The organism is Butyrivibrio fibrisolvens, from assembly GCF_023206215.1.
Lineage (GTDB): Bacteria > Bacillota > Clostridia > Lachnospirales > Lachnospiraceae > Butyrivibrio > Butyrivibrio fibrisolvens_C.
This window is the reverse complement of record NZ_CP065800.1, coordinates 1,498,402-1,729,087: the sequence shown is the minus strand read 5'-3', so window position 1 is coordinate 1,729,087 and position 230,686 is coordinate 1,498,402. Positions and strand designations below refer to the sequence as shown.

The following is a 230,686-nucleotide window of genomic DNA, read 5'->3' as shown; positions in this document are numbered from 1 at the left end:
TGATCCAGATACATACGGGCTTTATTAAGCTTTTTGTCAAACTGATCCATGTGAGAGCTTTGTTCCAGTAAGGATCTGACTTCTCTCATCTCCTTCTCTGTATTGTAGCCAACGTAGCCCAGGATCGTCATGACTATCTCAAAAAGACCTGCCTTACCGTTTTTGAGATTTATAAGCATATCTGAAAGAGGATTAAGATGAAGGCGGTCCCTTATCCATTCTATAAGATTATCATCGAAGTCTTCCTCTTCCAGCAAAAAAGCATTCTGGGTAATGATGTAGCACAGCTCTTCTATGCTATAAAGCTGCGTATCAAAGTGCTTCATATAATACGGTGTATCTGATCTGGCACCGACACACATTTTGACATTGCTCATACTAACTCCACCAATATCTCAAATATTTTATATCTCAAATATTTTTAGATAATATTCTCTATTTCTATATTTCTCTTACATGGAACATCAAGGCTCCATGTAATTCCACTTGCAGGGAATATCTCTCCAAATCCCTGATCCTCAACATATACTGTCAGTATCTCTTCGGATTTCATTTTTAGATCTATCCTTAGCCTTGTAGTTCTCTCAGGCCGCTGGGGCAGTTCTTTTAGTTCCAAAAGCTCTTCGTGCTGCGTTCCTTCTATGACTGATGTCATGATCAGCTTAAGTTCAGGTTTCTTGTCCAGTATCACACTTATGGAAGCTGCGGCATCATACCAGGATATTCCTGCATCCAAAAGGGCATGGTATACCTCTTTGCCGGACTTATCAACAAGCATTCCGACATTATAGAACAGCTTGTCTTTCCTAAGAAATACGTAGTCAGAAGCAAAACTACTGGGACTTATCTTCTCCCTTGCAGCTATACTCGCACCTTTGGAAAAAAGATTATTGCCTAGAAAAACCCTTCTGCCGGTACATAAGAATTTAAGACTCTTATGCATCCATTGTGACCTGAAGCCGTTACCAAGAAGATATACGGAATTAACGACCGTATTCTCCATCAGATGACGAAGGATGAATGAAAGCTGCTCATCCATCATATCAATCTTCTCCTGCGAAGTGGGAAGCTCCGGATCAGCCAGAGCCAGATCATCATAATACGAAGTATCTACGCAGGATACGATAGGACTAAGTCCCCTGTTATAACGAAGCATATATACATACATCCTGCCAAAGTCATAACTTACAGCTACAACGTTCTGTCTCTTCAGATCCTCTGTCTGATACAGCATATAATAATATAAACTTTCTTCATAACTTTGGTAGAAGATATCGCAGCTATCAAGACCCAGATTCTCTACTACCGCAGATAAGGCTTCTATCATCTTGTCATCAAGATCTCTTGCTGTAAAAACAATTGCCTTGACAAGCTCCATGGACATCTCCATGGACAAAAGTGACAGACTCTTTTTGATAAAAAGAGAAAGAAGAGCTACCGGATTATACTCGGTACCATCAACTTCTATCATGTCCATCTTGCCGGCCTTCTCAATAAGTCCTCTTATCTCAATATCACCATTTTCTTCGATTCTCTTTTGAGCTTCCTTGCCATAATACCAGTTGGAAGTTCCTTTTTCTTTGGAGAGAACTGTAGGAATATTATAAAGTTCAGCTCCTGCCAAAACAGACAAAGTCTGTGGCATATCACTGTCAGATGACAGATAAGAGATCTGACAGAAGGAATCGGACAGATCATATCCTAGTACATAGCTTTTGGATTTTTTGGTATCAAATATCATACAGGTTTAAAAAACTCCTCCACAAGGAATTTATTCTTAAAATATTCTGATGCGAGCTTGAACTGCGCTCTGTCATCATTTAGTGCTTCAGACATCATCATGTCATTGATAAGGCCATACATACCCTGCCTAAGACCTGCAGTAAAATTCTCATCTGTAACAGACAAAACGCCGCTTTCTGTAAGCTTTTGCGGCTTAACATGTCCATTTTCATCAAGTCTTTCTTCGGGTTCTTCTGTAATATAATACTGAATCTGCTCACCGTAGAAGACTATAAAGCTTGTAGCATAGATTCCATCATACATCTGCCTTAGATCACAGACCTGATACTCACCGGTATCATCTGTATTCTCATCTGTAATAAGAAGGTAGTGCACCTTGCATCTGATGTTCGGTCTTGTATGGTATTCAAGAATAGTCCTATCCGCAAATGAATACATCATAGATGACAATGTAGCATAGTTCTTAAAGAATCCGAAATACAGATCCTGAGACATAAGATCTTTGAGGAAAGCTTTACATATCTCATTATTCCTTGTGATCCCGTTATCTTTTTTGTAGGATTCAAGATTTTTGACTACAACTTCTCTTTCGATAGGATCGGCATAAGCATAAAACTTAAGATAAGCCATCTTGGTAACAAGAGGAAGCAAAGCCCCGCTTTTATACAGCGCCTCTATACGGCTGTAAATGTAAGGCTCTGTAACCTTGTCTCTTACCATATAGTCATAACAGCACTGTGACAGATATGCTATCTCAAGATCAGGATAAGCGCCTGTTCTAACATAGTTCTTATAAAGCTCCACATGATCGCCCAGATAAGAACCTGTATATAGCATCTGCTCAAGGATTCTCTCCATAAGGTCTCTGTTCTCCATGCCATAGGATTCAGACGCTTTGAACAGATCTCTCATCTCCCTTATAGTCCCCTTAAAACAGTTACACAAGAACAAAAGGGTAGGTTCATCATACTTGCCCTGCTGGAATGCATACCATGCAATCTCGCTAAGAACCATGTCACCATAGTCTCTTTGATAATCAAAGGCTCTTCCACACAGGCGCATTATGATCTTAGGATCTATGTTATAACAGCCGTAGCGCCTTAGCCACTTTATAGCCTTTTCAAACATGCCTGTGAGTACCATGAGCTCCAGCATCTCACCGCGCTGCCTTTGTGTAAGTTTCTCGGGCTCTATTATGTTAAGATATTCCGACAACTGTCTCATAAAATCATTCTCATAATAAAATCTTATAAGATCTGATCTTATCTGCGCACGGACATCTTCTCTTATTACATCTGAATCCGCAAGATCTCTGTATCTTGAAGCATTCTCAAGCGTTATGGTATATGCGCTTCTTCCAAGCTCGCACAGGAACTGATCAAGGTTCTCAGTTCCGCTTTGAATATAAGGTGTTGTAAGAGATATAAGATCTCTTGGATTCATAAGCTTGGTAATAGTATACGGCGCAGAAGCTGCATGGCGGTCTCCGTTGGCATCAGCAAGAAGTATCGTATACTCGCTTCCGTATAAAGGAAGGTCACATATTCTGCCTACAACATCATAATGCATCTGGCTTCGACACTTATCATATATTACTATTACTTCACGTATATCAGGATCTTCTACAACTATTCTGCAGGTATACAGGATAGCAAGGAATTTCTGTGCATTCTGAGCATCTATCATCTGGGCAGTCACTACATGCTCATACAACCAGCCAAGAGCCGGACTTATATGCTTTTTCTCAATCTCTCCCACAAGGAACTTCTCTATCTGGAACCTGTAAGATTCATAGAGCTCCGGATAATCATCCTTATGCTCATATATATATCTGTACAAAAGTGCATTCTTGTCCCAGGGAAGACTACTCTGATAGGAAAAATACATAAGGACAACCCTTGGTATATCTTCTATAGCTCTTCCTTCCTCGTCTTCAGGCAGGGACATCATATAATATTCGTATAGTCTTGTGAGACGAAGCTGCTTGAGTGCACCTTTTCTATACCATGTATAGCTCTCCTTATCGCACCTTTCACCTTTCATCAAAAGAGAGCATAGTGAAAGCAGCGCGTCATCACTCTCCTGACTCTGGTAACATGCCTTCAGAATCTTAACAAGACGCTTATCATAGCTTCTTGCATTGCCGGACAGATATATAACCTGCTCCATTACAGGTATAGTAAGTATGCCCTGATCTGCCGCAAACTCAAGAACAGATATAGTAAAATCATCTATTCTAAGGAAAAGATCCGGTTTGTTCTTAAGGATCGTAAAAGCGTCCATATACACAATAGGAGAGTTACATCCACGCTCATACTGACTTTGGAGAAGCATCCACTTATTCTGCGGATTAAGTGAATACTCATCAGATACATAACCTAGTATCCATGCGATACGCCAGTTATCCGGATGCCTTTTGAAAACCTCTTCTATAAGTTCTGTCGCTCTTTGTATATCAGATTCTTCTCTGCTTATAAGAGTCTGAAGATAGAGATAATAACAGTATGTCTGCTGTCCATATTCGTTGCCAAGGCGGGCCAGTCTGTCTATCTCCGGCATGATCTGCTCGAGTATATATTGTCCCTGACTAAGTCTTCCTGCCGTTATAAGAAAGTGAACACCGTACAGTTTGAACTCTATATCATCGGGATCCTCTGTGAACATGCGGCTTATAAGCTTGCCTGTATCAGCCATCCACTGCCTTGAGGATACACGTCTTCCTCTGAAAGCAAGATATGATCTTAAAAGTTCATGTGTAAGACGTTTTTTCCTTACATAAGAGCTGTGCTTTTCCTCATCAAAATCCACTGTAGATACAGTTACAGGGATCTTGATATGTGTATACTCATTATATATTTTTATACATCCAAAGTTTCGACCACCATGGAGAAACTGAGGATCTATCCTAAAATGAAGATAGGCTTTACTTCCAAGAAAATCATCATCTGTCAGGTAGTTCTTCTCACCATACAGGAAGTCTCCCTCAAAATCTACCTTAAGATGAGCATATCCCCATCCTCCCTTGGTTAGGACGATACTTCTGTCTGTGATCTGACTTGGAGCCTCTTCCTCAAAGCTTTGCACGTCACATTCAATGGTCACAGGGTGCTTTTTACTTATAGCAACAAGGAACTCATCCATGTTGTGCTGTGACATGTTCTCCTTGGCAAGTCCTCTGTAAAGGCTCTCGTACTGGGCATCATTGCCCTTAAAAATATAATGGAACTGATTAGAATAAAATAGATGAAGTGCCTCATCCCAATGCGTCCTTGCAAGATTAGCAAAATGAAACAGATTCCTGATATCTCCCAGGCTTGAAGATATCTTGGGCTGTTCTACCGTTACAGTAAAGGGAAGCATATACTCTCCCCTGTTAGAGATAATTCTAAAATAGCCTTTTATGACATCAGAACCAGTAAGGCCTTCTCCATGGAAACGATAAGAGATCTCGCTCTTTTCTCCTGAAAAGCTGTCAGTAAGAACCTCCATTCTGATCTCTGTAGAGGAAACTGTCCCTTCTGATAGCTTCTCTTTAGGGCCTGTAACAGTAAAAGATCCTTCTATCTCTTCTCCCTCATGTATGTTAAGTTCGAGATGCAGGAAAGAAAACGAAAGCTCACCTCTGTCATACTCAAACTGTCCTTTTAATATCCGGTCAATACATTCTTTCAAAAAAACGTCCCCCGCCTAAGCATTTAATATAATTATGATACCACAAAAATCCCCGAAATACATATTTCTACGTATTTTCGGGGATTTAATCATTTTATACTTTTAATATTAATTTTTCTCTTCAGTAAGAAGTACCATAATGTCGTTGGAACGGTTTATGAACTTTGTCATGTCATCACCACTAAGCGGAGCATTCTGGATTCTGGCAAGGTCATAGAGCTGTTCGCAGATCATCTTATTGTTCTTATCATCTTCATGCTCCATTACATACTTAACAAGTGCATGATTAGCATTAAGAACAAGTGTCTGACCTTCCTTGGACATATCAGGCATAGAACCCATTCCGTTAAGAGCGTACATCTTCATCATATCCTGCATACGACGACTCTCTTCAGATACTGTAAGGATCGCTGATACTTTCTTGTCCTTGATCTTCTGGATCTTGACTGTAAGAGTGTTGTTATCAACAGCCTTACGCATCTTGTCCTGAAGCTTAGTAGCAGCCTCTTCAAATTCCTTCTCTGCCTTCTTGGATGTCTTAGCTGTAAATGTATCAGTAAGATCAGCATCGATTCTCTGGAACTTGATGTTCTGATTCTTCTGCTCTATTGACTGCATGAAAGGTGTATCAATGTTGGAATTAAGAATGAAAGCAGTCATCTTGTGAGCCTTGAACATATTGATGTACTGGCTCTGCTGCTGTTCATCTGTTACGTAATAGATGGTGCGAGGCTCTTTTCCCTCTTTTTCCTCTTTTTTCTCTTCTTCCTTATCCTTGGAAGCATCATCTGCCTTGTTTTCAGCAGTTTCATCAACTACGTCAACATCAACCTTGTTACCATTTTCATCTACAGCGCCCTCTTTGGCAGCCTCTTCTTCTGCTTCCTTATTGATCTGAAGTGCTTCAGGAAGTGTAGAATACTTGCCATCAAGATCCTTTAAGAGGATATAATCATTGATCTTCTCTGCAAACTTCTCATCCTTGAGATAGCCATATTTGATGAAAGGAGCTATATCATCCCAATACTTGTCGTAGTTCTCTTTATCAGTCTTGCAAAGGCCTGAAAGCTTATCAGCAACCTTCTTACTGATATAATCAGAGATCTTCTTAACAAATCCGTCATTCTGAAGTGCTGATCTTGATACGTTAAGAGGAAGATCAGGACAATCGATAACACCCTTAAGAAGCATCAGATAATCCGGGATTACTTCCTTGATATTATCAGCGATGAATACCTGGTTGTTATAAAGCTTGATAACGCCTTCAATGGACTCGAACTCCATGTTAATCTTAGGAAAGTAAAGGATACCCTTTAAGTTAAATGGATAATCCATATTCAGGTGGATCCAGAACAGAGGCTCCTTGTAATCGTTGAATGTCTTTCTGTAGAATTCAAGATACTCATCCTTAGTACAGTCATTAGGAGTCTTGGTCCAAAGAGGATGTATATCATTAAGAAGCTGTGGACGACGACGGATCTTGAACTTCTTCTCTTCAGGCTCCTTGTTTTCTTCCTTCTTGTCATCAGAAGGCTTAGTCTCTTCCTTGACCTCTTCTATTACAACATCACTGTCAAGCTTCTCTGATTCTTTAACAATCTCTGTTCTGTCTTCTTCTGCCTTGGAAAGGTAGATTTCGTAAGGCATGAATGAACAATACTTCTGAATAACTTCTCTTGCCTTATATTCATTACAGAACTCAAGGCAGTCCTCAGAAAGGTGAAGTGTGATAGTAGTTCCTACACTAGTCTTATCACTGTCAGTCATCTCGAATTCAGATGAACCGTCACATGTCCAGTGAACTGCTGTGCTTCCTTCTTTATAGGAAAGAGTATCAATATCTACTCTCTCAGATACCATAAATGTAGAATAAAAACCAAGTCCGAAGTGACCGATGATCTGATCATCAGAAGCCTTGTCCTTGTACTTCTCAAGGAATGCTGTAGCTCCTGAGAATGCAACCTGGTTGATATACTCTTCGACTTCATCAGCTGTCATACCGATTCCGTTATCGGTAATTGTAACTGTCTTATCCTTGTCATTAAGAACAACATCTACTCTGGGTTTGAAGCCTTCAGGGAGTTCATAATCTCCCATAGCATCCATCTTTCTGACCTTTGTGATAGCGTCACAAGCATTGGAGATTACTTCACGATAGAAGATATCATGGTCTGAATACAGCCATTTCTTGATGATCGGGAACATGTTCTCCGAATTAATACTTAAATTACCCTTTCTCTGTGCCATTCCTGGTGCCTCCTGAAACAAAAAATTGATAGGCTCAAACTTCTCACAAGATACATAGTCATCCTTTCGGATTTGCTGGTGTTGACAGCGCCAGCAAATCCGAAAGTCAGAGTTATGTATATGCGAAGTTTGAGTTATTTTTAGCAGCGTTCCGCTAAGATGCGGAATGCTTTGCACTTTTATTTAGTTTACTTTGTAATATTAATTCTCGTATGACTAAAAGTCAATAAAAAATTAGCACTCAGATAGCGTGAGTGCTAACAAAAGGCATTGATTGCTGTATTTATGGGGATTTGGGGAGTTCTTAAACTTTTATAAACTGTCTGACACTGCAAACGTTTTGGAGATATTGCTTCGTCAAGGTGAGATGATTTAGTTATTTCCACTGAATTTGATCACTCTTTTTATGACTTTCCAGGGATAGAAGATAAACTCGGGGTATACCATCTTTTCAAATATGAAAGCGGTAAGTATAGAGCCTGCAGTTCCTGCTGTAAATCCAAGGAGCAGGTGTATCCATACTGACTTGACACCTGTAAATATAAGCAGTGTCCTGACGCTGGCTGCATATATCGTATGTAATAAATATATTGGGAAGGAATACTTTGCGATCAGGGTTACAAATCTGCTATAAAAGCCGCACGCCTCTATATATCTAAAAAGCATTGAAAGTCCCAGGCAGGCAAGCGTTCCAAGGATGATCGTAAAGATTGTGAATGTCGCTCTGTATCCATATGAATATAATGCACAGGACGTGCCTGTAAAGATGATAATAAGAACCAGTGATGCAAAAATAAGGCTTGCAGATTTTTTCAGATCTCCAAAGCCAAGATTACACATCAGCATACCAAGGACGAACCAAAAGCCGTACTGTGCCATAGAATATAAAGCAAAACTAAATACAAGTCTTCCTGATATCAGGTACAAGCCAAAGAATCCGACAGCAAGAGGTATAAGTATCTTATTGTTCTTGATATTTGGGATAAAGAGAAATAAAAAGAACAGGGTGTACAGATACCAATACTGAGCCAAAGCAGGCGATGTAAACAAAAAAGCTATCAGATGCCCTGTTCTTATATTAACAAGATCTATAAATCGGCTTTTTAAAAGCCAGGTAATAAGTGAGAAAGAAAAGTATGGGATACCAAGCGCCACAAGCTTATATCCTATGTAGTGCAGCCAGTCTCTAAGGCTCCCTGCCTTGTCTTTTTTCTCATGCAGATAACCACTGCACAGGAAAAACAGCTGTACATGAAACAGATATATAAACCAGAGAAAAAAGGCAAACTTTCCATTACGCACAAGTATCCCCGTGCGCTGAAGTCCCTGGAAGAGATGCCCCACAAGGATAAGAGTACATGCCAGAACTTTTATGCTGTCTATCCAGTTCTCTCTTTTGTCCATGTCGCCTAATCCTCAAAATACTTATTGTATATATCAAAAAGTTCTTAGTCGTAACTTCCGGATCATCGCATAAAGTGATACTATCCCACAAGGAGGAGTTGATCTCTTTGGTAAGTCCCTTGGCAAATTCATCATATTCTGTAGCAAAGGCTTCGCTTCTTCGCTCTTCTGCTATTCGGATCTTATTAAGCTCTGTCTCTTCCTTATCGAAGGTAGTAACACACTTTATAAGCATATAACCATCTTCTGTTTCTATTATATCCGAAATCTGATCCGTTGACAGATTAAAAGCTGCCGTCTCAAGACTTTCATCAACTTCGCCTTTACCAAAAGAAACGGTTCCTTCATCAGCTTCATTATAGGTTTCTACCATGCTTTCGAAGGATGCACCTTCATCAAGTGCTTTGACGATTTCTTCCATCTTTGCATAGACAGTTTTTTTCTCGCTGTCAGACATCGCGATGCGATTGCCGCTATCATCTACTGTATAAGTTTTTAATAGGATCTGCTGGACAGTCAGCGTTCTGGCCTCGTCATCGCTTACTTCAGGATTTATATCTCTTATCGTATATTTATATAACTTACCTGCAAGGGCCTGTTCTTCATAAAGATTTTGTATAGTATCTTTTGTAACATTGTCCATTGCCTTGATATCAGCTTCTGACAAAGATTCATAGTATTCATTTGCAGCATTTAGCGCAGCTTTCTGCTCAGACTCATCAAGCATGATCCCGTTGTGCTGAGCCAGAAGTACCATAGTCTTGATCTGAGCAAGGCGGGCAAGGCATGAAGACTTAAGGTTCTCAGAAAGTGAAGAGTCAGTCTCCCATATACCATCCCCCAGAGTACTCTGGTAGGAATTCTGCATATTCACAAGGTATACTTCCACTTCTGCAAGGCTGCAGGATATATCCTCTATACGGAATACCTCATCCTTGGAAAAGCCTGTAGTCAGAACTACACTGATACTGTCTTTGCCACCCTCAAAAGGGTTGGCACACCCTGAAAGAACAAGGCATGCCAGTATAGTTATCGCATATATTTTTATTCTTTTAGTATTAGATAAAATATTCTGCCACGAATTCATATGTTAAATTCTCATTATTCTTTTGCTGCAAGGATACTTCTAGCAACGCTTATACCGTTGGCACTGGCCTGCTGAAGTCCTCTTGTAACACCTGCTCCGTCACCAATTGCATGAAGTCCCTTGATGCTGGTCTCGAAATTCTTGTCAACGATTACCTTGTTGGAATAGAACTTAACTTCAACGCCGTACATAAGAGTCTCTTCGGATGCAATTCCGGGAGTTACCTTATCAAGTGCCTGGATCATCTCATCGAGGTCTACCATGATTCTGTGAGGGAATACAAGTGACAGATCGCCGGGAACCGCATCCTTGAGTGTAGGAATAAGGTTGTTCCTGCACAGACGCTCGTCTGTTGTACGTCTTCCTCGCTTAAAATCTCCATAAGTCTGAACAAGTATTTTGCCACCACAGAGCATATTAGAAAGCTGTGCGATCTGCTTACCATATTCAATAGGTGTATTGAAAGGCTTTGTAAAGTTCTTGGATACAAGAAGCGCAAAGTTAGTATTATTGGTCTTGTACTCCTTGGCCTTATATGCATGTCCGTTAACTACAGCAAGATTGTCATCATAGTATTCTGTAGCAACCTCTCCTGAAGGATTGGTACAGAATGTACGAACCTTATCATCAAATGTAGGAGTGTGATATATAAGCTTAGCTTCGTAAAGGTTCTCATTAAGAAACTGCATTACTTCATCACGAACCTCAACTCGTACACCTACATCTACTGTTCCCGGCTTTGTCTCAATTCCAACTTCATGACACAGGTCCTTGAACCAGTCAGCGCCGTCACGTCCAACTGCTATAACTACTCTGTCTGAATTAAAGGTTTCACCCTTTTCTGTAGTAACGCTTGTAACTCTGCCATTTTCAATACCAAGAGAAGCTACCGGGCTATTGAAGAGAAGATCAACTCCTGCTTCTTCAAGATGCTTTTGCAAAAGGCCATAGATCTTGTAGCCCTCTTCTGTACCAAGGTGACGAATAGGACACTCAACAAGCTTAAGGTTAGCATTGATAGCTTTTCTTCTGATCTCGCGGATCTCTTTGGCCTTGTCTACGCCATATACGCTCTTGTCTGCACCAAATTTAAGATATATCTCGTCAGACTCTTTGATAAGCTTGGTAGCTTCATCATAGCCCAGAATCTCAGGAAGGTTACCACCAACGTCAGGTGAAAGTGAGAGCTTACCATCCGAAAATGCTCCTGCTCCTGCAAAACCTGTTGTGATAGAGCAAGGCTGGCAATGAGCGCATACTCCTGTAACACGCTTAGGACACTGGCGCTTTTCAATGCTGCGTCCTTTCTCTATTAATAGAATCTTCATGTCAGGCTTTTTCTCTTTAAGCTCATAGGCACAGAAAATGCCTCCCGGGCCTGCTCCGACAATGATAACGTCATAATTTTTGTCCATAATAAAAATCTCCTCTGCCAAATAATGATATTAAGGCTTCCCCCATTAAGCCCATATCAGCATATCTAAAACATTGCCCAAATGCCGTTAATAAGCACTTCTATAATACCACAAATCAGTCTCTATGGGGACGTTTATAGCTTAAGGGCCAAGCAAATATAGTACAGTAACTGCCTGCTCATGTCAAAGGAGTTTTCACTTATTTTGAGATAAAATTTGCACGAAATTACTCAACCTTCCCAATTGGACGGTGCAGCATCATCAAAGTTTTAGTAAATCATACAAAGAAAAGAAATACATTAATTTTTATCAACCAAAGTGATTAAATTTATCACTATTATAATTAAATTATTGTGCTAAGATAAGTTTTATCAACTAAGCTATTATAAAAATAATATGTTGTTCCGATGTATGTATAAATAAGATCAAGAAATAAGACCTTAAACATTGTAAATTCAAGTTTTTTAGATATAACCGGATTATGGAGGAGCAGTACAATTATGAAGAATTATCAGAAGTACCAGAGACAGTATTTCATGCCACCGACATGCACCTACGATTGGGTCAAAAAGGACTATATAGATCATCCTCCAATCTGGTGCAGTGTGGATCTGCGAGATGGCAACCAGGCACTCATCGAGCCTATGAGCCTTGAAGAGAAGCTTGAGTTCTTTACTATGCTCGTAAAGCTTGGTTTTAAAGAGATAGAGATCGGATTCCCGGCTGCATCGGACACTGAGTTTGAATTCGCAAGAACTCTTATCGAGAAGAATATGATCCCTGATGATGTTACTATTCAGGTTCTCACACAAGCAAGAGAACATATCATCAAGAAGACTTTTGAAGCTGTAAAGGGAGCACCAAGAGCCATCATTCATCTCTACAACTCTACTTCTGTTGCCCAGCGCGAACAGGTTTTCCATAAGGACAAAGATGAGATCATGAAGATCGCCGTAGAAGGTGCCAAGCTTCTTGATAAGCTCACCAAAGAAACCGATGGCAACTTTTCTTTTGAATATTCACCTGAATCCTTCCCGGGAACTGAAGTTGACTACGCTGTTGATGTATGTAATGCAGTTCTTGATATATGGAAGCCGACTCCGGATCACAAAGTCATCATCAATATCCCAACTACAGTTGAGATCGCAATGCCTCATGTATTCGCAACTCAGGTGGAGTATATACACAAGAACCTCAAATACCGTGACAGCGTAACATTATCACTTCACCCTCACAATGACAGAGGAAGCGGCGTAAGTGATGCCGAGCTTGGAATGCTCGCAGGCGCAGACCGTATCGAAGGAACTCTCTTTGGTAACGGCGAGCGTACAGGCAATGTCGATATAGTCACTCTTGCTGTAAATATGTTCTCACATGGCATCGATCCTGAACTTGACTTCTCCAACATTCATGAAGTCGGCGAAGCGTACGAAAGGCTTACAGGAATGCATATCCACGAACGTACTCCCTATGCAGGAGCTCTTGTATTCACTGCATTCTCAGGTTCACATCAGGATGCTATCTCCAAGGGCTTCACATGGCACATGGAAGGCAAGGACGACGGATTCTGGACTGTACCTTATCTTCCTATCGATCCCAAGGATCTTGGAAGAAAGTACGAAGGCGATGTTATCAGGATCAACTCCCAGTCCGGTAAAGGCGGCGTAAGCTTCATATTAAAGACCAGATACGGACTTACTATTCCGAAAGAGATGCAGCCTGATGTCAGCTACACCATGAAGGGCATCTCAGACAGAGAGCATGCAGAGCTCACACCTGAGCGTATCAGAGATGAATTCGAAGCTAAGTATGTCAGAGGCGCAGGCGTATTCCAGATTCTGGAATGCCACTTCAAGCAGGGCGAAGGCATCCTTGCAGAGCTCACCATCCTCCACGGAGGCAAAGAGCACGTCATCGAAGCTTCCGGTAACGGTCGTCTTGACGCTGTAAGTAACGGACTCAAGCAGTATTTTGATATATCATATGAACTGTCCACCTATGAAGAACACGCGCTTTCCAAGGGTTCATCTTCCAAGGCTATCGCTTATGTTGGCATAACCAAGGACAACCAGACCTACTGGGGCGTAGGCAATGATGAAGATATCATCCGCTCTTCCATCAACGCTTTGTGTGTAGCTGTAAACCAGCTCGAACAGATCAAAGAGCTCCTTAGTAACAAGGACGAGCGTATCAACGCCATCATCAACTATATACAGGAGAACTTCCTTACAGTTACACTTGACGATCTCTCCCACAAGTTCTATCTCTCAAAGCCATATCTTTCCAAATACATCAAGGAAAAGAGCGGCAAGACTTTTGGTGAGAACTTAAAGCAGGTAAGACTTAAGAAAGCTTCTACACTTCTAAAGAACGGAAATATGAAAGTTGAACGAGTCGCAGAAGCATCCGGCTACCAGAACGTGGAACACTTCAACAGACTCTTTAAGAAAAAATACGGAATGACACCTGTACAGTATCGTACAAGTGCAAGAAACTAAATCAATCATGCCTCGTACTGCCACTGGCTGTATGAGGCATGATAAGCGTTATATTCTAGTATTTATCTAACCAATATCTTTAGAAGTTCCTCACAGCCAGCATATGTCTCATCATAGCAGGTCTGGAAATCTCTGGTATACCAAGGATCTGCGATCTCACCGCTATCGCCTGTATAGCTCTTTAAAAGGTGAACCTTATGTCCTATATCAGGGCCGCATATTCTTGCTATCTCTCTTACATTCTCATTATCAAATGCAATAATGTAGTCCCAGTCCCAGTATTCATCATGTTTGAGTCTTCTGGCTCTCTTCTTGCTGCAATTAATGCCATGCTCTTCTAACATTTTCTTAACTGGCGGATAGACATGATTGCCTATCTCTTCTGTACTGGTCGCTGCTGATTCTATGTGAAGATCAGCTTCAGTCCAGCCTTTTCTTGATGCGATATCGCGAAGAAGGTATTCGCCCATTGGTGAACGGCAGATATTGCCGTGGCAAACAAAAAGAATATTTATCATAGGTTTTGACTCCTTTTTATTCCTGGTTATTCGAAGTTATGCGCACCGTTACGGAATTTGTGGCAGGTGCATATATCACGGTGCTAGAGAGATTATAACACAGAATTTGGAATAACTACGAATATCGTCTCCGCTTAAGTGGCTCCGAATTGTGTTTTTTCTACTTCGGAGCCACTTTAAGTTTTTTGGCTCTCAAACTGTTTTTTCTCAATATATCTGCGTATTTCTTTAACTTCTACTTAAGATATACTCAATTTGTCCATATTTGTGCCAATCCATTCAGTCATTGCCTTGTTAGTCCTGTACAGTTCCTCGTATTTATCTTTTCCTGCAAAGAAAGCTGTGGAAACAAATTGATTTGCCAATATCATATACGGAATAGCCTTCTTTTCAGTATCCGACAATTTTACAACACTGTCATATCCGTACATAATTTCCTTCATGACTTCTACCCAGGTAAGTAACTTATCTTCGTTTCCTTCTTCAAAAGTCTCTGAAAGTATGGCTGTTGCCACATAACATGGATCAAATATCCGGGCGTTTTCCTCGCTTAGTTCAAAATCAATAAATCCCCACTTGTCCTTCGACAGGATAATATTGCTCGGATTTGGATCCCTATGAATCACCTGGCGCGGCAGCTCATTATAAAGATCATTAAACAGTGCTGCATATTTCTCCATAGCTTCCGGATTCATATCGATTTTACCCTTCAAGGCCGGGACCGCCCATTCCCTGACACTCTTTCCTAAGTCCGCTTCATCCGCAATCGTGTCTATCTTGGCAAGCGCAAGATCCAACTGCCCTACTATTTCCCCGATAAAACGTGCTTTATCTTTATAATCATCAAGATAAAGTCCGCTTGCCACAACTCTCTCGCCTTCTACTTTTTGGGTAAGTGAGAAGAACATTTCTCCGACTGTAACATATTCTTTACCATCAATAGTCGGAATAACCGACGGAGCAGTAAGTCCAACACTGTTAAGTGCCCTTGAAATCTCTATTGCCTTCTTTACTGAGCCAAGATTTGCCGTATACTTGATCACCATATTGCTTCCGACATACTTTGCGCAGTCGCTAATCTCCCCGGTCTCCGGAAAGACGATATCAGATACTTTCTCATCCTGAAGTTCCCAATTTAAAAGCACCTCAGATATTAACTTGTTACTTACCATGATGTGTTCCTCCTGAAAAACATTAATCCTATAAGGCTTTTTTGCCTTATATTCCCGGAGGTACTGCGCCGGGGTATATCCGATCTCGCGGATAAAAGCTCTGTAGAAACCCGAATATGTTTCGAAACCATACTCATAAACCACTTCGTTTTTCTTTCGTTCCAAGCCGATCTCATATATAGCATACAGGAGCTTTCTCCTTAGAACGTACTGCATAACCGGCATCCCAACAGCTGATTGGAACAATCTGTAAAAATGAAAAACAGAATATCCCGCAACTTCAGCCAGTTCTTCCGCAGTAATGTCTTCCTTCACGTTGCTATCTACATAATCCAATGTTTTCTGGATCATCTCCCTGACCATTCGCAGTTCCCTCCTTTCTGTGATATTTCGTAGCTACACATCAATCTTAATCTTATATCGCCGGAATAGTATTTCCGTTTTTGCTATTTATAAAAAAGCATGTTGCTCGCAACATGCTCGCGCCGAGCGCGGTTGCATTTATGCAACATTTGCCTATCGCGCGAGTGCGCATCCATAGCGGAGCTCTTTTTATGATATAGGAATTTCGGAGAAATTTCCTATATCATAAAATACCCGCGATCATCCACGTATAGCAGATAACCGCGGTATCATTATTTAGATTTTTGTGTTCAGGACCCAGGCAAAAGCCTTTGCAGTCCTAATGTCAGCATCTTTGAAATGATTGCCCTCATTCCATTCAAGAATACAGTTCACGCCTCTTTCTTTTAACAGACTCTGAGCTTCGCGTATCCTGTTACCTACAGTCGCCATAACAGGATTACGTGCCTTATCCTCCTTATCTCCGAGGCTAAGGTAAACTGTATCCGTTTTAATCTCATTCTTTTTCATATAATCATCAAAACCCGGGAACCACATGGAAGGGGACGCAGCTGCAACGCCTTCAAAAATATCCGTCTGATAAGCAGCCCATAAGGCAAACAGACCTGCCAGAGAATAACCGCCAATGAAATATCTTTTGCCCTTGTCATCACATAGCTTGACCAATTCACTAAGAGTCTTTGATGCATCACCGCCAAAGTTATCTTTACCAAATACAGCAGGTGCCTCCCAGGGGGATAGATCATTGTTCCAATTATTTATCCTGACAGCAGTCAGGCGCACGCTCATACCGCAGCTACCAGAGATTGCCTCAAATTCATTTTCGATTCCTTCAAGGTCATGATCGTCAACAGGCTGGATCAGGACAATGTTGGAACCTGCATTTCCAAATTCGTATGTTTTCATAACTTTCCCTTCTATAAACTGCACCCAGTCAAAAAAACATGGTTTAATAGTTCCGGTCATACCTACAGAAATATATCTGACAGATATTGTTCTCATTTCCTGTATTATACTAAATAAAGTTATACAGCTGTTCCTTATTCATATGATCAAAAAGCCTACTCTTAGGATAGATTCAGACGTCCTAAGAAAAGGCTAATCAAATTAAATGGTCCTAACATTATTGCCTTACCTCTTGCAGTTGATGACTACATGGAGATTGGATATATTTTACCAGATTCTATCCATCCTTCATTTCTTACTCTTCGCTATATTGACATTCTCACCAATCTTACGGATACAAAATAGCAGTAATAATCATGGTCTAGTGCGACAACCCCGTCCTCACAGATAAGATCACAAGCCTTTTTGTTTCTATCATGCAAAGTGAACCCAACCGACTCATTATTGTTCGGTACCCTTCTTCGTAATATAGAGCACATAAGTATCGTTAAATACTATCCTGTCTCCGGCTTCCTTTACCGCACTTCTGAGAGCTTCAAAAAACTCTGTACGGATTGGTTCCGGAATCACAATATGATCACAATGCGTTCCCGAAAAAGCCACATACTCGTCTGCGCTGAACACTCTTTGACCTTTGAACTCATGCTTTTCGACTTCGGTGAATCCGTACTCCGGAGCCGCAGTGTAATGGAATGCTCCATGTTTGTATGGAATGTCCGGCTTATAGTACCTGTCATATAATCCCTGAATCTTATCATACAGAGTTTCATTGGCCGATCTGTACTCAGCGGAAGTAAGCATCATTGCAAGCGTTCCACCGGGTTTTAACAGTTCAAAGGTTTTGGTAAACGCGGTCTCCTCCGGAATCCACTGAATGGTAGCCGCCGAATATATCATATCAAACTTCATATCGCCAAAATCATGGGTGATAAAGTCATCGTTCACAATATTAAAGTTTGGCAGCTTTCCGAACTTTTCCTTCATCTTACGATACAGATGTACTCCTAGTTCAATCGCATGATATTCACATCCTGTGCGAAGCACAGGCTCTGTCGCCTGACCGGTTCCAGGTCCGATCTCAAGTACGCGTTTGCCAGGGCCGATATTTGCTACGGCATTAAGAAAATCAAACAGTTCCTCACTATACTCAGGCCGAAACTTATCAAACTGATCCGGGATAGTGTCAAATACTCTTCTAAACTCATCCTGCTCCAGCTCTTTGATATCTTCGTCCGTAGCTGTGCGAAGTTCTCTGTTTTCAACGCGCCAGATCGTTCCGACAGTTTTTATCCGCCCTTCTTTTATAAAAAAAGCACTCATGTCTTCCATTGCATAAACCACGCGGTCCTCAGACATGCGAAGTGTCTGTTCATATCGCCATGTATCCTTCGGATCATGGTGACAGCTTACAGTAATATTAGTAAAACCAAGTCCACGGAAAGGTTCCATCGATTCTGAAAAATTCACGGTATTTATGGCCATGTTCATGGAGCCTGCACTTACTCCGAAGATTGCCGCATGAGAGTCAAGTAGTGCCTCGTAGCAATTCTTCCTACGGATAAGATCAAGCTGCTCCTCACATGCACCGCCGCCCATAAGGAAAATACAATCTGCATTCTCCACCAGTTTCTTTGCATCAGAAGGGGAGGTTCGATTATCTATTACACAGTGATCTTCAAATGAAAGCCCCTGCTGTACAAACATTTCATGCATGCCATCGCAGTCATCATCATTCTGAGCATAGTCATTCGGACACGCTGTAATAAAAACTATGCTTTTTCTCTGCTTCAGCTCTTCCCGTAACCGCTTCGTTATTTCTTCTGAAAAGTGATGATCCGGAAAGCCGCTAAATAAGGCCAATAATTCTTTTCTCATGATTCCCTCCACGGCAATTACATTCCTACAAACTCATTATTCTTTTACTATACTTTTACCCAACCTTATAAAGTTGAAGGGGTTGTCGCTTTAGATGATTAAATCATCTAAGCGAGGCCCCTTTTTCTTACCATAAATTGTGGATTTGAGAAATGGTCTTCATTGTTATTGTGAAAAATTGAGTACTTTAACAAGCCGATGTGATAATCGGCGCATTATTGCCTTTTTCGTTTTGAAGTGTCAAAAATTATGAGGCTTTTTTCAATTCAAACAGATGCGTTCCGGTTCGATCAGATACAATCTTATGATGCAGCTTATTTATGTCATAACCGATTGCCAGAAGTATGCTCTGTGCAAGAACATTTTCTTTTCCGCGATATAGATATCTTCTGAAGTTCATGTCTTCTTTCACGTTTGCGAAGGATCCTTCCGCTTGAATACTACGGTTCATTCTCAGCTGAGTTCCGTAATCGCTGGTTATTCGTTCAAGACATTCTGCCCGCTTTTCTTCCATTTTTCTTGAAACTGAAAGCTTCTTGTTTCTCTCTTCAAACGCGGTCTTGCAGTTATTGCCTTTAATACAGTCTTTCTTGTATGGACAGTTGTTGCAGCTTTCGCACTCATATATAGTTACTTCACGCTGATATCCCGTTGCTGTTTTTTGGGTTCTCTTGGATACTGCAGTGAGCTGTTTTCCATTTCTACATATGTAGCTGTCTGATTCGGGATCATAGTCCATGTTTTCACGTCTGCTTATGTCATTTCTGAACTTCCTTGTTTTTGAAAGCTCATAGTTCTGAGGCTTGATGTATGCAGTCTGTTCATTGGATTCGATAAAAATATAATTCTCTTCGCTTTCATAGCCTGCATCAGCAACGATATTCTTATACTTGAATGTAAGATGAACCTCCATGTCTTTAAGGAACGGAATCAGTGTAATGGTATCTGTTGGAGCTGGGAATACATCCAGCCATGTGACATACTCTGAGTCCACTCCATGCTGCAGGTTATATGCTGGTTTAAGCTGACCGTTGAGCATGGCATCTTCTTTCATCCTCATGAATGTTGCATCTGTATCAGTCTTTGAATAACTGTTTCTGGTTCCGCATACATAAAGCTTGTGGTTGTACTCTTTGAGTTTTTCTATGTATTCTTCAAGGGTTTCTATTGAACGCTGGAGTGGAGTCTTTCTTTTTCCAATACCATGTACGAACTGGATGCCTTCATCATCTTTGAGTTTATACAGTTTTTTCCTTAAACGCTTAATGGTGCGTAATGATATCTGATCTTTATAGACTACTTTTATCCCATAGAGCTCTTCACATTCAGCGCAGAAAATACATATCCTTTTAGTCAGCTTTATCATGTTCCTGGATACAGCTTTCTTCCATACAAAGGTGTATTTGTTAGCAACTGACTCTATCTTGGTTCCGTCAATAAAGATATTCTCACCTGAAATCTCACCAAGTTCGAGCAGTATGGTTCCGACCTGCGCCATGATCTGCTTAGCGCATTGTGAGAGATGAATTGATATAAATCTTGCTATGGTGGAATGATCAGGAGCAGGTGCTCCGTCTAGAAGGTACATGAAATTAATGTCTCTCTTGCAGGCAGACTCAATATCACGACTTGAATAGATTCTGTTCATTGCAGCATAGATCACAATCTTAAGCATCTGACGCGGTGAGGCCTGATTCTTTCTGATTCTGTCATAAGTCTCATAAAGATCAGAAAGATTCATCTCCTCCACAAATGCACTAACCAGGCGCACCGGATCATCAGAGGGAATAGATATTTCTATGTCGAGCGGAAGTTTGATTTGATGATACAAGGAAGATACTGTATAATCTCCTTGTAAGATTTTGTTTAGTCGCATAAACATATTTTACAGCAAAAATCGGGCTTTTCGAAGCCCGATTTTTGTGTTAAACACAGTATTTTCGCATACAAAAAGGGGCCTCGCACTTAGTGCGACAGCCCCTTCTTATCCATTCTTTATTATCAATAATATCAGTAAAAATACCTTTTAAAAAGAGCTATACTCGGGAATCCCCAGCTCCTTCGAAGCTATTTCAAAATAGTGGTCATCGATATTAGGCCAGGGCGTTGTATCGCCAGCCTTCCTGGCAAGTTCTGCTGCAAGCGATACCATATCTGCCGCATGGTCTATTCCTGTCAGAAGTATCTGGATTTTTCATTAAACCAGATTCTCCTTAACCGATATTTCTCTACAATAAAAACTATTGTAATAGTAAACATGAAGCTCTGTAAAGCGCATCTTGCGCATCTTAAAATCTGGTATTAATAAAATATCCAAAACTGAACATTTCAACAATGCCAAAGTTCAGAGTATATTATTTGTCATAGCAAAGCGTTAAAGGAGTAAAGAAGCGATGAAAAAAACAGACAGCAGAATCTACAACATTACACTAACAGGAATATTCGCAGCACTTATCACTATTTTCACAGCCTATATCGGACATATCCCGGTGGGGGCCCATGGAGGCTATGTCCACTTTGGTGATGGACTTATATATCTTGCGGCAGCAATACTGCCAGCTCCCTATGCAATGGCTGCCGGAGCAATAGGCGGAGGACTTGCAGATCTTCTGACTGCACCGGCATGGGCGATCGCTACCATCATCATCAAGGCACTTTTAGTCCTTCCTTTTACAAACAAAGGATCAACTATACTAAATAAAAGAAATTATATTGCTCCGATAATAGCATATTTAATCTCTCATACTGGTTACTTTATAGCTGAAGCGGTAATGTTCGGGATTAAAACAGCGCTTCTTTCAGGGCTTACAGGAGGTCTGGTACAATCAGGAGGAAGCATGTTCTTCTTCATTCTCCTTGGACAGGCTCTTGACAAGATCAGCTTCAAATCAAAAGTGGAGGTAACCAATGGCTGATATAATCTACACCTACAAAGACAGCGTATATGCCAATATTACCAACAAGTGCAACTGCCGCTGTACCTTTTGTATAAGATTTGTAAAAGATGGAGTTGGCGATGCAGATACATTGTGGCATCAGATTAATCCGTCAAAGGAAGAAGTTATTGATGCGATCAAAAGCTTTGATTTTACAGGATATAAAGAACTGGTCTTCTGCGGCTACGGCGAGCCAACCTGCCAGCTTGATATTCTCCTTGATGCCGCTGACTATGCCAAGAAAGAAAAAGGCCTTAAGATAAGACTCAACACTAATGGACAGGGTTCAGCTGAGAATGGCCGTGACATAGTCCCTGAGCTTTCTAAAGTGATCGACAGCGTATCTGTAAGTCTCAATGCTCCTTCCAAAAAAGAATACGAGGATGTCACAAGGCCTATTCTCACAAACGGTTTTGAAAATATGGTTGAGTTCACCAAAAGATGCAGAGAGGTTATAGGGGATGTCAGATGGTCTATAGTAGATGTACTTCCGGAAGAAGAAAAGGACAGGTGCATTGCTTTATCAAATGAGCACAATATACCGCTTAGAATAAGGAAATACAGCAATAACTAAACATCAATTCTATATAAAATGGGCTGTCGAACTAAGCAATTAGTGCGACAGGTCATTTTCTCTGAACACTTTACACTCTTCTTTGACGAGCAATCTCTACAGCATAGCTTTTTTCTGTCAAATCTGTCAATTCTGTAAAATCTGTCATTTCTGCTAAATCTGTCAAATCTGTATAGAAACATATTTTCTACAAATTATCCAGCATACAATCTTTTCGCTTTAGTACATTGCCCTGAAGTTTAAGCTCTTTTCCCGAACCAGTAAAAATCAGTATTAAATATCATATTCCTTGGATTTTAGAATCGTGCATTTATCCCCAAACAGTTCCTGACACATCCTAAGCTCTAACTCCTGCCTGTGCTCTAAATGCGCAAGCAGTCCTTCATTCCCGGATACACCATACTTCTTTGCATAAGGCGATTCATCAAAATACCTGATCATAAGCGGATACCACATCTCATTACCATCATCATCAGCTCGTTCTTTTCTTATAATATCTATACTTTCAGGAATATTTTCCGTTTTTAAGTAATAGATATGCATGTTCTTACCCTCAAGAGCCTTACAAACTTCTCTATAGAAATCAATTATCTCTTCATCTGACAAGCACCTGTACAGGATCATATCTTCAACTGTATTCTGGAAAAGAGAGCATTCAAAGATCATCTTATCCGTATTCCACCTGCGATATCTGCCAAGTACAATATCCTTAAACTCGTCAAAATCCCTTCGCCCATTATAGATCTCATGCTGCTCAAGATCCCTGTGGAATCCCGGAACATCAGTAATGATCTGCGTATAGCAGATGATCATATGTCCATCTTCCGAGACGCTCTTAGCCTCTATTAAAGGCTTTATCTCACTATATTTTTCTAAAATACTGTCGTACTGATCCATGCTCACATAGGCACACCATGCAAGCTCAACCGGCGAATAATCGCCTTCGCGAACGGCTTCATGATCCTTATATTTATCTGATAGTTTCCCTACCAGAGTACTCTTACCACTTCCCTGCAATCCTTCAACGAAATAGTTCATATATCATTCAAGTCCTTTCTCTGTCAATCTATATGTTCTGGTACATACTTCTTCTATATATTTTCTGTCATGTGATATACTTATCACCGCTCCTGGAAAAGAAGCTATCATCTTCCTGATAACAGGTCCTGACAGGGGCGAGAAGTTTCTCGTAGGCTCATCCAGAATAAGCACATTGGCATCAGACAGACTCATTTTAAGAAGAAGCACCTTAGCCTTCTGACCACCGGATAACTCTCTTATTGGATGATCCATCTCATCAGCTGTATATTTTAGCGATCCAAGATAAGTCCTGATGCGGGTCCTTACTGCCTTATCTCCTGTATCATCAAGAAATTCAACAGGAGTCACATCAAGATCCAGAAGTTCCTCATAGTTTTGCGGCATGTACTGAGCTTTAATATCGCTCCTTGCAAGAAGCTCTTTAGCCACCTTTTTAAGAAGAGTAGTCTTACCTGCGCCGTTAGTTCCGACTATGCATATCTTCTCGGGTCCTCTTACCCGTAAAAAGATGTCTTTGGCCAGAACCTTAGAATCATCAGGCGTTCTCAACTCATCGAGACTATACTCTATAACGGTCTTACCGGCAGGCATCACGGCATCTTCCTTGCCCAGTTTAAAAAATATAGCTTCTTCCTTTTCAGGCATCTTGGTCATATTCTCATCTTCCTTGGCAAAACGCTTGCCCATAGCTTTTACCGTATGCATCTTGTCTTTGAGATTCTTGCCTACTGCCGGCGCCTGCCTGGAAACATTAGAAAGAGCATGCTCAACGCTGTTATATACTCTTGCATACTTTTCATCGCGGCGCTTTTTCTCTTTCTTGTCATTAATAGCCAGCTGTTCCTGACGCTGGAAGTTCTCAGCTCTTTTTGTATATAATTTTTGTAATTGTCTCTGACAATAGTATATCTACTCTTTGTTTTCCTCATGATCTGCTCAATATGGATCACCACATTGGCGGTGTTCTCAATAAGAGTCTCATCATGAGATATGAACAAAACTATGTGTTTCCAACCCTTTATAAGCCTTTCCAGCAGTTCCAGCGTACTTATGTCGATGTCGTTTGAAGGCTCGTCCAGTAGAAGGACCGTAGGCTTATCCATCAGAAGTCTTAATAGCTGAGCCTTAACTTTCTCGCCGCCTGACAGACTTCCCATTTTCTGATCACTATAATAAAAATCTGTAGAAACCCCGAATTCCTTAGCAAGTTCTGATAATTCTTTTGGATCTTTGTCAAAAAATAGTTTGGCTTCCGAAAAGTATTCATACACCGTTTTATCTTTGTCAACATCAGGAAGTTCCTGAGGAAGGTATCCCAGAACCTCTCCGGAAGTTATCAGCTCCCCATCGCATTCTGTATATTCTTCAGCCATCAGCGGATTATATATCCACTTCATAAGCGTTGACTTGCCATTACCTTCTTCCCCGATAATAACAGCCTTATCCCCATCATTTAAAACCATGTTGAATTTATCAAGAATAATCCGTAGATCCTTCTTGTGTGTGATAGTCAGGTCTTTAATCTGTAACATTCAGGCATCCCTCCTTAGACTAAATGCTGCACAAAAATAAGCCTACTTTGCATACGCAAAATAGACTCACACAAATAGACCTACTATTAGTATAAAAAAACAGGCCACGAATGCATGATAATCCAGTTTAAGCGTACACAAAACAGCTGCCATAAGCAGCATTTTCATTACTGATCGTGTTCACTCAAGCTAAATTATCTAATGCTCATTTCATCACCTGTACGTTAGACGCTCTTTCTTTATATTTTCAAAATGATGATAACATCAATGACAAATGGATGCAATCATTTATTTATAATCATGTATCCCTGTTAACTTTGCAATGTTCTCGTTATTCCAATAATCGTTTTCCCATCGAAAATAAACATCTTTTCGCTTTTTAAAAATCCTAAATGGGCTGTCTGTATTGTCATACACATGCAATATATCACATACATCAACCAACTGTGGAACTAAAGATAATGCCTTATAATACCTAGATCTGACCTTTTCCTCAGGCACACCATGGCCACCTGAAACCTCTCTAATCTTTACACGAGCTACATTAATATCTGGAGATGCAGTTAGAACATAAATGCATCTAATAAAGTAACCATTCTCTCTAGCACGTCTCAAGAGATTAAGATTTCTATCTGTAGAAAGAACAGTTTCGAATGTAAAATCTCTTCTTTCCCTTATAGCCTGTTCTCGGAGTTCCTCTGCCTTTTGAGCTGCTTCCAGGTCGCTACATAAGCTGGACTTTTTAATATCATCCGCATTAATGTACACACCAACTGTCTTTGCCATCTTTGTAATAGTTGATTTTCCACTGCCATTAGGTCCAGCAAAAACAATTACCTCCGGCTTTAAACTCTTCTCTTTATCAGACATACTCTTTCCTCCCGTCAGGGTAAAGTATATATGCACGCTTTGATTCGGCATCATAACCTGACGTAGGAAGTCCTTTAATTTTTCTTATCTCTTCGTCTATACGTATGGATTCCTTAAATCTTTCAGTTAGTTCATCATCTGAAATTCCACAGGTATAATCTAGCTCATTTTTCTCATTTATTTCCTGCATAAGCAACTCCTCAGCTTACTATGTAGTAAAAAGCGACCGCTCTTACCAACATAATACTACAAATATTCTTTTCGCGCGAGTACGCATTCTTAGCGGAGCTTATTTTTGCGTAATAAAACACTACCCTTTACACCATTCGATGATTATGCCCATCCCCCTTCAAGCGCCGAAAGGACTGCTAATGCAGCCCTTTCGCTCTGAACGTTTTACCATTACTATTATTTTTTCCTATAATCCGTTTAGATCGGACTCACGCTCTTTAACCAATTCCTCTACTTTGTCATCTGCAAACTCTTTTGCTGCTTCTATTTCTTTGTCGGTACTGTCAAGTAGTTTCTCCCATTCTTCATCGGTAAGCTCCCATAAGTCCTTATCTCTTTGTTGGGAAATGAAAAGATTCCGAGTATCTTCAAGCATTTTTAAAACAACTGATGCATCAATAGTCTCATTTGTCATAACTTTTGTAAATGCGATTTTTGACGAAGATATAGCATTATGCCAGTCTTGTTTCTTGGTGACTGCCTCATCAATAGAGGCATAAATATTTTGCCCAAACGGATCAACAACCGATTTCATGGAATGGAAGCTTCCAAACTTGTCTGAGGTTCCGGTTCCGTGTGCATCAGCATACTGACAAAATGCAAACATTTCGATAACAGTAGCATTCTTCGGGTCAACCTCATCTACATTTACATCAATAACCTGATCATGCACATGAACCCGAACTATCTTATCTTCAGATCCTGGCTTTATGACCTCAGAAGCGGTCATGACATAGTTGTTATTCTCTCCTACCGGAATTGATCCAATTCCGTGAAGCGGAGTCACTAGCAGTTCGCCAAGATATTCCTCACTTTCAGCTTCAGTAGTCTTTGTATCAACAAGTTCAGATGCATCTATATCTCTTGAACTCTGATAGGTTATGGTCTGGAACTGGTGCATTATCCCTTGATAAGAATATGCTGTTCTTCCATCATCCAGCTGTGATGCACCAAATTCAGAGTTCCAGACATTAGCAGTTACGACTCTTGTATATCCTTTTTGGGCAGACTTATCATCAATAACTGCTTCCTTTAGTTCCAGTGTGCCATCATTTTTATCAATGACAGCGCTTTGAAAGTTATCTTTTCCAAAAGTCTGATTCGAATAATAGTGGATACTCTGTACAAATGCACTTTGGGTGTAATAATAGCTTCCGTTTGTAATTGTATCTGACATAAGTGTTCCTTTCTGCAGCTAATCTGTCATTCAAAGCCGCACCACTCTCCGTAAAGGGCCAAGTGGTCATAATAGTTTTTCTTTTACATCCCCATATCGTGCTCTTGAAACAGAAAATGTACTCCCATCACTTAGTGTAATTACATAGTTCTTTAGTGATACAGCAAAATGGCGGTTTATCATATAGCACCTATGGCACCTGATAAATCCATGTTTTTCAAACTCTTTCTGAAGAACATCCAGTTTTCTGTATATCTGGAACACTCTTCCATCTACAGTATGAAAAACACATTTCCGTCCGCAGGTATCAATGAAGACAATGTCCTCGTATCTCAAATCCGCATCCCCTTCTACCAACGGAAAACTCATTAGTGCATAAACACCTCCTTTCATAACTCAGGAAACAAAAAGCCGGATATCATGGAATTGTTCATTCCTTTGATATCCGGCAGATCCTTTGCTAATAACTGTATCGGCAAAACAATCAGTTAATTAACACCAATGTAATGAATAGACGGTAACGGTATCCATCAAGTTCCATATAGCTCTTTTCTACGCTCGATGGCTTTTTCGGTCAGCTTTTTGTTTAATTCTTTACGTTTCTGATGTTCTTCGAGCTGTTTTTTCTGCCTGGCTTCTCTTTGAGCACGGCGCCTTGCATTATCACTACTATTATTGCTGCGCCTTCTCTGAGAGCTCTCGCTGCGCATCTTCTCAAGAATCTCATCCAGCTTTTCTGCTGAGCTCAATAGCTCTGACTCACGTCCCTTAATTGCAAGGTCAACATGCTGAATTGTTCCTGCCCCGCCGTTTTCCTTAAGAAAGAATCCTGTCTTTCTTACCTTACCGTCCAAGACTCCATCTGTACCATCCAATGTGAACTCAGTATTTTCTGCACCAAGGTATATGGCTCCTACTCCTGAATCTTTGAGGCTCTTTAGCTCATCCTTGCCATCATCTGTCTTGTTCCAGACCTTGAGCTTATCAAACGACTCATCATTCTCATCGATCCAGCCATTTCCATCAGTATCGTACTCCGCCAGATCCTTAAAACCATCTCCGCTCTTTACTCCAAAGAGCTCTTTGCCATCATTTATCTTGCCATCACCGTTTTTATCAATGGCAAGGAATCCGCTTCCAGCTTTGGTCATGGAGATTTCGTCCTTCTTACCATCCGCATCTAGATCAAATGTAAACTTCTTATCACTTAGCCCGGAAGTCTGCGCACTTGTATTAATGATCAAGGGATCAAAAAGATTATCCAGAGGCGAAGACATAGCTATGAAAGTTTCATGTTCTTTTTTTCTTGCCATGCTTACATCAATATCTACCTCGATCTGCCTTCCATCCTCTGTCTGTACCTTGCCGGATGCTCTGTAATCCGTTTTTTCTTTTTCAACATGCTTTTCTACAAATCCTGCAAAAAATCCGCCAGTCCCTGCACCAGTTGTTGCCAAATCCTTTTGATAGCTGTAGTTTGCACCTGAATTCACAACACTATTTGCTATCTTCATAAAAATCACCTCTTTATCAACATACGCTTTGTTTCAAACTTAACCTCATGTCGCGAGCAAAGCGAGTGACTAATGGTTCAAATCGATGGAGCTCGCTTCATCAATTTGGGTTTGAAAGTGTAACACTTTCAAACTAAGTATCGTCCTTAGAAAGAGGCGATTAAATAGCTTTGGCATGAACGGACATTCTGGTGTAATGAATAGTTATCATCTTGCATTTTGCAGCATTACTTTAACTTCAAAAGTCCTATCTTCTGTTTTAATATCTACTGCTCCCAGATACTTTTCTGCTATACTGGCAACACTCTTAAGCCCAATGCCATGAGGACACAAGTCAGGATCATTTTTCTTTTTGCTGATTATTCCATTATCATTATTCCGAATCACCTCTCCGTCATAAGAATTTTCAATTCTGATCAGATAAAAATTAGCCTTTGATGCTCCACTAAGCCTTATATATCGCTCATCTGCAGGAATAGATGTTATGGCTTCGATCGCATTGTCCAAAAGGTTGTTAAGAATAATTGCCATATCTATAGCCGTGATTCCTTTATCTTCGGTAAAAGAGAAATTGCAGTCAAATATGCATGACTTTTTCTCACAGATAGCAGCTGCCTCATTTATGACAACATCGGTAACTGCATTCCCTGTAGAGTATTTCACTGCGCCACTACTAAGTTCTATATCCATTTCACTAAGGAACTTCGAAGCATCTTTATATCTGCCACCATCCAGAAAGCTTTTCAGGATCATTAGTTTTCCAGCCATATCATGGCGGAGCGTTCTTATCTGTTCCTGATACTTTTCTGTGTACTCTATCTTTTTTCGTATATATCCCTGCTCCTGCACCTGTTCCTGAAGTAAAAGATCTTCTTCCTTTAATCTTCTGTATCTTTGCCATGTTGCAATGGCTGACATTTCACCTATAAAAATGAGAGTCGCCAGAACTGGCATCATCCATTCTAGATCTTTCTTTTCATCAAAAAGTATAAAGACCTCGTTTTCCAAGGGAACTATCATGACCTCTGCAATCATGTACACCATAAAATAAGAGATTATTGAATAGACAGACAGATACAGAGCTTCAGTCCAGGACATATCATATTTCTTTTTGCATATCATTTTAATAATACAGTGCGAGATCATAGAAAAAACTATCAAAAGAAGAATAGAGATGACAAACAGCCACGCCATCCTTCCATACATCTCGTCCATTACATTTTCTGATGAATAATTCAAAGTCTCTATGAGCAGGTCACTGAAAATGTCATTAGTCACTATATTTATCAAAAACCATACATAGAAAACATTGGTCCATAGAAGCAATACAAAAGCGATATGCGGCATATACTGCCTGTTATAGAAAAAGAAGACAGCAAGAACCGTGATAAGACTTATATATGTCCATATACCTCTTGTTGATATGGGTAGAGAAAATAAAACTAAGCCTTCTACTGTCACTACTGCTGAAAGAATTATGTTTTTCTTTTTATCAAGTACAGAGTCACTGATAAATGTCTTTATCATCAGTCCTAGAAATATACCTCTAACCAGGATCATGGCATAACCATAGCCATCCTGAAATACAGAAAAAAGTTCTTTTGACATAAGCCATCAACTCCCAAATATTTTATGATATAAAATCCATGTATGCTTTGGTAAAGTCAGGATACTTATACTTCGAAATTAAAAGAAAATCACCATTGTCCATATAAACTTCTGTTCTTGAATACCCCTTGACATGCTGCATGTTTACCAGATATCCTCTATGAATCCTGAAAAATGATCTACCCAGTATTTTCTCAAACTCCTCCATCTTTTTGTAAACATCATATGTATTATCATTAAAATGGACCATAGTCTTTCTCCCGCTACTTTCAATATAGAGGATATCCTTAAGGGCTGCATTTACAGTTATTCTCCCAGATTGAAGGGTAATGCTCTCAGCTTCCTTTCCCTCATAAATGGTCTCGCATACCATCTGCGCATCCAGTCTTGACAGCTCATCTACTGCTCTTTGAAGCTCAGCTTCGAACATTTCACGTGTTATAGGCTTTAGCAGGTATCCATATGCCCTTACCCCAAAGGCATCTCCCATCCTGTCTGGAATACCTGTGACATATATTATCAGAGGCCTTGAAGCACGCATACTTCTGCCACTTTTTTCTACTCTCTTACCAAGTTCTCTTGCAGTATCGATACCATCAGCCTCGCCCATTGCTATGTCTAGAAAAAGGATATCAAGCTTCGCTCCGGCATCAATATCTTTGAGCAGCTTTTCCCCGGAATCATATTCTTTTATCACCCCTTTATATGGGCTCTTTAAAAGCCAACCGGCAATCAGGCTTCTGACAACTTCCTCGTCATCACATACTGCAAAATGATATTTATCCATTTGCATTTTCCTCAATTCGCATTTGTTTGGTGATATGCCTTGATAACACAAAAATGCTTAGCACGGACATCCATGTAAGCATTTATACTTAAACTATATTTATAATATTATCATGAATCATACTCTTTATATATTCATGTCATGAATGGACAGTTTATTGTAATGAATAGAACTTAAATATTCATAAAAGTCGAAAACAGCGCTTCTCCAATCAGCATTTTTACCGGAAGCATAATACAAAAATAGCCTGCCTAATTAATAAGCAAGCTATTTTCTATACAGATCAATCTATCTCATCACGAACAATTCTCTCGATATGTAAAGCGAGATATCCGATTTCTGCACTATCGATTACTTTACCAAGACTCTTACCTAATTCATCACAAATTTTAGTAGCCATTTTGAATGAATTTGCTGCCATAGCATTAACATAATCGTTCATATCTAATTTTATAACTTCGCCCTTGAGGGTACGAGCGATCATATATCTAATATGATTCAACAACCTATTGTACGACAATGATTGAATATCAATCCCCTTGCCAGTTTCAGCTTCTACCAGATTGACGCACTGTCTGACTGCCTCTGCCATCTGCATAGCCTGTGAGACAGCTTGATCCATAATGGAAGAATGAATATGAAGTGCGATATAACCTATCTCATCATCAGTCAGATTTACGCCCAGACGATCATATATGATATCTTTGGACTTTTCTGCAACTTTAAACTCAGCATGAAATAGAACTCTGATATCGTCAGTCAAGGGATTTCTAAGTTGTTCATTATTTTTGCTTCTTTTTACAGCATATTCAATATGATCGGCCAGAGGCAGCAGAACGTCTCTGTCGATAATCTTAAATTCTGCCTCTGCCCCATCTAATAATTCGTTGGAGATTTCAAGATATACCGGATCAATACTAGTAGCTAAATCCTTTTTATCTCCACGCTCTGTAGACTCTTTTAAGGAATAGATCTTGCAGTCATCAGTGATATCTATTGTCTCACCAACATGCTTGCCAAATCCAACTCCCTTGCCCAAAATCAAATATTCCTGTGTAGTATTCTAAGGTATTCCGATAAGAGCGTTGTGATTTAACACCTTCTCAACTCTATACATTTGAAACTCCTAAAATATGCTTACTCGTAAAAATCTACTGCAAGTAAATCATCGCCGACACTTATACTGCCATCCCCAATACGACGAAGCTTCTGATTAGCCTTAAGTTCTGTGCAAAGAACCGGCGTTGCAATTGAAGGAGCATTCTTAGAAATGAAATCTAAATCTGCCTCCATAAGAACATCACCCTTCTTAACCTTCTGTCCATTAGTTACGTGTACATTGAAGCCTTCACCCTTAAGCTTAACTGTATCTATACCAAAGTGAAGGAGCATAGCTACATCATCATCTGTCTTGAATCCGATCGCATGCTTTGTATCAAATACAAATACTACTGTTCCGTCTGCCGGAGCAACTACCTTACCATCATTAGGAGTTACAACCGCGCCATCACCCATCATCTTCTGTGCAAAAACATCATCCGGTGTCTCTGAAAGATCAGCAGCAACACCAGAAAGCGGGCTACCAAGAACAACTGTCTTTACAACTTTGCCTGTAGGCTCATTAGAAGTTTCCTTTTTAGCCTCAGTGGCAGCTGTGTCTTTTGCTTCATTATATTCTACATTTGGAGCTGTCTCAAGATAATCTTCAAGATTAGACTTGATAACTGTAACGTGAGGTCCGTAAATGATCTGAACGCCGTTACCCTTGTGTACTACCCCTGAAGCTCCTGTAGCCTTCAGCATTGCATCATTAACAAGCTCAGACTTCTTAACTGTAATACGAAGTCTTGTTGCGCAGCAGTCAACATCTGAGATGTTAGCCTTACCACCAAGACCATTAGTGATCTTCTCAGAAGTGTTGTCAGAAACAGACTCCTTCTTTGCATTGTAATCAGAACGTCTGTAAAGCTTAACTTCTTCATCAGCATCACGTCCTGGTGTCTTAAGGTCAAACTTCTTGATAAGGAAGCTGAAAAGGAAGTAGTAAACTACGAAATAACCAAGACCTACTACAGGAACCCATACCCAGCTTGTCTTAGCATTGCCGGGAAGAATACCAAAGAGGATCAAGTCGATGACACCACCTGAGAATGTCATACCAACACCAACTCCAAGGATGTGCATAAGCATGTAAGCTGCACCTGCGAATACGCAGTGGATACCATAAAGAGCCGGAGCTACGAATAAGAATGTGAACTCGATAGGCTCTGTGATACCTGTAAGCATTGATGTAAGAGCTGCTGAAAGAAGAAGACCTCCTACTTCCTTCTTTTTCTCAGGAAGAGCTGTTCTATACATAGCAAGTGCTGCACCGGGAAGACCAAGGATCATGAATGGGAACTTACCGGACATGAATCTTGTAGCTGATACTGCAAAGTGATCAATTGTGTTCTGTGCACCAAGCTGTGCAAAGAAGATGTTCTGTGCACCTTCGATCATCTGACCGTTAACTTCCAGTGTACCACCCAGAGCTGTCTGCCAGAAAGGAAGGTAGAATACGTGGTGAAGACCAAATGGAATAAGAAGTCTTTCCATAAGTCCATATACCCATGTTCCTGCGTAGCCGGAAGCAAGAACAACACCACCTACTGCGTAGATGCCCTGCTGTACGAATGGCCATACGAAGAACATTAAAATACCAACTGCTGTGTATACCAGACCTGAGATGATAGGAACGAATCTTGTACCACCAAAGAATGATAATACCTGTGGAAGCTGGATCTTATAGAACTTGTTGTGAAGTGAAGCAACACCAAGACCTACGATCATACCACCGAATACACCCATCTGTAATGAAGTGATACCGCAAACTGATGTTGTTGCACCATCAAGCATGGCCTCAGGACCACCGTGAATTGTGATCATAGCGCCGATTGAAGCATGCATGATAAGGAATGCGATAGCTGCTGCAAGAGCTGCAACTTCTTTTTCTTTGCCATACCGATTGCTACACCAATAGCAAATATAATAGGCAAGTTGGCAAATACTATGTTACCGGCCTCATTCATAACAGTAAGGATAGCATTACCTACTGTGCCAGGGCCTAAAACGCTTGTAAGACCATATGTCTCAAGCATAGTTGTGTTGGTGAATGAACCACCGATTCCAAGAAGCAGACCTGCTACCGGAAGGATTGCGATTGGGAGCATGAAGGAACGTCCAACACGCTGCAATACACCAAATAATTTGTCTTTCATTTCTAATTCTCCTATACATGAAAATTTTTATTGCGTATTTATGAGGATTAGAAATTGTCTTTTTAATGCTGGTGATGGGTTTAGGGCATAAAAAAAGACACGAACCCACATAAATACTAAAAGTTATTATGTATAGTTCGTGCCTTGATTGGTTACAAGTTACACACTACGGTAATAGAAGTTACCATGAATTAGTTAGACTGTCAATACATTTTGCATATTTTCGCAGATGTTTCGGTATTTTTACGAATCTGCTTGTCATAGGTGACATTAAGCTCACTATCTCTATTTATAGCTGTCCAAGCATCTTCTGTGCATCATCTGCAGCTTTAACTTTATCATCAGCTCTGATAATTATTCCTTCTTCATCGATCAGATATGTCGTCCTGACAACTCCCATGGATACCTTTCCATAGTTCTTTTTCTCTTTCCATACATCGTAAGCTTCTATCACCTTACGCTCAGGATCGGCTAGTAGAGTAAATGCAAGGCCATATTTTTCTTCGAACTTCTTGTGCGATGCCACTGTATCCTTACTAACTCCAAGTACAACAGCGCCTTTTTCCCTAAACTGAGGATACCTTTCTGAAAAGCCGCAAGCCTGCTTAGTACAACCGGAAGTGTTGTCCTTAGGATAAAAATACAAAATAACCTTCTTACCTCTATAATCCTTTAGAGAATGCATTGTCCCGTTCTGATCAGGGAGTTCAAAATCAGGTGCCTTGGTTCCTACTTCTAACATAATAATCCTCCTCTGAGATTGAATTTACGTTCTATACAATCTACCAGGTCAAATCTGATCATCTATAGCACTTCCTTTTACATCGTTTGATAGAAGACTCAGCTTGTTGAGAATATTGTTAATCTCAAGGTTAACTGCATCCTGAGTATCCTCCATAGACGCTCCGTCTGAGATTATCATCTTCTGCATACTATCAGCATCGATATTATCTGCTTCAGCGCGCTCACGCCTTGCGACAGCTCTTTTTGCATCGGCGCTAGTCCTCTGGCTCTCTGTAGCATGTTCTTTGATGTTCTCGATCATTTCCTGCTGCATGGCTTCTTTTTCAAGCTTCTTTGCCTCTTCCTTCTTCTCTTCTTTCTTCTTTTCTGCAGCCTCTTTTGCCTCTTCTTCGCGCTCCTTCTGCTCTTCATCCACATTGTCGATCATTTCCTGTGTCAACAGAGCTACCGTCTCATCATTCGAAGCCTCCATGATCTCCTCAGCAGCATCCTGTGCTTTGAGCATATCCTGGGATTTAAGACGTTCTCTTTTCATATCTGCATATCCTTGAACATTCCCTGCCTGCTGAGCCTTGGCCTGGTCGATATCAAGCGCATTCTGCTGATTCTTCGCCACATAGTAAAGAGCCTGCTGCTGATACTCCGAGAGCTTTCCCATCTCTTCGTCTGAGAGACCGTCTTTTGAATGATTCATCTTAAGAGCAAGCTGGTCAAGATTCTTATTTTCTTCGCTGTCCGGGTCTATCCCATATTGTTCCTGAAGCTCTTTTAACTTAGCATCATTGTCCCTGGTATCAGTGCTCTTCTCATTGATCACATCCTGCAGGCGCTTGATCTCATCCTTGATCCCCTGCATCTGTGCATCAAGCTTCTTCTCGCCTCCAAAGGCATCTGAGACAACCTTAAGAGCCTGCTTTCTGGCAAGCCCACGGCGCTGATCTACCAGACTCTCACCCTTAAGATTGGCGCCTGAGATCGAATTCATGTTGCCATTCTTATTAGTTTTATTCGCAGCGTAAATTTCCTGCCCAATGTCTTTTACCTGCCTATCTAGCGAAGTAATATTGATTCCGGTCATAATCATCTACCTCCGTGTACATGAACGACACAACTCCTTTTCTGTTATATCGGCCTATAACTTTTAGTAGCTAATAGATATGTCACCAATGTCTCAAAAGAAGCTAAGCTGGTTGTCAATATAGGACTTCATCTCAACATCATGGATCACGTCTGTCTCATTGTAATTACCGATCAGGAAAGGAGAATTCGGATCATTCAGTTTCATATTTCTTTTTACAGCTTCTATATCATTATTGGCATAACAGTATCTGCAAAGATGGCCGCAGCTATCATAAGCTCCAATATCTCCTGAAAGATAGCAGGCGCACTCTTTTCTTGCAGGCTTCTTATTAGGGACTATAAGTTTTTGTCCTATAGCCTTCTCATAAGTTGCAATTGTCATGCAGCCGCTGCAATCAGCACCGTATTCTGATAAGAACTGCCCTTCACCGCAGGGTCTTACAACCATGCCATAGGTCTTGGCTATCTTTATTATCTCTTTGCCAAGATAATACTTATCTTCTCTTGATACGGCTCTTGCCTGGGGGTAATTACGCTTAACCTTCTCATATAGATCAATAAAGCTGATAACTACAGTCCGGGTATAGCCGCTAAGAGCTGCTGCCATCTGCTCAAAAGCCTTAAGATGGTACTCTACTGTATACCTCTCATTAACAAGGATCGGATCATATCTCCAACCTATACTGTTAATACCGACCATGTCAGAGAGTACTTTAAAATCTTCTAAAATCTTGTGTTTATCAGGAACATGCGGCTCGATATCCCTTCCATAGGGAGTGATAGTAACAAACCAGTACTGTCCATATTCTTTGACAAGATCCATATACTCAAAAAACGGCGCCGGATTCTTGGAACAGAATCCGACGACATCCACTGTTTCAGGACTAAGTCTGTACCTGCTGACCTGCTCCTTATTAAAAGGATTTCTGACACATACAACCTGCTCCTTAAACCTGTTTGCAAGCCACTTGGGATAGAATGCGGGAATATCAGTCCTTTGACCCGTATTGATGATCATGTAAAACTCCTTAGCTATAGTAAAAGACCATTGTCTCCGTCCCCAGGGATCATTCTACAACTTTCTTCTTGGTGCTAAACCAGAAGATAACAAGAACCAATGCAATCACGAAACTGCATATCGGTGCTATAGGCTGTGTTACTATCACATCACTATTAGTGCTTTCAAATATAAATTTTAATAGAATACTTACGATAAGATTAAGGAAGGAATGAATCATATACAATACAAAACCTGCGCCTTTATTAGCAAGTGCAAGGAGTACGCCAACTACTGCCCAGAATAATGCCAGTCCAACCATAATATAGGAAAAAATTTTAATTCCGTTTACAGTAGCCTGATCTTCAGATGGTAATGAAAGAAAACTGTCATATTTGTTCATGAAGTTCATAAGTCTGCCAAGCTCCATATATGACAATCCGCTATCTCTTATAGTCTTAATAATCCCCTTAAGATCATCAAGACCTTCTTCAAAATCATCATTATCATCAAGGATTTCTTCCATAGAATCATCTGCCATGCCATCATCTATAGCCTCGATAGCAGCATCAACTGCTTCCTTCATAGACAGATCCTCTTCCATTAAGTCTTCATCGCCTGTGATTTCAGCGATCATTTCAGATATCATATTTTCTCTTATGCTGGTTTCAAAATCAAACTGGATTACTTTTCCGAAAAAGAAAAATAATGATACTGCCAAAATAACTATTGCTATGCACAATCTTACGCTTTTTTTCATCTTATATACCTCTCAATCTTTAAGCATGATTTTTAATTCATCACTACCATTCTATAAGCTTCCCACCTGTACTTCAACAAAGATAGGTCAAAAAGCGCACTTTTTGAGAATTATATGTAAAAAAATGAATAGAGAATGCTTTTATTACTTCGCTATAATTACATCTATAGGGTATAGGCTGTTATAAGGCCTTATAGACAAAAAATTACAGACACCACAAGAAGGAGAAAAAAGGGTATGGACTACATCTATGAAATGCCGGCAAAAATGCTGGAACAGGCTACAAACAGGGGACGTATAGAAGTTGCCGAATATGAATCGCAGACTTATGGTGAGGATTCAAGACCTCTTCACAAGAAAGCTTTGGTATACCTTCCGTATGGTTATAATGAAAACAATAAATATAATGTTCTGTATCTCTTACACGGTGGCGGATGCAATCACAATTACTGGTTCAAGGATTTCCCGGACACGGTAACGATTCTTGACAATATGATTGCTGATAAGATCTGCGATCCATGCATAATCGTAACACCTACTTTCTATCACGATGAAGAGGATCAGCATACACATGACGAGTCAAGATGTGAGAACTTCAAACATGAACTTCGTAATGATCTTATTCCTTTTATAGAACAAAAATATGCATGCTATACAGAAGGTGATGTGTCAGAAGATAATCTGATCAAGACAAGAGACCACCGCGCTTTTGCAGGTCTTTCACTTGGTTCTATGACAACCTACCGTGCAGCTTTTTATAATAACTTCGATCTATTTGCATGGTACGGACCATTCTCAGGCTGCTGCGGGCCTTTTGGTGATCGAGACGCAGAAGTAGACAGAATCTGTAAGACACTTACAGATGGTAAGTCAAAAGGTTACGAACTAAAATATATGTTCTGTGGTAACGGAGACAAGGATATCGCCTATGAAGAACACAAGGATATCATGGAAAGAGCTGTAAAAGCTTCAGAACTTCTCATCCCGGAAAAGAATTATTCATTCTACGTAATTCCGGGCGGCATACATGACATAAAAGCATGGCAGCTTCACTTATACCATGCACTGCAAGTATTCTTCAAATAATATGCTAAGATCATCCACGTCACAACCAATATCGCAAAACATACCACATCTAATTTATCGTCATAAATTTAAATAATAAGTCCGACTTTTCAGCCGGACTTATCATATCTTAATAACTTCTCATATAGCAGTACTGTTTATTTTAATATGTCTGCAAATTCTTCTATAGGAACAGGAGGTGAAAACAGATATCCCTGAAGATAATCACATCCTATCTTGTACATCTCATCAGCCATCTCCTTAGTCTCAATACCTTCAGCTGTTACAGTAAATCCCATAGTCTTGAAAGTCTGCACCAGGCTTGGAAGAAGACCGTCAGGATTGTTACAATAATCCCTGACTATAGCCATATCTATCTTGATATTTATAAATGGTATATCTTTTAGCCTGTCAAGATTTGAATACCCCTTTCCATAATCATCAAGTACGAATCTAAATCCCCGTTCTTTCATGGCCTGAATCTGACGCAAAAGTACCATCTGATCGACCATAGCATCTTCTGTGATCTCAAGATGTATGAGACCTACATCTATTCCGCTTTTTTCTATGATCGAATTATATTTAAAAGCAAGCGAGTTGTTCATAAACTGCGTGGGTGAAAGGTTAACATTGATCCAGGATATACCCATCTTTTCAAGATCGTTATCTTTGATATATTCACAAGTCTTTTTAAATATCTGCTCACCCATCTGATTGATGGCACCATTTTGTTCTGCGACTCTTATAAATTCGCCTGGCATGATCCTGTTGCCATCCTTGTCCCTTATCCTTGCAAGGGCTTCGGCACCTATTATTTGATGATTATCAGCTCTAACTATCGGCTGTAGATATACTTCTGCTGTTTCATGTTCAATGACCCATTTCAGAGTTTTTCTTATATACACTTCCCTTTCTACTCTCTCTACGTCAGCATCTTCAACATAGCGAACATTACCGGGTACCAGCTCTATATCGTCTGCCAGTATAACCATTCCGACTTCAAGACGCCTTTCGGGAGATTCTATAGTCATATTTTCATCAGTCATAACGAAATCAAGTTCAAAATACATCTTAGTATCTTTAAAATTCCATGACTCTTTAAACCTTTGATTGATCTGATCTATGATCTTATCTGCTTCTATATCTCTGTTACCGATAAGTACAAATCTTCCTTCTTTTGAGTAAAAAGGAATCAGATTCTTGTATTTATTTCTGAAATATGAACCTATGAGCTTGAGCCCCTTATCCATACTAGATGCGCCATATACCTCCCTTAACTCCTTGTAATTATGAAGTCCTACGGCTATATACCTCTTGTACCTGAATGATCTGATCTCATCAACATAATACGTCAATGCTTCCGAATTAAATACATCTGTTTTGGAATCATAGTAAAAATCAGGATTAGTAAATGACAGATAGATGATAATGATTGCTATAAGCCAGAAGGTATCCATAAGCAGATATCTTGGGAACATCCACCTGACAACAGTCCCCATAAGAATAGTGAAATTGAACCCCATAGCTCCAAGAAGTCTTGTGATATTGGGCATATTCTTCCTATATATCACTAAAACTGCAAAAGAAATAACTTCATAGAATAACAAGCACGAATAAACTACATAGTCATATACAGAGCCCTTTTGATATCCATCATCTGTTATATAGTAAACAAAATGTGTCCAATTACTTGTGATCGTTAAAATAATGGCTGTAACAAAGGGGATTATCATCACCCAGTGAAGCAGCTCCATACGGTTTCTGTGAAGCTTTAACAAATACATTGTTAATAGATAAAAAAGATATGCCATTGCAAAAAAGAATACGAAGTACAAGTCGTTAATAACGTACAGCTGCCAGTCTGGGTACATAAAGTAATTCTCATCTGCCACAGACGATACTATATCTGAAATCATAACTATCATTTCGAATACAATCAGCTGAATAAACACCCTGTTAAGACCAATGTTGATCCTGGGTATATAAAACCAATATAAAACAAATACGATCATTATTAAAAAACTTGGAAATATATAACTATAATTCCACATAGTATTCTTCTTTCCTTGGTAAAGTAACTGGCTGTATTACGTTAAATTTTACCGGCGCAGGCATTATTTACATTACTTCCCTCTTGGACGAACCAGTATCCCAAAAGCCTTTACAGGGGGAGTTACATTATTTTTGCATGTATTCATAAATACACAGTCTTACAATTACTATCGGCATATAAATGTGCAAACAATATATGCGCACATATTATTTCATACTGTTACTTAATTGATTAAGATTTATATGTACGTAACTGACTTCGCACTTGTCAAATATGCGTGCGCCGCTAGGCGCACATATCGAGTAGGCTGACTCCTACTCGATTTCGCACACGAACATTCCGCACTTAGTGCTCCATGTTCTTACGACCGGCAAATGAATTTGTAGGTCTTGTGCAACAAAAAGAAGCCGCTATACAAGCGGCTTCTTTGGGCAAATTCATTATTCTACTGTAACTGACTTAGCAAGGTTTCTAGGCTGATCCGGATCATTGCCCTTACCTACTGAAGTGTAATATGCAAGAATCTGAAGTACTACTACAGATTCAAATACAGAAAGCTCATCTCTGACATCAGGTATGCTGATATGAACATCACATACAGTGCTGTCTGTGATAGCTTTATCCTTGCTGATAAGGATTACATAGGCACCTCTTGCCTTAACCTCTCTGATGTTAGAAACAACCTTGCTGTAAACAGGCTGCTGAGTTGCTATAGCTATTACAGGAGTTCCTTCTGTTATAAGAGAGATAGTTCCGTGCTTAAGTTCACCTGCTGCATAAGCTTCTGCGTGAATGTAGCTGATCTCCTTAAGTTTGAGAGCACCTTCCATAGACAGAGTATAGTCAAGACCTCTTCCGATAAAGAAAGCATCCTCAGCATTGACCATACGACTTGCCTGTGCTGCAACCTTGTCTTCAAGCTTAAGAACTTCTTCGATCATAGAAGGAACATTCTTAAGACCTGAGATGAATTCTCTTATCTCAGATTCTGAAGCCTTGCCTGTTACGAGGCCAAGCTTGCATCCTATAAGATACATAGCAGCTACCTGAACTGAGTAAGCCTTGGTAGATGCAACTGCGATCTCAGGACCTGCGTGAGTATAAAGAGCATATCCACTTTCACGTGCAATTGTAGAACCCTTAACATTAACAACTGCAAGTGTTCTGTCTGTATACTTCTTGGCAAGGCGCAGAGCTTCAAGTGTATCAATAGTCTCACCTGACTGTGATACTACGATCACAAGTGTATTCTTGTCTATTGTAGGTCTTTCGTATCTGAATTCAGATGCGATAGCAACTGTAACAGGGATTCCGAACTTATTCTGAATAAGTGTACGACCCACATTACCTGCATACATAGCAGTACCGCAAGCTATAACAGTAATATCGTGAACACCTTCAAAAAGTGAATCCGGAATATTGTCATCTTCAAAATCAGGAAGAAGATCCTTAACACGAGGATTGATAGTATCTGCAAGTGCTCTTGGCTGCTCATGGATCTCTTTGATCATATAATGAGGATAGCCATCCTTCTGAGCTGTTGATACATCCCAGTCAACTGTAAGATACTCAGGCTCTACAACATTGCCTTCAAGATCTTCAAGTGTGATACCATCATCCTTAAGTGTAAGGATATGATACTCAGGTACTACGAAGTAACTGTTTGAGAACTCGATAAATGCTGTAAGGTCAGATGCGATAAAAGATCCCTCGCCATCTGTATGAGAAGCTACAAGAGGGCTTACATTACGAACCGCATAAACTTCTCCGGGATGACCCTTGAACAAAATACAGAAAGCAAAAGAGCCTTTAAGTTCCTTAACAGCCTTTCTGATAGCATCCTTGGGATCTCCTGAATAGTTCTTACTGATAACTGCAGCAGCAACCTCTGTATCTGTGTCTGACTTAAGCTGCCCTTTGAGTTCATACTTCTCGATAAGTTCGTGATAGTTCTCAATGATTCCGTTATGAAGAAGTGTTACATCACCAAACTTATGAGGATGAGCGTTGGCATTGGTAACTCCGCCGTGAGTAGCCCATCTTGTATGACCGATACCTGTAGTAGAAACGTTCTCATCATCACAGATAGCCCGAAGGTCATTAACCTTACCAGCAGTCTTTCTAATGGATACATGCTTGCCATTGTCCTTGAAAAAGGCTATTCCTGCACTGTCATAACCTCTGTACTCAAGTCTCTGAAGTCCATCAAGAAGGATATTCTGAGCAGGCTTATGTCCTGCAAATCCAATAATTCCACACATATATATAAATTCCTTTCATGTCAATGTACATAGATGATCAGTCTCATTTCATCTAACGGATAGATGAAGATGATCCTTCACATCGATTGTTATAAAAAGCTACTGCATGTATATATTCATCTCATCTTCCAGGCAGTAACTATCAGATCACATGACAGCAGTTAATTTGTTGCCGGATCGTTCCGGTCTTTACAACTGCCTTACGCATTCATGCATACGTCCGGGCATCCGCCGAATAATCTCGATAAACCCGAATCCTCGTTAACCGTATCTTACGGTACATGGCGCTAAAGTTTCTAAACTTTTCGAAATCTAAGTCCTCCTAAAACTTAAACCACATTATCTTAACACATCTTGTAAAAATAATAAAGCAGTAGATGTATCATGAGATTTCTGACATCTACTGCTTTAAATGTGAAAAGCCTGGTTAAGCTTGTACTTATTAAGCATTAGCAGATGCTAGCTCATCTGCAAAGATAGACTTCATCGCCTTTTCAAGAACAGGAACGATGATGGCTACAAGTACCATCTTAAGAAGATCTCCCGGGATGAAAGGCACCATGCAGGCAAGAAGTGATGCCTGAATGCTCATCTTGGTAAGGAAGATGAACTGTGTAAGTCCTACTACGTAGATAACTACGCTTCCAAGAAGCATAGCTACTATCATCTCTGCGTACTTAACTACGCCTTTTTTATTTCTGCCAAATTTAAAATAAATGAATCCAGCAAGAAGTGCAGCAAATGGCCATGACATAATAAATCCGCCGCTCATACCTACAAGTGATCCGATTCCTCCTGAGAATCCTGCAAATACAGGAAGACCTACTGCTCCTAAAAGAACATATACAAGCACAGCTACAAAACCGTACAAAGGTCCTAAAAGAAGAGCTGCAAGAAATACTGCTGCCGTCTGAAGTGTAATCGGAACGCCGCCAGGAAGCGGGATGGAAATAGGTGCTGTAGCACAGCACAAAGCTGCAAACATAGCACATAAAACGATTGTCTTAACTGTAAACTTTTTCATATTATGTTATTCCTCCAAGTCAAATACCGGCATTAATTAAGCCATAATTTATAGATTTTATGCGGTCTTAAAGATAGTAAACCTTCGAAACACTAATTGTCAACCATTTTTTGAATCAAAGGTTTACAATCAATGATTCAACGGTTTACATCTACCTTTTACCAGCACACCGGCTAATTTACACTCACCTGAAGGTAATAGATTCTATATCAAAACTCTTACAAATACTTCAAACTTCCCACTTGGACAGTGCAGTATCTCCAAAATCTTTACAGGGAAGGGCAGTATATAAAACAATGCCATGCTTTTAATCGTTTTATTTAATTCATGAGCGTGATAGATGGAGATTTCCAGTCTGCCCGGGGTCCACCTGTCTGAGCGAAGCGAGTTTGGACCCCAGAATGGAAAGCTCCAGATATCATGCCATGGATTATAAAACGATTAACAGCATGGCATTGTTTTATATACTGCCCTTCAATGTAAAGATTTTGGAGATACTGCACTGTCCAAGTGGGAAGGCAGCAACCCAGATTACTGCACCGTCCAAGTGGAAAGGCCGCAGTCTGGATTACTGCGGCGTAGTTGCAAGGTACAGCTTCCTCTGCCTTTCTACTACGCTGCTTATCCACTCTTTGTCTGCAAGAGACTTGGTAGCGTCTGCCATCTCTGACTCATTGGCATATTCATCGAAGATATTCTGCTTGTGCTCAAGAAGCTTCACCATATCTTCATCAATAGTATCAGAACACAAGAGATGGTATACAAGGACATTCCTAACCTGTCCCATACGATATACTCTTGATATAGCCTGAGTTTCAAGAGAAGGCTTGATCTGAGGTTCGCAGAATATCACAACACTTGCTGTCTGGATATTAAGCCCTGTACCTCCTGCCAGTACCTGACTTACAAGAACACTTCCTGCTTTACTGTTTGTAAACTCGTCAACTATTGCCTGTCTATCTGCAATTGAAGTAGATCCTGATATTCTGAATACGTCCCTGTCCTTCAAAAGGTCACATACTTTACTAATAGTATCAAGATAGAATGAGAATACTATGATCTTCCTGCCTTCATCTTTGGCCATATCACATAGTTCCAAAAGTCTCACAGCCTTGGATGAATGACTGATATCATCCTGAAGATAGCCTACTCTTCTCATGGTCATAAAGTTACCTTCTTTGACCACTTCAACATATGCGTCCTTGTCAGAAGGTGACATTTCGCACCACTGAGGCTTATCTTCCATTTCAGGAAGCTCCTTGAGGACATCTTCTCTTACTCTTCTAAGATATACAGGCGCTATGACTTTCTTAAATTCATCAGACTGATTCATAAATGCATATTTTTGTACATCTTTTATAAGATCATCCTGCCTTAATATACCTATTAGGTTGCACATCTCATCGACTTTATTTTCAAGAGGAGTACCTGTCATAAGAAGAGTGCGCTTTGCCTTATCTCTTATTTTCATAAGATACTTAGTCCTCTGAGCCTTAGGATTTTTAATATAATGAGCTTCATCTACAACCAGCATCTCTATATTAAGGTCTCTATCCATATTGTCATAAAGTTCGTCCAAAGATTCGTAGTTAGTAACTGCAACTCCTCCATTTTGCTGCCACACATCTACATCTATCTTACCTTTTGATGCATGTAGAAGATGTGCCTTCAAAGCGCTGTGCTTCTCAATCTCCCTACACCAGTTGATAAGTACACTGGCAGGACATACCACAAGAAAATGCGCATTGGAAACCTTAGCCGCTATTGATGCCATAGATGCAATAGCCATAATAGTCTTGCCAAGTCCCATCTCATCTCCCAAAAGGACGTTCTCTTGATGAAGCGCATACTTGGCTCCAAATATCTGATACTGCCTAAGCGTAGCATTAAGAAGCGATGTATCAAGTTCCTGCCTCTCTATCTCTTCTGCAAGACTAGATGGTATATCCTTGTACACTGAGCTAATAGGAGCAGATGATACATTGAGACTATCAAGAAGAGCATAAAATGGCGCACTGTTACTTAGAAACTCTCTCTTTGCATCCTGAAGGGATATAAGACGAAACGTCTCATATTGATTAATAAGATTATTAGAACGAACCTGATAATTATCATTATCTATAACTATAAGAGTCTCATAACCTGACACTGTAGACTCTTTAGCCTTAGCAGATGAGAATACCCATCTTAAAGAATTCCTGATCTTAATATCCGAAAGCGCCTTAGCTATATGCTGATGATACCTTGAATTAATATCCGCTACATCCTTATATACAAGAGCCTTACGCATATATTTATATAGCTCGAATACCAGATTCCAGTTCTCAGGATCTTTGGAATCTGCATCAATCCTTACAGATGTAGTCTCTGCCATCCTCCTTGTAAAAAGATCTACAGTCTGCCTTATAGCCTTGGCCTGAGCTTCACCTATCCCGTTTATCATAGAAAGTGAAGCCTCTGACCTTCCGGCAAGCTGCGACAGATCATGGTATCCTGCCTTCTCCAAAGCAGCTACCCTGATCCCCGCCTTAGCTCCGGATAACTCACTGACAGGAATCGATGAAAGATTCTTTGTAGCAAACTTAATCCTAAGATCTGCTGCCGCCTTTTCTATCGCCTGCCTCGCCCTGGCCTCTTCTTCCTGAATTGAAAGCATCATGCCGTCAACCGCCGATATATCCCTTATATATTTAACCAAAACCTTAAAATCCGGCTTATAATAATTCGAATTACTCATTTAACCCCCATATAAAAAAGTTTCTTAGTTGAGCAGCTCCAGAAGATCGTCTCTTGAAAGTGTTGCGCTTGATATTCCATCGCTTTCTAAGATGTTCTCGGCAAGAGCGCGCTTCTTCTCCTGCATCTCCAGAATCTTGTCTTCTATAGTGCCATGAGCTATCAGCTTAAAGACAGTCACCACCTTGCGCTGTCCTATCCTGTGGGCTCTGTCAGTTGCCTGATTCTGCACAGCAATATTCCACCATGGATCATAGTGAATGACAACATCAGCGCCGGTCAGATTAAGACCTGTTCCGCCTGCCTTTAAAGAAATGAGGAATACCGGCGTCTTGTCCTGATTGAAAGCATTAACAAGCTCTATCCTCTTTTCTTTAGGTGTAGCTCCCGTGATCTCATAATAAGGAATACCTGCTGATTCAAGGCGTCCTTTTAGAATATCCAGCATAGTAACAAACTGTGAGAATACAAGAGCCTTGTGCTCGCCTTCTATTACCTGCTCTATCATATCCATGAATACATCTGTCTTGCAGCTGCCCTTTTTATAATTTTCAAAACACAGAGCAGGATCACAGCATATCTGACGAAGCCTTGTAAGTTCAGCGAATATCTCGATCTTATTTTTGGAAAACTCTTCATCGCTCTGCTTTTCAAGGCGCATTTTCATATGAACTACCTGGGCATCATAGAGCTTTTTCTGCTCTTCATCCATCCTGGCATAGCGAATCTCTTCAAGCTTGTCAGGAAGGTCTTTTAATACATCAGCTTTTTTCCTCCTAAGGATAAAAGGGGTGACCATGCCGCGAAGCTTGTCCATGGTATCTTCTTCCTCGTACTTCATGACAGGTATCTCGAAATCGGCTCTAAACTGAGGATAGCTGTACAAAAGTCCCGGCATCAGATAATCGAAGATGCTCCAAAGTTCTGAAAGCCTGTTCTCAATAGGCGTTCCTGTAAGAGCAAATCGTCTGTCAGCCCTTATAAGCTTGACACTCTTGGCTGCCTGAGACAGATGATTCTTGATATACTGAGCTTCATCTATTATCTCTATGGCAAAAGAGTGATCTTCGTACTCAGCGATATCGCGCTTTAGAAGATCATAAGATGTAACTGCAACGTCATAACCTTCTATGTTAAGTATTATGTCTTCACGCTCTGACTTGCTGCCTGTTATAAGCACATAGTTAAGAGAAGGGGCAAACCTCTTAAGCTCCTCTCCCCAGTTATAGACAAGGGACGCAGGAACTACTACAAGCGAAGGCTTTCTTGGTGATACGTTTTCATTAGCTTCATTATCATTATCTGCACAAGATGCTAAGCTCTTTCCATGCTCTTCATAATATGACGCAAGAAGTGCTATAGTCTGAAGAGTCTTACCAAGACCCATCTCATCTGCAAGAATACCTCCAAATCCGTATTTGGAAAGTGTACGCAGCCATCTGTATCCATCTCTTTGATACTTACGAAGATGTCCGTCTATGCCGCTTGGAAGATCGAACTCTGCATCTGATATAGTCTTAAATTCCTGAATAAGCTTCTTAAAATGTCTGTCTCTGTGCTCATAGATAAAACTCTGATCTTCAAGCATCCTGTCAAGATACAAAGCTCTGTAAGCAGGGATCTGCATCTTGCCTTCTACAAAGGACCTAAGGTCTACATGCATGTTGTCCAGCATGTGGACGAGATTTTCAACCGCTTCGTTCTGAGCAGATACGAAATCTCCGTTTTTAAGTCGATAGTATTTCTTCTTGGTCCTATAGGAATTCAGAAGCTCTATAAGTTCCTCAGGGTCCATATCCTCAGCGCTTATCTCGAGATCAAGAAGTGACGATTCAAGTGATACACCCATCTGGAATCCCGGATTCTTCCTGATTCCTATAGACATGAAGCTCTCTGTATGTCTTACATCTCCATAAGCCTGAAGTTCATCAAGTCCCTGTGAGAGAAGTTCAAATACAAGATCCTCATTTTTGGCTTCATCGCATATAAAAAGGCCATTTTGTGTATCTACATCAGGAAAATAGTTACGAACTACATCTATAACATCACCTTCGCTAACAAGGTCTCTGAAGCTTTCTTCACCAGGTGCTTCATATAACAGATTCCTCTCAAGATCGTCATAAGATACCACAGCCTTGCAGGTTATAAAGCCCTTCTCCCTGTCAAGGAAAAAAGCAAACTCAGCCTGAGGCAAAATAAACTGTTCAAGCCAGTCAGCATCTTCAAAGCTTACAAGTGCATGGTCTCTAAGCCATGGCAGCGTATCATAATAGAACTTGGTAAGATTACGGACACCAATTCTAAACTCAAACTTACCAAAATGGCTTATTGAAGTTAGTGGCGACAGGACGTCAACATCCTGTCTTGGTACCTTATTTAATGTATTGCCTTCTATGTAATAGGCATTTTTCCTTCCGGAAAAGACAACCGGCATAAATCCTGATACATGTATTCCAAGACCTCTGCCCTTGCCATCTTTCATATTGCTGATCTGTACCTTGGCCTGTATAGGCTCTTCTGAAAGATATACCTTTTTTTCATCTCTTCCATGTACAAGGGTGATGCCATCCTCTTGCATCCCGCACTCTATGCACAGGTCATAAAATTCGTCCAGAAAGTGCCCAAACAGTGGAATCTCATCCTTAAGCTTAGGCATATCATCACTTATATCAAAACCAAAGCCATCTGTCTGAGGAGTATAAAAATCACTTTCAAGAGCGAAGTTTTCAATAAATTCATAAATCTTACGCCCCTTATCAGTAAGGGCTTCAGTAGATAGTCTGATATTTTTTCTTCCAAATTTATATAACTTCCTATTCTTGACGGAATAGTAGAGCTCATTAAGGTGCTGGACTTTGAACTTCTGCGAGCCTGATAGCCTGAATGCAAGATACAGACTATTATTTCGAGGCATAAGTATAGGTTCTATATCATACTTTTCTATTCTTCTTACAGTATTTGTCTTACTTTCTTTAACTGCAGCAATCTTATTTTCTCTAGACAGCTGCTTCATGATATCTTCGCCGCTTCTATCAGTTGCATCTATTGCCATGCCTTCCTGGTCCAGATACTCTTTAAGCAGATACAAAAGGGCTGCCTTATGCTCACATATAAAGCCTATAGTTCTGGTATGTCCTGCAATCTTCTTGGTGACAGGCTTCTTGCAGGAAGGTACATAACAGTATCCACCTACATAATAATCAGGTCCTACTGAAACTTTGGCCTGAAAATATGACTCTTTGATCCTGCCCGTTGCAGAGCAGATCTTATCTCCAACATTGCGGTTATCATCAACCTCTTCGCCAAAAGATCCTCCATAGAATTCACTAAGCTTAACATCCTGAATGCTGACTTTAGATGACTTGGCCAGGACCACAGCTTTGACCCATACTTCTTTACTTATGCGTGCGCTCTTCAAGATCTGTGAATACTTATAATACTTGTAAGCTGTAATATCCCTTAGTTTATCTCCGATTATTACTTCACTTTCTTCAAATCCTATATAGCCCAGATCATCTATATAAAAGCCCTTACCACCCAATAGCTCCTGCTCATCGGAAGTATTCAGTTTCTTCTTGGCATACAAAGAAGACATCCCAAGAGAGCTTCCGGATATCATATCTGTGATCTTGTCTTCTATAAGATACATAAGAGCAGCTTCATGCTTGCAGTGCTTGCCTTCCATTGCATACGGGCAGGTACAACTAAGCCTTTCTACTCTGGTAAAATCATCAGAAAGGTGTGCAAATGTCATATAACGTCTGCCGCCGGATCCTGTTACTTCTGCAGAGAAAGAGCTTCCCTCCTGCTTTAAGTTGTTAACATTACCGCGTCTGTAATAGTCCATCCCCCGGGACCTTATAGTCTGCGCAAATTCAGGTCTCCAGTCTATATATATCTTCTTGGCCATTAATAATACTCCATGGAAAAAAAACAATTTAATCAATCTCAAATAATCAGTATATCATGATAAGCCCTGTTTTAACTTAAAAATATAACTTTTCTTTATCATCAAGAACATTATTAAGACTTCCAGCATGGACAATGCAGTATTCAAGAATTATTTACAGGGCAAAAGGTGTAACAAAAAAAATTTAAATATTTTCGCAAATAAGTCGGTTAAAACTAATTTTTATAATTATCATGCCGATAATCATTTCGAGGTATGTATATTTACATCCACAACATGCCACAGGAGGTGGAAATGGCCGCTAAAACAAAAAAGGCAAAAACAGGTAAGATCCGTAATAAGCTATTATTGTGTATCGTTCCTTCAGTTGCTATCACTGTAGTAGTTCTTATCACAGTGACAACGATTCTTTCAAGAAATGCTCTTATAAAAAGTGCTAAATCAGAGCTAAGTTCGTCACTCACCAACCAAAGCGATAATATTGAATCCTGGCTCGATGAAAACCTTCAGTTTTTTGCAACAGCCAAAAAAACAATAGAAGCTGCAAATCCAACTGACCAGGAGCTTCAGGCTATGCTGGATGGTTGGTATGGTTTTAATTCAAACTCTACCAACGGCCTGTATATTGCATCAGCTTCAGGCAAAACATACAAAGCTGCTGATGCCGATCTGGACCTCTCTGACCCTACGTCAACAACCTGGTACAAGGAAGGTCTGACCCGTGTAAATATGGCCTACGGAAGTGCTTATAAAAATGCAGAAGGAATAAGCGTTATAAGTGCATCAGGTATTCTTGATGACGGCGGCGATGAAATAAAGGTTGTATCAGCAGATGTTACTCTTGATAAGATCAGTATTATCGTTAATTCCGGTGTCAAGATGAAGAATGCAAGTTCATTCCTTGTAGACAGGACGGATAATACTATTCTGGCTCACAGGGACTTCTCACTTGTATCATCGACACTGTCATCATCAAGCTCCGACAAGCTCCTGTCCGGTGTAGCCAAAAAGATTGAAAATGGAGATTATACAGAAGACACTATTGGAAACTATATGGTTGACTTTGCCGAAATACAAGGCACTTCATGGGTCCTTGTATCCTATATAGAGACAGATGTCATCCTGGCTGATGTCAATCATATCGTAAATCTGTCAATTGCAATAGGTATACTTAGTATCATCATAATAACTGCAATCATCCTCCTTACTATAAATAAGGCGATGAAACCTCTGTCAGGAATCTCCAAAGACATCGTTGCTATGTCCGGAGGCGACTTCACTATCGAAGTTGAAGCAAAGAGTAACGATGAGATCGGTCTTATGGGCGATCAGGTCAATGAGTTCGTGACCAGCATGAGAAAGATGCTGCACTCGATAAGTGACGAGTCTGACAGGCTCAAAGCTCAGTCAGAGAACTCAGATACTGTATCCAAGAACATGTACAGTGCTTCCGAGTCTCAGGCCGAAGCTATGAAACAGCTCAACGAGACTGTTGATCAGCTTGCAGCTGCTGTTAATGACATAGCTTCAAGTGCTACTACTCTTGCAACTGTTGTAGCTGATACAAGAGACAACAGCCACAAGGCTGAGAGCAGTATGAATGAAACTGTAGAGATATCAAAAAAAGGCAGAAGCGATATGGAACAGCTTAGCAGTGCCATGTCCGGAATGTCTGATTCCAATGCAAGACTTATGGAATCTATCTCCAGAGTAGATACAGCATCCAATGAGATCACCAATATCGTAGGTCTTATCGGAGAGATTGCAGAGGAGACCAATCTCCTATCTCTTAACGCTTCTATCGAAGCTGCAAGGGCAGGCGAAGCCGGCAAAGGATTTGCAGTTGTTGCTACTCAGATTGCCAAGCTTGCACAGACTTCTGCAGAAAGCGCTACCAATATCGGAACTCTTATCAATGAAGTTCACAACCTGATCCAGGAAGTTGTAGGTCAGGCCAATGAAAGCGCTGCAAGTATCGAGCAGAACAGCAGTCTTATCGAAACTGCTGTTGATACTTTTGATAAGATCTATGATAACATTCAGGAATCCAATGACCTTATCAGAGATATGATAAACGGTGTTGAAAAGGTTGATGATGTTGCAACCAATGTTGCTGCCATATCCGAAGAGCAGGCAGCAAGCGCAGATGAGATCCTTGCAACCTCCCAGAACATGGTAGAGCAGGCTGAAAATATTACCAGAAGCTCCCAGGATGTTGCTGCCAATGCACACGAGCTTGCCGGTACATCAGATACACTTACATCTTATGTACAGCAGTTCAAGATTTGAGGAGGTGTTAGTGTGAAAAGATCATCTAATCATATGTTAAAGAAAATAATAGCATCGGTAGCTGTATGTATCCTTGTAATAGGATCACTTGTCAGCTGCGGCAATAAAGCGTCCTCTTCATCATCAGGAGGAGGCGGCATGAAGATCCTGTATATAATCACAGACTTTGATACCTTCAGGCAAAAGCTCTCTGACGCTGTACTTGCAGCCGGCAAAGAGCAAGGCGCTGATATTACAATGGTAGAGACGGGATACTCTGTAGAAACTCAGGTAGACCTTGTAATGAATGCTAAATCTCAAGGCTATGATGCGATCATCTTAAGACTTGCTGATGCTGAAACAGCTCTTCAGATGAACACAGCATCCAATGGTATACCGATCGTATATCTTAACAGTGAACCTTCTGAAGAATATCTTGACAGTAATCAGAACGTGTTCGTAGGCTCCGAAGAAAAAGTAGCCGGACAGTATCAGGCAGAATATGTCATCAATAAACTTGGCAAGAAATCCATGAACATCATCATCTTCGAAGGCGAGAAAGGCCACTCTGGTACCATCGGAAGGACCAATGGCGTAAGAGAGACAATGATAGCCAATGGCGTAGATGCCAATATCGTATTCATGGATTATGCTAACTGGAGTACTGAAGAGACAGAGAAAAGATTCGATATCTTTATGAAGACCGGCCAGAGCGTAGATGCAGTATTCTGTAACAACGACAATATGGCTCTTGGTGCTATCAATGCTATGAAGAAATACGGTCTTGATTACACCACTATCCCTGTATGCGGAGTAGATGCCATAGAAGCAGGCTGTGAATCGATCCTTGCCGGCGAGATGGCATATACAGTCCTTCAGGATGCAGATCTTCAGGCAGCAAGAGCTGTAGAAGCTGCAATAGCTCTTGGAGGCGGCGGAACCATCGATAATATCGAGGGTGTATCAGAAGACAGTAAATATATCTGGGTTCCATTCCTTCCTGTAGATAAAAGTAACGCAAGTGACTACTTATAACGCATGCGAGACTGCCACGAAAGTGGCAGTCTCTTTTTTATCATCGGATAATCTTTTCAATGTTATCCACTCCACTTTTACTAAATAGTAATTCTAATAAAAAACAAACATCACCGGACAAAATGACCAATTATAGCTTCCGGTGATGTTTGTTATATTTTTGGTTTATTAACGCTTAACTAGCTAATTATTTCTTGGTAACGCCTGCTGTCTTGATGATGTACTTAACGCTTGTCTGTGTGCCATCTTTGGCTCCGCCAAATGACTGAGATGAGCCTGCTGCATCGGATATAGCACTGAGTCTTTCATTGAGTTCTTCAAGATCTCCATCGAATATGTCTGCTATCTTGGAGATACCCTCTTCATCGAACTTAACAAGTCCATCTGCAAGTTCTTTAGCTCCGTTCAAAAGCTTTATAGCACCTTCGTTAAGATCATATGCGCCGTCGCTAAGGTCTGAAACTCCGCTGCTAAGTGCTACTGATCCGTCATAAAGTGTAACTGCGCCATCGTTGAGCTTAACTGAACCATCTTCAAGTGTCTGAACACCGTTATCAAGTTCCTGTGCTCCGCTTGCAAGATCTCCAGCGCCCTGATCGAGCTTGTTAGCACCGTCTACTAATGTTCCTGCACCCTGGTCAAGTTTATTGGCACCATCTGAAAGTGTTCCTGCACCCTGATCCAGTTTAGAAGCTCCATCTGCAAGTGTGCCTGCTCCGTTATTAAGTTCTGAAGCTCCGCTTGCAAGTGCTGCTGCTCCGTTATCAAGAGTACTTGCTCCTGTTGCAAGGCTTGAAGCTCCTGCTGCAAGCTGGCTGCTTCCGGATGTAAGTGTATCATTATTAGCTACGAGCTGCTGAGCACCTTTATTCAACTTATCAACGACAGCTACAAGTTGCTGTATTCCAGTAGAAAGAGATGTCATGCTCTCAGCAGTAGTTGATGGTGAAGATGTAACACCTTCATACATCTTACCAAGTCCGTCAGATAATTGTTTAAGACCACCTCTAAGTGCAAGGAGACTATCTACAGAAGATTCTGCTTGTGTAAGAGCCATATAATTCTTATAATAAGTTACATAATTCTGATAATTCTCGCCATTCTGGATCTGAGCTATCTTAGAAGCTACATCCTCTCCTGAAAGAAGTCTGATATCAGCATCTACTACTTTATTAGAAGCCTGGTCTGAAAGTGTCTGATCAACTGACTGCTGATCCTCTGATGATGAACCTGCTGCCTCGTCAGCACTTGTAGTATCTGGATCAGATTCCTGTGATGATTCAGTAGAAGTTCCTTCTCCGGCTCCTGAATTTGATTCACCATTTTCTTCATTTTCATCATCCAGACCATCAAATGCATCAGGATCTACATCTGAACTTGCTGTGCTGTTTGTAGTAAGTTTCTCGGCTTCTTCCTCAGCCTGTTTCTTGCCCTCTTCTATGCCTTCAGCCTTGCCTTCAGCCTTGCCATCTTCCTTACCTTTAGAAAGTCCTGCAGCATATATCTCTTCGCAGTAAGCTTTGAAATATTTCTGATAATCACTCTCACACTGATCTTTTGCAGCTGTAATATACTTCTTAAGTCCTGAATAATCATCTGTTCCTGTATATCCGCAGGCATCAGCAATAGTTTTAAGCTGACCATTTACAACAGTAAGCATACTATCAACAGAAGTCTTAGCTACATTTAAATTTGTAGCAAGATCTTGAAGTGAAGCTGCGCTTCCTGATAATCCTGATACTGCATCCTGCAACGTATTAAGATTTGCATTAAGATATGCATCAAGATCAGCTATACCTGTTGCAAGTGCAGATACTCCTGATGTATAGTCTGCAACACCTGCATTTAGATCACTTGCGCCCTGTGATAAGTTATCGGCTCCAGCTGAAAGTGTATCAGCTCCGGCCTTTAAGTCTCCGGCACCTGTCGCAAGCTTGCCTGTTCCATCTTTAAGTGTTCCTGCTCCTGTTGCAAGCTGACTTGTTCCATCTTTAAGTGTTCCTGCTCCTGTTGCAAGCTGGCTTGTTCCATCTTTAAGTGTTCCTGCTCCTGTTGCAAGCTGGCTTGTTCCGTCTTTAAGAGCATTTGCTCCCTGTAAAAGGGCTGATGAACCTTCTTTAAGCTTAACAGTTCCTTCTACAAGATCCTTAGTACCTCCCTGAAGTTCAAGAACGCCATTAGAAAGTGCTTTAGAACCATCAAGAAGTTCTATACTTCCATCATAGAGCCTATCAGTACCATCCTGAAGTGTTGCTGTTCCACCGTAAAGCTCATCTGATCCGTCTACAAGCTGTGTAGTACCATCTGTAAGCTCTGTAACCTTATCTTCTGCATCATCAATGTCAAGTGAATCTGTGATATTATCAAATCCAAGATCTGAAAGGGCATTGCCTGATGCATAAGTCATAGTCATATCAAGCTCGAATTCTGTAGCATCTGCTGTGATCTCTACATAATCAGGGATATCAAGTGCTTCACCTGTCTTATCTTCAAGCTCGTCAAGATCTTCATCATCGATTCCAAGTGACTCTTTAAGTCCCGGAAGAGCTACGCCAAGAACTACATAGTTGTTGCCTTCTGATACAACCTTACCATTAGTAACTTCTACATTGGAGAAGTGCTCTGTATCAAGCATTGCACCTGATACCATGGCATATGGTGTATAGATTTTTTCTTCCTTGCCTGCTATATCAACGGTCTTATAATCATTGTTGGTATAATCGAATCTGATCTTAACTTTACCGCTCTTACCTGCTATATCCTCCGGAGCTATCTCCTCTCCGTCCAGGTAGTAAGTGATCTTAACTTCTACGGGAACTGACTTGTCAGTCTTGCCCTGATAATATACGTCAGAGCCTTCTGCATCCCATGTGATAGTTCCGTCAGAATTCTCAGTATATGTGCCACTTCCCTTTACATTCTTGACATCGGAAAGGTCTGTAGCATCATTGAGTTCCTTGGTTCCTTCTGTATTCTTTAACCATTCACTTACTACTACTTCATTGGCAGTACCATTGGCATCAGTCATAACATATACTGTTTCTTCCTTGTCAGAAGCTGAGCTTGTGCCAAATGCGCTGTTGTTCATTGTATTTTCAAGTGTCTGCTCTTCCTCTTCTTTAGTGGCAGCTTCCTGTGCTGCACCCTTAGATGCAACATCATCTGCTGTAACTGCTCCGCATGCCATAGATGTGAATGCAAGTATTGTAGCTACCATTAGTGCTCTTGTACGAACGAGATATTTTTTTATCATAATCATCGCCTCCCGGTTGAATGTTTTTACTTTTTGTTTATACTTTTGTTTTTCTTATGCTTAAACATTTATTTATTCTTATGTTTAAACTTTTGTACTTTCTTATGCTGTAGCTCTTTCGCTTCCGGCTTTCAATTTTTTCCTTTTCCTATCTGATTCTCTTGCGCTCTTAAATCCAAAGCTTGTACGTACTACGATAGGATCGAAGATCATGTACATTGCAGGAAGTACCAGTATTACTACGAACATACTGATGATCGCGCCTCTTGCCATCAACATACACAGAGCACCTATCATATCAATTGAAGATATAAGACCTACACCAAATGTTGCTGAGAAGAAGCTAAGTGCACTTACGATGATGGACTTCATACTGGTTGAAAGAGCTATATGAGTTGATTCCTTCTTGCTATGTCCGTCATTTCTTTCACGGCAGTATCTGGTAGTCATGAGGATCGCATAGTCAACAGTTGATCCAAGCTGGATGGTTCCGATTACTACTGAAGCAATGAATGGAAGTACGGATCCTGTGTAGTATGGAATACCCATGTTGATGAAGATAGCAAACTCGATAACAGCAACAAGTATAAATGGAAGTGAGAATGACTTAAGTACGAACAGGATGATTGCAAATACCGCACCTATTGATACCCAGTTAACTACGTTGAAGTCGTGGTTTGTAATAGTGATAAGATCCTTGGTACATGGAGCTTCACCTACGACCATTGCATTCTCGTCATAAGACTTAACTATCTTGTTAACTGCATCTATCTGAGCATTAACTTCATCTGAAGCTGTATTGTACTCACTTGTTATGATGATTAGTTTGTAATCATCACTCTGAACTTCTGATCTAAGATCACTTGGGATCATATCCTCAGGGATCATACCGCCTACTGCAGAGTCAAGTCCTATAGCCGCATCAACGCCGTCTAACTTGGATATCTCTTCATTCATAGAAGTAATATCGTTTGAAGACATATCAGCATCTACAAGGAGCATGTATGTTGTACTGGTATCGAAGTTATTTTCAAGTTCGTTGGCTGCCTGAGTACTTGGAAGAGTATCAGGAAGTGTCTTGGCAAGGTCATAATAAACCTTGGTATTATTGTTTCCATATACTGCAAATGGGAGCAGCACCAGAAATATGACTGCAAAAATCTTGTAGTGGTCAGATATCCAGTTAGGTATCTTCTCCATCTCAGGAAGAAGAGGTTTGTGCTTGGACTTCTCTATAAGGTTGTCAAAAACAAGTATCATCGAAGGAAGAACTGTTATACAACAGATAACTCCGAAGATAACACCCTTGGCCATAACAACGCCAAGGTCAAGACCTATAGTAAAGCTCATGAAGCAAAGAGCTATAAAACCTGCAATTGTTGTGACAGAACTTCCTATTACTGACTGGAAAGTTGCCTCGATGGCGTGTGCCATAGATACGTTTTTATCACAGCCCTTTTCAAGCTCTTCCTGATATGAGTGCCACAAAAATATTGAATAGTCCAGTGTTACGCCCAGCTGCAGGACTGCTGCCAGTGACTTTGTGATAAAAGATATCTCACCGAACATTATGTTCGATCCAAGGTTATATACAATTGCCATACCTATTGATAATAGGAAAAATATAGGAATGAGATATGAATCCATTGTGAGTGATAATACGATCACTGCAAGGATGACTGCTATCATTACGTATATAGGAGTTTCTTTTTCTGCAAGATCCTTAGTATCTGTAACGATGCCGCTCATACCTGCAAGGAAGCACTTCTCATTGGCGATGGATCTGATCTGTCTTATGGCATCCATAGTGCCATCGCTTGATGTAGTCTCATCAAATATGATGAACATCATAGTCGCATCGTCTGAGTTGAATGCCTCATATACATTATCAGGAAGCATCTCCATAGGAACCGATATATCCATGAAGCTGTCATACCAGAGAACTTTCTTGACATGATCAACTTCTTCGATCCTTGTCTTAAGATCTGCCACATCCTTCTCTTCCATTCCTTCTACAATGAAAAGAGAATAGGCTCCGGTTCCAAATTCATTTTCAAGAATGTCCTGTCCCCGCATTGTCTCAATTTCTTTTGGAAGGTAGGACAGAATATCATAGTTGACCCTGGTATTTATATATCCTATTGCTGACGGGATCAACAGAAATATTGCTACTGCAAGTATTACAAAACGTAGCTTTACGATTCCTTTTGATATCGCTTTCATAATTCCTCCACTTTTTTATGACCACTGGTCATTTTGTTCAATATATGGTATACTACGAAAATGACCGTTGGTCAATTAGTTTTTGATGAATTTATTTTTTGTTTATAAATAAAGGGATTTTTATTAGATTTTAGGGTAACAGATACGCGAATCTGTCCAAGTTGTGATTGCGAATTATAATGTCAGTACACCAGAACTTATCTTATTCAAGCAGAAAAAGCGGAGCGCTTTGTTCTGATACGCATTCAAAAAACGGGGCAAAATGCCCCGTTATTAATCTGAAAAACGGGGCACTTTGCCCCGTAATTCAGATTAATAACGGGGCACAAAATTGACAAAATGCTGCAAATACGCTATTATTTACTAAAGCAGAAAATCATATATAATCCAGATCAAACTGAACACAACTATCAGATGAGGTTTTTATGTATAGAGAATTTGAAGAAACAATACAAAAATGGCTCCAGTTTTCCAAAAAGGCTTTACTTGTATATGGTGCACGGCAGGTCGGCAAGACATACCTGATCCGTGAAATGCTAAGAAGAAATGGCATTTCTTTTTGCGAATTTAACCTAATAGAGCGCACTGACGTTCTTGAAGCGATAAGAAATAGTGATGATTCCAAGGAGATATCAGAAAAGTTCGCATTATATTCTAATGATAAACTGACTGAATCTGAATCAGTGGTTTTTTTAGATGAGATTCAGAAATATCCGGAAATCATCACTAAAATTAAATTTCTCGTAGATGAAGGAAAATACCGATATATCCTTAGCGGCTCCAATCTTGGAGTTGAGTTGAAAGGCATTAAATCCATACCGGTCGGTTATATTGAGACATATCAAATGTTTCCATTGAACTTTAGAGAATTTGCTATAGCAACCGGTATCAGTAACAGGATGCTTGAGCATGCCAAAAATTGTTTTAAGGAATTGGTACCGCTGGATGATCTGGTTCATGAAAAGCTAAAAAAGGCTTTCTATTATTATCTTATAGTCGGTGGAATGCCATCAGTTATAAATGTTTATAATGAAACACATTCTCTCGATTTGATTGAGAAAGAACAGAAGAACATAGTTGAACAATATAAGGCAGATTTTACAAGATACGAGAAAGAAGACAGAAAATTAAAGATCGTCTCCGTTTATGAAAACATACCAGCACAGCTCAATAAACAAAATAGGAAGTTTACTTTTTCATTACTGAACAAGGAGCTAAAATTTGACAGGTATGAAGAAAGCTTCTTGTGGTTAAAAGATGCTGCCGTTGCAATTCCTTCATATATAGTCAGTGAGCCATCCGCACCCCTTATCGCATCAAAGGAAACAAATGTATTCAAGTTGTTTTTAAGTGACGTGGGGCTACTAACATCTTGCTATTCAATCTCAGTAAAGAAAGAACTTCTGGAAATGAATCCTGAAAAGGAATTAAACAACGGGGCTTTGTTTGAAAATTTTGTTGCACAAGAAATATATTCCCAAACGCAGTCTTCATATTATTATAAGAAAAATGGCATTGGAGAAGTTGATTTTATAGCCGAGACAGCAGATGGTGTTACTCCTATAGAAGTAAAGTCTGGAAAAGACTATAAAAAACATGCAGCACTGAACCACCTGTTAGAAAAATATAAATTCAACAAAACTTATGTTGTCTCTTTAAATAACATTGAGTCAAACAACAACATAACATATATCCCCATCTATCTTACTTCAATGATATTTGATAACAAAATCGAAGATGTATTATTGCCTGCATTATGAAATCAGAGGAATCCGCTTCGAACGATGGCTGTAATATATTCTTGATATGAATAAGAAGTTTTAGTCAATAAATCACTAGAACAATAGTTTTATAATATGAGGTCATTATGAGCAAAATTGATGCCAACAAACAAAAGAAAAGAGATTCACTTCTTAACGCTTCTTTCGATTTCTTTATGACAAAGGGGCTGGAGAAGACATCGATCTCCGACATTATTGAAAAAGCAGGTGTTGCCAAGGGCACATTTTATCTATACTTTAAAGATAAATATGATATTAGAAATAAACTTGTAATACACAAGTCAGCCCAGCTTTTTAGCTCTGCATATGAAGCTCTTCAAAAATCTGATATTGAACTAATTCAGGACAAGATCATCTTTGTAGTTGACCATATAATAGAAGAACTTGCCGGCAATAAAGCTCTTCTTACTTTCCTTCACAAGGATCTTACATGGGGGATCTTCAGACGTGTACTTGATCCTCACTCTCCTTTTGCAGAAGAGATTGATGTGGCCGGTATCTACCAAAAACTATTAGAGCAGTCCGGTGTTGTCTTTGTAAAGCCAGACATCATGCTATTCATGATAATAGAGCTTGCAGGTGCAACTTCCTATAGTGCTATAGTCGATGGTATCCCTTGCGGCATCGAAGAGCTAAAACCTTATCTCTACCGCTCTATAAGAGATATAATTGATGCACATATCGAATAAATAGACTAAAACTTCGCACTTGCCAAACATACGCCACCCTTTGAGGCAGCGCCGATGCGGATAGTTTATAATGCATTTTCATATCTTGAAGGAGTTATAATTCAGGGCACGATATCTGAATTTTTATATTCTAGGGTCTGAAACTCGCTTCGCTCAGACATGCAGACCCTAAGAAGAATATAAAAATCCATCTCTCATGCTCCTGAATTTTATAACACCTTCAAAAGATATGAAAATGCATTATAAACTATCCGCATCGGAGCTGTCTCAAAGGGTGGCGTATGTTTGGCAAGTGCGAAGTTTTAGTCAATTAACACATACGTCTTAGTTTTCCGAGCTTTATCGGAAAGCTGGGACGTTTTTTAGTTTATTTTTAGTATTGGATTATAAACTATAGCCATAGGTTCAAGATATTGCTTAGTTGATTCACTTATTTACTTGCGAAGAGTTTTACAAGATGCTTGTACCAAATAGACAAGAATCATCACGAAGTGAGGTTTACGATGGAAAATACCAGTTATTCAGAAATATGTGACACCAAGAGCATTAAAAGTCAGATAGAACGTCTTGATATGGAACTATATCCTTTTGGATATAATTTCTGGGATGTTGAGAAGGACTCGCCCAGGAAAAACAAAGACATCTATAGATGCGCTGATGTGATAAAAGCTTTGATAGATGATCAGAAACTTATGGGATCCATGCTTCAAAAAGGTTTTATTCCCATAAAGCCTCTTTCAAAAAGAACGAAAGTATCTTCCAAACTTATAGAAGCACACGAAGGATATATTGTGATGGCAGCCCTTGTTCTAACCGGCAATTATCCGGACCTGCAGCTATATTATGACTTTATATTTGACGAAGAATAAAGGGGATAAACTGTATATGAAAGGTATAGTTCTTAGTTCAGATTCAGATAACAATAAGACAGTTGTTCTGACAGATGAAGGAATTGTAAAAACTATAAACGGAACTTTTGAAACCGGTAAGAAAATAAATATAAGACCTACAAGTAAAAAGGGGCCTATCTTAAAGAAAGTATCTATCGTACTCGGAACCTGTGCTGTACTAATGGTATTCACACTAGGAAGCTTGTATGCAATAGGGAGATTTTCTGATAGTGAAGACAGCTCTGCAGTAAGTTCATCCCAGGATAATTCTGGTGAAGTTGGATCTACTATCTTAAATGATGATACATCCTCTACTGCTGCTGATGAGAATAATCTTAATGAAAGTTCTGAAAGTGAAGAAATAACTGATGATAACTCCGGAAGCGAAGACTCATCATCAGATTCAGATAATACATCTACAGATGATAGTAATACTGCAGCAGAAGGAACCAGCAATATTCCTGATGCTCCTCCTTCTGCTAATGATGAAACCACTCCACCGGAGATACCTGAAGGTAGTCAGGGCCAAGGTCCTCAAGGCGGACAAGCTCCCAGTGGCCAGGCTCCTGATGGTCAGCAGCCTGGTACTATGGGTGAAGCTCCTGCTACCAACTGATCAGGAATTTTTCTTTTCTATCTTTTTAGTAGAGTCTTTGGAGCTTGTGATCTTCTTGGATTCAGTCTTAGCTGTTGCAAGCTTTGCAGTTTCCTTTTTGGTGGTTGTCAGTTTCTTGGACTCTTTCTTGGCTGTAGTAAGCTTTTTGGATTCCTTCTTGGTAGTCGTAAGCTTAGCAGATTCCTTCTTGGTAGTTGTAAGCTTTGCAGCTTCTTTCTTGCTTGTAGCGAGCTTGTGACTTGCAAGGATGTTTTCAAGAGAAGCAGCCTTAGATACATCACCTTCTATTCTGACATCTCCCAGTACGCTCTTAAGTGCACTTCCACCATCAAGAAGCTTTAGGATAGAATCTGCATTGCCACGTACACGGAAATCGTTGTCATAGTATTCATAAGGCTCTACGTGAGCTTTGCCTTCAGAAAGCTCTACATAAAATGCGCCTTCACCATCGCCTTCAACATCAAATTCTATGGCAAGGTGATCATGAATCTTGGATGCATCAAGTACTGCAACCTTTTTCTTAGCTGTCTTAACTACTTCTGAGTATTTCATAATACGTCCTCCCTTTCCTCTTTTGAACCATTTGGGCCGGTCAGATTTTTTCAAAACCGGTGTCCATCAGTCATCAGATTTTAATTCAATTTTTGAAACAATGATTTTATAGACAGTATATCACGTTTTAACGTATATGTTGAGTATGACAATTATTTTTTTTATTTAAAATTGAGCTTGGTGGAACTCCGGAAGAAGCAGCTATTAGAGAATTAAAAGAAGAAACTGGATTAGATGTTGCAATTGATTCTTTGATAGGTATATATACCGATAGTGATATGAAATATCCAAATGGTGATAACGCACAGAGTATAGCTATTGTTTATAAGCTTAAAGCCCTTTCTGGAGAGCTTATCTGTGATAACAAAGAAACCATTGACCTTAAATTTTTCGATGTAGATAAACTTCCTGAAATGTTCTGTAAGCAACATGAAGAAGTAAAAGCAGTTATTGCAAATATGTTTTTGTAAAAAGAAGAGGGGACCTTAAGGCCAATATCATTAAGGCTCCCCTCAGATCATCATATGTCAATAATATTTTCTAACCTGCTCTTTACTGACATTAGCATAATCCTCATTTTTAATTATTGCTTCGTAAAGAGAATCAAAATCTTTAATATAAACTTTCAAGCTATTTACCAAGGCACGAAGGCCTTTTTCTATTCCTTTATTTTCCATGCTTGTCGCATATGTACACATCTCAGTTACCTCCATTTCCAGTTCTTTCGTAAGTGGCAACCCATATTTATTCTGAAGTTCCGATATCTTGTTTTTTGCATCCAGCGTCTCATCAAATAACGTTGTTAGTAGCTTAACGGTATTATTATCAATACTGCTAACATCATGATTCTCGCTGATGTTTATTATTGTTGTATTTATTATATCATACCCTGGATTATCCTCATTTTGTGCCTCCACGTCAATAAGAATCTTGATAGATTCCGATCTGTCCAGGTGTGGTATCTTAAGGTATGTCCTTATGTCATACTTGATCAGGCCTTCTTCGTTTTCATAATCCTCTGTGTTTTGCCCACCGATAAGCTCCGTATTATTGGATAATCCATTATCAACATATCTCTTACTGATAATGACATCTCCCTCGATACATTTCTCTATCTCTTCGTATGAAAAGTTTTTACATTCTTCAATGACCTCTTTGAAAATTCTGGCAAGTAAGGTTTTGTATGCTAAAAAGAGTCAATCGGCAATTTATTATTACTTTTCATGGTCATGTATTTCAGTTTTATTTTGCCGATTGTTACTGTTTATCTCATTCTTTCCTAGTAGTAGTTTCAGTTCTTTAGTTTATGAAGGATTATGAATCTGCATTGAATTATGAAAGATTATGAAAGAAGCTTTCCGTTCCATGTTCACAAAAATTATAAGTGCCGATATTTGGTCTTCAAATACTTTTTATATGCTTTCAAGACCATTTATCTGCTTGTTTGTGTAGATATTTGGTCTTAGTTTTCGTGGGTTTGCGATAAAGCGCAGATAGATCTGGTTATAGAAAGAGCAGATAAAATAACAAATTTGTGCAAAGTTAAATGTACTGATTCTGCATATGTCGTGTCTGCAGATTATGAGAAAGAACTGATTAACAAAAAGTCAGTATTTAAAGATATGACAAATACAAAAAACGCGACAAAAATCACCCTTATTTCAGCAAAAGGGACTTCCGGAACAGCGCATATGGGACATATATCAGAAGTGCTTACGCTTGATGATCTCTTCTTGCCGCTATGAGTATAGTGATCAAGCTAACACCCGTGGTATCTCCTCTCGTAAACATATTATTTATTCAAACTTCCCACTTGGATGGTGCAGTATCACCAAATTCTTTACAGGGGCAGGCAATATATAAATCATTGCCACGCTTTTAATTGTTTTATAGAATTCATGAGCGTGATAGCTGGAGATTTTTATTCTGTCAGGGGTCCACATGTCTGAGCGCAGCGAGTTTGGACCCCAGAATAAAAATTTGCAGATATCATGCCATGAATTCATGAAACAATTAAAGCGTGGCAATGATTTATATATTGCCTGCCCCTGTAAAGAATTTGGGGATACTGCACCATCCAAGTGGGAAGTTTGAATTATTTATTATAATCAAGAAACAACCGGCCGCTTCAGAATCTGCGGCCGGCTATCAGCTCTTTTACGAATTAAGTTTTTTAATGATCTCAGGAAGAAGATCGTCTACCTTGTCATTGTCCAACTGGCAGGTGCCTGCATTGGCATGACCGCCTCCGCCGTACTCAAGACACAGTTCTCCGATGTTGAACTTGGAAGCCTTATTAATGATGGATTTACCGATCATAACGGCTGTATTCTGTTTCTTGAAGCCCCAGGCCACGTGAACGGAGATTTCAGCCTCAGGATACATAGCGTAGATCATGAAGCGGTTTCCAGCGTAAATAACATCTCCCGCAGCTTTCTGATCCACAACCACAACCTTGCCTTCCATGTGCGATATCTCTTTTAACTGCTTCTTAAATAGCTCAGCCTGCTCGTTGTAGAGATCCACACGCTCCTTGACATCGGGAAGTTCAAGAACAGCCTTGATGTCGTGGTTTACGCAGTAGTCAATAAGTTCCATCATAAGGTCATAGTTGGAAATCCTGAAATCATGGAATCTTCCAAGGCCTGTTCTGGCATCCATAAGGAAATTCATAAGAACCCAATCCTTAGGATTTAAGATCTCATCCTCTGTAAAGTCAGCGGAGTCGCCCTTATCAACAGCTGTCATGATCTCCTCGGAGATGCGCTCCAGAGCGTAACCCTTATCTTTGTAATAGTTGTAAACAACTCTGGCTGCAGACTTGGCTTGTCCTTCGATGTGCCAGTTTTTGTTTTCCTTCATTGACGCGTTTCTTGTAAGCTCCGACTCGTGGTGGTCAAAGCACATGAAAACCCTCGGATCGTAAGGAAGGTTGGTGGTAATGTCGTGTCCCGAAAGCTCAACCTTGCCGTCCTGCACGTCCTTGGGATGCACAAACTTAATGTCTTCAATCAAGTTACACTCCCTGAGGATCATTGCACAAACCAGACCATCAAAGTCACTACGGGTTACAAGTCTCATCTTATCACTCATATTTGCCCCCTGATCATTTGAAAGAAGCGTCCTACGGACAGATTAAACGTGTCTTAATATAGTATATCACCAATACATTAATTAACGAAATAAAAATATATCTTGTATATGTGCGCCAGGCGGCGCACGCCAAAAAAAGGGAACCTCCGCTAGGAAGTTCCCCTTAAATATTTATATCAGTCTGCTCTTTGAAGTTTCCAGATATCCTTGTTGTATTCCATGATAGTACGGTCTGATGAGAAATATCCTGCCTTAGCGATATTTACAAGCATCATGTGCTTCCACTTATTACGATCTTCATAGTCTGCAAAGATTCTGTCCTTTGCTTCGATATAGGATTCAAGATCGATAAGGGTCATGAACCAGTCTTTATTCAGAAGCTCGTTGTAAAGTCTTGTAAGGTTCTCTTTCTTACCAACCTTAAGGCACTGTTTGCTTACGATGAAGTCTACAGCCTCTTTGATGACAGGGCTCTTCTCGTAATACTTCCTGGATACATAGTCAGCCTTCTTGTAATGCTTAATGACTGTATCAGAATCTATACCAAAGATATAGATGTTGTCATCGCCTACAAGATCATGTATCTCAACGTTAGCACCGTCATCTGTACCGAGTGTTATAGCACCGTTTAACATGAACTTCATGTTGGATGTTCCTGAAGCTTCCTTACTTGCAAGTGAGATCTGCTCGGATACATCTGCTGCCGGGATAAGGTGTTCAGCATAGGTTACGTTGTAGTTCTCAACGAATACAACCTTCATGTATGGGCTTACATCAGGATCATTATTAACAATCTCCTGCAGGCACAGAAGAAGGTGGATGATATCCTTGGCTATAACATAAGCAGGTGCAGCCTTAGCTCCGAAGATAAATGTAAGCGGTCTTACAGGCTTCTTGCCATTCTTGATCTCAAGGTACTTATGAATGATATAAAGAGCATTCATCTGCTGACGCTTGTACTCATGAAGTCTCTTAACCTGAATATCATAAATAGATGTAGGATCAATCTGTACACCTTCATGCTTTTCAATGTAAGCGGCAAGGTCTTTTTTCTTCTCCTGTTTGATGCTTTCTAAGCGATCAAGGAATCCCTCGTCCTTCTCATGAGACAGGAGATCTTCAAGACGAGTAGCATCCTTCTTGTATCCATCACCGATAGTATCAGCGATGAGATCTGCAAGAGGATGATTACAAGAAAGGAGCCATCTTCTGAAAGTGATACCATTGGTCTTATTGTTGAACTTCTCAGGGTAGAGCTTGTAGAAATCGTTAAGCTCAGTATTCTTAAGGATGTCTGTATGAATAGCTGCAACGCCGTTTACAGAGAATCCATAATGTATGTCAATGAAAGCCATGTGGACTTTCTTGTCCTTATCAATGATCTGAACGTTCTTGTTCTTAACCTTGGCTCTTACTCTCTTATCAAGTTCCTTGATATATGGAACAAGCTGAGGCACTACCTTCTCAAGGTAAGCAAGCGGCCATGTCTCAAGAGCCTCTGCAAGGATAGTATGGTTAGTATAAGCGCAGGTCTTAGATACAACCTTGATAGCATCATCCATAGAGAATGCCTTCTCTTCTACAAGGATTCTGATAAGTTCAGGAATGATCATAGTAGGATGTGTATCATTGATCTGGATAACAGCATGATCATAGAGCTTATGAAGATCATACTGACGCTCCTTCATCTCATGTAAGATAAGCTGAGCTGCATTGCTTACAAGGAAATACTCCTGATATATTCTAAGGAGGTTACCTGCTTCATCAGAATCATCCGGATACAGGAAAAGAGTAAGGTTCTTCTCAATCTTGGTCTTATCAAAATTGATACCCTTCTTAACGAGCTTCTCATCAACTGTCTCGATATCGAAAAGGCGAAGCTTGTTGATACCTGAATCATAACCACATACATAGAGGTTATAAAGTCTTGATGTAACTTTCTTGTCACCAAAGTTTACATCAAAGGTTGTATCTGTCTTCTCAAGCCAGGACTTGTTCTCCTGCCACTGATCCTTCTGAGCTGTCTGAAGATTCTTCTCAAATACCTGTTTGAAAAGACCGTAGTGGTAGTTAAGACCTATTCCTTCTCCCGGAAGTTTGAGTGTTGCGATAGAATCAAGGAAACATGCAGCAAGACGTCCAAGTCCGCCGTTACCAAGAGATGGTTCCGGTTCGTACTCTTCAATATCAGCAAGCTTCTTGCCATTCTTACGAAGTATCTGATTGACCTTGTCATATACACGAAGGTTTATAAGGTTATTGGACAGAAGCTTACCAATAAGAAACTCCATAGAGATATAGTAGATCTTCTTCTCTCCGACTATAGGCTCAGCCACACGCATAAGCTCATTGGTAACATCCAAAAGCACATAGTAAGCCTCTTTGTCTGTGCAGTCTGCAAAAGACTTATCGAATTGTCTGTCTGCACTTCTCTCCATCTGCTCTTCAAGATTAAGAACAAGGATATCACGTTGCATGTTTGTTGACATAAATAACTCCTTTCCTATCTCAGGAACTTAAATCGCCGACCCTTGCCGGCACATTAGTTTTGAATCAAGCGGGCAGAAAATCATGCGAGAAGAGAAAACGTTTTCTGCCCTTGTGATATTACAATACCATAAGAAAACGTTTTCCGCAAGTATGATTTTTATTTTCTGATATTATCTTATTATTTCTTCATATTTGAGCCTTACAAGCTCATGTGGCATAGTAACTTCTGTACCTTCTTCGCCATCCAGAAGCCTCTGCATCTCTTCTACCGCTCTTGAGGATATGGCCGCAAAGTTCTGACGCACTGTATTCATCTGCTTGCCTACATATCCCATAAGGACTATACCGTCAAAACCGCATACAGGTCTGAATATATCCATATCTATAAGAGCTTTCATAGCTCCTATTGCCATAAGATCTGATGCACAGACTACGCAGTCCTTGTTTTTTCCATATTTAAGTGTAAGGTTTCTTGCCTGGAGTTCTGAGAAGTTCCCGTTCCTAATAAGAACCTGAAGTCCCAGCTCTTCTTTGAGTTTCCTTATACCTTCAAGACGGGCATCTGTCACATAGCCGTCTCTGGTTCCTGCTATATAGAGAACCTTCTTGCAGTTATTCTCTTTAATAGTCTTCTTGGCAACATCATACTGGGCTCTTGCCTGATCGACGCTTACACAGGAGGTGGATGTTCCTACATAAGGAACATCGATTACTACGGTCTTAAATGTATCACCTTCTATAAGCTGTCTTAGGACTTTGTCCTCTTTGGACATGCCATATATTATGATCCCTTTGATACTCTGGGATACAAAATATCTGGTCATCTCTTCAAGTGACATATTCTCTATCATGCTAAAAAAGATAGTGATAACGTCCATCTGAAGCTCTCTTGCCTTGCTGATCGCGCCGGCTATATACTGCATGTCTATCTCATCAATAGCCTGAGTCTCAACATTGAGTTTAATAAGTAGGGCTACTCTTCCTGAATTCTTGGAAGATAATGTAGCAGCAACTGTATTGGGAACAAAGCCAAGTCTATTCACAACCTCCATAACCTTAGCTTTAGTATCTTCACTAACATTAGGATAATTGTTCAGTACCTTGGATACTGTAGAAATGGCAACACCTGCCTCTTTTGCAACATCTTTGATAGATACCACTTTACACCTGCCTATAGAAAAACGTTTTCTTATATTCTACCACACATTTTTAAGTTTTCACCTTAATATCGGCATTTTATTCCTTCTCCAATAATATGACGTAAGGATCAAAAGTCATTTCGATTTGAGCTTGCTTGAAATCGAATATGAATTTATGACCCGCCAAACAAGAGCAAAGCAGCATGTAGTGCGAATTTGCTCATGTTTGAGGGCGCAAGACATGAGTAGGAAATAGCAATTTTTAAGAATTATTACGTTATTTAATTTATTCTTAAAAGTATGCTAATTGTATACTTAAACACTTATAATTCAATATAAAATAGCAATATATGACCATCTGAATTTGAACTTTTTTACGCAATTGTAAATAAGCAATAATTAGATTGTTATAATGTTACATGAATGTTACAATCGCATTGCATGTGAGAAATAATTTCGAAATTATTACTACAAACATTATTGAATAAAGGAGACATATACATGAAAAGAAAATTCCCTGTAGTATTATCTATGATGCTGGCTGCAGGTCTTAGTACCGCACCGGCGCTTCAATCAAACGCCGCTCCACATATGCATCCATATAATGGTGTAGAAGCCGAGGTTAATTTCGGCTCATCAGGCGTAGATATCGCAACAGAAGCTGACGGAAGAAAAGTTGTATCAGGTATTGAAAAGGGCGACTACTTCACAGTTAAGACTTGTGACTTCTCATCAGGCCTTGCATCCATCACTATAACAGCTAAGAGTGAAGGAATGAGCGTTATCGAGGTAAGAAAAGGAAATGCAAGCGGTGAATCTCTTGGTAACATCAAGTTAAAGAGTACAGATGGTGAGTACCAGACATTTACAGCTAACGTAAAGAATCTTGTAGGCGATAACGAGACTATCACATTCGTAGGTTCTGTAGGTAATGTATCTATAGATAGCTGGTCCGCAGCACCTCTTACTGATATAGAGACTCCGGAAGATCCCACACAGCCTGAAAACCCTGATCAGCCCACACAGCCTGAGCAGCCTGCAGCTTCTGTAGATGCTTACGCAGGAGTTGAAGCTGAGAATGCTACACAGGCCAATGCTGCAGTAGTACTGTCTGCTGATGGTGTAACATATCAGGCCATCAGAGTAAATGGTTATATCGTTGTAAAAAATGTAGATCTTTCTAATGGTATCAGCGGTATCCTTGCAACAGCAAGAGCTTCAAAGCCTAAGGTATCTCTCGATGTATATGTTGACAGCCTTGACTCAGCTCCTATTGCTAAGATCAATGTAACAGGTGCTTCATTTAAGGAATCAGGTGTCAAGCTTACATCAGATCTTACAGGCACACATGATCTCTATCTTGTAGCTAACGGTCATACAGTAGATCTTGACTCTTTCAAGATCCTTCCTGCTCATCAGACTCCTGAACAGCCTGAGAATCCTGACCAGCCTGAAAATCCTGATCAGCCTCAGCAGCCTGAAACCCCTGATCAGCCAGAAAATCCTGATCAACCTCAGCAGCCTGAAAACCCTGATCAGCCAGAGCAGCCCGAGAATCCTGATCAGCCAGAGCAGCCCGAGAATCCTGATCAGCCAGAGCAGCCCGAGAATCCTGACCAGCCTCAGCAGCCTGAGAATCCTGACCAGCCTCAGCAGCCTGAGAATCCTTCCACTACAGAAGGCAAGGATGTAACATATACAATAAACAGCTGGGGAACAGGATATCTTGTAAACTTCAAGGTAACTAACAACACAGGATCAGCTGTAGACGGATGGACAGTTAGAGTCAGAAAAGATCAGGTAAGCATCGATTCAAGCTGGTGCGTGAACATCACAGAAGAAGGCGACTACTACGTAATAACTCCTCTTTCATGGAATACTCACTTAGAAAACGGTCAGACCATCGAATTCGGTCTCATCGGAACAGGTAGCATCGGTGACTCTATCTACGTAACTGTTGAATAATAGCCCCAAGATCATGCCGGATCGCTAAGGGCAAAATATTTCCTCGTAGGCAAAAGAGGTTGAAGAACGAATCTTCAACCTCTTTTTATATATAACTCAAACTACCCACTTGGAAGGGCCGGTATCCCCAAAGTCTTTACAGGGGCAGGCAGTATATATATCATTACCATGCTTTTAATAGTTTTATTAAATCCATGAGCGTGATAGATGGAGATTTTCATTCTGCCCGGGGTCCACCTGTCTGAGCGAAGCGAGTTTGGACCCCAGAATGGAAAGCTCCAGATATCATGCCATGGATTATAAAACTATTAACAGCATGGTAATGATATATATACTGCCTGCCCCTGTAAAGACTTTGGGGATGCCGGCCCTTCCAAGTGGGTTTCAGTTAGTAATATTTATTTCAAAATCTTGTCGATCGCATCAAGTTCGTCGTCAGTAAACTCAAGGTGTTCGATCATCTTGATGTTGTCTAGGATCTGGGAAGGTCTGCTGGCACCTACAAGTACTGATGTAACCTTGTCTCTTCTAAGAATCCAGGACAGTGCCATTTCCGCAAGAGTCTGTCCTCTTCCTTCTGCAATCTCTTTAAGCTTTCTGACCTTGTCTATAACTTCATCAGTTATCTGATCTTCGTGAAGGAAGTGATTGCGCTTGGCCCTGCTATCCTCCGGGATTCCATTAAGATATCTGTCTGTCAGAAGGCCCTGAGCAAGAGGCGAGAAGCATATCATGCCTGCGCCAACTTCCCTGCAGGTATCCTGAAGCTTGTCATCTTCTGTCCAGCGATTGAACATGTTATAGACAACCTGATTTATAAGAAGAGGTGTATGATTCTCTTTAAGAATCTTGGCTGCTGCCCTTGTCTGCTCAGAATTATAATTGGATATTCCTACATACAGAGCCTTACCTGATCTTACGATATCAGACAACGCTTCCATAGTTTCTTCAAGGGGTGTATCAGGATCAGGTCTATGATGATAGAAGATATCTACATAGTCAAGATTTAATCTCTTAAGAGACTGATCAAGACTTGCCATGAGATATTTCCTTGATCCGTGATCACCGTACGGTCCCGGCCACATATCATAGCCGGCCTTAGTAGATATGACCATCTCATCTCTATAAGGACGCATATCCTTATCTAGGATCCTTCCAAAGTTCTCTTCAGCAGAGCCGTATACAGGTCCATAGTTATTGGCAAGGTCAAAATGAGTGATACCATTATCGAATGCTGTATGAACCATATCCAACATATTCTCAAACTTATCTACAGAACCAAAATTATGCCACAATCCCAGAGACACCCTCGGAAGAAAAAAGCCGCTTTTACCGCATCTTAAATACTTCATCTTGTCGTATCTTTTTTCATCTGCCTTGTACATTTCATGCACCCCTTCTTTTTAATCATCAATTATTACAAACTGATATATGTTTTTCGTATGTGATCTTAAATACACTAAAATTATATCTGACAAAGCTGAGGTTTTCTAATCATTTTTTACCCAACATTATTTATTTATATCCATTTAAATTTAATGTTCAAACTTCGTACTTGCCAAACATACGCCACCCTTTGAGGCATCGCTGATGCGGATAGTTTATAATGCATTTTCATATCTTTTGAAGGTGTTATAAAATTCAGGAGCATGAGAGATGGATTTTTATATTCTTCTTAGGGTCTGCATGTCTGAGCGAAGCGAGTTTCAGACCCTAGAATATAAAAATCCAGATATCATGCCCTGAATTATAACACCTTCAAGATATGAAAATGCATTATAAACTATCCGCATCGGCGTTGCCTCAAAGGGTGGCGTATGTTTGGCAAGTGCGAAGTTTGAGTTTAATGCTTTAATATGCGTGTAAAAAAACAGAAACCTGCACAACTGCAGGTTTCTGATCTATAAATGACAAATAATTATTTTGACTTAGTGAAATTCTTAATTGCAAGAAGGACTACAACCATAGCTGCGATGCTGACAGGGAGTGTTACAAGCCAGTTACGTACAAATCCTGCAAGGATATAGCAAAATACTGATACTGCAGCTACTGTAATAGCATATGGAAGCTGGGTTGATACGTGCTTTATATGCTCGCACTGTCCGCCTGCAGATGCCATGATAGTCGTATCTGATATAGGTGAGCAGTGATCTCCGCATACAGCTCCAGCCATGCAGGCAGATATCGCAATTATCATGAGCTCATTATTGATATCACTGTGGAATGCGCTTACTACGATAGGAATCAGCATACCAAAAGTTCCCCAGGATGTACCTGTAGCAAATGCAAGAAATGCACCTATGATAAATACAAATGCAGGTAGAAGACCCATCACCATACCATTTTCTGCGACCTGCTCTACAAGACCTCCAACATATTCAGATGCACCAAGTGAATCTGTCATGGACTTAAGTGTCCATGCAAGTGTCAGGATAAGGATAGCAGGAACCATACTCTTGAAGCCTTCAGGTATTGCATTCATGCATTCATTAAAATCAAGCACTCTTGTAGCAAGATAGAACAAAATCGTTATAAGAAGAGCTGCCATAGATCCAAATACAAGACCTGTAGAAGCATCAGCATTGGAAAAAGCTGTAACGAAGCCTTCTCCGTCAAAGAATCCGCCTGTGTAGATCATACCTATAATGCAGCAGATGATAAGTGCAAATATAGGAAGTACAAGGTGGATAACTCTACCTTTTTGAGATATAGGCGGATTGGGCTGATCTTCTGCACCTGTAAGGCTGGGGTGCTTGAGGCTTCCGTCAGGAGAAGTTGTGATACCGCACTGCTTCTCTGCCTGTGCCATCTTGCCATAATCAAATCCTCCTACAGCTATAGTGATCATCATTACAAATGTAAGAAAAGCGTAGAAGTTATATGGAATTGCACGGATGAACAGTTCAAGTCCATTGGCACCTTCTACAAATCCGGTGACTGCTGCCGCCCATGAAGATATAGGTGCTATGATGCAGACAGGAGCTGCAGTTGCATCAATAAGATATGCAAGCTTCTCTCTTGATACCTTGTGCTTGTCAGTTACAGGAAGCATAACAGATCCTACTGTAAGACAGTTAAAATAGTCATCGATAAAAATAAGAGTTCCAAGTGCTATAGTAGCAAGCTGTGCTCCAAGCCTTGTCTTAACATGAGTACTGGCCCATCTTCCAAAGGCAGCCGAGCCTCCGGCTCTGTTCATGAGCATGACTATACTTCCAAGTACTACAAGGAATATAAGAATTCCAACATTCCATGGATCCGAAAGCTGAGCTATCATGCCATCGACAAAGATATGATTCATAGCTCCGACAGGATTAAAGCCTGAATATAAAAGGCCTCCTGTAATTATACCTATCATCAGTGAAGAATATACTTCCTTAGTGATCAGTGCAAGAACAATTGCAATAATTGGGGGGAGAAGTGCCCAAAACGAGTTAACGAACATTTTAAATCCTCCTGTTTTGTAACTTTAGTCATTCACAAATAGTAAGTATAACACAATTTAATAGGATAAAGTTGCATATTTTTGCATATTCATGCACTGTTTTTTTGCCCATATTATACATTTTTTCAAAATATCAGCCTGCTCCGCCATCTTCGTAGTACAAGATCATATCAAAATGTTCATTCAAAAACTCCGACTCTTCATCTCCAAATTCGCAATCTGTGAATGTGATCTGATCAGGCTCTGAATATATACTGAACAGGTCACCTTTATTATCATCAAACTTGCAACCTGTAAAATACAGATAACCGCTGTTATATGCATTTTCTATGAGCGTATACTCCTCATTGTCTACGAACTCGCAATCATAGAAGTACAATTCTGTAGAATCACCCATAACTTCTATGATTCCATATGTGCAGTCATGTATGCAGGAATCATACATATATACGTTGTAGCTTTCCTTACAGAAAAGTCCATATGCTCCGCAGCCGTACAGATCAAGATTGTCACAGCTTATGCCATTGGATGAATAAAGTGCAAGTACATTGGCAGAACATGTCCCTTTTTCTACATCATGTCCAATAATAAGATTATTAAGGGTAATGTTGTTGCTATTAATGATCGAAAGCACATCATCATAAGCACTATTAATTACTATCTCAGGTCTGTCATCCGGGTCACTTCCTTCTATGGTCATATTGTAGACGCCGCTTGGTCCGTACTCATCCATCCAGTTTGAATATCCCCAGTATGGATGCCCTTCAAGAAAATCACTTGTAGGCTCAAGGACATAGTCACTGATATCATACTTGCCAGGTTCCATGATTATGCGTGTGTTTGGAGCAATCGCATCTACAAACTCTTCCGGAGTTGATACATGGATCTCTTCCTGTTCTTCATAGCTGTTTCCGCCATCATCATATGTATATAAATGGCCCTCAAGTACATCGTCATTAGCCTCTACAAACTCGATCACATCTTCCAGATTGCCTGTTGTATCAGGCAGATAATCCTGATTGAGATAGTCCTTAAGATCATCAACAGGGATCGTTATCTCATATTCGTTATCGTTGTACATGATAGAATATGAATTAAAATGGACGATAAACTGATCTCCCTGGATATAGCAAGGAAGATAATCATACTCCACCATATCATTGATATAGTATAAAGCCATAGGGCTTCCGTCTTCGACGGTCTCATTAACAAGGTCTTTTTCCCTTGGATAAGTTGCAACTACAGCATCATATAGTATCTGTCCCAAGCCTTCCTTGTTTGAGATATAGGCATCTGACCATATCCTCTTTCCCGTGTTTATATCATAAGTCACCAGATATGAATACTTAGTCTCTTCTTCAGAATATGACCAGTAGTAGTTCTCTGATACTTTGAGAGCAAATATCTTATCATCAAATCTAAGGACTTCTACGCCCACATCATACTGATATGAATCATTATCTTCTCTTGGTGTTCCATATCCAAAATAGCTTATGTCATCCTTGGAAGATTCAGCTATAGAATCACTATAATTGGTCATAGCTGCCCAGAACTTAGGATAATCCATCATAAAGTCTTCATTGACTATTATCTCAGGATATGTCCCTGCGGATGTAAGAGATTCATTTTCTTCAAAAGCCGCCGTAACAAGGTGATTAACTATAGTCAAGGGCTTTTGACTGTCCTTGGTAGAATCTTTATTCTTGTCATCTTCCTCATCAGTCTCCTTATCATCTTCATCCTTTTTAGATTCTTCTGTGTTTTCATCCGGGTCAGACTCTAAGGTATTATCAATCGAGCCGCAGGATGTTGCAAAGAGCATCAGACTCATCAGCGCAGCAACTATGATCTTTTTCTTCATAAAGCCTCCTTAATACTTGATCAAAAAAAGCTAATGATATGGGGTTGATTGTTTACATCTTGTATAGGAAAAATTCACTTAATATCTATACTATTTATAATACAATAGATATTAATAAAAATGTTCATAATTCCGATAATTAATGTTGTATAACTCGTATTTTTTTTACAAAGTAATACAACCTTGGTTTCACACTTTGTTCCTGATCAGATCTTTAATATTGATATGCAAAGCATGATAGTCTTCTTTGGTGAATGCGCATTAAGGAGGAACTATGCCAATACCTGTGATCATAATAACTCTTATCAGTTTAGCGTTGATTGCGTCCGGACTTATATTAAATGAATGGACGTCAGGCAATAAAGCATCTCTTGCAAGAAAAAGTGCAAGAAGGCATATGCGTTGGCGTCTGTTACTCACAAAATACGAAAACAGTAATGGAACTATCCCGGATGGGATAATTCGTCTATTTCTCAATCCTGAGAATCTGGCTGCATTTGCTGATGTAGCCTTTGAATCGGTTGAGAGTCTTTCTGCTGCCTTTGGCATCCTATACCGAAACGAAAGAGCCTTCTGTTCACTATTTGGAAGTGTATCGGATGATCTTAGGAGCTTTTTTGCCTATACTATATCAACCTTCCAGATAACAGATAAAGAGCATAACGGAATCTATAAAAAGACTATGCTCTCCTACCTTACTAAAGACTCTGTCTATCTGCGTCAGAATGCTCTTCTTGCAATATACAGTTTCGGAGATGAATCTCTTGTAATAGACGCTTTCCATACTATCAATAAAAAGAGGTTCTATCATAACGAAAGACTCCTTGCTGATGGACTCCTTACTTTTACAGGAGACAAGATCTTACTATCCAGATGTCTTATGAATGTTTTTGATTCTTTTGATAAACATTGCAAGATTGCGATCATCAATTTCATGAGATATGCAGAGATTCACGATCATGACGAAAGATTCATGGAGATGGCCTGTAATGAAGAGACAGATACCGATATAAGATGCTCAGCCATAAGACTTTTTGCAAAAAAGCCAGGCAAAAAAGTTAACAAAGTCCTCATAAAGATAATAAACTCCTGTGCCAATTCCGATGTATGGGAGCCTGCTTCTGTAGCAGCTTCTGCTTTAGGGGACTATGATGATCATGACGGCAATAATGAAGCTATAGATTGTCTCCTTGAGTCAATTCATTCAAAATGGTGGTATGTACGTATTAACAGCTCCAAATCGCTTTCAAAGCTTAGGATCAGTCAAAATAAGATCAATGAGCTTGAAGCAAGCAAGGATGCTTTTGCTATGGAAGAACTAAGCTATGCAATTGATGAACTTCAAATGGCACTCGATAGAGGGATATGATCATGAAAACAATATTATTTATTGTATCGCTAATACTCCTTATCTTCTCAATCTCATTTTTTTATTTTTCATTAAAGAGCTATCTTCCTGTTCGCAAAGAGCGTCAGATAAAGCTCATGCACAAGAGGCTTGATCACGATTTCTTTTTTCCTATATCTGTGATTGCAAGAGCTGACGACTATCCCTTCACTTATATAAACAACCTCCTGACTCAGGATTATAAGCTCTATGAGATAATCCTGACTGACTGCTCAGGAGATAGCGAGAAGATAAAACGCCTTGTTAAGGCTTACTCTTTGAAAGAGGATGATAACAGGCCGATCAGATATTATAAAGACTGCATTCATCCTGATAAGATATACAAGGGACGTGAAGGAAACATTCCGTTGACTCTGCTGGTACTAAGCAAAGAAAAAGCCGATGCTGCAGGGATCCTGCGCCCTTTACTTGCTGCCGGCGTAGCAGCATCAAGGATGCCCTATATATCTTTTTACAAAAATGAGTTACAAAAAATCATCCCCGGTACAAGCCTTAAAGATATGGCGAGATGTGTACTCGAGGATGATAATGTTACGCAGATAAGTATGTATGGTATGGAATTATATAATAAAGCAAGATTTATAAATGATCTTCTGCCTGTTAATGTCAGCGTTTCTGAAGATTGAACTCATCTACAAGATCTGCGTGATCAGTCCAGCCGATGTAATAGGCATCAAGTTCTGAGATCTCATTGGTTATTTCATCATAGATGGGGATCCAGGTAACTTCATCATAGGTTGTATACATTATGTCATTGGGATAGTCTGACTCTATGATGCCTATCTCTTCTTCAGAGAGTCCTATCTCTTCATCTTCCTGATAAAGGTCAATCGCGCCGAACTGGTGCATCATCTCGTGAGCAAATGCAGCCGGGGTCTCTTCTTCATAGTTGCTGTGCATGAACATGTAGGAAAATTCATACACGCTGTCCAGAGCGTACATTCCATAATAGCAGGTAGTGCAGGACACTTCTTCGATAGACTTGTCAGTATTTATATAAACCATGATGGCAACACTGTCTGCATCGTACCTCTTCTGAATAGCGCCTACATCTATGCTGTTCTCTATAAAATACCAGATCTCGTGATCTGCAGAATAATAGTCCTTGACTGCGTCAGATTCTATAGTAAGTGAATATCCAAGATCTTCATCTTCATAATAATCGTAGATGAGATTAAGCTCCTGTCCCCACTTTTGTGCTTCATCCATAAGGAAATTGCAGGCTATGCCAAGATACTCATAGGTGTGAGTGTATGTCTTATTGTCTTTCTTAGAGTCGCCCCAGGTATAATTGGCATCATTGACATATATTGAGATAACAGGAATATTGCCGGTCAGAGTATCGCTACTTCCGTTATCATTCTTGAATACTCCTGTTCCGCCTGTTGACTCATATGGTTCATAGTATTCATCATCGTCATAGCTATTGTCTTCATAGCCGCGGCCTCCCCATGAATCGTCATCATCGTCGCGGTAGTCATCTTCATCCCATTCATTGTATTCATCATCGTCCCAGTATTCCCAGCTATCTTCTGACGCTTCTTCCAAAGACCCTGCTTCAAAACCGTCTCCATAGCCTTCATCATAGCCTGAATAGTATGCTTCGTTATAGCCATCGTCATAGCCTGACTGATAGACCTTGTCATAATCTATTGTATCATCGTCTAAGTCGCCAAGCCCGCATCCTGACAAGGATAAGGCACAGACTGCTGCAAGTATGAATGATATTTTCCGGTATGATGATCTGGTATAAGTTTTCTTCATAAAATCCCTCTAAAAGTCATATGTTAATGATATAGCATATCTGCCAAAGGTGTATTTTATATGCGAAATCTTTATTGTAACTTAAAAGGACTCCTTTAAAAGGAGTCCTTTTACTGTAATCACATTGACCCTCTATCATTATATGCTCTGCGCTATAAAAGGTCAAAAATAAACGATGACATGACATTTTGAAGCATTGCAGGCGAGGAATTAAAGTTGTATGATTAATACTATCATGATTACAAAATATACTGACAGAAATAAATTGGCTATCTACATAATCCTTGCCGTTATAACTGCCGGTGGATTGCTTTATACCCTTTTTCCGGGGTCTTTCCCATCTAAATACGAAAATGACATCATAGCGCTTACTAATGGATGGAGTATCATTTATGACGGCGAAACCAGAGATGATATTGCCTTATCTCAGGCTGATATTAAGGTTGCAGATACAGGTGATACCTTCATTTTGATGCACAAATTAGATGATTATGGTATAAGGTCTGCGTGCCTTTTGATCAAAACCGTTCATGCAAGTCTAAAAGTCTATCTGGATGATGAACTTATATATGATTATGCTTCTGATCTTCTGAATGAACATCGCATCATTCCCATGGGATATGTCTATGTCCCTCTTCCTGACAGTTACCCGGGCAGGATGCTCAGTGTCTATTTTACTGCCGGACAGGACAGCGCCTTTTCAGGCTTTGATACTATTTATATAGGTCTTAGAAAAGATCTTCTGTCCATGCGGTCTGATGCCATGAGACTGCAGTTCTATGTAGGTATCTTTTTGTGCAGTCTTGGCGTTACTTTCTGCGCCCTCACTCCTTATCTTATTTTCAACAAATCTGATTATAAAAGGGTATTTCTTGGAGCACTTATCTCAATAGTTCTCGGGGTATATATACTGGCATCTTCAGATATATTCAACTATTTTTCATCAAGGATGATAGTTAATACCATTTTGGAATACATATCTTTCTATCTGATACCTGCAGTTCTGTGTGCATATGTAGCGGGTATAATGCCACTAAGAAGGATCAAGATCATATTTAAGATTGCTACAGCTATAGATATTTGTATATTCATCTATTTTATAATCGCTCATTTTGCCGGAATCTCACTTTTCTCAACACACACACTTACGATCCATATCCTGTGCGGTATTGAGGCTCCTCTTGCCTTTACTTCAGCTATATATCTTCTGTATACTTCCAGGGGCAAGAAAAAAAATGATCCTGATGTGGTATCTTTTCAGACCCTCCTTCTTGGTCTTAGCATCTTCATAGTATGTGCTCTTACTGAGATCATCATCTTTAATGTGCTGAAATTTACATCGCCGCAAGGAGAGGCAAATCTTAACCTTAGTCTTCTTTCCTTTGGATCTCTTATTTTTGTCATATTCCTCTTCATAGGATATTTTGAGTACCAGATCTATTCCATAGAATCCTTGAACAGGCAGCAGTTTCTTAGCGGTCTGGCATATTATGATCCTCTGACAGGTCTTTCCAACAGAGCAAGGTGTCAGGAAGAGATGCTGATTGCAGGAAGTGACCATAGAAACTATATGATCATATCCATCGACCTTGATAACCTAAAAACTATCAATGATGCTTATGGACATGACGCGGGCGACAAATATCTTAAGTTATTTGCAGATATGCTCAGTAGTTCCTTCAGATCTACTGATATAACAGGTCGTATGGGAGGCGATGAGTTCATTGTCATACTGTATGGCCAGAATCTTGTAGATGCAAACTCCAGAATGAAAGACCTGCAGACCAAATTCTCCCGTGCTCATTTCGGACAGGCCGGGATTACTTATGGATTTTCATATGGTATCGCATCTGATATGGAATTCCCCGGGCAGGATGCTGAGAAGATATATACTATTGCTGATATAAGAATGTATGAAATGAAAAGAAAAAGACATCAGGAAAACAGTAATAAAAAGGCATGAGGTTTCTATGACGGTCAAAAATATAAATGTTATATTGTGGTTCATCTTAATACTGTTCACTACTCTGTTTATGTCTCAGATAATCCTCCATAGTGAGAATACTGCGCCTGTTATAGAGGAAGATCGCCTGTATGTCACTTTAAACAATGTCTACAGAGGAAGGTCCAGTGCAGAGAAGATCAATGCCTTTACAGACTCCTACTCTTTTAACCGCGGAGACCGTATTATTGTAACCTTCAGTCTTCCGGACAAAAAATACGACTTTCCTACTCTTATGCTGGCTACTCAGTTTGTAGGTTATACAATATCCCTTGATGGTACTCCTATATATGAAAGAAGGCTTGAAGAAGCAAAAAATGGTGATTTTCTGCCTAAAGATGTGAATTTCATAACTCTTCCTTACGATGAATATGAAGGAAAAGAGCTCTCTATTGAGATGATAGTATCACAGTCAGGTTCTAAAACTATAATCTATACGCCTTCTTTTGGTAATTTCAACGATCTATCCAGAGGATATACCTGGGACAGAGCTCTGTCTGTATTTCTGGGTACCTTTATGTGTATGTTTGGCGTAATCTATTTTCTCATATCACTGTTCTTTGCAGTAAGGATAAGGGGGCTTGCAAGCCAGATAAGGTCTTCTATACTATGCGTATGCGGAGGAGCATGGATACTCACTTCCCAGAGGATCAACATCATCTTCATGACCAATACTACAAGGCCGGCCTTATATGAATATACTCTTTTATATATATCTCTCCCCCTGATAATGCTCCTTTTCTGTACTATATGCCATATTCTCCATAACAGGATAGCTGCAAGCTATATTCTGGGTGTATGTGCTATTGAAGTTATTTTTGGCATATGCCATTTTACAAGGATCAGATATATCAATACTTTTTCAAAGCCAATCGCGATCATTTATGCAATCAGTGTCATAGGTTTTATGATGTATTCTGTGTTCTATCTTAGAAGGCGTAAGGCATCAACTTATGACAAGGTTCAGATAGCAGGACTTAATACTCTGTCCATATGTCTTATCATCGCTTCTATATTCTTTGCATTAGACAGAAATCAGGCAAGAGAATTTAATAACGCAGCGTCTATATTCATAGGTTTGGGTGGTATCGTATTCGTTGCATCCCGTGTTATGACTTTCATGGTTACTTTGTCCAATGCTGACCCTATGAAGAAAAAAGAAATGGCGCTGTCTTCACTTGCGTACAAAGACTCTCTTACAGGGCTTCCTAACAGAGCTTCCTGCGACAAAGAGACAATGCAGCTGGATGAAACAAATGACGATTATCTTATCATGTCTATGGACCTTAACGGGCTTAAGGAGGTCAATGACTCCAAAGGCCATAAAGCCGGAGATGAGCTTCTTCAGAACTTCACAAATGTTCTTAATGTATGCTTCCCTGACCCTTTCTTCAGGGCTAGGACCGGCGGTGATGAATTTGTAGTTATCCTTAAGAATATTCCTGATGAAAACTACCTAGACAGTCATATAGAACATATGAATAAGCTCTTAAGAGCAAAGGAGAAAGAGACGGGATTTGATCACAGTGTTGCTTACGGAATCTGCTACAGACATGAACTTCCAGCCGGAGCAAATGCTCATGAAGTATATATGGAAGCAGATGCAAGGATGTACAAGCTTAAGAGAGCGCAGCATGAAGCACGAAAGTCCCAGAAGTATTAGATTAACTGGTTGATTTACCTATAGAATAATAATAATAATAATAATAAACCCGATCAACTATGACAGTTAATCGGGAACTTATAAATGAGACACGAGGGAATCGAACCCTCGACAACTTGATTAAAAGTCAAGTGCTCTACCAACTGAGCTAGTATCTCATATATTATTAAACTTCTCATTGAATTTCTAAGAAGTATAATATCTAGCTGGGCTAACCAGATTCGAACTGGTGAATGCAGCAGTCAAAGTGCTGTGCCTTACCGCTTGGCGATAGCCCATTATTAGGTACCATAGCGATTAAATGGCTCTCTCGCTGTCGCAACAGTTCAGGGTGGCTAGTGGGACTCGAACCCACGGTCTCCAGAACCACAATCTGGCGCGCTAACCAACTGCGCCATAGCCACCATATTTCTTCATACGGACAGTGGAGTATCTGTATGAAGGAGTGTGCCCGAAGGGATTCGAACCCCCGACCCACGGCTTAGAAGGCCGTTGCTCTATCCAGCTGAGCTACGGACACACGCTGCATAAAACATAAAAGTTATATGCAAGAGCAGGTGATGGGAATCGAACCCACCTATCCAGCTTGGAAGGCTGGTGTTCTACCAATGAACTACACCTGCTTGGTAAAACTTTGCGTTACAGACTCTAATGAACGAGTCGGGGTGACAGGATTCGAACCTGCGGCCTCCTGGTCCCAAACCAGGCGCTCTAGCCAAACTGAGCCACACCCCGTTTCTTTTGTTTCGGGCTTGCTGTGAAACTCATCAGCGCCGCAACGCAAGGACTATTATATATTCGTTCTTCGAATATTGTCAACACTTTTTTGAAAAATTTTTACTCGTTCAATTATGAACATTATATCGTATTTATCCAAAATTTGCGACAATCTTTTTTCCTAGTGATTGACAGGCAATCGCGCGTATTATAAAATACTTTCTATGCGGATATGGCGGAATTGGCAGACGCGCAGGATTTAGGTTCCTGTACCGTAAGGTGTAAGGGTTCAAGTCCCTCTATCCGCACTCAGTATCAAGCTGTTTAAGGCCCTGCAGATTTTTTCTGCAGGGCCTTTTCTATTCAAGATATTCAAGATCTAACTTCAAGTTCTTTTCTAAGCTTTTACCTGAATCCATTTTCAAATTCTTTTCCAGGCTTTTTCCTGAATCCATTTTCAAATTCTTTTCCAGGCTTTTTTCCTGAATCTATTTTCAATCTCTATTTTTATCTTTTTTACCCAAGTTCTTTGGCAAGAAGCTCTTCCATATCCCTCAAAGCTTTTCCTCTGTGACTGATAGAATTTTTCTCTTCCGGAGATATCTGGGCAGAAGTTTTGCCAAACTGTGGCAGGAAGAATATAGGATCATATCCAAAACCATTCTCACCGGCTATCTCGTGGCCTATGATGCCCTCCATGGTCTTAACTGATGTAAGTACCTTACCGTTTGGCAAAACGGCTGAGACGGCGCATACGAAGCGTGCAGTGCGGTCTTTATCTTCTACTCCTTCAAGTCTTTCTATGATCTTTGCATTTTTTACGGGATACGGAGTATCCTTGCCCATATAGCGGGCTGAATAGATACCCGGTTCTCCCCCGAGTGCATCGATCTCAAGCCCCGAATCATCTGCAAGGACGATCGAATCATTATCTCCAAGTTCATGAAGCTTATTAGCTATAGCTGATGCCTTGATTACGGAATTCTCAGAAAAAGTAGTACCGTTTTCTTCTACATCTTCAAATACTCCGGCCTCCTTCATAGACACGATCTCCATCCCAAGACTTCCGAGTATCTGCCTTATCTCGCGCATTTTGTCCTTATTACCTGTTGCAAAAACAATTCTCATTACTATTACTACTCCTTATACATTTATATTTATTTATTCATATCCGAGTATGCGTATAGGACTGCTTTATATAGTCCTGTTGCCACCTGATCCTGATATGTATGATCATAGGATGCCTCCAAGACGCCCTCAGACACCGCAGGTGCCCCCGGAACTGTCACAAGTACAGATGGAACACTTATATATGTCATAAGCTCATACGGGCGGTCAGACAGGGAATAAACCATGATATTATCTGTATGTCCTACTTCGTATGTCTCATAAGATATATCTGCAAGGACCTGACCGGCAAAGTCATCATTGCCATATCCCCTTAGGTATATATTATCGTTGTAATATACAGCTGTATCTGCGCCGGTGTCTATACATATCACAAGATCCGGATCAAGCTCACCTATCAATGCTCTTTTATCGACAAGTTCAATCTCACCTGCATCTGTTCTTGTAAGATACGCTTTGACTTTTTCTTTTTCCAGCCTGTCTTTAAGTGCAAGGGCTTCGTATAACGATGCATCACTTTCTACGTCATCACCATCCTGAAGGTCTCCCAGAACAGGATCTATCAATATTATTCTGTCATATATTTCATGAGGATTTACAAAAGATACGGACAATGTTCCGTCATCGAGAGTACTGGTATATTCATATATTCCATCAAGTTGAAACTCAAGACTTACTGAGCTGTCATTTTGAGGGACGCAAAGACATCCGGTAACATTGCCCGGAGTTGTAACAGACGTATTACCGGTATAGAAGTCATCAGCTTCTTCTATACTTATAAGAAGCTGACACGTTGTGACTTTATTTTCTATCACTATATCTTCAGAATCGGTTCCTTCGGGAAGAGAGAGCTTTATACAGTCTCCCTCTTCTTTCAAAGTCATGGCAAAAGCCTTGTCAGAAAGTGCAACTTTATCTTCAAAAGCCTCACTTTCCCTGGCCTGTGCCGTATCCTTTATCACTACACTTCTTGTACTTAGATATACAAACATGAATGCCAGAGCAGTAATCGAGAAAATCGAAGATGCGATAGCATTTTTTTTCATAAGAACTGTATATCTGTCACTTCTTCTTTGCTCCAGGGCTATAGCAAGCTCCCCCGCCCCACACTCAGTGTCTTTTTCCATATCCTCAGTCATTGGTTCTGTCCTTTCTACGTGGCGGCTTGGCCCCCATGTACTGGTAGAAATAAGTCTTAAGCATTCCATTGTAGATCTTGCGGTTCTTGTCTGCCTTTTTGCCTATAGCATCCTGTGCTTCCTCGAAGGAAGTGATCATGTACATCGACCAGTCGTCAAGTGCTTTATAACGCTGTCCGAGGGTGCGATAGAGGCTGTAAAGATTTGATTTATCGCCAATTCTTTCACCATATGGAGGGTTTGTGATGATAAATCCGTATTTCTTTCTATGAGAAAGCTGTGCCACGTCTCTTGTCTGGAAGTGGATAAGGTCACCAACGCCTGCCTTATCTGCGTTGATCCTTGCTATCTCAATGACATCAGGATCGATATCGTATCCCTGAATATCAGTTACTACATCCAGATTAACTTCTTCTTCGCATTCCTGTCTTACATCTGCCCAGTTTCCAGGAGTTATAAGGTGAGTCCACTTCTCTGCATTAAAAGATCTGTGAACGCCAGGTGCGATATTAGCTGCTATCATTGCTGCTTCTATCGGAATAGTACCTGATCCGCAGAAGGGATCAATAAGTATCCTGTCTGCATGCCAGGGAGTCAGCATTATAAGTGCTGCTGCAAGGTTCTCCGCAATAGGAGCCTGAGATTCAAGCCTTCTGTATCCTCTTTTATGAAGAGATACACCGGTTGAATCAAGAGCTACTGTTACTTCATCCTTATAAAGGAATACTCTTATAGGGAATTCTTCGCCATCTTCAGGGAATATGGAAGTGTTATAAGCTTCCTTCATGCCCTCTACCATGGCTTTTTTCATAACCCTTTGAATATCACTTGGTGAAAAGAGTGCGCTCTTAACTGTAGAAGCTTTGGTGACCCAGAACTTTCCATCCTTTGGAATGAATTCATCAAGAGGAAGTGCCTTGGTTCCCTGAAAAAGTTCTTCGTAGGTAGTTGCAGTAAATGATCCTATCTTGATAAGGATTCTCTCTGCGGTTCTAAGGCATATATTGGCTCTGCATACAGCGTCTGCATCTCCCTGAAAAGATACTCTTCCATCTGCAACCTCTGTAATATCATAGCCAAGGTCTATTATCTCTCTTTTAAGTACTGCTTCAAGTCCCATATGACAGGGCGCTATTAGTTCATAATATTTCATTCTTAACCTCATGTCACGAGCTAAGCGAGTAGCTAATGGTTCAAATTGATGGAGCTCGCGCCATCAATTTGGGTTTGAAAGTGGAACACTTTCAAACTTAATTCCTTTATAACTATTATTTACGGCATTTTGGCATATAAATACCTGCTATGATTAACATTCTATCATATGTGATGTACACTGGGGACATTTTTGTAAGCACGTGCGCAGACTAAGCTGCATATCTTTACTTATAACAAAGCCCAGTTACAAAAACAACCAAAACGGGCTTTGGACACCCAAGAATAAAGTATCCAAAGCCCTATATATGTTTAAACCCTCATACGATCTAACCTATCTTGCCTACAGTTCCGCCCGGGAATATCTGTCCGTCCACCGTAACCTGCTCTATGACTGTAGTACGCGGAGAATCAATAAGTGATATAAGGCGCTGGGCAGCAAGACGTCCCAGTGATTCCGTATCCTGATGAAGCGTTGTAAGAGGAGGATGCATACGCATAGCGATCGGGATTCCATCGAATCCTGCAACTGAAACATCAACTCCAGGCTGAAGTCCCATCATGTGAATTGCACCAATTCCGCCGATTGCGGCAAAATCATCCGGATAAAGAATACATGTTGGCGGATCCTTGAGCTTTAAAAGCTGCTCTGTACATGCAAATGCCTTGGCAGTATTACGATAATCACCTTCGAGAACATATTCTTCAGGAACATCTATTCCAAAACTCTCGCATGTCTTGTAAAAACTTGAAAGACGGCTCTGGGTAACAGATGAGTATGCACCGTGTACATAGGCGATCTTCCTATGTCCCTGAGAATAGCAGTATGTCACAAGATCCTTCATGCCTTTTATGTTATTGGACATAATGGCTATACGGTTATCAAATACATGGTCTATGGTAACAACAGGAATATTACCTCTTATGAGCTCTTCTACCTTGGGATCATAGAAGTTGACACAAGCTATAACCACTCCATCAAAGCCCCTGTATCTGGCATGTTCAAGATAACTTCTTGGCTGCTGACCTTCACCCTGACTATTGATGAACGTAATGTCATATCCGGATGCCTCTGCTGTCCTTTTGAAAGAATCAAGCACATGAGCAAAATAGTCATGTGTAAGACCAGACATCGCATCATCTACAAACAAAACTCCCAGATTATAGGATCTGCTGGTCTTAAGCGCTTTGGCTGCTGCATTAGGGAAATATCCCATATCAGAAGCGATCGATCTTATCTTCTGTTTGGTCTCTTCGCTAATGTCTCCCCTATCATTTAATGCCTTGGACACGGTAGCAATAGAAACTCCGCAAGCATCTGAAATATCCTTCATCGAAATCTTTTGATTCATACCCACCTCAAAATAAGATAAGCCCACTACTTAATCGTTTTCGTACTTTTATTATAATAAGAGTTGGCAATATTTTCAATTTATTTTTTGTTTTAACTGTTTTTTCGGTAAAATTGCTAAAAACTTTGTATTTTTATGTTTAATATTTCTGTCTGCCATTCTTGAATTCCATTTCATTCTAAATTATAATGAAAATGTATCTTAAACGTTTTCGAAACGAAATTTTCGCGAATGTATTGTTTTTTCGTTACATTACGCACATTAAAAGAGGGGGTCCTATGAAATACGGGCATTTTGACGATGACGCAAGAGAATATGTCATCACCACTCCTAAAACTCCACTTCCGTGGATCAATTATTTAGGAAACCAGGAGTTCTTTTCTCTGATATCAAATACTTGCGGTGGATATTCCTTCTGCAAGGATGCAAAACTCCTGCGTATAACACGTTACCGTTATAACAACATTCCATATGATAATAACGGCAAATACTTCTACATCAAAGATGGTGATACCATCTGGAATCCGGGCTGGCAGCCAACTAAGACCACTCTTGATGAGTATGAATGCCGTCATGGTCTTGGTTATTCCAAATTCAAGGGCGTAAAGAACGGTGTTGAAGCCAATGTTCTTACATTCGTTCCTATGAATGACAGATGCGAGATATCTCGTATCAGGATTAAGAATACCACATCTACAGCAAAAGAACTTAAACTTTTTTCATATGTTGAATGGTGTCTGTGGAATGCGGACGATGATGAGAGAAATTTCCAGAGAAACCTCTCTACAGGTGAAGTTGAAGTTATAGACTCTGCAATCTTCCATAAGACAGAGTACAGAGAAAGACGTAATCACTTTGCTGTATATTCTGTAAATACTAAAGTTGATGGATTTGATACATCCAGAGAGAGTTTCCTTGGACCTTACAATGGCAATGATACACCGGATGTTGTAACAAATGGCGCCTGCACAAACTCTGTAGCAAGCGGATGGTCTCCTGTTGCTGTACATCAGATCAATGTAACTTTAGCGCCCGGCGAAGAGAAGAGCTTCGTATTCGTACTTGGTTTTATTGAAAATGACGAGAACGATAAGTGGGAATCTCCCGGAGTTATCAAAAAAGATCTCGCATGGGAGATGCTGGATCGTTACAAGACAGATGAGCAGGTTGATAAGGCCTTCGATATCCTTGTAGATTACTGGAAGAGTCTTCTGTCCAAATACAATGTTAAGAGTTCCAATGACAAGGTTGACCGTATGGTTAACATCTGGAATCAGTACCAGTGCATGGTTACCTTCAATATGTCACGTTCTGCTTCCTACTACGAATCCGGTATCGGCCGCGGAATGGGCTTTAGAGATTCTTGTCAGGATCTGCTGGGATTTGTACATCTTATACCTGACAGAGCAAGAGCACGTATCATCGATATCGCTTCTACACAGTTCCAGGATGGCAGCGCATATCACCAGTATCAGCCTCTTACCAAGAAGGGTAATGCAGATATAGGATCCGGCTTTAACGATGATCCGCTCTGGCTGATCGCAGGTACCAGCGCATATATCCGCGAGACAGGTGATGATTCTATTCTTGATGAGATGGTTCCTTTCGATAATGACGAAAGCGTAGCTACTCCTCTTATGAATCACCTTAAGAGATCCTTTGATTATATCGTAAACCACAAGGGTCCTCACAATCTTCCTCTTATCGGCCGCGCCGACTGGAACGACTGTCTGAACCTTAACTGTTTCTCAGCCCATCCAGGCGAATCCTTCCAGACCTTTGGACCTTCTGAAGGGCCTGTTGCAGAGTCAGTATTCATCGCAGGTATGTTTGTAAAATACGGTGAAGAGTACGCTCAGCTGTGCGAGCTTAAGGGTGATAAAGCTGAGGCAGAGTATGCAAGATGTGAAGTTCAGAAGATGTATGATGCAGTTCTTAAAGACGGATGGGACGGCGAATGGTTCATTAGAGCATATGATGCATATTCTCACAAGGTTGGATCCAAAGAATGCGAAGAAGGTCAGATCTTCATCGAGCCTCAGGGTTTTTGCGTACTTGCTGGTATCGGTGTCAAGGAAGGCCTTGCCAAGAAGGCTATGGATTCTGTCAAAGAAAAACTCGATACCAAGTATGGTATCATGATCCTCCAGCCGGCATATACCAAGTACCACTTAGAGCTTGGTGAAGTAAGCTCATATCCACCGGGATACAAAGAAAATGCAGGTATCTTCTGTCACAACAATCCTTGGGTATCTATCGCTGAGACTGTTCTTGGTGATGGCGACAGAGCGTTTGAAATCTACAAAAAGACATGTCCTGCATACATCGAGGATATAAGCGAGATCCACTGCACAGAGCCTTATGTATACTCACAGATGGTAGCAGGTAAGGACGCTAAGTTCTTCGGTCAAGGCAAGAACTCTTGGCTTACAGGGACTGCTGCATGGACATTTATAGATATCAGCCAGTACATTCTAGGTGTATATCCTACTCTGAAAGGACTCATGATTGATCCTTGTATTCCTGAAGGTTTTGGAGATTATGAACTTACCAGAAAGTACAGAGGAATCACCTATAACATAAGTGTAAAGACAAACAACACACAAAAAGGTGTTAAAGAGATTATAGTTGATGGCGTTAGCATCCATGAAAAAGCAATACCTTATGATCCTTCCAAGAAAGGATCAACTGTAAAAGTCGAAGTCATTATGGGCTAATAACAGTAACTCAAAAATCCCACCCTTACGATACACAAGGGTGGGATTTTTGAGTTAATCGAGCGGCTCCTACTTGGACGGACCAGCATCCCCAAAGCCTAAAAAAAGGAAGTCTGCAATTATATTAACAAAAACGGCTAAAACCTCTATTTCTAGGGCTTTAGCCGTTTTAAATATCTACTATAAAGTCAAATCAAAATTGCGTATCCTGGAATTCATATCCAATTAAGATATATCCAGCAATATATCACAAGTCTTATTGAGCAGCTTTCCAAGCATCATACTGTGACTGGAACTCAGCAAGAACATCCTGATATCCTGCAGCGTCAAGTGCTGCCTGGTACTCTTCGATTGTTGATGCAACCTTGCTCTCAGGAATACCACCATTTTCAAGCGGGAATCCATACTGCTCGAAAAGGTTAGCACATGCTGTATACTGAGCTTCTACAGGGCTCTTGTCAAATCTGAAACCTGCTGCGCAAGATGTGTTAGCGCCACCATTGAAGTCTTCATAGAGTTCAGCCTTGTTAGCTGGCTCGTTATCAAGTGGTGTAACGATTGTTGCTGAAGCTGATTCCCACATTGAGTGGTTGTACTTCTCAGATGTCTGTGTGACCTGTCCATCTGCGTTGTATGTGAAGTCTTCACCTTCGATACCGAATGTATATATATCAGCAAGTGTTGAATCTGTGTAAAGGAGTCCCATGAAATCAATACAAGCCTGAGCCTGCTCAGCTGTGCTGTTTGCTGTTACGCAGTAGCAAGAACCAAGAGCTGATGTTGAATGAGCATATCTGTCTGTAGCCTTCTGCATTGTTACATCCTGGCCATAACGTGAATCTGCTTCATCATTTACAGGAATATCTGTCCACCATGAAATACCCCAATCCTGTGTCTGAGTTGTTGTATCAGTAGTAACCTTTGTATAATCATCTTCTGAGATGTAACCCTTATCAGCCCACTGAGCCATAAGTGTACAGAACTCAAGATATTCAGGTGTCTGGATAGTATTAACAACTTCGTTTGTAGATCTGTCTACAGCAAAGAAGTTTGTAGAAGAATCAGCTGTGAAGAAATCGAAGCTGTCGATGTACCATCTGTAGAACATTGCTGTCTTCTGTGTAAGGAAAGGATATTTAAGTCCTTCTGACTTACAATCAGCAAGCATTGGCTCAAGATCTGCAAGTTCCTTAACAGTTGTGATATCCCATCCATACTTGTCAATAAGATCTTGACGGAACATGAAGTCATAACCTTCTACATTGTCCTTGTATACAGGGATGAAATAGTTTTTGCCATCATACTTGGTTGCTTCCCACTGGCCTTCATCCATTGAATTGTAGAGGTCTGTACCAGGAAGAAGATCTGTAATATCATATACAGCATTAGCAGGAACAAGGTCATTAGTTCCGATTGTTCCTTCCCATGATGCTGTCCAGAGAAGGTTGATCTCGTTGTTGGCAAGAGCCAGATTAGCCTTGTCTGTGTATTCACCTGAGCCAATATCTGTAAGTTCAATCCTGACATTGATCTTATCAGCAATATAATCATTGATTGCATCCTCAACCTTTTGTACCTGATCGCCATCAGGGCTTGCAAGGTTGAATGTACATCTGTAAAGACTGATTGTTACAGCGTCACCAGAATCACTACTCTCAGAAGCTGTATTTGTTTCTGATGTAGTATCAGTGGTATTAGTGGTATTAGTGGTATTGGTGGTGTCTGTAGCAGTCTGTGTGTCTGTCGTAGATGATCCGCAACCTGCGAGCATCGACATAGCCATAGCCGCTGCCATTGTTACTGAAAAAATCTTTCTCTTCATCTTATTCCCTCCCTAAAAGAAGATTTAGTATATATTTTTCGCCTGCGCTGTGCAAACGATAAAATATCAACCTTTTACAGAACCAACAGTAAGACCTTTAATAAAATATTTCTGGAAAAACGGGTATATTACCATAATAGGAGCTATTACAACTACAACTGTTGCCATTGTTGCTGAATACTGCGGAATTGTACCTCCCATAGCTGCTCTTGCTGCTGCAGGCACGTTGTTGTTGTTAAGAAGGAACTCTATACTCTTTTGGATATTTATAAGAAGTAGCTGAAGTGGTTTTTTATTATCACTTGTTATATACAAAAGAGCGTTCTGCCAATCATTCCAATAGCCCGTAGCCATCATGAATCCAACTGCTGCAAGTGAAGGTTTTAAAAGAGGAAGAACAATCTGGAAGAAAGTTCTGTACTCTCCCGCACCGTCTATCTTGGCAGCTTCCATTAGTTCGCCCGGGATACTATTGGCTATATAAGTTCTAAGAATTATTACATTCATAGTTGAAACACAAAGCGGAAGTATAAGGAGCCATAAGCTGTCTTTTAATCCGTAATAACTTGTAAATACGATATATCCGGAAAGCTGCCCTCCATTAAAGAGCATCGGTATAAGAAGATATACTGACAAAAACTTACCAAGTCTAAAATCGCTACGGCTTATAGAATAAGCAAACATGCTCATTACAAGAAGTCCCAAAAGTGTTCCGAATACAGTTATGAATATCGTAATTCCATATGACCTCGCAAGCTGTGTTCCATATCTAAGAACCGTATTAAATCCGACAAGTGACAGCTTCTTTGGCAAAAATGAGAAGCCATTTTGTGTTATGTACTTTTCATCAGTAAATGCTGCTATAAACACCAGAAGAACCGGTAAGGAACAAAATAGTGTATATATCAACAGTATTATCGCAAGTATAAATTGTCCTACTCCAAATCTGTCTCTCTTGGAAGGAGCCAGATCCAAATCTTTAGTCTTAGCCATCTTTTTACTCCTCCCTTAATCAGAATAATGCGTTTTCAGGTTCAATCTTTCGAACCATAAAGTTAGCAAACAGCATAAGCAGAAGGCCAACCACCGATTGAAAGAATGATGTAGCTGCAGTAAATCCAAAATTTGAATTCTTGAAAATTGCATTCAGTACATATGAATCAATAACCTGTGTAGTATCATAAAGAATACCGCTATTTCTTGTTACCTGATAAAAAAGACCTGTATCAGATCTCATAACATTTCCGACTGACAAAAGAAGCATAACCGTTATCATAGGTATCAGTGAAGGAAGTGTGATATGTCTTATCTGTTGCCATTTGCTTGCACCATCAATGTCAGCAGCTTCATACAAGGAGTTGTCAATACCTGCTAGAACTGACATATACAGAACCGAGCCATAACCTGTATCCTTCCAGATCTTGACTACAAGGAGTATCCAGGGCCACAATCCGGCTTCAGAATAAAACCTTATGCTGGTTCCAAAAAGGTTATTGATAATACCCGTATCAGAACTAATAAATGCATATACAATAAACTGAACAGCCGCATAAGAGATAAATACCGGGATAATCATCAGCGTTTGCATTGTCTTGGCCATCTTTTTGAGAATCAGCTGATCTATTGCTATTGCAAGTGCAACATTGAGAACTGTCCCGACTGCTGTAAAAAGAAGATAATACAAGATTGTATTTCCTGTTATAGATAAAAATGTTGCTTTGGAAGCTATAAGAAACTTGAAATTATCAAGCCCACACCATGGACTTGCCCAAATACCTTTGGTAAAATCGAAATTTTTAAATGCCATGACAAGACCCGCCATAGGCACATACATTATGAAGAATAAAATCAGAAACACTGGAAGTGCCATCACTACATGAGCCCGATGTTTCCAGGTATTACTACAGAAATTTTTCATATTTATCTCCTCGCCCTCTTTTTAGTTGGTGCCATGTGCTTAGCAAGTTGCATTAACTCATGACTACCTCTTGATTCTTTGATAGCTCCGGAATTATTTTCGAAAACCGAAGCCCTCTTTTATCAACTCAAACGTTTTCGTAATTTAAATATACATCATATTAACCGGAAATGCAATACATTTTTCACACTTCATAGGCATATTTCTAACTTTTTCAACAATTATAATGATATATTTTGTACTATTTGCATAAGTACTTAACAATTTTCGCATTAAGGTACATATTCAAATACATCCTCCAGCAATATTTGTTATTTCGATATTATTCTGCTCATTCCGTTGTATTGCTGCATTTTTCAACTTGTTATCAAGGGAAAATCACGTAAAAAATTCTTAAACGTTTTCGAAAAAATCAAATTACTTTAATATTATGTAAAATAAAAAAGCAGATTTCTTACGAAATCTGCTTACAGATGTGAGTGACAAGATTCGAACTCGCGACCTTCTGGTCCGTAGCCAGACGCTCTATCCAGCTGAGCTACACTCACATATTTATTTAGTTCGTCGCTGTGTTTGCATCAGCAACGGATATAATAATATAACACCCTAATAGTTTTGTCAACTATTTTTCCAATTTTTTTTTAAAAATCGTTTTATTGCATTTTTGTTATCTCTATTATGTCCATCTTTATCAGTATATCTCCTGAAACACAAGCATCTTCAAACCTATCGCATAGCCAGATATGGACACCTTATTTATCAGTAGATCGCCTTTCCCTATCAGATCTTTTGATGTAGATCACTTTTCCCTATCAGATCTTTTGACGTAGATTACCTTTACTCAGTCAGATCTTTCAAATTTATCACGTAGTCAGAGATCGTTGCCTTGTTTATTATAAACGTCTACAATTTACGCTTAATCATCGTCATAATCATCATCTTCTCCGTGGAGTGCCTTAAGCTCTTCTTTTTCCTTCATCTTGGTCTTCAAGAAGGCATTGTTCATCTCCAGTTTGGCCTGCCTGAAGCAGTTTATAAGTTTGGGGTTGAATACGCCGCATTCACCGTTAACGATCATTCCAAAGGCTTTGTCCATAGAATACGCTGCCTTATAGACTCTTTCGCTGATAAGAGCATCGTATACATCCGCAAGGCCTGTAAGCTGGGCTGCTATGGAGATGTCTTCTCCTTTTAGTCCGTCAGGATATCCGTTGCCATCATACTTCTCATGATGGTGTCTGCATATATCATAGCTGTATTCAAAGTAATCCTTGTCCTGAATATCCGAAAGCATTCTGATAATATCACATCCTCTTGTAGTATGTGATTTCATAACTTCAAATTCATCTCTTGTAAGTCGTCCGGGTTTTAGAAGTATAGTATCAGGGACTGTTATCTTGCCTATATCATGCATTGCAGAAGCATCTGCCATTACATCAACCTGATACTGTGTAAGGCCGTACTCAGGATACATATTCATGATGTATCTGCCTAGTATAGATACAAAGTCATGGATACGCCTTAGATGATATCCTGACTCAAGGTTACGGAACTCAACTATAGTGCAGATCTTTTCAACGATCAGCGCATTATTTTTCTTAAGTATCTCCTGCTGCTTTTGAAGCTGCTGGTACTGGGCGCGAAGGAGCTTGGTCTGTGAAGTTATCTGCTCTTCGAGATGTCTTTTTGAAAGGATAAGTTCTATGGATCTACTGACCTTCTGTTTAACTATAAGTGGTTCAAAAGGCTTACATATAACATCAGCGACACCTTGTTCATAACATCTTCTCTCTGTCTCTGCAGAGGTGTCGCTGGTTATCATGATAACAGGAATCTTGTCCAAAAGCTTGACTTTACCTATCTCTGTAAGCACAGCAAAGCCATCCATCTCGGGCATATTTATGTCCAGAAGGATAGCTGCAAGGAATGCCCTGCTTTTGACTACCATATCTATCGCTGCCTTGCCATTATCAGCTTCCAGGATCGTATAATCGTCCTTGAATATCTCTTTAAGGACATCGCGATTGATCTCGGAGTCATCAACTATGAGAATTGTAGTTTTACTCTCGGTTCTCTCTTCAGCCATATCATCACCTGTATTGTTTTTCTTGTAATCCAACGATACTTTATTCTAAATACTCTCTACTTCTTGTATATAATTCCGCCCTTTTCTTCTCTGGTAGTATTGATTTCAAGCTGTTTGCCATCGATTATAAGAAGGACTCCGGCATAGATTATGCTTCTTGCGGTGATGCTGGCTCCTCTTACTTTATTCATCTGCTCGGCCATCATTGTCATTTTTTCCTCATAGCTCATAAGCTCTTTTTCCTTAGTGCTAACGGCCATGTTAATCTTGATCTTCCACTGGAGCTGCTCTCTGGAGTTTACATTGGCGGTTACTATGCGTTTTTGCTCTTTGTACAGAGTTTCAAGTTCTGCTTTGGTTCTGTCTATATCTTTTTTGTTCTCATTAAAATTGTATAAAAGCTCGGACGTAACTCCTACTCTTACGATAGTCCTGATATCGCTTTCGCTTCCTATCCTTGCAGCACTTACACCCATCTGAGTTGCTACATCTCCGCCTATTATGGATCCCTCCTCGCCAAAGACCATAACACTTCCTCTAACATCCGCCTTGCAATTGACGATGCCGTTACAAAAGATCGATTTATGGGTCGTGATATTAAGATTCTGAAGATATCTTGCATATATATTGCCGCCTGCAGAGATTTTGGCCATATCTTCAAGACCATTACAGCCGCTTCTAAAGACTATATCTCCGTCTGCTTCGATAGTCGTACCTTCTGCATATCCATCTATGATAACGTCGCCTTTGGCTCTTATAACAGACCTGGAAGGAACTTCTCCCTTAACCCATACTGTACCTACAAAATCAACGTTCAGTGGCTTTCTGGTACTTTCTACGACTTTTAGAGGGCTTATGATCATCTCTCCGTCAGTAAATCTTACAGCGCCTGATACAGTCGCACAGAAAGTCTTATGGTCGGGCATGATCATAAAACCTCGCCCTTTGATAATGGGAAGGTCTCGGCCATTCTTGCCGGGGAGTGTGATATTCTTGATAGTCTTGCCGTCAGATCCATGAATTGCCGGATGGTATACTGCAAGCTTATCTCCGACATTAACAGTTGCGAAGTACCTGACATTATCAAAATTGGCTGATCCGTCCTGAGTATACTCGATATCTGTAGGAATTTTTCTATCGAAAAAGAATTCGTAGTAGCCGTCTTTACCAAAAGTAGGGCCATAACCTTCTGCTATAAGTTTCTTCTCTTCATACTTCTCATTGGTTATCATGTCTTTGATAACATCTTTTTTGATACCAAATGTAATATTCGCTTTGGCAAGAAGCTCTAAGACAAAATCCAAAGTATACAAACGCCCGCTCTTAAGTCTTGGCAGGGTCAGATACGCCTTCAGACCGTCAGGTGTCATCTGGAGGAAATGCCTCTTTTCTTTTTCGGTTCCATCAAATGATTTATATTTGCTGGAGGATGAGGAATCCTCTTCGGCTATATGTCCGTCCCTTCGTTCTATATCATCTTCAAGGCGAAGGCTTATGGAGTTAGCAACACCGGCGTCCTCACCCTTTTGAAGGCGAAGTCTTATAGTCTTCATATCCATTGCAGAATTGATCATGCTGGAATATTTGGATACATCTATACCAGCTTCAAGCCCCTTCCTGATCTCGTGCATCTGCCTTGGCTGATACAAGGGCTTGGCATATACGCTTACATCAATGCGGTTTTCAAGCCCTTTTCTTATCTCTCTCATCTGGTGCCAGTTGAATTCATGATCTGCATATAAGGATACGTCCAGACCTTCCTTGAGACCTATTCTGATCTCACGAAGATTCTCGCCTCTTATCTCGACATTGAGATATTTGTCAAAATCATCAAGATGCTCTTCTCTGGCTGCTATAATCTGCTCAAGCTGGTCTTCATCATAGCCTTGCCTGACATATTCTGAAATGTCTATCTGACTGGTATGGGCATGCTTCATGGCACGAAGGACGCCTGCTGAGTTGTTCTTTATCTCTTCTGTTGTAAGATTAAGGCCGGATTTCATGCATTCTCTTGCTTCCCGCATCTTCATCGCGGGGATAGCAAATTTGGCATATGCTGATATATCAATATTATCAACAAGCCCTAATCTTATCTCCTGCATCTGCTCAGCATCATATAAAGGATCTTTGTAAAAGACTATGGGAAGACCTGCTTCAAGTCCAAGTCTTATCTGCCTCATCTGTGGGCCCAGGTAGTCTTTTTTTATATACTCAGCTGCATTGATGCCACTGTATAGTCCCTGCCGGATCTCATAGATCTGAGATAAGTCATAACCATCTTTCCTGAATTTGGTCATATCAATATTCTGCTCCATCTCAAGGCGCAGTTCTTCCATGAGCATCCAAGGCATGGACGAATTCATATATCTGGAAACATCGACCCCTGATTCAAGGCCTTTGCGAACTTCTACCAGCTGGTTATAGTCAAGCTTCTTGCTTCTTATATTGTCAATGTCACCGCCTAGCTTTTCGCATAACGAAAGCTCCTTTTCATACTCGATAGCCTGAACCTCTTCCAAGGCTTTCTGCGTCTTGATCTGCTCGTCTTCCTCGCTATCATGCGGCGCATCTACAGAATCCGCAGGATTTGGATCATCTTCTCCTTCTTGACCTGCGGCACCTAAATAATTTTTATAAAACTCTTCAGTTGTAAGATCTCTAGGCAATCTCTCTTTATCCATTACGGGCTCATCCTCGAATGGTGATAACTACTACAACCTGTTTCCGGTAAATATACAAATATCTAAACATAATCCTTGCTATATCCTTATATCGGATTTTAATTAAGTTTTATTAACTGATACAAAATCCCCGCATCAGGCTTCATAAGTTGCCTGGTGCGGGGATCCTTATCTATTGCTCAAACTTCTCTCTTAACAAGTTTTTCTCGGTCATGGCACCAGCCAAGCAGGAAGTTTAAGTCTATTATTTATTTTGTTCGAACATTTCTTTAATGGCCTTATCATACGGCGCTCTAAGGACGCCATATTCTGTTACGATTCCACTTATGAGTGAGTTGTCTGTTACATCAAAAGCAGGATTGTAGACCTTGACACCTTCAGGAGCCATGCGCTCTTTGTACCACATATCCGTCACTTCTTCAGGTTTTCTTTGCTCTATGACAATGTCATCACCTGTAAAAGTGTTCATGTCTATAGTCGATGTAGGAGCGCATACATAGAAAGGTATGCCGTAGTGCTTTGCAACAGTTGCAACAACGCTTGTACCTATCTTGTTGGCCGCATCTCCATTAGCAGCTACTCTGTCACATCCTACGAATATAGCCTGAATCTTACCTGCCTTCATAATAGAAGCTGACATATTGTCGCAGATAAGTGTTGTATCTATCCCTGCCGAATGTAGCTCATAGGCTGTAAGACGTGCTCCCTGCAAAAGGGGTCTTGTCTCATCGCAGTATACATGAAAGTCATATCCTCTTTCATGTCCGAGGTATATAGGAGCTGTTGCTGTTCCGTACTTACAGGTTGCAAGCTGGCCTGCATTGCAGTGTGTAAGGATACCATCACCTTTTTTTAGGAGTGTAAGGCCATTTTCTCCAATCCTTCTGCACACATCTATATCCTCTGCCTTGATGGCTTCGGATTCGTCATGCATGACTTTAATAACAGCTTCTTTGTCAAAAGATCTTCCGGCTCTTTTCTCTTCTTCGATAAAAGAAATGACTTTATGCTCCATGCGTTCAAGCGCCCAGGAAAGGTTAACAGCTGTCGGGCGGGAGCTATTAAGATAGTCCTTGTTCTTCTTAAGTTCTGAAAGGAACTCTTCTTTGCTGGAAGCCTTGGAATGCTTCATAAGAATATAGATGCCAAAACCTGCGCATACGCCAATAGCAGGAGCTCCTCTTACCTGAAGAAGGTATATGGCGTTCCAGATCTCTTCTCCAGTCTTTAAGTCTATAAGTTTGGTCTGCCCCGGAAGGAGGGTCTGGTCTATGATGACGATGGCATCACGCTCATCTGCAAGAGCGACTGTTTCGTAATCAAGTATACTTTTCATGATATTTTTCCTTTGTTTGATATATTTATTTATAAGTTATAGAGCTTTGTATATTTATCCTCAAGATAGTCAAGGTAGTAGTTTACATCAAAGGGCTTACCTGTAGCCTTTAACATGATCTCATCTGCATTGTATCTGCAGCCGTATCTGTGGATGTGCTCACGAAGCCATCCTTCAATCTCAGCATATCTGCCCTCTCTTAGATATGAATCTACATCTATGTCTTTTCGCATAGAATCCATGAACTGGGCTGCAAAAGCTGAACCAAGAGCATATGTCGGGAAATATCCAAAGGAAGCGTCAGACCAGTGTACATCCTGCAAGATACCGTCTCTTGCATGTTCAGGTCTTATGCCAAGGTACTCTTCATACTTGTCAGCCCAGGTCTTATCAAGGCCTTCTGTAGAAATAGTACCATCAAAAAGTCCTTTTTCTATCTCATACCTTATCAGGATATGCATAGGATATGTAAGCTCATCTGCTTCTGTACGAACAAGTGAAGGTGTGCTGACATTGACTGCTTTTATGAAGTCATCAAGGCTCACGCCTCCAAGAAGATCGGGGAAGCACTCGGTAAGCTTATCATAATTGGCTTCCCAGAAAGCCTTGGATCTTCCAAGATAGTTCTCACAAAGTCTTGACTGAGATTCATGCATACCGCTTGATACGCCGTTGGACAGGATCATTCCGTCATACTTTGGATCAATATTGTGCTCATACCATGCATGACCGCATTCGTGGATCGTTGAAAATATGGCTGATACCATATTGTCCTCAAGATACTTGGTGGTAGTACGGCAGTCATTCTCACATACCCAGTCTGTGAAGGGGTGCTCAGTCTCGTTCTGATAGCCCCAGCTCTTGTCATAGGCAAGGTAGTCAAGAAGGTGTTCCATGAACTTCTTCTGGGCATCTATATCGCATTTTTTATAAAGGAAAGAGTCGTCTATACCGCCCTTATCTGCTACCTTCTTGATAAGCGGTACAAGGCGCTCCTTAAGTGCGTCAAAAAAGGCGTCATACTTGTCCCTGTTCATGCCGGGTTCATAGTCATCAAGCATCTGATCATATATAGGCATATCCTTGCCACGATATTCATAAAGCTTCTTACTTCCGTCTATGACTTTCTTAAGATAAGGCTCGAATATCGTATAGTCATCCGCTTCCTTGGCTCTACGCCAGTTGTTAAAAGATTCATTGGTAAGTTTTTGCCAGCTTACAAACTCATCTTTGGGGATGCAGACTGTTTTTAACATATTGTCATAGTAAAGCTGCGCAGCCTTCTTGATATCAGGATCTATGGAATCATCATCCTTCAAAGTCTTCATGATCTCCATCATCTCAGGATCTGTCTCTATGGAAAAGAGCTCGCCGCTTAAAAAAGCTGTCCTTTCATCCCTGTACTCCTCGCCCGCAGATGGAGCTATTGTCTGCTTGTCAAAGCCTATTAACGCTAAGGCCATGTTGTATGCTGAACATTTGAAGACCCATTCCTTGTACTTGTCTATCATTTCGTTTGTTGTCATATGAATAATCCTCTCTTTAGTTATAATACTGTGTGCATCCGAAAAAGCATCATGCGCTTCTTAATTCGCACTCTGCAGGGCAATAACTCACATTTTGTCAAAAGATAGTCCTAACAAAAAATGTTGGCCCTTACGTCATATTATACCTATGTAAAAGTGATATAGAAAGAGTAATCGTAAATAGAAGCCGGCGATGCGTATTCGCACCGCCGGCTCCTTGTGTGAGAGAATTACTTAACTATAATTCTTAACTTTAGTTACTTATTACTGCTCTTCTTCCTTCTTTCTGCCAATCATCATTATTGTTACTATTGCGCCTGCGCAGATCATCATAAGAAGGATTCTTGCAGGTATCTGACTTTCATCACCGGTCTGTCTTGTTCTGCTTTCACCAAGAACTGCGGGTTCTTCAGGAGCGATTATCTCTTCGTCTCTTGTTGCACCAAGTACTGCAGGTGTTGCTACAGGAGCTGCTGCCGCAGGTGCAGGTGTAGGATCGATGGTGAATGTCGGAGGTGTAGGTGGTGTAGGCGGTGTAGGTGGTGTTGGAGGAGGTGTAGGTGTTCCGGGATCTGTTACAGTAAGCGTACCGTATACCAAACGGATAATGTAGTTATGTGTCTCAATAATCTCATCGAAATCGCCATACTGTCTTCCATGATGTGTAACCACTTCATTCCTTGCTTCCTGTATTGGCTGTATCGGTTCTTGTTCCTCTTCCTCAACTGGAGTTATGTCTTCTTGAGCTGGAGTAGGAGTAAGCGGAACTGCATCACCATTTATAAGAATTGTAAAGTAGTTAGGTGATGATCCAACTGCTGTCTGTGTTCCTGTTACGTTCCAGGTAAGTTCTCCATCTCTCTCATAATAAGTACCTTCCTGCGTAACCTCTGGATTAGTTAATGCTGTACCATCATAAGTCTTTGAAGATGTACCCGAAGTTAATGTTACATATGCAGGTGTAATTGTAAGAGCTGCATCTTCAGGAAGAACTACTGTGAAGCTGCTTGTCATGTCAACTTCCTGATCATCAATAGTTGTTACTACCTGATACTGTCCATCAATAGCTACTGGGTAAGTATCAACATCTGTTCCGGTTCCACCTGAAAGTGTCAGGCCTGTTAATTTATAATCTCTTCCATTAACAGTGATTATGAAATCTTCACCAGATGCTGTTACTGTGTTAGCCGGATCATCAGCTGTAAGAGTGAAAGTATCAATAATTGTATGCTCTGTTGCATCATACATTACTGTATCGCTCTTATCATCAGCTGTAAGATCTACAAACAGGATTACTTCAACCTTTTCGTAGGTGATTGTTATTACATTCTTGCTTGCATCTGTACCGATTGTTACATCATCTGTCTTTTCTTTGTAGATGTAACCTTCGATATCTGTCTTTATGAAGCCCTGGCCTTCAAGTGTCTCACCAAACTTCTTTGTTCCTGTATCAGGATCTGCCAGCTCATTGCCCTGTTCGTCCACATGATTTACTGTGTATTCGAACTCTGCCGGCTCGTAGGTGATTGTTATTACGTTCTTGCTTGCATCTGTACCGATTGTTACATCATCTGTCTTTTCCTTGTATGTGTAACCTTCGATATCTGTCTTTATGAAGCCCTGACCTTCAAGTGTCTCACCAAACTTCTTTGTTCCTGTATCAGGATCTGCCAGCTCATTGCCCTGTTCGTCTACATGATTTACTGTGTATTCGAACTCTGCCGGCTCGTAGGTGATTGTTATTACGTTCTTGCTTGCATCTGTACCGATTGTTACATCATCTGTCTTTTCCTTGTATGTGTAACCTTCGATATCTGTCTTTATGAAGCCCTGACCTTCAAGTGTCTCACCAAACTTCTTTGTTCCTGTATCAGGATCTGCCAGCTCATTGCCCTGTTCGTCTACATGATTTACTGTGTATTCGAACTCTGCCGGCTCGTAGGTGATTGTTATTACGTTCTTGCTTGCATCTGTACCGATTGTTACATCATCTGTCTTTTCCTTGTATGTGTAACCTTCGATATCTGTCTTTATGAAGCCCTGACCTTCAAGTGTCTCACCAAACTTCTTTGTTCCTGTATCAGGATCTGCCAGCTCATTGCCCTGCTCGTCCACATGATTTACTGTGTATTCGAACTCTGCCGGCTCGTAGGTAATTGTTATTACGTTCTTGCTTGCATCTGTACCGATTGTTACATCATCTGTCTTTTCCTTGTATGTGTAACCTTCGATATCTGTCTTTATGAAGCCCTGACCTTCAAGTGTCTCACCAAACTTCTTTGTTCCTGTATCAGGATCTGCCAGCTCATTGCCCTGCTCGTCCACATGATTTACTGTGTATTCGAACTCTGCCGGCTCGTAGGTAATTGTTATTACGTTCTTGCTTGCATCTGTACCGATTGTTACATCATCTGTCTTTTCCTTATATGTGTAACCTTCGATATCTGTCTTTATGAAGCCCTGACCTTCAAGTGTCTCACCAAACTTCTTTGTTCCTGTATCAGGATCTGCCAGCTCATTGCCCTGTTCGTCTACATGATTTACTGTGTATTCGAACTCTGCCGGCTCGTAGGTGATTGTTATTACGTTCTTGCTTGCATCTGTACCGATTGTTACATCATCTGTCTTTTCCTTGTATGTGTAACCTTCGATATCTGTCTTTATGAAGCCCTGGCCTTCAAGTGTCTCACCAAACTTCTTTGTTCCTGTATCAGGATCTGCCAGCTCATTGCCCTGTTCGTCTACATGATTTACTGTGTATTCGAACTCTGCCGGCTCGTAGGTGATTGTTATTACGTTCTTGCTTGCATCTGTACCGATTGTTACATCATCTGTCTTTTCCTTGTATGTGTAACCTTCGATATCTGTCTTTATGAAGCCCTGACCTTCAAGTGTCTCACCAAACTTCTTTGTTCCTGTATCAGGATCTGCCAGCTCATTGCCCTGCTCGTCCACATGATTTACTGTGTATTCGAACTCTGCCGGCTCGTAGGTAATTGTTATTACGTTCTTGCTTGCATCTGTACCGATTGTTACATCATCTGTCTTTTCCTTGTATGTGTAACCTTCGATATCTGTCTTTATGAAGCCCTGACCTTCAAGTGTCTCACCAAACTTCTTTGTTCCTGTATCAGGATCTGCCAGCTCATTGCCCTGTTCGTCCACATGATTTACTGTGTATTCGAACTCTGCCGGCTCGTAGGTGATTGTTATTACGTTCTTGCTTGCATCTGTACCGATTGTTACATCATCTGTCTTTTCCTTGTATGTGTAACCTTCGATATCTGTCTTTATGAAGCCCTGACCTTCAAGTGTCTCACCAAACTTCTTTGTTCCTGTATCAGGATCTGCCAGCTCATTGCCCTGTTCGTCTACATGATTTACTGTGTATTCGAACTCTGCCGGCTCGTAGGTAATTGTTATTACGTTCTTGCTTGCATCTGTACCGATTGTTACATCATCTGTCTTTTCCTTGTATGTGTAACCTTCGATATCTGTCTTTATGAAGCCCTGACCTTCAAGTGTCTCACCAAACTTCTTTGTTCCTGTATCAGGATCTGCCAGCTCATTGCCCTGCTCGTCCACATGATTTACTGTGTATTCGAACTCTGCCGGCTCGTAGGTGATTGTTATTACGTTCTTGCTTGCATCTGTACCGATTGTTACATCATCTGTCTTTTCCTTGTATGTGTAACCTTCGATATCTGTCTTTATGAAGCCCTGACCTTCAAGTGTCTCACCAAACTTCTTTGTTCCTGTATCAGGATCTGCCAGCTCATTGCCCTGCTCGTCCACATGATTTACTGTGTATTCGAACTCTGCCGGCTCGTAGGTGATTGTTATTACGTTGTCTTCTGCATTTTCTCCGATTACTACGTCTTCTGTCTTTTCCTTGTATACGTAGCCTTCGATGTCATCCTTTATGAATACTTCACCTTCAAGGGTCTCTCCGAATGTCATCTTTCCGGTATCTGAAGTTGCGATCTCTTCACCGTCTTCGTTCACATGGTATACTGTGTAGTCATATTCAGGAATCTTTTCCCATACTGCGAACATTGCCTGATATGGCATTGTTTCATCTGCAGCTACCTGAGTAACAGCATTTCCATTGTATGTGTAAGTTCCTGAGCTACTATCATAAGAAATGTAAACTGTTAAATTGTCCTTTTTATAGTTGCTTTGAGTTTTCATGAAGCTAATAGCAGCATCAGTAGTTTCACCCATATCAACTCTAGCCCAACCTATAAAGGTATATCCTTCGCGAGTCAGTGCTTCCTGAATATTTACAGCTTCATTTACAACGAGAGCCTTACCTTCTGCATTAGTAGTATCTTCATGGAAAGCTTCTGTACCATCGTTTTCAAACCATGGAATAAATGTAACAGTTGGCTCCTCAACTTCTTTATAAGCAGCACGAAGTCTGACAATATAAGTAAATGTTCCCTCATCATCATTATTACTAATTTTTTGAGCATTAGCTAAAAGTACTTCATAGGACTGACCAGGATATATAATAGATCCTTCAACATCTATATATTTTCCGTCTTCTCCACTCTTGCCATTCCATGTCTGCATTACCCAATGATCAAACTGATAGCCGGTAGGCGCTGTTACTGCAGGGAATGCAGTAGCTTTTGCCTGATCTACATAGGTTTTACTATCAGCCTTAGTAGTATCACTACCGACACTCAAAGTAGTATCATATGAACTATATTCAACATTTATACCATCTGCACCTTCAATAGTAGATCTCCATTTTGCATAGAGATTGAATTCTTTTTTAATCCAAAATCTATCTACGTCTTTGTTGGATGTTGCGCCATTGCCCCATTTATCCATAGGATCTGTAAAATGGCTTGTTTTATCATAATCTGTAGTTACAGTTGTTTCATTAAGTTTGAATCCTTCAGCATTAAATACCTGAGTACAAGCTTCATCAGTATACCAGCCTACAAAGGTGTATCCTGTTCTGGTACCTGTTGGAACACTTATTGTACCATTATATGCAATTCTGAAGTTCATTGCCTGACTATTAGAACCCCAGGAAAGTGTTGAATCTGTACCTGCATTTGGATGAAGGAATACACGGTATTCAATCTGACGCCATTTAGCATATACAGTTATTGAACCTAATGGCATAGTATCAAATACATATTCGTTACCTTCAGTACATGCCTTATCCATATACCATCCATCAAATATATAGCCGGCTACGTCAGCTGGTTTATAATCATTGTAGCTGCTAATATCTGATTTATAAGTGATATTTTCTGTTGTGCTAAGATTCTCACCGGATTTATTTTCTATAACATTACCATTACCATCAATATATGCTCCATCCATAAAGTTTATAGCATATTTATTTGGAATATAATAGAAATGTACGTAATATGGGGATCTTGTTGATCCTGTTGTTAAATCCGCATCATTAGTATAACCATCATAAGCAGGTGCATGCTGTCCTGTATACGATGTTGCCTGAGATTTAACGTCAAGTGTTTTATCTGGAGTTTCACTATAAACTATATTGCCAGCAGCATTTGTAGTTCCAAAATGAATATAATAAGTCCATGCATTAGGATTTCCATAACGAGCAGTTACAAAGTTTCCAGATTTAGAAGAAAGGTTACCAAGTATCTGCTCATCCATAATACTAATCGATCCCTTAACTGTATCTTGACCTCCTCCATCACCTATTCTTGCCTTAGCTGAAGGCATAAGAATCCAGCTTACAAATGTAGAAGAGGAAGTTACAGAAGAATATTGCGGCCATAAGCTACTTATATCATCGCCATAATATGCTGTAATACTATAGTAGTAATATCTATATCTTCCAGAGGATTCATATGATATATCTCCTAAACCACTAATACTAGTAATATAAGATAATCCAGTACCCCAATTCCCATAATAAGTACCGTTTTCTGAATAAGCCGATGAACCCTCCGGACTGTTTCCACGATTGTTGGTCCTTGTAACATAGAATCTAAAAGTATACTGTACACGATCAAAATATATATTTGCTACCGCTGTACCCTCAGGTACTATCTCATCATCTTCAGTATTTGAATATGTAAATCCTGTGTATGGATCCGATTCAGTACCACTTGATACAGATGTAATTCCTCCATATTTTTCGCCATCAATTGTTATATATTTAAGATCGCCTGTAGTAAATTCCTTTATTATAGAATCTTTTATACTTTCGCCTACAGTTCCTGTTCCTACATAAGACTCAGCAAATTCGTAAGAACCACTTCCACCTTCTTTTTCTTTCCATATAAGTATGGTGAAAGGTGCCTCTTCTACTGCTGTCCATTTAGCATAAATTGTAGTCTTTGTCTCAAGCTTTCTTCCAAATTCAAATTCTGCTCCGGTTGGATCAGTTACACCTATTGTTTCAGGTGCACCTAAATACCATCCGTCAAATGTATATCCTTTTCTTACCATTCTAGTCGGATCAGGTTCTACTGTTACTTCATCTGACAATATAAACTGAGGAGCTGTATAAGTAGCGCCTTTACCATTCTCTTCATATATAAGCCAGTGTCCTTCAGGAGCATTAACAGTAAATATAACATTTCCAATTATTGAAATAACATCCTTATTTTGGAATGTATTGCCTTCTTTATAGGTATAATCTTCACCATTCAATTTAACTATATTATCCTGACTGTCTACATCAATAACATTCCAGCCCTGGAAATCATGTATATCATCAGATGGTGAGTATGCCTGATTAACCGTATATTCCTGAACAAGTTCTTCACCAGATGCTGTTGCTTTTATACTAATAACGTTTTCACTAAGAGCAGTATTTGTCTCATCAAGATAAGTTACTGTATACTGTTTAAATAGAGCAGCATAATATATAACAGTATCACCATCCTTAACGCTTTCCCAATTTTCATAATTAGCTATTGCATTACGTACACCATCAATGGTATATACTGTAGATTCTGTTGTATATTCTTCATCTGTAGTCCATCCCATAAAGATAACATCTTCTGCAAGTGTTCCAACACCAGGATCATACAGAACTTCTTCCATCTTATCACTTTCTTTAACGTAGATAGAAGCTATCTCTGTCGTACCATTAAAGAACTTAACTAATAATCTGCTATTCTCGTCATGCGTACCAGTAACTACAGCATAGACTGAAAATGCATCTGAACTAAACTCAGCTTTGTTGCCATTTATGCTTGCACCAACAACTGATGCATTGCCGCTGTCATCAACATGGACAACTGATGCTTCGTTAGCATTTGCGATCTCGCTTGTTGTAAGTGATACGCTTATAGGTACCAGTGGCTCTATCTCATGGCCATCATATGAGAATGTAATATCAACTGCTATAACCTTCTCAACTGTATAGTCATCGCCAGCCTGATCTTCTGCTGCCTTAGTTGCTGCACTTATGATACTGTCATCATTCTTAGCTTCTACGGATACTGTTGTTCCTTTAGGGAATGCGCCTTCAGGAGCATCTATACGAACATAGATTCCGTTAGCTGTTCTATGGAATGTAACTGCAGGCTTTTCTTCTTTCTTTTCGAATGCTGCTGTAAAAGTAGTATCTTTTTCTATATTAGAAGGAGTAAACTTAGCTTCTTCCCAAACTACTGTTCCATTAGCATCTTTCCAGCCTATGAACTTGTATCCGTCATCTGCTGTTGCTGTTGAACCTTCGATCTTAGCTTCTTTGTCTTCAAGGTCTATCTTTTCACTTGTCTTGGATACGCTACCGCCTTCGGTTGTTTTATATGTAATAGTAACAACCTTGGCACCTGCAACTTCTTCATCTTCTTCGAGTTCGAAAGCTGCTGTGTATGTAGCATCTTCTTCTATATTAGAAGGAACATATGTAGGATCTTCTGATACGATATTGCCATCTGCATCTTTCCAGCCTATGAACTTGTATCCGTCATCTGCTGTTGCTGTTGATCCTTCAAATGCTGCTTCTTCATCATTGACATTGACTGTCTCAGTCTCTTTAGAAACTGATCCGCCTTCTGTAGCTATATAAGCTACTGTTACGTTCTTTTCTTCTACTACTTCAACTTCTTCTACTTCGGGTTCTTCAGGCTCTTCAGGTTCTTCAGGCTCTACAACGATTTCTTCAAATACTGCTGTGTAAGTCTTGGACTCTGTGATTCCTGAAGGAACGAATGTTGCATCTTCAGATACGGTATTATCATCAGCATCTTTCCAATACTTGAATGTATATCCGTCATCTGCTACTGCAACTGTACCTACATATACAACAGTTTCAGCGTCAAGGTTTACTTTCTCTTCGAAGTAGTCAACATACTCATCTTCGCCCTTATAAACCTTACCGCCTTCAGTTGTGTTATATGTAATTGTGATAATGTTGGCCTCATCTTCAGAAGTTTCTTCTACAACTTCTTCGGGCTCTTCTGTAAGATCTTCGCCTTCTACATCTTCCTCAAGCTCGCCTTCAGTTTCTTCCTCTTCAACCTCAGGTTCTTCTTCAGGAACTGGCTGTGGTTCAGGCTCTGGATCTGGTGTCGGCTCGGGTTCAGGAGCAGGTTCCGGATCCGGATCCGGCTCGGGTTCCGGTGCCGGTTCAGTAACTTCAGGTGCCGGTTCAGCTGCAGGCTCTGCAGTAGCTTCTACAGTTTCCTCATCAGGCGAACCATCCGCGTAGGTTACTATGGATGCAAAATCACTAGCGAATGTACTCAGCACCAATGCAACTGTCAGCATCCATGCTAAAATTCTCGACTTTGTTTTTCTCATAAGCAATCCCTCTCACTTATACCAGGTTAACTGTTACCTAAGGTAATTTTTTCAGGATTATTTAGAGTTGCCTTCCATCCTCTGTATTTTATTTGCCCTTTTTGAATCTAAAAGCCCTGTGTCTCAAAGCGAGAGTTGCAGCGCATATCCAGTGCATAATGCGTTCTCGTTTTAAGACACAGGGCTCAAAATACCGGGCGTTCCCTGAGTAAAAATTACCAATATGAATTCTTTTTACCTAATATCACTATATCGCTTCAAAAATGTCTTTTCAATAAACATTGGTCGAAATAGCGATAATATGTTACGAAATTATATATTGGTTTTGAACGCATATTCAATCATTTTTATCTTTTCAAGGAACAAAAATCCGCCTTATTTTCAATTACATTCAAAGAATGTCACTGATAATAAGGCGGATTTGGATTCGGTACAATTGAACTTTGTTTATGTACTAAACAAAGATATATTCACAATTCGTATATCTTTATTTAGAGTTTTCTTTCTCTTTTCTTCCTATTAGGATAATACCCGTTATAACACCTGCGCATATAAGGATTATTATTACTCTTAATAGAATCTTGCTTTCATCACCGGTATTTCTGACTCTACTCTCACCAAGTACTGCAGGTGTCTCTGCAGGTACTATTACTTCTTCCTGCCTTGTAGCACCAAGTACTGCAGGTGTATCTACAGGAGTAGGTGGAGTAGGTGTTGTATAGGTTGTAGGCGGTGTCGGAGGCGTTGGTGGTGTTGGTGGTGTTGGAGGAACTGGAGGCGTCGGCGGCGGAGGTGTTACAGAGAATGTATTGGTGAAGTTCGCTCCGCTTCCATCTTGACTTAGACCGTCTATCGTCGCTACAAGTCTGCTGCCTTCGCTGTCATATTTAACACTTACTGTTATGTTATAAACTCTGGTGTCATATACGACTCCTGATAGGCTTCCTATTACCTCGTTTATCGTGTACTTATGATCTCCGACATCATTTCTGTCATCTGTGAATACATATGGTATCTCTGAGAAAGCAAATGATCCGTCTGCGCTGTTAGTAACTGTCTCTATCACATTGCCTTCTTCATCCTTAAGTTCAAATGAGAACTCGTCAGCTGCAAGGCTTCTTCCTGTAAGTGTCTTGGTTCCTGAAAACTTTACACTGGTTCCTTCAACAGTTTTTTCCTCATCATAGATGTTGTTAAACTCTGCGATAAGAGCCAGGTTAAAGTCTGAATCAAATTCAGAAAGATTCTTACCTCTTTCAAAATAGAAGATCTTAAGTGTGTGAACCTTGCCATCCTTGTATCCTGCGCCCAATATATCTGCAAGATTACCGCTGGCAGTATTAACTCTGCTACCCGAGTTCTTGTTAGAATACTGATAATATTGTATTGTCCCTGTGTTAAAGTTAAGCTCAGCTCCAACCTTGTCATGAACTCCGCCGAGGTCTATTACAAGATGTCCGTCAATGAATACCCATACATCATCGTCACCTTCAAAGTTATAGACCATGTCTGCAGTGATACTCGGGTCATCTTCTGTATGTATAAGTCCGTCTGTAGGTATTACGAAGGCTGCTTCTGTTACTGTGCTGAAGTGATAGTTATGTTGATCGCCAGTTTCTTTTTGGCTATTATTATCAAATGGATAAAAAGCTTTGTTTACATATCTATACGACCCCCCATCACCTATATCGTAGAGGATAACATTCTCTCTCTTATCTGCAACTCCTGCGGATACATCTGTAAAGAGATACTTAAGGCTCTCATTAGATCCGGTAACATCTGGGTTTAATACCGGGTATCCGTCTACAAGTTCAGACTGTACGATACCTTTTACTCTCTTGTCACTGGCAGTGCTGCCGGTATAATGATTGAATTTTCCGGAAGCTGCTGCATGTCTGGTAGTATTTTCATAATAATAAGTTCCGTCAGAGAACTTAAATGCATGATCCACATTAATTGTCGGCCCATAATAGTCATACAAACTTACACTTACAGGTGGAAGCGTATCATTCTTGACATATGCAGGGTTTGCTACAAGCTTAGTACGATCATCTATATATTCTGATACATAAAGTCTTAATATAAAGTAGCTTGTATCATATGTCATGTGCGGATCTTTGGCAGAATCATCAGGTATATCTTCTGTAAGCTTGAAATAGTAAGTGTCCGGTGTATCAAAGGAAAGGGTTGAGAATGTTATAATTCCCTTATCATCATTGGGAACGCCACTTTCTTTATAGTAGAGATTACTTGACTCCGGATACGGAGTGCCCTGCTCATCTGTTCTTACTATTGTGAAAGTAAAATCACCTTTTCCAAGATTTTTGCCTGTTCCTGTGAGAATCTTAAATGCCTTGGGAGTATACTGTGCCGGTTTGTAATAAGACTGTGTCTCCCTGTTTGAAACAATTGTGTATGTAGAAAAGTGCTCTGCTTTAAAATCTATATTTCTTGTATTGTTCTTGGTATCACTAACTTTCTCCAGGCCTTCTACTGTTGTTGACCCGTCAGGTCTATCATTTACTTCATCAGCTTCTTTATCTGTATTGTTGTCTGTATTGTTGTCTGTATTATCAGCTGTATTATTGGCTGAATCTGTATTATTGTCAGGATCTTTCTTTTCCTCTGTAGTCTCAGAAACTGTATCGTCCGATTCATTTGTTTTTACATAATAAACAGTAAGATATGTATCTTCTGAAGCTGTGTCTATAACATTTGAAAATTTGATCTCTACAGAATTTGAATCCTTGGGCTGGATATTGCCGTTTACTTTAGGATTAGTAATAGTTATATCAAAAGTATATGTTTCGCTTGATCTGGTATCGTTTTTGATCTCATCGTCAGATCTTATCAGTATTCCACTAGAATCCGATGATGAACTAGCGGCTTCATTATCATTACTTTCTGAAATACTATCAGCCATATCATCGGCTGCTTCCTGGACCTTGGCTTCTAATGAGCTGTCAACTTTGGTCACATTAAGTACTGATCCATCCGGGATAACGCCTGCATCTGCATGCGCTGTAACTGTGATCCCATCTACTGTAACCTCTTTGTCAAATGGATCATTATATGTAAGCTCATCACTACTTACAACAATAAAGTTGGCATAGAATGCCGCGGAATCATTACTTTCTGCTATTGTCTGTATTAAATCTTTACTTGGAGTAAACTCCTCATCTTCACTTACAATCTGTTCCTCATAGGTCCAGTTGACAAACTCATAACCTTCATCTGCCGCTGCAAGTGCCCCTGTTATAGTGAGAGTCTCTGCTTCAAGGTCTACATACTCTTCTACCATATCAGTTTTGACATCATCACTTAGAAGTATTCCGCCATTATTAGCTAAATAGGTTATCTTGAAATTGCCCGTACTATTATCGGCATTTTCAGATGAATCTTCAGATGTTTTTTCTGTAATATTTTCTTCTGTATCTGATCCATCTGATTCATCATCCAGAAGGTCTGTTTCATCGCTTTCTTCGGGATCACTTATGTCATGATCAGGGTTGTCCGAATTTTCAGCGTGCATATTATCTGTATTAATATCTGTGCTATTGGTATTTACATTATTGCCGGTATCTTGATCAGTATTATCTGATGGCGCACCGGTATCATCATTACTCTGACTACCTGTGACCGGTATTTCATTCACCGCATTGTCACTAGATCCGCCACTATTGCCAGCGTCATTAACGCTACCTGCTGCACTGTTTTCATCATTTTGTTGTGTTTCATTTAACTGCTGGGTAACACTAGAAGACTCACCTGCGTCATTTTCTGCAAGTGTAGTAATGCTGCTGTTTCCAAGAGTATGGAAAAGAACTGTCGCAGCTACAGTTCCGGAAAACAAGGTTTTAACAAATCTTTTGTTCATTCTACCCCTCTCTTCCATTCATATAGTCATAACTATAGCCACTATAAAAGATTCAAGTAAGATAAAACTAGTCGGTAGCAAGCTAAGCAAGTCTACAAAATGGATTCCCTTTAGCCTCAATCACCTTAAAAGATCTATCATTTCCTGCTGTATATAGAATTAGTTAATTGTTTTCTTAATAAACCTGCATAAATTTCTTATTTGTAGCTATCACATGTAGGTAAGATTAAGAAAATATGCGTTTTCTTCAGGTACCCTAACCCTGAAGCCTTACATATATTGGATATTTTATCACTATTTGGAGCAGATTGGAATAGTTTTTGCGTATATTGTTATATTTTTTTTTCGTTACTTTTTCTTGTATGATATGGTTTTCTATGATATTTATACGTATACTTATTATATATTTTCTCGTTTTTTAGTCTCTTATAATATCGGCATATTCGCCATTGTCTGCCTTTAACAGATCATCCGGAGACAGCTCCAGCTGTGATCCTATACGTCCACCGCTTATATAGATAGTCTCCTGCTCCTTTGCTTGTATGGCTACCTTTGTGACATAATTTTTCTTCATTCCGATAGAAGTTGTGCCGCCTCTGATATAGCCTGTAACTTTATTGATATCTTTGACAGGTATCATCTCTACATTCTTGACACCTACTGCTCTTGCGCACTTCTTAAAGTCAAGTTCCTCTGCGATCGGAACCACGAATACATAGTAGTTATGATCAGCTCCTACGGTCACAAGTGTCTTGAAGACTTTCTCATGAGGAAGTCCAAGAGAATCTGCTATATGTATACCATCAACGAATTCTTTGCATTCATATTCGTGATGCTTGTAAGGAATCTTCATTGTGTCAAGTATACGCATTGCATTTGTTTTTACTTCTTTTTTAGCCATTTCCTTTATCCTTTTTGCTATAGCTTTTTATTATTCTTTTGTCTTCTTTAACTATATCAGTTCTGTTATAGTTTTATGTTCATCCTTATTATCTATAGTTTTTCTTTAGATTTTCTTTGATTTTTTATCTTTAACTCTAACCTTTTTACTATAACCATCTTTTATACTTTTCCTAATCTTCGCGCACCCACATTGTACTACTTTTTTACCGGTGATTACACCTGTCTTGTCAGGTGTAAATATCTATTTTTACATTTGTCTTGACTTATTGTAAAGGTAGTAGTATCATCTCCAATTAAGAATCATTGAAACTATTTTTTGATATACAAAGGCAAATTCAGGAGGAGTTTATGGACAAAATATCAAAGGAGATCAGAGATCTTGCCAAAGAAAAGGATGCAGTGATCCTGGCTCACTACTATGTTGACGGCGCAGTACAGGATGTAGCAGATTATGTTGGCGATTCATTCTATCTGGCCAAGGTTGCCAAATCCAACCCACACAAAACTATCGTATTCTGCGGCGTAACGTTCATGGGACAGTCCGCCAGCATCTTAAGCCCTGATAAGACAGTGCTTATGCCAGATCTTAATGCTGTATGCCCTATGGCTCTTATGGTAGATGCTGACAAGATAAGGCAGATGAGAGAGCAGTACGATGATCTTGCAGTTGTCTGCTATATCAACTCTATGGCAGAGATCAAGGCTCTTTCAGATGTATGTGTCACAAGCTCCAATGCTCTGAATATTGTTAAGTCACTTCCAAACAAGAATATCTTCTTCATTCCGGATGGTAATCTGGGACGCTTTGTGAAGGAAGAATGCCCTGACAAGAATGTGATCTTAAATCCCGGCTATTGCCATGTACACACTTCTATCACAGCAAATGACGTAGAGAGAGCCTTCAGAGAACATGAAAATGCTGAGGTTCTGGTTCATCCGGAATGTGTTCAGGAAGTATGCGAACTGGCTGACTTCATCGGCTCTACAAAAGAGATAATTGAATATGCTGAAAATTCATCTGCTACTGAGTTCATCGTTTGTACAGAGTCAGGTGTTCTTCACGAGCTTGAGAAAAGAGCTCCCGGCAAGAAATTCTACTTCGTTGGTGCCAAGCAGGTATGCCCTAACATGAAGAAAGTAACTTTGGAAAAAGTCCGTGACTGCCTGTTAAACGAAACCGGAGCCATCAGCGTAAGTGATGAGCTTAGACTTGCTGCTGACAAGCCTCTTGAGAGAATGCTGGAACTTGGCAGTGCAAAAGTACCTGTTACCGCCTAAATATTTTTTTATACAAATACTATTTGCGCTGAGCCTGTTGTATAAACTTAAGTGCCCAGCATGGAGGACTATTATGAATAGCGCAAAGAGTTTAAAAACTGATGTAGTGATCGTAGGAAGCGGCGTAGCCGGACTGTATGCAGCCATGAATCTTCCGGATAATCTCAATATCACGATCATATCTAAAGGAAATGTGACTGAGTGTGATTCCTATCTGGCTCAGGGCGGCATATGTATGCTGCGAGATGATGCTGACTACGATTCGTACTTTGAAGATACTATGCGGGCCGGACATTATGAAAATGATCCTGACTCTGTAGATCAGATGATCAGACAATCTCAGGATGTTATCAAGGATCTTATAAGTATAGGAACAGATTTTGAGAGAAATGCTGACGGAAGCCTTGATTTCACAAAAGAGGGAGCCCATTCCAACAAAAGGATCCTTTTCCACGAAGACATAACAGGTCAGGAGATTACCTCAAAACTCCTTGAAGCTGTTAAAAAGCTTCCCAATGTGTCAATCTATGAAAATGTCACTATGATAGATCTGATCACAAAGAAGAGCAATATTCTGGGAGATTCAAGCTGCCACGGTGTTGTATGCACAGCCTTACCTGAAAGTGAATTATCTGACAAGTACGGTATCTATGAAACCAATGATGGCAAGAAAATTGTTTTTATAGAGAGCTTTTATACAATCCTTGCATGCGGTGGCATAGGAGGCCTGTTTGATCACAGTACCAACTATCCTATCCTTACAGGAGATGCACTTGCCATATGCTTAAAGCATGGGATAAAGCTTGAGAATCCCGATTATATCCAGATACATCCTACTACTTTGTACACTGATCATTCATCTATGTATGTAGAGCATTTTGATGGAAGTAAATCCCTTAGGCCTTCTACTGATCTCTTAACAGATCGCGCTTTTCTTATATCTGAATCTGTAAGAGGCGAAGGTGGTATTCTTCTAGGTAGTAATGGTGAGAGGTTTACAGATGAGCTTCAGCCAAGGGATGTTGTAAGCAGTGCAATCTTCCAGCAGATGGAAAAAGAAGGTTCGAAGCATGTATGGCTGTCTATGGAGCATATTCCTGAAGATGAGATAAGGAACCATTTTAAACATATCTATGAGCATTGCCTTGAGGAAGGCTATGATGCTACCAAGGAACCTATTCCTGTAGTCCCTGCACAGCATTATTTCATGGGTGGGATCAAAGTTGACCTTAATGGTCAAACTTCTATGAGGCATCTTTTTGCAGCCGGTGAGACCTGTTGCAATGGTGTTCATGGTAGAAACAGACTTGCCAGCAATTCTCTTCTTGAGAGTCTAGTATGGGCCAAAAAGTCCGCATTACTTATCAAAGAAAAATATGACAAGCGTGTCGTTTTTAGTCATATCCCTTGCAGTGAAAATGCTTCGGATGTTTCTCTTACACAGATGGCACCTGAATGGATAGATACTATGACTCTTAAAGTCAACAACAAAAAACTTGTTTTAGCAGAAATTGAAAGGATGAAAGAATATCATGAAAACCATAAACCAAAGCAGTACATCACATCTCGCACCGGTAACTATGCGTCTTCAGGCAGACGACCTGATCCTGTCAGCGCTTAAAGAGGATATAACATCAGAAGATGTATCTACCAATGCTGTAATGCCTGAGAGCGTCCCTGGAACAGTTGATCTTATCGCTAAGCAGGACGGAGTCATTGCAGGACTGTCTGTATACGAGAGAGTCTTTACTCTTTTAGACCCTGATACTAAAGCTCAGTTCTATGTTAAGGATGGTGACCATGTTACAAATGGTCAGAAGATTGGTAAGGTTGACGGCGATATAAGAGTTCTTCTGTCCGGAGAACGTGTTGCACTCAACTACCTGCAACGTATGAGCGGCATTGCCACATATACTGCGAATGTAGTAGAATTGCTTAAGGGATCAGATATCAAACTTCTTGATACACGTAAAACTACTCCTAATATGCGAATATTTGAAAAGTATGCTGTAACAGTTGGTGGTGGTTACAACCACAGATACAACTTATCAGATGGTGTACTTCTCAAGGACAACCATATAGGTGCTGCCGGAAGCGTTACAAAGGCTATACAGATGGCCAAGGACTATGCACCTTTTGTCCGTAAAATAGAAGTCGAGGTTGAAAACCTTGATATGGTCAAAGAGGCTGTTGAGGCCGGCGCAGATATCATAATGCTTGACAACATGTCTCATGAAGATATGGAAGAAGCAATGAAGATAATTGACGGCAAGGCAGAAGTAGAAGTATCCGGCAATGTTACCAAAGAAAATATCAAGAGATTGGCAGACCTTGGTGTAGACTATATTTCAAGCGGTGCACTGACTCATTCATCACCGATCCTTGATCTGTCTATGAAGAATCTGCATCCTGTAAATGATTAACATCAAATAAGGTAGGTGTCAAAAACTTTTGACGCCTTATGACGAACGGATTGTTCTGGAGGTGGAAACTTGCGATTATCAGGTGAGGAAAGAAGAAATAACATACTGGAGATTCTGGCTGCTGCTTCTACACCTATATCCGGGAGTAAGCTTTCCAAGGAGCTTGGTGTAAGCCGTCAGGTGATCGTAACCGACATAGCACTTATCAAGGCTACTCACCCTGACCTTGTTGCCACTAATTCAGGTTATATCCTGATGCATGCCTCTAATACAAGACGCGTATACAAAGTAAGACATACAAATGATCAGATTGAAGATGAACTATCTGCTATCGTAGATCTTGGAGGTAGTGTCCAGAATGTATATGTAGAACACAAGGTATATGGCACTATAACAGCACCTCTTCAGATAAGTTCTAAAAGAGATATCCAGAACTACCTTCGAGATATGCGCAGCGGAGTCTCATCTCCTCTTTCATCTATTACGGACGGTTACCACTACCATCTGATAGAGGCAAGGTCAGAGGCTATTCTGGATGAGATAGAAGATGTCCTGAAACAGAAAGGATATCTGATAGAAACCCAGAAAGCTCCGGTTATATATGAGCCTAAGAACTATTCGACTATATGATCGATTAAGATAATAAAAACTACCCATGTTTAAATATGTGGGTAGTTTTTTAATTAAGAATTTTAACTATTTTTTAAAATAAAAAGCTTCCCGCCATACCCACGGGAAGCTTTTTTATATGGATAAATTATGCCTCAGTCTTAGCTGCAAGTGCATCCTTTATCTGCTTTGTAAGTTCAGGAACGATCTTGTTAAGATCTCCTACTACGCCGTAGTCTGCTACGTCGAAGATAGGTGCGTTCTCGTCCTTGTTGATAGCAATGATGATATCAGACTCTTCCATACCTGCTACGTGCTGGATGGCACCTGAAATACCGATTGCGAAGTATACATGAGGACGAACTGTCTGTCCTGTCTGACCAACCTGAAGTTCCTTTGGCTTCCAGCCGTTATCTACAACTGCACGTGAACAGGAAACTGTTCCGCCAAGTACTTCTGCAAGATCTTCAAGAATCTTGAAGTTCTCTGGGCTGCCTACGCCACGTCCGCCGGATACGAGGATCTTAGCATCAGCGATGTTAGCAACGTTAGCCTTCTCCTTAACGATCTTAAGGATCTCTGTGTAGCAGTTGTTCTCTTCAAATCCAGGATTGAACTTAACAACTTCTGCCTTTGCACCCTTAACAGGAGCGATCTTCTGCATAACGCCAGGACGAACTGTAGCCATCTGAGGACGGAAGTTCGGGCAAGCGATAGTTGCGATTGTGTTTCCACCAAATGCAGGACGAGTCATAAGAAGCTGTTTATGCTTCTGCTCCTGTCCAGGCATAGGATTGAGCGGGAAATCACCGATCTCGAGCTGTGTACAGTCAGCTGTAAGACCTGTGTGTACACGAGAAGATACACGAGGACCAAGGTCACGGCCGATTGCTGTAGCGCCTACGAGGAGGATCTCAGGCTTGAACTCTTTGATTACCTCTGCAAGAGCGTGTGTATAAGGCTCTGTTCTGTAATCCTTAAGTGCAGGATCATCAACTACGATGACTCTGTCAGCACCGTACTCAGCAAGCTTATCGGAAAGACCTTCAACGTTCTCACCAAGAAGTACTGCTGTTACTTTCTTTTCATCAAGATCTGCTGCGAGATCTTTTGCCTTGCCCAGAAGTTCGAGAGCTATGTTGCTGAGCTCATTATCAACCTGCTGAGCGAAGATAAATACACCCTTATATTCTTCTAAAGACATGTTCATTCTCCTTTTATACTAAATAATTCACATCTTGCATAGCAAATCATTACTATGATTCGCCACGTACGGATTCTTAGATTACGTGCTTCTCATCAAGCTTGCCAAGGATGTACTTAACAGCTTCATCGGTACTGTCAGGAGTAACCTTCTCACCAGCACCCTTCTTAACCTTATCTGAAGCCTTGGCAATCTGTGTAGGAGAACCTTTAAGACCGATATTCTCATCAGCTACATCCTTAAGATCAGCTCTGCCCCATACAGTAACTTCTGCATCGAAAGCATCAAAGATTCCACCAGGAGTCATGTATCTAGGCTCACCAAGCTCTGAAAGAGCTGTAATAAGAACAGGCATCTTAGCCTTTACCATGTGGTAACGGTCTTCGAACTGTCTCTTAACTGTAACTGTTTTCTCCTTCTCATCTACAGAAATCTCTTCTGCGTATGAAATAACCGGGATTCCAAGGTGCTCAGAAATCTGAGGACCAACCTGAGCTGTATCACCATCGATAGCCTGACGGCCTGTGATAACGATATCATACTCAAGGTTACGGATTGCTCCGGCAATTGTTGATGATGTTGCCCATGTATCTGCGCCGCCGAGTACTCTGTCTGTTACAAGGATTGCTTTGTCAGCACCCATTGCAAGAGCTTCACGAAGAACTGCATCAGCCTTAGGAAGACCCATTGTTACAACTGTAACTTCAGCACCATACTGATCTTTGAGCTTAAGAGCTGCTTCAAGACCTGCTTTATCATCAGGATTCATGATAGCAAGCATTGCGCCTCTATCAAGAGTTCCATCCGGTTTGAATTTAACGCCGCCCTTTGTATCAGGGACCTGCTTAACACAAACTACTACTTTCATGTTTTTCTCCTTATATTTGCAGAATCTGAACTATATAAGTTCATTTATATATGCTTTTGTATACGCATATCTGGATATGCATTTTGACGATCATATATCATATTAATACTTATCATCAAAATAATATTGCTTCTTATATCCTGTTATGCAAGTAAGCTTCCTGAGATAACCATACGCTGTACTTCTGAAGTTCCTTCGTAGATCTCAGTAATCTTAGCGTCACGCATCATACGCTCAACTTCGTACTCTCTGATGTAACCATAACCACCAAGGAGCTGTACGCACTTAGTTGTAACGTCCATAGCTGTCTCAGCAGCGAAAAGCTTAGCTTTAGCAGCTTCTACAGAATATCTGTCCTTAGTTCTCTTAGCTTCTGCAGCTTTGTATACAAGGAGCTGTGCAGCTTCTACTTCTGTTGCAAGATTAGCAAGCTGGAACTGTGTATTCTGGAACTGAGCGATTGAACGACCGAACTGCTTTCTCTCTTTTACATAAGCGATTGTTCTCTCAAGAGCGCCTTCTGCAAGACCAAGAGCCTGCGCAGCAATACCGATACGACCACCATCAAGAGTGTGCATAGCGATAGGGAAGCCCTTTCCACGAGCACCAAGCTGATTCTCAGCAGGGATTACGCAATCCTGGAAGATAAGCTCATATGTAGCTGATCCTCTGATACCCATTTTGTGTTCCTTAGTTCCGAATGTGAAACCAGGTGTACCCTTCTCAACGATGAATGCAGTAAACTTCTTCTGCTTTCTGCCCTTCTTGTCTTCTACGATATCTGTGTAAGCGATGATGATATAAACATCAGCTTCTTTACCGTTTGTGATGAAGCACTTAGAACCGTTAAGTGTCCATGTCTTGCCATCTTCTGAAAGAACAGCCTTGGTCTGAACACCCTGAGCGTCTGTACCAGCGCCAGGCTCTGTAAGACCGAAAGCACCAAGCTTCTTACCTGAAGCAAGATCCGGAACGTACTTCTTCTTCTGTTCTTCTGTACCAAATGTAAGAATTGGATCTACGCAAAGAGATGTGTGTGCAGATACAATAACAGATGTTGTACCGCATACTTTAGCGAGCTCTTCTACACACATAACGTATGTAAGAGGATCGCATCCCTGTCCGCCATATTCCTTCGGTACCGGAATTCCTAAGAATCCGCTCTTTCCCATCTTAGTAACTGTCTCGCGTGGGAAAACTTCTGTCTCGTCTGTCTCAATTGCGAGAGGCTTTACTTCTTTTTCTGCAAATTCTCTGAAAAGAGATCTTGCCATTTCATGCTTCTGATCCAGCTGAAAATCCATGTTTTTTCTCCTTTAGTTCTATTGTGACGGCACTGCCGCCAATTTATTCTATCAACACAGGCATTTTACAAATCAAAGACTTGCTATAACCCGTAACTCCCGGGATGGATATGTGCCCATCCCGGGAAGCTGATTAGTGATATTAAAGCTTGTCAACAGGAGTCTTTGTTCTATCTTCGTTGTACTTATAGAAACCGATACCTGACTTAACGCCGAGGTGACCTGCACGAACCATCTTACGAAGAAGTCCGCATGCACGATACTTAGAATCCTTAGTCTCATTGTAAAGAACGTCCATGATAGCAAGAACGATATCAAGACCTACATAGTCACCAAGTTCAAGGGGTCCCATAGGATGGTTACATCCAAGCTTCATAGCTGTATCGATACCTTCGATGTCTGAAATACCCTCTGAATATACGAAGATACCTTCGTTGATAAGAGGAATGAGAATACGGTTAACTACGAAACCAGGAGCCTCGTTAACCTGTACAGGTGTCTTACCAAGAGCCTTGGAGATCTCGATAACCTTCTGTGTTGTCTCCTTAGGAGTGTTAGCGCCAGAGATAACCTCGATGAGCTTCATAACAGGAGCAGGATTGAAGAAGTGCATACCGATGATAGGTGTCTTAAGACCTGCACCAATCTCTGTGATAGAAAGAGATGATGTATTTGAAGCATAGATACAATCAGGGTTCTTAACGATGTTCTCCTGAAGTTCCTTGAAGCATGCCTTCTTGATATCCATAACTTCAAGAGCAGCCTCTACTACAAGATCAGGATCTGTAGCGATTGTGTTAAGACCAGTCTTAACCTTTGCTACGATAGCGTCTGCAGCTTCCTGAGTCATCTTTTCCTTCTTAACAAGACGTCCAAGATTCTTCTCGATCTTGCTCTTACCGCCATCAGCAAACTCCTGCTTGATATCGCAAAGATATACTGTCTCAACAGCGTCACACTGTGCGAATGCCTGTGCAATACCTGAACCCATTGTTCCTGCACCAATTACAGCTACTTTCATTGTAAATCCTCCTTAGATATATTTTATCTATTATTTTCTGTCAAAAGATATAATCTTATCATTTGATAAAAACAGTTTTCATTTATGATGATAAGATTCATATTGTTTCATAAATCCTGTCAGATCAAGCGTTCTTGAAATCTACGTGCTTAACCTTCTTAGGATCATCCTTCTTACGAAGGAAGTTAGCCATTCCTTCTACCTGATCCTCTGACTCAAAGCATGAACCAAAGAGCTTCTCTTCGATAACAAGTGCGCTGTCAATATCAGTCTGAAGACCATCATTGATTGCTTTCTTACAAGCACGAACAGCAATAGGAGCGTTGCCTGCGATTGTAGCAGCAAGCTTCTCAGCTGCAGGAAGAAGCTCTTCCTGTGTGTATACAGCATTTACAAGACCGATACGAAGTGCTTCATCTGCCTTGATATTACGTGCTGTGTAGATAAGCTGCTTGGCCATACCAACACCAACAGTTCTAGCAAGTCTCTGTGTTCCGCCAAATCCAGGTGTGATTCCAAGGCCTACTTCAGGCTGACCGAACATAGCATTGTCAGAGCAGATACGAATATCACAGCTCATAGAGATCTCACATCCACCACCAAGTGCAAAGCCGTTAACAGCTGCAATAACAGGGATAGGAAGTGTCTCAATTTTACGGAATACATCATTACCCTTCTTACCAAAAGCTTCGCCTTCTGCCTTAGTAAGTGTTGACATCTCTCCGATATCAGCGCCGGCAACAAAAGACTTGTCTCCTGCACCTGTAAGAACAAGTGCTCTTACTGTATTTAAGTCAATGTTATCAAGAACTGTATTAAGTTCATCAAGAACAGCTGAGTTAAGAGCATTAAGTGCTTCCGGACGGTTAATAGTTACAACAGCGATCTTATCTTTCTGTTCATATAAAACAAAGCTCATTGATTCGTCCTCCGATTTTATCCAGTATTAAGAGGGTGTAGATAAGTCCATACAGGCTATCACACCCTCTGTAAGTTTAATTATTCGTACTTCTCAACGATAGTAGCGCATCCCATTCCGCCACCGATGCAAAGAGTTGCAAGACCCTTCTTAGCGTCTTTCTTCTGCATCTCGTGAAGAAGTGTTACAAGGATACGAGCACCTGAAGCTCCAACAGGGTGACCAAGAGCAATAGCACCACCGTTAGGGTTAAGCTGCTTGTCAACGTCGATTCCAAGATCCTTACCAACTGCTACAGACTGAGCTGCGAATGCTTCGTTAGCCTCGATGATATCGAACTCAGATACGTTCTCGATACCAGCCTTCTTCATAGCCTTCTTAGTAGCTGCTACAGGTCCGATACCCATTACTTCAGGACGAACACCAGCAAGTGCTCCAGCTACGAATGTAGCCATAGGCTTAACACCGAGCTCTTTAGCCTTCTCTTCTGACATAACAACAAGTGCAGCAGCACCGTCATTGATACCTGAAGCGTTACCAGCTGTAACAAATCCATCCTTGTTGATAGGACGAAGCTTAGAAAGAGATTCAGGAGTAACACCCTGTCTAGGACCTTCATCTGTATCGAAGATGATAGTCTCTTTCTTCTTCTTGACCTCTACAGGAACAATCTCATCCTTGAATGCACCAGATTCAATAGCTGCGCAAGCCTTGTTCTGGCTCTTTGCTGCGAACTCATCGAGCTCTTCACGTGTAAGACCCCATTCATTGCAGATGTTGTCTGCTGTCTGGATCATATGATAATCATTGAAAGCATCCCAAAGAGCATCTTTAACCATAGTGTCTACAAGACCACCCTGGCTCTGGCTAGGCCACATCATACGATATCCGTAACGGCCATTAGGAAGTGCAAATGGTGCAAGTGACATGTTCTCCATACCACCGGCAACAACGATATCAGCATCTCCAGCCATGATCATCTGAGCTGCCTGGTTAACACAGTTAAGACCTGAACCACATACAACGTTAGTTGTAACTGCAGGTACTTCTACAGGAAGACCAGCCTTGATAGAAGCCTGACGAGCAACGTTCTGTCCCTGTCCTGCCTGAATAACGCATCCCATGTATACGTGATCAACATCTTCAGGCTTAACACCTGCACGTTTAAGAGCTTCCTTGATAACGATAGCACCTAAATCTACTGCAGGAATTGTGCTAAGAGATCCACCCATTGTTCCGATTGCTGTACGACATGCACCAGCTAAAACTACTTTCTTTGCCATTTTTATACCTCCGTTGTGTAATTGAGCTCATTTGAGAGCTTTGAGTTACATATTTAGTTGTATTGCCTGATAAATTTGTAAAGCTTTTGTTACCATGTATATTCATATTTAATGAGTATTTTCCTTAAGATGGTAACGATTGTTAATTTTTTATCACAACAGATTCATTATAACATAATGTCTGCTGAGATTGCAATATTTTTAACAAAGTGTAAGCGTTTACAATTCAAAAAAATTCTGCTCATACCCAAGCGGGGTTTCAGTATATGGAAACGTGGATGAATACAGCATCCGGAACGATTTATAATCAAGATAGCGTATAGTTTTCAATGGAAACTCACCAATGAAAATTATATATCTATTTACATAGTTTCTTCAAGAAAAAAAGCAACAAAAAGAGGATGTGCAAAATCATCATAATGCACATCCTCTAAAATTACTTATTCAGTTACAAAAAGCATATCAAAGTTCAGGTTCAATAAGACCGTATGTGTTGCCTTTTCTCTTGTAAACTACGTTGGTCTCATCTGTCTCTGCATTGATGAAAACAAAGAAATTATGTCCAAGGAGTTCCATCTGTACGCATGCATCTTCAGGATACATAGGCTTAAGATCAAACTTCTTGACTCTTTCAATACGAATATCGTCATCATCCATGTAATCCTGCTCTAAGAACTCCATCTTAAAAGAGCTCTTCTCAGCCTGATGCTTGTCAACAATCTTATTCTTATATTTCTTGAGCTGACGTTCGATGACTTCTTCGACGAGATCAATAGAAGCGTACATATCGCTGCTGACCTGCTCAGAACGGATGATCTTACCTTTGACCGGGATCGTAACTTCGATCTTGTGACGATCCTTCTCAACATGAAGTGTTACATTAACATTGGTATCAGGATTAAAATACTTCTCAAGCTTACCAAGCTTGTCTTCAACCGCTGATTTAAGTCCGGGAGTTACATCAATGTTCTTACCTATAATTGTAAATTTCATGGCAGTCACCTCTTTACTCGGAAATAATTGATGATTTCCTTTGATAGGTATAGTATAGCATCTTTACATTCAAATATGCAATTAAACATAGCTAACATTAGCATTGTTCACAGTTTGTTCATGACAGGAAGTCATCGTAATAAATATCGGATATAAGTGAGGCACGGATGCCGAACGCCGATATTTATGTCATGACAGCATTTCTATTAAGACAAAACTGCCCTTTGCATTATGCAAAGGGCAGTTAATAATATCTTATGATTAGAAAATTCTACGAACAGCAAGTGGTGTTCTGTAATTAGCGTTAGAAATGATAATACCGGTCTTGGATGTAGAAGCATGTACTATCTGGCCACCGCCAATGTAGATAGCAACGTGTCCTGAGTAACATACGATATCACCAGGCTGTGCATTTGCAAGTCCGTCTACAGCAGCACCTACATTTCTGTCAGCAGCTGATGAATGAGGCAGGCTAACACCAAAGTTAGCATATACGCTCATTACGAAGCCAGAGCAGTCACATCCGTTTGTAAGGCTTGTACCACCATATACATAAGGATTACCTACGAACTGTACAGCAAATGCTGCAACAGCTTCTCCGATAGAGCTCTTCTCTGTTGTGAAGGATTCAGCTGACTTAACGCTTGATGAAGATGATGACTTGGAAGTATTAGCACTAGCAGACGCTCTTGCAGCTTCCTTGGCAGCTTCTTCCTTAGCAAGTCTTGCTTCCTCTTCGGCTTTGGATTCAGCCTCAACGAATTCAGTAGAAAGTCTTACGTAATCCATTGATACGTAACCTTCACCTTCCTCGATCTCGACTTTAACCCAGCCATCCAACTCTTCTTTTACAACAAGTTCATCATCGATAGGAACAAGTCCAAGAACTTCTGACTCTGTACTTGCTTCCTTACGAACTTTAAGTGTTGTAGTTGTTACTGTAGCAATACGTGTACCAACCTTTGGTGCAAGTTCTACAGCAGCTTCTCCTGTTACACAGTATTCAGCTTTGACATATCCGGTAACAGAACCTGATTTGATCTGATACCATCCATTCTCTTCTCCAAGGTAAGTACCTACGGAATTATTATAAAGTTTACCAACTATCTCATCATTCTCACTAGGTCCACTTCTTACATTAACATAGTCATGTACCTGAGCGATAACAAGGTTTGAAAATGTCTCTTCCTCGTCATTAGTAGTGGTGGTAGCACCGGTTGCCTCTTCAATATCGTTAAGAACTTCTTCATCTACTCTTGATGAAAGAGGAGTAGTATTAGTAGTCTCTTTAGTTGAGGTCGTTGAAGATCCGGATGAGCTGCTTGTTGATGAGCTCGAACCATCGGAAGCTGAGTTAGCTGATGAATCAGACTGTGCGTCTTCCTGAAGGTTTGATACTTCTACCTGATCTGAAGCAAGTTCATATCCAATTCCGGCGGAAGGAAGTACTGATGTCACTGATGAACCAGCCATTGCTTCTATTCCCGCGCCTGTAAATGTCACAGCAGCCGTCAACATACATACGGCGAACTGCCTACCAAATCTGTTCAATGTTTGGCCTCCCTACATTGTTACGAAATTGTTACACCGATATTTAATATAACCCTTGAGTCTAATTTTGTCAATACTTGTAGCAATTTTAAGATTTAATAATTTACTTTATCTTAAAATTCCACAAAATATGTGCTTTTAAAGGCTATTATTTTGACACTTTTATCAATAAAAGAGGCTCAAGTTATCTGACAACTTGAGCCTCTCTTATTAAAATTGTCCGAGTTGAATATATAATTTCAAGTAAAAAATTGTTACGATTTTCCCACAAGATAGTCTTGAATAGCTGTAACAGCATTAGCACCATCGGCTACAGCCGTAACAATTTGGCGAAGGCGTTTCTTTCTTGCATCTCCGGCTACGTAGATTCCGGGATGTGAAGTAGCACCAGTTTCCGGAGCTATTATATATCCTTTTTCATCACACTCAACAAGGTCTCTGAATTTTTCTGTTTCAGGTGTGATTCCTACAGCAACAAAGCATGCATCTGTATCGAGAGAATTTTCTTCTTTTGTCTTAACATTTTGCACAAGAACAGATTCAACTTTACTGCTTCCTCTTATCTCTTTAACAACACTGTCCCAAACAACTTCTACATTGGGAAGGGACAGAAGTTCATTCTGAAGTGTCTTGGCAGCTCTGAGTTCATCTCTTCTATGAATCAGATATACCTTGCTACATCCCCTTGCAAGAAAGATTGCATCCTCTACTGCTACATCACCGCCGCCTACTACAACTGCGGTCTTGCCTCTAAAGAACGCTCCGTCACATGTAGCACAGTATGATACGCCTACTCCTGTAAATTCATCTTCACCAGGTGCGCCAAGTTTTGAATGATTAGCACCTGATGCTATGATAATGGTATGTGTCTCATATGATCCATTGTCAGTATTAACTTTAAATACCGGAAGCTTAGTATCATTTCCTTCTTCTACTACTTCTATTCCTGATACATTACCTTCAAGGAATAAAGCCCCGAGTTTATCAGCATGTTCTCTAAACTTCATTCCCATATCAAAACCATTGATACCCGGTAATCCAAGATAGTTATCAACTTCATAAGTGTTAAGGATCTGGCCGCCTGATGTGAACTCTTTTTCTATAACTGCAACATTAAGATCAGCTCTCTTGGCATATACTGCTGCTGAAAGTCCTGCAGGACCGCTTCCTATAATGAGTGTATCGTACATAAATAGACCTCCTTATGATTCGTGGACATTATTAAAACATTTCGTATTTTTGCCGTACTATTTAATTGCGTGCAATCTTTCTATATTTTTATAATATTCATAAAGTTTGTCTTTTGTCAATTACTTTGTTAACATTAGCTTATAACAAGGCTTTTGTAAGCAATTTATGATTATTGTTTATTATCTAAACATAAAATACGGACAGTTTTTCACAGGACAATACCCAGTGTACTGACTGTCTTATTATAAAAGGAGTTATAAAATGGACGATTACGTTCTTGTAACAGGTGCATCCAGAGGCATCGGCAAAGCTATAGCCAATGAGCTTGCCAATAAAGGCTATAATCTGTATCTTACATGCCTTAAACATGGCGATGACTTAAAGTCGTATAGTGCAGAGCTTTCTGCTAAATACGAGATCAACTGTATACCTTTTGTATGCGACATCGGAAATTATAACGATGTTGCTGAAATGTTCGAGCAGATTCCTAGAGTTAATGTTGTTATCAATAATGCCGGAATTGCCTGGCTTGGTCTTCTGACAGATATGGAACCTCACGAGTGGGACAATGTTATAAGGACTAATCTGTCATCTTTGTTCAACACTTCAAAATGTGCAGTCCCATTAATGCTACGTCAGGGAGGAGGAAAGATCATCAACATCTCTTCTGTATGGGGGCAGGTAGGAGCTTCTACTGAAGTTGCCTATTCTGCAAGCAAGGGCGGTGTTAATGGATTTACAAGAGCTCTCGCCAAAGAACTGGCGCCATCCAATATAAGTGTAAATGCCATATCCTGCGGTGTCATCGATACGGATATGAACAGGTCTCATCTATCTGACGATGATATGGAAGATCTCAGAAACGAAATACCGGCGGGCCGATTGGGCACGCCGGAAGAAGTCGCAGCTATGGTATTAAAAGTTATAGAGTCCCCCAGCTATATGACAGGACAGATCATAACGCTTGATGGCGGATGGATATAAGTAGCCACTTACTTTACTCGCAACACGAGGCTTAGTTTGAAAATACTGTAAGACATAAAGAGCTCTTATGAGAGCTCTTTTAAAGTCTTTACAATAGCCTCCTCATCAAGTGGCTTAGAGATAAACTCTACAGCTCCTATTTTGAGAGCTTCCATCATCTTCTGCTTCTGTCCGGCTGCAGTTACCATGATAACCTTAGCCTGAGGGTCTAATCGCATAATAAGTTTTAAAGAGTCTATGCCATCCATTACCGGCATAGTGATATCCATGGTGACAATATCCGGCTTAAGTGTCTGATATAAGTCATAACCTTCCTTGCCATCTACTGCTTCGCCAATAACTGTGTGACCATTACGTTCAAGAATGTCTCTAAGTACTCTTCTGGATGTTCTGGAATCATCTACTATAAGTACGTTTGCCATGCCTTTTCCTCCTCACAACTCATTATATGTCTCAAACAATTTCTGTTTTTGTTGAATCAGATATATTGATGAATATATTTGCATTTGTGCAAAAAACGGGAAGTGAATAAACCACAGGAGCCTTGATATTAGCAAAATGCGTAATATAGACAGGAGGTTCTAGATCTATCATCTCGCTATCACTGCTTTCCTGTGTGACATATATTCCATTAGTACAATTGATGAATTCGCAAAGCGCATCAAGCACATCTTCTCGGGTTTCTATAAATTCTTCTTTGGTATAACTCATTGCTACCTTCTGAAGATCTGTATAGCTTCCTGAAATGCTGTTGCAGAGCTTATCTCTTCCGATGGTCTTCTGATAACCGACACATTCTCCTGATACGTTCTCTTTCTTTTCAAGATAACCGATAGTAACATGCTGATCTATGAGACGATAAACATTTTTAACCGCAATTGTAAGCATCTTGACAGTCTTCTCATCAGCATCTTTGGTGAAGATCGGAACTATCCTGGAGATATCATTGCATTTAAGTGCATCTATATCAGACTCCATGAGTCCATACTTTGATGCATACTCCAAAGATAGTTCTGATATCTCCTGGAGAGTCATAAATCCAAGATCTACCAAAGCTTGAGAAAAGGCCATAAATTCATTGCCCTGCTTATCCAAGAGCCTGGAAACCTGCTCAGGAGATAGATACCCCAATTCAATAGCAAGGTCACCAAAGAATTTGTCGTGAGTTGACTGAAGGGAATTAATATGTTCTGCCTGAGGTATACTCATAAGCTTCTCGGTAACAGCTATAACACCGAGTCTGGCTCTGTCTATAGCCTGTTTTTCATAAACCTGCTTAATCTGTTCACCTGTCAGCCTTCCCTGTTCAACAAGATAATAGCCTAGCATTCGATCAAACATTTAAACCGCCTTTCAGTAGAAGGTTTACTTGTCAGTCTTAGTCTTAGTTCTCAGGTGTGATATCAGCTGCTTCTACGCTGCTATCACTTGTTTGTGTAGAATTTGTATTTTCACTTGCCTCATCAGCATCCTGTGTGCGTTTGGGCATCTGAATGATCTTGTCTGCAACGTCTTCAGCACTTGCTCTTTTGATAATATCCTGAGCATTTGCTTCATTTACAGTTTTACCTGCATTCTTGGACTCTGCCATCATACGTGAAGCTGCTTCGAGTGCCATCATCTTGTCCTTAGGAAGCATGATATTCTCTCCCATAGGATTGATAGCAAGTCCGTCCTTGTCCTGAACAAATCTTAAAATATCGCTGAATCTGAAGACAGCGCCTTCAAATCCCTCTCTGCCAAACTTCTTGGAGAATTCTATACCATCTGTAAATATCGGAAGAAATAACTTTCCATTATTGGTCTTCATAACAGGGAAGCGAAGCTTGGTATCTTTGTTGAACTTAATACGTCCATCATTCATCATCTCAGCAGGTCCTTCGTGCTGGATAGGCACGATATAACGTCCTGCTCTTGCAAGAGCTACCATTCGAGCTTCCTTGGTCTGTACTACCTGTGCTCTCTTCTCATACTTAACAGGCCAGCGAGCTTCTGATAAAAAGTCAAGCATCGCAAGTCTGAGCTGAGGATTCATGGGAGCTTTCTTCTGGTCCTGACCAAAATCAGGCGGAGCTACAATCTCGCTTCTTGAAAATCTAGCTCTGTAACGACCATTGTCAATAATGATCCTTTCGATTCCAAGATAGTACAGATAATCAAAGAATCCTCTGTCTGTACTCTCTGCTCCCTCAGGAACAGCAGGGCAATCCTTAACGGTAAGCCTTCTATACTGCTTGCCATAAGCTGCAGCTACCTGCTGCGCTATCTCTTTTTCCAGATAGATGTATGCAAATCCGTTCTCTATAAATGGAAACTTGGTCGCATCATCATAGAGACAATAGATCATCTTGGCATCACGAACTCGGTTTAACAGTTCGTTGTAAAGAATACGATGATTCTCACTAAATCCTTTTAGTTTACCTTTTGAGTTATAAAACTCAAGTGTTGTAAGTACAAATAAAAGTTCCGGAAGTGTAAGAAATTTAAGTGTATCAAGACCTATCTTCTCTTCATAAATAAGTGGTCCTATCTCGTCCTTACGTTCCTGAGATACCGGATCCTCAAACACATCAGGCTCTTCACCCTGTGTACGAATTCTTGAAATTGGAACCGGATGCGGCCATTCAAGGCCTTCATGTGCTGCGATCTGGTCTTCCTTTTCTTTGATGGCCTCCTCTTCTTTGCGCTTTTCGGCGAGCGCAGCGGCCTCTTCTTCTTTCTTTTTGTTTCCCCCGAATAAGTCAAATAAACCCATAAAGCATAGTCCTACTTTCATTAAAGCTATTCATCTTATAATTATAAATGATTATAAATGATGTTACAATGATGTTCTCTATCAAATCATCATTCTTTAAATTAAAGGAATGAAGTAATAGCCCCTCTATCAGCCTTCAAACACAATATATCCATGGATTTAAAAACTGATAAGAGGCGTATTATAAACCGTTCACTATGGTCTGCAAAAATCACATGTGAACATCAATATCTGATTCATAGAAAGCCTTGACACCTTCTGCCATGTATACCGGATCCTTGGCGCCTGCTGTCTCATAAGGAGAATGCATAGCAAGCTGGGCAAGTCCTATATCTACTGTATTAAGAGCAACCTGAGTATTGCTGATATTTCCAAGTGTAGATCCGCCAGGCATGTCACTTCTATTAGTAAACATCTGATAAGGAACCTTGGCCTTGTCCAGAACCATTCTGAACATAGCTTCAGATGCTCCGTCAGTTGTATACTTTTGGTTTGCATTAAATTTAATTACTATACCCTTGTTAATAGCAGGACGATTAACAGGATCTGCCTTATCTGTATGATTAGGATGCATAGCATGCGCATTGTCTGCTGAGAGCATGAAGCTCTGTGCAAGAGCTGTATGATACTGTTCTCTTGTGCGTCCAAGGCCTTCATTGATTCTTTCAAGAGTGTCTTTTAAGAAAGTTGATGCTGCACCCTGCTTAGTTCCGCTTCCAACTTCCTCATTATCAAATACACAATGTACAAGTGTATGTGATGTAGACTCAGCATTAAGGAACGCTTCAAATGTTGTATATACACACTCCTGGTCATCAAGTCTTGATGAGCTTATATATTCTTTGCCGGCTCCCCATACTGTAGGCTTAACTCTGTTATAAAGAAAAAGGTCACTTCCAATAACTTCAGAAACCTTTACTCCTGCAGCCTTAGCTATAGTTTTGTCAAATGTTCCCTTTGTAGCAATATCACCGAAAAGAGGCTGCATATCCTTCTGAGCATTGAACTTATAGCCATTGTTGGCCTCTCTGTTCATATGGATAGCAAGAGACGGCATCATAACAAGATCCCTGTCTACGTTTATAAGCTTCATAGAGATGGAATTGTCTGAGTCCTTCACAAATACTCTTCCTGCAATTGATAACGGTCTGTCAAACCAAGGGCCATCAAGCATTCCGCCATAGCCTTCAACATTAAGCTTTACATACATACCACCTTCAGTCATTTCAGGATTTTCCTTGATCTTGAAGGATGGTGAATCGCTGTGGCTTGCTGTCATAAGGAAGCCTTTGAAAGACTTCTTAGGAATCTGGAAAGAAATGATAGATGAACCGTTACGTGTAACATAATACTTGCCACCGGCTTTGAGCTTCCAGCTTTCAGACTCGCGAAGCTTTGTATATCCTTCGGCGTCAAGCCTGGTCTCCATATTGCTGATTACGTGGTAGCATGTAGGAGATGCATCGATGAATTTGAGCATATCCTTAGTGATCTTTTCAAACATTTGTAAATCCTTCTTTCAATAAATATCAAATTCGCGAATCGCTTCGCATTATAAACATTTTAATATCAGATAACCCAGTCATTACCATAACCGCCGCACCAGCATTCGCCCTGTTTGAACTCAGCTGATGAGTATTCCTTGCCATTGCCATCCTTATAGATAAGTTCCTGGTTCCTTATGGTAACTCTGGTATCTGCAGGTACTGATGCTGTAATGAAACAGTTAGATCCAACTACAGAATCATGTCCTATGATAGTCTCTCCTCCTAGTATAGATGCTCCGGAGTAGATAGTAACATTGTCTTCTACGGTAGGATGTCTCTTCTTGCCACGAAGGTCCTGTCCTCCTCTTGTGGACAAAGCTCCAAGGGTAACACCCTGATATATCTTGACATGTTCGCCGATAACTGTCGTTTCACCAACTACTACACCTGTTCCATGATCTATCATGAAGTATTTGCCAATGGTAGCTCCAGGATTTATATCAATACCTGTTTTGGAGTGGGCATACTCTGTCATCATACGCGGGATAAGCGGTACTCTTAGTAAAAAGAGCTCATGAGCAAGCCTGTTAACAGTTGTTGCAAGTATTCCCGGATACGAAAGAACTATCTCTTCCTTACCATATGCTGCCGGATCGCCGTCAAATGTAGCCTGTACATCAGTATCTACGAATTCACGGATCATGGGAATACTCTCACCAAATTCACCTGCTATACGCTTAGCAGCTTCTTTCCTTAAACGCTCGTCCGTATCTCTGTACTCTTCGTTGTAGGTAAGAGCGATAGTGATCTGCTTCTCAAGATTGTACATGACATCTTCTATGAGAACTGACATACGGTTTCTGTCATTAAAACTCCTGTACACTCTGTCTCTATAATATCCAGGGAAAATAACATTAAGAAGTTTATGAGTAATATCCTCAACCGCTTTGGAGTCAGGCTGGCCAAACACATCCATCTTGTCTACATCGCGTTTTTTGTCATAATCCTGAAGTATTACTTTTATAATGTGATCTATATCATGATTATTAGGCATTGGTTTCTCTTCACCCTTTCTTGTCGGTTTCCGAAAAATAGCAATCATTTGGATTATAACATAAATTTCGGCGTTCGGCTTCCATGCCTCACTTTTATCCGAAATTTATTACGATAACTTCCTGTTATAAACATAAATTACACACATAGACACAAAAATCGCAGGCGGCATATACCGTCTGCGACATATAAGTAGTTTGTTTTATTTTCTGAATGCTCCGATTCCCTTTTGAGATGTATTTTCTTTATTTTCACCAATCTTGGAGAACACAGCGATTACAGCTCCAATACCTGCAAAAATATACTGCTGTATAAGCATTTCATTAAAGGCATCTCCCAAATTAAACTGTGCAATCTTCTCATCTACCTCAATAAATGCTTCAAATACGTTGTAGCCTTTAAAAGCGCTTGTTATATCTAGTGCAAAGCAAAATCTTGTTCCTACATATACCATTGCCAAAACTGCAATTATGCTTATAACTATACCTTTTTTTGTCTTTCTTCCGGAAAGCATCTCGTATCCCTTAAATGCGCATAGTCCCATAATTACACCTGTATAGAATGCGACTCTTCCAAGCTTGTACAGAACTACCATGAATACAACACCAATAAGTGCACCGCCTATAGAACCCAATATTCCAAGTCCAACATTTTCTTCTTTTTCCATTTCAGCTGCCATCTTATCAGTACTTACAGCCTTACCATTAAGCATAGCTGCATGACCACCCTGCATATATGAATTCTGCTGGCCATTGCCCTGATATATATTATTTGAATAGTTAACATTCTCATTGGCGCTGCCCTGAAAGTATGCGCCCTGACCATTATTAAGCTGATTGTTCTCGTATTGTTCCATTTTAAATTCCTCTTTTTATTGTATTATTTGTACTTAAGAAGCCATTGCTTCTTTTAAATTAATCCCTGTTATATCCTATAAAAACATCTTATAAAAATATCTTATAAGAATCTCTTATACGCTCAAAAAAACCAGGTATGCTGCGTCCTTTGCGGCATGTCCTGGTATCTTCAGCCCTCTTTTAACCTTAAGCTTTCCTTAGGTTTTTAGATCATTTAATTAATAAGCCATTATTAATCGCATGATCCATGAGTTGGATGAGTTCCATCGCACTCTGAAATTTACCCCGCTTATTCTCCTCTGCCCACACGACTACTCCTTGCCATGTGGCATGCTGTCTGAACTTGACCTGAATGATGAAGGTTCCCATATTTCCTCTCATCTTCTGGAGTCGTTCAATTTTTTGTTCAAAATCGCTTGTCCTGATGTTGCCGGATCTTGTTACTGCATGGGTACGCATAAAGCTGCGTTCATTAAGTGCTCTCTGCGGGTAATTCCATCTATCGTAAAGATCATCCATGTGAATTACCATTTCATTGATACCTGTGAATTGAAACGCTGAGGCATCATAAGGCTCCCATACCCTTCCAATGAAGTCTCCGTTCTCACATCTATCAATGCCCACGCATATTAAATTGGGTGCATATAGCTTTTGCTGACTGCTCTCAAGTATCTCCATATTAAGCTCCTTAAGAAACAGATGAGGCTACATCGGCCTCTTCAGCTTCGTTGACAGCGCTGTCCATCATCTTGATAAGTTCAAGTGTGCTTCTGAAGACTTCTTTGCGTCCTCCTTCAGCCCAAGTGACTTTTCCCTGCCAACTACCTTTTTCCTGGTGCTGAATTTCTACTATGAAAGTACCTTTTTTGTCCTTACTGTCATTCAGCTTGTGAATGCTCATGAATTTTCTCCCTTTCATTTTACATATTATACCCAAGAAATTTACATAATTAGATTAACATTATATACATCATACAAAATATCATATTTCGGTTTTATTTTGATTTTTATTTGATAATATTTAAGAAAAAGAAAATGCAGGCATCCAGTAATACTGTAGCCTGCACTCTCTTATGAGGGGTATTGATGAGATATACGGCAATAGAAAACTAATGCTCAGGTTTTAGTATTCCATTGCCCACCTTTGTCTGCAGTATTGCTGCTGACATGATGTATTATTACACGCTAACCTAAATCAAAACTAAAAATGTTTTTTAGATAACTAAAAATCCCGGTTATTTAGTTAGATATTTTTTCTAACCAAATAATCGGGATCTTTTTACATCCTGTAATTAGAAATAGAAGTATAAGTTTGAAAGTGTTCCACTTTCAAACCCAAATTGATGACGCAAGCTCCATCAATTTGAACCATTAGTCACTCGCTTTGCTCGCGACATGAGGTTAAGTTTGAAAGTGTTCCACTTTCAAACCCAAATTGATGACGCGAGCTCCATCAATTTGAACCATTAGTCACTCGCTTTGCTCGCGACATGAGGTTAACCATGTACTTCTATACATTCTCTTTTTTAGTCCTATAAAGATGAAAAATCATATTCAAATGCCCTGCTGCTTCATGCTTGACATCATGCGTCTGTATGCATCTTCAAGGCTATAGGAAGGTTCCCATCCAAGGCTCCTTAGCTTAGCATTAGATAGTTTCATCTTGGTATCTGCTGCATAACCGAACTTATTATCTTCAGGTATGTCAAATACTACCTTGATCTTACCTTCTGCAAGCTTCTTAGAGGCAAACTCAGCCATGCCTGCTATGGTTGTATGTGTATCTTCATTACTTACATTGTAAGCAGCAGAATTGTCGCCTTTTATAAGTATCGTAAGAAGACCTCTTATTGTATCAGCAGTATAGCAGTAGTTACCTTCTGAAAGTCCCTTTGTATGAAGAACTATATCCTGCTCATTCATCACACTTCTTGCAAACTGTGCAAATACTCTGTTTTCTCCGGGAAGTATTCCGGCTCCGAATGTCTGAGACAGTCTTGCAATCTTGGCCGGAACACCAAATTCCTTGGCATATGCTATGCACATATTCTCGCACATGCGCTTGGTAAGCTGATAGTTGCTTCTTACAACAAGCGGATCGATATATCCCATCACATCCTCAGTTACTACTGTAGGTTCAAAGAAACTTCCGTATACTTCCATGGATGATAAATAGACAAAAGAACTGCATCCAAGTTCTCTTGCTACTTCCAGCATGTTCTTAGTGCCATCTAAAGCTGTATCTATTGTCTCTACAGGCTTTTCAACCATAGTTTTTGAAGCTGTTACTGCTGCGCCGTGAATTATATAAAAAGGTGCGTTTTTTTTGTCATCAATTCTTGAGACATCAACATATGCAGACTTTACTGCAAGAAGCAGTCCGTCTCTGTCATTAAGATCAGCTCTGACAAATGAGATATCTCCGCGTCCAAACAGATCACCATAGATAGACTGTGCCTTATCAATATTCCTTACAAGAGCAAGAACACTGATATTAGCGTCTTTAAGTCTGTTCATTGCAGCAAGGCTCTTGACCATCTGCATACCTACAAGTCCAGTTGCACCTGTTACCAGTATTATGGAATCTTTGAGTTTCTCAAAAGGAAGGGTCTCGCAAAGCGCTGTGTTTTCGAGATCCTCCTGAAGAGTTCTATCATTAGGGCTTTCTATAATATTGCTACCGTATACGTTCATCATTAACCTCGTCTAACTCAAATCTAAGCTAAAGAAAATCAAACTATATCAATAGATATATTTATTTAGCCTGTTCCTTGGCCTTGGCTTTGGCAGCTCTTTCAGCTGCTTTTCTGTCTTTCTCTGCTTCTTCCTGCTCAAGTCTTACTTTGTGTCCCTTGGCAAGTTTTTCTATATCTTCCGGTTTTTTAGGAAGTTTTTTGGTCATAAGGAATTCTTCGTAAGCATCACAATACAGATCAACCTCATCAGTAAAAGCAACCTGTTTGCCATGATCAAGCCATAAAATCTTGTTACAAAGCTCTCTAACCTGAGAGATTGAATGGCTAACCAGAAGACCTGTAACACCACTATCAAGGATCTCTTTCATCTTGTCGCCGGACTTCTTCCTGAATGCACCATCACCAACTGACAGTACTTCATCGAGAATGATGATATCAGGATTGACAAGACATGCTATTGAAAAAGCAAGTCTTGATTTCATACCGGATGAGAGCTGCTTGAATTCATAATCCTGAAATTCTTCAAGCTCTGCAAATTTGATGATCTCATCATATTTTTCATCAAGAAACTGTCTTGTATATCCAAGAAGGGCGCCTCGAAGGTATGTATTCTCCTTAACGGTCATATCTCCGTCAAATCCGCTGGCAAGCTCAAGTAGAGCTGCAATATTGCCCTTAGTATGAAGTTCTCCATATGTAGGGATCATAATGCCCGTCACAGCCTTTAAAAGTGTAGACTTACCTGCACCATTGGAACCAATGATACCAAGCATGTCTCCCTTTTCAAGCTTGAAAGTTACATCCTTGTCTGCCCAGAATTCCTTGACATGATAATTACCCTTTAAGTGACGGATAACATATTCTTTTAAACCTATAGCCTTAAAATCACCCGTCATATAACGGATGCTGACATTATTACATTCTATAACTGACATAACGTTAATCCTCTTATAAATAGTACAGGAATGCGTGATTATTTTTCTTGTAGATAAGTCCGCCTATAAGTAGGCTTATTCCCGCATAAAAAAGGCATAAGAGATGGTATTCTAATGACGGAACAAGTCCGTCGATCATGATCACACGGAAATATTTGATGTATACATAAACAGGATTCAGTAAGAACAATCTCTGTCCCAAAGCTGAAAACTTATCAACCGAATAGAATACAGCTGAAACATATGTCAGCAAAGTAAGAACTATATCATAAAGATATCTTATATCTCTAAAGAATACAAACATTGCTGACAGTATAAGTCCCACTCCGATATTAAGTCCCAAAATGCAAAGGATAGGGAAGATCAAAAGGAACTGTCTTGGGTGAAATGATATTCCATCAAATGCACAGAATATAAAGTATACAACCAGTGTAAGTCCAAAGTTTACAAGAGCTGATACGTTCTTGGATAAAAGGAACATATACTTTGGCACATTGATCTTAGTAAAAATCTTGGAGTTGTTAACAAGGCTGGTCATACCATTCTTGGTAGACTCCTTGTAATATGACAAAACAAGCTGGCCACTAAAAAGGTATGTTACATAATGCTCCATCTTGTGGCCAAACAGATTTGAAAAGATCACATACATAACAAGAAGTGTGAAAAGAGGTGAAAGAATACTCCATCCCATTCCCAAAATACTTCTTTTATATTTCTGTTTAAAATCTCTTTTTACCAGCTCTTCAAAAAGAAACTGATACTTTTTACATTTTTTAATTATCTTTTTCATCTTTTACTAAAATAGCTTTTAAGCCCCTCTTAAAGTTTGGTGACACCTTCTTATAAAGAAATGCCAATGCTTCAACTACCAATGCTGTTACAAGTGAACATGCAACATAGATCACAGTCTTCTGCTGCTTAGTAAGACTATCACTTAAAATAAGATTAAGATTCTGAGCATAGTATAAATGCGAAAAATACATTGCTGCAGAAAATCTTCCAAGTATCATACTGAATCTGTTGTTATATACCTCTGACAAAATTCCGACCTGAGCAAAAGACAGAATAACTGATATGGACAATATCATCAGGAAGAAATAGTCATCTCTTCCCGGTTTTTCCATGTACATATATACAATAGCCATCAAATATCCTGTAAGCTGAACGATCTCAAAAATAACTCTTGCCAGTCCGGACCAGTTAATATTTTTGATCTTTCTGACTATGTCAAAAGACCAAATACCTATACATATCTCAGCAAAAGCCCTTATATTACCTTTATAAATAATACTGTACACCTTGGTCGGATTCCTTGGATGTCCGTCAAGGATGCACATCATTCCAAGAAGCATAAGCGCAAGGAAAGGGCACCAGATCTTCCTCATCATGTGAGGAAACTTCCTAAGCAACGGATACAATATAGTCATGCAGATAAGCATAGAAGATATGTACCACATAACGCCATCAAGTCCGCCATCATAGATGCCTGTCATCTTCAAAAGAGACAGTTCCCAGAAATTCTCTTCGAACTCTTCAAAAGCCTCCACTATGCTCATCTGACCTATTATTATTACAAATATAAGTCCTATAAACCATGCAATAGGAAACTGCGGAAGCACCGCCTTAATCTTCTTTTTAATAAAAGAAGCTGTTTCATTAGCAAGATTCCTGTCAACAGGAATTGTATTATAGTTTTTGGAAGACACTATGCGGTCTACCGTATTCATCATCAAGAAGCCTGATACAATAAAGAAGAACTCTACACCCAGCGAACCTCCCAGAAAATAACAGTTATCATCTCCCAAAAGGTATCTTGAATGATGAAGGAGTACAATAAAGGCGAAGACAAAACGCAGAATTTCTATCCTGCCATTCCTTCGGCTTTTTGTTTTTTCCGCCATATTCCAACCTCTAAAAATTCGTGTAATAAAATCCAAATAAGGGCGCAAAGGTACAATCCCCATGCGCCCTAACTATTTTAACCAAGAAGTTTCATGAGACGATCAACAATTCTCTCACTTGCATGACCATCATCCATGCATCCCTTACCATCAAGGAATTCTTTAACTTTATCTGCATAAAGTTTTTCATCAAATGAACGAACATTCTGCATCATCTCATCATTGCATTTCGCAACAGGGAATGGAGACTCTTCAAGTTTGAAATAGAATCCACGTTCATTGTTATAAATATCTACATCGCGAGCATAGATAAATCCAGGCTTGCCGCTTAATACAAAATCATAGATCCATGAGGAATAATCTGTAATTCCGCAATCTACGAAGGAAAGAAGTTCCTGAATATCAGGAAGATCTGTTACATCGATAACGCAATCCTGTTTAAGCTTGTTCTGAGTCTTTTCTTTCTTCTTATCATTGTCATGATAACGAAGAAGGATCTTCCACTCTCCGCCGAAGCGCTCTTCAAGAGCTTCGACAAGTCTGTCACAATTAAGATCATATACTTCAAAATTGTGAGTATCACGGAATGTAGGAGCATAGAGACAGAGCTTTGTATCAGGGTTAAGGCCTCTTTCTTCGAAGAATTCCTTCTTCCACTGAGCTCTCTTCTCCTTATATGTATCAAAGAAGATATCATTTCTGGCATGTCCAAGACGCATGATACGTGTTTCAGGCCAGAATGTCTCTCTGAATACGTCTTCCTCAAACTTTGAGTTAGAGATACAGTAGTTGGTAAGCTTACCTGTACGTATTGCAGCTTCAGGCCATGAAAGATTAGTATTGTAATGTGCAAGGTCAAAACGCTTGATACCAAGACTTCCATGCCATGTCTCAAATACACGCTGCTCCTTCTTAACAGGGAAAGGATAGAACTTATCACCAAGAAGTGAATTGATGATAATAACGTGTGAAGAGCATGCTGCTACAAAATATTCATAACTGTTCATCTTAACAACATGAACATTAGGAAGATCCGGAACATAACCTCTTGTATTCATATTGGTAACGCCCCAGTATATCTCAACATTAGCATTGCGCTTTATAAGCTCTTCGCATATATACTTAGGGTTACATGAATAGCTGTGGTTGAAAGTGATGAACATGATCCTGTTATGAACTACAGGTGTATTCTGTGAAAGAACTTTACGGTTCTCATAACCTATAGAACGATCAACCCATGTCTTAGTCTGCTTCCAGGCTACTCCCATTCTCTTAAAGAATCTTCCTTCTACAGCTGCAGGGAACATTCTTTTTGCTTTTCTCTTTACAATCTGAACTACTGGCATTATAAATCTCCTAAAAATACTACTATTATAAATAAACTTCGATGCAGAATATCTATATTACAGTCCGAAGATCTGCTGATTCTCACGGGCATCAATTATAGCACGGAACATATAGAAGTCAACCGGAGTTGTGATCTTGATGTTCTCAGGACGGCCCTCAACTGTGAAAAGCTTATGTCCATAATATTTCATCATGCTTGCAGAATCAATAAAGTCATCCTTCTGCTCTTCAATAGCCTTAGTATGGCAAGCCATAATATCTTTGATATGGAAACACTGAGGTGCTCTTGCCATGAGACACTGCTTACGGTCAATGATACGTCCTACTTCGCCGTCAGCCTCGTTATCAAGGAAGATAGTCTCAATAGCAGGAGTAACAGTGATGGCATTGCCCTTGGTATTAGCGCACTCGATTGCCTTGGTAATAGTATTAGGGTCTACAAGCGGACGAACTCCATCATGTATAAGAACTACATCATCATCGCTATACATAGATGATATAGACTTAAGTCCATGATAGATAGATTCCTGACCTGAAGCACCACCCGGAACAATAGCACGAACCTTGGTAATATTGAACTGTTCGCAATACTTCTTCATCTTAGGTATCCACTCTTCAAGACAAGCGATAACAATACCGTCTATATCAGGATGGTTCTCGAATTTCTCAAGAGTATATATGATAAGCGGCTTGCCGTACAGAATAAGGAACTGTTTAGGCACTGCCTTAGAATTCATACGCTTACCGGTACCTCCGGCAAAAATTAATGCTGCATTCATTTGTAAATCCTTTCCAGCCTTACTATCAGGCCAAGAGTGGTCCTCGTTGATTTGAAGATCATCTCTTTTCAATACTGCTTTTTTCTTCCAGACTCAGATAAAAAGGTTTAAAGAAAATATGCTTCTCTATCTGATCAGGAGAAGGTAACTTCATATAATCACCATACAGGTTCTTTAAATACAAATCGATATTACGCGGAACTCTGTACAAATTACCATCATACAACACTTTTCTGGTTCTGCAAACATCTTTTCGTAAATACATCTCTCCAAAGAAGTATTTACGGCCTGTAGGAACGGTTACATACTTGGAATGATCGTTCTTGCAGATGCGGTTCACATTATCTCCTACCCTTACAAGAGTATCAAGTGAGATAAAAGAAATCAAGAAACCTATTGCTATCTTCATTTTGAAGACCTTAGCCATACCAGCTTCACCGCTGTCAGCTGCCATCTTCATCATCTGCTTCCTGTCACGATAGAACTTCCTGCATGACACAAGAAAACCCAATCCGCAACATGCAAGTCCATGAAGATTCCTTGCCAGCGCATTGTTAAAAGTATTCTCCATGACAAAGAGGTCTATAAAGGCTCCGGCTTCTTTGTTTTTAAAATCTTCTCTTGTTACAACACTGGTACCCTTAAGTCTTATCCTGGACAGAAGAAGGTTGTAACCCTTAGTTCCCTGGGGTGTATGAATCCAATACTTCCAGCCAAATTTCCTGGTAAAAAGAGGTATGAACACATCATAATCTCTTCTGGGCATATTGATATCAATATCATCATCCCACGGAATAAAACCATGATGGCGGACCGCACCTAATGCTGAACCGCCACCAAGAGTATATGTAATATTGTTCTCCTCGCAGACAGAAATGATATCTGCAAGAATCATGTTAAGTGTCTTCTGAAGTGCTGCAAGCTGCTTATCATCAAGAATCACATTGCCAGCCGACTCCATATGCTTAAAAGCATTAACTGTTGAAAGTGACAAGGTACACCTTCCTTTAAACTTCGTATTTCTCATGGAAGAGTTTGGCACGAAGGAACTTGCTGATCTTCTTGACCCAGTCAATCTTCTCCATATATACATATGGAAGGATCTTAACTTCAGAACGATCAATCCTACCTGTCTCAATCTGATAGTCAAGCCAGACATTGAATATTATCTCGCTGACTCTTCCGCAATATCTACCCTGGAAATGAGACATGTGTCGTACGTCAATCTTCTTCTCAAGCTCTTCAAGAATATTGAACAACCATGTGCAATACTCATTAAGAAGCTCTCTGTCCATAATCATCATATTGAACATATGTCCACTGGTCTGACGAAGGACTTTATCATAGGTTTCTATATATTCAGGATACATCTGAGAGATGATACCCCTTGTAACATAAAGATGTTCTATATAATGAGTGTGCTGATAATGTGAATACAGCGACTCAATAACATAATGACGCTTAGTAGGAAGAAAAACACGATACTTGCCAAGCATAGGCTGAAGCTCACGGCGAAGAAGTATCCTGCCCTTTGGATTCCTTGAAGATCTGAATCCGCCAAAATAGCGTCTGTAATGGCAAAGACCTATATAATCCGCGTCAAGATTCTTCCAAGCCCAGTACAAACCTGTAAGCTCGCAATAAAGCGGATTCTTCTCAGAAATATTGTCCCCATCGTTATCTTTCTGATAACCAAGGTCCTTGGGATTACCATCCTTGTCCTTATCAAGAGCAGCACCAACCTGCATAGGAATGTACATCTTGCTATGAGGCATCCAATATTTCTTATGAGTATTGACTATTATCTTTACTGACTGATACTTTTTCATATTCTTCCTCTGGTTAGATGTCGGAACAGAGCCTGTCACTATGATCAAAAGCTCTATTATCTTTACAAGTCCGAGAGCCTTTCTTTTGGCTCGAAAAAAGGTACACTACCCCGTGTACCTAACTTTCCCCTAACTATAGGATAATATAACATAAAGAAAACGCCATGTCATTGGCATTTGTGATAAAAGTAAACTTTTTTTTTTTGATAAATTTTTTGTAAATTTTAATAAAAGATGAACAAATTATGAACGCCGCTCTATTTGCAGTAATAAAGCGGCGCCCGGCTATCATTAAAAAATAGATTATTGGAGCAAATTACCAAATACAATATCTTCTGATTCCGTATTGCGATAAACTCTATAACTCATCCTATTATATAGGTAAGAACACGATCATCTTGCCTGATCTTCAAGTTCTGCCGGAAGCTCAGCAAGCGATACAACACTATATTTAAAGTCAGCTCTTGAACCGGCAATCTCTTTGAGTCTCTTGTTGATACGGCGATAGATGATATCACAGTCTTCCTGACTTGTTCCTACAAGAAGTATAAGGAACTGGCTGTTGGAATACTTGGTAAAAGTATCTCCCTGACGAAGTGTGTCATGTATCGCTTCCCAAAGGGCCTGGCTTCTGGCACGAAGCTTGTCCTGATTGCGTATCATCTTGCCTTCATAATCGACCAGAGTACACAACATCATGAATACTGAATATCCGGTTCTTTCCATATTTCTTGAAAGGATGTGATAAGCATCGATAAAGCTTGGATACGAGCAGTCATATGCACCCTCATCTTCCGAAACTTCTACAGATCTTCTGTCCTGAGTCATCTCAGCCTGTATCTGATGAATCTGTCCGGGAGCATTGTCAATCTTAGCGCTCATCTTATGATACACATCAAGGAGCTTCTCCGGAATTGGAAGACCAAGTTCAGTAGTATAGTATGCTACTGTGCTGTCATACACTCTTAAAGCATTCTTGTAATCGCCCTTAGCTATAAGTGTCTGGATCTGGCCAACCTGCCAATCGTTCTCAGGATAGATCTCTGCTGCGCGTCCATAGATGTGATAGGCTTCTTCATATTCTTTCTTAGAAAGGATATACTCGCCAAGCCAAGATACCACTTCATCATACATCTTGCGAAGTGTAACGCTCTCCATGATAACCCATGTCTCTGTGGACAGAGCAGGAAGAAGCTCTCCCTGATAGAGGTTGAAAGCTTTATTAAAATATTCAAATTTAAGTTCAGGATCCTGCGTATCATGACCCTTTCTGTAATTGTCTTTAAAATCAAGAGCATCAACCCATACCGGTACAGCAGGGTCAATTATAAACATCTTCTTATGCTTCTTGACATAGCTCTGCGCAGGAAGACCAGCAGCTACCATCTGCTTACGCATCTGATAAAGAAGATTGTTGAAGCTGTTACTGATGTTAAGAGTCTCTTCTTCACCATAGAGCGCAGAAATAAGCTCATCCTTATAAACGCCCTTATCTCCCTGAAGCCACACTATCTGCAATAGCTGAGTAAACTTCGATGCGTTATTACGCCCCGGAGTTACTTCTTTACCATCATAGACAAGAGAAAACTTCCCCAAGAGCCGTACCTGTAATACTTTTTCATCCACTTTGGTCTGTTCCATATTCAAGTTCTTCCCCTACAACACCCTTCGAATAAGAATAATATCTGATGCACGAAAAACATCGTTTTATCATAATTTCAATCATAATTAGTATATCACATTTTAGTTAATCATCATATTTTCATCAAAAAGTTTTTTAAGATGTTTTTTTATAATGATACTGTAAGCACTTACATTATCTGTCTAACAAGTTGATACGTCAGTAAAATGCAGTGATTTAAGGGGCATCAACCGTAAGCTCCACTTGGACGGACCGGCATCACCAAAATCTTCACAGGGGGCAGGCAGTATATAAATCATTGCCACGCTGTTAATTGTTTTATGAATTCATGGCATGATATCTGTAGCTTTTTATTCCGGGGTCCGAAACTCGCTTACGCTCAGACATGCGGACCCCTGGCAGAATAAAAAACTCCAGCTATCACGCTCATGAATTCTATAAAACAATTAAAAAGCGTGGCAATGATTTATATACTGCCTGCCCCTGTGAAGATTTTGGTGATGCCGGTCCGTCCAAGTGGTAGTTTTAGTTATAATTTCATAGCATGATATATATTCTGACCGTCCGTAGTCTTTTACTTTCATTGCTTCCTGCAAAAATACGGTAATGCCCAAGCCAAGGATTACAATTAAAAAATTCAGAGCAAACTTAGTTTTATAAATAAAAACTCTCTGCAGAATTATCTCATTAGTAGATAAGACTGTAGAGAGCTTAATTATATAGTTATGTTTTCTTGAACATAAATTACAGAAACACGCATTTACTGCGTGTTTTGTGATTCGATAAATCGGTTGGTAAATAGGCCCAATGCCGAAGGCATTCTCAATTGGCCTATTTACTGCATTTTTGAATCTTTGATTCAAAAATGTATGCTTTATTGTGAGTATACTACAGAAATCCGCACCAGCTGCGGTTTTCGTGATTCCAATTGGCTTATTTGCTGCACTTTTTGCAGTGTACGAGGTAGCAGGGAAGACCTACAAATATCATACCGCCAAGGATATTGCCTATGGTTACGGGTATCTGGTTAGAGATAAAGCCGCCGATGGAGAGCTTTGAAAGCTGCTCTGCGGTAATTCCGTATGCTTCCTGAGCTTTCTGTACATATGTCTCGTTCATGGAAGCCATGATGCCAACCGGGATATAGAACATATTGGCAACGCAGTGTTCGAAGCCGCCTACAACGAAAGCCATGATTGGGAAGAATATAGCCCATACCTTGCCGCCTATGTCCTTGGCTGCTGTTCCCATAAGGATAGCTGCACATACAAGGATGTTGCAGAGGATTCCGGATGTAATGCCTTTTACAGGTGTGATTGTGCATTTGCCAAGAGCTACTTTAATAGAATATGCTCCAAGAAGACCTGATGAATAGTCAAGGTTACCGGAAAAATATGTAAGAGCTGCAATTATAACTGCGCCTACAAGGTTAGAAAGCCAAATGATGCAGAGGTCTCTTACAACCTTGCCCCAAGAAAATCTGTGATCCATAGCTCCCATAGATGTAAGGCAGTTACCTGTAAAGAGCTCACCACCTATGAAGGTTATAAGCATAAGTCCTACAGGGAAGATAATACCTGATACAAATCTTGAAAGGCCTACATTGCTGATATTATGAGCTGCAGTTGAACTTGTAGCTCCTCCAAGAGCTATAAATGCTCCTGCCATTATGCCAAGAATGATCATCTTTATAATAGGAAGATTTACCTTGGTCTCGCCGCCTTTAATATTAGTTTCAATTACCTGAACCGGTGAATTAAATAAGTTGTCCATTGTGTGTTATTCTCTCCTCGTTAAAAAAATCACACAACATTATATCAGATATTCCGCCCTTTTCAAATATATTCCTTGGATAAAACTTCTCGCTTAGACGGGCGGTGCAGCAGCCCTAGTGAGAGTTTATCCTTAGATAATTATCTTATAGTTACAAAGTCTGTGATTCTTGCAGATTCTATGTTTTTATCACCTTCAAAGCGTACAGGCACTACAAGGTATTCTTTGCCATAAGCAGTTACTCTCTGAGCTTTCTTAAGAAGCTCTTCCGGTATCTGTGTCTCGATGGTATACTTAGAAACCTTGTTGTCTTCAACAAACTTAGTATGATCGAGGATCTTATCGAATATTACTTCGTCAGCTACAGATATGGTGAGCTTCTTGCCATCGTCTTCTGTAAGTACGGTTACGCCCAGGCTGCATGGTCTCCATGGTGCTACTATCATGCGGTAGGTGAAGCTTCCTCCTGGTGTAGCCTTTCTGCTTGTGATAGGGCTTGTAGTTCCGATGCTTCCGTTATCCTGCATGTCATGAAGATCATCATTTTCATACTGGCCGTAGCCTGCCTCTATCATGTCAAGGATATTGGCTTTACCTCCTCTTCCCTTGGCAAGGTCATCGCATCTTTCGCTATCTGTCATGTAATAGAAATAAATACCGTAGCGGTGTCTGTATTTAAGGAAGTGAGGGGAAAAGATATAATCGCAGCCGCAGACTTTAAAAGCAGCCTTACAACCAGCAGCAATAACAGGCTTAACATAATCTGTTATATTATCAGCAATATCCTTAGCGCTCTTGCCATCAGGAATAATGATATATTCAGACTCTACTATCTTGTCTGCAGGTATAGTTACGTCAACACCTGTTGTTGTAGTATTAAGATCCTTATCTCCAAGATCAGCAGACAGGACGTAAGGTCCGTAGCAAAGAGCCATAGCTCTATTTTCATCAGGAAGTGACTGTGCATATAACTTCATAGGAAGTCTTATGCTTACAACATCTCCCTTCTGAAGGTCATCCTTAATTACTGCAAATCCGTTTTCTTTGTCAAAAGATGCTTTGCTTCCATTTACTGTGATCTCCATGTCTCCATCAAGCCAGTATGGGATCCTTAGTGCAAGTTTCTTTAGATTATCAGAATCTCCTGAAAGTTTGATCTTAACAGTGTCTTTATCAAGAAGATCCGCATCAACTGTATATACTATTTCTTTATCATCTTTTCCTTTAGTATATAGTTTGGAACCCATATACAGTCCGATATAAACCTTATCATCATCTTCATAATAGAAGCTGTCACCAAGCTTGGTGAAGTTCTCCATGCCTGTTCCTGTGCAGCACCAGAACTTATTGAATCTCTCACCGTAGGTCTTGAAATAACCTGTAGCCATAGGCTGGAAGTAAGTAGTCATACCTGTCTCAGGGTTCTGTGATGACAGTATCGAATTGATAAAGGTCTTCTCATAATAATCAAGGTATTTGACATCGCCTGTTACTTCGAAGAGGACCTTGGCAAGTTTGAGCATATTGTAGGTGTTGCAGGTCTCATTGTTGGCATTAGTGCGCTCTGCATCCAAAACCTTATCAAGTCCGAAATGCTCCCACTCGCTGTTACCGCCTGTAACATAGGTATGCTTATTAACAACCATGTCAAAAAAGACTTCTGCAAACTTAAGATACTGAGTTGCATCTACGACTTCTCCGTCTACGGTCCTGCCATGAACATATACGTATCTTGCGATAGCTCCAAGGAATTTGGGAATTGTTGTATTGGCATGAAGGCCGTCAAGGGCATTGGGCGCACCTGCTTCTATCCTCTTAAAAAGCTTGTCCTGATCAAAGAAGTGTGCAGCCTTGGCATATCTATCCTCACCTGTAAAGCTATACAAAAGGTATAAAGCATCATTCATTCCGCCGTACTCTGTTGAGATAACAATCTCATTAAGCTCTTGTCCCCAGGATGATGCTCTGTTGTAGGTCCAATCACCGATGCCCTTAGCAAGAGTAAGTGCATCACTACTTCCTGTAAATCTGTAAACATCAAGAATACCTGCAAGGATCTTGTGCATGGTATACCACGGAACCCATGCCTGAGTTATGATATGGGTCTGGCATCTTTCTACATTATCAAACTGCACCTCAACATTATCACGGTCCAGAATAGCTGCGCCAAAGATGAATCCTTCCTTACCTTTGGAATTCTTCTGGCACTCAAGAAGGGATGTGATAATATAATCAATTTTATCCTTGATAGTCTTTTTTACTTCTGAAGATGCGCATGGATTGGCATAGCTCTGCGCAAGTGCTGTGAGATAATGCCCCATTGTATGTCCGCCGATGAGCATATTCTCCCAGCCTTCATATCTTACTGCACCCTTCATATCAATGCCTGCTGTATCTCTAAAGCCGGCAAGCATTCTGTCATCATCTATAGAAAGCAGATAATCAATCTCTTTCTCAAAAGCATTGACCATATACTGGTCTGTAACCATAACATTCTCAAGTCCAATGTTCCTTATTTTAAGTATAGTATCTGACATGTAACCCTCCATAAGTTATTTATTTGCAGACTGCCCACTTGGATGGGCCGGCATCCCCAAAGTCTTTACAGGGGCAGGCAGTATATAAATCATTGTCACGCTTTAATTGCTTTATGAATTCATGGCATGATATCTGCAGCTTTTTATTCTGGGGTCCAAACTCGCTGCGCTCAGACATGGGACCCCTGGCAGAATAAAAATCTCCAGCTATCACGCTCTTGAATTCTATAAAACAATTAAAAAGCGTGGCAATGATTTATATACTGCCTGTCCCTGTAAAAACTTTGGGAATGCCGGCCCATCCAAGTGGGAAGTTTGAATTATTTACCAAAAGTTTCTCATATTCATGTTTTTTCAAGAAGCTATTGATAATTATTTTGTAAGCACCTCAAACATAGCACATAGCTTTTGAAGTAAAAATGGCAAAGTGCTATTTTAGGTGTCATTTTTTCTCTATTTACAAAATGACACCTGAAGCTTATATTTAAAATAACAATAAGTAAAAAAACAAAAATCAATAAGAAGATTTCCAAGCGTAATAATCACCAACAGATCTTATAGATACTTTGTTATCTGCCACTTGATCATAATTGTCAGATAGAAAAAGGCAGCTTACAAAACAAATAATTTGCTTAAATAGGTGTCATTTTGTCAGATTTAGTGTTCTAACTACACTTATCTCGTACTATGCACATGTATTCTGGATTTATACATTACAATACAAAATGCTATTTAATTATGGTGTTCTTTTTTACAACATAAGCTTCACCACAAAAAATCTCGTAGCCATCAGGTTATGGAAGACACCTACCATGGAGGCTTTTATGAAGCTTATTCCTTTAGCTTTATATTCGCAATATTCATATCACTATACCGGAAAGTTCAAGGCTCTTTCTTCGGAATGGCAGCATAATAAAACTTCCCTTAAGGATTATGAGCTTATAATCATGACAGAAGGTGAATTATACCTTAGATATAATGGGCATAACTATACCGTTAAAAAAGGCGAGTATCTCCTCCTTCCTCCATCAAGTGAAGGGTATAGAGAAGGTTTTAAGAAGGCCTACTGCTCTTTTTACTGGATGCACTTTGCAACTGAGCATAGCAGCAAGGTTCCTTATGAGATAAGTTCAGGAAGTCCGAAGATCAAAGAGATAGATACGTCCAAATACGGCTTCATCCCTCAAAGCGGGGCCATAGCTTCGCCTGAACGTATCCTTGTAATGATGAAACAGCTTCAGGATATGGTCAAAAATAACTATCCTACCGTCTCACTTAACGCCATGGTGACAAGTATCATGATGGAATTATATGGAGAGATAACTGTCGGAGCGCCATCCACCAGTGATCCTGCCGCCAAGAAGCAGATATATATGGATATCATCGACTATATCCAGACTAATATATCCAAAAATATAAAGATTGCAGAGATAGCAGATGCCTTTGGCTATAATCCAAAATATCTGTCACATCTATTTGTAGAAATAAGGAATATACCTCTTAAGCAGTTCATAATAAGCCAAAAGATGGATGCAGCTAATTTTATGCTGGCTGATAATGACAAAACCGTATCTCAGATAGCATCTGATCTAGGTTTTTCAGATGTACATAACTTTGCAAGAGCATACAAAAAGTATACAGGACTCACTCCAAGCGAATACAGAAATGCCTTTGCCAAGCGCATGCTCTTCCATGTATGATTCCTTGTTATGAACACGCAAGCTTTTCAACTTCTTCCTTAGTAGGCATGACCTTAAGCGCGCCTTTTCTGGTGGTTATTATAGATGCTGCAGCATTGGCAAATGTCAACATCTCTTTAAGATCATCTTCTGTAAGACCATCAAGTCCCTGCTCGAGGATATAATTGAGCACACATGCTCCAAAGGTATCGCCTGCTCCTGTAGTTTCGATAGTATTCTTATTAACAAAACCTGGTACTGATACAATCTTATCCCCATAATAAGCTCTGCTTCCGTCTTTGCCCATAGTGACTGTGATAAGCTTAGGATTAAACTGTTTTCTAAGCTCTTCTACGCCTTCATCAAAGTCCTCTTTGCCTGTAAACCATATGATCTCGTTGTCAGAGATCTTTAAGATATCGCACTGCTTCATGCCTTTAGATATCTCTTCTTTGGCATGATCAAGGCTATCCCACAAGGGTTCGCGAAGGTTTGGATCAAAGCTTATGATAGCGCCGCTTTCTTTAGCTACTTCTATAGCCTTGAAGGTCGCCTCTTCGCAGCACTTACTGGTCATAGACAGACTTCCGTAATGGAAGATCCTACAGTTTCTCACAAGGTCGAGATTGAGCTCATCTACTGTGAGCATCATATCAGCTCCGGGATTTCTGTAAAAAGAGAAATCTCTGTCTCCATCCTCGTAGGTATGAACGAAGGCAAGTGTTGTATTAACATTGTCATCAACAACAAGGCCGGAATCGTCAATGCCAACGCTCCTTATAGCTTCTGTGAGCTGTTTTCCAAATATGTCTTTTCCCACCTTACCAATATATGCTGTAGATTTAGAAAGGCCTGAAAGCATGGACAGAACATTACATACAGCTCCGCCGGGATTAGCTTCCATAATAGGATTGCCCTGAGCGCTTATTCCATTTTCTGTAAAATCTATTAATAATTCTCCTAACGCTACTACATCTACCTTCTCCATAACTATCCTTTCTATCGGCCAAATTCACAACCCATATTCGTAAAATCGTTTTTTATTTAAAAATGATCAACCCAAACATAATCGTCTATTTACAGATGATTATGTACAACATATCAGACTTTTTATTTTTCAAGGCTATACTTTTCTATATCGATAAGAGCCTCACCATCAGATACAAAGCTGATACCATCAAATGACTGATCATTGTATACATCTATAGTCATTGCATACTTGCCGCCATTTATAAATACTTCTGCGCTGTACTTATCCAAGATAATGCGAAGTTCTATCTCGCCGCCCTTATTATCTACGCTGCAGCTTGTCTTATTAACGATGGCTCTTCTTACTCCTGCAAATTCACGGCTAAGTGTCACCATAGACTCATGTGTGTTGTACTTTACAAACGCATAGTTGTTATCTTTCTGGAAGAATCTGACTTCAAAATTGTCATATACCTTGCCTTCAGAAGGTCTTACTTTAACAGTAAGATCAAGTTTTCTTCCATTTAAGATCTCAGCGCTATACTCTCCGTTAAGCTTCATGTTAAGTACAGAGATAAGATCACCTCTAAGACTCTCTATCTCTCTGGCAGGAACCTGATAGAGTCTTCCATCTCTTACAGTAACTTCCCTTGGGATAGACATCTGGCCGCACCACAGATCAGATGGAGTATAGTTGTTGCAGGTATCCCAGTTCTGCATCCAGCCTATCATGATACGTCTGCCATCAGCTAATGTGATAGTCTGAGGTGCATAATAATCGATACCATTATCTATGCACTGGTTATTCTCAACCTCGAAATCGCTGTCTTCTCCATCCCAGTTACCAATAAGGCATAAAGTTCCATTGCCGCTATTGTATCTACCCGGAATAGCCTCCATATCCTGAGGGCTTGTAAGAAGAACCCATTTTCCATCCTTGAGAAAGAAATCCGGGCATTCCCACATCTTACCAAATGAATTTCTATTCTGTGCTATGATACGTACAAACTCCCATTTAAAGCCGTCCACACTCTTATAAAGGAGCATCTGGCCGCTTGTATCACTGCTTCTGTTACCAACAAGGCAATAGATAAGGCCATCCTTGCCTTCAAAAAGCCTTGGATCTCTAAAATCTATATGACTACCGCCCTCTGGTACATCATCTGATGTGAGGACCGGATTATTTTCGTATTTGACATAATTTACACCGTCACCAACTGCAACGCACTGAGTCTGGCATTCTGTCTTGTTGCCATTTTCATCAACAGTTTCTGAAACACCGGTGTACATAATGAGATGACGACCATCAGAAAGTTCAATTGCACTTCCGGAAAAGCATCCTCTCTTGTCATACTCCATGTCTGGAGCAAGAACTACAGGAAGATATTCCCAATGAAGCAGGTCACTGCTTACAGCATGTCCCCAGTGCATAGGACCCCAGTGATTATCATAAGGATGATACTGGTAGAACATGTGGTACTGACCCTTGTAATAGCAAAAGCCGTTGGGATCATTCATCCAACCAACTCTTGGTGTTAAGTGAAATGAAGGTCTTAAACCTTCCATTTTACTTTCGTTTTCTTTTTCATATTTGCGTGCTTTGTTAAGTATATCTTCCATGTATATTCCCTTTATTACTTATTCAAACATTTTTCGTGTTTTGATATATCTGATATTGATAAATAAAAAAGCCTGGACAGCTTCAAAAAAACATCTAACAGTATTTGGGGCTTCGCACTATCGCAAAGCCCGCAATCTACCTATTCTAATTCATATTTGTTTTCTGGCAAGTTTAATCGAAATGACTTTTGCCCATTACGTCATATTATTCTGCATAGAATGCATCAAGATACTTCTGATAGATTGAAAGATACTCTTCAAGTCCGTAAGAGTTGAGCTCTTCGATATAAGCATCCCAATCAGCATCTGTAAATCCGTTCATGATCCAGTCAGCTTTGTGGCTGTTGATGCACTTTGTAACATCAGCAGAAAGATCAGAAAGCTTCTTGGTATCAGCTTCAGACATGAATACGTTAGGATATACATACTTAGTGTTCATATCAGGTGTGTAGATATCCTTGATCCAGTCAAGTCTGTACTGAGCATCATCAGGACATGTTACATATACACCATAGTACTCATCAAGGATTGCAAGAGGTCCGCCAACGCACTCAGCTTCTCTTACTTCTACAGGAGATGCATCACCAAGAGGTGCGTGCTTGAGCATCTGCTCGCCCTTGTCGTTAGTTCCAAGTTCGAAGATATCGAACTCATCTTCTTCACCATAAGTACCCCAGTTGTTCTGCGGAGACTGGAATGGATCATACATAAGATCAAGCCAAGCACATACAAGTGCAGGATTCTTAGCAACGGATGTAACTACGCATCTGCCTCTGTCAAAACCACTTGTGAATGAACCGTTCTGAGGAGTGATGTTTCTGGTATCAGCTGTAAGAGCCGGAAGTGGTACCCAGTCTTCAAGGTTATCGATATTAGCAACGTCCCAGCTAAAGCATACACCGTATCTTCCGGATTTACCCTTAGATACATATGTTGACCATTCCTGAGTGAATGCTTCTGAATCGATAAGGCCTTAATCATATAACTTATGAAGCCATGCAATACCATCTTTGTAACCCATCTGTGTTGATGAGCAGATTACTTTAAGATCATCTGTAACTGCAATGTGACGGCCTCTGTCGGCATCACCATAGCCTTCGCCAAAACCATTGATAAGGATTGCAGGATCCTGGTCACCATCATTAACGATACAAGACATAGGAATGATGCTTCCGTCAATGTTAAATTCCTTCTGAATAGCATCTGCATTGTCTCTGAATGCGATAAGTACCTGTTCGAACTCGTCTACTGTTGTAGGCATCTCAAGTCCAAGGAAATCAAGCCACTTTTTGTTGATAAAGCTCATATCACCAACAGTCTGGATAGCTGTCTTCTCAGATCCAAGCTGCTCGATCCATGGAAGTGCCCAGATATGACCGTTCTCATCTTCGCACATAGTGCGGTACTCAGGATATTTGTCAAATACAGCCTTAAGGTTAGGCATGTAAGCATCGATATAGTCCTCTAAGGATATGATAGCCCCCTGCTTAGCATACTTAAGAAGGTCACTGTCACTAAAACCTGCTGAGAATACGAAATCTGTAAGAGTATTAACATTGGACATCTCAAGTGTGATCTTATCACCCCACTGATCAGACTGAATTGCTGTCCACTGAATCTCTACATTGGTCTGCTCCTGAAGACGCTTGAAAATAGTTCTGTTGTTAGGATCAGACTCTGTGTTTGCAGGATAGCTGATAGTACCTGTAAGTGTAGTCTTCTCGGCAAGTGGGAATGTAAGCTCAGAAGCATCAACCTGCTGGAACTCTCCTCCACCTACCTGCGCACCGGATTTGCCGCATGCGCTGGCGCCAAATGCCATACACATAGTCAGCGCCGTAGCAATAACTCTTTTTGCATTACTCTTTCTCATTTTCCCTCTCCTTTTTTGCTATTATCCTTTTACTGCACCTGCCATGATTCCGTTTTCAAAATACTTCTGGAAGAACGGGTACATGACAATAAGTGGCAGACTGGAAACAATAATTGTTGAGTACTTAAGTAGCTCAGCGAGCTGTGCTCTTGCTGCAGTACTCTGCATATCTGAGATCATTCCCGATTCAGGCTGGTTCTGAATGAGAATAGATCTAAGTACAAGCTGAAGTGGCTGCTTGGAAGCATCATTGATGTAGATCATGGCATCGAAATAGCTGTTCCACATTCCTACAAACTGCCAAAGGGCAAGTGTTGCAATGATCGGCACACATACAGGAAGGAGTATCTTGAAGAAGTATGTAAGATCAGATGCTCCATCAACTTCTGCAGCCTCTCTAAGTTCTGCAGGCACGTTCTGGAAATATGTTCTTGCTACTATCATGTTCCATACATTGAATGATCCGGGAAGTATAACGGCCCACATAGTATCAAGAAGTCCAAGATCACTTATAAGAAGGTATGTAGGAATAAGACCTCCACCAAAAAACATAGTTATGATGAAAATAGTATTGAAGAACTTTTTTCCCACAAAATCAGGTCTTGACATAGGATATGCCGCAAGCAGTGTTATGAATACAGACAGTGCTGAAAACAGTACAGAATAAATAACTGCATTCTTAAAACCTACCCAGATCTGGTTATTGCTCAATACTCTTTCATATGCTGTCAGAGTCCACTTGTCGAATTCAAAGGTTATACCCTTATTCTGAAGGGTTATAGGATCCATAAAGGATGCTACGATTATGTATATGATAGGAAGGATTATCGCTACAAGGAAAAGTGCAAGCAGGGCATATCCTGTTATAAGTAAAGACTTATCTGCACCTGAATATCTTGCAAATTCGCTTTTCTTTTTAAGCTGTGCTTTTACTGTGCTCATATTAGATTCCCCTTCCTTCATTCATCTTCTTAACAACCTGATTCATTGAAATAAGAAGAATAATATTTATTACAGTATTGAAAAGACCTACTGCAGTAGAAAAACCATAATCTCCGTCAAGAAGACCTTTCTTATATACATATGTAGAAATAATCTCAGATGAAGCAAGGTTAAGATCAGTCTGAAGAGCATAAGCCTTTTCAAATCCGATACTCATGATATTACCAACGCTCATGATGAACTGGATAAGAACGATATCTTTAATAGCAGGCCACTCAACAACCTTGATCTGCTGAAGGATATTGGCACCATCTATCTTGGCAGCCTCTCTAAGATCCTGACTTGCATTGGAAAGTGCTGCTGTGTACATGATGGATGCCCATCCTGCTCCCTGCCAGATACCACTTGCTATATAGATGGTTCTGAACGCTTCAGGCATAGTCATGAAGTTGATGCTTGAATGGAAGAACAGATTCACAGGACCTGTTACTGACAGAAGGATACGAACGATACCGCACAGTACGATAACTGATACGAAGTTAGGCATATACAGAACAAGCTGTATGTTCTTCTTCATCCTGACACTTGTGATCCTGTTAAGAAGAAGTGCAAGTATAATAGGAACCGGGAATCCCCATAAAAGTCCATACACACTAAGTTTTAATGTATTGATCAGATATGTCATAAAATCGGGAGATGATAAGAATCTGTTAAAATGAGCAAATCCAACCCACTCACTTCCCCATATACCTCTAAATGGGTTATATTCCGTAAAGGCAATCATGATTCCGCCCATAGGAACATATTTGAAGATGATAGTCAGTACAAAGGCCGGCATCATAAAAAATACATATAACTGCCAATGGCGCTTTATATAGTTTAGCTTGCTACGAAAATCAACTGCTACTTTTTCTTTCATACAACCTCCCTAATAGCAATTACCCAGGTATCATAGAATTACTTTTGATAAGCAATATCCTGGTTAGATTATTTTATACAAGATAAAATACCGGATATGCCGATCTGTCTATGAAACGTTTTTTACGTGAAACGTTTTTTGATGTAACTATGGTATACTCCATTTGTGTTATACACGTCAATAGTTTTTGCCAAATAGTTGTTAATTTTGTCGCTTTTGTAGATTCCAAAATGTAAATTTTGTAAAAAAGACAACTACGAAACGTTTCATGAAATTTGTAATTCATTTCATTATGTGCTATATTATTTCATGAACCAAAATAAGCCAAGATATATTTACCCCATTCAAACAATCATCTAGTATAACTATCAAGCCCAGTAATTGTGCGGGATCTGTGCACCTGACATTAAATCGCCGCTACTAAACAGGCTCGGAGGATTTCATGAACAAAAAGAGAAATATACCTACTATAAAAGATGTCGCCAAAGAAGCCGGTGTATCACTTGGAACAGTATCCAAGGTCATAAACGGTAAGCCAACAGGTGAAGAATATGTAAAGAAAGTCAATGCAGCCATCAAAAAGCTCGACTATCATGTAAACAGTTATGCGCAAGGGCTTAAGGCCAGCAAGACTTATACGGTTGCGGTCCTTCTTCCAAACACCTATACTCCATTTTTCGGTGACCTTGCTCACTATATTAATATCGAACTTCAAAAGCGTAATTACAGGATGCTTCTAAGCTGTTCTGACTATGACAGAAGCCATGAACAGGACTATATAGACATGGTCCTTCAGAATAAGGTTGACGGGATCATAGCACTTACTTATAATCCGAATCTCCAGATTCCGGATGATGTTCCTTTTGTATCTATCGATAGAATCATAGCTCCAAACATCCCATGCGTAGCCAGTGACAACTTCGCCGGTGGTCACCTTGCTGCCGAAATACTTGCAAGTAAAGGGTGCAAAAAGCTGGCCTTCCTTCGAAAGGGATCAAATCTTGATAATGAGCCCAATAAAAGAAGGGGCGGTTTTGAAAACGGCTGTATGTTAAAGGGGCTTGAATATGAAATGAAGATAATAGACGATGCAGACAGTGACGAGGAATTCCTCAAATTCTTAAAGAGTCATATTCATAATGGTAAGCTTGATTTTGATGGTATGTTCTGCGTTACAGATGCTATAGTTTATGATGTTGTTAAATTCCTAAAGGGGCTTGATATCAGGGTTCCGGAAGATGTACAGATCATTGGTTTTGACGGTGTCAGGATTCATGGCAACAAAGACTATACCTGCTCTTCTATAGCTCAGCCCACTGACAAGATCGCAGAGATGTGCGTAGAACTGCTATTACAGGATAGCATGAGCATCAAGCCTCCGCTTGTATGCCTCCCTGTAAGCTTCGTTGAGGGCGGCACCACCAAATAACTGCGTCCGCCCAAACTTCGCACTTTCCAAACATACACTCCCCCTTACAGCTGTGCCGACGAGGGATGTTTGGAAAGTGCGAAGTTTTTAGTTAATGAGACTAATCGATAGTCAAAAATAAGTAATCCAGGGCAAAAGATACGATGATGAAGCCTGATATTATGAGAAGCAAAGCACTTTTATTCATCTTCCGTCAGGTATTCATTGCCGTACTCATATATTTCATCAGTAAGGCCTATTTCCTGTCTTCTTTCTTCAAGCTTTTCTTCATGTTCCTTTTTAGATATAGCAGTAATACCGGCCTTTTCACACTCCGTCCTTACTATTTCATATGGATTATCAGGATCATCAGGATCGTCAGGAAGCTCATTACTATCTTCATCAAGTATATAGAAATAGTAATACTCATATCCATCGCCTTCGTCAAATGATATCTCTTCACTATAGATATATGCTGCATCCGGAATATCAAATGTAAGATCCACAGAAGAACCGTCTATATAAGGTGATACACTAAAGGTTCCATCACCATCATAGTCATCATAGCCTTCTTCCCACTCTTCGTACCACAGCTTGTACTGACCATCAGCATCTACAAATCCGGTATAACCTCCATGAGAAGTTGCCCCGCCAGATCCATAAGAATAGATCATACCGTTATAGCATATGCGTGTTTGACATCTGCTCCAGCTGTCACCAAAATAGCAAATCTTAAGACTTCCATCAACTTTTTTGATCACCATATCAAAACTAAATTCGGTGTCAAAAGATATGCTTACAACCATCTCGTAATCATCATCCAGACCGCAATCTATATACGTATCAGTGACACTTTCAACCTTCCATCCTTCAGAGTACTGATCTGCTGACGTAAGGTTACCTGTGATATCATCAAGAGTATACTTTTCTCCATCAGAAAGAACCAAAGAAGGTTCGATATACTGGCCCTTATCGCCTTCGATGTCATAAATAGCCTTTTCATTTCCATCAAGGAAAGCCTGATACAACTTAGAAGACTCCTCATCAAGATCTATATAACCCTTATCTCTTGGCGCCATAATGGTTTCATATTCAGCTTCGGCGTCAGTATAATCGGATTTAAGATTCCACTTGCCATCTTGATAATAGATAATCTTATGTGAGTCCTCATAGACCATTCCATTAACTTTACCAAATGATATAAGCTCTAGTCCGTTCACAGTCGCATCTGTAGCATAATCAATAGTTACATCTGTGATCTGGCAGTCATATAAAACGTCATCTTCTACGCCTTCTATTCCGCTAACCGGAAAGAGCTGTGATATCTGACCATCATCAAATGTATAAGCATATATGATGTTGTATTCTGTAGCTGTATTGGCAAAATATGAACTGATAATGTAATCATCCGTTCCATCATTATCAAGATCAACCATCTTAAGGTCTTCAATCTTATAATCTGAGCTGATTTCGAAGGTCTGAACACTTCCATCACTCATGTTAAAATAAACTTTATTATCTTCATCGCTATTTCCTGTAGGATCATACAAATCGTCCCATGTAACTGAGTCTACAAGAAGATCTTCGCTGCTCTTTTCTTCAGAACTGCTGTCTTTTGTACTATCATCAGCACTTGCATCTTTGGCAGCTTCATCATCTGCATCTTTTTCATTTGTGCTGATCTCTTCATCAGACTGATCTGAATCCTTATTACCTAATGCCAGCTGACTAGAGCTGCATCCTGATAAAAGCATGGCAATAAGAAAACTTGAAATAAGGCGATATTTTTTTCTATAGATTGAATTATTCATCATTATCCCCGACTTAAATTTTTTCATACGCTAATATCTTATCATTACCATGTTGTCAAACAGCCCACTGACAATTACCTGTGGGCTGTTTGTATTAATCCATGTTCAGAAGATTCACAGTCATTCCCTTATCGTCTTCCGACTTTCTGACCGTCACATCACCAGTACAAGCATTGAAGTCAAAAAACAGATCAACATCTCTGTCGGTACTCATATGAATACAGTATATATTTTCATTTTCTGAAGGCAGATTTTCTATTTCATATTTGAATTCAAACTGGTTATCAGGCAGATCTCCGGTCAGGCTGTACAGTTTGTGGGATAATATCTCATCCTTCGCATCATCTTCACTAAAGAGCGGCACATTGCCATCTCCACCATCCACTGATTCCATAACTATTTTTTCAAAAGTTCCTATGTTCCTTGAATTTGTGTTCTTTTTAAAGTAAGCCCTGCTGATGACACCTTTTTTCAAAGTACTTGTCCACATTACACAGGTCTGAATATACTCATCCGCAGTTTCATCATATACAGAGTTGGTAATATCGTATTGACAGTAGCCATCACCTTCTCCAATAAACTCATGCATGTCAGAAGATGCTCCGGTTCCATTCACACCATATGTCGAAATCATATATTCAATTCCGTCATCATCGGTATAACCTATCATATCCTGTGCTATGGAACGCAGATCATCATCGCTTATACTGTAAACACCGTCATCGCCGTAATGAATCCTGTCATCAGCACTGTTATGATATTCATGCAGCAAGGCACCATATTTTTCCTTCGACAGATCAGCCGCAGACACCTCTATATCATTGCCTGTGTAAAATATACTCGCAAGCCGCCATGCTTCAGGATAATACGCGGAATTTTCAGAGCTTTCAGTCTCTTTGGAATTGTCCCCTTCTTCACTGATAATATCCTCTGCGCTGCTCTCTTCTAATGAGCCCGTATTCTCATTTCTGTCGTAATCCAGAACAGATTCTTCTTTTTTCAAAGTTGGCAGCTCTGTATGCACACTGCACCCTGCCATGATAGAAGATGTCAACAAAATGAGACATCCGATTACTGTCTTCTGCTTTATAAAAAGCTCATCACTTATTTTCTTATTTCTATTCATACCCATTCTCCGATCCACCATAAAGGAATTTGTGATTATGAACGAAATCCTCCCAGCCTTCCTGACCAGGTGCTCCGCTCATATGATTTTGGACCACCGTGATCAATGCTTTCAAATCCCGTATTCCTTTTTCTTCTTATCTATAATTGCATTCACCTCATCCTCAGATGTAATCTGAATACCTTTTTCTGCACACTCGCTGCTGATCCTGGTCAGATATTCATCATCACCATCCTGTACTTTGGGTGAATAATATATTTCACCGTCTATGTCATACACGTACATTAGAACTTTTTCGCTGTCAAATGCCAGTTCACATCCATCCTGTATATACTGTTTAAATGACTCTGCACCTACTATGTTGCAGTCATAGATGTGATGAGTAATACCGTTTGCATCAATTACAAGGAGACTTTCCATCATATGATCTGCACCGGAACTCCCTTCAGTTCTTATGCATCCTTTTTCATCTACAAAAAGTGTACTTCTTGAACTGCTCTGGCCTACAAGCAGCATATACAGATGTCCATCGCTGTATTTGACTACAATATCAGTCTCGACAGGTTCAATCCCCTTATCAGATGATATAGCTATGCACATTTCCTTATCGCCGTCATTTCCGCAGTCAATACTCACACTCTTATTTGATGCTTCTCCGGAGTACTTATCACAGAGCTCCTGTAGTGTGTATTTATCACCATACACATATTCAAAATCCCCATTCACTACAGTCAGTTCATATGCACATCTTACGGATGTCTCATTTCTCATAAATGCATCATATGCTTCTTCTGCAGTTGCATAAACATTGTCAGCAGCTTCCGGGGATGCCGGATTAACAAAAATTCCCTCTCCATTCTGCTTTTTCTGCAGAAATGAACGCATTTTCTCATCATATCCGTTGTCTGCCTCTTTCAGGTATGCAATAACATCATCCACCGAATCTGCTTTTTGAAAAGAAACAGTTTCTTCTGTCATTTTCTGATAATGCTCAAATTCGTCACTGGTTATATTTTTATCATCCAGCTTATATTCAGATGTGCTCGTCTTATAATCGATCCTGTGAAGTACACTGCCGTATGTATTATGATAAGAACCTGTTCTGAAATATACCGTCTGCTCTATATCTTTATCCGGAACTATGTCATATACTGTATCACCATCAGAATTCACATAACTGTAATCTGTTATGAAACCTTCTGTACTAATGTTTTGGCATCCGCGATTAAAAACATTTTCAAAAACAGTACATACTTTGTCCTTCTCAGGCCAGTATCCTATTGCAGTAATATACCCTTTTCCGTCTCTGTCAGTCAGAATCAACAGTTCGTCTGTTCCATCACCTGTTATGTCCTGGCATGCATACTCCACCGTCCCTGAAAAGAGATCTTTTATACTGACATCCCTGGCATAGGAAAGCTCAGTTGTACCCTGAAGGCAGCTGATAATATGAGAATACGGCGACTCAGGATAATAATCTCCTGCCGGACTCTTCCACGGCTCGCCTGCTCCCTGCCTGTCTGATACAGATTCTGCATGCTGTGATTCTTCAGAACTGCTGTCTTTTGTACTATCATCAGCACTTGCATCTTTGGCAGCTTCATCATCTGCATCTTTTTCATTTGTGCTGATTTCTTCATCAGATTGGTCTAAATCCTTATTACCTAATTCCAGCTGACTAGAGCTGCATCCTGACAAAAGCATGGCAATAAGAAAACTTGAAATAAGGCGATTCTTTTTTCTATAGATTGAATTATTCATCGTTTCCCTCAACTTATTTTTTCATATACTGATATATTATCATTATCATTTTGATATATAAGCTATAAAGATCATTATGTTTACAGTAAAGTTTCAAGGACTATTTTTCATTCTGAGCGATCTCATTCTTCTCATTCTTGATCTCCCAGTGGATCAGGAATGTGAGTACGCCTCTAAGGAGTATGATCGCGCCAAGGATTCCAAGCTCAGACCACTCTCTTACGACAACAGTTCTAAGAACCTCTCCGCCAAGCTTGAATTCAAGAGCAAGAGCAATGCCCTGAGCAAGGTGGAGTCTTATGTTCTCATCTTTTTTGAGCCATTCTATGAAGCTCTTTATGGCTGTAAAGACAAGAATTATGACACCGAATAGCTCCATTATGATAGTGCACAGTTCTACAATATAGTATAGATAATTGTCAGCAACTTCTATAACTGTCCCCATAGGCCCTCCTTATTAAGAAAAGAATACTACTCATCCGGATACAGATTCTACTATGTCAATCCTATCACTCTTACCATAATGTTAAACTATAATCAAAGATAATCGTATATATTGATAGTTCCCGACTCTTCCTCCAGATCCATAAGAGGTACTACATCTACCATCCTTGTAAGTCCTGTTGACTTATTGACGTAAAAATATACAAATGATCCAGTATAGCTTCTGAATATAACAAGATACTCGGTATCTGTCTCTTCTCCCAAATAAACGTACATGATATCAGGATTGTCCTTAGCAATGCTCCAGTCATATTCCTTATGACAGTAATTGTCAACGCCTTGATATGCCATATCCTGAGTTATTGCAGTAGTGTCAGAAGGGACGGCATCTACAGAAGATGCCGTTGTATCTCCTGTAGATGCCGTACTTTCTATCTGGGCATCTGACTGATTGTTATCCTTATTGCTTTCTTCCTGCTTAGTGTCTTCTTGTGAGTTATTATCACTTGCAGTGCCAGTATCATCGTTATGAACTGATGCACCTTCATCTGATGCTGTATCAGCAGATACATTCATGCTTTCACCTTTTGAAGATATCTCACTCTTCTCACCGCATCCTGAAAGAACTACGCATAGAGCAAATGCCAGTATTAAATATTTCTTTTTCATTTTAAAACATATGTCTCCCTTTCTATATATCACTAATAATTGTAGCAAAGAAGGAAACGTTGCAAAAGAGATGAATAGTGTAAACACTATGCTCTGTGACCGCAATCCGTGAATTATGAATGCTGCTCGATTCTTCTAGATACTATCCAAATTTCATTCCTCAATTACTTGACCATCATAGCTTATAACAACATCTCCATCAGCAGAAAAATCATGTGTATACCAGGCAGTGCGTGTATCATCATCATACTCTTTTAAATACCAATCTTTTGTTCTATCCAATAAAAATACCCCATCATAATTAACAATGTTTAGATAACCCTTTCCTTTCAATGTCACATATATTAATTCTGCTTTTTTAGATATATCTATACGATATATTGATGGTTTTATTATAACTTCCCCTTTGTCATTGATTAGGCCATAAGCGCCATCTTTCTCTGAGTAAAAAGCTGCAACATTATTAATGAAATAAATGTCTTTATCATAATGTCCCAATCCCCAAACATTCTCCAAATTCATGACATTACCTTCATATACTGATTGCCCTTGCCACTCAACATAGAAATGATCATGACCATAGCTTGGATTTACATCTTTGTGAAATGTCCTAATACTAATCCACTTAAATACACGAAGAAAATCTTCGCTTTCCCATGCAACATCCAAAAAGTCATTTATTATAGTGGTTCTTGGCGCTCTTCTGTTCATTACTAAAGAAGATACATCTATTACTACATTTCCCTTGGTATCAATGAAATGTCCATCATAATCCCATGCAATTCCTGATTCATCAAAACAAGGAGCATTACTATACTGTGCCTGCGTAACATTACCAGATTGTTCATCGATAAATCCCCACCAGTATCTTGAAAACCCTGTCCAATCCGGCATCCTGTTCGTAATACAGAATCTGTCTATCCCATAATTATCCTCGACAAAATAATCCATTGCTGAATGTACTACTATTGATCCATCATCAGATACTAATTCATATTTGCCGGTAGCCTTGCTATATCTAAGACACAAAAAGCATACAGCTAGTATTCCAACTGCTCCCCAAATATAATACCGAGATTTATGGCTAACACTAACATTGCTCAGTTTTACTATTACAGCATTTTTCTTTATAAAAGGAATACTTCCTTCGGTCCTTTTGACGATGCTATTAGCCATCAAAAATCTGATGAGCAAAAGGATATACACTACATACATTATCCGGTTAGTTATTGAAACAAGCGCAACAAAAATCACAATACTTGAGTTAAGAATTGTCCACATCTTCTTAGCTGGTTCTGACTTGCATAATATGAGAAACAGGTAATAATCAAGATATGCTTTTAAACAAAACAGTAATAACAATATAGCAAATACCAGCCCCTTTGTTTCCACTGCCGTGACTGAAACAAATAGTTCTAAAGCATCCGCTATCATTATATATTTGATCACAGACGAAATAATTGCGTGATTTTCATTACCTTTGTGTTTTATCTGCAAGTACACATAATAGCAAACACCAATCTTAAAAGGATATAGCAATATATCTGCGCCAAATCCTAAGAATCCCATATAATAATTCATTATATGAATAAGCATATTTAATCCATTACATATGCAGTAAATCTTTATAGGTTTTACTAAAAGGTACTTGTATTTGTCTAAAAAATGACTCATTGTACTCTCTATTCTTTTTTAGTATCAATAATAATTGTAGCAAAGAAGAAAAAGTTGCAAAAAGCACTTTATTTAAACTAGCCAACTTTAATTCATCTGTCTTTTCTATAATATTATCTTTTATATATTTATCCACGTATGAATACACTCTTCTAATTTATAAGATTTTTAGGTTAACAGGCACTTACATTTTAGCCATAATTTCCCATTCTGTGTATTTCATATCCTAATGCAAAAAAATTATCACATATTAAAACCCATGTTCTATTTGGATATTTAAAAACTGCTCTGCGTGCTGATTCTGCACATCCCTGGTTAGTCGCAATTATCAATCATTATGTCTCCGGTTCTTCCCAACCATCTACACTTTAATTAAGAAGTCAGATGTAGCAGATGCATCCATATCATTTTTTGCCTGCGATAAAATCTCTAGGCTCCCCTTTAGCACAGAATTCCTTGACTCAGGAACAATTATTGCAGGCCTTGTCAGAAGCATTAGATATCTGATTGTATCTTTTATTACAGTTGGAGTGTACCATTATACATTCAGGATTCGCACACTTATTGCTTCAAAATAACTGAAAACAGGTTCTTGCGCAGAGTCATCCCCCAATAATGATTTGCTCATCTTATTCAATCTCAATATATTTATGACCATAAATTTCAGCCATTTTCTGTGCAGAAGAACCATATGGCGCTACTATAACACACTCAGTATCACATGGATCACCTGAAAACTCTATATCTTCATCTCCAAATTGTATAGTAATTGCAATATCTCTATTATTAAATGCAGCAAACTCTATAAAAGTGACTGTATCAGGAACATATACCGATTCTACATTTTTCCCTCTTATAAACACTCCACTAATTCTCTTTACTCCATCAGGTATGATTATGTCAGTTTCATCACCTTTATAGCATATAAGATTATTATCTCCTACGATTACAAAATCATCAGGATAGTTTTCTAACCACGGAGTGCGATAAAAAGCATTATATCCTATATAATTTACTTTATCGCCAATCACTACATCAGAAAGCGCTGTACATTCATAAAAAGCATATGGATTAATTGTTTCTACACTTTCAGGAACCAAAACTTCAGTCAATGAGCTACAATTTTGAAAAGCAGTTCCAATTATTTTTTCATTTCCGCCAAAAGTTACTTTTTCAATGTTTTTACACCCCCTAAATGCCCCATCACCTATTTCTATTATTGTGCTTGGAATACTGACGAATCGTAAACTTTGATTTAGTTCAAATCCACGAGCCATATTTTCTTCTTCCGGATACATGCATATATATTTTCTACTACACAGATCCACAACAGGGAAAAAGAGTATATGGGATGGAATATCTACATTTTCATCATTTCCCCAATAATAAAGAAGATGTACTTCTCCATGATCTATCACATAGCTATACTCAGAATAATAATCATGTATGTAAATTGACCCCCAAAAAGCTTTACTAAAGAATCCAATAACTGCTATTGCACATGCTATAATAATTGTACTAATAATATATATTTTTATTTCTTTAATTTTTTTTATCAACTTATACCTCTCCATGCATCCTCAAGAGTGTCATATGTCTCCTTTAAATTTACTTTTAATTAACTTTTTCTTATCTATCTGATAAATTCAGTTTTGGTTCCTAACTTTAATGTTGCCATTTTTGATGATCTCAAATATTGGAATAATATATGCATGTCTTATTTCTGATAAAACTGTCTTAAAAACAGTTAAGAACCCAGGAGCATAAGCACATTCACTATACAATGTAAAAAATTGCTTGTCACAACTTTTCGACGGATTGCACATTTCATCCGACGAATGACATCTTCATGAGACGAACGGTATTTTCATATAACAAATGACATCTTCATGAAGCGAATAACTCATAATAAAAACCTCCTTACCGGATATTATTCTTATCCAGTAAAGAGGTTACATATCATTGCGGCATCGCTTTTTATACCAATACGATATTTATTCTAATTATACTAATTATTCTAATAGGCCAATCACTCCAATGTGATCTTTATTTCTTTTTTCAAGAAGCCTTGTGATTCAATGGATAGGATTGCTTCGCCCTTTTCATATCCGCTTCTTAATACTGCCATTGCCATACCTTTATAGGTAGTAGTTATATTATCGGTATAGTTCTCTTCTGTCTTGGGATTGCCTGTTCCAAGACCGGAGAGTTTGGCCTTACCGGATATGGAAGCTGTTATGGAGACTTCAGCATCCGGTACTACTGCTCCGTCCTCGTCAACTATCTCTATGCCTATATATGATACGTCATGGCCGTCAGCTTTAAGGCTGGTCTTCTCAGGCACAAGTCTTATAGCGGCAGGGACCTTGGTTGTCTCAAGGGTATCCCTACTTATAACAACCCTTGTGACATCCTTATCTGTATTCTTATCTGTATTTATATCTGAATCATTGTTGTCATTATTACATGATCCTGATACTGCTTCAGCGCCTAGTTTATAGCTTATTGCTTCGACTACGCCTTCTTCGTATACCGTTTCGAATACTGCGCAGTTAGGGAATCTGTCATTTAGATCTGTTCTCTTAATTCCTATGGACTTGCCGTTTACAAGGACTTCTACTTCATCGGCAGATGAGAATACTACGATCTCGATATCTTTGCCTTCATATCCCTTATAATTCCAGTTCTTATCTACATAAGGGAAGCCCCACATGCTGCAGATCTCTTTTTTGCCAAAAGTATCAGGATGTTTGGAGTAGACATAGGTCTTGTCGCTATGCCATGCTATGCTCCTGTACTGACCCTGCGGAAGGAGTCTTCCTGTAATATCAAAGTCTGCATCATTAGCACATCTCCATGGATAAGGAGATGATGTATATGGCATGACTTCCCAAGGGTTCTTTGGAGCTTTAGGATCATTCTCGTCTACATACACAGCCTTGCCGATTCCGGCTTCGCCTATATAATCCCATGCTGTCCAGGTGAAGTCACCTATTACATATGGGTGCTCTTCTATAAATGGCCATCTGAATCCGATCTCTTTTGGGAAGTTCTCTGATCCTAAGATGACTCTGTCAGGGAAGAGCTCGTGGTCTTTCTCATACAGGCCTTCGAGGTAGTTGTAGCCTACTATATCAAGGCCATTGGTAAATGGCAGTGTGACATTCTCCCAAAGAAGGGACTCGCCTCTTGCTGATGCGTTCTGCTGATGGTTTTGACTACTTGCAAGTTCGTCGTCAAGGCCGCTCCACATAGAGCATACAGCGTTACATACAGGTCTTGATGGATCCAGGCTCTTAACCTTGGCTGCCAGCATAGATGCTACCTTATATCCATCTGAAAGGCCTCCTCTTTCAGGTATCTCGTTACCAGTTGACCACATGATAACTGCAGGGCTGTTCCTATCTCTTGTGACAAAAGATGTGAGGTCCTTCTCCCAATCAGCGTCAAAATACTGGCTGTAGTCTCCGCTTCTCTTGGCCATATTCCAGGCATCAAAGGCTTCGTCTAGAACGTACATTCCAAGTCTGTCGCAGGCTTCTATCAGGACCTTGGACGGCGGATTATGAGATGTTCTTATAGCATTAAAGCCAACTTCCTTGAGCTTTTGTATCTTCCTGACTTCCGTCTCAAACAAGGACGCCGTTCCAATCAGTCCGTTGTCATGGTGTAGGCACCCTCCTTTAAGCTTTATACTCTTTCCATTAATTCTAAGTCCTCTACGGCTATCTACAGATATAGTCCTTATTCCGAACAGTGTCACCGCCTTATCTACAGCGCCGTCTTCTTTAGGAATAAGGTGGGTTCTGTACTCTCCGGCGTCCTGAACTTTGGCAGTAACTGTATAAAGGTTTGGATGCTCTGCGTCCCAGAGTTTTGGATCATCTATGGCAAAAGAAAAGCTTGCAGGTTCAGAAGTTCCCTTGGCTACATAGATACTGCTCTTAACACTCTTAACAACTTCGCCGCTTTCTTCTGCAATCTCAAGAATCACGTCAACAATACTATTAGTATATGATGTATTCTCGATCATAACTTTAGCGTCTATAAGAGCGTAGTCTGCAGTAAGTACATCATCTGTGCATGTAACATCACCTATTTCTTTGGTATACATAAATATACCGTCATGTGCTACATGAATCCTGGGACTGTGACACAGCTCTACGCTTCTAAAAAGGCCTGTTCCTGTATACCATCTGGAGTTCTCATTCATGGTAGTATTAAGATTAACAGTAATCCTGTTGTACTCTCCAAATGTAACGCGGTCAGTCAAGTCTACATAAAAGGGTGCATAGCCGTAGTGATGAGCTGCAACTTTATATCCATTAATATCTACTGTAGCATTGGACATAGCACCGTCAAAATAAAGGCCTACACAGTCATCTTTCCACTTATCCGGTATCATTATCTTTTTGGTATAGTTTATAAGGCTTCCCTTATAATAGCCCATATCAAAACGTCCGGGCGCATCCTCAGATACATCACCTTCTATCATGGCATCATGAGGAAGATCAACAAGTATGCCCTTGCCATCCTCAGCTGTACTTGCCATATCCAGAAATCCCTTCCTATATTCCCATCCCTGATCAAGTAATACTCTCTCCATATAACCTCCCAGTCTGTATAATAGTCCAAATAATATTTAACATATAAAAATGATAGTTTTAGTAATAGCTTCTCATGTATTGTCAAGAAAGCTATATCCTAAAGCTATCACTATTATTTTTGAAATACAACATCATTTCTTATGTCATTTACAACAATTTTTGTGACCAAAACACTTGGGCAGGGTATCAGTGAAGCCTACATTATCAGTACTTCTTTTACCAGTATAATATCTCTTTCAGACTAATTATACCGCTTAATTCGTCTTTTTCGATTAAAAAATACAGTTTTTAGACTCGAAATCATCTTTAGTTAGTCTAAATCAGCAAAATATTATAGCATTTAGACTGATAATCACCTTTAATTGGTCTAATTTTCTGCGTTTATCATACCAACTTATGCTATGCAGTATATTACTTATCAGCATATATTTCTGTTATGGCATTCTTTAGGTTTTCAGAGATGTCTGCTTCTTTTAGCCAGTTTAAAAACTCATCATCTGACATGCTAATGAGCTTACCATTTACAAGATCCTTGGTCATGATCGGGATCCAGGCATATTCTAGTATGTCAAAGACTTTCTTCTTGTAGTCATTGGAGGCTCTATGAATACCTGATACTGTGACTACTGCGCCTTTTGATGTTGCGATGCTTCCGATGGTGATATTTAAGATCCTGCGGCTATTATCATAACTTACTGCTTCAGGGTTTAAAATACCATCATCTTCACTACCGGAAATTTTAGTGCAATCATTTATAGCATCACTGTCTTTGGTATTATTATTGACAGTATCATCATTGTCGATATCATTATTTTCAGTATCATTATCATCAGTAATATCGGATATACCTTTAATAACAATATTATCTATATCAGATACTTCTGCTCCATATATACTTATTTCATATTTTCTCTTATCTGGAATAAGTGACAGATCACCTCTTGCAGGAGCTATGGTGATATGAAGAGTATCTTGATCTACTGCTGTTTCAAATCTTGTCTTAACATAGCTGCCACTTAAATAGTTCATGGTGATGCCGTCATCTTCGTACATTTCGTAAGATCCGTTTTGACCAAATCCTATACAGAGCCTGATATCTGTTGGATTTACTACTCCATTAGTCTTATCATCAAGAGACATAGGAATTATGCCGCCTTCGCCAAGAAGAACAGGGATATCAGTAAGGCGTCTGTACATCTTCCTCATAATGCCGCCATTATAGATAGTGCCTGTGAAGATATCGTACCAGCGGCCGCTTGGAAGTACCATGTTCACAGTAGATAGCCTAAGTTCTCTATCCATAGGTCTTGTAATGGCACCGACTATGAGCTCATCGCCAAATCCGTATTCGCATGGGACATTGTAGGCTCTCTCATCATCAGGTAACAGGTAGTACATAGGTCTTACTATTGGCTTATCTTCTTCATATGCTCTGAAGCTTTCTGTATATAGATATGGAAGGAGTCTGTGACGAAGTCTTAAATAGTCTGTCATGACAGCGCGATAAGGCTCATCAATAGCCCAGGGTTCCTTGTTAAGGAAGGCGCTGCTACTGGAGTGAAGACGATTTATAGGAGAGAATACTCCGTACTGGATCCATCTTATAAGTCTCTCATCATCCTTGTCACCCATCATGTGGCCGCCGATATCATGACTCCAGTAGCCGTAACCTATATTACTTGAAGTGCTGGTAAAATAAGGCTGGAAGTCAAGACTCTTCCAGGTCATGACAGTATCTCCTGAAAATCCCACAGGATATCTGTGACTTCCCGGGCCTGCATACCTTGAAAAGATCATAGGCCTTATATTCCTGCCTTCCTGATCGTGATAGTGATAATGATTGAGTAGGAAAAGTGGATCTACGTCTCTTTCGTCTCTTCCTGTTCCCTGCTGCCAGTCTATCCACCAGAAGTCCACCCCGTCATCTTCATAAGGATGCATAACCTTTTCAAAATATGCATCTCTAAACTTCTTATCAGAAAAGTCAAACTCTACCGGCTTCTTTGAATCAGGATCTATGCCAACACTCTCTGCAACCTCCCTGTACATATCTTCAAAAGCTCTGATGCCATCTGCCGGATGAAGGTTAAGTGTTGTAGCAAGTCCCCTGTCATGGAGCATCTTTAGAAATCTCTTATGATCAGGGAAAAGATCCTTGTTCCAGCTATAACCTGTCCAGCCTGTCCCATACTTTGGATCAACTTCTGTAATATGCCAGTCCATATCGATGACAGCTACTGAGAGCGGTATCTCCATCTTCTTAAAATTATCAAGGACATCACTATAAGACTCTTCTGTATATCTATAGTACCTGCTCCACCAGTTACCAAGAGCATATCTTGGGATCATAGGAGTCTTGCCACAAAGCTTATAGAAATCCCTAAGGCCTCCATAGAAGTCCTTGCCGTATCCAAAGAAGTAAATATCTATTCCGCTGCCATCGCGATTAGCATATTCATAAGACGAAGGGCTATCACCTATTCCTGATACAACTACAGGGCTATCTGTGTCATTAAGAACCGCATAGCCGCGCTTTCCAAAGATACCTTCTTCAAGCCACAGACCGCCATCGCATCCGTCTAAAGTTCTGGCTGTTCCGAAGAGGTTCTCATCAGAGTTACCATAAGTGATACTGTAATGCCATACAGATCCTGTTTCTTTTAAAGTTATAGAAAGGCCCTGAGCACTGAAGTTCTTCTCATCATATCTTATGATCAGGTCGTCTGTTTCTATTTCTATGAACTTACTTAATATATTATTGGTATCTATTGTTTTGATCTGACTATTTTCTACCGGATCATTTTGGATCTGACTATTCTCTTTTTTACCAGTCTCTATCTGATCACTGAATCTTCTTAATTCATAAGAAACCTTATCAAAATCTCTATTTATAACAGTCTTGGTGATCCTGTCTTCAAAGATTCCTTGTTCGTTATATTCAAGTCTTATCAAGCGACCTGTTAGTATAGTAATTCTATATTTATTACCTATAATCATATACACCCTCTTAATTAGCAACATCCCTGACAAAAAGGTCCAATTATCATCCACGATTAACTACAAGCGCGCAAACTTAGAGACCAAGTTAGAAAGTGTTCCACTTTCAAATCCCCTTAACTTTAACTATATAAGAAGCACCTGCAGGAACCTCTATCTTAAGAACTCCGCCCTTGCACTTGCAAGACAGCATACTTTCAAACTCATCTACAGGCTTTTCAATGTCTGATGCACCTATAGTCCAGAGCGGAACTTCAATAGTCCTATCTTCATCTTCCATAGAGATAATGCCTATGTACATGTTATCTTCCATGAACCTTGCTATAGCAATTGTATACCCGTCTGCATATAAGACTTTCCTTCCGCCTTCAGAGAATGCGCTTTCAAAGCGCCTAAGTCTTGTAACAGTCTTATATACTTCCAGATGCTTTTTCCTATTTTCATTAAAATCATCCCAAGGCATTGGGAATCTGAAGCCACTGTCATGGTGAGTATAGCCGTCTATACCAAGCTCATCACCGTAGTAGATACATGGAATCCCTTCCCACAAGAGCTGGGATACTACTACGCTCTTCCATCTGTCAAAAGATATCTCATCGTAGTTATGAACTCTTGCGACATCGTGGCTGTCAAAAAGGTTCATCTGACTATCAGCGATAACCTGTGGAAGTGAGCTGTAGTGAGAATCAGTCCTACTAACAACATCCTGTGAAGTCATCTTGTACTTAACTTTATTAAAAGCTTCTGTTCGCATAAGGAACAGATCCGGGAGTCCTGCAAACTGCCTTACTATACGACCAAAGCCAAAATAGTTCATAGGTGTGTTCCAGAGATCTCCCTGAAGATATTCGTTACAGTCAGCCCAGTGCTCGCCTATTATGATGGCATCTTTTTTGACTTTCCTTATCTCATCACATACTTCGCGCCAGACCTCATCAGATAGCTGGACGTCATCATTTCTTGCAAGAACATCCGCAACGTCGAATCTCCAGCCGTCTATGTTATAGGGAGGTTTGAGCCATTTTTTTAACACAGAATCATCATCCTTGTAGATGATATTCCTAAGTTCCTCGTTCCTGTAATCAAGAACCGGAAGCTCTGAATAGCCTGCCCATCCCATCAGTGTGCCGTCTTCTTTTTTGAAATAATAGGGCTTACCCTCTTTGACCCAGTGGTGACCAAGTCCTGTATGATTTATGGATATGTCAAGGACGAGTTTTATACCACTTTCATGGAGAGCCTTGGACAGATCTGCAAGAGCCTCGTCTCCTCCAAAATGCTCGTCTACGTGAAAATAGTCTATGCAGTCATACTTGTGATTGGTATTGGCTGAAAAAACAGGATTAAGATATACAGCAGTAACTCCAAGATCTTTAAGATAGGGAATCTTACTGATAATACCCTTAAGATCTCCTCCGAAGAACTCTTCCTTACCTGTCCAGGTGTAGTCTTTGGCATCAGGATTACAGAATCTTTCGGGGAAAATCTGGTAGAAGACTGCACCCTTGATCCAGTCAGGCTGAGGGTAGTCTGCAAGAAGCACAAAGTCGTGCCTATAATCAGGCACATAAGTCGTGATACCCTGCTGATTGTAGAAATAGAAATTGTCTTTGGTTGTTATTGCAAAAATGTAGCTTACTCTTGGCTCATTGACTGTGATCACAGCTTCATAATAAGAAAGGCCGCCTTTAGTAAACACCTTGTCCATAGGGATGTATCTTTCAGCGCCATTGACCATCTGTCTTATCATTACATCTACTACAGGAGCACTTTCTAACATCCTAAGTCTTATTCTTACTTTCTCATGCAGACGCGGAAGAGGATCTGAGACAAATCCCCTTGTACCGTCGCTATAAATACTATCTAAAAATTTATCCATATACTTTACCTAAAATTTATTAACTAACCCTTAACAGAACCAGAAAGACCCTCAACATAGAATCTCTGGAGCCAAACAAATAGTATTACGATAGGTACTGCTACTACAACAGCGCCTGCGGCAAACTGTGTATAGTAGGTATCGATACGTCTAAAGTCTGTCAGCCAGTAAAGACCTACTGCTACTGTGTAAGAGCTCTGCTTGTCACCAAAGAGCATACTTGGGAAGATGTAATCCGACCACGCTCCAAGGAAGTTGCCAAGGACTGTATATACGATGATGGACTTGGAAAGTGGAAGTGTTACATGTGTGAATATCTGAAATCTTGACGCTCCGTCTATGATAGCAGCTTCATCAATAGCCTTAGGGATCGTGTCAAAAAATCCTTTGCTGACATGATATCCCATTGCAGCACCTGCAGCGCCTACAATGATAAGTGCCATAAGAGACTGGTTAAGGCCAAGTCCCTTTAAGATGTTGTAAACAGCTATAAGTGACATGAATCCGGGGAACATTCCGATTATCATCAGGATGTTCATGAACTTTTTTCTTCCTCCAAATCTTGTACGACTTAGAATGAAAGATGTCATAAGTACGATAAGTGTATTGATCACGCAGCTGCAGATAGCAACTATCATAGTGTTAACCCACCATCTTCCAAAAGGAAGGACACTTTCATTACTAAAGAGGTTAATGAAGTTCTGGAGCGTAAGCTTATGTGGGAAGAAGTATCCTACATAATAGCCCTGCTCTGCTCTAAGAGCAGTAAGTATGATCCACAAAATAGGAAACATCCATATAGTTCCAAGTATTGTAAGAACTATATAACCTGTATTGGTCTGTGTAGTCTTCATGATAAATACAAGACCTGCATATGCAGCTATAAGGCCTATCCAGAAACCTATTCCTAAATACTTGTTCATAAAAGATGTCTGAAGATGCGCTGCTTCTAAGATCATCTTGGATGAAAAAATAAGGAAGGTCCAAAAAACTGTACTTAACGCCTGAACACACTGCCATATCTTCATGGTCTTAACTGAAGTTTTAAAAAGGTTAATAAGACCAAATACAAAAGATATAACTGTAAGAATAATTGTAAGGTATACAAAAAATGTGATCTTCGAGCTTTCAGATGCAGCTAACAGCTTAAAGGCTGTTCCTATAAGTGAAGATCTCATCCCATCTCTTGATACATAAGGAAGGAAAAGGCTTATAAAGCCAAATATCACTGCTGCCAAGGCTTTATAGAAGTGCCTTAGGTTAAGTCCTATTACTATTTTTTTCATTACTGGAAGCCCTCCTCATTCTTAATTGCGTTAGATCTTGAGAAAGAGATAAGTGTAAAGGTTGCGGATATAACAAATATGATGATACCGATAGTAGCTGCAAGGTTATAGTCGTTACTATCTTTGGTCAGCTTGTAAAGCCATGTTACAAGAAGGTCTGTCTTGCCTGCGCCCTTGTAATAATCAAGTGTGTGCGGCTCTCCTGCTGTAAGGAAGTAGATTACGTTAAAGTTGTTAAAGTTACCTATAAGGTTAGAAATAAGGTACGGAGTTGTAACAAACCACATATAAGGGAATGTTATCTTCCTAAACATGGTAAAAGGGCTTGCACCGTCAATCTTGGCACTTTCGTAAAGCTCTCCCGGAATATTCATAAGGATACCGCTTACCATGAGCATGGTTACAGGTACACCGATCCAGAAGTTAACTATTACAACTGATGCCCTGGCCCACATGGTATTACTCAGAAATGGAAGGGCTGAAGAGGCAAATCCCCACTGCTGCAAAAGAACATTAAAAATGCCCCTTTCACCAAGCATAGTCGCAACTACTCGAAGTGAGATAAATGCAGGTATAGCCATGGTAAAGACAAAAATAGTCCTCCAGAACTTTTTGAACTTAATACCTTTTGAATTAATGATCATGGCAAGTATCATTCCGCCAAAGTAGCAGGAAAATGTTGCCAGAAATCCCCATACTAAAGTCCATCCAAGAACAGGCCAGAAGGTTCCTGAAAGTCTGTCACCTGCTGAAAGAAGCGTTTTAAAGTTTGTAAATCCTACCCAGTCAAAGAGATTGCCCGGAGGCTGATGCTCTGAGTCATAGTTGGTGAATGCCATAAGTATCATGTATAAAAGAGGCATTACCGTAAATATAGAAAGTCCTGCAACCGGTATACCCAGGAACAGAAAACGAATATTCTCATTTGCAAGGCTGGCTACATCCTGAATGAAATTATTGACATGCTTGCCTGCCATATGATTTTTTCTGGCATTTTCACCTGAATAGATAGAAAAAAGCCATACTGCTATAAAAGCAGCGCTGACAACTACAGCCATAACGCCGTAGAGAAGTATCAGCATAGAGTTATCTCCCTGCTGCATCTCATAGATTCCGAGGCTTTCGTTAAATGCCATCCCCTGAGTATTCTCACCCAGTGTAGAAAGGTCATATAACAGGGAGCCTCCCTTTAAAAACATAAAAAAGATATAGGAAACTTCTAAAAGGAAGAACAATAAACCTTTGATTATCTGACCGTGACGGATATTGGCAAGTCCGCAAAAAACATAGGAGAGCTTTGAAAAGATGTCTCCTTTGGTAAAAATAGTTATGAAGTTTCTATCCTTGTACTCATTGTTCATAATGTATATGCTCCGTTCAAAGATAAAGGGGGACCGCCATAAGCAGCCCCCTGAATACTATACAGTCATACCTTTTTACTCTGTAAGTGTTCCTGTAATGCTGTCTACAAGTGCATCAAGATTGTCCTGAAGATTAGCTTTGGTGATATCACCGTTATAGATTCCTTCTCCAAGTGCCTGAGCAGGTGTCCAGTAGTCACCCATCTGAGGGATGCTAGGCTGGTTAGTTGCAAGAGCTGCCTGATCATTAAGGGCGCTTGCTACGAAATCATTCTTGATATCATCGCTGTCTGCAAGAGACTTAAGTACAGGTACATCGCCCTGCTCTTTGTATCTTGTAAGGCTGTTCTCAGGGTTTGCAAGGTATACTGCAAGCTGCTGTGCGCAGAGAGGATATGCAGTATTGGACTTAACTGTGATAGTCTTAAAGTCTACAAAGTTAGAAAGCTGAACTTCCTTGCCGCCAATATTGGCTGTAGGAAGAGCAACTGCGCCAAGCTTATCGCCAAGAGCTTCTTTAAACTCGATTGCGCTCCATGCACCTGATGTTACTGCGCCAAGGTTACCTTCCTTGAAGGCTGAACCGCCGACACCATCAGCATCTTCGAGGTACTTAGGATTTGTAGCAAGATCGATAAGGTACTCACCTGCTGCAAGACCATTTTCATCATTGAATGAGCAGTCAGCTGCATCTTTTCCGTCAGGTCCAAAGAGTGTACATCCTGCTCCAAGGAAGAAGCTCTCGATGTACCAGGAGTTTGTGATCTGTGTACTGAAATTCCACTTGCCATCTCCAAGATCCTTGGCCATCATAGTATCAAGGTTCTTGACCTCTTCTTCTGTAAAAAGATCCTTGTTGTAATACATGAAATATGTATTAGGTGAGAATGGAACTGCATATGTAAGACCATCAACAGTAACTGCTGTAAGTGCACTCTCAGGAAGATCTGCACTTATAGTATCGAAATCCTTGGTTACAGGAAGAAGGAGTCCCTTCGCTGCCATATCTGCAACACCGCCGCTTGGTGTATAGAAGATATCTGCTGCTGTATCAGCATCTGTCTCAACTGCCTGAGGAGCTTCGTCGATACCAACTACAGCGATCTCATAGGTGATGTTGAATTCGTCATGCTCAGCATCAAAATTCTTGACCATCTGATCTGTGATCTCAACCTCTTCTTCAGGAACCCAGATCTTGAGTGTTACATCTTCAGTACCTGTTTCGCCCTGAGCCTGTGTGGTGTTGTCTTTAGAAGCATTACCTGTTCCTGCATCTTTGTTTCCACAGCCTGCCATAAAACCTGCTGCCAAAACAGCGCTCATCATAAGAGCTCCTAACTTTTTCACTTTCATTTCTTACCCTCCTAGATATAATCTTTACCTGTTACTTTTTTAAAATACCTGTTTGGTTAATCGCTTTACCAGTAATATAATCTCTCTTAGTTAAACGGTCAACCTCATTTAAACATTTTCCATAAAATGAATAAATAGTAGCGCGATTAATTATTTATTTTTCACTATTGAATTATTTACCTGTGTATGTTATACGTTTTACCTTACCAGTATATAAAAAGACCATGGATCAAGGTTATCTCTTGCAAATGGATTATCTCCGCCTTCCTGATATGCTCCGTTTACTCCGCTAAATAAAACCTCTTCATCTCCTGTAAGAATCTGTGATAGATCAAACTCAGACTGCTGCCTTTTGGACAGGTTGTAGATACAGATAATGGTGCTGTCTTTATAGCTTCTTGTAAATGCAAATATATTCTTATTACCGGCATCAAGGACTTCAAACACTTCATCAGTATTACCTGCATGAAGTGGAGCGTTATCTGTTTTTATCTTAGAAAGAGTGCTAATAAGATCTCTATAGTCGCCCTGACCTTTTGTCCAGTCGATAGTATCTTTTTCCATAAAAGCTATGTTGTGATCGTAGGCTATCTCATCTGATGAGTAGACCATAGGTATGCCGGGAAGTGTGAATACAAGGCTCATCATGGCAGGAAGGCTCTCACTTCCAAATGCTGTATATATAGTTCTGTCATAGGCGTTAACATCATGGTTATCAAGATAGTTCATGGAGAAAGTGTTGTTCTCATCCTTGGACAGATATAGCTTTATCTTGTCAGCTGTCTTGTTGTCCTTGGCGATCTCAACGAGGGTCTCGTAGAGCTTGGTGTTATAGTTGGTATCAAAGGCATAATCAAGGTTAGATGCGGCAAGGCCTCCAAGGTCCTCTTCTATCATGTAGATATCTTTTACTTTATCAAGCGCGCGTCTTGCTTGTTCCCAAAAATCTGCGGGTACGCCTGATGCATAGTCACATCTAAAGCCGTCGATGTCGTATTCTGTGACCCAGTACTTCATGCACTCTATCATCTCTGTGCGCATAGCCTGGCTGTCATAGTTAAGGTCTGCTACGTCAGGCCATCCCATGTTCTTGGGGGATATGATCTGTCCATCCTCCTGTGTATACCAGTCAGGATGCTCTGTGATCCAGGGATGATCCCAGCCTGTGTGATTGGCAACCCAGTCAAGCATTACATGAAATCCCATATCATGAGCCTTGTCTACAAGCGCCTTAAAGTCCTCTTTGGTTCCAAACTCGGGGTTAACTTCCCTGTAATCAGATACTGAATAAAAGGATCCCAGCTTACCTGATCTGTTGGTTACTGATATTGGGTGGATTGGCATGAACCATAAGGTGTTGATGCCCATATCTTTGAGGGTTTCGAGGTGGTCTGCAAACTCATTAAAGGTTCCGGATGTAGTGTACTGTCTTAAGTTCACTTCATACAAAACTGCTGTAGCGGTCCACTCGGGGGCTTTGGATACGCCGTCTTCTTCGGCTGGCTTTTGGGTGCTGCAGGCCGTCAGGCCTGTAGCAAGCGCTACTGTTAGAACAAGCGCCATAACTCTTTTCATAATCGTATTCATGGTAGTTTCCTTTCTTTTTGGGGGGTTGGATTTCCAACTTGGACAGTGTGGTATCCGCGAATGAATGGGCAGGGCAGGCAGAATAATAATCATTGCAGCGCTTTAACCATTTTATAAATTCATGGCATGATATCTGGGGCTTTTTATTCTAGGGTCCAAACTCGCTTCGCTCAGACATGTGGACCCTGTGCAGAATAAAAATCTCCAGCTATCACGCTCATGAATTTTTATAAAATGGTTAAAAAGCGTTACAATGATTATTATTCTGCCTGCCATGACCATACCTTCGAAGATATCACACTGCCCAAGTGGGAAATCCTTGTTACTTTTTTGGTTTTCGTGGGCTGTTAGTAAGTTTAAAATATGCAAAAAGGTCCGGTATATTTAGTAAATGTTTAAAATGCATTTACTATATTTACCGGACCTTAATTGGCTTTTATGTGGTATTGGAACGTAGATATATTCAGATATATATTACTGAAATATAATCAGAAATATATTCTAAATAATAGTCTTAGTGGGGAAAGTGGTTATTATCAGCCTGAAATATCCCTTACAGACTGACGTTCCTTGACTCTTATGGGCTGGCGTTCATCTACTACGAGATCCTTGCCACCTTCTTCTATCATCTTAAAGAGATACTCGCTAGCCTTGGCTGCCTTCCATTCGTAATCCTGAGCTATGGAAGTTAGCTTTGGGGTCATAAAATCGCAGTCAGGGAGGTTATCAAAGCCTACGACGGAGATATCAGAAGGTACTTTATAGCCGCACTGGCTAAAGCCTTCGATAAGACCATATGCTACTATATCTGACATAGTTGCAACGCCTGTATATCCTCTTCCTGCAAAGACTATATCCTGACCTATCTCTATGGCACTGTTATAAGTTGAAGCACAGTTAAATATGTCCTTATCAGGATCAAACTTAATGCCGCTTTCCTTACAGGCATCCATAAAGCCTTGCTGTCTTTGGCTGATAACGCCTTCTCCGCCGCTTACGGGAGCTACAAGGGCTAATCTTGTATGCCCTTTTCCTATAAGGTACTTGGCAGAAAGGTAACCTCCTCTATAATCTTCAATGCCTACGTTAACTATTTTTTCACCAGGAGCATAGGTATCTATGAATACCATTGGAATATCTATGGTCTTCTTGATATCTCTGACTTCATCCTTGTATACGCCAAGGAAGAAGGCTCCGTCTACATTCCAGGAATTAAGAAGAGGTACAATGTCTCTTGGATCTGCAACGCACCTAAGCATAACGTAGTAGTCATGATTTCTTACGAGTCTTTCAAGGGCTGCTATCATATGGGCGTTGTAGGGGTTAGAGAAGAAGTCTTCATCTTTCCCTATATAGGGAAGGACTACGCCTATAAGACGGCTTTCCTTCTTAGCAAGGGATCTTGCTACAGCATTTGGTTTATAATTGGAATCCTTGATGATCTTCTCAACTTTTCTTCTGGTATCTTCTGAAACTTTGTGATAGTTGCCGTTTATAACATTGGAGACTGTGGCAGTACTTACTCCTGCAAGCTTTGCAATAGTCTTTAAGTTCATCCCTTCTCCTGTCTGGGTCCGCTATGTAGTTTTAAGTTTAGCGATTAACCTATTTTTTACTATACATAACGTAAAGGAGATGTGTCAAGAACTTTTACCTTAGGTAAACATATCACAAGCGCAAAAAGAGCCCTGAAGATACGCTCTCCAAGGCTCCCATAAAGTCATGCCATTTCTATAACACATTTATGATGTTTATATTCTTTGTTTGTACTTGATACATCTTTGTGAAGAGATCAGTTTATCGATACCGGGAGTGTACCTGTGATGTCGCTTCCGCCAAAGATTGCATATATGGCTGCAGGGATGTTGGCGCCGTACTTAGGTCTATTGGACTCACCTGTCGGGACCATATCCATGCCTCTTGAATTGTAGCAGGCGATAAGAGCATCGGCATCTGTAAATGAAGATAGTTCATATGGAAGGTGGGCACTTAATAATATGAACTTGCCGCCGTTATCATGGGTCTTTTGTATAAGATCATGTATAAGGTCTTCATTGGAAGCTTCTTTGGAATATGATACTGATAACATGATTACGGTATCGGCACCTTTGATAGCTGCTGTGAGGCTTTCTTTTGAAGCGTCTTTGGTGCATATACTTATTATATTATCCGGATCGGTAACCTTACCTTCTGATATGAGGAGTGCTTTAGCAAAATCTATGGAGTTTTTCTGATTATCATTAGAATAAAGGATAACTGTCTTCTTATCATCTGATACAGGATATGCATTATCATTTTTGATAGAAGTTACAGCTTCAAGTGCTATCTTCCATTCAATATCATGGTGTTCTTTAGAACCAACTACCTGTCTTGCAAGCTCAGGATCAGGTGTTATAAGTTCTGACTTTTGGAGTTCGTTAAGAGAGTCATCGTTCATAAGGCCGTATTTAGATTTTGCTTTTAGAATCCTATAAACAGAATCGTTAACGCAGTCCATGGATATAAGTCCGCTATCTATTCCGGCTACTATACCATTTATATAATCATCCAGCTCATTGATATCGTCAGGTGATGAGATATCTACCGGGATAAGGAGCATGTTGGCGCCTGCATTAATGGCAAGTCTTGCTGCGTCCATAGGATCGAAGTGGCTTGCTATTGCATCCATCTCCATTGCATCTGTTACAATGACACCTTCAAATCCTATATCTTTTCTTAAGATATCTATAAGGATAGTCTTGGAAAGTGTTGCGGGAAGGTATATCTGTTCACCGGTTGAGATGGATGTATAAGTTCCTGTCTCTATATTGGGATACTGGATATGAGCAGTCATGACAAAATCTGCTGATGAAGCTACCTGTGTAAATGGGATAAGTTCAAGCTCTTTTAACTGATCATAGGTCTTCTCTATAAGAGGAAGTCCTGTGTGAGAATCTGTATCTGTATCACCATGTCCGGGGAAGTGCTTGAGAGCTGCCATGACGTGGTTATTATGAAGGCCGTCTATAAAGCGGGCGCCGTACTGTGATACAATCCTTGGATCATCTGAGAAAGAGCGAACTCCGATTATAGGATTGGAAGGATTGTTGTTAACATCCATGACAGGAGCAAAGTCAACATTGATGCCCTGAACAGAAAGCTCACTTCCTATTACGTCTCCAGCAAGATACGCATTGTCAGGGTCATTAGTTGCAGCTATAGCCATATTGCCGGGCATAGAGGTACCTGTAGAAAGGCGTGTTATATAGCCTCCCTCCTGATCTATGGATACTAAAAGAGAGCTTACAGCGCCGCCCATGGCGTTGGCCTCTTGCATAGAGCTTATGAGCTGGGTGGTCTGGCCGGCTTCTTCTATATTCTGACCGAAGATTATGACACCGCCAAAGCTGTACTTCATAAGAACAGCTTTCTGCTCATCACTTAGAGTAGTAGCAGGGACTGCATCATCGCCGCTTCCCCAGGTACGTAGAGCGGGCATGATCATCTGGGCTACCTTCTGCTGGGTTGTCATGTTACTTACTACGCTTCTAATTCCATTTGCTGCCATTACAGTCTTTTGATTCATAGGCATTATAAAAGCTCCTACGACCATCATAAGGGCAAGGCTTGATGAAATGAACTTTCGCATGATAGCTGTCTCCTTTTCCACGATACCCCTTTATATTTCTTGATAAAATCAGCATTATCTAATTAGTCCTCTTATCACGAATGCAAGGAGTGACCAGATATTTCCAAGTATAATGCTGCGTCTGAGTTCTGCTTATAGGGCGCTGTCCAAAAGATTGTAAGTATCTGTCCGGCAAAAGGAATAATTCCAAGAATATACCAACCAATAAAAGAAAGATCATATACAAATGCATTCCATTTATGCCCGTTCATCATCTCTCTGGATCTTGTGATCACCTGAGTTGCAGACAGTTCAGGGTTATCCTTGATAATATAAGGTACCATCCTATATGAATAAGCCTTAATGATACCCGGAATCAAAAACAGACAACTCCATAGGCAAAGGAAAAGATCTCTTAAAAACAAAGTTATGAAACTATGAGCGTAGGTGCCAAAACCTTCTGTCAATACATTAAGCCCTACATTACCTTCCTCTACATTCCTCTTAAAGAATCTATAGCCACCTACCTGCAGCGGATTGAATAAGAAAATCTTCAGTATAAGACTTATAAATGATATGGTCATAATTGTTCCAAAAAAGACATATATCAAAGTAGGGTCGGCGGTTTGAAAAAAGTTCTCAAGATTATCCTTGTCAGCCTGAGAACTGGTAGACGCTGCTGTTCCTGCAGTCAGTAACGACAAGACAAACGCTACAATAACTGATTTAAAATAATTTGCCAAAAAAGCTCCCTTTCCTCTTGACTTAACTTCTGAAATAGTCCACATTTTTTCTCCTTTCTACTACAATGTATGTGACAAAAATAATATCAAAATAATATCAAAACCCTCCTGACATAATAAGCTCAGCTAGCTTAAAATCAAGCATTGTATCTATATCCACTGACTTCTTTTCATCCATAACATATGCGTAGCAGCCGCTTTTATAAATATCACCGTCATGAAGAAAATCTTTGACTTTAGAAAGATATATAGCTCCATTTAACTTATAGAATATCGGAAGATCCTGACGTCTTTTATTCTTATAAGCCTCTGTAAAAAAATTCTCCATAGACATTGAACCCGGTAGAGTATTACATGTATAAGGAGAATCCCTTGTTTCACAAACAGAAACGATGGTTCTTGCATCTTTGGATTTCATAAGATCAAAAGAACCTATTATATCTTCAACGCTTCTCAAAGGAGACGTTGGCTGAAGCAAAGTAAAAGTGTCAAAATATCTACCAAGTTCCTGATACTTCAGAAGAACTTCTCTTACTACATCCCAGGATGAAGACACATCAGATGAATTAACACTATCTCTCAGGAACGGAACCTGCGCTCCAAAGCCTTTTGAAATATCTGCATATTCTTGGGAATCCGTAGATACCATAACTTCATCGAACATCTTAGATGATATAGCAGTTTCTATGGTCCAGGCGATAAGCGGTTTATTACAAAGGTTCTTGATATTTTTGTCAGGGATTCCTTTAGAACCGCTTCTAGCCGGGATTATTGCAATATTTTTCATAATAATCTCCATTCCGGAACCAACATATAAGCCACACACATAATAGTAGTCATTTCAATTCATCTGCAAATTTTTGAGTACCAATAATATCGGCACCATGTCTGGACATATTATAAACAGGAATATCAGGATGACATGCTATCTGGTGTTCTATTATCCTACGATATTCATTGTATACATTATTGGTTGCGACCTGACCACCATCGACAGATTGCGTAAAGATAATATTGTTAATGCCTTCAGTAGTATTATGAGCAACTCCATCAGCATAATTTTGATTATATGGAAAAGCCAGATCACTGCCTACAAGATATATCTTCCCGGCCTCAAGGAAATATGCAAGATCTAGTCCAAGGCTTGCAACAGTTCCTCCGAAATTCCACTTAAATCCGCTTTGAGTCATCTCGTAGTCATAAAGAGCATACTTGGGCCCTTTGTATCTTGATATAAAAGCTTGACTACCATTTGTAGGAAATACAATAGGAATATTATATGTATATTCTTCTATACCTTTGATATGAGAAATCATTCTTAGATTATGCGGATCAAGCATAACTACAATATCAGGAGATATATTCTCCATCACCAGTTTTCTAAGTGATGTATTTATAGAAACAATGACTTTATCTTTGGAACACTTCTTCAAATAATCTATAGAATCGTCCAAAGAAGGTCCTGCTGATACTACAACAAAATCTTTACCTGCATAATCAGAATATTTTTTCAGTTCTTCAATATCTTTCAGATCCTGTTTACAATTATGGTGAACGTTAATTGCCCAGCTCTTTCTAAACAGACGTTCTGTTCGCTTATTATAATCAAACTGATCTATCTGATCTCCATATATACTATCTTCATATATTCCGACTTTCCAATCACTTACATATGCCAAGGCGCCTTCATGTTCTGTAGCATCTATAAATCGTCTCAACATATCATTTAAATCAGAAGCATCGCATATTGAAATATAATCAGGATCAATCCAGGATAAAACACCTACCTGCCTGGCATATTCAATTATCGCCATATCATCTTCATATATGTTAATATGAACAGAATGTTCTGATTTTTCCCATATCTGATACGCAAGATATCCAAGACCACATCCAAGGATGTGAAAGCTGTCTGTATCCGGGCTGTATAATTCATCTGCAAGAAGATTCGCCTCATACATGGGATCCCAGGGGCTATGTATATATCTGCCTGTTTCTAAATCTGTTATTGTTACAAATCCCGAAGGCGTCCTTTCAAAAATACGCTTTGAATCTTCAATGCGCATAGGTTCATATAACATATCAACTGCTCTTGTGATAATAGGAATAAGTTCGTTACTGATAAGATGTTCCAGAACTCTAAAGTCACTTGTTACCTGACGACTCTTTTTAAAGATATCCAATAATTCTCTGGCCAAATCTATGTTAATTGATCCAACTCTTGTAATAAGGTCTTCTATTTTGATGGCAGTTTTATTCCATAATAAAATTGCTTCACCAATTTCAACAATTGTTATCTTCCTGGCTACTTCATGTAAGTCTTCTATGACCATGGAATCTTTGTATATGGTTTCAATTATGGGTAATTGCACTTACGAATCTCCTTTGTAAATTCATGGTAAATGTAATATCCTCATAAACTTATTTTAGCTCAAATTATTAACGAAAAAAAGTATATATTAAATTCGGTTTTTGTCCGAAAATATGATATGAAGTACGTTGCATTTATATTTAATCCCTCAATATGCTGGAATGTTAACCATTTTATTTTTTATATTAAGAGGCAATCATGGGTGATATTGTAAATTTCGATGCAATAATTGTACAAACTCCGGAAGACTTTAAAAGGATGTCAAACCAGCACGAAAGAATGTGTAAGCTGCTTCCTGCAGACAAAATATTTTTTGTCGGAAGACCGGAGATAGAAAAGCTTCTAGAAGATGAGAAAAAAGACTCTCGTCCTGATTCATATATAAGAAAGTCAGAATTTATAAACGAAAATGATATACTTGATTTTGATACCATCCATGAGACAGTCTCACAAATTGTAAGTCGTGACATGAATGGGCAGATTACACAGCGCAAAGTTACAGGCTGGTATTATCAACAATTTATCAAATATCAGTATTCGCATTATTCACAAAACAAGTACTATCTGGTATGGGATGGAGACACGGTTCCTTGCAGGGATTTTTCGATGTTTACAAAAGATAAGATTCCATATTTTGATACAAAGCATGAATATCATAAACAATATTTTAATACTATTAATAAGCTAATCCCCGGCCTTTCCAAATGGACCGAAAAATCCTTCATTTCTGAACATATGCTGATGAATTGTGACCTGATCAAAGAACTAACAGATAAAATCGAATCAAATTCCAGTATCCCCGGCAAGTTGTTCTGGGAAAAAATCCTGAATAGCATGAATGCCTACGAGCTCATGGATACCGGTTTTAGTGAATTCGAAACCTATGGAACTTATGTTATGACCAATCACCCGGACAGCTATATGCTTAGAAGCTGGAATTCTATGCGCTATGGCGGAATGTTCTTTGATCAAAGCAAAATAAGTGACAGAGATTATAACTGGCTTTCCAGAGACTTTTTTGCAATATCATTTGAAAAAGATCATGCTGTAAGACCCGATACCGATAACATTTTCAATAACCCTGAATATCAAAAGAAATTATCCGCCAGAACGATAATGGAAATGGTACAGGAAGAATATCATGATGATGAATATATTGAAGTGTGGGATAGTGAGGAAAACATATGAATATCACTTCAATTTATGAAAGCAACGCCTTTTTGATTACAGAAATAAGAAAAGCAATCGATGAGTATCGCAAGCAGTATTATCAAAGGGCAAGCTTTCGCATTAATAAAATAACCGAGCTGATACTCATACTAGAACACAATTCTTTTGGTATTAATCTGTCTAATCTGAATGAATACTGTAAAAGTCTGCTAAACGCCTTCGATGAGAGGGATCATGTCTTATGCGCAGATATTCTGAGTGCTATGCTTAATGATTCGCTTATCCCGATTCAAAGTGAGCTTCGCGCCTTGATCCTAAAAGATCATGGCTTTGATCCATCATACCTTAATCGTTACAATAATAAGGCCATAAGTATCGAAGATACTCTATCCGGGTATCCGACTATCAAATCGCACACATGCGGTGAGCGCTATCTATGCAGTAATGAAGATCCTATGAAAGAAGGTTATGAACTTGCCAGAGAGGCTTTTGACCCCAAAGCATACAGTTATACTATCTGGGGAATGGGGCTTGGTTATCATATAATAGAGCTTATGGAGATCACCAATGAAGCTCCTTCTATATATGTGTACGACAATGAATCCTTCCTGTTTGATATAGCCAAAGATGGCATACTTGGTTCATGGCAAAAAAAATTAAATACACCAAAAATACATATGATATATGATCCGGACAGCACAAAATTTATGGAATCATTAAATCATGAACATAACCGCGTTTTTATTCATATGCCTTCTGTTTATAAACTGCCGGAAACAAATTCAGATGAAATAAACCAAAAAAATGTCCTTAAGAAGCTGCAAATATACCTGACAAGCTTCGAACAGTCCAAAGATTATATTTATCTTAACTTCTATCAGAATATCAGGAATGTCAATAATTATGCTGAAGATTTGTTTTGTTCTTTCAAAGATAAGCATTCTGTTGTAATAGCAGCAGGTCCTTCACTTGACAAGAATATAGACGTATTGAAAAGTTTCATTGATGAGGGATTAAAAATAAATGTTTTCGCTGTAGGAACTGTTTTTAAAAAGCTTATGAATAAAGGCATAATTCCGGATGCAGTATTTTTTATGGATGCAAATCCACGCATTTATGAACAAATCGAGCATATAACAACTGCTAATGTCAACATAATCCTTGACTCAACTGCATATTATAAAATTGGAGAAAACTATAAAGGTCCTAAATATTTAGCTTGCCAGAAGGATTTTGAACAGGCAGAAAAACTGGGGCATGTGCTATTCGAAACGGGCCATTCTGTGCTCACATTAGTGCTGGATTTTGCAATTAAGACAAAATCCAAAAGTATTACTATGATGGGATGCGACCTGGCATTTACAGGCGGTCTATTACATGCAAGTGACACTATGGATCAGCACACATTCACTGATAAAGCTTCTATATGCGTCAGAGGTTTTTATGGGGATGAGGTGGCTACAAGTGCTTCTTTTTCTATGTACAAACAATGGATCGAAGATCGCATCATCAAAGAAGACGCAATAGGCATTCCTTTCTATAATGCCACCGAAGGAGGCGCATATATCGAAGGAATGAAGCATATGAAATTAATAGATTTAAAGAATATAATTTCTTGAACGTATATCAAAAAAACGCGCAATTACTGCGCGTTTTTGGATTTATATAGTCTACATCTTAGAATCCAGCGACCTACCTGTCTCAATGTGTGAAAACTCAGGCAGATAATTGCTTATTATATCTACTATATTATTTTTTTGAATATCCGGATCATTAAAGGCTTCTTCAAGCTGATTATATAATATACAAAGTCTATTCTTATCAGGAATGCTCTTATCTACTATTACTCCTAGTGCAGAAAGTCTATCCAATACGACGGATTCACTATCAGTATAAAATTCTTCGTAAAGCTTCTCTCCGGATGTATCAGACTTCTCAAAATGAACCGGATAAGGCATAAGCCCATCAATCATATCAGGAGTAAAAATGCCCGCTTCTATATCATGTGCAAGCTTTACAGCCTCTTCATCACTAGAACACAAGTAAGGTGTATATCCAAACTCGTTTAGAAGTCTGGTTGCTATCTTGTCAAATGACATCATTTGATTTTCATTTAGCTTTGGGAAAAAGATCTCCCTGTTATTGCCAAGCATACATGCAAGCATACATATATGACCGGATTCTATAGGTGATACAAAATATCTCTTGACATCAACAGGTGCTGATAATGGCTGACCACACGAAAGTCTCTTCAAAAAGCCATCCGGGAGCGAACCATTTGAAAAGGCAACATTAGCAAATCTTGCCGTCTTAACAGGAAATATATCCGAATAGCTGAAAATAACATCTTCCATAATGCGTTTACTCGCACCCATTATATTAACAGGATTTGCAGCCTTATCAGTTGATACACAAAAATAGGTTCTTGGAGGATACTTAGTCAATAAATCCATTAGCTTTCTAAGATGCAATACATTATTGGTCAAAAGCGCTTCAATAGAAAAAATATCCTTTTCTGATCTGACATGCTTGTGAGCAGAAAAATTGGCAACTATATCAAAACCTCCGCGGCTTCTAACCATCTTCTCAAAAGAGTCCGAGGAATAGTCCATAGGATAAGTAGTATAATCATCAGGAATATACATCCCGAATGCTGATCGCAAGCTTCTTGTAAGCTCAGCAATACCATTTTCATTTATATCTACAACTACAAGAGTTTTGGGTTTAAACGGAAGAATTGACCTGATAAAAGAACTGCCTATTGATCCTGCTCCACCTATTACAAGAACACTTCTATTACAGATAGCATCATCCATTTCACTTTTATGTGAATTTATATCTACCAAAAACATACTTTCTTGTCTAAGTGTAACATTGTCATTAATGAACTTATCAAGAGAAAACATAAGCGCTCCTTTGGCATGTTCGGGACATAGTCACCAGTTATTAGTCATCAGTCATTTATATTTTATCAGATTATAATAACAAATTATACTATATCCCATTCCCTTGTCCGATAAATGCAATGATGATAAAATCAAGACATAGGCATTGTTTCTAATATCCGTACATTCATATGGAGACCGGTTATGAAAAAAATAATCATTATAGGTTGCGGAGGCCATGCAAGATCTATTATTGACTCTATAGAATCAGCAAATGAATATGAAATTGCCGGATTCGTAGATAAAATTAAATCTGATAAGACTTGCTATCGCAATTATAAAGTCATAGGTACTGATGACGACTATAAAGATTTATTTGACAGCGGTATACGATACGCATGTATGGGAATAGGATATCTTGGTAAAAATTCTCTTAGAGAAAATCTTCATAATAAGCTTGTTTCTATAGGTTTTGAGTTTCCGGTAATAGTAGATAAAACTGCTTCAATAGCCTCAGATGCGGTAATAGGTGAAGGTTCATTTATAGGAAAAAACTCAGTTGTAAATTCAAAAGCCCATATCGGCAAAATGGCCATAATCAATTCCGGATCAATAATAGAGCATGACTGCGTTATAGATGATTATACGCATATAGCAATAGGAGCTGCGCTCTGCGGTGAAGCACACATCGGAAGAAGCTGTATGATAGGATCAAATGCAACTATCCTACAAACGCTGAGTATTACTGACAATGTAATCGTCGGGGCAGGTTCTGTCGTAACCAGGAATATAACAAATCCCGGAACATATATAGGTATTCCTGCAATTAAAATTTGATAGACTTCACATAAAGGGAGGCTCTTATGAGTAAAACACTTATAATCGCCGAGGCCGGTGTCAATCATAACGGCGATATCAACATTGCTAAAAAGCTTATAGATACTGCATGCGAAGCAGGCTGTGATGTTGTAAAATTCCAAACCTTTAAAGTTGACAGTCTTGTTTCTCGTGCTGCATCACTTGCAGATTATCAGAAAAAAAACACCGGCAAGGATGAAAGCCAGAAAGAAATGCTATCCAGACTTTCCCTATCTTATGAGGATTTTGAAACCTTAAAAAAGTATTGTGATAACAAGGCAATAGAGTTTCTCTCTACACCTTTTGATATCGAGAGTATACACTTTCTGGATGATCTGGTTAATTTTTGGAAAATCCCATCCGGAGAAATTACTGATTATCCATATCTTGTAGAAATAGCAAAGACTCATAAAAAAGTCATTCTGTCCACCGGCATGAGCAGTCTGGATGAGGTTGAAGCTGCTGTAAGTCTCCTTCGCCTTAACGGAGCTTGTGATATAAGCCTTCTTCACTGTACTACAGAGTATCCGGCACCATTTGATTCAGTTAATTTAAAAGCTATGAATACTCTTAAAACAAGATTCAATGTACCTGTAGGATATTCTGATCATACAAAAGGTATCAGTATTCCTATTGCTGCTGTAGCAATGGGCGCTTCTATAATTGAAAAACACTTTACTCTAGACCGGAATATGGAAGGTCCCGATCATAAAGCAAGTCTTGAACCAAATGAATTAAAAGAAATGGTTGATGCAATAAGAAATGTAGAAGATTCGCTGGGCGATGGAATAAAAGTAATACAGAATGCTGAGTCACAGAATAAATCAGTTGTTAGAAAAAGTATAGTCGCGAAAACCGATATAAAAAAAGGAGATACTTTTACTGAAAATAATATAACAACCAAGCGTCCGGGCACAGGGCTAAATCCTATGAAATGGCCTGATGTAATAGGAAAAAAGGCCACAAAAAATTATACTGCTGATGAACTTATTGAAATAGATAAGTTATGATCATTCATCTAAGGTCATAAAATCTTTTCTGTATTCCTTTACCTGTACGTAGAAATTTTTTTATTTCATTAACAATTGTCTGTGAAGTGTTATTCCCTGAATAGGGATTTACCGTATTATTACATATCTTACGAAACTTATCAGAAGCTGCAAGCCTTATTGCAGCTTCTATCTCTCCTACATCTGCCTGACAATCTATTACAGAATCTGCTCTAAGTCTTCCTTCCTGCCTTACTCCTACGTTGACAGTAGGTATACCAAAAGAAGGGACTTCTATAATACCGCTTGAGGAATTCCCGAGAACTAAATAAGCATACTTAAGCATACTCAAATATCCTGTATGCCCCATTGATTTAAAGGATTTGCATTCTGAGTGTCCTGCACAAAAATCATCTATCATAGAATTAATCCCCTGTCCCTGGGCATCGGAATTGGCATACGTAAATATATAATTATACTCATCATGAGATTCTATAACTTCAAGAAGATTTTTAAATTGTAGTAGAGCATTATCTTCCTTAGCAGTAGCCGGATGAAATGTAACCATTATTATAGGCTTATCAAAAACAATATCATATTTATCTGATAACTCTTTTTGACTCATCAAAGGCACTTTGTCAATATTTTCAATACCGGGAGCTCCAACATTAAATACCCTATCGGGCTCTTCACCCATTTGTATAACACGATTTCTGTATTCTGCAGTTGCAGTAAAATGCAATGTTGCCATCTTGGTAATGCTATGCCTTATAGAATCATCAATTGCTCCAAGGCTTATCTCGCCTCCATGAATATGAGCAATGGGGATACGGCTTATCAAAGCACTGATGCAAACCGGCAATAGCTCATACCTGTCTCCCAAAACGATAAGCATATCAAATCTTTCTGATTTAAAAATGAAAGCCAATCTATCAAGTTCAGTTGCCATAGAATGAATAATAGCATCAGTAGTATCTGAGGATAGATTCATAGGTATTTCATAATCTATTTTAAAACCATCTTGAATTATCTCATCTATAGTATGACCAAACTTGTCTTCCAAGTGAGACCCTGATACCAATGTGACAAGTTCAAGCTCACTATCTGAAGCTATCATGCCCATTATATTTTTGAGTAGGCCATATTCTGCTCTTGATCCTGTAAAAACAGCTATTCTATACATATATAATCCTATATACCCATTTATAGTGGCAACTCCGGATAACAAAAAGATTTAGTTTCTAAAACTGCCATTTGGATGTACCAGCATCCCCGAAGCCTTTACAGGCGTAGTTAATCTGATTTTTCAGTAACACTTTCCGAATACTTTCTAAGATACTCGCAAGCTTTGTCATATGAAAGATTAAATCTCTTCTCCAATTTATGAATAATGATATCCGAAGATACTTCATCTTCTAACTTATCAGCGATAAACGCTTCTATTCCTTTTTCTATTCCTTTCTCTATTCCTTGTTCAATCATCACTTCACTAAGATTGCACATTATATCCATCCTCCTTTCAGTCTCGGCATCCATTACAAGTCCGAAATTCTCTGAAAGTCGCTTTTTCTTAATATCCGCAGATTCTTTCTTTAATAACTCTTCCAGCATAGCTATGAGCGTATTCTTAGATACTTCAGAATTTTCATTACTTCTTAATCTGATTATAACACCTTGAACCTTACTAAGATTAGTAAGGTCCATATTTTTGCCAAATACTGTATCCTGCGACAGCACAATTCGATTTATGGAATCTTCATCGTCAGCTGCGTCCATGCATATCCAGATACTGCGAACCGCCTTCAAATCATCATAGTCCGATCTGTTAAACTCGACTTCCTTCTGGGCCGATATCATACGACTCAAATAGTAAATAATTCTATTATCAAGATGGTATCCCAGTTTAGATGCTCTGGAACTTTTCTGAGCCTCGATATTGATAAGAACCTTAATCTGCTCAGTCCCATGATATACAGAAAATCTTATGTCAAAGAAAATCTTGCCTTCTCCCGGAACATTATCCTCCTCTGCACACTTCTTGATCTTCTCAGTATTTGTATGCCCAGGTTCAATCCTTACACGAGAAATTTCAGGCTCGTCAATATTAGCAATTATGGTATCAAGTTCCAAATTCTCAAACTCATCAAGAGTGTACTTAAGAATCCTTGCTAAAATCTGCTTATCAGCCAAAATCTCCTTTATACTCTCGTCATACCTGGCTCTATCAGAAGTGATATCCAATGCCTGTGATATATTAGTCTCCATTAACTTTTCTCCCGCTAAAAACTTGTAAGATGATAATATCATACAACTCATAGCATGAAAAGTGCTAATATATGGCATTATATTGTTTATTATACGGAGTTGAATTTTCAAAAGGTCGCTAGTCAGACCGTCATAACAGATAAGCGGACGATAACTATGCTTCTGATAATGAAAGTTGAAGTCTTCACCTTCCTGTTTACCGCATGTATCAAGTAGTGTAGAATCCAGATCCAGAAAGATAGATTCAGGACTTTTTAGATTGGCATCATCCTTGTGGGTTCTGCGTTTTGAAAAATCATTGGTGTGAAATATGCTGCTTATCAGCTTGTCAAAGTGCAGTTTGCTGATAAACTCCTTTATATGTAGAAAACCAGCATCGGAGAATTAATCGCCTCCATCAAAATATAATCTAAAACGCTTATTGCTTTCTAAGGTTGTGTAATCTAAACTAGACATATAAAGCCTCTTTTCTGTTTTGGTTTTGGATTCGTCACCTAAAATTTTAACAGAATTGGGGCTTTATTAATACTCCTAAGATTTCACTTATTAAGTGAAATCAATATGCAGTATAAATACAGTATTTATGCGGCTTTGTAATTAAGCCGTAAATAATTCAGGATAAATATTAAGCTTTGAGATTGCATAAATAGTGAACTAGCTAAGACACTATCTCATCAAAACGTTTATTCCTATCCTCAATATTTTTGTATCCTTAACGTTTTTTACTCTTTATAAATGCAGCAATCTTCTCTGCACTATCAAAATCATCCGCTGTAACGTCCATCGGATCCACCTCTATCTCAAACACATCAACTAACTTTGATATTATTTGAATGAAATCAAACGAGTCCAAAATTCCATCTGACAGTAGTTTATTTTCCTTTCGGAAATCTATATCTGGCCTTATCTGTTTCAACATAGTCTCAACTTCTTTATTCATTTGCATTCTTCTCCATATACATCATAAAGGCTTTTTTTCTGTCAATTTTTCCACGTTCATTGTATGGCATCTTATCTATGGTAATTATCTCATCCGGAATCATGTACTTTGGGACACACCTTTTTAAAGCAATGAACAACTCAGATTTTTTTAACTCCATTCTCGGAAGTAATAATACTATTTTCTCTAAGCTCTTATCATACAGAGCGCATCCTTCACTACACCCAAGAGCTGTGAATACATTCTTTTCAATTTCTTCTAATTCTATTCTATGCCCAAGATGCTTGATCTGATTATCCTTTCGCCCTATGAAATATATCTTCCCGTCTCTCTTTAATGCCATATCACCTGTTTTATAAACATAATCTCTATGAGTTGAGCAAAGCGGATTCTGAATGAAAACGCGCCTTGTTGTCTTCGCGTTATTGTAATATCCATTAGCCAAAAAAGCTCCCCTTATATATATCTCCCCTTTTTCATTGTCTTTTACAATCTTACTGTTTTTGCAAATTAATACTTCAACATTTGGGAAAGTATCCGACAATGGTACATTATCCTCTTGCTCATCTTCTTTATCGACTATATGATATAAACAATTACCGGTAACTTCGCTTGGTGCATACATATTGACATACATCGCGCTTGAACAGTGTTCCTGCCAATATTTTATACTTGCGACCTGCATAGTCTCTCCTGAGAAGAAGACCTTGGATATAGTCTCAAGAGTGACATCGCGAAAACAGTTCATCCTAGCTACATGCTTCACAGCAGCCGCTGACCAGATCAGTGTGGTAACTTTATTCTTGATTAAAAAAGGTGCAAGTAATGAAGGTACCAAAAAGCATATAGATGGAATAATGCACATCGTTGCCTTTGCGTAAACAGACAGGAAAATATCTTTAGCGGACACATCAAAATCAAAGGACGTCTGATTGCCCAAAATATCTTTTTGGTTTATTTCAAAGATAGCTGAAAATGATTCTATAAATGCTATCACTGATCTGTGACTCTTTATGACCGCCTTGGGAACTCCGGTGCTTCCTGATGTAAACACCACATACAGTGGATCTGAGTCTATAATCCTTTTCTCATATTTCGGAGGAGAATTATATGTTTTAATCTTCTTGCAAATATTAAGGGCATCTACCTCCTGCCACTTTTCTTTGGAAGATGCATTTATTACCATCACCGGGTTAACCAAACTTATATATTGCTTAATTCGTTCTTGAGGTATATTTTCATCAACTGGCACATAGAAATTACCAGATAATACAACTCCCCAAAATGAAACTATACTCCAAACAGATTTTGAGGTTAATACCAAAATCGGTTTTTGGATACCAGACATATGTTTTTTAATGCTATCAGATAAATCTTTAGCGCATGAGTAAAGTTGTCTATATGTTAATGATGTATTCGAATCCATAACCGCCAACTTATTAGGGCATTTCTGTACAGCATCAGCAAGCATTTCCGCTACATTTATCATCTATAATCCTCCGGAAGCATATTTGGACGGTCCTGATCAGCATCGCCTTTTACCAGCACGCATTCCTGATCGTTGGGCCAAAAATGGTAGTCAAGTTCAACATTTTGGCAAACAAACGGTTCAAAATATATCGGTAACACAACATCTGTGTCATCCCTTCTTCTAAACCCTCCCTCGATCAGCAACTCATCATTTATTCCTTCGCAAGGAAAACATATGCACTCTGCATTCTCCTTCAGCAATAATTGACAAAACTCATTATATGCCCCCCTCAACGCCACACCATCGCCTATATAATCAACTATGAAAATATATCGTTTCCCCAGCGCACCACATACCCTATATACAAACACCTCATTGGTTTCGTAATGACAGTTAGTTAACATCATACATTTGTATTCATAAATGGGATGTCGAAAGTATCTGTTTATATAGTATTTAACTGATTTATAAGGCATTATCTTCTCTTCAAACAATGCAGCCCCATCAACAAACTGGTCTTTAGTGATTTCCTTAAAGCTACATCCTTTAATACTCTTTGCTTCAATTAACGGTAAATGTTTGACATTTTTAACCAAGGAGTATGATTCTATTTTAGGATTAACAATATAATACTGTTTTAACTTACCTACCCTTTCGCCCAATTTAGTATCAATTTCTCTTGAATCATTTGAGAGTCCGACACCGCCAATATACTTCGAAGGTACATTTTCCTCCATGTAGCCTTTTAGATAAACTCCCAGCCCCTTAATAGCTACATCATTCCGAACCTTCCAAATCGCCCCCCAGCGTATCGGCGTTTTGATACTTTCATCAAATATGTTTGATGTTATAAAGCCAATTAACCCGTGTATTTCACCGGTTTGTTTATGCTTTGCCAGTACAAAATTATATCTGTCATTTTCTTTATCAAAATGCTGCCAATCCAACAGTTCTTTTGACTTCGTAAGAATATGACCTTTTTGCCAGTACTTATCTATAAAACTCAGAACCTCATCAATTTCCTTCGGACTGCATATGTGCACGTCATAGTACTTTCCATAAACGCTCTCTGTTCTGTGAAAAAGTTCAATCAAATCCTGCATATAAAAAATCCTCTTTGTTCTTAAAAGTTCATATACGTATTACTCTTCGGCGGAAAATCGTTACAATCAAGTCTCGGTAATTCGAATCTATTATCCTTATCTATATCTGCAACGGACACTTTGGTTGTTATTGCCATGGAGCAGTTATTTCTACTGATCAGATTTATAACATCTTCGTTATAATTTCCATAGGGGTAATTCATTACCCACCGATTTTTGTCTATATATGGTTCCATGACTTCGAGCGCCTTCATCACGTCATTTTCCATCATTACTTTCTCTAGGTTCCCAAGCCAATAGTGATCATATCCATGGATTCCTATATACATCCCATGCCTTTTTAGTGTCTTAATCTGTTCTTCTGTCATATACAATTCATAAGCCAGCTTTTCCTCTGAAACGCCTACATATTTCTCAAAAAGATCACTTGCTATCCGATTCCTAACCTTTTCTGGAAGAGCCATTTGGAGCATTCGCTTTATAAATATTATTTCCGCCGTATCAAATCGATTGGATTTGGCATATTCTTTGAATAACTCGTCATTTGGCGGATAGTCATACCCATCTCTGTAATAATCCATTCTTTCATATACATCATTAAGCAGCTCACTGATATTTCCCGTACCCGCCAAAATATAATGAATTTTATTAACATCTAACAACTTATGCTCCACAATTGTCTTTCCCGGAATAAAAAAAGAGCCCTGAAGTCCGTTTTCTTCTAAAATCGGAAAGGCATATGTAAAATTATCAATATATCCGTCATCAAAAGTAAGTAAGCATGAATTCTTCTTTAATTCGCATTTGCCATCCAGCGCATCGAGTACTTGTTCCATTTCAACAACATTAAAGTTTTCTTTCAAAAAGCTTATTTGCTCTTTAAAAGTTAATACATCCATTCCTCTTATTTCTGGGTATCTGCTGTGCAGAAGATCTCGTGTGTAATGATACATTACAATATATAAGTTCATACTATAACTTGTTCACTCCTTGTATTAACACCGATCTATGTCGTTCTTGGCACGGATTCAGCCATTCCTACATTTCCTTCTATCATCGCTAGTCATTGGAGTCTGCTTATTGAGCATTTTATAAGACACCAATGTAACAAAAAAGCATGTACTATTTAAAAAAGCAATTCCTATCAAAGCAATATCTTTACATCGTCATAAACTCTATTACGTATATTATATTATGTTATAATGTATTTGAAAAGAAATATAGCTTTACTTAAATAGAAACCAAAAACTATTCTAATAAGAACATTATCAAATAATAAGTACTAAGCTTGACAAAACATGAATATAACAAAAGAGTTATGGACTATTGATAGACAAAAAACGATTTAAAATCCCCCCAAAGAAGCAGTTGTTCTTTTTCTTTATCATAATCGTCAAAGAATTAGTAAGTCTGGTAAAATTTGTGATTTTGGCTGTAGAAGCGGCCGAAATATAAAAGTAATGGCAGATTTAGGGCTACATATAGTCACAATAGATTATAATGAAGAGTGTATTCAATTAGTCAAAAATAAGCTTCAAGGATATAAAAATATTCAGTATATTGTAAATAAAGAATTAGACGTTCCTGTACAAGTTTGCAGTATAGATTGCATCGTGGCATGTGAATCATTGTTTTATCTCGGAAAAGAAGACGAAAGCATACTGTTCGCAAATCTTATAAAAAGATTAAAGCCCCGTGGTATTCTTTACGCAGACTATAGGGCAGAGGATGATCATTTACTCGAAAAAGGTGAACAAATCGAAAAGAATCATATTCAGAGTGATGAAACCGAAGGTCATTACAAGTATTATAAAAAACGTTAAATGCTTATTTTATTAGTATATGAGCTAATTAAACACCTTTTTGACTATATTATAAGCATTTTCTGAAATCTTCATTTTTTCAGAATCACGATTTATAATTTAGTCATACCCCTTATCGTTCTCATATATACTAGGAGATAAAACTATGAAGTGCATTTTGTTCCTTGAAAGCAAATTTTTAAGTTTTTTTAAAGATCTTTGTGACTTCTCAATAGCTGAAATAAATCTTCTTAGAATATACGACGTAGATGGTCAGGTAAAAGACTGCATGGGCTTTAACCTGACATCTTTATCTGAGATTGCAAGTACGCCGGAATTTGATATTGCAATAATTCTATCAAGTCAAGTAGTTCATTTAAAAAACATTATCAATGCATTGGCAGGTGACAGGGCTAATTCAATACAAATTATAGATATTTATTCAAATACCGACATCATTTTTGACGGAAACGGAAAAATGATGTGGCTTAAACATATTGTAGAACTTCAGCAAAAAAAGCCAGATCCAGCTATTGCAACAATCGGAGACTTTTCCTATTATACTGATCCCATATTTATGAGAGAGCCTAATATACCAGCAAAACTAAGAGTAGGAAAGTTTTGCTCTATAGGGCCAAACAATCTTTTTCTCATCGGTGAAGAACATCAAAAATCAAGAAATACAACATACCCATTCGATGAACTTGGGGGAATGGATTTTGTGCAGAATGAAAAAAGTATATTTTCCAAGGGTGACATCGTCATAGGAAATGATGTTTGGTCAGGAGCAAATGTTACGATTTTGTCTGGAGTCGAAGTCGGAGATGGATGCATTATTGGTGCAGGAAGTGTTATAAGTAAAAATACTACCCCCTACAGTATCGTTGTAGGTAATCCCGGAAAAGTGGTTGGACAACGCTTCTCAGATAAAAAAATAAATATGCTCCTTGAGATGAAATGGTGGGATTGGGATTATCGCCACATTTATGATGCCAAAAATCTTATTCAGAGTGATGATACTGAAAGTCTTTACGATTACTACTTAAAAAATGTCAAAGATTAAACATTTTTTTAAGTGCACTTGGATAATTAAACTCCTTTTTTACTATGTTATAAGCATTCTCTGAAATCTTTATTCTCTCAGAATCATGCTTTATATAATAGTCAGTTTTGTCTATACACTCTTCTATACTTGTATACATAACTACATCCCTACCATCTTTAAAGTTTTCTTCTATTTCAGGCTGATATGAACATAAAGCAAAGCTATTGCATCCCATAATATCAAGTACTCTTAAAGGGATTCCTGAACAATTGCCACGAAATGTTGGCGCAAGATTAATTTTGGCTCCTTTAAATACTTTAGGCATTTGAGTCAGATAATCAACTTTACCGTGTATTTTGGCGCTAGATAGAATTCTTCTTTCATCTTTGTTAATATCATCTGTATAAAAGTGAGTATTATACCTGTCTCCAAGAAGCTTTATAATAGTCATCCTGTCAAGATAAGACACCTGACTGGCTACGGAATAGATCAATTGTTTTCTGGAAGGCTGAATTGACCCAGGGTCTATTTCTCTATATGTCTGACATATCTCATCAGTCAATTTGTCTGTTATTAACTGATCTACAACATATGCCTTATAGATCTTGCGCTGATTATCTATAACAGCATCGATATAAGCTTTCTGGTATTCATTCATCCTGGTTTTCAATGTCGGAAGGGTACTACGATACAAGGAACCTATAAATGCAATATCGCATCTATATTTATTATAATCAGTAACCTTATCCCATCTGTTTGCATTAACAGCAAGCGGCATATGGAAGACATTGTTAAGTCCTTTATTACGATAGTTCTCCACATCATCTTTACTAAAAAAATATATATAATTGGTATCAAAATCCATATACTTCTCTGAGGGAAGATTGGGAGGACTGTCATATGACCAGGATATATACGGTATCCCTACATTATGAGCTGACAAAGCCGCAAGCGGCCAGAAATTCGTTGTATAAAGGCAGTCATAATTACCTTCTTTTAGATCATTTTCTATGCTGTTAAGTAGATTGTCATCATCATATCTGTCCTGATCATTTGACAAGTATGATATTCGCATGCAGTCATAGCCCATACTTTTTAGAAAAAAATATATATCATCATCTATATATGAGCCAAACAAGGATCCAAGAAGAATTTTCATGATATTAACCTACTATCAGTATATGTCCTTAATCTCATGCAACAAGCAACATAGTACTAATCGTTCAATATTAAAAATTATGCTCAAACTCTACGCCAAAATCCCCGGAGTATAAACTGCCGGGGATCTAAATATTTGTATACTATTTATATTACTGAAGGAGCGACAGAACTCCCTGATTGGTTTGGTTGGCCTGTGCCAGCATGGACTGACCAGCCTGAGCCAATATGTTATTGTTAGAGTATCTAACCATCTCTTCAGCCATTTCTGTGTCACGAATCTGTGATTCTGCTGCAGTTGTATTCTCTGCGATATTGTCTAGATTCTTGATTGTATGTTCTAGTCTGTTCTGAAGAGCACCAAGTGTAGCTCTCATCTCAGAGATGGAATTAAGAGCAATTTTTGAAGCACTTATTGTCTTAAGTGCAAGTGCATGTGAGGATACCTTAACATTAGCAGAAGAAACACCTATCGCACCTGCACTCATAGCAGGAATCGATACTGTAATCTGGTTCATAGAATCTGTTTCTGAACCAACCTGAAGCTTTTTGCCTGTAAATGAGCCATTAAGAAGTTTCTGGTTGTTGAATTCAGTTGCTGTTGCTGTACGAGTGATTTCAGTCTGTAGCTGATCAACTTCTTTCTGTATATAACTTCTATCATCTGTTGTAAGGGTATCATTAGCAGCCTTAACGCCAAGCTCACTCATACGCTGAAGCATATCCTGAACTTCCTGAAGAGCACCCTCTGCTGTTTGAACTGCAGATATTCCATCCTGGGCATTATCAGATGCCTGTGTAAGACCTCTTATCTGTCTTCTCATCTTTTCAGATATCGCAAGGCCTGCTGCATCATCTGCTGCTCGATTGATTTTGTAACCTGATGAAAGCTTTTCGGATGACTTTGCCTGACTATCAGTCGTTATGCCAAGCTGTCTCTGTGCATTCATTGCTGTGACATTGTGTTGTACTACCATATTAATTTCCTCCTTGAATCGGGGCCCGCTTCCCTGCAGCCACTCTCCTTTTAACTATATGCAGCCAACTTTGCGGATTCCTTTCCAAGGCTGAAACTTTCTTACACTCTTTATATCGGAGTCAAAATAGGAAACTTTATAGTTTTATCGTAAAAACATTGATTAATGCCACAAAAAAGAGTATAATATTAATTTAAAAAAGATTCAGATAAATATCATCTGAATCTTTCTTCATCTATTATATCGGCTTTATTTTTATAAAGTTTACATTTATTCAATGGTAGCGATAATCTATCACTATTACTCTACAATCCATTCTGTTAATTCTTTACTTTCAGAGTCAAAATTAACACCTATTTTTAAAACCTTACGATTGTCCGATATATACGGCTTAACATAATTTTGATTTTGGATCTGTTCAATGAAGAGCACATAATACACTATAGGGATTATATATTCCGGCTCATTCAGAAGAAAAGTGATCATCCTCATAACTGTGCTTTAATTTTTCTAAACATGCTTCATTTGAAATACCAGTTTTATCCTCTAGTTTTTTAACTCATAGGAAAAATTATCTATAATCTCTCTTTCTGTCATGCCACAGATTTCGTTATAATCTGTATCCATAGAAATATCATTAAGCTGATTTAAGTCACTGAAAGAAGCCCCGGTGTTGTTTCCGGGGCCTCTTTTGGTAGTTGCAATTATGCACTTTGAACAAAAGATATTCTAAAATTAGAGAGATTAGCCAAGGATTGAAAGAACGCCCTGGTTGGACTGGTTAGCCTGTGCAAGCATTGACTGACCTGCCTGAGCAAGGATGTTGTTATTCGAATATCTAACCATCTCTTCAGCCATATCTGTATCACGGATCTGGGATTCAGCAGCTGTTGTATTCTCAACGATATTGTCAAGATTCTTGATAGTATGCTCAAGTCTGTTCTGCATAGCACCAAGTGTAGCTCTCATCTCAGAAATGGAATTAAGAGCAACCTTTGTATTGCTAATAGTTTTAAGAGCATTAGAATGAGTTGTTACCTGAACATTAGCTGAAGCAACACCGATTGCTCCTGCAGACATGTTGCCGATAGAAACAGTAATCTGATTCTGTGAATCTGTCTCTGAACCAACCTGAAGTTTCTTGCCGGTAAATGAACCGTTGAGAAGTTTCTGGTTGTTGAATTCAGTTGCAGTAGCTGTACGTGTAATCTCAGTTGAAAGCTGATTAACCTCTTTCTGAATATAGTTACGATCACTTGATGTAAGAGTATCATTAGCTGCCTTTGTGCCAAGTTCACTCATACGCTGAAGCATATCCTGAACTTCCTGAAGAGCACCTTCAGCTGTCTGTACTGCAGATATACCATCCTGAGCATTGTCAGATGCCTGTGAAAGGCCTCTGATCTGTCTTCTCATCTTTTCAGATATTGCAAGACCTGCTGCATCATCTGCTGCGCGGTTAATCTTGTAACCTGATGCAAGCTTCTCAGATGATTTTGCCTGAATACCAGTTGTGATACCAAGCTGTCTCTGTGCATTCATTGCAGTTGTGTTGTGTTGTACTACCATAGTTTTTTCCTCCTTGAAAAGAACTTTGAAAGCATCCGTGCTTTCAATTTGCTGTTTCGAGCAGGTTGTCCTGCTCCTTTACAACATAATTATCGGTAGAATAATCAGATTCTTAACCCTATCTACCAATATTTTTTTATTAATTTGATAATTTCCGAGATGTTTTCTTTTAACATCCCCATATAATCAGCTGCTGATAATAGAACTTCCTCCATTGGCTTTTCGGTATCCATTACTATATCTTTGAAACTATAATCGCTCTTTTGACCGAATAAAGTCACAAAGTTATATAAAGGTTCATTTTGCTCCATCTTATTTGCTTTACTTACTATTCTGTATACTTTATTAAAGTCATCTGTCTTAGTCACACCTTCTTTAATAAAATCATTCATTTTCCTATAGGCATTTTCATATTTCGTCAATTTTTTAGAAAATATAGTGAGTTTTTGGGAAGCTCTTTTAGGCTATTCTCACATTCAATGGTTTGCTTTTTATTTAAAGAACGTGGCAGATTACTGATAGCTACATCTAAGTCCATAACACCTGTACAATATTTAGAAATTGCATCTTTCAAAGTCATCAAAACGGAGCCATTTATTCTTGCACCTCCCTCTGTAGCATTTACTACTGTAACTTTTTTACCGATTTCCTGAATTTTATTTTCAAACCATTCAAGGTAGAATTTCATCTGATGGTCGGTACTTAGCTCAGAGCCATCCCATCCCTCTACAGTGCAGGTAGAACGCTGTTTGACCTGTTCAGCTGTTTCCTGTAAAGCAAATCCTTGGGCATGTCCTACTCCACCGGTAAATGCAAGATCCTGGCCGACCAGTATTATGGTCTTAAAGCCTGCCATAAGCAGAAACGAAAATGCGCTCGTGGATACGGAACCTCCTGATTCAGATGCAAGTAAATCATGTGATGAATAATCTTTTAGTAATGAATTGCCTATTACATAGCCATCAGCAAAATCAAAAATAATATTGTTACAGTTCTTAACTACCTCAGCACTTGATACAACTGTTGCTATTATAGGCTTTGATAGTACTGTAGTATCATCAAAAACAGAAAAGGGTTTTACAGCATCAATTGTATATCCTATCTGGTAATTGATTCCATTAAAAGCCATAGTCTTAAGCGCAGAATCTACAACTACTATAAAAGCTTTCTTATCTGCCAGCTTAAGATCTGCGATGTTCTTATCAAGTGACGGCCCTGCACTAACAAGTATTGCCGGATATTTATTGAGCTTTTGCTTTTTGATCCTTTTTATCAGTGTATATAAATCCGGACGTTTGATAAAATAGGGGATATTATGAACTATATTGATATTGGTGCTGTCATTCATAAAGATAGAAGTATTCCGGGAATAGATAAATGTCTTAACAACATAGTCAATTGTATTGATGCACTTCCTGCATTCTTCATTAAAAAGTACATCATAGCCCGGACTTATAAGATATTTTATGGCGGTTTTCATCCCGGCATTAATAGAAGAGCCTATGACCTGTCCCAGTTCTGATATTATCTGCTTCTTGCCGGCAACTATTATGCAATTCTTTTTATTAAGAAAGCCTGAATAGTCAAATTTCTCCATATTTGCACGCAGCACTTCTATATCCGGTTCCAGTAAAAGTAATATGTCATTGTCGTATAGCCTGTCCAGAAACTTTCCGGCAGCCCGTCCATCTCCAATGCCAAAAATACAATAAGTCTCCATAGGCTTTATTTCATTAAAAAACAAAGAAAAGCACTCTGAAGACTTTTCTGCGTCCACTTTACTTGAAAGGGCATATGTATATCCGTCTTTTGTAATACATGGTATGAGATTATCATGCATATCCTTCATAAAAGAAACATTTTTGGATATTTTCACCTTATCCATGTCTTTATCAGACAAAAATGCCCCTTTTTTTATGGCCCGGATATTTCTTTCATATGTTTTGCTCATAAAGTCTATCCTTTATCATGACAAGCGTATCTGCCATCCCTATGCAATCAAGGTGCTTATATGCATCTATTCCTTCATTGATAATATCTATCATTTCAACATAATCAGAATTTCCTGTTGCAACATATGGAGATATTATCGCAATGATTCTTTTGATAACATCCATATATTCGTCCATTCCTTCTTTTTCTTTATTTTGATACAAAAATGTACTTATACGATCTATATCATCTATGATATCTAATGTATCATTCAACCACATCACCCCCTGTGATTCTGTCTTCCATCTTCTTCAGTTCTTCGAACTGACCCATATCCAGAAACGAACCTTCGCCAATCGGGTAGCTTCCAACTTTGATATTCTCTTTCTGCAACTTTGAAATAAGATCGGTCATGTGAAAAAAGGTATCTTGAGGAATAAGATTAAGATACTTAGCATCAATTATGTACATTCCTGTATTTATGAGATAAGACAGCCTTGGTTTTTCATCAATTCTATCAATTACTCCATCACTTGATGTCTGTATCACTCCATAAGGAATTACAGTATTCTGTACTGATGCTACTATTGTCATAGCATTACCGGAATCTAAATGACTTTTTATAAAGCTTTGTAATCTGTATCTATAAGAATATCGCAATTAGTCACGATTACAGGCCCATTTAACTTGTCATCTATGAGGCTTATACTTCCGGCTGTCCCAAGTGGTTTGTTCTCTTCAACATAATGAATCTTATAGGCAGGGCTTATATCATTAAAGTACGATTTTATCATCTCTTTTTTATAATTAATTGTGATATAAAACTCACCTGCACCATAATCGCAAAATCTATTTATAATTCGTTCTAATATTGGAATATCGCCTATAGGTATAAGCGGCTTTGGCAGAATTTTAGTATATGGATAAAGTCTTGTTCCCTTTCCTCCTGCCATAATAATAATAGGGATATCATTCAAAGTATGATCTTTCCTTGCACGATGACGGAAGTCATCTAAAAAGACTATATCTATAATTCTTTTATCGTTATCAACTATTGGAACAGACCTAATTGTTGCTTTCTGCATAAGTCTTGGTGCAAGCGCTTTATCAGCCACAGTGAGGGTTATAGGATTTTTGTTCATAATATCGCCTGCAGTCCCATTCAAGTTACCGGTCTTCATGATCCATCTTCTAATATCTCCATCAGAAATAGAGCCGCAAAGCTGTTTACGACTTCCTAAAATGTACAAACATCCTTTTCTATTAATGCTGATTTTGTTCATAACTTCTGCAAGCGTCAGATCCTTTGTACCTAAAAATTCTTTTATTGAAGTCTCCATGCAATCCTCCGATCATGAAGCTTACATAGATATTGGTTTTTATTTTTCCTTTTATGCATATTTATCGGCTTTTTATCCACAAAAATTAATGAAAATAAAGACCGGCTAATTTACAAAAAATATAGCCGATCTTTAATAATCATTATTTCAATTATTTCCAGATTTATTCATATATTGATTTGGAATAGGTATATTATTGGCCTTCATAACTTCAATCCAAGTATCTCTTACAGAATGCAGATGTTTGTTAACTTCTTGCAATACTTCAATATCTTTGTGCATATTAGCTTCTACAAGGCGTCTTGTAAGATACACATATATATTCTCGAAATCCTTGGCAGTAGAATACTTCATATTAAGAGTTTCCCTTAGATAGGATATTATATTCTGAACCTTCTTGATATTATTATGTGCCGTTTCAATGTCTTTTTTTTCAATTGCACTTTCTGCTCTATTACAGAATTTAATTGCCCCTTCATATAGCATAAGTGTAAGTTCAGGTCCAGATGCAGACATAATTTTATTATTAGCATATTGTGAATATGGGTTTGTCAGTGCCATTTTTAACCTCATGTCGCGAGTGAAACGAGTGACTAATGGTTCAAATTGGTGGAGCTCGCGACACCAATTTGGGTTTGAAAGTGGAACACTTTCAAACCTATCCTCCTAAAAAAGTCAAATTACTAATGATATATTCGTCTTTTATTCTTCCAAGAGCATCAGGCTTTATATACATTTATTATTTCGGCTAATTACTCTCATTTATCAAGCATTAGATCATCAGTTTCCTCAAAATTGCTATAATATCAAGTATCCTCTTCATAAACAACCTGATCAGCTCTTACTAAATATTGAAATGTTTCATACATAAATCTTTCGGGTGTATCATCAATTTGAAGAAGCTTATCTATAATGTCACTGTCTTCTGTGCTTATAGGAGAGCTTATTCCACTAATACTAGTATTGAATCCGGCTTCTTTAAATATTTTTTTATTTCGTTATAAGTAAAAAAATGTATATGAGTTTTATCTAAAAGCCCCGTTTCAGTATAAGTAAAATCGCCATGAATAAGCTGTTTCATTACAGATATATTCATAAGATTCGGTATACTTGCTATTATTTTTCCATCCTTTTTAAGGTATTTTTTTGCATATCTAAGTGTCTTTAAAGGATCATGCAAGTGTTCTAACACATCACCGAAAATGATATAATCAAAGCTCGACTCAGGTATATCCAAATCTTCAGATTCTATATTGGCAACAAATGCTTTATCTATGATATGTTTTGCGATTTCAATTGGATCAGGTGCAATATCCACACCATATGTAATAGAATTGGGATAATTGTTTTTTATAATATTAAGGGTTGCACCACAATCACATCCTATTTCCATTACAACTATGCTTGAATCAGTCGGTGCTTCTATTAGCGGAAGTAAATTCATATTGCCATCGACATTAAAATAATGCATATGATAATGATCTTCTGCTTTTACACAGTCCTGTCCATAATGTATCAAAGAATCATTGTGTTCATAGCTTATATCATTATCTCCATATAGAACTGCACTACGACAAATCATGATAGGAATATCTTGAAGCAGAAGTTTTATTGAAAGAATCTTAAAATTCACTATAAGAGACCAGATATCGTCTTGAAAGCCAGATATTTGCTCATAGCTATCAACCGAAAGCATTACTGCTCCTGTATTTATTCCCATCGTACGTTCAGCTATATCACCAAAATGTTCATTTGAATACGCAACTGCTTTTTCATAGCTATCAATAATTGATATCGGCTGCTGTGAATAATTATCAGAATTAGTTACTATAGAAGCTATCGCACATGTTTTACTATAACTACAGGCCATATCTGATAAGCGTTCAAAATAATAAGGTGTGATCATAAAGCCGGCTCTTAATATAATGAAATACGAATCAAAATCAAATTCTTTTATCACCTGATTTAAAACACTTCCCCATGGCTCCATACCATTTTCAAAGTACACATACGACAGATCTGTATTTTCTTTTATCCATTCTGATAATCCATCAGTCGAGGCATTATCAACAACTATCACTTGAAGGTCTTCTATTTGGGCAGCATGCTTTCTTATACTATCTATTGTTTTTTTTACCTGACTGAATGAATTATGTGCAAGCACCAATACCGGTAACATACATAATCTCCTTTATATGTGATCATCGATATAGTCAATCTTCATATTCTTTTGGATAATTCATCTACTTTGTCATTTATGACTTCACATATTCTACCTGCAATTTCAAACTGAATATTCTTACTATAATGATTTATATTGTCTGCATAATCATCCCGGCATTTAATGAATTCTGATGGATTTATGACTTTTACATTCGGATGTCTATCAGCAAAATCAATAATGACAGGCTTTATGTTTCTATAAACCTGAGCCATTTCTGATAGTTCCGGGCCTTCATCACCAAATGTTTTTTCGCTTCCTGTTAACAAAATAATTGTCGGACTACCTTTTACATGATTTACAATAAAATCCAGATTCTCAATTAGCATAGTGGGTGCTATAGCGCCGATAAATTTCCACTTTTCTGAAAAAAGTTCAAGTTCTTTTCGTGTAAATTTGTATCCGTGATTCTGAACTCTCCCGTTTATCAAATCATCCCACACATCCGGATTTGTTATGTCAGTCCTCTTATCACTAAAACTAATATATCTGCCTGTTTTTTTGTTTTGATATAGTCCTGCATTGAGATCCTGAAGTAGGCTATAGCAAATAATATGATATTCGCTCTCAAATAATTTAGTGGTAAAATCTCCATCTGACAAAAAAGGCGCGGATGTAATAATATCATCTATTTCCTGCTGCCCCAATTCATAGCTTTCTCTGATATGTATCGAATGGTTCTGACCTGTTGTTACAACACCATTATCATTAACATAATTGAACTCAGTAGTAATACTTCCACCTGATAGATAAACTTCTATACCGCTCAAGTCACAGGGGCCTTTGAACAGAATACGAATTTGACCTTGTTGATTAGTAGTACTATCTCCTTTAAAATCATTCTCATGTATCCAATCTACTTTTTTATTATGCGTAAGTGGTATAACCACAGGTTCTTTGATGGTAAATTCAGGACAGCCGATTGCATTATAAATATATTGTTCTATCCCCATTCCAATTATCCGACAAGAAAACAAGAAGTGCTCCAAATGCTTTTCTCGCCTATTGTAGCAATAGAATCCAACTATACCATAGTCTCCAAATCTGTCCTTTACTCTAATATAGGCACTTTCATTCCAATCATTTAATATAAGAGACTTGAGTAATTTCTTATCATCTCGATTCTTAGTATAATTAAGTTGATTGGTTCTGGATACAAGTTCTGATATTCTTTCTATTTCATCAAGACAATTTCTACATATAGTAACTTCTATGTTGCTTTCTCTTAGAAAAGCTTCCTTTGAAGTGCTGACTTTTTCAGCTAATCGTTTTGATTCTAGTAACTTATATTTTTTTAATCTATCGTGATCAGGGTCCGCTTGTAAAACATTACCATAATGCGCATCTAAATATGGTATAAAGTCAGGCAGAGCCGTCATTAAATCTTTTTCATATGATTTAGCTTCCTCAAGATTATGGGGATTATCATCTATAAATAAGACATTACCAGCCCTAAGCCCCATGTTTTTTATCTTGGATTGAATCTGAACACCTTTATTATTCCAATTAATATCATTGAATACGAATAGATCTGCTATACCTGCTTCTGACAGTTTTTCAAGTACATCCTTTTCATTATTTTTTGATGATATGCTGTTTATTATTCCACAATTAGTCAAGGTTCTAACTAGTTCAATATTTGCTTCAACAAAATCTATATCTCCTTCACTAAGTGTTCCATGCCAGAATGTATCATCAAGATCCCAGATTACCATCTTAATTTTATCAAAATCGAAGTTTTTATATGACGAAGGTGCATTAATTGTTATACAATTCGTATTACATATCTGGTCAATTATGTTATACTCGCTCTGTGATAAAGAAAAATCCGCTGATTCTGAATCATATACAAGAATATCAAAGCTAACATTCTTTTCATTTAAACGAAGTTCTTCAAGGCTTTCATATATTGTCTCTGTCTTACTTGCAATATCACGCAAATATGGATTTCTTTCAATTCCATAAACTTTTGCATTCTTAAAAACACTCCTTATCATTTTCAGATCAGTTCCAAGTCCGCTCCCAAGTTCAAGAAAATTGAAACTACTATCTGAATCATAAGAAATGTATTTAAGTAAAGCTTCATTATAATCTGAATACTTAAGAATATCGAAACCATATTTTTTATAAAAAAGATTTTGATGCCTTATAAGAATGTCGCTTGCATCACTATTTTGTATAAAGCTCTGGCTTCCGGCATGATAAACAAAGGCAGATCCAACACATATCAACCGATAGCCAAGCTTTAAAATTTGCATTGAAAGCGCATCATCTTCAAAATATCCAGGTGTAAACTCTTCATCAAAGCCCCCAGCCTGTTTAAATATATTGTTTTTTACAAGAAGGGCAAATCCTGATAAGCGTACACGTTCTTCATAAATTGGATTCTCAACATTGTTTAATTGCTGTCCATAATCAATATAATCATCTACTGTATCAAATATGATATTCAGTTGTTGATTGTTACCGGCATAATTAGATACTGCTCCTGCAGCGCCAAAATCTTCAGATGAATAGAGTGCTTTTTGCAAATTTCTGATTGTTCCCTGGCATATACGTGTATCATTATTCAAAAAAAACAAGTCAGCATCTTTATACTGTGTATCGCTAATGGCTTTAGCACCTTGATTACAAGCTTTAGCAAATCCATAATTTTCAGAATTTTTAATCAGAATAATATCTTCCTGCGCCTCAAGATATTCTATAACTCCATCAGTAGACGCATTATCCACAACCACGATCTTATAATCACAGTCAGCATTTTTTCTGATACTATCAATACAATTACGCATGAGATGTTTGGAATTATATGAAACTATTATAATTGCTATTTTATTTGAACACTTTTGGGTATTAATCATCTTTTAACCTCATGTCGCGAGCAAAGCGAGCGGCTAATGGTTCAAATTGGTGGAGCTCGCAACACCAATTTGGGTTTGAAAATGGAACATTTTCAAACTTAATCCTCTTGATATGTGATTATTTATACACTTATGTATTACTTTTATCAAAAACTCACTATCACTATCAATTTCGGATAAATAACATAATTTAATGAGGTCTGACCACCAGATCAGACCTCATTAATATTTTTCTTTTTACTATAATACTATTCAATTAATTCTTTTGATCCATGAACTGCGGAGGTATATCTTTTGAATTACTCATAGTCTGATAGTAGTTAAATGCAGCTATAGAGTTCTTTTTGCCTGTAGACATCTTCGCCCTCTCATAGCTAAAGTACTTCTCAGCCAACGACTTATTATTGCGTTCCTGCGTTTCTATCAACTCTCCGGCAGCTGTGATTTCTCTTATCAACTTCTGCATGCGATCTATTTGGTTAAGATATAGATCTTTCCGATCTGCAACTTCCAGCTTTACTCTATCAAAAAGTGCTTGAAAACCATCATCTATAGCATTAAGTTCATCTATATATTCTCCCTTGATGTCCAATGTTTTATCAAAAGCATTAGAATCCACATTACCAATATCTGATAATATTCTGCTTTGCTTAGTATTCTCTTCCTGAATCATTAGCATTATTCCAAGCTTCCTTTTCAGACTATCTTCAAGTATATCAAGAGCTTTAGCCGTCATCGAATATTCAAGCCTCCTTTACCGGAATATTATTGGCTTTCATTACTTGAATCCAATTATCTCTGATTGCATGCATATGCTTATTGATTTCAGCTACTATTTCTCTATCCTTAGTGACATTAGCTTCTACAAGTCTTCTTGATATGTATGAATACATATTTTCAAAATCCTTAGCTACTTCATACTTCATATCAAGTGTATTCCATAGATATTCTATGATCTTTTCTGTTTTTTTAATATTAATGTGTGCCTTCTCAATTTCTTTCTTCTCTATTGCTACGTCAGCTATATTTAGAAATTTGATAGCTCCGTCATATAGCATTAGTGTAAGCTCAGGGCCACTTGCCGAAATTACTTTATTATTTTGGTACTGTGCAAATGCGGCTCTTTGTTGTGCAGTTAATTGTGCCATTTTAAACCTCGCACTCTATATATCATGAATCTCAACTTCCAAAGAACCCGGATAGTGAACTGCTGTTACTGTTAGTTTTAGCAAGGGCTGTCTCCATAGATGCAAACTTCTTATACAGCTTATCCTGCATAGCTTCTAATGCTTTCTGAGCGTTGGATATCTTAGTATTATAGGAACTATACTGAGATGCCATAAGCTTATCCTCGTATACTGTATAAGCACTACTGTACTCAGTTCCTTTCATAAGATCTGACAATTTCCCATACATGCTCTTGGAAAATTCTGTAAAGAACTTACTTACAGTATCAGGATCAGTCATTATCATTGCACTTAGTTTATCAGTATTAGCACTTGTAGTGCTGTCGTCTTTGTCACCATCTATATGTAGCAGATCCCTCTCGTTTTCTTCAGAAGTAAAATAGCTGCCTGTCCCAATTCCAAAATCTGTCAGATATAGTTTAGTTGTTGTTCCGTCCTTATTAGTAATATCAAATCCTGAATTAACTATACTTTTAAGTCCGCTTCTAATGCTTCCTATAGTTTCATCGCCTGATAGAAGACCATCTTTAATTTTGGTTTCCCACTCTTCAACCTCTTTGTCAGACATTTCACTCTTCTGATCATCAGTGAGCATTGTATATTTTTTAGCCTTATCTGCATTGTACAAAGTGGAGAATTCCTTCATCAGGCTATTGTACTCTTTGATCATATTCTTGATATTGTCATATATTCCACTTGTATCCTGCTTAGTTGATAATGTAATACCGGAAGCAACCTGATTAGCAGTAATTGTGAGTCCGTTGATCTCAAAAGTATTATTATCTGATGTATATGTCTCTCCATTGAGCACTATCTCTGCGCTAGAACCTTTGATATAATTGGATCCATCTTCCTTCTTAGTAAGGCCTAGTTTAGTCATTGCTGTTGTAGACTCATCATCTAGAAGCAGATCAAATGAAGCAGCTTCTCCAGTTGTCTTGGATGAAACATAAAATCTTCCGTTCTTATCATCAAAGTTAAAATTAAGTTTGGTTCCATCAGTAGATGTGGCATTTTGAAGCTTAGTCAGAACAGAACCTATTGTATCTCCTTCTTCAATGCTAACTTCCAGAACATTACTTGTATCTCCACCAATAGAGAATTTAAGCTTATCGCCTGCTGAAAGTCTCAGTTCTTCTATGGTAGTACTCTTAGTAGCCTTAGTATCTCCTACCTTTACTTCCTGACCGGTCATATATGCCGCTTTAGCAAGACTGTTTATATCAAGAGTCTGGGTAGTATCCATAGCATTAGTACCGGTTATAACAGATACGGCATCAGCATTGGATGCTGTTGTGGTCTTCTTAGTATATGCATCAGAGAATCTCATATTACTGAGTACACCATTGTAAAATGAGACCACCTTTTTGTTTAATTCCTTCCATTTATCCTGCTTCCAGGTAAGCTTCTTCTGATCTCCTGTAAATTTATCAACTTTGTCTTGTTTGTTCTGTGTAAGGGCAGTTATGATACTCTCTGTATCCAGCCCGGAATTCATTCCTGTAATTCGTAATGGCATAGCACAAATCTCCTTTCTCAATCCGTGAGAGTGTTACATGGAAATCCGTTTCCACATAAGAGCTTATTGATAACAGCTATTAAGCAAAATTATAGAATATGTCTATACATGCTTTCTCATCTTCTATATCGGCTCAATAATGCATAACTATTAGATTATTTGAAAAAGAATATGATTTATTTAGTATTTTCTGATATTTTTATTGGCAGTTTCATCTACGTTTTAATCTAGACTCAAAATTGTAGGTAATAATCTTGTATATGAAAAATTTTCGAAAACCTTCTGCTGCCCTCTTCTGGCAATCTCTTGTCTTTCAATATCGTGTTTTAGATAATAAGCTGTTTTCTCAATCATATCTTCAGGTGTATATGCCATTACAAGATCTTCTCCGTCTATAAAATACTCTGCGATCTCTTGGTGATAGTCGGTGATGACAAAGCCTCCTGCTGCCATTATATCCAGCACTCTAAGAGGTACTCCTGACAGGATGCTCCTAAGTGTGATATTCAGATTGATCTTGCTACGTCTAAAGACTCTTGGCATCTGGTTGTAATAATCTGCTACTCCCAGGTTACACACGCCTTCTATGGGTCTTGCTCCCGGCATTGTATATAAGACTGTATTAAATCTTTGGCCCATCTTCGTAAGGATATTACGACGTTCGTTAACTGTGACTTTCTTCCTAAGGATGTCTCTTATAACTCTTTCGTAGTCCATCTCATACTTGCCGGTTTTTTCGAACTTTATATATTTTAAAAGGTTGGATATATGAGCGTTTGTAATGGCTTTTTCATCTGTAAAGAGGTCATGACCGAATATCTTCTCCTGCGCCTGTATTACAAGGTCTATGTATTCTTTTAGATCAGGCGGCAGGTATCTGACCTGATCATAGAAATTGTATTCATTGTCATATAGATTGCCAAGAAAGCAGACATCATGCTGATAGAATATATGTCCTGCTGTTTCACAGTCCATCTTCTCACAGAGTTTACTAAGTCTTATATCATTAACTCCAAGGGGGGAATACTTTATTGTCTTTACTCCTTTGTCTTGCATATATCTGCATAGTATTTTGTCAAAGACATATATATTATTTACATCATTACTTGCTGTATGCGAGTCAAGGGTATAATGGGGACAGTCGAAGACCCAGGATACATATGGCATGTCGTACTTACTGCATAGCGCTGATAGGTTGGGAAAATAGTCAAAGGAATATAGAAGGTCATAGTATTTTCTACCACCTTCTTTTTTATAAAAATAAGTCTTTAATGTGCCTTCTATTTCCGGTGTGACATCGAAACCTTGCAAGTTAAGTCTTATTGTGTCTACCTGATGTCCCAGTCTTCTCATGGCATCCCGACAATCTTCACCATTGAATTCGTCCCAGTCATAATAGAGTATTCTCATATATGGTCTTATGCTCCAAAAAAGCGCCCCGGACTAATAGTCCAAGGCGCGTGATTTTGATCTGTCCCCAGGATTACAAGAGCTTTTTCAGCGCCTCAATCTGGGCTATATCTGTAGCTTCCTTGTTCTCATTTTGAATCTGGATATATACCTCTTTTCTATGTATCGGAATTTCTTTGGGTGCTGAAATACCGAGCTTGACCTGATCACCTCTGACATCCAGGATAGTTACTTCTATATTGTTACTAATTATGATAGCCTCGTTCTTTTTTCTAGATAATGCCAGCATATTCTCTGCCCCTCCATGGTGTCTTCTAAGATATCATCCTTTTGCTTCTTTATTTTTTTTCAAGATATCATAGATAGGGAATTTAACCGGATAATCTTCATTATCAACGATACTCTGCGACGCCTTCATATCTTTAGTATTGATTATGATAGGTCCCATTAGGTTTACAGTCATCTTGGTAAGGTCATGAGGAACCGTAACTGTTACGAGGACAAGCATTTCCTGCTCATCAAGATCTCCAATCTCTGTAATACCATTCTTGTCAACTATAGGTTTATAATCAGGACATACAATGAGCGGATCCAATACAGGAAGGGCAAATTCAGGCTCATCTATAGATTGAAGCCACTTAATAGTACTAGCGCTCTCACCTTCATCATACATAAGGGTGAATTTCTTAAGATCAGGAAAGCCTATGATTCCATTTGGAAAAACAATGATCTTACTATCGTCAACTTCTACTTCACCAAATACTCTTGTTGTTAGCTTCATGTTGTAACCTCCATGGGTTGTGAATAATGCTACATATTATTGAATCGGGTGGAACACATATATATTTAATTTTATTTTCTAGCGTCTACCATGATGCCTGCAAGTTCCCAGGCTTTGGCGATCATGTCAAGGGTCTTGTCCGGTGGAAATTCCTTAACTACTTCTTTGGTATCCTTGTCTACTATTTTGATGGTTACTCTGTTAGTCTTCTCATGAAATCCGAACACTGCCTCAGTATTAGCTGTCATCTTCTGATTGATGTTGGCTATCGCTTTACTGATCTTCTCGTTCTTCTTCTCATTCTGCTCTTCGACTAGTTCACGCGCGTGCTGAAGCTGTGCTGCTGCTTCATTTGGGTCCTGACCTGCTTCGTTGCCATCTTCCTGAGAGTATGGTGCTACATTAGTTGCCTGCTTGACTGTTTCTACTTCCTGAGCGAGCTGATCTGCTGCATTACCGGCAGTATCTACTGTCCTTGCGCCTTCTCTTTCTTTCTGTACAGGCTGTACCTGCTGCATCTGCTGTATTTGCATTATATTAGTCTGTTGTATTGAATTGATTGCCATAATATATCACCTCCATGTGTGACTGATTACGAGCTGCATTGTGTGCTTCCTTGGTAGCAGCTTCTGTGGAAACCTCCCTGTTTCCGCTCATAATCTTATGTTTATATGTAAACATATATATAAACAAGCTTGGAATAAGAACTTAATGGGTTATATTCCTGCCTGATTTGAAGGATAATAACCAATTCTGCCATATAAATATAGCCATAGAAGACGGCATAATAATACACCTATTGTCTTCTATGGCTTATATCGGATGATTTTTTAAATTATTTACTGAAAATCATATAAAAACATCAAATAATCAAAAAATATTCTTTATCTTTTGGGGATTATCTTTTTGAATAATCTTTTTTGAATAATCTTTGGGAATCATCTTTTGAAGTCATCTTTTGGAAGTTATGTGTGAAAATTCAGAAGCTATATTCAGATATGCTTATATAAAGATTTGGCAAAAACATTATCTTCAGATGATTGGACGTTCACGCTCTTTGTGAACTTTTATTTCTTTTTCAGTTACTCATTATATAATTTTAAGTGTGATTATATACGTTATTTCATTTTACAAAATGTGTGGTAATCACTTTGTTTTTTTATCGACTTGTTTGTGTGTGCTCTAGTTTTGCTGTTTATTATCTTGTTTGTGTGCTCTCGATTTGCTGTTTATTATCTTGTTTGTGTGATCTTGATTTGCTGTTTATTGATTTTATGAGTGCTAATGTTTAATTGTTCATCAGGAGGTATATATGTCTGATACTGCAAATATGTCATACTCTGAAGATCATAATACTGCTAAGCTTAAAGAACTGGTAAAACTACTGGAAAATGAACAATATCTTTTTTTGTTAAAATCGGTTCCAAATGATGCAGAACGTACAAGGATCGGTCTGATTCTTGATTACTACATCAAAAATGCTAATAAAAATCGAAAATGCCACCGTCTGTTCTCTTCGCTTGGAGTTATCATTCCTGCGCTTGCAACTTTTGTGTCTGTATTCTCTGGCGCAGAGATATTCCCATGGTTTAGCAGATACATGGTTCCTTTCATGACTGCGATAACTTCTATTGTTGTGGGTATCAGTTCTACTTTAAAATTCACAGATAAGCACAGAACTTATAGAAACTGCGCAGAAAGCATCAAGCATATCCTTATGGGATATACTTGCGGGCAGGGAGATTTTGCAGGGCTTGATAGAGAGCAAAGAGAAGCCCTTCTATATGATCAGACTGAGAAGATAATTCAGGAAGGATCTAAAGAACTTGGGAAGATCGACAAGGGGCTTGCTATACGGGAGGAGATTAGTTAATTGAATTCTCCAGCAAACTTTTAATGAAGCTATATATCTTCTTTTGATATCAGCTTCAGCTCTCAGCTGCGATCAGCATTCATTGGAATTCCTTTGTCATAAGATATTATTTCGTGCTATCACAGAATTCCTAATCCTGTTTGTCTTATCTCATTAAGCTGCTCTGCGCTCAGTGTACCCGCCTTGTAAAGTTTGAGATATTCATTTTCAATTGACGAGTCAAAGATCAGCAGATCATCAGTATTTATGGTAACCCTGACACCATTCTCTATCAATGTCCTTATTGGATGTGTTTTATAATCCTTTGCAAAAGGGCTTTATAGATGACCTAAACCATGTCTGCATGCCATCAAGTCCTTCAAGATGCTGTGGCGGCTCTGGAATGTTAACATGGAGGTGCTGCGCAAGCCACTCCCTTCTGCATCCTTTGGCTGAGTGATTATGGAGGTCACTTTTAGGTACAGCTAAAAGTTTGTTTATATCGTTTTCTTTTAAACCTTCTACAAAAATATTCTCCACACCAATTCTCCTTCTAAGTTTTTCGATATTGCAGTATTGTAACAAAACAGGTTCGCCTCGTAAACAAATACACGCAAAAAGACCCGGTACTTTCGTACCGAGCCTTTGAAATCTGTAATAACAGATGATTATCTCTTTGAGAACTTTTTCAATCTCTTAAATGCCTTGTTTTGGGCATTTCTAGGGCGAGTTGCTGTTTACCTGCTGCGTACGGTAGAAAGCTCAGGGCTACTGTATGCGGCTGGTGGCAACTTTAATAACCGCGATCAAAAATAATACTCTGATTTTACTTTCTACTCATTAAATCTTTGTCTGTCTTTTGTAAGATTATCTTCCGGATAACGCTCTATCGTTCATCCCGGCGAATTTGAAGTTATTTTATTGTAGTTTTAAAAATCATATTCTCCATTCATATCCTTTGTTATAACTTCATAAACTATCTTGGCAGCCTTAATTTCATCCTGATCTGGATGCCCTTTTGATATTCCACCTATTAGTTTCAAAGGGCCAAACGTATCATACCCAGCGCATCCATAGCTTCCTTCGACTTTACAATTCTTACTCTTCAGTACTTCCTTAATATGATCACAATAATAAATACTTCTTAAATTTCTATTTCCACAAGTGTAAAGAAGAAATACACTTTTATTAGATGGAAACTTATCACTTGCAACAAACTTTTCTATATTCCGATATTATTTTCCAACCCACTTCAAAAGCACTTCGTAAAGCTCATCGAAAGAGGAGGCACAATAATTGATATTGTAAGCTTTCTGCGCTTCTTCGATATCACCGTAGGGCATGAACCACACAGATGCCAACGAAGCATTCTTAGCGCCCTGCATATCAGAAGAAAGTGAGTCACCTATCACGATACATGTCCTCTTCGGCTCATTCACGCCTTCAAGCACCATATCAAAAAACTTTTTGTCTGGCTTTGTTACGCCCATCCATTCACTGACATAAACCTTCTCGAGATACATATCGAGACCTGTTGACTTTATCCTTCCCTCGGCATTGATAGTCGCGCCGTTAGATATGATATAGCACCTGGAATCTTGGATGGTATCTTTAAGCTTGCTCATGAACTCAAGCGCACCCTCAATAAGCACGCCGTTCTGCGACATCGTATAGATGAATTCGTTATTTACAGTAAGCGGATTTAGCTCGGAATGGCCTCCCTCACAGAACTCAAATAGGTCTGTAAACCTTCTTATAAACAACTCGGTCCTTGTGATGGTTCCCTTCTCAAGCTCAAGCCAGAGAGCCTTATTGTACGCTTTAAAATGGTCATAGCATTCTTCTGTGAACTTCAGCCCGCATTCTGTAATTACTATCTCTAGCGCTTTTCGCTCAGAAGCATGGAAGTCGAGCAGCGTCATATCAAGGTCGAACAAGAAATTATGATGCATATAGATGGTGATACTCCTTTTGAATATTTTTACCGCAATATAAAGATGGAGCATACGGAACTCGAACCAGGGATTCCCTTAGCACCAATGGACATATTATCTTTCGAGTTAAAGTATGATCATCTCGAGAAACCCGAATTTTTCATTCATATAGCAATTCGAAAAAGTTGGTTAGCGGGACCCTGTATAGGTTCAAAATCAGCAATTTTCTCAAAGCCATATTTTTCGTACAAACCATGGTGCTCGCTCTTAAGATACACTTCTTTAAATCCAATTTCTTTAGCATAGTCAAGGGCGAACCTTATCATTAATTCTGAAATACGCTTCCCCCGATAATGTTCGTCGACAAAAACTAAGTTTATAAACGGACTAAAGTCATATTCCGGTGGCATCATTGTCCCTTTTTCTTCAAATACACAAAAGCCAACCACATTTTCTTCGTCAGTGGTAATAATAACCCTTGCCCAATCAGCAAAACTGTTTAACCGCATCCTTTCCGCTAAATGTGTCCCCGCAATCCAGGAGCATTTTTCTGAAAATGCAATCGTCTTCTCCCACAAATATTCCCCTTTTTTTATAGATTGAGCTTTCATCTAATCGTCTCCTCAAATACCGGTTTTCGTTCTATATTATCCCGCAAGATATTCCTACAGCTCATGGTAGTAAGGGCAGATATTTTCATAATGTCCGTCCTTCATTCTGAATCCCCCTGGTATAGTACCAAGCTGTTTAAATCCAAGTCGTTCATACAGATGCCTTGCGTGAACATTACTCTCTACGACAGCATTGAACTGAAGCACTCGAAATCCCAACTCTTTTCCCTTCTTCAGGCAATCCGTCACAAGCTGTTCTCCGATATGCTTTCCTCTTGCATCTCTTGATACGGCATAGCTGGCGTTGCAGATATGTCCGCATCTTCCGACATTGTTGGGATGAAGGATATAAAGACCGAAAATCTTCCCATTCTCCTCCGCAACACCTGTATGACTCTGGGAAGCAAAGAACTCCGCACCACCATCCAAATCAAGCATCTCTTCCTGCGGAAAAGCGATGCCATCCTCAACAACCTCATTCCATATTCTTATAATCTCAGGCAAGTCCTGACTTTTGTACTCTCTAACAATCATTTTCCTTTATCTCCATCGTGCGATAAACTGGAAGTTAATCTATTCAGAAATACTTAAAT

168 protein-coding genes, 8 tRNA genes and 4 pseudogenes (1 of these 180 cut by a window edge) are annotated in these 230,686 nt (G+C 39.3%); 32 read left to right on the top strand and 148 right to left on the bottom strand.

From position 1 onward, the window contains the following. The 7 genes from I7804_RS07060 to I7804_RS07030 all read right to left on the bottom strand — a co-directional run. On the bottom strand, positions 1–377 hold the 5' end (the start) of the coding sequence (locus I7804_RS07060; protein WP_022753658.1) for a hypothetical protein. It extends 454 nt beyond the left edge of the window; 377 of the gene's 831 nt are visible here — the first part of the coding sequence; the start codon lies at positions 375–377; its stop codon lies off the left edge, out of view. A 44-nt stretch (positions 378–421) separates the two neighbouring features. Then, the gene (locus I7804_RS07055; RefSeq protein ID WP_022753659.1) at positions 422–1,741 is read right to left on the bottom strand and encodes a DUF5716 family protein; all 1,320 of its coding nucleotides are present in this window, start codon (positions 1,739–1,741) and stop codon (positions 422–424) included. Continuing rightward, positions 1,738–5,415, bottom strand: coding sequence for a DUF5717 family protein (locus I7804_RS07050; protein ID WP_248405671.1), 3,678 nt, complete (start codon positions 5,413–5,415; stop codon positions 1,738–1,740). The genes I7804_RS07055 and I7804_RS07050 overlap by 4 nt, the downstream gene beginning before the upstream one ends. 108 nt (positions 5,416–5,523) lie before the next feature. After that, on the bottom strand, positions 5,524–7,662 hold the full coding sequence (htpG, locus tag I7804_RS07045) for a molecular chaperone HtpG (RefSeq protein WP_248405669.1): 2,139 nt from the start codon (positions 7,660–7,662) through the stop codon (positions 5,524–5,526). A 372-nt stretch (positions 7,663–8,034) separates the two neighbouring features. Further along, positions 8,035–9,066 carry an acyltransferase family protein gene (locus I7804_RS07040; RefSeq protein ID WP_248405668.1) on the bottom strand — a complete coding sequence of 344 codons (1,032 nt, stop codon included), beginning with the start codon at positions 9,064–9,066 and terminating at the stop codon, positions 8,035–8,037. Further along, positions 8,957–10,153, bottom strand: a complete 1,197-nt coding sequence (locus I7804_RS07035; protein ID WP_248405666.1) for a peptidylprolyl isomerase — start codon at positions 10,151–10,153, stop codon at positions 8,957–8,959. The genes I7804_RS07040 and I7804_RS07035 overlap by 110 nt, the downstream gene beginning before the upstream one ends. A 14-nt stretch (positions 10,154–10,167) precedes the next feature. Then, a complete protein-coding gene (locus tag I7804_RS07030; RefSeq protein ID WP_027206547.1) occupies positions 10,168–11,568 on the bottom strand; it encodes an NAD(P)/FAD-dependent oxidoreductase in 1,401 nt (466 codons plus the stop codon). 500 nt (positions 11,569–12,068) lie between these two features. Between I7804_RS07030 and I7804_RS07025 the strand changes: the two genes are divergently transcribed. Further along, positions 12,069–14,066, top strand: a complete 1,998-nt coding sequence (locus I7804_RS07025) for a 2-isopropylmalate synthase (protein WP_248405664.1) — start codon at positions 12,069–12,071, stop codon at positions 14,064–14,066. A 62-nt stretch (positions 14,067–14,128) separates the two neighbouring features. Here I7804_RS07025 and I7804_RS07020 read toward each other — a convergent pair whose 3' ends face one another. The 5 genes from I7804_RS07020 to I7804_RS07000 all read right to left on the bottom strand — a co-directional run bounded on the left by I7804_RS07020 (position 14,129) and on the right by I7804_RS07000 (position 20,776). After that, the gene (locus I7804_RS07020; protein WP_248405662.1) at positions 14,129–14,584 is read right to left on the bottom strand and encodes a low molecular weight protein-tyrosine-phosphatase; all 456 of its coding nucleotides are present in this window, start codon (positions 14,582–14,584) and stop codon (positions 14,129–14,131) included. Between the two features lie 239 nt (positions 14,585–14,823). Then, the gene (locus I7804_RS07015; protein ID WP_248405659.1) at positions 14,824–16,119 is read right to left on the bottom strand and encodes a helix-turn-helix domain-containing protein; all 1,296 of its coding nucleotides are present in this window, start codon (positions 16,117–16,119) and stop codon (positions 14,824–14,826) included. Positions 16,120–16,395: 276 nt separating this feature from the next. Beyond that, a complete protein-coding gene (locus I7804_RS07010; RefSeq protein WP_248405658.1) occupies positions 16,396–17,025 on the bottom strand; it encodes an alpha/beta hydrolase-fold protein in 630 nt (209 codons plus the stop codon). A 441-nt stretch (positions 17,026–17,466) separates the two neighbouring features. Then, the gene (locus I7804_RS07005; protein ID WP_248405656.1) at positions 17,467–18,900 is read right to left on the bottom strand and encodes a Type 1 glutamine amidotransferase-like domain-containing protein; all 1,434 of its coding nucleotides are present in this window, start codon (positions 18,898–18,900) and stop codon (positions 17,467–17,469) included. 247 nt (positions 18,901–19,147) lie between these two features. Next, complete coding sequence (locus I7804_RS07000; protein ID WP_248405651.1) at positions 19,148–20,776, bottom strand: IS1182 family transposase; 1,629 nt, start codon at positions 20,774–20,776, stop codon at positions 19,148–19,150. A gap of 517 nt (positions 20,777–21,293) precedes the next feature. Here I7804_RS07000 and I7804_RS06995 point away from each other — a divergent pair. Together I7804_RS06995 and I7804_RS06990 are read left to right on the top strand one after the other, a co-directional pair. After that, positions 21,294–21,815, top strand: coding sequence for a TIGR04002 family protein (locus I7804_RS06995; protein ID WP_248405650.1), 522 nt, complete (start codon positions 21,294–21,296; stop codon positions 21,813–21,815). After that, complete coding sequence (locus I7804_RS06990) at positions 21,808–22,410, top strand: TatD family nuclease-associated radical SAM protein (protein ID WP_248405648.1); 603 nt, start codon at positions 21,808–21,810, stop codon at positions 22,408–22,410. The genes I7804_RS06995 and I7804_RS06990 overlap by 8 nt, the downstream gene beginning before the upstream one ends. Before the next feature lie 273 nt (positions 22,411–22,683). On the opposite strand, the gene I7804_RS06985 is transcribed toward I7804_RS06990, so the two are convergent. From I7804_RS06985 to I7804_RS06915, 16 genes and pseudogenes are all read right to left on the bottom strand, one after another. After that, positions 22,684–23,448 carry a hypothetical protein gene (locus I7804_RS06985; protein ID WP_248405646.1) on the bottom strand — a complete coding sequence of 255 codons (765 nt, stop codon included), beginning with the start codon at positions 23,446–23,448 and terminating at the stop codon, positions 22,684–22,686. Between the two features lie 3 nt (positions 23,449–23,451). Then, positions 23,452–24,156, bottom strand: coding sequence for an ATP-binding cassette domain-containing protein (locus tag I7804_RS19110; RefSeq protein ID WP_331477868.1), 705 nt, complete (start codon positions 24,154–24,156; stop codon positions 23,452–23,454). Between the two features lie 20 nt (positions 24,157–24,176). Next, positions 24,177–24,983, bottom strand: coding sequence for an ATP-binding cassette domain-containing protein (locus I7804_RS19105; RefSeq protein WP_331477867.1), 807 nt, complete (start codon positions 24,981–24,983; stop codon positions 24,177–24,179). Positions 24,984–25,271: 288 nt separating this feature from the next. Next, positions 25,272–25,853 (bottom strand): zeta toxin family protein, encoded by a 582-nt coding sequence (locus tag I7804_RS06975; RefSeq protein WP_022759569.1) that lies wholly within the window; start codon positions 25,851–25,853, stop codon positions 25,272–25,274. After that, the gene (locus I7804_RS06970; protein ID WP_022759570.1) at positions 25,846–26,043 is read right to left on the bottom strand and encodes a hypothetical protein; all 198 of its coding nucleotides are present in this window, start codon (positions 26,041–26,043) and stop codon (positions 25,846–25,848) included. The genes I7804_RS06975 and I7804_RS06970 overlap by 8 nt, the downstream gene beginning before the upstream one ends. A 228-nt stretch (positions 26,044–26,271) precedes the next feature. After that, positions 26,272–27,261 (bottom strand): hypothetical protein, encoded by a 990-nt coding sequence (locus tag I7804_RS06965; RefSeq protein ID WP_248405644.1) that lies wholly within the window; start codon positions 27,259–27,261, stop codon positions 26,272–26,274. A 66-nt stretch (positions 27,262–27,327) separates the two neighbouring features. Next, the gene (locus tag I7804_RS06960; RefSeq protein ID WP_248405642.1) at positions 27,328–27,630 is read right to left on the bottom strand and encodes a LytR/AlgR family response regulator transcription factor; all 303 of its coding nucleotides are present in this window, start codon (positions 27,628–27,630) and stop codon (positions 27,328–27,330) included. A gap of 161 nt (positions 27,631–27,791) precedes the next feature. Then, positions 27,792–28,775: a hypothetical protein gene (locus I7804_RS06955; protein WP_022759571.1), complete on the bottom strand. Its 984-nt coding sequence runs from the start codon at positions 28,773–28,775 to the stop codon at positions 27,792–27,794. Between the two features lie 207 nt (positions 28,776–28,982). Beyond that, entirely contained in the window at positions 28,983–30,383 is a 1,401-nt protein-coding gene (locus I7804_RS06950; protein WP_248405639.1) for a sensor histidine kinase, read from the bottom strand. Positions 30,384–30,405: 22 nt separating this feature from the next. Then, positions 30,406–31,170, bottom strand: coding sequence for a LytR/AlgR family response regulator transcription factor (locus I7804_RS06945; protein WP_248405637.1), 765 nt, complete (start codon positions 31,168–31,170; stop codon positions 30,406–30,408). Positions 31,171–31,453: 283 nt separating this feature from the next. Then, on the bottom strand, positions 31,454–32,215 hold the full coding sequence (locus tag I7804_RS06940) for a PRD domain-containing protein (protein ID WP_248405635.1): 762 nt from the start codon (positions 32,213–32,215) through the stop codon (positions 31,454–31,456). Positions 32,216–32,307: 92 nt separating this feature from the next. Beyond that, positions 32,308–34,427 (bottom strand): annotated as a pseudogene (locus I7804_RS19260) (glucose PTS transporter subunit IIA). Between the two features lie 289 nt (positions 34,428–34,716). Beyond that, positions 34,717–35,169: a thioredoxin-dependent thiol peroxidase gene (bcp, locus tag I7804_RS06930; RefSeq protein ID WP_022759185.1), complete on the bottom strand. Its 453-nt coding sequence runs from the start codon at positions 35,167–35,169 to the stop codon at positions 34,717–34,719. Between the two features lie 48 nt (positions 35,170–35,217). Further along, positions 35,218–36,249 (bottom strand): hypothetical protein, encoded by a 1,032-nt coding sequence (locus I7804_RS06925; RefSeq protein WP_248405634.1) that lies wholly within the window; start codon positions 36,247–36,249, stop codon positions 35,218–35,220. Positions 36,250–36,342: 93 nt separating this feature from the next. Then, entirely contained in the window at positions 36,343–37,269 is a 927-nt protein-coding gene (locus I7804_RS06920; protein ID WP_248405632.1) for a DUF1848 domain-containing protein, read from the bottom strand. Between the two features lie 49 nt (positions 37,270–37,318). Next, positions 37,319–38,008 carry a hypothetical protein gene (locus I7804_RS06915; RefSeq protein WP_248405630.1) on the bottom strand — a complete coding sequence of 230 codons (690 nt, stop codon included), beginning with the start codon at positions 38,006–38,008 and terminating at the stop codon, positions 37,319–37,321. Between the two features lie 237 nt (positions 38,009–38,245). Between I7804_RS06915 and I7804_RS06910 the strand changes: the two genes are divergently transcribed. Continuing rightward, on the top strand, positions 38,246–39,094 hold the full coding sequence (locus I7804_RS06910) for an alpha/beta hydrolase (RefSeq protein ID WP_248405628.1): 849 nt from the start codon (positions 38,246–38,248) through the stop codon (positions 39,092–39,094). Between the two features lie 137 nt (positions 39,095–39,231). Here I7804_RS06910 and I7804_RS06905 read toward each other — a convergent pair whose 3' ends face one another. The 5 genes from I7804_RS06905 to I7804_RS06885 all read right to left on the bottom strand — a co-directional run bounded on the left by I7804_RS06905 (position 39,232) and on the right by I7804_RS06885 (position 51,057). Then, on the bottom strand, positions 39,232–40,989 hold the full coding sequence (locus I7804_RS06905) for an EAL domain-containing protein (RefSeq protein ID WP_248405626.1): 1,758 nt from the start codon (positions 40,987–40,989) through the stop codon (positions 39,232–39,234). A gap of 577 nt (positions 40,990–41,566) precedes the next feature. Continuing rightward, positions 41,567–43,387, bottom strand: a complete 1,821-nt coding sequence (glmS, locus tag I7804_RS06900) for a glutamine--fructose-6-phosphate transaminase (isomerizing) (protein WP_027206705.1) — start codon at positions 43,385–43,387, stop codon at positions 41,567–41,569. 442 nt (positions 43,388–43,829) lie between these two features. Beyond that, positions 43,830–44,411 carry a biotin transporter BioY gene (locus I7804_RS06895; protein WP_074755445.1) on the bottom strand — a complete coding sequence of 194 codons (582 nt, stop codon included), beginning with the start codon at positions 44,409–44,411 and terminating at the stop codon, positions 43,830–43,832. Between the two features lie 568 nt (positions 44,412–44,979). Beyond that, positions 44,980–47,148: a DEAD/DEAH box helicase gene (locus tag I7804_RS06890; RefSeq protein WP_248405624.1), complete on the bottom strand. Its 2,169-nt coding sequence runs from the start codon at positions 47,146–47,148 to the stop codon at positions 44,980–44,982. A 24-nt stretch (positions 47,149–47,172) separates the two neighbouring features. Next, positions 47,173–51,057: a DEAD/DEAH box helicase gene (locus I7804_RS06885; RefSeq protein ID WP_248405622.1), complete on the bottom strand. Its 3,885-nt coding sequence runs from the start codon at positions 51,055–51,057 to the stop codon at positions 47,173–47,175. Positions 51,058–51,351: 294 nt separating this feature from the next. Here I7804_RS06885 and I7804_RS06880 point away from each other — a divergent pair, with 294 nt between their 5' ends. Together I7804_RS06880 and I7804_RS06875 are read left to right on the top strand one after the other, a co-directional pair. Continuing rightward, positions 51,352–53,346, top strand: coding sequence for a methyl-accepting chemotaxis protein (locus tag I7804_RS06880; protein WP_248405620.1), 1,995 nt, complete (start codon positions 51,352–51,354; stop codon positions 53,344–53,346). Positions 53,347–53,358: 12 nt separating this feature from the next. After that, on the top strand, positions 53,359–54,360 hold the full coding sequence (locus I7804_RS06875; protein ID WP_248405619.1) for a substrate-binding domain-containing protein: 1,002 nt from the start codon (positions 53,359–53,361) through the stop codon (positions 54,358–54,360). A gap of 187 nt (positions 54,361–54,547) precedes the next feature. Here the strand turns inward: I7804_RS06875 and I7804_RS06870 are convergent, their stop codons facing one another. Both I7804_RS06870 and I7804_RS06865 read right to left on the bottom strand, forming a co-directional pair. Further along, positions 54,548–57,613 (bottom strand): hypothetical protein, encoded by a 3,066-nt coding sequence (locus I7804_RS06870; RefSeq protein WP_248405617.1) that lies wholly within the window; start codon positions 57,611–57,613, stop codon positions 54,548–54,550. A gap of 102 nt (positions 57,614–57,715) precedes the next feature. Then, entirely contained in the window at positions 57,716–59,836 is a 2,121-nt protein-coding gene (locus I7804_RS06865; protein ID WP_248405615.1) for an efflux RND transporter permease subunit, read from the bottom strand. A 425-nt stretch (positions 59,837–60,261) separates the two neighbouring features. Between I7804_RS06865 and I7804_RS06860 the strand changes: the two genes are divergently transcribed. The 4 genes from I7804_RS06860 (at position 60,262) to I7804_RS06845 (ending at position 63,812) form a co-directional block, all read left to right on the top strand. After that, entirely contained in the window at positions 60,262–61,596 is a 1,335-nt protein-coding gene (locus I7804_RS06860; RefSeq protein WP_248405613.1) for an ATP-binding protein, read from the top strand. Between the two features lie 107 nt (positions 61,597–61,703). After that, positions 61,704–62,306, top strand: a complete 603-nt coding sequence (locus I7804_RS06855; protein ID WP_022754293.1) for a TetR/AcrR family transcriptional regulator — start codon at positions 61,704–61,706, stop codon at positions 62,304–62,306. Between the two features lie 503 nt (positions 62,307–62,809). After that, positions 62,810–63,175: a hypothetical protein gene (locus tag I7804_RS06850; protein WP_027216711.1), complete on the top strand. Its 366-nt coding sequence runs from the start codon at positions 62,810–62,812 to the stop codon at positions 63,173–63,175. A 16-nt stretch (positions 63,176–63,191) separates the two neighbouring features. Beyond that, positions 63,192–63,812, top strand: coding sequence for a hypothetical protein (locus I7804_RS06845; protein WP_248405611.1), 621 nt, complete (start codon positions 63,192–63,194; stop codon positions 63,810–63,812). On the opposite strand, the gene I7804_RS06840 is transcribed toward I7804_RS06845, so the two are convergent. Then, complete coding sequence (locus tag I7804_RS06840) at positions 63,813–64,364, bottom strand: SCP2 sterol-binding domain-containing protein (protein ID WP_051199347.1); 552 nt, start codon at positions 64,362–64,364, stop codon at positions 63,813–63,815. Between the two features lie 170 nt (positions 64,365–64,534). Here I7804_RS06840 and I7804_RS06835 point away from each other — a divergent pair, with 170 nt between their 5' ends. After that, a complete protein-coding gene (locus I7804_RS06835; RefSeq protein WP_282570522.1) occupies positions 64,535–64,834 on the top strand; it encodes an NUDIX domain-containing protein in 300 nt (99 codons plus the stop codon). Between the two features lie 57 nt (positions 64,835–64,891). Here I7804_RS06835 and I7804_RS06830 read toward each other — a convergent pair whose 3' ends face one another. The 4 genes from I7804_RS06830 to I7804_RS06815 form a co-directional block, all read right to left on the bottom strand. Beyond that, positions 64,892–65,281: a hypothetical protein gene (locus I7804_RS06830; RefSeq protein ID WP_248405609.1), complete on the bottom strand. Its 390-nt coding sequence runs from the start codon at positions 65,279–65,281 to the stop codon at positions 64,892–64,894. 1,240 nt (positions 65,282–66,521) lie between these two features. After that, complete coding sequence (locus I7804_RS06825) at positions 66,522–67,457, bottom strand: exopolyphosphatase (protein WP_248405607.1); 936 nt, start codon at positions 67,455–67,457, stop codon at positions 66,522–66,524. Between the two features lie 176 nt (positions 67,458–67,633). Further along, positions 67,634–69,946: a glycogen/starch/alpha-glucan phosphorylase gene (locus I7804_RS06820; RefSeq protein ID WP_330390152.1), complete on the bottom strand. Its 2,313-nt coding sequence runs from the start codon at positions 69,944–69,946 to the stop codon at positions 67,634–67,636. Positions 69,947–70,117: 171 nt separating this feature from the next. Further along, complete coding sequence (locus I7804_RS06815; protein ID WP_022756174.1) at positions 70,118–71,107, bottom strand: LacI family DNA-binding transcriptional regulator; 990 nt, start codon at positions 71,105–71,107, stop codon at positions 70,118–70,120. Positions 71,108–71,587: 480 nt separating this feature from the next. Here I7804_RS06815 and I7804_RS06810 point away from each other — a divergent pair, with 480 nt between their 5' ends. Beyond that, the gene (locus tag I7804_RS06810) at positions 71,588–73,051 is read left to right on the top strand and encodes a carbohydrate-binding protein (protein WP_248405605.1); all 1,464 of its coding nucleotides are present in this window, start codon (positions 71,588–71,590) and stop codon (positions 73,049–73,051) included. A gap of 398 nt (positions 73,052–73,449) precedes the next feature. Here the strand turns inward: I7804_RS06810 and I7804_RS06805 are convergent, their stop codons facing one another. The 3 genes from I7804_RS06805 to I7804_RS06795 form a co-directional block, all read right to left on the bottom strand. Beyond that, complete coding sequence (locus I7804_RS06805; protein WP_248405603.1) at positions 73,450–74,436, bottom strand: aldo/keto reductase; 987 nt, start codon at positions 74,434–74,436, stop codon at positions 73,450–73,452. A gap of 533 nt (positions 74,437–74,969) precedes the next feature. Further along, positions 74,970–76,496, bottom strand: a complete 1,527-nt coding sequence (locus I7804_RS06800) for a Na+/H+ antiporter NhaC family protein (RefSeq protein ID WP_248405601.1) — start codon at positions 76,494–76,496, stop codon at positions 74,970–74,972. Between the two features lie 133 nt (positions 76,497–76,629). Continuing rightward, entirely contained in the window at positions 76,630–78,357 is a 1,728-nt protein-coding gene (locus I7804_RS06795; protein WP_248405599.1) for a right-handed parallel beta-helix repeat-containing protein, read from the bottom strand. A gap of 274 nt (positions 78,358–78,631) precedes the next feature. Here I7804_RS06795 and I7804_RS06790 point away from each other — a divergent pair, with 274 nt between their 5' ends. Together I7804_RS06790 and I7804_RS06785 are read left to right on the top strand one after the other, a co-directional pair. Further along, positions 78,632–79,726, top strand: coding sequence for a hypothetical protein (locus I7804_RS06790; protein WP_248405597.1), 1,095 nt, complete (start codon positions 78,632–78,634; stop codon positions 79,724–79,726). A gap of 2 nt (positions 79,727–79,728) precedes the next feature. Then, positions 79,729–80,391, top strand: a complete 663-nt coding sequence (locus I7804_RS06785) for a hypothetical protein (RefSeq protein ID WP_034464083.1) — start codon at positions 79,729–79,731, stop codon at positions 80,389–80,391. Here the strand turns inward: I7804_RS06785 and I7804_RS06780 are convergent. Next, positions 80,372–81,529 (bottom strand): hypothetical protein, encoded by a 1,158-nt coding sequence (locus I7804_RS06780; RefSeq protein ID WP_248405595.1) that lies wholly within the window; start codon positions 81,527–81,529, stop codon positions 80,372–80,374. The two genes, I7804_RS06785 and I7804_RS06780, sit on opposite strands and share 20 nt — an antisense overlap. A 220-nt stretch (positions 81,530–81,749) precedes the next feature. Here I7804_RS06780 and I7804_RS06775 point away from each other — a divergent pair, with 220 nt between their 5' ends. Further along, the gene (locus I7804_RS06775) at positions 81,750–83,492 is read left to right on the top strand and encodes a GGDEF domain-containing protein (protein WP_248405593.1); all 1,743 of its coding nucleotides are present in this window, start codon (positions 81,750–81,752) and stop codon (positions 83,490–83,492) included. A gap of 7 nt (positions 83,493–83,499) precedes the next feature. After that, positions 83,500–85,194, top strand: a complete 1,695-nt coding sequence (locus tag I7804_RS06770) for a GGDEF domain-containing protein (RefSeq protein WP_248405584.1) — start codon at positions 83,500–83,502, stop codon at positions 85,192–85,194. 85 nt (positions 85,195–85,279) lie between these two features. Here I7804_RS06770 and I7804_RS06765 read toward each other — a convergent pair. From I7804_RS06765 to I7804_RS06740, 6 genes are all read right to left on the bottom strand, one after another. Then, a tRNA-Lys gene (locus tag I7804_RS06765) sits at positions 85,280–85,352 on the bottom strand. A gap of 48 nt (positions 85,353–85,400) precedes the next feature. Continuing rightward, positions 85,401–85,472: transfer RNA gene (locus tag I7804_RS06760), tRNA-Gln, on the bottom strand. 52 nt (positions 85,473–85,524) lie between these two features. Continuing rightward, positions 85,525–85,598: transfer RNA gene (locus I7804_RS06755), tRNA-His, on the bottom strand. Between the two features lie 42 nt (positions 85,599–85,640). Next, positions 85,641–85,714 (bottom strand) — tRNA-Arg (locus tag I7804_RS06750). Between the two features lie 32 nt (positions 85,715–85,746). Further along, a tRNA-Gly gene (locus tag I7804_RS06745) sits at positions 85,747–85,817 on the bottom strand. A 37-nt stretch (positions 85,818–85,854) separates the two neighbouring features. After that, positions 85,855–85,929: transfer RNA gene (locus I7804_RS06740), tRNA-Pro, on the bottom strand. 208 nt (positions 85,930–86,137) lie between these two features. Here I7804_RS06740 and I7804_RS06735 point away from each other — a divergent pair. Next, positions 86,138–86,219, top strand: a tRNA-Leu gene (locus I7804_RS06735). Between the two features lie 208 nt (positions 86,220–86,427). On the opposite strand, the gene rdgB is transcribed toward I7804_RS06735, so the two are convergent. The 4 genes from rdgB to I7804_RS06715 form a co-directional block, all read right to left on the bottom strand. Then, positions 86,428–87,039, bottom strand: coding sequence for an RdgB/HAM1 family non-canonical purine NTP pyrophosphatase (rdgB, locus tag I7804_RS06730; RefSeq protein ID WP_248405577.1), 612 nt, complete (start codon positions 87,037–87,039; stop codon positions 86,428–86,430). A 29-nt stretch (positions 87,040–87,068) separates the two neighbouring features. Beyond that, the gene (locus tag I7804_RS06725; protein WP_248405575.1) at positions 87,069–88,178 is read right to left on the bottom strand and encodes a hypothetical protein; all 1,110 of its coding nucleotides are present in this window, start codon (positions 88,176–88,178) and stop codon (positions 87,069–87,071) included. Continuing rightward, positions 88,171–89,331, bottom strand: coding sequence for a THUMP domain-containing class I SAM-dependent RNA methyltransferase (locus tag I7804_RS06720; protein ID WP_074755384.1), 1,161 nt, complete (start codon positions 89,329–89,331; stop codon positions 88,171–88,173). Before I7804_RS06720 ends, I7804_RS06725 begins: the two co-directional genes overlap by 8 nt. A gap of 328 nt (positions 89,332–89,659) precedes the next feature. Beyond that, positions 89,660–90,682 (bottom strand): LacI family DNA-binding transcriptional regulator, encoded by a 1,023-nt coding sequence (locus I7804_RS06715; protein ID WP_034454534.1) that lies wholly within the window; start codon positions 90,680–90,682, stop codon positions 89,660–89,662. 278 nt (positions 90,683–90,960) lie between these two features. Between I7804_RS06715 and I7804_RS06710 the strand changes: the two genes are divergently transcribed. After that, positions 90,961–93,399 carry a GH36-type glycosyl hydrolase domain-containing protein gene (locus I7804_RS06710; RefSeq protein ID WP_248405573.1) on the top strand — a complete coding sequence of 813 codons (2,439 nt, stop codon included), beginning with the start codon at positions 90,961–90,963 and terminating at the stop codon, positions 93,397–93,399. Positions 93,400–93,655: 256 nt separating this feature from the next. On the opposite strand, the gene I7804_RS06705 is transcribed toward I7804_RS06710, so the two are convergent. The 11 genes from I7804_RS06705 to ybaK form a co-directional block, all read right to left on the bottom strand. After that, positions 93,656–95,221 carry an ABC transporter substrate-binding protein gene (locus tag I7804_RS06705; RefSeq protein WP_248405571.1) on the bottom strand — a complete coding sequence of 522 codons (1,566 nt, stop codon included), beginning with the start codon at positions 95,219–95,221 and terminating at the stop codon, positions 93,656–93,658. Between the two features lie 66 nt (positions 95,222–95,287). Further along, positions 95,288–96,214: a carbohydrate ABC transporter permease gene (locus tag I7804_RS06700; RefSeq protein ID WP_248405569.1), complete on the bottom strand. Its 927-nt coding sequence runs from the start codon at positions 96,212–96,214 to the stop codon at positions 95,288–95,290. A 19-nt stretch (positions 96,215–96,233) separates the two neighbouring features. Further along, the gene (locus I7804_RS06695) at positions 96,234–97,139 is read right to left on the bottom strand and encodes an ABC transporter permease (protein ID WP_248405567.1); all 906 of its coding nucleotides are present in this window, start codon (positions 97,137–97,139) and stop codon (positions 96,234–96,236) included. 474 nt (positions 97,140–97,613) lie between these two features. Next, a tRNA-Arg gene (locus I7804_RS06690) sits at positions 97,614–97,687 on the bottom strand. Between the two features lie 368 nt (positions 97,688–98,055). After that, positions 98,056–99,258 (bottom strand): HD domain-containing phosphohydrolase, encoded by a 1,203-nt coding sequence (locus I7804_RS06685; protein ID WP_242994432.1) that lies wholly within the window; start codon positions 99,256–99,258, stop codon positions 98,056–98,058. Between the two features lie 23 nt (positions 99,259–99,281). Then, positions 99,282–101,906, bottom strand: coding sequence for a DUF342 domain-containing protein (locus I7804_RS06680; RefSeq protein WP_248405565.1), 2,625 nt, complete (start codon positions 101,904–101,906; stop codon positions 99,282–99,284). Between the two features lie 244 nt (positions 101,907–102,150). After that, on the bottom strand, positions 102,151–103,242 hold the full coding sequence (mtnA, locus tag I7804_RS06675) for an S-methyl-5-thioribose-1-phosphate isomerase (RefSeq protein WP_248405563.1): 1,092 nt from the start codon (positions 103,240–103,242) through the stop codon (positions 102,151–102,153). 29 nt (positions 103,243–103,271) lie between these two features. Then, a complete protein-coding gene (locus I7804_RS06670; protein WP_248405561.1) occupies positions 103,272–104,768 on the bottom strand; it encodes a carboxypeptidase M32 in 1,497 nt (498 codons plus the stop codon). 264 nt (positions 104,769–105,032) lie between these two features. Further along, the gene (locus I7804_RS06665) at positions 105,033–113,528 is read right to left on the bottom strand and encodes a MucBP domain-containing protein (RefSeq protein WP_248405559.1); all 8,496 of its coding nucleotides are present in this window, start codon (positions 113,526–113,528) and stop codon (positions 105,033–105,035) included. A 487-nt stretch (positions 113,529–114,015) separates the two neighbouring features. Continuing rightward, positions 114,016–117,405 carry a Spy0128 family protein gene (locus I7804_RS06660; protein ID WP_248405558.1) on the bottom strand — a complete coding sequence of 1,130 codons (3,390 nt, stop codon included), beginning with the start codon at positions 117,403–117,405 and terminating at the stop codon, positions 114,016–114,018. Positions 117,406–117,823: 418 nt separating this feature from the next. Beyond that, positions 117,824–118,306, bottom strand: a complete 483-nt coding sequence (gene ybaK, locus I7804_RS06655) for a Cys-tRNA(Pro) deacylase (RefSeq protein WP_022758033.1) — start codon at positions 118,304–118,306, stop codon at positions 117,824–117,826. Positions 118,307–118,656: 350 nt separating this feature from the next. On the opposite strand from ybaK, the gene nadA reads away from it, so the two are divergent. The 4 genes from nadA to I7804_RS06635 all read left to right on the top strand — a co-directional run bounded on the left by nadA (position 118,657) and on the right by I7804_RS06635 (position 122,639). After that, complete coding sequence (gene nadA / locus I7804_RS06650) at positions 118,657–119,586, top strand: quinolinate synthase NadA (RefSeq protein WP_248405557.1); 930 nt, start codon at positions 118,657–118,659, stop codon at positions 119,584–119,586. 73 nt (positions 119,587–119,659) lie between these two features. Further along, positions 119,660–121,207, top strand: a complete 1,548-nt coding sequence (locus I7804_RS06645; protein ID WP_248405556.1) for an L-aspartate oxidase — start codon at positions 119,660–119,662, stop codon at positions 121,205–121,207. Further along, a complete protein-coding gene (gene nadC / locus I7804_RS06640) occupies positions 121,119–122,009 on the top strand; it encodes a carboxylating nicotinate-nucleotide diphosphorylase (protein ID WP_022754303.1) in 891 nt (296 codons plus the stop codon). Before I7804_RS06645 ends, nadC begins: the two co-directional genes overlap by 89 nt. A 69-nt stretch (positions 122,010–122,078) precedes the next feature. Beyond that, on the top strand, positions 122,079–122,639 hold the full coding sequence (locus tag I7804_RS06635) for a transcription repressor NadR (protein WP_022758037.1): 561 nt from the start codon (positions 122,079–122,081) through the stop codon (positions 122,637–122,639). Positions 122,640–122,766: 127 nt separating this feature from the next. Here I7804_RS06635 and I7804_RS06630 read toward each other — a convergent pair whose 3' ends face one another. The 9 genes from I7804_RS06630 to I7804_RS06590 form a co-directional block, all read right to left on the bottom strand. Continuing rightward, the gene (locus tag I7804_RS06630; protein ID WP_248405555.1) at positions 122,767–123,822 is read right to left on the bottom strand and encodes an electron transfer flavoprotein subunit alpha/FixB family protein; all 1,056 of its coding nucleotides are present in this window, start codon (positions 123,820–123,822) and stop codon (positions 122,767–122,769) included. Positions 123,823–123,898: 76 nt separating this feature from the next. Then, positions 123,899–124,690, bottom strand: coding sequence for an electron transfer flavoprotein subunit beta/FixA family protein (locus I7804_RS06625; RefSeq protein WP_248405554.1), 792 nt, complete (start codon positions 124,688–124,690; stop codon positions 123,899–123,901). Between the two features lie 143 nt (positions 124,691–124,833). Beyond that, on the bottom strand, positions 124,834–125,994 hold the full coding sequence (locus I7804_RS06620) for an acyl-CoA dehydrogenase (RefSeq protein ID WP_022754307.1): 1,161 nt from the start codon (positions 125,992–125,994) through the stop codon (positions 124,834–124,836). A gap of 142 nt (positions 125,995–126,136) precedes the next feature. Further along, on the bottom strand, positions 126,137–127,015 hold the full coding sequence (locus I7804_RS06615; protein WP_022754308.1) for a 3-hydroxyacyl-CoA dehydrogenase family protein: 879 nt from the start codon (positions 127,013–127,015) through the stop codon (positions 126,137–126,139). A 124-nt stretch (positions 127,016–127,139) separates the two neighbouring features. Next, on the bottom strand, positions 127,140–127,934 hold the full coding sequence (locus I7804_RS06610) for an enoyl-CoA hydratase-related protein (RefSeq protein WP_022754309.1): 795 nt from the start codon (positions 127,932–127,934) through the stop codon (positions 127,140–127,142). 80 nt (positions 127,935–128,014) lie between these two features. Beyond that, on the bottom strand, positions 128,015–129,217 hold the full coding sequence (locus I7804_RS06605) for an acetyl-CoA C-acetyltransferase (protein ID WP_027204189.1): 1,203 nt from the start codon (positions 129,215–129,217) through the stop codon (positions 128,015–128,017). A gap of 462 nt (positions 129,218–129,679) precedes the next feature. Then, positions 129,680–130,210, bottom strand: coding sequence for a ribosome hibernation-promoting factor, HPF/YfiA family (hpf, locus tag I7804_RS06600; protein WP_022754311.1), 531 nt, complete (start codon positions 130,208–130,210; stop codon positions 129,680–129,682). 261 nt (positions 130,211–130,471) lie between these two features. Next, positions 130,472–131,761 (bottom strand): C40 family peptidase, encoded by a 1,290-nt coding sequence (locus I7804_RS06595; protein ID WP_242994433.1) that lies wholly within the window; start codon positions 131,759–131,761, stop codon positions 130,472–130,474. Positions 131,762–132,015: 254 nt separating this feature from the next. Beyond that, complete coding sequence (locus I7804_RS06590) at positions 132,016–132,951, bottom strand: NAD(P)/FAD-dependent oxidoreductase (protein ID WP_022754313.1); 936 nt, start codon at positions 132,949–132,951, stop codon at positions 132,016–132,018. Positions 132,952–133,213: 262 nt separating this feature from the next. On the opposite strand from I7804_RS06590, the gene ymfI reads away from it, so the two are divergent. Further along, complete coding sequence (gene ymfI, locus I7804_RS06585; protein ID WP_022754314.1) at positions 133,214–133,936, top strand: elongation factor P 5-aminopentanone reductase; 723 nt, start codon at positions 133,214–133,216, stop codon at positions 133,934–133,936. A 65-nt stretch (positions 133,937–134,001) separates the two neighbouring features. Here the strand turns inward: ymfI and I7804_RS06580 are convergent, their stop codons facing one another. The 19 genes from I7804_RS06580 to I7804_RS06490 form a co-directional block, all read right to left on the bottom strand. Then, positions 134,002–134,358, bottom strand: coding sequence for a response regulator (locus tag I7804_RS06580; RefSeq protein ID WP_022754315.1), 357 nt, complete (start codon positions 134,356–134,358; stop codon positions 134,002–134,004). 31 nt (positions 134,359–134,389) lie between these two features. Further along, on the bottom strand, positions 134,390–135,277 hold the full coding sequence (locus tag I7804_RS06575; protein ID WP_248405553.1) for a hypothetical protein: 888 nt from the start codon (positions 135,275–135,277) through the stop codon (positions 134,390–134,392). 43 nt (positions 135,278–135,320) lie between these two features. Next, positions 135,321–136,691 (bottom strand): SseB family protein, encoded by a 1,371-nt coding sequence (locus I7804_RS06570; protein WP_248405552.1) that lies wholly within the window; start codon positions 136,689–136,691, stop codon positions 135,321–135,323. 211 nt (positions 136,692–136,902) lie between these two features. After that, positions 136,903–138,195: a M18 family aminopeptidase gene (locus I7804_RS06565; RefSeq protein ID WP_248405550.1), complete on the bottom strand. Its 1,293-nt coding sequence runs from the start codon at positions 138,193–138,195 to the stop codon at positions 136,903–136,905. 65 nt (positions 138,196–138,260) lie between these two features. Next, the gene (locus I7804_RS06560; RefSeq protein ID WP_022754319.1) at positions 138,261–139,232 is read right to left on the bottom strand and encodes a serine O-acetyltransferase; all 972 of its coding nucleotides are present in this window, start codon (positions 139,230–139,232) and stop codon (positions 138,261–138,263) included. 201 nt (positions 139,233–139,433) lie between these two features. Next, positions 139,434–140,087 carry a hypothetical protein gene (locus tag I7804_RS06555; RefSeq protein ID WP_022754320.1) on the bottom strand — a complete coding sequence of 218 codons (654 nt, stop codon included), beginning with the start codon at positions 140,085–140,087 and terminating at the stop codon, positions 139,434–139,436. Between the two features lie 211 nt (positions 140,088–140,298). Beyond that, positions 140,299–140,766, bottom strand: coding sequence for a hypothetical protein (locus I7804_RS06550; RefSeq protein WP_022758045.1), 468 nt, complete (start codon positions 140,764–140,766; stop codon positions 140,299–140,301). Between the two features lie 10 nt (positions 140,767–140,776). Next, on the bottom strand, positions 140,777–140,989 hold the full coding sequence (locus I7804_RS06545; RefSeq protein WP_022754322.1) for a hypothetical protein: 213 nt from the start codon (positions 140,987–140,989) through the stop codon (positions 140,777–140,779). Positions 140,990–141,642: 653 nt separating this feature from the next. After that, on the bottom strand, positions 141,643–142,782 hold the full coding sequence (locus tag I7804_RS06540; protein WP_248405548.1) for an NAD-dependent epimerase/dehydratase family protein: 1,140 nt from the start codon (positions 142,780–142,782) through the stop codon (positions 141,643–141,645). A gap of 61 nt (positions 142,783–142,843) precedes the next feature. Further along, positions 142,844–143,719, bottom strand: coding sequence for an ABC transporter ATP-binding protein (locus I7804_RS06535; protein ID WP_022754324.1), 876 nt, complete (start codon positions 143,717–143,719; stop codon positions 142,844–142,846). A 13-nt stretch (positions 143,720–143,732) separates the two neighbouring features. Further along, positions 143,733–144,509: an ABC transporter permease gene (locus I7804_RS06530; RefSeq protein ID WP_022754325.1), complete on the bottom strand. Its 777-nt coding sequence runs from the start codon at positions 144,507–144,509 to the stop codon at positions 143,733–143,735. Continuing rightward, positions 144,493–145,620 (bottom strand): acyltransferase family protein, encoded by a 1,128-nt coding sequence (locus I7804_RS06525; protein WP_248405546.1) that lies wholly within the window; start codon positions 145,618–145,620, stop codon positions 144,493–144,495. The genes I7804_RS06530 and I7804_RS06525 overlap by 17 nt, the downstream gene beginning before the upstream one ends. A 77-nt stretch (positions 145,621–145,697) precedes the next feature. Then, positions 145,698–146,966, bottom strand: a complete 1,269-nt coding sequence (locus tag I7804_RS06520) for a CDP-glycerol--glycerophosphate glycerophosphotransferase (RefSeq protein ID WP_022754327.1) — start codon at positions 146,964–146,966, stop codon at positions 145,698–145,700. A 57-nt stretch (positions 146,967–147,023) separates the two neighbouring features. Continuing rightward, positions 147,024–147,746, bottom strand: coding sequence for a 2-C-methyl-D-erythritol 4-phosphate cytidylyltransferase (ispD, locus tag I7804_RS06515; RefSeq protein ID WP_022754328.1), 723 nt, complete (start codon positions 147,744–147,746; stop codon positions 147,024–147,026). Positions 147,747–147,804: 58 nt separating this feature from the next. Continuing rightward, entirely contained in the window at positions 147,805–148,740 is a 936-nt protein-coding gene (locus I7804_RS06510) for a LicD family protein (protein ID WP_248405544.1), read from the bottom strand. A 13-nt stretch (positions 148,741–148,753) separates the two neighbouring features. Then, entirely contained in the window at positions 148,754–149,575 is an 822-nt protein-coding gene (locus I7804_RS06505; protein ID WP_027206750.1) for a DUF4422 domain-containing protein, read from the bottom strand. 393 nt (positions 149,576–149,968) lie between these two features. After that, entirely contained in the window at positions 149,969–151,216 is a 1,248-nt protein-coding gene (locus I7804_RS06500) for an AfsR/SARP family transcriptional regulator (RefSeq protein ID WP_248405542.1), read from the bottom strand. A gap of 934 nt (positions 151,217–152,150) precedes the next feature. Next, positions 152,151–152,990, bottom strand: a complete 840-nt coding sequence (locus tag I7804_RS06495; protein ID WP_022758050.1) for a formate/nitrite transporter family protein — start codon at positions 152,988–152,990, stop codon at positions 152,151–152,153. 140 nt (positions 152,991–153,130) lie between these two features. Further along, positions 153,131–155,527, bottom strand: a complete 2,397-nt coding sequence (locus I7804_RS06490; RefSeq protein ID WP_248405540.1) for a glycoside hydrolase family 127 protein — start codon at positions 155,525–155,527, stop codon at positions 153,131–153,133. Positions 155,528–156,351: 824 nt separating this feature from the next. Between I7804_RS06490 and I7804_RS06485 the strand changes: the two genes are divergently transcribed. Then, a complete protein-coding gene (locus I7804_RS06485; protein WP_177174002.1) occupies positions 156,352–157,227 on the top strand; it encodes an AraC family transcriptional regulator in 876 nt (291 codons plus the stop codon). Between the two features lie 7 nt (positions 157,228–157,234). Here I7804_RS06485 and I7804_RS06480 read toward each other — a convergent pair whose 3' ends face one another. The 5 genes and pseudogenes from I7804_RS06480 to I7804_RS06460 form a co-directional block, all read right to left on the bottom strand. Then, positions 157,235–158,194: a PfkB family carbohydrate kinase gene (locus tag I7804_RS06480; protein ID WP_027216861.1), complete on the bottom strand. Its 960-nt coding sequence runs from the start codon at positions 158,192–158,194 to the stop codon at positions 157,235–157,237. 122 nt (positions 158,195–158,316) lie between these two features. Continuing rightward, a complete protein-coding gene (locus I7804_RS06475; RefSeq protein WP_248405538.1) occupies positions 158,317–159,795 on the bottom strand; it encodes a glycoside hydrolase family 32 protein in 1,479 nt (492 codons plus the stop codon). Between the two features lie 205 nt (positions 159,796–160,000). After that, a pseudogene (locus I7804_RS19255) lies at positions 160,001–161,668 on the bottom strand (extracellular solute-binding protein). 21 nt (positions 161,669–161,689) lie between these two features. Further along, positions 161,690–162,610 carry a carbohydrate ABC transporter permease gene (locus I7804_RS06465; protein ID WP_248405537.1) on the bottom strand — a complete coding sequence of 307 codons (921 nt, stop codon included), beginning with the start codon at positions 162,608–162,610 and terminating at the stop codon, positions 161,690–161,692. 1 nt (position 162,611) lies between these two features. Then, positions 162,612–163,529, bottom strand: coding sequence for an ABC transporter permease (locus I7804_RS06460; RefSeq protein WP_022754338.1), 918 nt, complete (start codon positions 163,527–163,529; stop codon positions 162,612–162,614). A 442-nt stretch (positions 163,530–163,971) separates the two neighbouring features. On the opposite strand from I7804_RS06460, the gene I7804_RS06455 reads away from it, so the two are divergent. Continuing rightward, positions 163,972–164,958 (top strand): LacI family DNA-binding transcriptional regulator, encoded by a 987-nt coding sequence (locus tag I7804_RS06455; RefSeq protein WP_248405536.1) that lies wholly within the window; start codon positions 163,972–163,974, stop codon positions 164,956–164,958. A 179-nt stretch (positions 164,959–165,137) separates the two neighbouring features. On the opposite strand, the gene I7804_RS06450 is transcribed toward I7804_RS06455, so the two are convergent. The 19 genes from I7804_RS06450 to I7804_RS06360 form a co-directional block, all read right to left on the bottom strand. Continuing rightward, entirely contained in the window at positions 165,138–166,775 is a 1,638-nt protein-coding gene (locus I7804_RS06450; RefSeq protein WP_248405534.1) for a hypothetical protein, read from the bottom strand. A gap of 67 nt (positions 166,776–166,842) precedes the next feature. Next, the gene (locus tag I7804_RS06445) at positions 166,843–167,874 is read right to left on the bottom strand and encodes a hypothetical protein (protein ID WP_248405533.1); all 1,032 of its coding nucleotides are present in this window, start codon (positions 167,872–167,874) and stop codon (positions 166,843–166,845) included. Between the two features lie 111 nt (positions 167,875–167,985). After that, the gene (locus I7804_RS06440; RefSeq protein WP_248405532.1) at positions 167,986–169,635 is read right to left on the bottom strand and encodes a hypothetical protein; all 1,650 of its coding nucleotides are present in this window, start codon (positions 169,633–169,635) and stop codon (positions 167,986–167,988) included. A 100-nt stretch (positions 169,636–169,735) separates the two neighbouring features. Further along, a complete protein-coding gene (locus tag I7804_RS06435; protein ID WP_051212995.1) occupies positions 169,736–170,080 on the bottom strand; it encodes a DUF1622 domain-containing protein in 345 nt (114 codons plus the stop codon). A 92-nt stretch (positions 170,081–170,172) separates the two neighbouring features. Next, positions 170,173–170,748 (bottom strand): hypothetical protein, encoded by a 576-nt coding sequence (locus I7804_RS06430; RefSeq protein ID WP_248405531.1) that lies wholly within the window; start codon positions 170,746–170,748, stop codon positions 170,173–170,175. A 153-nt stretch (positions 170,749–170,901) separates the two neighbouring features. Next, the gene (locus I7804_RS06425) at positions 170,902–172,329 is read right to left on the bottom strand and encodes a WG repeat-containing protein (RefSeq protein WP_248405530.1); all 1,428 of its coding nucleotides are present in this window, start codon (positions 172,327–172,329) and stop codon (positions 170,902–170,904) included. Positions 172,330–173,051: 722 nt separating this feature from the next. Continuing rightward, positions 173,052–173,996, bottom strand: coding sequence for a leucine-rich repeat domain-containing protein (locus tag I7804_RS06420; protein WP_248405529.1), 945 nt, complete (start codon positions 173,994–173,996; stop codon positions 173,052–173,054). Between the two features lie 455 nt (positions 173,997–174,451). Then, a complete protein-coding gene (locus I7804_RS06415; protein WP_248405528.1) occupies positions 174,452–177,028 on the bottom strand; it encodes a glycoside hydrolase family 2 TIM barrel-domain containing protein in 2,577 nt (858 codons plus the stop codon). 412 nt (positions 177,029–177,440) lie between these two features. After that, positions 177,441–180,026 (bottom strand): TIM-barrel domain-containing protein, encoded by a 2,586-nt coding sequence (locus I7804_RS06410; protein ID WP_248405527.1) that lies wholly within the window; start codon positions 180,024–180,026, stop codon positions 177,441–177,443. Positions 180,027–180,132: 106 nt separating this feature from the next. Next, positions 180,133–181,905: an alpha amylase N-terminal ig-like domain-containing protein gene (locus I7804_RS06405; protein ID WP_248405526.1), complete on the bottom strand. Its 1,773-nt coding sequence runs from the start codon at positions 181,903–181,905 to the stop codon at positions 180,133–180,135. Between the two features lie 23 nt (positions 181,906–181,928). Then, entirely contained in the window at positions 181,929–183,191 is a 1,263-nt protein-coding gene (locus I7804_RS06400; protein WP_092044097.1) for a sugar ABC transporter permease, read from the bottom strand. Beyond that, positions 183,191–184,552, bottom strand: a complete 1,362-nt coding sequence (locus I7804_RS06395) for a carbohydrate ABC transporter permease (protein ID WP_248405524.1) — start codon at positions 184,550–184,552, stop codon at positions 183,191–183,193. The genes I7804_RS06400 and I7804_RS06395 overlap by 1 nt, the downstream gene beginning before the upstream one ends. 75 nt (positions 184,553–184,627) lie before the next feature. Beyond that, a complete protein-coding gene (locus tag I7804_RS06390) occupies positions 184,628–185,905 on the bottom strand; it encodes an extracellular solute-binding protein (RefSeq protein WP_248405523.1) in 1,278 nt (425 codons plus the stop codon). Positions 185,906–186,103: 198 nt separating this feature from the next. Continuing rightward, on the bottom strand, positions 186,104–187,480 hold the full coding sequence (locus I7804_RS06385) for an alpha-amylase family glycosyl hydrolase (RefSeq protein WP_248405513.1): 1,377 nt from the start codon (positions 187,478–187,480) through the stop codon (positions 186,104–186,106). Between the two features lie 548 nt (positions 187,481–188,028). Further along, positions 188,029–189,048, bottom strand: a complete 1,020-nt coding sequence (locus I7804_RS06380; protein WP_092044102.1) for a LacI family DNA-binding transcriptional regulator — start codon at positions 189,046–189,048, stop codon at positions 188,029–188,031. A 236-nt stretch (positions 189,049–189,284) separates the two neighbouring features. Then, positions 189,285–191,120: a glycoside hydrolase family 3 protein gene (locus tag I7804_RS06375; protein ID WP_248405511.1), complete on the bottom strand. Its 1,836-nt coding sequence runs from the start codon at positions 191,118–191,120 to the stop codon at positions 189,285–189,287. 74 nt (positions 191,121–191,194) lie between these two features. Continuing rightward, complete coding sequence (locus I7804_RS06370) at positions 191,195–191,887, bottom strand: DUF975 family protein (protein WP_248405509.1); 693 nt, start codon at positions 191,885–191,887, stop codon at positions 191,195–191,197. A gap of 52 nt (positions 191,888–191,939) precedes the next feature. After that, positions 191,940–192,629 (bottom strand): cytidylyltransferase domain-containing protein, encoded by a 690-nt coding sequence (locus tag I7804_RS06365; RefSeq protein ID WP_248405508.1) that lies wholly within the window; start codon positions 192,627–192,629, stop codon positions 191,940–191,942. 49 nt (positions 192,630–192,678) lie between these two features. Then, a complete protein-coding gene (locus I7804_RS06360; protein WP_248405506.1) occupies positions 192,679–194,214 on the bottom strand; it encodes a motility associated factor glycosyltransferase family protein in 1,536 nt (511 codons plus the stop codon). 197 nt (positions 194,215–194,411) lie between these two features. Between I7804_RS06360 and I7804_RS06355 the strand changes: the two genes are divergently transcribed. After that, positions 194,412–195,401, top strand: a complete 990-nt coding sequence (locus I7804_RS06355; RefSeq protein ID WP_248405501.1) for a DUF6492 family protein — start codon at positions 194,412–194,414, stop codon at positions 195,399–195,401. Continuing rightward, complete coding sequence (locus tag I7804_RS06350; RefSeq protein ID WP_248405499.1) at positions 195,398–197,002, top strand: motility associated factor glycosyltransferase family protein; 1,605 nt, start codon at positions 195,398–195,400, stop codon at positions 197,000–197,002. Before I7804_RS06355 ends, I7804_RS06350 begins: the two co-directional genes overlap by 4 nt. A 51-nt stretch (positions 197,003–197,053) precedes the next feature. On the opposite strand, the gene I7804_RS06345 is transcribed toward I7804_RS06350, so the two are convergent. Then, positions 197,054–198,289: a polysaccharide biosynthesis protein gene (locus I7804_RS06345; RefSeq protein WP_248405498.1), complete on the bottom strand. Its 1,236-nt coding sequence runs from the start codon at positions 198,287–198,289 to the stop codon at positions 197,054–197,056. 183 nt (positions 198,290–198,472) lie between these two features. Here I7804_RS06345 and I7804_RS06340 point away from each other — a divergent pair, with 183 nt between their 5' ends. Continuing rightward, positions 198,473–199,105: an acetyltransferase gene (locus tag I7804_RS06340; RefSeq protein WP_248405497.1), complete on the top strand. Its 633-nt coding sequence runs from the start codon at positions 198,473–198,475 to the stop codon at positions 199,103–199,105. 26 nt (positions 199,106–199,131) lie between these two features. Beyond that, a complete protein-coding gene (gene neuB, locus I7804_RS06335; protein ID WP_248405496.1) occupies positions 199,132–200,136 on the top strand; it encodes an N-acetylneuraminate synthase in 1,005 nt (334 codons plus the stop codon). 4 nt (positions 200,137–200,140) lie between these two features. Here neuB and neuC read toward each other — a convergent pair whose 3' ends face one another. The 7 genes and pseudogenes from neuC to I7804_RS06305 all read right to left on the bottom strand — a co-directional run bounded on the left by neuC (position 200,141) and on the right by I7804_RS06305 (position 206,865). Further along, positions 200,141–201,298, bottom strand: coding sequence for a UDP-N-acetylglucosamine 2-epimerase (neuC, locus tag I7804_RS06330; protein ID WP_248405495.1), 1,158 nt, complete (start codon positions 201,296–201,298; stop codon positions 200,141–200,143). A 110-nt stretch (positions 201,299–201,408) separates the two neighbouring features. Next, entirely contained in the window at positions 201,409–202,380 is a 972-nt protein-coding gene (locus I7804_RS06325; RefSeq protein ID WP_248405494.1) for a hypothetical protein, read from the bottom strand. Between the two features lie 105 nt (positions 202,381–202,485). Beyond that, positions 202,486–202,692, bottom strand: a pseudogene (locus I7804_RS19390) (transposase); the annotation flags it as partial. A gap of 400 nt (positions 202,693–203,092) precedes the next feature. Next, positions 203,093–203,320 (bottom strand): acyl carrier protein, encoded by a 228-nt coding sequence (locus tag I7804_RS06320; protein WP_248405493.1) that lies wholly within the window; start codon positions 203,318–203,320, stop codon positions 203,093–203,095. Further along, on the bottom strand, positions 203,313–204,809 hold the full coding sequence (locus I7804_RS06315; protein WP_248405492.1) for an AMP-binding protein: 1,497 nt from the start codon (positions 204,807–204,809) through the stop codon (positions 203,313–203,315). Before I7804_RS06315 ends, I7804_RS06320 begins: the two co-directional genes overlap by 8 nt. Next, positions 204,806–205,894, bottom strand: coding sequence for a hypothetical protein (locus I7804_RS06310; RefSeq protein ID WP_248405491.1), 1,089 nt, complete (start codon positions 205,892–205,894; stop codon positions 204,806–204,808). The genes I7804_RS06315 and I7804_RS06310 overlap by 4 nt, the downstream gene beginning before the upstream one ends. Before the next feature lie 20 nt (positions 205,895–205,914). Continuing rightward, positions 205,915–206,865 (bottom strand): polysaccharide deacetylase family protein, encoded by a 951-nt coding sequence (locus tag I7804_RS06305; protein ID WP_248405490.1) that lies wholly within the window; start codon positions 206,863–206,865, stop codon positions 205,915–205,917. A gap of 429 nt (positions 206,866–207,294) precedes the next feature. Between I7804_RS06305 and I7804_RS06300 the strand changes: the two genes are divergently transcribed. After that, positions 207,295–207,717 carry a class I SAM-dependent methyltransferase gene (locus tag I7804_RS06300; RefSeq protein WP_282570521.1) on the top strand — a complete coding sequence of 141 codons (423 nt, stop codon included), beginning with the start codon at positions 207,295–207,297 and terminating at the stop codon, positions 207,715–207,717. Between the two features lie 145 nt (positions 207,718–207,862). After that, positions 207,863–208,759, top strand: a complete 897-nt coding sequence (locus tag I7804_RS06295) for a CatB-related O-acetyltransferase (protein WP_248405489.1) — start codon at positions 207,863–207,865, stop codon at positions 208,757–208,759. Here the strand turns inward: I7804_RS06295 and I7804_RS06290 are convergent. From I7804_RS06290 to I7804_RS06210, 18 genes and pseudogenes are all read right to left on the bottom strand, one after another. Beyond that, a complete protein-coding gene (locus I7804_RS06290; RefSeq protein WP_248405486.1) occupies positions 208,749–209,900 on the bottom strand; it encodes a glycosyltransferase family protein in 1,152 nt (383 codons plus the stop codon). The genes I7804_RS06295 and I7804_RS06290 overlap by 11 nt on opposite strands. A gap of 151 nt (positions 209,901–210,051) precedes the next feature. Further along, on the bottom strand, positions 210,052–210,876 hold the full coding sequence (locus I7804_RS06285) for a flagellin (RefSeq protein WP_248405484.1): 825 nt from the start codon (positions 210,874–210,876) through the stop codon (positions 210,052–210,054). A 546-nt stretch (positions 210,877–211,422) separates the two neighbouring features. Next, positions 211,423–211,581, bottom strand: a complete 159-nt coding sequence (locus tag I7804_RS19385; protein WP_420314862.1) for an AAA family ATPase — start codon at positions 211,579–211,581, stop codon at positions 211,423–211,425. Positions 211,582–211,620: 39 nt separating this feature from the next. Next, positions 211,621–212,445, bottom strand: coding sequence for a flagellin (locus I7804_RS06280; RefSeq protein ID WP_248405483.1), 825 nt, complete (start codon positions 212,443–212,445; stop codon positions 211,621–211,623). Positions 212,446–212,567: 122 nt separating this feature from the next. Beyond that, entirely contained in the window at positions 212,568–212,837 is a 270-nt protein-coding gene (locus I7804_RS06275) for a hypothetical protein (protein ID WP_248405481.1), read from the bottom strand. Positions 212,838–212,863: 26 nt separating this feature from the next. Then, complete coding sequence (locus tag I7804_RS06270; RefSeq protein WP_248405480.1) at positions 212,864–214,396, bottom strand: motility associated factor glycosyltransferase family protein; 1,533 nt, start codon at positions 214,394–214,396, stop codon at positions 212,864–212,866. Beyond that, the gene (locus I7804_RS06265; RefSeq protein WP_248405479.1) at positions 214,380–214,652 is read right to left on the bottom strand and encodes a hypothetical protein; all 273 of its coding nucleotides are present in this window, start codon (positions 214,650–214,652) and stop codon (positions 214,380–214,382) included. The genes I7804_RS06270 and I7804_RS06265 overlap by 17 nt, the downstream gene beginning before the upstream one ends. Then, positions 214,645–215,519, bottom strand: a pseudogene (locus I7804_RS06260) (nucleotidyltransferase family protein). Before I7804_RS06260 ends, I7804_RS06265 begins: the two are co-directional and overlap by 8 nt. A gap of 345 nt (positions 215,520–215,864) precedes the next feature. Next, entirely contained in the window at positions 215,865–216,290 is a 426-nt protein-coding gene (gene fliS / locus I7804_RS06255; protein WP_248405477.1) for a flagellar export chaperone FliS, read from the bottom strand. 370 nt (positions 216,291–216,660) lie between these two features. Further along, complete coding sequence (locus tag I7804_RS06250) at positions 216,661–217,896, bottom strand: methyltransferase domain-containing protein (protein WP_248405476.1); 1,236 nt, start codon at positions 217,894–217,896, stop codon at positions 216,661–216,663. Positions 217,897–217,937: 41 nt separating this feature from the next. Next, complete coding sequence (locus tag I7804_RS06245; RefSeq protein WP_248405475.1) at positions 217,938–220,799, bottom strand: glycosyltransferase; 2,862 nt, start codon at positions 220,797–220,799, stop codon at positions 217,938–217,940. A gap of 256 nt (positions 220,800–221,055) precedes the next feature. Continuing rightward, positions 221,056–221,535 carry a hypothetical protein gene (locus I7804_RS06240; protein ID WP_248405473.1) on the bottom strand — a complete coding sequence of 160 codons (480 nt, stop codon included), beginning with the start codon at positions 221,533–221,535 and terminating at the stop codon, positions 221,056–221,058. 7 nt (positions 221,536–221,542) lie between these two features. After that, positions 221,543–221,947 carry a flagellar export chaperone FliS gene (fliS, locus tag I7804_RS06235; protein WP_248405471.1) on the bottom strand — a complete coding sequence of 135 codons (405 nt, stop codon included), beginning with the start codon at positions 221,945–221,947 and terminating at the stop codon, positions 221,543–221,545. Between the two features lie 31 nt (positions 221,948–221,978). Next, positions 221,979–223,505 (bottom strand): flagellar filament capping protein FliD, encoded by a 1,527-nt coding sequence (gene fliD / locus I7804_RS06230; protein WP_248405470.1) that lies wholly within the window; start codon positions 223,503–223,505, stop codon positions 221,979–221,981. Positions 223,506–223,727: 222 nt separating this feature from the next. Beyond that, positions 223,728–224,915 (bottom strand): glycosyltransferase family protein, encoded by a 1,188-nt coding sequence (locus I7804_RS06225; RefSeq protein WP_248405468.1) that lies wholly within the window; start codon positions 224,913–224,915, stop codon positions 223,728–223,730. A gap of 73 nt (positions 224,916–224,988) precedes the next feature. Continuing rightward, entirely contained in the window at positions 224,989–225,204 is a 216-nt protein-coding gene (csrA, locus tag I7804_RS06220) for a carbon storage regulator CsrA (protein WP_248405467.1), read from the bottom strand. A 33-nt stretch (positions 225,205–225,237) separates the two neighbouring features. Further along, positions 225,238–225,696 carry a flagellar assembly protein FliW gene (gene fliW / locus I7804_RS06215; protein ID WP_248405465.1) on the bottom strand — a complete coding sequence of 153 codons (459 nt, stop codon included), beginning with the start codon at positions 225,694–225,696 and terminating at the stop codon, positions 225,238–225,240. A 71-nt stretch (positions 225,697–225,767) separates the two neighbouring features. Further along, the gene (locus I7804_RS06210) at positions 225,768–226,262 is read right to left on the bottom strand and encodes a flagellar protein FlaG (protein ID WP_248405464.1); all 495 of its coding nucleotides are present in this window, start codon (positions 226,260–226,262) and stop codon (positions 225,768–225,770) included. 746 nt (positions 226,263–227,008) lie between these two features. Here I7804_RS06210 and I7804_RS06205 point away from each other — a divergent pair. Beyond that, the gene (locus I7804_RS06205) at positions 227,009–227,569 is read left to right on the top strand and encodes a DUF4231 domain-containing protein (RefSeq protein ID WP_248405462.1); all 561 of its coding nucleotides are present in this window, start codon (positions 227,009–227,011) and stop codon (positions 227,567–227,569) included. 119 nt (positions 227,570–227,688) lie between these two features. On the opposite strand, the gene I7804_RS06200 is transcribed toward I7804_RS06205, so the two are convergent. The 5 genes from I7804_RS06200 to I7804_RS06180 all read right to left on the bottom strand — a co-directional run bounded on the left by I7804_RS06200 (position 227,689) and on the right by I7804_RS06180 (position 230,627). After that, entirely contained in the window at positions 227,689–227,844 is a 156-nt protein-coding gene (locus I7804_RS06200) for a hypothetical protein (protein WP_248405461.1), read from the bottom strand. A gap of 19 nt (positions 227,845–227,863) precedes the next feature. After that, entirely contained in the window at positions 227,864–228,088 is a 225-nt protein-coding gene (locus I7804_RS06195; RefSeq protein ID WP_248405459.1) for a hypothetical protein, read from the bottom strand. Between the two features lie 695 nt (positions 228,089–228,783). Next, on the bottom strand, positions 228,784–229,500 hold the full coding sequence (locus I7804_RS06190; protein ID WP_248405457.1) for a YjjG family noncanonical pyrimidine nucleotidase: 717 nt from the start codon (positions 229,498–229,500) through the stop codon (positions 228,784–228,786). Between the two features lie 146 nt (positions 229,501–229,646). Next, positions 229,647–230,093, bottom strand: coding sequence for a GNAT family N-acetyltransferase (locus I7804_RS06185; RefSeq protein ID WP_248405456.1), 447 nt, complete (start codon positions 230,091–230,093; stop codon positions 229,647–229,649). Positions 230,094–230,147: 54 nt separating this feature from the next. After that, positions 230,148–230,627, bottom strand: coding sequence for a GNAT family N-acetyltransferase (locus I7804_RS06180; protein WP_090163844.1), 480 nt, complete (start codon positions 230,625–230,627; stop codon positions 230,148–230,150). Positions 230,628–230,686: the final 59 nt, after the last annotated feature.

Coding starts and splice junctions, on each gene's coding strand:
- I7804_RS07055 (WP_022753659.1), bottom strand. CDS start 1,741: ATGATATTTGATACCAAAAAATCCAAAAGCTATGTACTAGGATATGAT.
- htpG (WP_248405669.1), bottom strand. CDS start 7,662: ATGGCACAGAGAAAGGGTAATTTAAGTATTAATTCGGAGAACATGTTC.
- I7804_RS07040 (WP_248405668.1), bottom strand. CDS start 9,066: ATGGACAAAAGAGAGAACTGGATAGACAGCATAAAAGTTCTGGCATGT.
- I7804_RS07035 (WP_248405666.1), bottom strand. CDS start 10,153: ATGAATTCGTGGCAGAATATTTTATCTAATACTAAAAGAATAAAAATA.
- I7804_RS07030 (WP_027206547.1), bottom strand. CDS start 11,568: ATGGACAAAAATTATGACGTTATCATTGTCGGAGCAGGCCCGGGAGGC.
- I7804_RS07025 (WP_248405664.1), top strand. CDS start 12,069: ATGAAGAATTATCAGAAGTACCAGAGACAGTATTTCATGCCACCGACA.
- I7804_RS07020 (WP_248405662.1), bottom strand. CDS start 14,584: ATGATAAATATTCTTTTTGTTTGCCACGGCAATATCTGCCGTTCACCA.
- I7804_RS07015 (WP_248405659.1), bottom strand. CDS start 16,119: ATGGTCAGGGAGATGATCCAGAAAACATTGGATTATGTAGATAGCAAC.
- I7804_RS07010 (WP_248405658.1), bottom strand. CDS start 17,025: ATGAAAACATACGAATTTGGAAATGCAGGTTCCAACATTGTCCTGATC.
- I7804_RS07005 (WP_248405656.1), bottom strand. CDS start 18,900: ATGAGAAAAGAATTATTGGCCTTATTTAGCGGCTTTCCGGATCATCAC.
- I7804_RS07000 (WP_248405651.1), bottom strand. CDS start 20,776: ATGCGACTAAACAAAATCTTACAAGGAGATTATACAGTATCTTCCTTG.
- I7804_RS06995 (WP_248405650.1), top strand. CDS start 21,294: ATGAAAAAAACAGACAGCAGAATCTACAACATTACACTAACAGGAATA.
- I7804_RS06990 (WP_248405648.1), top strand. CDS start 21,808: ATGGCTGATATAATCTACACCTACAAAGACAGCGTATATGCCAATATT.
- I7804_RS06985 (WP_248405646.1), bottom strand. CDS start 23,448: ATGAACTATTTCGTTGAAGGATTGCAGGGAAGTGGTAAGAGTACTCTG.
- I7804_RS19110 (WP_331477868.1), bottom strand. CDS start 24,156: ATGCATACGGTAAAAGCTATGGGCAAGCGTTTTGCCAAGGAAGATGAG.
- I7804_RS19105 (WP_331477867.1), bottom strand. CDS start 24,983: ATGTTACAGATTAAAGACCTGACTATCACACACAAGAAGGATCTACGG.
- I7804_RS06975 (WP_022759569.1), bottom strand. CDS start 25,853: ATGTCTGATAAAGAGAAGAGTTTAAAGCCGGAGGTAATTGTTTTTGCT.
- I7804_RS06970 (WP_022759570.1), bottom strand. CDS start 26,043: ATGCAGGAAATAAATGAGAAAAATGAGCTAGATTATACCTGTGGAATT.
- I7804_RS06965 (WP_248405644.1), bottom strand. CDS start 27,261: ATGTCAGATACAATTACAAACGGAAGCTATTATTACACCCAAAGTGCA.
- I7804_RS06960 (WP_248405642.1), bottom strand. CDS start 27,630: ATGAGTTTTCCGTTGGTAGAAGGGGATGCGGATTTGAGATACGAGGAC.
- I7804_RS06955 (WP_022759571.1), bottom strand. CDS start 28,775: ATGAAGATAGCAAATAGTGTTGTGAATTCAGGTGCAAACTACAGCTAT.
- I7804_RS06950 (WP_248405639.1), bottom strand. CDS start 30,383: ATGTCAAAAGAACTTTTTTCTGTATTTCAGGATGGCTATGGTTATGCC.
- I7804_RS06945 (WP_248405637.1), bottom strand. CDS start 31,170: ATGGATAAATATCATTTTGCAGTATGTGATGACGAGGAAGTTGTCAGA.
- bcp (WP_022759185.1), bottom strand. CDS start 35,169: ATGTTAGAAGTAGGAACCAAGGCACCTGATTTTGAACTCCCTGATCAG.
- I7804_RS06925 (WP_248405634.1), bottom strand. CDS start 36,249: ATGACCGGAATCAATATTACTTCGCTAGATAGGCAGGTAAAAGACATT.
- I7804_RS06920 (WP_248405632.1), bottom strand. CDS start 37,269: ATGATCATCAATACGGGTCAAAGGACTGATATTCCCGCATTCTATCCC.
- I7804_RS06915 (WP_248405630.1), bottom strand. CDS start 38,008: ATGAAAAAAAGCGTAAGATTGTGCATAGCAATAGTTATTTTGGCAGTA.
- I7804_RS06910 (WP_248405628.1), top strand. CDS start 38,246: ATGGACTACATCTATGAAATGCCGGCAAAAATGCTGGAACAGGCTACA.
- I7804_RS06905 (WP_248405626.1), bottom strand. CDS start 40,989: ATGATTTCAGATATAGTATCGTCTGTGGCAGATGAGAATTACTTTATG.
- glmS (WP_027206705.1), bottom strand. CDS start 43,387: ATGTGTGGAATTATTGGATTTGCAGGACATAAGCCTGCTCAGAATATC.
- I7804_RS06895 (WP_074755445.1), bottom strand. CDS start 44,411: ATGAAAAAGTTTACAGTTAAGACAATCGTTTTATGTGCTATGTTTGCA.
- I7804_RS06890 (WP_248405624.1), bottom strand. CDS start 47,148: ATGAGTAATTCGAATTATTATAAGCCGGATTTTAAGGTTTTGGTTAAA.
- I7804_RS06885 (WP_248405622.1), bottom strand. CDS start 51,057: ATGGCCAAGAAGATATATATAGACTGGAGACCTGAATTTGCGCAGACT.
- I7804_RS06880 (WP_248405620.1), top strand. CDS start 51,352: ATGGCCGCTAAAACAAAAAAGGCAAAAACAGGTAAGATCCGTAATAAG.
- I7804_RS06870 (WP_248405617.1), bottom strand. CDS start 57,613: ATGATAAAAAAATATCTCGTTCGTACAAGAGCACTAATGGTAGCTACA.
- I7804_RS06865 (WP_248405615.1), bottom strand. CDS start 59,836: ATGAAAGCGATATCAAAAGGAATCGTAAAGCTACGTTTTGTAATACTT.
- I7804_RS06860 (WP_248405613.1), top strand. CDS start 60,262: ATGTATAGAGAATTTGAAGAAACAATACAAAAATGGCTCCAGTTTTCC.
- I7804_RS06855 (WP_022754293.1), top strand. CDS start 61,704: ATGAGCAAAATTGATGCCAACAAACAAAAGAAAAGAGATTCACTTCTT.
- I7804_RS06850 (WP_027216711.1), top strand. CDS start 62,810: ATGGAAAATACCAGTTATTCAGAAATATGTGACACCAAGAGCATTAAA.
- I7804_RS06845 (WP_248405611.1), top strand. CDS start 63,192: ATGAAAGGTATAGTTCTTAGTTCAGATTCAGATAACAATAAGACAGTT.
- I7804_RS06840 (WP_051199347.1), bottom strand. CDS start 64,364: ATGAAATACTCAGAAGTAGTTAAGACAGCTAAGAAAAAGGTTGCAGTA.
- I7804_RS06825 (WP_248405607.1), bottom strand. CDS start 67,457: ATGAGTGATAAGATGAGACTTGTAACCCGTAGTGACTTTGATGGTCTG.
- I7804_RS06820 (WP_330390152.1), bottom strand. CDS start 69,946: ATGTCAACAAACATGCAACGTGATATCCTTGTTCTTAATCTTGAAGAG.
- I7804_RS06810 (WP_248405605.1), top strand. CDS start 71,588: ATGAAAAGAAAATTCCCTGTAGTATTATCTATGATGCTGGCTGCAGGT.
- I7804_RS06805 (WP_248405603.1), bottom strand. CDS start 74,436: ATGTACAAGGCAGATGAAAAAAGATACGACAAGATGAAGTATTTAAGA.
- I7804_RS06800 (WP_248405601.1), bottom strand. CDS start 76,496: ATGTTCGTTAACTCGTTTTGGGCACTTCTCCCCCCAATTATTGCAATT.
- I7804_RS06795 (WP_248405599.1), bottom strand. CDS start 78,357: ATGAAGAAAAAGATCATAGTTGCTGCGCTGATGAGTCTGATGCTCTTT.
- I7804_RS06790 (WP_248405597.1), top strand. CDS start 78,632: ATGCCAATACCTGTGATCATAATAACTCTTATCAGTTTAGCGTTGATT.
- I7804_RS06785 (WP_034464083.1), top strand. CDS start 79,729: ATGAAAACAATATTATTTATTGTATCGCTAATACTCCTTATCTTCTCA.
- I7804_RS06780 (WP_248405595.1), bottom strand. CDS start 81,529: ATGAAGAAAACTTATACCAGATCATCATACCGGAAAATATCATTCATA.
- I7804_RS06775 (WP_248405593.1), top strand. CDS start 81,750: ATGATTAATACTATCATGATTACAAAATATACTGACAGAAATAAATTG.
- I7804_RS06770 (WP_248405584.1), top strand. CDS start 83,500: ATGACGGTCAAAAATATAAATGTTATATTGTGGTTCATCTTAATACTG.
- rdgB (WP_248405577.1), bottom strand. CDS start 87,039: ATGAGAATTGTTTTTGCAACAGGTAATAAGGACAAAATGCGCGAGATA.
- I7804_RS06725 (WP_248405575.1), bottom strand. CDS start 88,178: ATGACTGAGGATATGGAAAAAGACACTGAGTGTGGGGCGGGGGAGCTT.
- I7804_RS06720 (WP_074755384.1), bottom strand. CDS start 89,331: ATGAAATATTATGAACTAATAGCGCCCTGTCATATGGGACTTGAAGCA.
- I7804_RS06715 (WP_034454534.1), bottom strand. CDS start 90,682: ATGAATCAAAAGATTTCGATGAAGGATATTTCAGATGCTTGCGGAGTT.
- I7804_RS06710 (WP_248405573.1), top strand. CDS start 90,961: ATGAAATACGGGCATTTTGACGATGACGCAAGAGAATATGTCATCACC.
- I7804_RS06705 (WP_248405571.1), bottom strand. CDS start 95,221: ATGAAGAGAAAGATTTTTTCAGTAACAATGGCAGCGGCTATGGCTATG.
- I7804_RS06700 (WP_248405569.1), bottom strand. CDS start 96,214: ATGGCTAAGACTAAAGATTTGGATCTGGCTCCTTCCAAGAGAGACAGA.
- I7804_RS06695 (WP_248405567.1), bottom strand. CDS start 97,139: ATGAAAAATTTCTGTAGTAATACCTGGAAACATCGGGCTCATGTAGTG.
- I7804_RS06680 (WP_248405565.1), bottom strand. CDS start 101,906: ATGGATAAAGAGAGATTGCCTAGAGATCTTACAACTGAAGAGTTTTAT.
- mtnA (WP_248405563.1), bottom strand. CDS start 103,242: ATGAAAAGTATACTTGATTACGAAACAGTCGCTCTTGCAGATGAGCGT.
- I7804_RS06670 (WP_248405561.1), bottom strand. CDS start 104,768: ATGACAACAAACGAAATGATAGACAAGTACAAGGAATGGGTCTTCAAA.
- I7804_RS06665 (WP_248405559.1), bottom strand. CDS start 113,528: ATGAGAAAAACAAAGTCGAGAATTTTAGCATGGATGCTGACAGTTGCA.
- I7804_RS06660 (WP_248405558.1), bottom strand. CDS start 117,405: ATGAACAAAAGATTTGTTAAAACCTTGTTTTCCGGAACTGTAGCTGCG.
- ybaK (WP_022758033.1), bottom strand. CDS start 118,306: ATGGCTAAAAAAGAAGTAAAAACAAATGCAATGCGTATACTTGACACA.
- nadA (WP_248405557.1), top strand. CDS start 118,657: ATGGACAAAATATCAAAGGAGATCAGAGATCTTGCCAAAGAAAAGGAT.
- I7804_RS06645 (WP_248405556.1), top strand. CDS start 119,660: ATGAATAGCGCAAAGAGTTTAAAAACTGATGTAGTGATCGTAGGAAGC.
- nadC (WP_022754303.1), top strand. CDS start 121,119: ATGAAAACCATAAACCAAAGCAGTACATCACATCTCGCACCGGTAACT.
- I7804_RS06630 (WP_248405555.1), bottom strand. CDS start 123,822: ATGTCTTTAGAAGAATATAAGGGTGTATTTATCTTCGCTCAGCAGGTT.
- I7804_RS06625 (WP_248405554.1), bottom strand. CDS start 124,690: ATGAAAGTAGTAGTTTGTGTTAAGCAGGTCCCTGATACAAAGGGCGGC.
- I7804_RS06620 (WP_022754307.1), bottom strand. CDS start 125,994: ATGGATTTTCAGCTGGATCAGAAGCATGAAATGGCAAGATCTCTTTTC.
- I7804_RS06615 (WP_022754308.1), bottom strand. CDS start 127,015: ATGAAAGTAGCTGTAATTGGTGCAGGAACAATGGGTTCAGGTATTGCA.
- I7804_RS06610 (WP_022754309.1), bottom strand. CDS start 127,934: ATGAGCTTTGTTTTATATGAACAGAAAGATAAGATCGCTGTTGTAACT.
- I7804_RS06605 (WP_027204189.1), bottom strand. CDS start 129,217: ATGGCAAAGAAAGTAGTTTTAGCTGGTGCATGTCGTACAGCAATCGGA.
- hpf (WP_022754311.1), bottom strand. CDS start 130,210: ATGAAATTTACAATTATAGGTAAGAACATTGATGTAACTCCCGGACTT.
- I7804_RS06590 (WP_022754313.1), bottom strand. CDS start 132,951: ATGTACGATACACTCATTATAGGAAGCGGTCCTGCAGGACTTTCAGCA.
- ymfI (WP_022754314.1), top strand. CDS start 133,214: ATGGACGATTACGTTCTTGTAACAGGTGCATCCAGAGGCATCGGCAAA.
- I7804_RS06580 (WP_022754315.1), bottom strand. CDS start 134,358: ATGGCAAACGTACTTATAGTAGATGATTCCAGAACATCCAGAAGAGTA.
- I7804_RS06575 (WP_248405553.1), bottom strand. CDS start 135,277: ATGTTTGATCGAATGCTAGGCTATTATCTTGTTGAACAGGGAAGGCTG.
- I7804_RS06570 (WP_248405552.1), bottom strand. CDS start 136,691: ATGGGTTTATTTGACTTATTCGGGGGAAACAAAAAGAAAGAAGAAGAG.
- I7804_RS06565 (WP_248405550.1), bottom strand. CDS start 138,195: ATGTTTGAAAAGATCACTAAGGATATGCTCAAATTCATCGATGCATCT.
- I7804_RS06560 (WP_022754319.1), bottom strand. CDS start 139,232: ATGCCTAATAATCATGATATAGATCACATTATAAAAGTAATACTTCAG.
- I7804_RS06555 (WP_022754320.1), bottom strand. CDS start 140,087: ATGGAACAATACGAGAACAATCAGCTTAATAATGGTCAGGGCGCATAC.
- I7804_RS06550 (WP_022758045.1), bottom strand. CDS start 140,766: ATGGAGATACTTGAGAGCAGTCAGCAAAAGCTATATGCACCCAATTTA.
- I7804_RS06545 (WP_022754322.1), bottom strand. CDS start 140,989: ATGAGCATTCACAAGCTGAATGACAGTAAGGACAAAAAAGGTACTTTC.
- I7804_RS06540 (WP_248405548.1), bottom strand. CDS start 142,782: ATGAACGTATACGGTAGCAATATTATAGAAAGCCCTAATGATAGAACT.
- I7804_RS06535 (WP_022754324.1), bottom strand. CDS start 143,719: ATGTCAGTTATAGAATGTAATAATGTCAGCATCCGTTATATGACGGGT.
- I7804_RS06530 (WP_022754325.1), bottom strand. CDS start 144,509: ATGAAAAAGATAATTAAAAAATGTAAAAAGTATCAGTTTCTTTTTGAA.
- I7804_RS06525 (WP_248405546.1), bottom strand. CDS start 145,620: ATGGCGGAAAAAACAAAAAGCCGAAGGAATGGCAGGATAGAAATTCTG.
- I7804_RS06520 (WP_022754327.1), bottom strand. CDS start 146,966: ATGCCAGTAGTTCAGATTGTAAAGAGAAAAGCAAAAAGAATGTTCCCT.
- ispD (WP_022754328.1), bottom strand. CDS start 147,746: ATGAATGCAGCATTAATTTTTGCCGGAGGTACCGGTAAGCGTATGAAT.
- I7804_RS06505 (WP_027206750.1), bottom strand. CDS start 149,575: ATGAAAAAGTATCAGTCAGTAAAGATAATAGTCAATACTCATAAGAAA.
- I7804_RS06500 (WP_248405542.1), bottom strand. CDS start 151,216: ATGGAACAGACCAAAGTGGATGAAAAAGTATTACAGGTACGGCTCTTG.
- I7804_RS06495 (WP_022758050.1), bottom strand. CDS start 152,990: ATGGACAACTTATTTAATTCACCGGTTCAGGTAATTGAAACTAATATT.
- I7804_RS06490 (WP_248405540.1), bottom strand. CDS start 155,527: ATGTCAGATACTATACTTAAAATAAGGAACATTGGACTTGAGAATGTT.
- I7804_RS06485 (WP_177174002.1), top strand. CDS start 156,352: ATGAAGCTTATTCCTTTAGCTTTATATTCGCAATATTCATATCACTAT.
- I7804_RS06480 (WP_027216861.1), bottom strand. CDS start 158,194: ATGGAGAAGGTAGATGTAGTAGCGTTAGGAGAATTATTAATAGATTTT.
- I7804_RS06475 (WP_248405538.1), bottom strand. CDS start 159,795: ATGGAAGATATACTTAACAAAGCACGCAAATATGAAAAAGAAAACGAA.
- I7804_RS06465 (WP_248405537.1), bottom strand. CDS start 162,610: ATGAGCACAGTAAAAGCACAGCTTAAAAAGAAAAGCGAATTTGCAAGA.
- I7804_RS06460 (WP_022754338.1), bottom strand. CDS start 163,529: ATGAAAGAAAAAGTAGCAGTTGATTTTCGTAGCAAGCTAAACTATATA.
- I7804_RS06455 (WP_248405536.1), top strand. CDS start 163,972: ATGAACAAAAAGAGAAATATACCTACTATAAAAGATGTCGCCAAAGAA.
- I7804_RS06450 (WP_248405534.1), bottom strand. CDS start 166,775: ATGAAAAAATTTAAGTCGGGGATAATGATGAATAATTCAATCTATAGA.
- I7804_RS06445 (WP_248405533.1), bottom strand. CDS start 167,874: ATGAATAGAAATAAGAAAATAAGTGATGAGCTTTTTATAAAGCAGAAG.
- I7804_RS06440 (WP_248405532.1), bottom strand. CDS start 169,635: ATGAATAATTCAATCTATAGAAAAAAGAATCGCCTTATTTCAAGTTTT.
- I7804_RS06435 (WP_051212995.1), bottom strand. CDS start 170,080: ATGGGGACAGTTATAGAAGTTGCTGACAATTATCTATACTATATTGTA.
- I7804_RS06430 (WP_248405531.1), bottom strand. CDS start 170,748: ATGAAAAAGAAATATTTAATACTGGCATTTGCTCTATGCGTAGTTCTT.
- I7804_RS06425 (WP_248405530.1), bottom strand. CDS start 172,329: ATGAATTATTATATGGGATTCTTAGGATTTGGCGCAGATATATTGCTA.
- I7804_RS06420 (WP_248405529.1), bottom strand. CDS start 173,996: ATGGAGAGGTATAAGTTGATAAAAAAAATTAAAGAAATAAAAATATAT.
- I7804_RS06415 (WP_248405528.1), bottom strand. CDS start 177,028: ATGGAGAGAGTATTACTTGATCAGGGATGGGAATATAGGAAGGGATTT.
- I7804_RS06410 (WP_248405527.1), bottom strand. CDS start 180,026: ATGATTATAGGTAATAAATATAGAATTACTATACTAACAGGTCGCTTG.
- I7804_RS06405 (WP_248405526.1), bottom strand. CDS start 181,905: ATGGATAAATTTTTAGATAGTATTTATAGCGACGGTACAAGGGGATTT.
- I7804_RS06400 (WP_092044097.1), bottom strand. CDS start 183,191: ATGAAAAAAATAGTAATAGGACTTAACCTAAGGCACTTCTATAAAGCC.
- I7804_RS06395 (WP_248405524.1), bottom strand. CDS start 184,552: ATGAACAATGAGTACAAGGATAGAAACTTCATAACTATTTTTACCAAA.
- I7804_RS06390 (WP_248405523.1), bottom strand. CDS start 185,905: ATGAAAGTGAAAAAGTTAGGAGCTCTTATGATGAGCGCTGTTTTGGCA.
- I7804_RS06385 (WP_248405513.1), bottom strand. CDS start 187,480: ATGAAAAGAGTTATGGCGCTTGTTCTAACAGTAGCGCTTGCTACAGGC.
- I7804_RS06380 (WP_092044102.1), bottom strand. CDS start 189,048: ATGAACTTAAAGACTATTGCAAAGCTTGCAGGAGTAAGTACTGCCACA.
- I7804_RS06375 (WP_248405511.1), bottom strand. CDS start 191,120: ATGCGAAAGTTCATTTCATCAAGCCTTGCCCTTATGATGGTCGTAGGA.
- I7804_RS06370 (WP_248405509.1), bottom strand. CDS start 191,887: ATGTGGACTATTTCAGAAGTTAAGTCAAGAGGAAAGGGAGCTTTTTTG.
- I7804_RS06365 (WP_248405508.1), bottom strand. CDS start 192,629: ATGAAAAATATTGCAATAATCCCGGCTAGAAGCGGTTCTAAAGGAATC.
- I7804_RS06355 (WP_248405501.1), top strand. CDS start 194,412: ATGGGTGATATTGTAAATTTCGATGCAATAATTGTACAAACTCCGGAA.
- I7804_RS06350 (WP_248405499.1), top strand. CDS start 195,398: ATGAATATCACTTCAATTTATGAAAGCAACGCCTTTTTGATTACAGAA.
- I7804_RS06345 (WP_248405498.1), bottom strand. CDS start 198,289: ATGTTTTCTCTTGATAAGTTCATTAATGACAATGTTACACTTAGACAA.
- I7804_RS06340 (WP_248405497.1), top strand. CDS start 198,473: ATGAAAAAAATAATCATTATAGGTTGCGGAGGCCATGCAAGATCTATT.
- neuB (WP_248405496.1), top strand. CDS start 199,132: ATGAGTAAAACACTTATAATCGCCGAGGCCGGTGTCAATCATAACGGC.
- neuC (WP_248405495.1), bottom strand. CDS start 201,298: ATGTATAGAATAGCTGTTTTTACAGGATCAAGAGCAGAATATGGCCTA.
- I7804_RS06325 (WP_248405494.1), bottom strand. CDS start 202,380: ATGGAGACTAATATATCACAGGCATTGGATATCACTTCTGATAGAGCC.
- I7804_RS06320 (WP_248405493.1), bottom strand. CDS start 203,320: ATGAATAAAGAAGTTGAGACTATGTTGAAACAGATAAGGCCAGATATA.
- I7804_RS06315 (WP_248405492.1), bottom strand. CDS start 204,809: ATGATAAATGTAGCGGAAATGCTTGCTGATGCTGTACAGAAATGCCCT.
- I7804_RS06310 (WP_248405491.1), bottom strand. CDS start 205,894: ATGCAGGATTTGATTGAACTTTTTCACAGAACAGAGAGCGTTTATGGA.
- I7804_RS06305 (WP_248405490.1), bottom strand. CDS start 206,865: ATGAACTTATATATTGTAATGTATCATTACACACGAGATCTTCTGCAC.
- I7804_RS06295 (WP_248405489.1), top strand. CDS start 207,863: ATGAAGTGCATTTTGTTCCTTGAAAGCAAATTTTTAAGTTTTTTTAAA.
- I7804_RS06290 (WP_248405486.1), bottom strand. CDS start 209,900: ATGAAAATTCTTCTTGGATCCTTGTTTGGCTCATATATAGATGATGAT.
- I7804_RS06285 (WP_248405484.1), bottom strand. CDS start 210,876: ATGGTAGTACAACACAATGTCACAGCAATGAATGCACAGAGACAGCTT.
- I7804_RS06280 (WP_248405483.1), bottom strand. CDS start 212,445: ATGGTAGTACAACACAACACAACTGCAATGAATGCACAGAGACAGCTT.
- I7804_RS06275 (WP_248405481.1), bottom strand. CDS start 212,837: ATGAATGATTTTATTAAAGAAGGTGTGACTAAGACAGATGACTTTAAT.
- I7804_RS06270 (WP_248405480.1), bottom strand. CDS start 214,396: ATGAGCAAAACATATGAAAGAAATATCCGGGCCATAAAAAAAGGGGCA.
- fliS (WP_248405477.1), bottom strand. CDS start 216,290: ATGAGGTTAAAAATGGCACTGACAAACCCATATTCACAATATGCTAAT.
- I7804_RS06250 (WP_248405476.1), bottom strand. CDS start 217,896: ATGTTACCGGTATTGGTGCTTGCACATAATTCATTCAGTCAGGTAAAA.
- I7804_RS06245 (WP_248405475.1), bottom strand. CDS start 220,799: ATGATTAATACCCAAAAGTGTTCAAATAAAATAGCAATTATAATAGTT.
- I7804_RS06240 (WP_248405473.1), bottom strand. CDS start 221,535: ATGACGGCTAAAGCTCTTGATATACTTGAAGATAGTCTGAAAAGGAAG.
- fliS (WP_248405471.1), bottom strand. CDS start 221,947: ATGGCACAATTAACTGCACAACAAAGAGCCGCATTTGCACAGTACCAA.
- fliD (WP_248405470.1), bottom strand. CDS start 223,505: ATGCCATTACGAATTACAGGAATGAATTCCGGGCTGGATACAGAGAGT.
- I7804_RS06225 (WP_248405468.1), bottom strand. CDS start 224,915: ATGAGAATACTCTATTATGACTGGGACGAATTCAATGGTGAAGATTGT.
- csrA (WP_248405467.1), bottom strand. CDS start 225,204: ATGCTGGCATTATCTAGAAAAAAGAACGAGGCTATCATAATTAGTAAC.
- fliW (WP_248405465.1), bottom strand. CDS start 225,696: ATGAAGCTAACAACAAGAGTATTTGGTGAAGTAGAAGTTGACGATAGT.
- I7804_RS06210 (WP_248405464.1), bottom strand. CDS start 226,262: ATGGCAATCAATTCAATACAACAGACTAATATAATGCAAATACAGCAG.
- I7804_RS06205 (WP_248405462.1), top strand. CDS start 227,009: ATGTCTGATACTGCAAATATGTCATACTCTGAAGATCATAATACTGCT.
- I7804_RS06190 (WP_248405457.1), bottom strand. CDS start 229,500: ATGCATCATAATTTCTTGTTCGACCTTGATATGACGCTGCTCGACTTC.
- I7804_RS06185 (WP_248405456.1), bottom strand. CDS start 230,093: ATGAAAGCTCAATCTATAAAAAAAGGGGAATATTTGTGGGAGAAGACG.
- I7804_RS06180 (WP_090163844.1), bottom strand. CDS start 230,627: ATGATTGTTAGAGAGTACAAAAGTCAGGACTTGCCTGAGATTATAAGA.